The 230,686-nt window shown below is 67.6% G+C and carries 194 protein-coding genes and 3 pseudogenes (2 of these 197 running past the window's edge); 95 read left to right on the top strand and 102 right to left on the bottom strand.

All coding sequences use genetic code 11. The features are described from left to right. The 3 genes from MPARV_RS0114550 to MPARV_RS0114540 form a co-directional block, all read left to right on the top strand. On the top strand, nt 1-16 hold the 3' end of the coding sequence (locus MPARV_RS0114550; protein ID WP_157789654.1) for a hypothetical protein. 584 nt of this gene lie to the left of the window's left edge; only the last 16 of its 600 coding nucleotides appear in the window; its start codon lies beyond the left edge, outside the window; its stop codon occupies nt 14-16. A gap of 107 nt (nt 17-123) precedes the next feature. Further along, nucleotides 124-1,524, top strand: coding sequence for a glycosyltransferase family 39 protein (locus MPARV_RS0114545; protein WP_012226210.1), 1,401 nt, complete (start codon nt 124-126; stop codon nt 1,522-1,524). Nucleotides 1,525-1,662: 138 nt separating this feature from the next. Then, entirely contained in the window at nt 1,663-2,490 is an 828-nt protein-coding gene (locus tag MPARV_RS0114540; protein WP_012226212.1) for an SDR family NAD(P)-dependent oxidoreductase, read from the top strand. 7 nt (nt 2,491-2,497) lie between these two features. Here MPARV_RS0114540 and MPARV_RS0114535 read toward each other — a convergent pair whose 3' ends face one another. After that, complete coding sequence (locus tag MPARV_RS0114535; protein WP_012226214.1) at nt 2,498-2,728, bottom strand: hexameric tyrosine-coordinated heme protein; 231 nt, start codon at nt 2,726-2,728, stop codon at nt 2,498-2,500. A 220-nt stretch (nt 2,729-2,948) separates the two neighbouring features. Between MPARV_RS0114535 and MPARV_RS25635 the strand changes: the two genes are divergently transcribed. Next, nucleotides 2,949-3,434 carry a transposase gene (locus MPARV_RS25635; RefSeq protein WP_020378806.1) on the top strand — a complete coding sequence of 162 codons (486 nt, stop codon included), beginning with the start codon at nt 2,949-2,951 and terminating at the stop codon, nt 3,432-3,434. Next, the gene (locus MPARV_RS0114525) at nt 3,431-5,143 is read left to right on the top strand and encodes a potassium channel family protein (protein ID WP_020378805.1); all 1,713 of its coding nucleotides are present in this window, start codon (nt 3,431-3,433) and stop codon (nt 5,141-5,143) included. Before MPARV_RS25635 ends, MPARV_RS0114525 begins: the two co-directional genes overlap by 4 nt. Before the next feature lie 27 nt (nt 5,144-5,170). Here the strand turns inward: MPARV_RS0114525 and MPARV_RS21490 are convergent, their stop codons facing one another. Together MPARV_RS21490 and MPARV_RS0114515 are read right to left on the bottom strand one after the other, a co-directional pair. Continuing rightward, nucleotides 5,171-5,710, bottom strand: a complete 540-nt coding sequence (locus tag MPARV_RS21490) for a thioredoxin domain-containing protein (RefSeq protein WP_020378804.1) — start codon at nt 5,708-5,710, stop codon at nt 5,171-5,173. Then, nucleotides 5,707-6,162, bottom strand: coding sequence for a hemerythrin domain-containing protein (locus MPARV_RS0114515; protein ID WP_012226232.1), 456 nt, complete (start codon nt 6,160-6,162; stop codon nt 5,707-5,709). Before MPARV_RS0114515 ends, MPARV_RS21490 begins: the two co-directional genes overlap by 4 nt. 283 nt (nt 6,163-6,445) lie before the next feature. On the opposite strand from MPARV_RS0114515, the gene MPARV_RS0114510 reads away from it, so the two are divergent. The 8 genes from MPARV_RS0114510 (at nt 6,446) to MPARV_RS0114475 (ending at nt 25,380) form a co-directional block, all read left to right on the top strand. Then, nucleotides 6,446-13,609: a type I polyketide synthase gene (locus tag MPARV_RS0114510; RefSeq protein WP_157789653.1), complete on the top strand. Its 7,164-nt coding sequence runs from the start codon at nt 6,446-6,448 to the stop codon at nt 13,607-13,609. Nucleotides 13,610-13,616: 7 nt separating this feature from the next. Next, complete coding sequence (locus MPARV_RS0114505) at nt 13,617-18,290, top strand: type I polyketide synthase (RefSeq protein WP_157789652.1); 4,674 nt, start codon at nt 13,617-13,619, stop codon at nt 18,288-18,290. Then, nucleotides 18,287-18,598, top strand: coding sequence for a phosphopantetheine-binding protein (locus tag MPARV_RS0114500; RefSeq protein ID WP_020378800.1), 312 nt, complete (start codon nt 18,287-18,289; stop codon nt 18,596-18,598). Before MPARV_RS0114505 ends, MPARV_RS0114500 begins: the two co-directional genes overlap by 4 nt. Next, the gene (locus MPARV_RS22920; protein WP_020378799.1) at nt 18,595-19,392 is read left to right on the top strand and encodes an alpha/beta fold hydrolase; all 798 of its coding nucleotides are present in this window, start codon (nt 18,595-18,597) and stop codon (nt 19,390-19,392) included. Before MPARV_RS0114500 ends, MPARV_RS22920 begins: the two co-directional genes overlap by 4 nt. After that, entirely contained in the window at nt 19,385-20,224 is an 840-nt protein-coding gene (locus MPARV_RS0114490) for an alpha/beta fold hydrolase (protein WP_020378798.1), read from the top strand. The genes MPARV_RS22920 and MPARV_RS0114490 overlap by 8 nt, the downstream gene beginning before the upstream one ends. After that, nucleotides 20,224-21,420 carry a glycosyltransferase gene (locus MPARV_RS0114485; protein ID WP_020378797.1) on the top strand — a complete coding sequence of 399 codons (1,197 nt, stop codon included), beginning with the start codon at nt 20,224-20,226 and terminating at the stop codon, nt 21,418-21,420. The genes MPARV_RS0114490 and MPARV_RS0114485 overlap by 1 nt, the downstream gene beginning before the upstream one ends. A 59-nt stretch (nt 21,421-21,479) precedes the next feature. Continuing rightward, nucleotides 21,480-23,348, top strand: a complete 1,869-nt coding sequence (locus MPARV_RS0114480; protein WP_020378796.1) for a class I SAM-dependent methyltransferase — start codon at nt 21,480-21,482, stop codon at nt 23,346-23,348. A gap of 127 nt (nt 23,349-23,475) precedes the next feature. Beyond that, the gene (locus MPARV_RS0114475) at nt 23,476-25,380 is read left to right on the top strand and encodes a patatin-like phospholipase domain-containing protein (protein ID WP_020378795.1); all 1,905 of its coding nucleotides are present in this window, start codon (nt 23,476-23,478) and stop codon (nt 25,378-25,380) included. A gap of 138 nt (nt 25,381-25,518) precedes the next feature. Here MPARV_RS0114475 and MPARV_RS21485 read toward each other — a convergent pair whose 3' ends face one another. Together MPARV_RS21485 and MPARV_RS0114460 are read right to left on the bottom strand one after the other, a co-directional pair. Further along, nucleotides 25,519-25,800 carry a hypothetical protein gene (locus tag MPARV_RS21485; protein ID WP_020378794.1) on the bottom strand — a complete coding sequence of 94 codons (282 nt, stop codon included), beginning with the start codon at nt 25,798-25,800 and terminating at the stop codon, nt 25,519-25,521. Nucleotides 25,801-26,120: 320 nt separating this feature from the next. After that, on the bottom strand, nt 26,121-27,371 hold the full coding sequence (locus MPARV_RS0114460) for an ATP-binding protein (RefSeq protein ID WP_031278709.1): 1,251 nt from the start codon (nt 27,369-27,371) through the stop codon (nt 26,121-26,123). Between the two features lie 718 nt (nt 27,372-28,089). On the opposite strand from MPARV_RS0114460, the gene MPARV_RS0114450 reads away from it, so the two are divergent. Together MPARV_RS0114450 and MPARV_RS0114445 are read left to right on the top strand one after the other, a co-directional pair. Next, nucleotides 28,090-29,808: a SulP family inorganic anion transporter gene (locus MPARV_RS0114450; protein ID WP_020378791.1), complete on the top strand. Its 1,719-nt coding sequence runs from the start codon at nt 28,090-28,092 to the stop codon at nt 29,806-29,808. Nucleotides 29,809-29,942: 134 nt separating this feature from the next. Continuing rightward, on the top strand, nt 29,943-32,510 hold the full coding sequence (locus MPARV_RS0114445; RefSeq protein WP_020378790.1) for an ABC transporter permease: 2,568 nt from the start codon (nt 29,943-29,945) through the stop codon (nt 32,508-32,510). Between the two features lie 19 nt (nt 32,511-32,529). On the opposite strand, the gene MPARV_RS0114440 is transcribed toward MPARV_RS0114445, so the two are convergent. Continuing rightward, complete coding sequence (locus MPARV_RS0114440) at nt 32,530-34,005, bottom strand: metallophosphoesterase family protein (RefSeq protein ID WP_020378789.1); 1,476 nt, start codon at nt 34,003-34,005, stop codon at nt 32,530-32,532. 135 nt (nt 34,006-34,140) lie between these two features. Between MPARV_RS0114440 and MPARV_RS0114435 the strand changes: the two genes are divergently transcribed. The 3 genes from MPARV_RS0114435 (at nt 34,141) to MPARV_RS0114425 (ending at nt 38,434) form a co-directional block, all read left to right on the top strand. After that, nucleotides 34,141-35,685: an alpha/beta hydrolase domain-containing protein gene (locus MPARV_RS0114435; protein WP_020378788.1), complete on the top strand. Its 1,545-nt coding sequence runs from the start codon at nt 34,141-34,143 to the stop codon at nt 35,683-35,685. A 123-nt stretch (nt 35,686-35,808) separates the two neighbouring features. Continuing rightward, nucleotides 35,809-37,596, top strand: coding sequence for a cellulase family glycosylhydrolase (locus tag MPARV_RS0114430; protein WP_020378787.1), 1,788 nt, complete (start codon nt 35,809-35,811; stop codon nt 37,594-37,596). A gap of 46 nt (nt 37,597-37,642) precedes the next feature. Beyond that, nucleotides 37,643-38,434 (top strand): enoyl-CoA hydratase, encoded by a 792-nt coding sequence (locus MPARV_RS0114425; RefSeq protein WP_020378786.1) that lies wholly within the window; start codon nt 37,643-37,645, stop codon nt 38,432-38,434. A gap of 1 nt (nt 38,435) precedes the next feature. Here the strand turns inward: MPARV_RS0114425 and MPARV_RS0114420 are convergent, their stop codons facing one another. The 3 genes from MPARV_RS0114420 to MPARV_RS25165 are packed head-to-tail and all read right to left on the bottom strand — an operon-like array spanning nt 38,436 to nt 42,367. Further along, nucleotides 38,436-39,506 (bottom strand): threonine aldolase family protein, encoded by a 1,071-nt coding sequence (locus MPARV_RS0114420; RefSeq protein ID WP_020378785.1) that lies wholly within the window; start codon nt 39,504-39,506, stop codon nt 38,436-38,438. Nucleotides 39,507-39,527: 21 nt separating this feature from the next. Continuing rightward, the gene (locus MPARV_RS0114415; protein WP_020378784.1) at nt 39,528-40,829 is read right to left on the bottom strand and encodes an alpha/beta hydrolase family protein; all 1,302 of its coding nucleotides are present in this window, start codon (nt 40,827-40,829) and stop codon (nt 39,528-39,530) included. Beyond that, complete coding sequence (locus tag MPARV_RS25165) at nt 40,826-42,367, bottom strand: WS/DGAT/MGAT family O-acyltransferase (RefSeq protein WP_012226277.1); 1,542 nt, start codon at nt 42,365-42,367, stop codon at nt 40,826-40,828. The genes MPARV_RS0114415 and MPARV_RS25165 overlap by 4 nt, the downstream gene beginning before the upstream one ends. A gap of 135 nt (nt 42,368-42,502) precedes the next feature. On the opposite strand from MPARV_RS25165, the gene MPARV_RS0114405 reads away from it, so the two are divergent. Next, entirely contained in the window at nt 42,503-42,967 is a 465-nt protein-coding gene (locus MPARV_RS0114405; RefSeq protein WP_012226279.1) for a hypothetical protein, read from the top strand. Nucleotides 42,968-43,191: 224 nt separating this feature from the next. Here the strand turns inward: MPARV_RS0114405 and MPARV_RS0114400 are convergent, their stop codons facing one another. The 7 genes from MPARV_RS0114400 to MPARV_RS0114370 all read right to left on the bottom strand — a co-directional run bounded on the left by MPARV_RS0114400 (nt 43,192) and on the right by MPARV_RS0114370 (nt 51,447). After that, nucleotides 43,192-43,407, bottom strand: a complete 216-nt coding sequence (locus MPARV_RS0114400; RefSeq protein WP_031278696.1) for a hypothetical protein — start codon at nt 43,405-43,407, stop codon at nt 43,192-43,194. Between the two features lie 44 nt (nt 43,408-43,451). Then, the gene (gene yczE, locus MPARV_RS0114395; RefSeq protein ID WP_020378780.1) at nt 43,452-44,051 is read right to left on the bottom strand and encodes a membrane protein YczE; all 600 of its coding nucleotides are present in this window, start codon (nt 44,049-44,051) and stop codon (nt 43,452-43,454) included. A 6-nt stretch (nt 44,052-44,057) separates the two neighbouring features. Beyond that, the gene (locus MPARV_RS25845; protein ID WP_012226289.1) at nt 44,058-44,180 is read right to left on the bottom strand and encodes a hypothetical protein; all 123 of its coding nucleotides are present in this window, start codon (nt 44,178-44,180) and stop codon (nt 44,058-44,060) included. Between the two features lie 45 nt (nt 44,181-44,225). Continuing rightward, nucleotides 44,226-45,386 (bottom strand): glycoside hydrolase family 43 protein, encoded by a 1,161-nt coding sequence (locus tag MPARV_RS0114385; RefSeq protein ID WP_020378779.1) that lies wholly within the window; start codon nt 45,384-45,386, stop codon nt 44,226-44,228. 101 nt (nt 45,387-45,487) lie between these two features. After that, a complete protein-coding gene (cydD, locus tag MPARV_RS0114380) occupies nt 45,488-48,865 on the bottom strand; it encodes a thiol reductant ABC exporter subunit CydD (RefSeq protein ID WP_020378778.1) in 3,378 nt (1,125 codons plus the stop codon). Continuing rightward, a complete protein-coding gene (cydB, locus tag MPARV_RS0114375) occupies nt 48,865-49,989 on the bottom strand; it encodes a cytochrome d ubiquinol oxidase subunit II (protein ID WP_020378777.1) in 1,125 nt (374 codons plus the stop codon). The genes cydD and cydB overlap by 1 nt, the downstream gene beginning before the upstream one ends. 9 nt (nt 49,990-49,998) lie before the next feature. Then, nucleotides 49,999-51,447: a cytochrome ubiquinol oxidase subunit I gene (locus tag MPARV_RS0114370; protein WP_020378776.1), complete on the bottom strand. Its 1,449-nt coding sequence runs from the start codon at nt 51,445-51,447 to the stop codon at nt 49,999-50,001. 218 nt (nt 51,448-51,665) lie between these two features. Between MPARV_RS0114370 and MPARV_RS0114365 the strand changes: the two genes are divergently transcribed. Further along, complete coding sequence (locus tag MPARV_RS0114365) at nt 51,666-52,583, top strand: hypothetical protein (RefSeq protein ID WP_020378775.1); 918 nt, start codon at nt 51,666-51,668, stop codon at nt 52,581-52,583. A 30-nt stretch (nt 52,584-52,613) separates the two neighbouring features. Here MPARV_RS0114365 and MPARV_RS0114360 read toward each other — a convergent pair whose 3' ends face one another. The 5 genes from MPARV_RS0114360 to MPARV_RS0114340 all read right to left on the bottom strand — a co-directional run bounded on the left by MPARV_RS0114360 (nt 52,614) and on the right by MPARV_RS0114340 (nt 58,603). Then, the gene (locus MPARV_RS0114360; protein ID WP_040055657.1) at nt 52,614-53,702 is read right to left on the bottom strand and encodes a sulfate/molybdate ABC transporter ATP-binding protein; all 1,089 of its coding nucleotides are present in this window, start codon (nt 53,700-53,702) and stop codon (nt 52,614-52,616) included. Further along, the gene (locus tag MPARV_RS0114355; RefSeq protein WP_012226303.1) at nt 53,699-54,505 is read right to left on the bottom strand and encodes an ABC transporter permease; all 807 of its coding nucleotides are present in this window, start codon (nt 54,503-54,505) and stop codon (nt 53,699-53,701) included. Before MPARV_RS0114355 ends, MPARV_RS0114360 begins: the two co-directional genes overlap by 4 nt. Nucleotides 54,506-54,543: 38 nt before the next feature. Further along, nucleotides 54,544-55,344 carry a molybdate ABC transporter substrate-binding protein gene (gene modA / locus MPARV_RS0114350; RefSeq protein WP_020378773.1) on the bottom strand — a complete coding sequence of 267 codons (801 nt, stop codon included), beginning with the start codon at nt 55,342-55,344 and terminating at the stop codon, nt 54,544-54,546. A gap of 125 nt (nt 55,345-55,469) precedes the next feature. Beyond that, complete coding sequence (locus MPARV_RS0114345; protein ID WP_020378772.1) at nt 55,470-57,941, bottom strand: glycoside hydrolase family 38 N-terminal domain-containing protein; 2,472 nt, start codon at nt 57,939-57,941, stop codon at nt 55,470-55,472. After that, nucleotides 57,938-58,603 (bottom strand): hypothetical protein, encoded by a 666-nt coding sequence (locus tag MPARV_RS0114340; protein WP_157789651.1) that lies wholly within the window; start codon nt 58,601-58,603, stop codon nt 57,938-57,940. The genes MPARV_RS0114345 and MPARV_RS0114340 overlap by 4 nt, the downstream gene beginning before the upstream one ends. A 93-nt stretch (nt 58,604-58,696) precedes the next feature. Between MPARV_RS0114340 and MPARV_RS26115 the strand changes: the two are divergent. After that, nucleotides 58,697-60,097 (top strand): annotated as a pseudogene (locus MPARV_RS26115) (lysine--tRNA ligase); the annotation flags it as partial. Here MPARV_RS26115 and MPARV_RS25620 read toward each other — a convergent pair. Beyond that, entirely contained in the window at nt 59,992-60,273 is a 282-nt protein-coding gene (locus MPARV_RS25620; protein ID WP_238538877.1) for a hypothetical protein, read from the bottom strand. The pseudogene MPARV_RS26115 and the gene MPARV_RS25620 sit on opposite strands and share 106 nt — an antisense overlap. 32 nt (nt 60,274-60,305) lie before the next feature. On the opposite strand from MPARV_RS25620, the gene MPARV_RS25615 reads away from it, so the two are divergent. Beyond that, nucleotides 60,306-62,096, top strand: coding sequence for a bifunctional lysylphosphatidylglycerol flippase/synthetase MprF (locus MPARV_RS25615; protein ID WP_020378768.1), 1,791 nt, complete (start codon nt 60,306-60,308; stop codon nt 62,094-62,096). Nucleotides 62,097-62,156: 60 nt separating this feature from the next. Here the strand turns inward: MPARV_RS25615 and MPARV_RS0114320 are convergent, their stop codons facing one another. The 8 genes from MPARV_RS0114320 to MPARV_RS0114285 form a co-directional block, all read right to left on the bottom strand. Further along, nucleotides 62,157-63,728 carry an acetolactate synthase large subunit gene (locus MPARV_RS0114320; protein WP_020378767.1) on the bottom strand — a complete coding sequence of 524 codons (1,572 nt, stop codon included), beginning with the start codon at nt 63,726-63,728 and terminating at the stop codon, nt 62,157-62,159. A 49-nt stretch (nt 63,729-63,777) separates the two neighbouring features. After that, nucleotides 63,778-65,172, bottom strand: a complete 1,395-nt coding sequence (locus tag MPARV_RS0114315) for an FAD-binding oxidoreductase (protein WP_012226318.1) — start codon at nt 65,170-65,172, stop codon at nt 63,778-63,780. Continuing rightward, nucleotides 65,169-66,806, bottom strand: a complete 1,638-nt coding sequence (gene mftF, locus MPARV_RS0114310) for a mycofactocin biosynthesis glycosyltransferase MftF (protein WP_020378766.1) — start codon at nt 66,804-66,806, stop codon at nt 65,169-65,171. The genes MPARV_RS0114315 and mftF overlap by 4 nt, the downstream gene beginning before the upstream one ends. Beyond that, nucleotides 66,803-67,615: a mycofactocin-coupled SDR family oxidoreductase gene (locus MPARV_RS0114305; protein ID WP_012226322.1), complete on the bottom strand. Its 813-nt coding sequence runs from the start codon at nt 67,613-67,615 to the stop codon at nt 66,803-66,805. The genes mftF and MPARV_RS0114305 overlap by 4 nt, the downstream gene beginning before the upstream one ends. A gap of 34 nt (nt 67,616-67,649) precedes the next feature. Next, complete coding sequence (mftE, locus tag MPARV_RS0114300) at nt 67,650-68,348, bottom strand: mycofactocin biosynthesis peptidyl-dipeptidase MftE (protein ID WP_020378765.1); 699 nt, start codon at nt 68,346-68,348, stop codon at nt 67,650-67,652. A gap of 19 nt (nt 68,349-68,367) precedes the next feature. After that, nucleotides 68,368-69,351 carry a mycofactocin-associated electron transfer flavoprotein beta subunit gene (locus MPARV_RS0114295; RefSeq protein WP_081582327.1) on the bottom strand — a complete coding sequence of 328 codons (984 nt, stop codon included), beginning with the start codon at nt 69,349-69,351 and terminating at the stop codon, nt 68,368-68,370. Then, nucleotides 69,348-69,656: a ferredoxin family protein gene (locus MPARV_RS0114290; protein ID WP_012226328.1), complete on the bottom strand. Its 309-nt coding sequence runs from the start codon at nt 69,654-69,656 to the stop codon at nt 69,348-69,350. The genes MPARV_RS0114295 and MPARV_RS0114290 overlap by 4 nt, the downstream gene beginning before the upstream one ends. 61 nt (nt 69,657-69,717) lie before the next feature. After that, entirely contained in the window at nt 69,718-71,082 is a 1,365-nt protein-coding gene (locus tag MPARV_RS0114285) for an FAD-dependent oxidoreductase (protein ID WP_020378763.1), read from the bottom strand. Between the two features lie 113 nt (nt 71,083-71,195). On the opposite strand from MPARV_RS0114285, the gene MPARV_RS0114280 reads away from it, so the two are divergent. Beyond that, nucleotides 71,196-72,458, top strand: coding sequence for an acyl-CoA dehydrogenase family protein (locus MPARV_RS0114280; protein ID WP_012226332.1), 1,263 nt, complete (start codon nt 71,196-71,198; stop codon nt 72,456-72,458). 46 nt (nt 72,459-72,504) lie between these two features. Here MPARV_RS0114280 and MPARV_RS0114275 read toward each other — a convergent pair whose 3' ends face one another. The 3 genes from MPARV_RS0114275 to MPARV_RS24870 form a co-directional block, all read right to left on the bottom strand. Further along, complete coding sequence (locus MPARV_RS0114275; RefSeq protein ID WP_012226334.1) at nt 72,505-73,452, bottom strand: mycofactocin-associated electron transfer flavoprotein alpha subunit; 948 nt, start codon at nt 73,450-73,452, stop codon at nt 72,505-72,507. Beyond that, the gene (locus MPARV_RS0114270) at nt 73,449-75,377 is read right to left on the bottom strand and encodes a peptidoglycan recognition protein family protein (RefSeq protein ID WP_020378762.1); all 1,929 of its coding nucleotides are present in this window, start codon (nt 75,375-75,377) and stop codon (nt 73,449-73,451) included. Before MPARV_RS0114270 ends, MPARV_RS0114275 begins: the two co-directional genes overlap by 4 nt. A gap of 61 nt (nt 75,378-75,438) precedes the next feature. Beyond that, a complete protein-coding gene (locus MPARV_RS24870) occupies nt 75,439-76,077 on the bottom strand; it encodes a maleylpyruvate isomerase family mycothiol-dependent enzyme (RefSeq protein WP_157789648.1) in 639 nt (212 codons plus the stop codon). Nucleotides 76,078-76,182: 105 nt separating this feature from the next. On the opposite strand from MPARV_RS24870, the gene hrpB reads away from it, so the two are divergent. Further along, nucleotides 76,183-78,765 carry an ATP-dependent helicase HrpB gene (hrpB, locus tag MPARV_RS0114260; RefSeq protein ID WP_020378760.1) on the top strand — a complete coding sequence of 861 codons (2,583 nt, stop codon included), beginning with the start codon at nt 76,183-76,185 and terminating at the stop codon, nt 78,763-78,765. Between the two features lie 22 nt (nt 78,766-78,787). Here the strand turns inward: hrpB and MPARV_RS0114255 are convergent, their stop codons facing one another. Both MPARV_RS0114255 and MPARV_RS0114250 read right to left on the bottom strand, forming a co-directional pair. After that, entirely contained in the window at nt 78,788-79,396 is a 609-nt protein-coding gene (locus tag MPARV_RS0114255) for a hypothetical protein (RefSeq protein ID WP_012226342.1), read from the bottom strand. Beyond that, nucleotides 79,393-79,761: a DUF2237 family protein gene (locus MPARV_RS0114250; RefSeq protein WP_020378759.1), complete on the bottom strand. Its 369-nt coding sequence runs from the start codon at nt 79,759-79,761 to the stop codon at nt 79,393-79,395. The genes MPARV_RS0114255 and MPARV_RS0114250 overlap by 4 nt, the downstream gene beginning before the upstream one ends. A gap of 49 nt (nt 79,762-79,810) precedes the next feature. Between MPARV_RS0114250 and MPARV_RS0114245 the strand changes: the two genes are divergently transcribed. Together MPARV_RS0114245 and MPARV_RS0114240 are read left to right on the top strand one after the other, a co-directional pair. Further along, nucleotides 79,811-80,077 carry a DUF2277 domain-containing protein gene (locus MPARV_RS0114245; RefSeq protein WP_012226346.1) on the top strand — a complete coding sequence of 89 codons (267 nt, stop codon included), beginning with the start codon at nt 79,811-79,813 and terminating at the stop codon, nt 80,075-80,077. A 109-nt stretch (nt 80,078-80,186) separates the two neighbouring features. After that, complete coding sequence (locus MPARV_RS0114240) at nt 80,187-81,722, top strand: aldehyde dehydrogenase family protein (protein ID WP_020378757.1); 1,536 nt, start codon at nt 80,187-80,189, stop codon at nt 81,720-81,722. 38 nt (nt 81,723-81,760) lie between these two features. On the opposite strand, the gene MPARV_RS0114235 is transcribed toward MPARV_RS0114240, so the two are convergent. Beyond that, on the bottom strand, nt 81,761-82,171 hold the full coding sequence (locus tag MPARV_RS0114235) for a hypothetical protein (protein ID WP_012226349.1): 411 nt from the start codon (nt 82,169-82,171) through the stop codon (nt 81,761-81,763). A gap of 75 nt (nt 82,172-82,246) precedes the next feature. On the opposite strand from MPARV_RS0114235, the gene MPARV_RS0114230 reads away from it, so the two are divergent. Continuing rightward, nucleotides 82,247-83,047, top strand: a complete 801-nt coding sequence (locus MPARV_RS0114230; protein WP_012226351.1) for an LLM class flavin-dependent oxidoreductase — start codon at nt 82,247-82,249, stop codon at nt 83,045-83,047. Nucleotides 83,048-83,081: 34 nt separating this feature from the next. On the opposite strand, the gene MPARV_RS0114225 is transcribed toward MPARV_RS0114230, so the two are convergent. Beyond that, complete coding sequence (locus MPARV_RS0114225; protein WP_031278665.1) at nt 83,082-83,882, bottom strand: Fpg/Nei family DNA glycosylase; 801 nt, start codon at nt 83,880-83,882, stop codon at nt 83,082-83,084. A 76-nt stretch (nt 83,883-83,958) separates the two neighbouring features. Here MPARV_RS0114225 and pyrE point away from each other — a divergent pair, with 76 nt between their 5' ends. Beyond that, complete coding sequence (gene pyrE / locus MPARV_RS0114220) at nt 83,959-84,504, top strand: orotate phosphoribosyltransferase (RefSeq protein ID WP_012226355.1); 546 nt, start codon at nt 83,959-83,961, stop codon at nt 84,502-84,504. Between the two features lie 37 nt (nt 84,505-84,541). On the opposite strand, the gene MPARV_RS0114215 is transcribed toward pyrE, so the two are convergent. The 5 genes from MPARV_RS0114215 to mftA all read right to left on the bottom strand — a co-directional run bounded on the left by MPARV_RS0114215 (nt 84,542) and on the right by mftA (nt 90,313). Further along, nucleotides 84,542-86,488, bottom strand: coding sequence for a mycofactocin system FadH/OYE family oxidoreductase 2 (locus MPARV_RS0114215; RefSeq protein WP_020378755.1), 1,947 nt, complete (start codon nt 86,486-86,488; stop codon nt 84,542-84,544). Beyond that, complete coding sequence (locus MPARV_RS0114210; protein WP_020378754.1) at nt 86,485-88,533, bottom strand: mycofactocin system FadH/OYE family oxidoreductase 1; 2,049 nt, start codon at nt 88,531-88,533, stop codon at nt 86,485-86,487. Before MPARV_RS0114210 ends, MPARV_RS0114215 begins: the two co-directional genes overlap by 4 nt. Nucleotides 88,534-88,599: 66 nt before the next feature. Then, nucleotides 88,600-89,799 carry a mycofactocin radical SAM maturase gene (mftC, locus tag MPARV_RS0114205; protein ID WP_051012026.1) on the bottom strand — a complete coding sequence of 400 codons (1,200 nt, stop codon included), beginning with the start codon at nt 89,797-89,799 and terminating at the stop codon, nt 88,600-88,602. Between the two features lie 17 nt (nt 89,800-89,816). After that, on the bottom strand, nt 89,817-90,134 hold the full coding sequence (gene mftB, locus MPARV_RS0114200) for a mycofactocin biosynthesis chaperone MftB (RefSeq protein ID WP_202948845.1): 318 nt from the start codon (nt 90,132-90,134) through the stop codon (nt 89,817-89,819). A gap of 26 nt (nt 90,135-90,160) precedes the next feature. Beyond that, nucleotides 90,161-90,313 (bottom strand): mycofactocin precursor MftA, encoded by a 153-nt coding sequence (gene mftA, locus MPARV_RS25395; protein WP_012226365.1) that lies wholly within the window; start codon nt 90,311-90,313, stop codon nt 90,161-90,163. 218 nt (nt 90,314-90,531) lie between these two features. Between mftA and MPARV_RS0114190 the strand changes: the two genes are divergently transcribed. From MPARV_RS0114190 to MPARV_RS0114180, 3 genes are read left to right on the top strand one after another with little or no spacing between them, the layout of a single operon-like run. After that, nucleotides 90,532-91,647: an NDMA-dependent alcohol dehydrogenase gene (locus MPARV_RS0114190; protein ID WP_012226367.1), complete on the top strand. Its 1,116-nt coding sequence runs from the start codon at nt 90,532-90,534 to the stop codon at nt 91,645-91,647. A gap of 45 nt (nt 91,648-91,692) precedes the next feature. Beyond that, nucleotides 91,693-92,754, top strand: coding sequence for an AAA family ATPase (locus MPARV_RS21480; RefSeq protein ID WP_012226369.1), 1,062 nt, complete (start codon nt 91,693-91,695; stop codon nt 92,752-92,754). A 17-nt stretch (nt 92,755-92,771) separates the two neighbouring features. Then, nucleotides 92,772-93,680, top strand: coding sequence for a vWA domain-containing protein (locus MPARV_RS0114180; RefSeq protein ID WP_051012007.1), 909 nt, complete (start codon nt 92,772-92,774; stop codon nt 93,678-93,680). A gap of 52 nt (nt 93,681-93,732) precedes the next feature. Here the strand turns inward: MPARV_RS0114180 and MPARV_RS0114175 are convergent, their stop codons facing one another. Beyond that, nucleotides 93,733-95,001, bottom strand: coding sequence for an alpha/beta hydrolase (locus MPARV_RS0114175; protein WP_020378751.1), 1,269 nt, complete (start codon nt 94,999-95,001; stop codon nt 93,733-93,735). A 195-nt stretch (nt 95,002-95,196) separates the two neighbouring features. Here MPARV_RS0114175 and MPARV_RS0114170 point away from each other — a divergent pair, with 195 nt between their 5' ends. Next, nucleotides 95,197-96,819, top strand: a complete 1,623-nt coding sequence (locus MPARV_RS0114170) for a WS/DGAT/MGAT family O-acyltransferase (RefSeq protein WP_020378750.1) — start codon at nt 95,197-95,199, stop codon at nt 96,817-96,819. On the opposite strand, the gene MPARV_RS0114160 is transcribed toward MPARV_RS0114170, so the two are convergent. Both MPARV_RS0114160 and MPARV_RS0114155 read right to left on the bottom strand, forming a co-directional pair. Beyond that, a complete protein-coding gene (locus tag MPARV_RS0114160; protein WP_020378749.1) occupies nt 96,811-98,556 on the bottom strand; it encodes a carotenoid oxygenase family protein in 1,746 nt (581 codons plus the stop codon). The two genes, MPARV_RS0114170 and MPARV_RS0114160, sit on opposite strands and share 9 nt — an antisense overlap. 56 nt (nt 98,557-98,612) lie before the next feature. After that, nucleotides 98,613-99,845 (bottom strand): Glu/Leu/Phe/Val family dehydrogenase, encoded by a 1,233-nt coding sequence (locus MPARV_RS0114155; RefSeq protein WP_020378748.1) that lies wholly within the window; start codon nt 99,843-99,845, stop codon nt 98,613-98,615. Nucleotides 99,846-100,030: 185 nt separating this feature from the next. On the opposite strand from MPARV_RS0114155, the gene MPARV_RS0114150 reads away from it, so the two are divergent. Then, on the top strand, nt 100,031-102,619 hold the full coding sequence (locus MPARV_RS0114150; protein WP_020378747.1) for a M1 family metallopeptidase: 2,589 nt from the start codon (nt 100,031-100,033) through the stop codon (nt 102,617-102,619). 66 nt (nt 102,620-102,685) lie between these two features. Continuing rightward, a complete protein-coding gene (locus MPARV_RS0114145; RefSeq protein ID WP_157789647.1) occupies nt 102,686-103,954 on the top strand; it encodes a metallophosphoesterase family protein in 1,269 nt (422 codons plus the stop codon). Between the two features lie 34 nt (nt 103,955-103,988). On the opposite strand, the gene MPARV_RS22915 is transcribed toward MPARV_RS0114145, so the two are convergent. From MPARV_RS22915 to MPARV_RS24865, 4 genes are all read right to left on the bottom strand, one after another. Further along, a complete protein-coding gene (locus tag MPARV_RS22915; protein WP_012226386.1) occupies nt 103,989-104,648 on the bottom strand; it encodes a lysoplasmalogenase in 660 nt (219 codons plus the stop codon). Nucleotides 104,649-104,652: 4 nt separating this feature from the next. After that, nucleotides 104,653-105,942 (bottom strand): NAD(P)/FAD-dependent oxidoreductase, encoded by a 1,290-nt coding sequence (locus MPARV_RS0114135; protein WP_157789646.1) that lies wholly within the window; start codon nt 105,940-105,942, stop codon nt 104,653-104,655. A gap of 47 nt (nt 105,943-105,989) precedes the next feature. After that, nucleotides 105,990-106,181: a ferredoxin gene (locus MPARV_RS0114130; RefSeq protein ID WP_012226389.1), complete on the bottom strand. Its 192-nt coding sequence runs from the start codon at nt 106,179-106,181 to the stop codon at nt 105,990-105,992. Nucleotides 106,182-106,325: 144 nt separating this feature from the next. Next, on the bottom strand, nt 106,326-107,732 hold the full coding sequence (locus MPARV_RS24865) for a hypothetical protein (RefSeq protein WP_031278652.1): 1,407 nt from the start codon (nt 107,730-107,732) through the stop codon (nt 106,326-106,328). 168 nt (nt 107,733-107,900) lie between these two features. Between MPARV_RS24865 and MPARV_RS24860 the strand changes: the two genes are divergently transcribed. The 3 genes from MPARV_RS24860 to MPARV_RS0114110 are packed head-to-tail and all read left to right on the top strand — an operon-like array spanning nt 107,901 to nt 109,189. Next, nucleotides 107,901-108,377 (top strand): pyridoxamine 5'-phosphate oxidase family protein, encoded by a 477-nt coding sequence (locus MPARV_RS24860; protein ID WP_020378744.1) that lies wholly within the window; start codon nt 107,901-107,903, stop codon nt 108,375-108,377. Nucleotides 108,378-108,413: 36 nt separating this feature from the next. Then, nucleotides 108,414-108,743, top strand: a complete 330-nt coding sequence (locus MPARV_RS0114115; protein ID WP_012226395.1) for a hypothetical protein — start codon at nt 108,414-108,416, stop codon at nt 108,741-108,743. Further along, nucleotides 108,740-109,189 carry a hypothetical protein gene (locus MPARV_RS0114110; protein ID WP_031278648.1) on the top strand — a complete coding sequence of 150 codons (450 nt, stop codon included), beginning with the start codon at nt 108,740-108,742 and terminating at the stop codon, nt 109,187-109,189. Before MPARV_RS0114115 ends, MPARV_RS0114110 begins: the two co-directional genes overlap by 4 nt. A 47-nt stretch (nt 109,190-109,236) precedes the next feature. Here the strand turns inward: MPARV_RS0114110 and MPARV_RS0114105 are convergent, their stop codons facing one another. From MPARV_RS0114105 to MPARV_RS21475, 5 genes are all read right to left on the bottom strand, one after another. Next, on the bottom strand, nt 109,237-111,594 hold the full coding sequence (locus tag MPARV_RS0114105; RefSeq protein ID WP_020378742.1) for an arylsulfatase: 2,358 nt from the start codon (nt 111,592-111,594) through the stop codon (nt 109,237-109,239). Continuing rightward, complete coding sequence (locus tag MPARV_RS0114100) at nt 111,591-112,481, bottom strand: HAD family hydrolase (RefSeq protein WP_012226400.1); 891 nt, start codon at nt 112,479-112,481, stop codon at nt 111,591-111,593. Before MPARV_RS0114100 ends, MPARV_RS0114105 begins: the two co-directional genes overlap by 4 nt. Nucleotides 112,482-112,685: 204 nt before the next feature. Further along, nucleotides 112,686-113,069, bottom strand: coding sequence for a hypothetical protein (locus tag MPARV_RS0114095; protein WP_172636587.1), 384 nt, complete (start codon nt 113,067-113,069; stop codon nt 112,686-112,688). Nucleotides 113,070-113,143: 74 nt separating this feature from the next. Next, nucleotides 113,144-114,376: an acyl-CoA dehydrogenase family protein gene (locus MPARV_RS0114090; protein ID WP_012226402.1), complete on the bottom strand. Its 1,233-nt coding sequence runs from the start codon at nt 114,374-114,376 to the stop codon at nt 113,144-113,146. A gap of 196 nt (nt 114,377-114,572) precedes the next feature. Next, nucleotides 114,573-116,084 carry an aminopeptidase P N-terminal domain-containing protein gene (locus tag MPARV_RS21475; RefSeq protein WP_020378739.1) on the bottom strand — a complete coding sequence of 504 codons (1,512 nt, stop codon included), beginning with the start codon at nt 116,082-116,084 and terminating at the stop codon, nt 114,573-114,575. A 166-nt stretch (nt 116,085-116,250) separates the two neighbouring features. Here MPARV_RS21475 and valS point away from each other — a divergent pair, with 166 nt between their 5' ends. Further along, complete coding sequence (gene valS / locus MPARV_RS0114080; RefSeq protein WP_020378738.1) at nt 116,251-118,899, top strand: valine--tRNA ligase; 2,649 nt, start codon at nt 116,251-116,253, stop codon at nt 118,897-118,899. Between the two features lie 21 nt (nt 118,900-118,920). On the opposite strand, the gene MPARV_RS0114075 is transcribed toward valS, so the two are convergent. From MPARV_RS0114075 to MPARV_RS23760, 7 genes are all read right to left on the bottom strand, one after another. Next, nucleotides 118,921-119,907: a PH domain-containing protein gene (locus tag MPARV_RS0114075; protein ID WP_157789645.1), complete on the bottom strand. Its 987-nt coding sequence runs from the start codon at nt 119,905-119,907 to the stop codon at nt 118,921-118,923. Between the two features lie 58 nt (nt 119,908-119,965). Then, on the bottom strand, nt 119,966-120,142 hold the full coding sequence (locus tag MPARV_RS24855; RefSeq protein WP_012226413.1) for a hypothetical protein: 177 nt from the start codon (nt 120,140-120,142) through the stop codon (nt 119,966-119,968). A 96-nt stretch (nt 120,143-120,238) separates the two neighbouring features. Further along, complete coding sequence (locus MPARV_RS0114065; RefSeq protein WP_012226414.1) at nt 120,239-121,183, bottom strand: mechanosensitive ion channel family protein; 945 nt, start codon at nt 121,181-121,183, stop codon at nt 120,239-120,241. Nucleotides 121,184-121,326: 143 nt separating this feature from the next. Then, nucleotides 121,327-123,063, bottom strand: coding sequence for an AMP-binding protein (locus MPARV_RS0114060; protein ID WP_020378737.1), 1,737 nt, complete (start codon nt 123,061-123,063; stop codon nt 121,327-121,329). Nucleotides 123,064-123,072: 9 nt separating this feature from the next. Further along, complete coding sequence (locus MPARV_RS0114055) at nt 123,073-124,200, bottom strand: aldose epimerase family protein (RefSeq protein WP_020378736.1); 1,128 nt, start codon at nt 124,198-124,200, stop codon at nt 123,073-123,075. Next, nucleotides 124,197-124,448: a hypothetical protein gene (locus tag MPARV_RS0114050; protein WP_020378735.1), complete on the bottom strand. Its 252-nt coding sequence runs from the start codon at nt 124,446-124,448 to the stop codon at nt 124,197-124,199. The genes MPARV_RS0114055 and MPARV_RS0114050 overlap by 4 nt, the downstream gene beginning before the upstream one ends. Before the next feature lie 162 nt (nt 124,449-124,610). Next, a complete protein-coding gene (locus MPARV_RS23760; RefSeq protein ID WP_020378734.1) occupies nt 124,611-124,844 on the bottom strand; it encodes a hypothetical protein in 234 nt (77 codons plus the stop codon). A 511-nt stretch (nt 124,845-125,355) separates the two neighbouring features. Here MPARV_RS23760 and MPARV_RS24850 point away from each other — a divergent pair. Then, a complete protein-coding gene (locus MPARV_RS24850) occupies nt 125,356-125,589 on the top strand; it encodes a hypothetical protein (RefSeq protein WP_157789644.1) in 234 nt (77 codons plus the stop codon). Between the two features lie 13 nt (nt 125,590-125,602). Here MPARV_RS24850 and MPARV_RS0114030 read toward each other — a convergent pair. Then, a protein-coding gene (locus MPARV_RS0114030; protein ID WP_085951978.1) for an IS3 family transposase occupies nt 125,603-126,768 on the bottom strand; the annotation gives its coding sequence in 2 pieces (ribosomal slippage) (nt 125,603-126,516 and nt 126,516-126,768; 1,167 coding nt in all). A gap of 23 nt (nt 126,769-126,791) precedes the next feature. Between MPARV_RS0114030 and MPARV_RS22910 the strand changes: the two genes are divergently transcribed. Together MPARV_RS22910 and MPARV_RS0114020 are read left to right on the top strand one after the other, a co-directional pair. After that, entirely contained in the window at nt 126,792-127,103 is a 312-nt protein-coding gene (locus tag MPARV_RS22910; RefSeq protein ID WP_051012005.1) for an Eco57I restriction-modification methylase domain-containing protein, read from the top strand. 1 nt (nt 127,104) lies between these two features. Further along, nucleotides 127,105-127,836 carry a TaqI-like C-terminal specificity domain-containing protein gene (locus tag MPARV_RS0114020; protein WP_020378730.1) on the top strand — a complete coding sequence of 244 codons (732 nt, stop codon included), beginning with the start codon at nt 127,105-127,107 and terminating at the stop codon, nt 127,834-127,836. A gap of 167 nt (nt 127,837-128,003) precedes the next feature. Here the strand turns inward: MPARV_RS0114020 and MPARV_RS24845 are convergent, their stop codons facing one another. The 3 genes from MPARV_RS24845 to MPARV_RS25610 all read right to left on the bottom strand — a co-directional run bounded on the left by MPARV_RS24845 (nt 128,004) and on the right by MPARV_RS25610 (nt 130,106). Beyond that, nucleotides 128,004-128,132 (bottom strand): PaeR7I family type II restriction endonuclease, encoded by a 129-nt coding sequence (locus MPARV_RS24845; RefSeq protein ID WP_012226447.1) that lies wholly within the window; start codon nt 128,130-128,132, stop codon nt 128,004-128,006. 256 nt (nt 128,133-128,388) lie between these two features. Further along, complete coding sequence (locus tag MPARV_RS0114005; RefSeq protein WP_012226449.1) at nt 128,389-129,297, bottom strand: SDR family oxidoreductase; 909 nt, start codon at nt 129,295-129,297, stop codon at nt 128,389-128,391. 173 nt (nt 129,298-129,470) lie between these two features. After that, a complete protein-coding gene (locus MPARV_RS25610) occupies nt 129,471-130,106 on the bottom strand; it encodes a hypothetical protein (protein ID WP_238538876.1) in 636 nt (211 codons plus the stop codon). Here MPARV_RS25610 and MPARV_RS26110 point away from each other — a divergent pair. Continuing rightward, nucleotides 129,999-130,355, top strand: a pseudogene (locus tag MPARV_RS26110) (patatin-like phospholipase family protein); the annotation flags it as partial. The gene MPARV_RS25610 and the pseudogene MPARV_RS26110 overlap by 108 nt on opposite strands. A 42-nt stretch (nt 130,356-130,397) precedes the next feature. Further along, nucleotides 130,398-132,839, top strand: coding sequence for a hypothetical protein (locus MPARV_RS0114000; RefSeq protein ID WP_238538875.1), 2,442 nt, complete (start codon nt 130,398-130,400; stop codon nt 132,837-132,839). 91 nt (nt 132,840-132,930) lie between these two features. Here the strand turns inward: MPARV_RS0114000 and MPARV_RS0113995 are convergent, their stop codons facing one another. From MPARV_RS0113995 to MPARV_RS0113955, 9 genes are all read right to left on the bottom strand, one after another. Then, the gene (locus MPARV_RS0113995) at nt 132,931-136,419 is read right to left on the bottom strand and encodes a glycoside hydrolase family 2 TIM barrel-domain containing protein (protein ID WP_020378726.1); all 3,489 of its coding nucleotides are present in this window, start codon (nt 136,417-136,419) and stop codon (nt 132,931-132,933) included. Between the two features lie 49 nt (nt 136,420-136,468). Continuing rightward, nucleotides 136,469-137,683 (bottom strand): cytochrome P450, encoded by a 1,215-nt coding sequence (locus MPARV_RS0113990; RefSeq protein WP_155852474.1) that lies wholly within the window; start codon nt 137,681-137,683, stop codon nt 136,469-136,471. 24 nt (nt 137,684-137,707) lie between these two features. After that, nucleotides 137,708-138,118: a hypothetical protein gene (locus MPARV_RS0113985; RefSeq protein WP_020378725.1), complete on the bottom strand. Its 411-nt coding sequence runs from the start codon at nt 138,116-138,118 to the stop codon at nt 137,708-137,710. Continuing rightward, nucleotides 138,115-138,324 carry a hypothetical protein gene (locus MPARV_RS0113980; protein ID WP_020378724.1) on the bottom strand — a complete coding sequence of 70 codons (210 nt, stop codon included), beginning with the start codon at nt 138,322-138,324 and terminating at the stop codon, nt 138,115-138,117. The genes MPARV_RS0113985 and MPARV_RS0113980 overlap by 4 nt, the downstream gene beginning before the upstream one ends. A gap of 137 nt (nt 138,325-138,461) precedes the next feature. Next, nucleotides 138,462-139,451, bottom strand: coding sequence for an SDR family NAD(P)-dependent oxidoreductase (locus MPARV_RS0113975; protein WP_020378723.1), 990 nt, complete (start codon nt 139,449-139,451; stop codon nt 138,462-138,464). After that, nucleotides 139,448-139,915, bottom strand: a complete 468-nt coding sequence (locus MPARV_RS0113970; RefSeq protein WP_020378722.1) for a peroxiredoxin — start codon at nt 139,913-139,915, stop codon at nt 139,448-139,450. The genes MPARV_RS0113975 and MPARV_RS0113970 overlap by 4 nt, the downstream gene beginning before the upstream one ends. 108 nt (nt 139,916-140,023) lie before the next feature. Continuing rightward, a complete protein-coding gene (locus tag MPARV_RS0113965; protein WP_157789642.1) occupies nt 140,024-141,148 on the bottom strand; it encodes a hypothetical protein in 1,125 nt (374 codons plus the stop codon). A 9-nt stretch (nt 141,149-141,157) separates the two neighbouring features. Further along, a complete protein-coding gene (locus MPARV_RS22905; protein WP_020378720.1) occupies nt 141,158-142,072 on the bottom strand; it encodes a B12-binding domain-containing protein in 915 nt (304 codons plus the stop codon). Further along, nucleotides 142,069-143,076 (bottom strand): sigma-70 family RNA polymerase sigma factor, encoded by a 1,008-nt coding sequence (locus MPARV_RS0113955; RefSeq protein WP_012227208.1) that lies wholly within the window; start codon nt 143,074-143,076, stop codon nt 142,069-142,071. The genes MPARV_RS22905 and MPARV_RS0113955 overlap by 4 nt, the downstream gene beginning before the upstream one ends. Nucleotides 143,077-143,429: 353 nt before the next feature. On the opposite strand from MPARV_RS0113955, the gene MPARV_RS0113950 reads away from it, so the two are divergent. The 4 genes from MPARV_RS0113950 (at nt 143,430) to MPARV_RS0113935 (ending at nt 146,831) form a co-directional block, all read left to right on the top strand. Next, nucleotides 143,430-144,413, top strand: coding sequence for an ABC transporter ATP-binding protein (locus MPARV_RS0113950; protein WP_020378719.1), 984 nt, complete (start codon nt 143,430-143,432; stop codon nt 144,411-144,413). Continuing rightward, nucleotides 144,410-145,177, top strand: a complete 768-nt coding sequence (locus MPARV_RS0113945; protein WP_012227206.1) for an ABC transporter permease — start codon at nt 144,410-144,412, stop codon at nt 145,175-145,177. The genes MPARV_RS0113950 and MPARV_RS0113945 overlap by 4 nt, the downstream gene beginning before the upstream one ends. Further along, nucleotides 145,170-145,829 carry an ABC transporter permease gene (locus MPARV_RS0113940; RefSeq protein WP_020378718.1) on the top strand — a complete coding sequence of 220 codons (660 nt, stop codon included), beginning with the start codon at nt 145,170-145,172 and terminating at the stop codon, nt 145,827-145,829. The genes MPARV_RS0113945 and MPARV_RS0113940 overlap by 8 nt, the downstream gene beginning before the upstream one ends. Before the next feature lie 72 nt (nt 145,830-145,901). Next, nucleotides 145,902-146,831, top strand: a complete 930-nt coding sequence (locus MPARV_RS0113935; protein WP_012227203.1) for an ABC transporter substrate-binding protein — start codon at nt 145,902-145,904, stop codon at nt 146,829-146,831. Nucleotides 146,832-146,984: 153 nt separating this feature from the next. On the opposite strand, the gene MPARV_RS22900 is transcribed toward MPARV_RS0113935, so the two are convergent. After that, complete coding sequence (locus tag MPARV_RS22900; protein ID WP_268744058.1) at nt 146,985-147,695, bottom strand: magnetosome magnetite crystal formation protein family; 711 nt, start codon at nt 147,693-147,695, stop codon at nt 146,985-146,987. After that, the gene (locus MPARV_RS21470; RefSeq protein WP_012227199.1) at nt 147,602-148,180 is read right to left on the bottom strand and encodes a DUF4870 domain-containing protein; all 579 of its coding nucleotides are present in this window, start codon (nt 148,178-148,180) and stop codon (nt 147,602-147,604) included. Before MPARV_RS21470 ends, MPARV_RS22900 begins: the two co-directional genes overlap by 94 nt. A gap of 132 nt (nt 148,181-148,312) precedes the next feature. Here MPARV_RS21470 and MPARV_RS0113920 point away from each other — a divergent pair, with 132 nt between their 5' ends. The 4 genes from MPARV_RS0113920 (at nt 148,313) to MPARV_RS21465 (ending at nt 154,218) form a co-directional block, all read left to right on the top strand. Next, entirely contained in the window at nt 148,313-149,986 is a 1,674-nt protein-coding gene (locus tag MPARV_RS0113920) for a GTPase family protein (RefSeq protein WP_020378714.1), read from the top strand. Further along, a complete protein-coding gene (locus MPARV_RS0113915) occupies nt 149,983-151,680 on the top strand; it encodes a GTPase (RefSeq protein ID WP_012227196.1) in 1,698 nt (565 codons plus the stop codon). The genes MPARV_RS0113920 and MPARV_RS0113915 overlap by 4 nt, the downstream gene beginning before the upstream one ends. Before the next feature lie 79 nt (nt 151,681-151,759). Continuing rightward, entirely contained in the window at nt 151,760-152,725 is a 966-nt protein-coding gene (locus tag MPARV_RS0113910) for an NADPH:quinone oxidoreductase family protein (RefSeq protein ID WP_202948844.1), read from the top strand. A gap of 35 nt (nt 152,726-152,760) precedes the next feature. Beyond that, the gene (locus tag MPARV_RS21465) at nt 152,761-154,218 is read left to right on the top strand and encodes an FAD-binding oxidoreductase (RefSeq protein WP_157789641.1); all 1,458 of its coding nucleotides are present in this window, start codon (nt 152,761-152,763) and stop codon (nt 154,216-154,218) included. Nucleotides 154,219-154,256: 38 nt separating this feature from the next. Here the strand turns inward: MPARV_RS21465 and MPARV_RS0113900 are convergent, their stop codons facing one another. Continuing rightward, nucleotides 154,257-154,757 carry a DoxX family protein gene (locus tag MPARV_RS0113900; RefSeq protein WP_012227191.1) on the bottom strand — a complete coding sequence of 167 codons (501 nt, stop codon included), beginning with the start codon at nt 154,755-154,757 and terminating at the stop codon, nt 154,257-154,259. 115 nt (nt 154,758-154,872) lie between these two features. On the opposite strand from MPARV_RS0113900, the gene MPARV_RS0113895 reads away from it, so the two are divergent. After that, the gene (locus tag MPARV_RS0113895; RefSeq protein WP_020378711.1) at nt 154,873-156,051 is read left to right on the top strand and encodes a DUF4436 family protein; all 1,179 of its coding nucleotides are present in this window, start codon (nt 154,873-154,875) and stop codon (nt 156,049-156,051) included. A gap of 71 nt (nt 156,052-156,122) precedes the next feature. On the opposite strand, the gene MPARV_RS0113890 is transcribed toward MPARV_RS0113895, so the two are convergent. Next, nucleotides 156,123-156,317, bottom strand: coding sequence for an antitoxin (locus tag MPARV_RS0113890; protein ID WP_012227189.1), 195 nt, complete (start codon nt 156,315-156,317; stop codon nt 156,123-156,125). 181 nt (nt 156,318-156,498) lie between these two features. Between MPARV_RS0113890 and MPARV_RS22895 the strand changes: the two genes are divergently transcribed. After that, nucleotides 156,499-158,958 (top strand): helicase HerA domain-containing protein, encoded by a 2,460-nt coding sequence (locus tag MPARV_RS22895; RefSeq protein WP_020378710.1) that lies wholly within the window; start codon nt 156,499-156,501, stop codon nt 158,956-158,958. Between the two features lie 98 nt (nt 158,959-159,056). Next, complete coding sequence (locus tag MPARV_RS0113880; RefSeq protein ID WP_020378709.1) at nt 159,057-160,838, top strand: acyl-CoA dehydrogenase; 1,782 nt, start codon at nt 159,057-159,059, stop codon at nt 160,836-160,838. A 33-nt stretch (nt 160,839-160,871) separates the two neighbouring features. Here MPARV_RS0113880 and aroA read toward each other — a convergent pair whose 3' ends face one another. The 4 genes from aroA to ahpC all read right to left on the bottom strand — a co-directional run bounded on the left by aroA (nt 160,872) and on the right by ahpC (nt 165,570). Next, entirely contained in the window at nt 160,872-162,152 is a 1,281-nt protein-coding gene (gene aroA / locus MPARV_RS0113875; protein ID WP_020378708.1) for a 3-phosphoshikimate 1-carboxyvinyltransferase, read from the bottom strand. Between the two features lie 90 nt (nt 162,153-162,242). Then, the gene (locus tag MPARV_RS21455; protein WP_012227181.1) at nt 162,243-163,145 is read right to left on the bottom strand and encodes a LysR substrate-binding domain-containing protein; all 903 of its coding nucleotides are present in this window, start codon (nt 163,143-163,145) and stop codon (nt 162,243-162,245) included. A gap of 70 nt (nt 163,146-163,215) precedes the next feature. Next, the gene (ahpF, locus tag MPARV_RS0113865) at nt 163,216-164,865 is read right to left on the bottom strand and encodes an alkyl hydroperoxide reductase subunit F (RefSeq protein ID WP_020378707.1); all 1,650 of its coding nucleotides are present in this window, start codon (nt 164,863-164,865) and stop codon (nt 163,216-163,218) included. A gap of 141 nt (nt 164,866-165,006) precedes the next feature. Continuing rightward, nucleotides 165,007-165,570 (bottom strand): alkyl hydroperoxide reductase subunit C, encoded by a 564-nt coding sequence (gene ahpC / locus MPARV_RS0113860; RefSeq protein WP_012227173.1) that lies wholly within the window; start codon nt 165,568-165,570, stop codon nt 165,007-165,009. 262 nt (nt 165,571-165,832) lie between these two features. Here ahpC and MPARV_RS0113855 point away from each other — a divergent pair, with 262 nt between their 5' ends. Both MPARV_RS0113855 and MPARV_RS0113850 read left to right on the top strand, forming a co-directional pair. Continuing rightward, the gene (locus MPARV_RS0113855; protein ID WP_031278626.1) at nt 165,833-167,572 is read left to right on the top strand and encodes an N-acyl-D-amino-acid deacylase family protein; all 1,740 of its coding nucleotides are present in this window, start codon (nt 165,833-165,835) and stop codon (nt 167,570-167,572) included. A gap of 39 nt (nt 167,573-167,611) precedes the next feature. Continuing rightward, the gene (locus MPARV_RS0113850; protein ID WP_020378705.1) at nt 167,612-169,672 is read left to right on the top strand and encodes a hypothetical protein; all 2,061 of its coding nucleotides are present in this window, start codon (nt 167,612-167,614) and stop codon (nt 169,670-169,672) included. Between the two features lie 12 nt (nt 169,673-169,684). On the opposite strand, the gene MPARV_RS0113845 is transcribed toward MPARV_RS0113850, so the two are convergent. Further along, nucleotides 169,685-169,855 (bottom strand): hypothetical protein, encoded by a 171-nt coding sequence (locus MPARV_RS0113845; protein WP_155852467.1) that lies wholly within the window; start codon nt 169,853-169,855, stop codon nt 169,685-169,687. 73 nt (nt 169,856-169,928) lie between these two features. On the opposite strand from MPARV_RS0113845, the gene MPARV_RS0113840 reads away from it, so the two are divergent. From MPARV_RS0113840 to MPARV_RS0113830, 3 genes are read left to right on the top strand one after another with little or no spacing between them, the layout of a single operon-like run. After that, nucleotides 169,929-170,528 carry a GNAT family N-acetyltransferase gene (locus MPARV_RS0113840; RefSeq protein WP_020378703.1) on the top strand — a complete coding sequence of 200 codons (600 nt, stop codon included), beginning with the start codon at nt 169,929-169,931 and terminating at the stop codon, nt 170,526-170,528. Nucleotides 170,529-170,581: 53 nt separating this feature from the next. Further along, a complete protein-coding gene (locus MPARV_RS0113835; protein ID WP_157789640.1) occupies nt 170,582-171,019 on the top strand; it encodes a hypothetical protein in 438 nt (145 codons plus the stop codon). Nucleotides 171,020-171,074: 55 nt separating this feature from the next. Further along, nucleotides 171,075-171,437, top strand: coding sequence for a VOC family protein (locus tag MPARV_RS0113830; RefSeq protein ID WP_020378701.1), 363 nt, complete (start codon nt 171,075-171,077; stop codon nt 171,435-171,437). 56 nt (nt 171,438-171,493) lie between these two features. On the opposite strand, the gene MPARV_RS0113825 is transcribed toward MPARV_RS0113830, so the two are convergent. Further along, nucleotides 171,494-172,729: a bifunctional alpha/beta hydrolase/OsmC family protein gene (locus MPARV_RS0113825; RefSeq protein WP_020378700.1), complete on the bottom strand. Its 1,236-nt coding sequence runs from the start codon at nt 172,727-172,729 to the stop codon at nt 171,494-171,496. 148 nt (nt 172,730-172,877) lie between these two features. Between MPARV_RS0113825 and MPARV_RS0113820 the strand changes: the two genes are divergently transcribed. The 4 genes from MPARV_RS0113820 (at nt 172,878) to MPARV_RS0113805 (ending at nt 176,530) form a co-directional block, all read left to right on the top strand. Beyond that, complete coding sequence (locus MPARV_RS0113820; RefSeq protein ID WP_172636586.1) at nt 172,878-174,626, top strand: alkaline phosphatase D family protein; 1,749 nt, start codon at nt 172,878-172,880, stop codon at nt 174,624-174,626. Between the two features lie 141 nt (nt 174,627-174,767). After that, nucleotides 174,768-175,199 (top strand): nuclear transport factor 2 family protein, encoded by a 432-nt coding sequence (locus MPARV_RS0113815; protein WP_020378698.1) that lies wholly within the window; start codon nt 174,768-174,770, stop codon nt 175,197-175,199. Between the two features lie 72 nt (nt 175,200-175,271). Next, the gene (locus MPARV_RS0113810; RefSeq protein ID WP_020378697.1) at nt 175,272-175,964 is read left to right on the top strand and encodes a GNAT family N-acetyltransferase; all 693 of its coding nucleotides are present in this window, start codon (nt 175,272-175,274) and stop codon (nt 175,962-175,964) included. Between the two features lie 197 nt (nt 175,965-176,161). Then, nucleotides 176,162-176,530, top strand: a complete 369-nt coding sequence (locus MPARV_RS0113805) for an FKBP-type peptidyl-prolyl cis-trans isomerase (protein WP_031278624.1) — start codon at nt 176,162-176,164, stop codon at nt 176,528-176,530. A 41-nt stretch (nt 176,531-176,571) separates the two neighbouring features. Here MPARV_RS0113805 and pgi read toward each other — a convergent pair whose 3' ends face one another. Together pgi and MPARV_RS0113795 are read right to left on the bottom strand one after the other, a co-directional pair. Further along, entirely contained in the window at nt 176,572-178,344 is a 1,773-nt protein-coding gene (gene pgi, locus MPARV_RS0113800; RefSeq protein ID WP_238538874.1) for a glucose-6-phosphate isomerase, read from the bottom strand. Between the two features lie 79 nt (nt 178,345-178,423). Beyond that, a complete protein-coding gene (locus MPARV_RS0113795) occupies nt 178,424-179,461 on the bottom strand; it encodes an LLM class F420-dependent oxidoreductase (RefSeq protein ID WP_012227115.1) in 1,038 nt (345 codons plus the stop codon). Between the two features lie 52 nt (nt 179,462-179,513). Between MPARV_RS0113795 and MPARV_RS0113790 the strand changes: the two genes are divergently transcribed. Further along, nucleotides 179,514-179,960, top strand: a complete 447-nt coding sequence (locus MPARV_RS0113790) for a nuclear transport factor 2 family protein (protein WP_020378694.1) — start codon at nt 179,514-179,516, stop codon at nt 179,958-179,960. 42 nt (nt 179,961-180,002) lie between these two features. On the opposite strand, the gene MPARV_RS0113785 is transcribed toward MPARV_RS0113790, so the two are convergent. Then, a complete protein-coding gene (locus MPARV_RS0113785; RefSeq protein WP_020378693.1) occupies nt 180,003-180,434 on the bottom strand; it encodes a hypothetical protein in 432 nt (143 codons plus the stop codon). A gap of 342 nt (nt 180,435-180,776) precedes the next feature. On the opposite strand from MPARV_RS0113785, the gene MPARV_RS24380 reads away from it, so the two are divergent. Together MPARV_RS24380 and MPARV_RS22890 are read left to right on the top strand one after the other, a co-directional pair. Further along, complete coding sequence (locus tag MPARV_RS24380; RefSeq protein WP_020378692.1) at nt 180,777-180,917, top strand: hypothetical protein; 141 nt, start codon at nt 180,777-180,779, stop codon at nt 180,915-180,917. A 98-nt stretch (nt 180,918-181,015) separates the two neighbouring features. Then, complete coding sequence (locus MPARV_RS22890; protein WP_012227101.1) at nt 181,016-181,444, top strand: DUF6636 domain-containing protein; 429 nt, start codon at nt 181,016-181,018, stop codon at nt 181,442-181,444. 26 nt (nt 181,445-181,470) lie between these two features. Here MPARV_RS22890 and MPARV_RS0113770 read toward each other — a convergent pair whose 3' ends face one another. Continuing rightward, the gene (locus tag MPARV_RS0113770; RefSeq protein ID WP_012227099.1) at nt 181,471-182,247 is read right to left on the bottom strand and encodes a GntR family transcriptional regulator; all 777 of its coding nucleotides are present in this window, start codon (nt 182,245-182,247) and stop codon (nt 181,471-181,473) included. Between the two features lie 242 nt (nt 182,248-182,489). Between MPARV_RS0113770 and MPARV_RS0113765 the strand changes: the two genes are divergently transcribed. The 3 genes from MPARV_RS0113765 to MPARV_RS0113755 all read left to right on the top strand — a co-directional run bounded on the left by MPARV_RS0113765 (nt 182,490) and on the right by MPARV_RS0113755 (nt 185,234). After that, on the top strand, nt 182,490-183,866 hold the full coding sequence (locus MPARV_RS0113765; RefSeq protein WP_031278622.1) for an MBL fold metallo-hydrolase: 1,377 nt from the start codon (nt 182,490-182,492) through the stop codon (nt 183,864-183,866). Nucleotides 183,867-183,937: 71 nt separating this feature from the next. Continuing rightward, entirely contained in the window at nt 183,938-184,300 is a 363-nt protein-coding gene (locus MPARV_RS0113760) for a rhodanese-like domain-containing protein (protein ID WP_020378688.1), read from the top strand. Between the two features lie 4 nt (nt 184,301-184,304). Further along, a complete protein-coding gene (locus MPARV_RS0113755; protein ID WP_020378687.1) occupies nt 184,305-185,234 on the top strand; it encodes a sulfite exporter TauE/SafE family protein in 930 nt (309 codons plus the stop codon). 45 nt (nt 185,235-185,279) lie between these two features. Here MPARV_RS0113755 and MPARV_RS0113750 read toward each other — a convergent pair whose 3' ends face one another. From MPARV_RS0113750 to MPARV_RS0113725, 5 genes are all read right to left on the bottom strand, one after another. Beyond that, nucleotides 185,280-185,633, bottom strand: coding sequence for a hypothetical protein (locus MPARV_RS0113750; protein WP_155852539.1), 354 nt, complete (start codon nt 185,631-185,633; stop codon nt 185,280-185,282). A 560-nt stretch (nt 185,634-186,193) separates the two neighbouring features. Further along, entirely contained in the window at nt 186,194-186,613 is a 420-nt protein-coding gene (locus MPARV_RS0113745; RefSeq protein ID WP_157789639.1) for a hypothetical protein, read from the bottom strand. A 32-nt stretch (nt 186,614-186,645) separates the two neighbouring features. Continuing rightward, nucleotides 186,646-187,026, bottom strand: a complete 381-nt coding sequence (locus tag MPARV_RS0113740; protein WP_020378684.1) for a hypothetical protein — start codon at nt 187,024-187,026, stop codon at nt 186,646-186,648. A 302-nt stretch (nt 187,027-187,328) separates the two neighbouring features. Next, nucleotides 187,329-188,588: a HipA domain-containing protein gene (locus MPARV_RS0113730; RefSeq protein ID WP_020378682.1), complete on the bottom strand. Its 1,260-nt coding sequence runs from the start codon at nt 188,586-188,588 to the stop codon at nt 187,329-187,331. After that, the gene (locus MPARV_RS0113725) at nt 188,585-188,866 is read right to left on the bottom strand and encodes a helix-turn-helix domain-containing protein (protein WP_012229111.1); all 282 of its coding nucleotides are present in this window, start codon (nt 188,864-188,866) and stop codon (nt 188,585-188,587) included. Before MPARV_RS0113725 ends, MPARV_RS0113730 begins: the two co-directional genes overlap by 4 nt. A 330-nt stretch (nt 188,867-189,196) precedes the next feature. On the opposite strand from MPARV_RS0113725, the gene MPARV_RS0113720 reads away from it, so the two are divergent. Further along, complete coding sequence (locus MPARV_RS0113720) at nt 189,197-190,939, top strand: RCC1 domain-containing protein (RefSeq protein ID WP_100221327.1); 1,743 nt, start codon at nt 189,197-189,199, stop codon at nt 190,937-190,939. Between the two features lie 388 nt (nt 190,940-191,327). On the opposite strand, the gene MPARV_RS0113710 is transcribed toward MPARV_RS0113720, so the two are convergent. Continuing rightward, a complete protein-coding gene (locus MPARV_RS0113710; protein WP_020378679.1) occupies nt 191,328-192,107 on the bottom strand; it encodes a FadR/GntR family transcriptional regulator in 780 nt (259 codons plus the stop codon). Nucleotides 192,108-192,181: 74 nt separating this feature from the next. Here MPARV_RS0113710 and MPARV_RS0113705 point away from each other — a divergent pair, with 74 nt between their 5' ends. Both MPARV_RS0113705 and MPARV_RS21440 read left to right on the top strand, forming a co-directional pair. Then, nucleotides 192,182-195,148: an Ig-like domain-containing protein gene (locus MPARV_RS0113705; RefSeq protein ID WP_157789638.1), complete on the top strand. Its 2,967-nt coding sequence runs from the start codon at nt 192,182-192,184 to the stop codon at nt 195,146-195,148. Between the two features lie 75 nt (nt 195,149-195,223). Further along, nucleotides 195,224-196,440 (top strand): annotated as a pseudogene (locus MPARV_RS21440) (MBL fold metallo-hydrolase). A 16-nt stretch (nt 196,441-196,456) separates the two neighbouring features. Here MPARV_RS21440 and MPARV_RS0113695 read toward each other — a convergent pair. Both MPARV_RS0113695 and MPARV_RS24840 read right to left on the bottom strand, forming a co-directional pair. After that, the gene (locus tag MPARV_RS0113695; protein WP_081582317.1) at nt 196,457-196,843 is read right to left on the bottom strand and encodes a type II toxin-antitoxin system PemK/MazF family toxin; all 387 of its coding nucleotides are present in this window, start codon (nt 196,841-196,843) and stop codon (nt 196,457-196,459) included. Beyond that, nucleotides 196,779-197,081 (bottom strand): hypothetical protein, encoded by a 303-nt coding sequence (locus MPARV_RS24840; RefSeq protein ID WP_157789636.1) that lies wholly within the window; start codon nt 197,079-197,081, stop codon nt 196,779-196,781. The genes MPARV_RS0113695 and MPARV_RS24840 overlap by 65 nt, the downstream gene beginning before the upstream one ends. Nucleotides 197,082-197,284: 203 nt before the next feature. On the opposite strand from MPARV_RS24840, the gene MPARV_RS0113685 reads away from it, so the two are divergent. From MPARV_RS0113685 to MPARV_RS0113655, 7 genes are read left to right on the top strand one after another with little or no spacing between them, the layout of a single operon-like run. Beyond that, nucleotides 197,285-198,544 carry an exonuclease SbcCD subunit D gene (locus MPARV_RS0113685; RefSeq protein WP_020378673.1) on the top strand — a complete coding sequence of 420 codons (1,260 nt, stop codon included), beginning with the start codon at nt 197,285-197,287 and terminating at the stop codon, nt 198,542-198,544. Continuing rightward, entirely contained in the window at nt 198,541-202,392 is a 3,852-nt protein-coding gene (locus MPARV_RS0113680; RefSeq protein WP_020378672.1) for an AAA family ATPase, read from the top strand. Before MPARV_RS0113685 ends, MPARV_RS0113680 begins: the two co-directional genes overlap by 4 nt. Before the next feature lie 13 nt (nt 202,393-202,405). Continuing rightward, the gene (locus MPARV_RS0113675) at nt 202,406-206,011 is read left to right on the top strand and encodes an exodeoxyribonuclease V subunit gamma (protein WP_157789635.1); all 3,606 of its coding nucleotides are present in this window, start codon (nt 202,406-202,408) and stop codon (nt 206,009-206,011) included. Continuing rightward, entirely contained in the window at nt 206,008-209,427 is a 3,420-nt protein-coding gene (locus MPARV_RS0113670; RefSeq protein ID WP_020378670.1) for a UvrD-helicase domain-containing protein, read from the top strand. The genes MPARV_RS0113675 and MPARV_RS0113670 overlap by 4 nt, the downstream gene beginning before the upstream one ends. Further along, nucleotides 209,424-211,361: an exodeoxyribonuclease V subunit alpha gene (gene recD / locus MPARV_RS0113665; protein ID WP_051012003.1), complete on the top strand. Its 1,938-nt coding sequence runs from the start codon at nt 209,424-209,426 to the stop codon at nt 211,359-211,361. The genes MPARV_RS0113670 and recD overlap by 4 nt, the downstream gene beginning before the upstream one ends. Nucleotides 211,362-211,382: 21 nt before the next feature. Then, nucleotides 211,383-211,661: a type II toxin-antitoxin system Phd/YefM family antitoxin gene (locus tag MPARV_RS0113660; RefSeq protein ID WP_020378668.1), complete on the top strand. Its 279-nt coding sequence runs from the start codon at nt 211,383-211,385 to the stop codon at nt 211,659-211,661. A gap of 9 nt (nt 211,662-211,670) precedes the next feature. Next, the gene (locus MPARV_RS0113655; RefSeq protein ID WP_020378667.1) at nt 211,671-212,093 is read left to right on the top strand and encodes a type II toxin-antitoxin system VapC family toxin; all 423 of its coding nucleotides are present in this window, start codon (nt 211,671-211,673) and stop codon (nt 212,091-212,093) included. A 37-nt stretch (nt 212,094-212,130) separates the two neighbouring features. Here MPARV_RS0113655 and MPARV_RS0113650 read toward each other — a convergent pair whose 3' ends face one another. Next, nucleotides 212,131-212,805, bottom strand: a complete 675-nt coding sequence (locus tag MPARV_RS0113650) for a biliverdin-producing heme oxygenase (protein ID WP_020378666.1) — start codon at nt 212,803-212,805, stop codon at nt 212,131-212,133. After that, complete coding sequence (locus MPARV_RS22885) at nt 212,802-214,097, bottom strand: hypothetical protein (RefSeq protein WP_020378665.1); 1,296 nt, start codon at nt 214,095-214,097, stop codon at nt 212,802-212,804. Before MPARV_RS22885 ends, MPARV_RS0113650 begins: the two co-directional genes overlap by 4 nt. Here MPARV_RS22885 and MPARV_RS0113640 point away from each other — a divergent pair. After that, on the top strand, nt 214,075-214,332 hold the full coding sequence (locus MPARV_RS0113640; protein WP_157789634.1) for a hypothetical protein: 258 nt from the start codon (nt 214,075-214,077) through the stop codon (nt 214,330-214,332). The genes MPARV_RS22885 and MPARV_RS0113640 overlap by 23 nt on opposite strands. 241 nt (nt 214,333-214,573) lie before the next feature. After that, nucleotides 214,574-215,476 (top strand): TIGR03560 family F420-dependent LLM class oxidoreductase, encoded by a 903-nt coding sequence (locus MPARV_RS0113635; protein WP_031278612.1) that lies wholly within the window; start codon nt 214,574-214,576, stop codon nt 215,474-215,476. A 27-nt stretch (nt 215,477-215,503) separates the two neighbouring features. Here the strand turns inward: MPARV_RS0113635 and MPARV_RS0113630 are convergent, their stop codons facing one another. Both MPARV_RS0113630 and MPARV_RS0113625 read right to left on the bottom strand, forming a co-directional pair. Then, complete coding sequence (locus tag MPARV_RS0113630; RefSeq protein ID WP_012231146.1) at nt 215,504-215,845, bottom strand: type II toxin-antitoxin system PemK/MazF family toxin; 342 nt, start codon at nt 215,843-215,845, stop codon at nt 215,504-215,506. After that, complete coding sequence (locus MPARV_RS0113625; RefSeq protein ID WP_157789633.1) at nt 215,832-216,068, bottom strand: hypothetical protein; 237 nt, start codon at nt 216,066-216,068, stop codon at nt 215,832-215,834. Before MPARV_RS0113625 ends, MPARV_RS0113630 begins: the two co-directional genes overlap by 14 nt. A gap of 152 nt (nt 216,069-216,220) precedes the next feature. On the opposite strand from MPARV_RS0113625, the gene MPARV_RS21430 reads away from it, so the two are divergent. Further along, complete coding sequence (locus MPARV_RS21430) at nt 216,221-216,727, top strand: LOG family protein (protein WP_020378661.1); 507 nt, start codon at nt 216,221-216,223, stop codon at nt 216,725-216,727. A gap of 9 nt (nt 216,728-216,736) precedes the next feature. Here the strand turns inward: MPARV_RS21430 and MPARV_RS21425 are convergent, their stop codons facing one another. Together MPARV_RS21425 and MPARV_RS26265 are read right to left on the bottom strand one after the other, a co-directional pair. After that, complete coding sequence (locus MPARV_RS21425; RefSeq protein ID WP_020378660.1) at nt 216,737-217,177, bottom strand: helix-turn-helix domain-containing protein; 441 nt, start codon at nt 217,175-217,177, stop codon at nt 216,737-216,739. A 493-nt stretch (nt 217,178-217,670) separates the two neighbouring features. Then, entirely contained in the window at nt 217,671-218,159 is a 489-nt protein-coding gene (locus MPARV_RS26265; RefSeq protein ID WP_238538873.1) for a heme oxygenase-like domain-containing protein, read from the bottom strand. A gap of 506 nt (nt 218,160-218,665) precedes the next feature. Between MPARV_RS26265 and MPARV_RS22880 the strand changes: the two genes are divergently transcribed. The 13 genes from MPARV_RS22880 to MPARV_RS22865 form a co-directional block, all read left to right on the top strand. After that, the gene (locus MPARV_RS22880; RefSeq protein ID WP_157789632.1) at nt 218,666-219,544 is read left to right on the top strand and encodes a phosphotransferase; all 879 of its coding nucleotides are present in this window, start codon (nt 218,666-218,668) and stop codon (nt 219,542-219,544) included. Nucleotides 219,545-220,033: 489 nt separating this feature from the next. Continuing rightward, nucleotides 220,034-220,633 (top strand): LOG family protein, encoded by a 600-nt coding sequence (locus tag MPARV_RS0113590; RefSeq protein ID WP_012231160.1) that lies wholly within the window; start codon nt 220,034-220,036, stop codon nt 220,631-220,633. Between the two features lie 157 nt (nt 220,634-220,790). Continuing rightward, nucleotides 220,791-221,159, top strand: coding sequence for a hypothetical protein (locus MPARV_RS0113585; protein WP_012228119.1), 369 nt, complete (start codon nt 220,791-220,793; stop codon nt 221,157-221,159). A 10-nt stretch (nt 221,160-221,169) separates the two neighbouring features. Then, a complete protein-coding gene (locus MPARV_RS0113580) occupies nt 221,170-221,577 on the top strand; it encodes a PaaI family thioesterase (protein ID WP_020378654.1) in 408 nt (135 codons plus the stop codon). Nucleotides 221,578-221,586: 9 nt separating this feature from the next. Continuing rightward, a complete protein-coding gene (locus MPARV_RS0113575) occupies nt 221,587-222,099 on the top strand; it encodes a nuclear transport factor 2 family protein (protein ID WP_020378653.1) in 513 nt (170 codons plus the stop codon). 22 nt (nt 222,100-222,121) lie between these two features. After that, a complete protein-coding gene (locus MPARV_RS22875; protein WP_020378652.1) occupies nt 222,122-222,790 on the top strand; it encodes a DUF6636 domain-containing protein in 669 nt (222 codons plus the stop codon). Between the two features lie 178 nt (nt 222,791-222,968). Continuing rightward, the gene (locus MPARV_RS0113565; RefSeq protein ID WP_012228109.1) at nt 222,969-223,301 is read left to right on the top strand and encodes a TfoX/Sxy family protein; all 333 of its coding nucleotides are present in this window, start codon (nt 222,969-222,971) and stop codon (nt 223,299-223,301) included. 395 nt (nt 223,302-223,696) lie between these two features. Further along, nucleotides 223,697-225,610 carry a DUF6398 domain-containing protein gene (locus tag MPARV_RS22870; RefSeq protein ID WP_020378651.1) on the top strand — a complete coding sequence of 638 codons (1,914 nt, stop codon included), beginning with the start codon at nt 223,697-223,699 and terminating at the stop codon, nt 225,608-225,610. 314 nt (nt 225,611-225,924) lie between these two features. Continuing rightward, a complete protein-coding gene (locus MPARV_RS21400) occupies nt 225,925-226,362 on the top strand; it encodes a DUF971 domain-containing protein (RefSeq protein ID WP_157789631.1) in 438 nt (145 codons plus the stop codon). A 150-nt stretch (nt 226,363-226,512) separates the two neighbouring features. Continuing rightward, nucleotides 226,513-228,753 (top strand): hypothetical protein, encoded by a 2,241-nt coding sequence (locus MPARV_RS0113545; protein WP_020378648.1) that lies wholly within the window; start codon nt 226,513-226,515, stop codon nt 228,751-228,753. Between the two features lie 29 nt (nt 228,754-228,782). Then, nucleotides 228,783-229,664, top strand: coding sequence for an ABC transporter ATP-binding protein (locus MPARV_RS0113540; protein WP_020378647.1), 882 nt, complete (start codon nt 228,783-228,785; stop codon nt 229,662-229,664). Between the two features lie 58 nt (nt 229,665-229,722). Further along, complete coding sequence (locus MPARV_RS0113535) at nt 229,723-230,619, top strand: ABC transporter permease subunit (protein WP_012228091.1); 897 nt, start codon at nt 229,723-229,725, stop codon at nt 230,617-230,619. Beyond that, nucleotides 230,616-230,686 carry the beginning of a hypothetical protein gene (locus MPARV_RS22865; RefSeq protein ID WP_020378646.1) on the top strand. It continues 1,588 nt past the right edge of the window, so 71 of the gene's 1,659 nt are visible here — the first part of the coding sequence; the start codon lies at nt 230,616-230,618; its stop codon lies off the right edge, out of view. The genes MPARV_RS0113535 and MPARV_RS22865 overlap by 4 nt, the downstream gene beginning before the upstream one ends.

Raw genomic sequence — 230,686 nt, 5'->3', positions numbered from 1 at the left:
TGAGGCGCTCGAGTAGCGGTCACACGTGCCGAGCCCGCTCAGGCCCGGACCGCAACGGCGCCCCGCCATCAATGCAGTCCGGGAGCTGGGTGGGGGCCGGCCGCCGAACTAGCGTCACGCGCTGTGAGTGACCAACCAGCAGACGATGCACCCACCAGCACCGAGGTCGATCGTTCTCGGCAACACCGCCGAGTCTCGTCGAGCGTCGCAACCGGCCTTGTCTGCGGTGTCGCAACGCTCCTGCTCGGACTGATCCGCATCGGCCGAGCGTTCGGATACGACGAGGGTTTCACCTACTACTACTTCATCAGGGGTGGGTCGGTCAGGCGAGCGCTGACGACGCAGATCGTCTTCAACAACCACCCGATGTTCTCGGCGATACAGGCGGTCGCGTGGCGCCTGGGGCTGGTGAGCGAACAGGCGCAGCGCCTCGGTCCGGCGTTGTGCGGGGCGATCGCCGTCGGCCTCGTGGCGTGGTTTGTTGCCCGTCACGTCGGTGCCGTAGCGGGCGTGGCAGCAGGTGTTGTACTCGCACTCAACCCCATATTCCTCGACCAATTCCGGCAGCTCCGCGGGTACGCGTTGGCCACTGCGGCGGTCGTCGCCGCGGGAGCGGCACTTTGGCGATCGTGGGACGACCATCGACTCCGCTGGCTGATCATCCAGGGAGCGCTGATGGTCATTGCGGTCACGACCCACGCCTACAGCGCGCTCACGCTTCTGATGTTGGCAGCAGCTTCGATCGCACTACGTCGCGTCCGGCCGGCCCATTTCTCCACATGGCTGGTGGCGGCGGTTGTCGCCATAGGGATCACGTTCCCGCTGATTGACGACATCAGAGCCAACACCGAGGCTCGGGGCAATCGCTACCTCGCCGACTTCCCTCTGGAACTCGCGCGGGAGTTCATCGGTTGGTCCTGGCCGGCTGTGGCAGTGATCGGACTGGCCGTCGTGACCGGCATCGTCACGCTGTCCATGCGGTCGAAGCAGCACCTGATGGCGGTCGCAGTGAGCGGCGCAATCCTCGTTGGAGCGGTGGCGATCATGTGGCAGGTGGTCCAGCCTTACGACCTCTACGTTCGGTTCTTCGTCAGCGCGATGCCACTCGTAGCCGCGCTTGCCGGCTTCGGCGTCGCTCGACTTCCCAGGCCCGCACAGGTGGTAGTGGTCATTGCAATGGTGTGGGCCCTGCTGCCCGGCGCGCTCGAAGTACTCGACAGCCAACCTCGGACCCGCGAGGCGGCGGCGCTGGTGAACATCGTCCGCGCCGAAGGCCTGGAGGTCTGCGGGAGTAACGCCGAACCGCTCTTTGTCTACACCTCACCGTTCCCGCAGGTCTCCGACAATGGCGACCTCGCGTCATGTGACGTCTACGTATCGGTCCTTGGGCTTGGGGCCGAGCAGCGCGCCCGCCTGGCCACCAGATTCGAGGACCACATAACGCTGCGTGGTGGGATCATCATCTGGGCAGACAGCGGGGAGATCGACCGCCTCGAACGCAGTGGAAAGGTCCCCGCGAGCTGAACGCCCGGATCTGGCCGGCCCCAGTCTCCGGATGACGAAACAACCACGGTTCCTGCGGCAGGGTTCGTCGGAGTGCACCCCGCGTTCTGCATGCCCCATCTCGGCGACCTCCAACGAGATGGGCGGTATCGTCGGCCGATGGACGACATCACTCCCGAGGAGGCACCGACCGAGGACGGTCGACCGCTCGACGGCCAGGTGTGTCTCATCGTCGGCGCCGGGGAGGGCATCGGTCGGGCGTGTGCCGAGGCCTTCGTCCGCGAGGGCGCCACGGTGGCGTTGGTCGCACGAGACGCGCAACGGCTCACCGATCTGGCCGCCGACATCGAGGCCTCCACCGGAGGACGGGCGCACCCGGTTGCCGCCGACCTCGGGGAGCCGGACGTCGGCCGTCGGGTCGTCGACGCCGTCATGGCGACGCTCGGCCGCATCGACTCCGTGATCGCGGTGGCCACCATGGCAGGGCGAGGGGCCCTCATCGACGTCGACATGGACCAGCTCAGGCGGGCGTTCGAGGTCAACGTGATTGGCACCCTCGACGTCAGCCGCTGCGCTGCCCGCACGATGGTCGACGCCGGCCTGGGCGGAGCCATCGTGCACGTCTCCACGCTGGGAACCCACTCGCTCCCCGAGCGGCAGGCGCCATATACCGCGACCAAGGCGGCGATGGTCTCGGCGTCGATGACGATGGCCAAGGAACTCGGCCCCGAGGGCATCAGGGTGAACGTGGTGACGCCCGGTTACGTCACCGGAGCCCCCCTCGACCAGCTGTGCGAACACGTCGCCGCCAAGGACGGCCTCGATGCCGCCGACGTGTCCCGGCGGTTGGCCTCAACGGCGGCGCTGCGGCGCCACGTCGACCCGGCCGACCTCGCTCAGGCGGCGCTGTTTCTGGCCGGGTCCTCCGGACGCAACATCACCGGGATCGAACTGCGGGTGGATGGCGGCCAGAAGGTCGGGCCGTAGGCCGGGTTCAGCCGCGCCAGTAGTTGTTAGCGGCAGCCACGGTGGCGAACTCGATGGCGACGACGTGACCGGCGGCGGTCAGCGAGTCGGCGTCGTTGGCGTACGCCGGGCGCAGTTCCCCGCGGACCTCGGCGTCGGGCTGGATCGCACCGATCGTCTTGCGGGCGATCATGATCGCCAACGCTCGGCCCTCCTCCGGGGTGGCGGTGATCAAGGTGTTGTCGGGGATGAGCGCCATCGTTGGCTCCTGTGGTTCGAGTTCGCAGTCAGCACGGGGTGACCCCGCCCGTTCATGACAATACTCACCGGAGATACTGGAGTCGACCGGCGCCGCAGAACCCGGTGCCGAGTTGCCGGGCCGGCGCGGCGGCTGGTGTTTTTCGCGCCGGTTGAGACTCGCGATCCTGGTTCATGTCGGGTAGAATTACACCCATGTTCTTTGATGTTGGGTGCCGGTTGTGACGGTCGGGCTGACACCACGCCAGGGTGACGTGTTCCGGTCCACCAACCGCTTTGTAGGTGAGGCTGTTGGTGAGGACTCGATCTGGTCGATCCTCCACCGTGAGTGCCATGTGTTGTTCCCTGATGACGCGTTCGCGGACCTGTTCCAAACAACGGGCCGCCAGTCGATCCCACCCAGGATCGTGGCGGTGGTGATGGTGTTACAGAAAGCGTTCGGACTGTCGGACCGCGAAGCGACCGCTGCGTTCCAGTTCGACGCCCGCTGGAAATACGCGTGCGGCGGTTTGGATTTCGACTATCCGGGGTTCGAACGGACCGTGTTGGCCGGTATGCGTTCCCGGCTGGCCCGCTCAGCTGATCCGGACCGGATCTTCAACGCGAACGTCGATGTGGCCCGCTCTGCGGGGCTGGTCGGCCGCCGTCGGGTGCGTCGACGCCCCACCCCAACGGGCGCCCGGCCGTGCGAGGATGCGGGGCCATGAAGAGCCTGGCGTTCGTTCTGAGCTATCTCGCCGGACCGCTGCGACGGCGCGACCTGCGCATGGTGGCAATTCTGCTGGCCACGTTCGTTGTGCTGGTGGTGACCTTCGCTGCGATCTTCCACCAGGTCATGGCCGCCGAGGGCCAAAATCACAGCTGGGCGACTGCGTTCTACTGGACGCTCGTCACCATGACGACCCTGGGCTTCGGCGACATCACCTTCACGTCCGATCTCGGCCGGATCTTCTCGGTGATCGTCCTGCTCACCGGCACCGCCTACCTGCTGATCCTGTTGCCGTTCACCTTCATTCAGTTTGTTTTCGTCCCCTGGATGAACAAGCGCGACGCCTCCAGGGCCCCCCGGTCGCTTCCGGCCGACACCGCCGGCCACCTGATCCTCACCCGGCCGGGGCCGATCGAGGACGCACTGATCCGGCGGGCTGAACAGGCCGGGGTGGACTACGTGGTGTTGGTCGCCGACCCGGCCGAGGCACTCCAACTGCACGACGAGGGCTACCGGGTGATGGTGGGCAGCAGCGACGACCCGGCGACCCACCGCGCCGCCCGGGTGGACAAGGCGGCATTGCTCTCCGCGACCTGGCCCGATACGACCAATGCCAACATCATCTTCACCGCCCGCGAGATCTCCGCCGACGTGCCCGTGGTTGCCACCGCCAACAAGGAGGCCTCGGTGGACGTACTCGAGCTTGCCGGAGCCAACGAGGTGCTGCGGTTGGGCCTCCTGCTCGGCTCGGCCATGGCCGATCGGACCCTGCTGCCCGGCGGACGGAGCCACCTGATCGGCCGATTCGCCGGAGTACTCATCGCTGAGGCCCGGGTCGCCGGAACACCGCTGGAGGGACGCTCCATCGCGGACGTCGAGCTACGAAGGCGACTGGGCGTGACCGTGATCGGGGTATGGGACCAGGGGGTCTTCACGATCGCCGTTCCCAACATCGAACTGAATGCCTCCTCGGTGCTCATCCTGGCCGCCACCCAGGACCAGCTCGACGCCTACGACCGTTGTTACGGGACCGGCTCCGAATTGGAAGGTTCGGTCGTGATCATCGGCGCCGGGCGGGTGGGGCGCGCCGCTGCTCAGGCCTTCGCCGAAGCGGACATCGGCTACAAGATCATCGAGCAACAACCCGAACGGATACTCGACGAGCACTATGTGCTTGGCGACGCCGCCGACATCGCCGTGCTGGAGGCCGCCGGGATCAGAACGGCCACCGGGGTGCTGATCACCGCACACGACGACGACATCAACATTTACCTCACCATCTACTGTCGCCGCCTCCAACCCCACCTGCAGATCGTCGCCCGGGCAAACCTGGACCGAAACGTGTCCACGCTGTATCGGGCGGGCGCGGATGACGTGCTGTCGTATGCCTCAACCGGGGCGGCGGCCGTCTGGAACCACTTCCGCGGCAACGACACCCTGGTGGTCGCCGACGGCCTCGACGTGTTCCGGTCGACGGTACCCGTCTCGATGCGCGACAAGACGCTGGCCACAAGCGGGCTGCGGGAGAAGACCGGCTGCAACCTGGTGGCCGTCGAGACCGACGGGACCCTGGTGGGCAACCCCGGCGCCGACGTGGTGCTGACCGCCGACACCGGTCTGATCCTGATCGGCGACGACGCCGGCCAGGAACGGCTGGCCAACCTCAACGACGGCTGGCGGGCCAGGCTGCGACGGCGCATGGCCTGAGACGGTCGGGCATCATCGGGCCAAGCCTCAGGCGAGCAGTCCAGCCAGGCGGGCAAGGGCGCCGAGCCCCCGAGACACGTATCCGTCGGGCAGCACCAGCACGGGCACAATCGGGTCGGTGGCGGCCTGCCAGGCGGCCCGCCACTCCTCGGCCACGACGTTGTTGGCGGGACCGGCGCCGAGGTCGTCGAGCACCGCCGCGTCATCGATGCGCTCCGCGCGTTGCCAGTGCGAGGCGAAGATCTCGTGGCGAAGCTCGGGACGGGATTCGTTCGGAGTGCCCGCATAACGAGTGATGGCAAGCCGGGTGCTGACCTGGCAGATTGGGAGTTGCAACCGATCGGGCTCACCGCGGTCGAGCAGCCCCCTGATCTGAGCGAGCTCGTCGGTCAGCATCTGGGCGACGTCGCCGCTGATCTCCACACCGGCGGCGGGGATCCCGCGGTCGTGTTCGACCGCTCGCCACTCAACCGCCGCGATGCCGCGTCGCTCCAGTTCGTCGACACGCTCGCTTGCGAGTGCGCTGAACGGGCAGTTGAAGTCTCCGTACACCACCAGATCGATCATTGAAGGGTCCTCTCAGCCGTTCTGTCGCCGCTGTCGACGGCGTTGTGAACCGCCGCCATCTCAACCCACTCGGGTTCTTCAAACTCATACCCGGCGGCGGAGAAGAGTTCCATCTCCTCCACCTCGATGTGCGCCGACAGCGCGTAGTACTCGCGTCGGTCAAAGTGGCCCTCCACCAGCGCCGCTCGAATCGTCCGGTGCTCCTCCTCGAGGACTGCACAGGCGACCTCGGTCAACTCGCCAAGCTCCATCAGTTCCGGATAGAGCCCAAACTCCTCCTTGGCGGCATGAGCGTCGAGCAGCGTGACGAGCCGACCCACTTCGTCAACGTCCGCCGGCCGGCCCGCCCGTACCGCTTCGACGATTGCCCAGGCCATCGACAGGATCTGTTCGTGGTCGGCGGTGAGTTCGGCGATGGGAGCGAACTCTCGGCACCCGCAATGGTCACACATGGAGATTAAGTCTATCGCGACCTAGAATAAATTGGCAACGGTCACGTTCGCGCGCACCCCTGGTGGTTCCCACCAAGATGAATGATGATCATATCAACCGAATCTCACTCAGTGCCCGAGCACGGCTGCGGTGGGCAGATCCGACCTACCATCGGCCCACGAACACGACCTTCGGCTCGGACACCTGCCAGGTGGCCGGCCATCGTGGGAGCAAGGGGACCAGGTACTCGTGGGGGCACCACACATCACCACAACGCACGACGTGCTCGCCGATGTTGGCTGCATGTCGCTCCCCGGGACCGACCCGGTACCCGCCCTGCGGGCGGCACAACGCTGCGGGGCCACCCCGATCCTCTGGGCGACAGGTCAACCGATTGCCAACCAGCTGGACCCACTGGTGGTGTGGGCGGACGTGCCGCCGGACGGCCCGCTCCCACCCAACGTCACGGCGCTGATCGCCGCAATCGAACGGGCGGCGGCGATCGACCCGGAGCGCACCGACCTGGTGCGCATCCCGGCGATCAACTCGATCGGCCAACTGGACAAGGCACTCTCGTTGCTGGCCCAATCGTCGGGTCCCGGCCACCTGGTGCTGGTGGGCAACGAGGCCGCTGGCCCTGTGGGCGACACGTCGACGTTCATCCTGTTGCAACAGGTCACCCGGGCGCTGCGGCGGGGCGAACACCAGGCTCCCGCCATCTGGGTTCGGGGCGGCATCGGCCCAAACACCGCCGCCGCCGCAATCGCCGGAGGCGCATCGGGCGTCATCCTCGACACTCAAACCGCCCTGCTCCGGGAAAGCACCGTGCCGCCCACCGTTCGGCGCATCATCGAGGCGGCCGACGGATCCGAGACCCGGGTGCTGTCCGGACACCGTGTGTTTGTGCGACCCGACCTCCCCACCGCCGACCGAGAGTCACTTCCCGACGCACTCAACTTCGGCTTCAACGATCCGCAAACGCAGGTGATACCTGCGGGTCAGGACCTGCCGGTGGCCCGCCGGCTGGCCACCATCGGGGTGACGGTGGCCGGTGCCGTGCAGGCGATCCGGCGAGCGATGTACGCCGACGTGTCTGCCGCCTCCACCACCGCAACGCTTCGCCCGGGCGGGCCGCTGGCCGAGCGCACGGGAGCCACCCACCCGGTGCTCCAAGGCCCGATGACCCGGGTGTCGGACACCCCGGCTTTCACCGAGGCCGTTGCCCGGGGCGGCGGGCTGCCCTTCCTGGCGCTGGCCCTGCTGCGCGGACCCGAGGTGGAACGCCTGCTGACAGAGACCACCGATCGTTTGGGCGAACTGCCGTGGGGTGTTGGCATTCTGGGCTTCGTCCCGCCCGAGTTGCGGGCCGAGCAATTGGAGGTGGTGAAGGCCTACCGCCCACCGATGGCGATCATCGCCGGCGGTCGTCCCAGCCAGGCCAAAGAGTTGGACGACCTTGGCATTCGCACCTACCTGCACGTGCCCTCACCAGGCCTCCTCCAACGATTTTTGGCCGACGGTGCCCGTCGATTCATCTTCGAGGGTCGCGAATGCGGCGGTCACGTGGGCCCACGCAGCAGCTTCGCCCTGTGGCAGGCCCAACTGGACGTTCTGGCCGACCACGCCAACGTGGCCGAACTTGACGTGATCTTCGCCGGTGGCATCCACGACGACACGTCGGCGGCCATGGTGGCGGCCATGGCGCAGCCGCTGGCGGCTCGGGGAGCCGCCATCGGCGTGCTGGCCGGAACCGCCTACCTGTTCACCGAGGAGATCGTGACATCCGGCGCCATCGTGCCCGGGTTTCAGCGGGCAGCACTCGAATGCACGGCCACCTCGCTGGTGGAGACCGCCCCCGGCCACGCCACCCGCTGCGTGGCCGGCCCGTTCGTCGAGGCGTTCGAGGCCCGCCGGGGCGAACTGGTGGCTGCCGACGTACCGGCGTCGGAACGCTGGGCCGAACTGGAGCAGATGAACCTTGGCCGGTTGCGTCTGGCGTCCAAGGGCCTGGAGCGCACGGCTGCCGGCCTCACCGAGGTGGACGAGGCGGGCCAACGCGAAGGCGGCATGTTCATGATCGGCGAGGTGGCCACGATGGGCCACGAGCCGCTGACCGTGGCGGCATTGCACGACCGGCTGACCACCGGATCGGTGGGGCTCCTGGCGCACCGTACCGAGGAACTGACCGAGGCGGGATTCCTGCCCGTCGACGACGAAGGGCGGGCCCCGGCACCGCTCGACATTGCCATCATCGGTATGGAGTGCGTGCTTCCCGGCGCAGCAAACGTCGAGGAGTTCTGGACCAACACGGTGCTTGGGCGCAACGCCGTCACCGAGGTTCCGCACAGCCGCTGGGACGCCGACCGCTTCTTCGACCCTTCCGGTGACGCCGCCAACTCCGGCCTGCTGAGCCCGTCCAAATGGGGGGCGTTCGTTCCACCGGTGCCGTTCGACCCGCTGGCCTTCGGCATCCCACCGGCCTCGCTGGCCGCCATCGAACCGGTGCAGTTGCTCAGCCTGGAGGTGGCGTCCCGGGCGCTCGCCAACGCCGGATACGAGCACCGTCATTTCGACCGCGACCGCACCTCGGTGATCTTTGGCGCCGAGGCGGGCACCGACCTGTCGAGCAGCTACGGGTTCCGTTCGATCTGGCCATCGCTCCTCGGTGAGCTTCCACCCGAACTCGACGACCATCTCCCGCGCCTGACCGAGGACTCGTTCCCCGGCCTGCTCACCAACGTGATCTCAGGCCGCATCGCCAACCGGCTGGATCTGGGCGGTGCCAACTACACGGTGGACGCCGCCTGCGCCTCGTCGCTCACCGCGTTGGATGCCGCCTGCAAGGAACTGACGGCGGGCAGCAGCGACATGGTGTTGTGCGGGGGCGCCGATCTGCACAACGGCATCAACGACTACCTGCTGTTCTCCAGCGTGCACGCCCTGTCCCCCACCGGCCAGTGCCGCACCTTCTCATCCGACGCCGACGGCATCACCCTCGGCGAGGGCATCGCCTGCGTCGTGCTGAAACGCCTCGAGGACGCCCGGCGCGACGGCGACACGATCCACGCCGTGATCAAGGCGGTGGCCGCATCGTCGGACGGGCGCCACCTGGGCCTGACCGCTCCCCGCAAGGACGGTCAGGTGCGCTGTTTGGAACGGGCCTACGCCCAGAGCGGCATCGACCCGGCCGATGTTGGGCTGATGGAGGCACACGGCACCGGCACGGTGGTGGGCGACCGCACCGAGTTGGCCACCCTGACCGAACTGTTCGGGGGCGCCGGGGCCGAGGTGGGGTCCACCGTGCTCGGCTCGGTGAAATCCCAGATCGGTCACACCAAGTGCGCAGCCGGCCTGGCGGGGCTCATCCGAGTGGCACGCGCCGTGTCCACGGGGGTGCGACCACCGACCAACAACATCACCACCCCCAACGACTACTGGGACCCCACCACCAGCCCGTTCCGGCTGGACGGCAGCGCCACCCCGTGGCTGGACGAACACCGCACGGCGGGGGTGTCGGGGTTTGGGTTCGGCGGCACCAACTTCCACGCCGTGATCGAGGCGCCCGACGGCGAGCCGACACCGGCCCATGGGCTCACCGACTGGCCCGCCGAGCTCTTCGTTTTTACCGGGGCCACCCTGACTGCAGCGAAGGTGATGGTCGACCAGTTGGTGGGCCACCTCGACCACTACGGCCCCGCCGCCGAGCCGCTCCGCAACCTGGCCGCCACCGTGTGGGCCAGACGTTCGGGCCCGCCGCAGGTGAGTGTGATCGCCACCGACGCGGCCGACCTGCGGGCCAAGCTGACGACGGTGTTGGCGACCGCAGACACAGCGACCGAGACCACGGAGTCGACAGCACCCACCGGATCGACAGCGCCCACCGGCGGCTCGGATCGCCCTTCCCTGCCCCGCCTCCACTGGGCCAACCCCATGGCCGAAGACGCAAAAGTGGCGTTCGTTTACCCGGGGCAGGGTTCGCAACGGCCGCGCATGCTCAGCGACCTGTACGTGGCGTTCCCGCATCTGCGCGAGGTGTTCCGCGAAGGTGCACGCTGGACCGACCTGCTGTTCCCGCCCACGGCGTTCGACTCCGAAACGCGGGCGGCCCAGCTTGCGGCCGTCACCGACACCCGGGTGGCGCAGCCAACCTTGGGGATCGCGGGTATCACCCTGACCAGGCTGCTGGACACACTGGGCGTTCGTCCCGACCTGGCGGCAGGACACAGCTACGGCGAGTTGGTGGCGCTGTGGGCTGCCGGAGCATTGCCCACCGACGGGTTCCTCGACCTGTCCGAGGCGCGAGGGGAAGCAATCCTGGCCGCCACCATGATGGGCGGGGAACCCCCCGCTGAAGGTGAAACCAACGGGGCCAGCGAAACCAACGAACCCATGGATGACGCGGGGGCGATGGCGGCGCTTGCGCTGGGCGCGGATCGGGCCGAGGAGATCATCGACTCGTTGACGCTGTCACGCGCTGCCGTGGGCGATGCCTGCGTGGTGGTGGCCAACCGCAACGCACCCAACCAGTCGGTGGTCTCCGGGCCCACAGCCGCAGTTCGGGCGGTGGTCGACGAGGCCACTCGGCTGGGCGAACGGGCCACACTGCTGAACGTGGCCTGTGCCTTTCACAGCCCGATGGTGGCCGCTGCGGCCACGACGCTCGGCGCACGCCTCAACGAGATCGACCTGGCCGAACCTCTCTTCGACGTGTACTCCAACGTCACGGCCCGCCCCTATGGCGACGCCGACGACGTGGCCCGTCTGCTGGCCGCTCAAGTGGCCGAGCCGGTGCGCTTCACCGATGAGATCGAGGCCATGTACGCGGCCGGAACCCGGGTGTTCGTCGAGGCCGGGCCAGGCCGGGTGCTCAGCCGGCTCGTTGGTCTGACCCTGGGTGACCGCCCCCACCAGGCGATCAACTGCGACGTGGCGGGCGAGTCCAGCCTGAACAACCTGCTGGACGCGTTGGGGCGCCTGGCCATGACCGGCCTCCCAGTGACGCTCGATGCGCTCTTCGACAAGCGAACCATCACCGTCGACCTTTCCGCCCGGGGTGCCGTGCCCGGTTGGAGTGTCGATGGCCACCTGGTGCGAGGCCGCGATGGCTCGCCCGTATCCGGCGGGCTTCGACCCGCCCACGAGTTTGTGGAGGCCCACCCGATGGGATTGCCAAACGACAACCATCCGAACGGACGCCCTCGGGGTGAAGCCAGCCTCACCGACGGGTTTGGCGCAGACCCGGCACTCATGCAGTACCTCCAAGGCATGCGCGAGATGGTGGCCGCCCAACGCGACGTGATGATGTCGTACCTCGGCGTGGCGGTGGCGCCCGGCTCGCCGGTGATCGACACCACCCTGACCGCGGGTTCAACCAGCCCCTCGTTGGCGACCCGGCATCGCTCCCCCGAGGCAAACCCCTCCAACGACCAGGGTGTCGAGCATGGGCGCCACCAGGGCGAGCCTGCGGGCGACGACGCCGCTCCACCGGTGCTGGGCGCCGCCGAGTTGGAGGCGCTGGTGACGTCGATCGTGGCCGACCGAACCGGCTACCCGGTGGACATGTTGAACCCCGACCTCGACTTGGAGGCCGACCTCAGCATCGACTCGATCAAACGCATCGAGATCCTGGGCGAGCTGGCGGAGCGAGCCGGGCTGCCCGGCGCCGATGAGGGCTCGCTGGACGAGTCGGTCGTCGAGGCGCTGGCGATGATCAAAACCATTCGCGGCATCGCCACCTGGATCGTCGAACATCGCAACGACCCTGCCGAGGGGAACACCGAAGCATCCGGCGTTCCAACCGATCCCACGGACGAGCGCCCCGGCGGGACCGATGTCGCCGGGCTCGGCGTCGACGATCAATCCATCACGGTTCCTGATGAGGCGCTGAGCCTGCTGCCGGTGGTGGTCGCAGCCTCGCCGGACGGCGAACCCGTGACGGTTCGCGACCTGACCGTATGGATCACCGACGGCGTGGCTGCCACCGACCTTGCAGCAGCGGTGGCGACCGGCGGGGGAACGCCGGTGCTGTTCGATGGAGATGCTGCGGTGCCCGACGGCGACCCGGACGTGCTCATCGACACCACGGGTCTCAGCAACACTCCGGGCCTTTGCAACACTCCGGGCCTCAGCAACACCGTGAGGTCGACCGACCTGACTGCGTCGGGGGCAAACCGCAGCTACGCCACGCTGCGCCAGGCGCTGCTGCGCGGCGTTCGCCATGTGGTGCTGGCCACCGGGGACGGCGGCCGCTTCGGCATGGACCACCACCGATCGGCCGAGCCCGGCCAGAGCCTGCCTGGGCCCACCGGCGATGCAAGCCCACCAGAAGGTGCCGGCGCGCTGCGGGTGGGCGGATACCGGGGCCTGGCACGAGCAGCAGCTCGCGAGTACCCGGAGGTGGGGATGCGCTGCGTCGATCTGGATCCCACCGAGACCCCTTCAGCGCTGGCTGCCCACCTGATGGCCGAGATCGGCGGACCCGACCCCGACAACTGCGTGATGGGCCGCACGGCCGACTCCCGGGTGGCGATTCGCTGGCAGCGGGTTCGGCCGGACGCCCCCACCGACGCCGATGCATCGGGTGAAGGCAGGCCTGATCTGGGACCCGGCCGGGCGGCGCTGTTGACCGGCGGTGCCCGGGGCATCACCGCCAAGGTGGCCGTCGGCCTGGCGGGCCGCTTCGGCTGCCCGATCGCGCTGGTTGGCCGCTCGCCGGAACCAATCGGTACGCCCTCGGCCGAACTGGCCGACCATCCCGACGACAGGGAGTTGCGTCGCCGCCTCATCGAGGGCGGCATGACCAACCCACGAGACATCGAATCACGCCTTGCGTCACTGAGCGCCGAGGCCGAGATCCGCGCCACGATGGCCTCCCTCACCGACCTTGGCGTTCCGGTGCGCTACCTGCAGGCCGATGTGGCCGACCCGGAGGCCGTCGAGGCGGCGATGGCCACCGTCGCCGCCGAACTGGCACCGATCGGTTTGGTGGTCCACGGAGCCGGGGTCCTGGCCGACCATCTGATCCGCGACAAGGGCCCCGAAGAGTTCCAGCGGGTGTGGCACACCAAGGTGACCGGTGCGTTGGCACTGCACCGAGCCGCTCCGGAGGATGCCGATCTGGTGTTCTTTGCCAGCATCTCCGGTGCGGTTGGCAACGTTGGCCAGGTCGACTATGGGGCGGCCAACGATGCGCTGGACCTGCTGGCCCACACCCTTGAGGACCGCAATGTTCTCGCCATCGACTGGGGTCCGTGGGCCGGGGGCGGCATGGTGTCGCCCGAACTTGAGCGTGAATACGAGCGCCGTGGGGTGGGCCTGGTGCCGGTCGAAGCGGGAGTGAACCTGGTGTGCAGGCACGTGGCCGCCGGGCTTCCCCAACGGCAGGTGATGTTTGTCCGGGCGGAGCCGGCCGCGATCGGTGCCGTGGAGGCTGAACCCGTCGGGGCCTCCGGCGACGGTGGGGCCTGAACCCCTGATGGGCCCGCCCGACGCCGCAGCCGACCAGGCAACGGCCAACGGCCCAGCGACGGTTCGTCCGGCGGCCGACGGATCGTTTCCTGTGGCCATCGTGGGCATGGCGTGCCTGTTCCCGGGCGCCGCCAACCTGGCTCGCTATCGGACCAATATCGAGGCCGGTGTGGACGCCATCACCGACGTGCCCCCGGGCCGCCTCGACCCCACCTACTTCGCGTCGGAGCACGACCCCACGTCGGGGCCGGCCCCCGACAGCCTGGGGGTGTCACGAGGTGGGTTCGTCGACGACCTCGCCCACTTCGACGCCGCCTCTTTTGGTGTGATGCCGGTGGCGGCCGACGATGCCGAGCCCGACCAGTTGCTGGCACTGCGCCTGGCGACGGAGGCGGTGAGCGATGCCGGTGGAGCCGAGGCACTGGGCGATTCGAGCCGTGTTGGGGTGATCGTCGGGCGAGGCGGCTACCTCAACTCGGGCACGGCCCGCCTGGACCAGAAGACCCGGGTGGCCCGACAATTGTCGTTGGTGCTCCACCAACTGGTGCCGGAGTTGGGCGACCAACGCATCGACGAGATCCGCCACGCCTTTCAGGCCGAGGTGGGCCCCGAACGCCCAGAGGCCACCATCGGCCTGGTGCCCAACCTGGCCGCCTCGCGCATCGCCAACCGCCTCGACCTCCAAGGTCCCGCCTACACCGTCGACGCCGCCTGCGCCTCGTCGCTGGTGGCGCTCGACCATGCCGTGCGGGATCTGGCGTCCGGCCGCTGTGGCTCGGTGATTGTGGGTGGGGTCCACCACTGTCACGACATCACCTTCTGGTCGGTGTTCTCCCAGCTGGGCGCGCTGTCACCCAGCGGCCACATCGCTCCGTTCAGCCGTTTCGCAGATGGCCTGCTGATCGGCGAGGGCTCCGGCATGGTGGTGCTGCAACCGCTGGACGACGCCATCGCCGCCGGCCGACGGGTGTACGGCGTGGTGTGCGGCACCGGGGTTGCCGGCGACGGACGCGACTCGTCGCTACTGCGGCCACGGGTGGACGGCCAGGTTCTGGCGGTGCGACGGGGTTGGGACGCCGCGAGGATGGACCCGGCCGAGGCGGGCCTGATCGAGGCCCACGGCACCGCCACCGCGGCGGGCGACAGCGCCGAACTGGTCACGATCCGCGCCGCGTTCGGCGACATCGGCCCGGCGCTTCACCTGGGTTCGGTCAAGTCGATGATCGGGCATTGCATGCCGGCCGCCGGTATGGCCGGACTGATCAAAGCCACGCTGGCCCTCCACCACCGGGTACTGCCGCCAACGTTGCACGCTGAGGCGCCTCATCCCAACCTTGACGGCAGCCGCCTGAACCTTCCCGCCGAGGCGTCCGACTGGCCAGGTGGCCGACGCCGCGTGGCCGCAGTGAACGCCTTTGGGTTCGGCGGCATCAACGCCCACGTCGTGTTGCGAGAGGCCGACGAACGCGAGGCGGGTACACATCCCGACCGGCATGGCCAAGCATTCACCGCACCCCACGGCCGGGCCTCAACCGGCTCCGACCCAACCGTCGCAGCCGTTGCCGCCGACGGCTCCACCGTGCTGTGCATCACCGGGCCCAACCCCGCCGCCGTGCTTGAAGTGCTCGATTCGGCCACGCCAGACACCTCGACGTTGCACCTGGCGCCGGGCCCAGTGCGCCTGATCATCCTCAACCCCGACGAACGGCGTCTCAAGCTGACCCGGCGGGCGCTGACCTCGGGCACGGCCTGGCGGGGCCGAAGCGATGTCTGGGTGACCCATGACGGCCTGATCGATGGCGGCGGCTCCACCGTGTGGATGTATCCCGGTGTCGAGCCCACGTTTGCGCCCCAGGTGGCCGACGTTGCCCAACACCTCGACCTCACACTCCCCGATCTCCACGTCAGCGGCAGCGACAGCGACACCAACACCAACGGCAGCGACACCGGAGCCAACGACAACGACGAGGGGGCGCTTGGCTTTCAGGGCGCCGCCATCGTGCACCTGGGCCGCTTCCTCACCGACGTGATGGGCCGGCTCGCCGCCCCATGCGACCACATGGCGGGCCACTCGGTTGGCGAATGGACCGCCATGGCCACCTCCGGTCTGATCCCCCCCGACGAGTTGGAACGGCTGCTGGGAGAGATCGACCCGGCCGACCTGGACGTGCCCGGCGTGCAGTTTGTCGCGCTGGGGTGTGGTGCCGACCAGGCCATGGAGTTGGCCGAGCATCTCGGCGCCGTCGCCCTGAGCCACGACAACTGCCCTCACCAGTCCATCCTGTGTGGGCCGGCGCCGAACGTGGCCCAGGTGGTCGAACGGGCGAAGTCCCATCGGGTGATGGCCCAGGTGCTGCCGTTTACCAGCGGGTTCCACTCCCCCGCATTTGAGCCCTACCTTGGCCAGATCAGCCGACACCTCGATCACATGGAGGTGGCCACACCCAACGTGGCCCTGTGGTCGGCCACCTCGGTCGACCGCTATCCCACCGACCCGGCCGCGGTGAAGCGCCTGGCCACCACCCATCTCACCGAGACGGTGCGGTTTCGGGAGCTCATCGACGCGTTGTACGACGCCGGGGCGCGGGTGTTTGTGCAGTTGGGGGTGGGCTCGCTGCCGTCGTTCGTCGATGACACGTTGAAGGGCCGTGACCACGTCGCCGTCAGCGCCGCATCCGAAAAGCGGCCGGGGTTGGAACAACTGGTTCGGTTGACCGCCTCGCTGTGGGCAGAGGGTGCCGGGGTCGACCTGGCGCTGCTGGGGTTCCCCGCCGACGCCTTACCCGCTCCCGTCCCCGCCGATGTGCAGGCCGGCGACGAGCTCGCCGGACCGCTGCTCTCGCTCGGAGCACCGCTGGTACGGCTGCCGCAGGCGCTGGTCAATACGGTCCGTGCCGACCTCGGTGCCGCACGCACCCCGGGTCCCGCCCCCCAAGGCGAGACGGCCGTCGGCAGCGCCAGGAGCGACGACCCCATCATGGCCCACATGCAGGCGCTCACCGACGAGTCCACCCGGGCATCCCAAGAGGTGCTCGATGCATTCAACGCAGCCACACCCACCCGCACGCGCCCCACCGCCGACCGGCAGGTTGACGGAACCATCGAGGTTTCCTTGCAGACCATGCCGTGGCTCCTCGACCACTGCTTCTACCGCCAGCCCGACATCGGCGTTGGCTCGGCCGTCGAGGAGCAGTTCCCGGTCGTGCCGATGACCGAGATGATCGAGTTGATGCGCGACATCGCCCTCGATCGGTTCCCCGGCCACGTCGCCACCGCCGTCAGCGGGGTGCGGGCACTGCGTTGGCTCACCGCGGCGCCCTCCACCGACCTGTCGGTCACCGTCGGTGATCTCGTCGACGGTGAGGTGAAGATCACCCTGGAGGGTTACGCCCGCGGCACGGTACACCTGGCCGTCGACTATCCGGCTCCAAGCCCCACCGGCCCGGCCAACGTGCCCGCGGGCGAGCCCGTGGCCCCCGGCATCTCCGTTGACGACGTCTACCAGCGCCGAATGATGTTCCACGGTCCTGCGTATCAGGGCATCACCGCGCTCACAGGCCTCACCACCTCATCCATCTCCGGTGACATCGCAGTGCTGGAGCGCACCGGCGCCATGTTGGATTCGGCCGGTCAGCTGCTGGGTTTGTGGGTCATGGAACGCCTCGACCATGACGTGATCATCCTGCCCCAATCGATCGAACGGGTGGAGTACTTCCGTGAACGACCCGTCGGGCCGATGCGCTGCACGGTGACGATGACCGACGTCAACCCGCAGTCGGTGTCCGCCGACCTGGAGTTGGTCGATGCCGAAGGGCCGTGGTGTCGAATCACCGCATGGGTCGACCGACGTTTCAACTCCGACGACGTGCTGTGGCCGTTCCTGCGTTTCCCCGACGAGCGCACGGTTGCCGAGCACCGGCCGGGCGGGTGGTGGCTGCTGTTGGAACGCTGGACCGATTCTGCATCCCGCGAGCTGATGGTGCGTCGCTACACCGATGCTGCCGAACGAACCGACTACACCGCACGAAACCCGCTGGCCCAACGCTCGTGGCTGCTTGGTCGGGCCGTGACCAAGGACGCGGTGCGCCAACACCTGTGGGGTCTCGGCGCACCACCGATGTATCCGGTGGAGGTGCAGGTGGGCCACGACGACGCCGGCGCCCCGCACCTCAACGCCCCGGCCCAGGCCACCGGCCTGCACCTGTCGATCGCCCACTCCGCCCACGTAGGCGTGGCTCAGCTGTCCGCCGATGGCCCGGTGGGCATCGATGTCGAACGGGTCAAGCCACGCGGCGAAGGCTTCTCTGCTCTGGCGTTCACCGACAGCGAACGCACGATCCTGGGCAACGCCGGCCGCGACGCCAACACCGACGGCGCTGCCTACGACGTGCGCCTCACCGCCATGTGGGCGGCCAAGGAGGCAGTGGCCAAGGCGGCCGGCACCGGCCTGCAGGGTCGTCCGTCAGACTGGCTGATCTCCGAAATTCAAGGCGACCGGATCCGGGTGAACGACACGTGGGTCAACCTCGAGGTGCTCGACCTTGCCCCGCCGGGGCACGACCGCAGCGAGGCCGACACCTATGTGGTCGCCTGGACCTCGGCCGAGCCGGTCGTGGCGGCCGACCACCCACGCCTCCGCCCTTCCGAACAGCCCAGTAGATCCCACGGGAGCCCGACATGACCCAACCAACATCAACATCGACCACGGCAACCGGAAGCGACCCGGTGATCGACGTGGTGGCACGGCTGGTGGGCGAGGTGATCGGCGAGGAGTACGTGGCCGACATCGACATCGGGGCCGACACCTCGTTCTCCGGCGATCTCGAAATGGAGAGCATCGAGTTCGTGGCGTTGGCCGAGGCCCTGCAGCTGCATTTCGGCGAACGGGTGAACTTTGTGGCCTGGCTGGCCGAACTGGAACTCGACGACCTCATCGCCATGACCGTCGGCCAGGTCGCCACCTTCATCGAGGGTTGTATCGCTTCATGAATCCGCCCGTCGACGCCGTGTTGCAGCATCCACCAAAGCTTCACATTCGTCGCATGGGCCGCGCCGACAACCATGCGCTGCCGGTGGTGATGTTGCATGGCGCCTTCACCGGGTCGTTGGCGTCGTGGTGGATGACGTGCGCTCCGCGAGTGGCCAAGTTCAACCCGGTGGTGCTGTACGACCTGCGCGGCCACGGGCTCTCACAGCGGCCCGCCGAGGGCTACCGCCTGGCCGATCACCTCGACGACCTGGCGCGGGTCACCGCCGGGCTGGGGCCGTGTGCGCTGGTGGGCCACAGCCTGGGCGGGTGGATCGCCATCGAGGCCGCCCGCGCCTGGCCCGACCGGGTAAGCGCCCTGGTGGGCGTCGACGTGCCAATCGGGGCGAAACGGCCGCGCACGAGCCACGAAGCGGCCGGGGCCGACACTGCGTCCAAAGGCACTCCCCGGGCCCGGCGTCGCCACCACCAGCTGTCCCTCGCCGAAACCTCCTTTCGGTCCGACCTGGCCGCCGAGGCACCGCTGGACGTCGCCGACCTGGCCTCGCTGCGCTGCCCGACCTTGATGGCCTTTGGCCGCCAGTCGCCGTTTGTCGACGGCGCCGAACTGGCGCGGGCCGCCCTTGGCACCAATTCGGTGCAGATGTTCGACGGCGGCCACGCACTGCACCTGGACGCCACCGCCGACTTGTCCGACGCCATCACCCAGTTCCTTTCAGGCCCCGCCATCACCACGACAACCACCGCCACGACGTCCCCCAAGGGCACAGCCGAACCGGACCACGCCCATGGCTGAGGTCACCGCCAACGGTGTGCGCTTCCACGTGCAGCGCCTCGGCACCGCCCGGGACGACAACCACACCGTGGTGATGATGCACGGCATGGTGATGGACAACCTGTCCAGCTTCTATTACACGTTGGCCAACCCGGTGGCGCTTGACCATGAGGTGATCCTGTACGACCAGCGCGGGCACGGCCGCAGCGAGCGACCGCCAACCGGGTACACCGTGGCCGACTCGGTGGCCGACCTGCGTGCGCTGTTGGCCGAGCTCGGCGTCGACCGACCCGTGGTACTGGTGGGGAACAGCTACGGCGGCACCATTGGCATGGCCTACGCCATGGCCCACCCAGACGAGGTGCGGGGCGTGCTGCTGATCGAGGCCCACATCGCGGTTGAGGGTTGGGGCGACCACATGGCGGGCAGCCTGGCGCTGGCCGCGTTCGGCCTGGACGACGATCAGGTGCGCGAGTGGCTGTCCGATCAGGGTGGCCGCAAGGTCAACCGGCTTGCCCGCAACGCTGAGGCACTGATCTACAAAACCTCGATGCTGGACGACCTGGCCGCCGTGCCGGTGATGACTGAGGCGCAGCTCGGCGCGTTGGAGGTGCCGGTGTTGGCCCTCTACGGCGAGCAGTCCGACATCCTCGACGTGGCCCGCACCGTCGAGCGTTGCGTGCCCAATTGCCGGTTGCAGGTGATGGCCGACACCACCCACTCGTTGCTGTTGGAGCGCACCGCCGAAGTTCGGGTGGCGCTCGACGGGTTGCTCGCAGCGCTGCCTACCGACGCGTCGCCTGCCGGCAAGCCAACTTCGGACGCTCCCCCCGACAATCCGGGCGGCGCCTGATGCGGGTGCTGTTCGTCGTCCCGCCGCTCACCGGCCACACCAACCCCACGGTGGCGGTGGGCGCCGAACTGATCACCCGCGGCCACGAGGTTGCCTGGTGCGGCGATCCGGGCCACCTCGCCGCCCATCTGCCCGCCGGGTCCACGATCATCCCGGCCGCCGACGACCTGCCCACCGATCTGGTGCAGGCGATCACCGAGCGGGCCCAGGGCCTGCGCGGCGCCGCCGCGTTGAAGTTTTTGTGGGAGGACTTCCTGGAGCCACTGGCCCGCGCCACCCTGCCGGGCGTTTCCGAGGCGGTCGAGGCCTACGACCCCGACGTGCTGGTGGTCGACCAGCAGGCGGTCGCCGGAGCCATCGTCGGCCGTCTCACCGGCCGGTTGTGGGTCACGTCGGCCACCACCTCGGCCGACCTGATCGACCCGTTCGCAGCGTTGCCAAAGCTGCGCCACTGGGTGGACGAACGGCTGGTCGACCTCCAGGTGTCGGTGGGTATCCCGGCCGCCGAGGCCGACCCGGTGCACCTGCGGTTCTCGCCGCACCTGGTGCTGGCATTCACCACCGAGGCGCTGATGGGCACCGTCCCCGACGTGGGTGCGCCGCTGGCCTGCGTGGGCCCGGCCTTCGCCCACCGGCCTGCCCCCGCCGGCGGTTCGCACGAGTTCAACTGGCGGTGGCTGGACGGCCGCCCGCTGGTGCTCGTCTCGCTCGGCACGGTCTCAGCCGGATCGGGCACCCGGTTTCTCACCGCCGCCGCCGAGGCACTGGGCGCCCGCCCACACCTGCAGGGTGTTGTCGTTGGCGAGATCAACCCCGAGGCGTGGTCCACCGGGAACGCCCCGGCCGACAACGTCATGGTCGTGCCCCGGGTACCACAGGTGGAGCTTCTCGAACGCTGTGATGCGGTGGTGTCGCACGGCGGACACAACACGGTGTGCGAGACGCTGGCCAACGGCCTGCCGCTGGTGGTGGCACCCATCCGCGACGACCAGCCCATCGTCGCCGACCAGGTGGAGCAAGCGGGCGCCGGTATCCGGGTGCGCTACGCCCGCACCGGTGCCGCCCAACTGGGCGACGCACTCGACACGATCCTGACCGAGCCCTCCTACCGGGAGGCGGCCCAGCGGTTGCAACGATCATTCACCGAAGCCGGCGGGGCATCGGCCGCCGCACAACGACTGGAAGCACTCTTATGACCGACCTGCCAACGTCTCGTCTCTGCTCTTCGAAACATCGTGGCCGCGCCGGCCAGGCTGTGGCGCTTGCAACGGCCGCGCTCGTGGTCGGCAACGGGCTGCGGCTTCGTCGCCACGCCAAGGCTCTGCCGGCGCTCGCCTATGCGCCGGCCTCCACGGAAGGGCCGGACGGCGCCGCGGCGCCGCAGCGCTCCACCGACGAGTACGTGTTCTGGGTGGCCGAGGGGGTCACGCTCGATGACGCCACTCGCCAGGCGGTCGTCGCCCACCTGGAATCCACCGGTGCCGCCGTGGTGGACGTGGTACCCGGCGATCTTCCGGCCCTTCGGGCCCTCGACCTGGTGCGAATGGTCGATCCCCGCAGCTTCGAAGGCGCTCCCATGGCCCAGGGCCGAGGCGCCTTTGCCCTGTTGTGCGCCCGGGCCGAGGTCGCCGATCGTGCCCGCCTCACGCCCGGAACCAACGTCGGTCTCCAGCAGATGGTGCACACCACGCTCGAACTGAAACGCCATGCGCCCCGCAGCATGCACCACGTGGTCGGCTCGCACCTGCACGCCGCGCCCTCAACCGCACCGCGGAGGGCCGAGGTGGCCCTCGCCGTCTTCGGCGCTGCCACCACTTTTGTGCAGACGGTGGGCATCGCAAGGTTTGTGCTGCTGGCCGCGTTGGTGGTTACGGCACCCCAGGCCGCGATGCTGGCGCTGGCCGCCCTCATCGCCCAACCGGCGCTGGTGTTCGGCGGCAACCAGGCACTGTCCCCCGGCGACCTGGGAGCAAAAAGCCTGATGAGGCCGGTCGGCGAGCCCGCCGAGGCGGTCGGCACCCTGACCCAAATACCGGCCGCCAAAATTGCTTCCACGTCGCCCGCCGATGAGCGCCGTCGTGACCCGGCGGTTCGTGTCGCCTACGCAGCCGAGGCCGCCAACGACACCGACCGCTTCGTCGAGGCACCGCGCACCACGTGCCCCTGGTGCGGGTCGGCGGGGTTGTCTCGGCAACTCGACACCATTGACCTGTTGCAGCACAAGCCCGGCACCTTCCACATCGACCGCTGCGACGCCTGCGATCACAAATTCCAGAACCCCCGCCTCACCATCGAGGGGCTCGACTACTACTACCGCGACTTCTACGACGGCATCGGCGCCGACAGCGCCGACTTCATCTTCGGGGTGAGCGACAAGTCCTATGTCGACCGGGTCGAGATGGTGAAGCGCCACATCGATGCCCCACCCGTCAACTGGCTGGACGTCGGCACCGGCCACGGCCACTTCCCGTTGATCGCCGCCGGAGTGCTCACCGACACCACCTTCGACGGGCTCGACCTGTCCGACGGCGTCGACGACGCTGCCCGGCGGGGCTGGATCTCCACCGGCCACCGTGGACTCTTCCCCGAGCTGAGCGCCGGGCTGGCCGGGCAGTACGAGACGGTCAGCATGCACCACTACCTGGAGCACACCCGCGAACCACACGACGAGTTGGCCGCCGCCGCCGAAGTGCTGTCCCCCGGCGGGCTCCTGCTGGTCGAGGTGCCCAACCCGGAGTGTGTGCTGGGCCGGGTGCTGGGCAAGTACTGGGTGCCCTGGTTCCAGCCCCAGCATCAACACCTGATCCCCCGGGGCAACCTGTGCAAGGCGCTCGTCGACCTGGGCTTCGAGATTCTCGATCAGGAGGTCGCACCGGCCCACCAGCCGGTCGACTTCTCCCTTGGCGCATGGTTTGCGGTCAACCGGGCGGCCCCCGAGTTGAACCTGCCGTGGATGCCGCCCACCACCGCCATCGACCGGGCAAGGCGGACCGTCGGCATGACCGTGGGCGCACCGTTCATGATCGGCGGACTCCTCGCCGATCAGATCGTCGCGCCGGCGCTCAAGCGCTACGACGGCGGAAACACCTACCGGGTGCTCGCCCGCCTCCCAGCCGACGCCTGACCTCCCCGGGTACAGCGCCCAACCGGTCCGCTTCAGCACCGAGAAGCCGCTGCGCCAGTGACCGACGCGTGTCCAGACATGGAAATTCGCCTGCGTTACGCTTCGCACCCTCCGAAGGGGGGTCCCGATGGTGACCGATTTTGACGCTCCGACCTTTCAGTGCGACGTGATCCTGAAAGGTGGGATCACCAGCGGGGTCGTCTATCCACCGGCCATCACCGAACTTGCCCGGACCCATCGGCTTCGCCGTATCGCCGGGTCGTCCGCAGGGGCCATCGGCGCGTCTGCGGCCGCCGCCGCCGAAGTAGGACGCCGTTCCGCTACCGGCGGGTTCCCGTTGCTGGTCGAGCTGGCGAAGGATCTTGCGACAACCGACTCCCAGGGACGCACCAGGCTCTTCGGTTTGTTTCAGCCCCAGGACGAAACACGTGCCATCTTCTCCACCGTGTGGGACGCACGCTCGACCACCGGGTTCGCCCGGTGGCGCGTCGTCCTCATGGGGCTTCTCAAGGCGGGCCCGCGCCGGCGGTTGTGGTTTGTGGGGGCGTTGACCCTCATCCTCATGTCGTTGCCATTCGTGGCGAGCCTCATTGTCGGTGGTCCGCTCTGGCTGCCGCTGATACTCAGCGCGCTCCTCGCATTGCTGTTCATGTCGCTCGGGTTCGTCGCCGCCGTCGTGTGGTCTGGCATGGCCGTGGCCTCCACCGCTCAGTCGGCTTTGACGGGCAACTTCCACGGTTTCGTCAATGGCTCCACACCCACCGGCAGCGACCACCCGGCGCTCACCGACTGGATGTACGACGCGCTCCAGCGCCTGGCCGGGCGTGGCGACGCCTCCCAGGCGGCGCTCAACTCGATACCGGTCACCCATGGGGAGGTGGCAACCGCGGGTGCGCAGTTCATCGCCATCTCCACCAACCTCAGCAGGGGGACGTCCGAACAGATTCCGTTTCGGGACAAAATTTGGGCGTTCGACCCGGACGAGTTCTCCAAGATCTTCCCTACCGACGTGGTCGACCACATGGTGAAATACGCCGCACGCCCGATCCGCGACGATGTGATCGAGGCGCTCGGCGATCGACTTCACCTCCTCCCGCCGCCCGAACAGCTCCCCATCATCGTGACCGCGCGCATGAGCCTGTCGTTCCCCGTGCTGCTGTCTGCTGTACCGCTGCACGGACTCACCCCGCTGCACGTCGACGGCGAGTGGATCGTGAAGTTTGTTCGAAACTGGTTTTCCGACGGTGGCATCACCTCCAACCTGCCGGTCCATCTCTTCGACCGTCCTCTGCCCACCTACCCGACGTATGCCATCAACCTCGCCACCAGCTCCGACATCTCGACCGACCCGTGCGGCAACGTGTCGCGGCCGATCAAGGCAGGGCAGGGCCGCCTCCCGGCCACTTCAGAAATCTCGTCCACCGTCGGTCTGCTCAGCGCGGTGTTCGACACCATGCAGAACTGGTCCGACAACAACCTGATCCACACCGCCGGGTTTAAGGAGCGCATCTGCACGATACGATTGGGAAGCAGCGAGGGAGGCATGAACCTTGACATGCCCCCCGAACGGATCCTTCCCCTGATCGAACGCGGTCGTTGCGCCGGCCTCAACCTGTCCTCGATGCGTACCGGCGACCTGACCAACACGGAGATCGAGCCGTCGAACGCTGCTCTCCACCAGTGGGACCGCCATCGCTGGACACGCTTCCGTATCGCCGGGGCCGGCCTCGGCAGGCTCGTCGGTGACGTTCAGCCGGTTCTCGCGGCCCCGACCACCGACGGCACCACGAACTACGTCGACCTCGGCTTGGAGGTGGCTCAAGCACAGTCGTCTTTCCCCTATGCCTCGGATTGGGACGCGGACCACAACCAAGACGTCATAGCCATGTGGGAATCCGTGCTCGACCTCGCCGGACAGCCACCAGATCGATTCGGTCCAGGCCCACCAGGAATCAGGCTCAGCTTTGGTGCGAACTTCGACACAGTATCCGTGACCCCAACGCCCCCCGTGCAGCCCACACAGACGACCTAAAAACCCTGGCCACCCGCATCTGACTACGGATCAGAAGGTTGGGGGTTCGAGTCCCACCGAGCGCACTAGGCGATCGGTTCGCGCTCCGAATGGGCACCACCCGGATTGCCACCGGCTACCACCGCTGAGGGACGTTGATCAGGAGCCTGGAAGTCGTTCGAAGCGTTGGCGAGCTCCTTGTCGGGTCATGCCAAGCTGCGCTCCGATGACCCCCCAGGATGCTCCTTCGCGCCGTGCGCGCATGGCGGCTGCGTTGATTCGGTCGACAGCATCTTGGCGTGCCGCTGCCGCAGTACGGAGCTCCGCGAGTGCGTCACCGGCAACGACGACGTACCCATCCTCGGGCGCGTCGTCGAACGCTTCGACGATTGCCGCTGCTTCGTCTTCGGTGAGGTTCTTCGGGCGCTTGGATATCTTCATCGAGGGTCACCTCCTGGAGGACCAATCATCTTCAGGTACTTGCGACGGGCTTGCATTGCGTGGATCACGTATTCCTGTTCTCCTGCTTGGAGGTTGCCGACCTCGAGGAGAACGGCCCGGCGATCGGTGCCGACCAGCACGGATGACAATAGACGTTGTCAGCTCACATACGACCGCCCGGAATCATCGGCCGAGCCACCGCTTCGCCCACTCGATATCGGCCCTTATGCCGTGCTCGACAAGCACGTGCCGGGGTCGAGCGGCACGCGATTGCCGCCTGTAGATTTTAGCTCAATCGCATACGTTGTCCTGGGAACTGCTCAGCCCCACATGGTGCAGAGCGGAACTGCGGAGATCCGGTCGCCGAGTTCGTAGATGCCCGGGCCGCTGTGGATCACCGCTCCCGCTGTGAACTGGTCGCCGAGTTCATCGCGCAGCCATGCCAGATGGCGGGCATCCTTGCGTTGAGGAGCGGTGCCCGCCTTGAACTCCAGCGCAACGATTCGGCCAGGCCCAAGCTCGACAACGAGGTCGATCTCGCGTCGGCCCGCTTCAAGCCTCAAGTGATGAAGTGCAGGCCGAGGGTGCGTTTGAGCGACCTCCGGGCGCAACTGTGCCACGGCAAACGCATCGAACCACCGGCCCAGAAGCTTGGCATCGGACATCACCGCCTCGAAGGTCAGCCCGGCCGCTGCAGCGGCGAGGCCGGTATCGACGAGGTACCGTTTGCCTGTCTTGGTGAGCCGCTTGATCTGATTTGTCGACCATGCCGGCACGAGGTCATACACGTAGAGGTTGCGGAGCAGTTGGTCGTACTCGGCAGCTGTCTTGGCGTTGATATCGACGGAGCGATACAGGGTCGAGTCGCTCGGCAGTCCAGCGTTGTGGAGCGACAGCGCGTTGAGGTACAGACGCAGCTTGGCCGGATCCTTAGAGCGGCCGTAGGCGGCGGCATCGCGTGTGATGAGGTCGTTGACGTACCCCTCGAGCCAGATGAACTGCTGGCGCCGGGTGAGGTCTCGGTAGGCCACTTCCGGGAATCCGCCGCGTAGGGCTGCTGCGATGTAGCCGTCGATATCGGGGATGGTGTCGGGAAGCGTCAAGGACTCAGCTCCCTGGTGTGCCAACCGAGCGAGGAACGAGCCGTCTTTGTTGGCGGTGCTCCCAAGAACCTCGCGTTCGGTCAGGGGATACATGTCCATCCGCACGACCCGCCCGGTGCCGGGCCAGGTCTCGTTGTCGAGTTCGGCGCGTACGCTGCCGGTGAGCACGAACTGTCCCGGAGACGAGTCCCGGTCGACCCATCGCTTCACCGCGCCCAGCACCTTCGGAACCTCCTGCCACTCATCGATCAGCAGGGGCAAGGTTGCTCGGCGCAGCGCAGCATCCGGGTCGGCCCGATAGAGGGCAGCCATGCCTGGCTCATCGAGCCGGTCGACCTGGGCAACGGTTTGAGCGGCAGTGGTGGTCTTCCCTGCCGCCCGTGGGCCGGTGATCATCACTGCGGGGAAGGTCGCCATGAGTTCGGCCAGGTACGCGTCGGCCGTCCTTGCCCTGTAGCGGCTACTCACCTGAACCCGGCAGTCGTTTCGTTGCGTTGACCCGCTCCATGGGCCGAGACTACCCAGATTGCGCGTTCCTGACTACCAAGATTACGCGGTCATCGCTACCAACTTTACGCGACGGACGGAGGTCGTGCTGGCATCGCGTCAAAGATTGCAACTCCATCTGCGTCGTCGAAGACCCCGATTTCAAGTGGAACGGCGTTCGTGGATGGTCCGATGAACATCGTGACCTCAGGATCGTCGGTCTTGAATCCTCGCCAGTGGTGTCGAAGTGCTTGGAGCATGTCGCTATCGGGGACACCGTGCTTGCGGGCGCTCGCCTCGATGCACGCTGGGGTCGGTCGTCTCAGGATTCAGTATTGTCACCTTCTCCAACGGTCCATAATCCCCTCCGTTGACCCGCTTTCCCCACTCGGTATCTACCCGAGTCGAACGCTGCATAGTCCCGGCCAGGAGCGACCGTGGACGCCGGCACTCTTGTGGGGGCGCCATCCCCAGCCAGATCAGCGAAGCCCGATCGGAACATGGGGAAACTCACGTCCAGCAGCCATGAGAGTGTGCGGGCGTTGGAGTCCGAGGGACTCATCGAGCGGACCGGTAAATCCACCCGGGGCCCACAGGCCTACTGCACGCCGGAGAGCCCGGAGCCATATGCTCGACAACGGTTGGGGGCATGGAAATGAGCAGTCGGGCGGCATCAGGCGGGCGATAGGTTCACTTGGGCATGACCGAGCCCACGGGACAGCTCCAGCGACAACGCGTCGCCGTCCTCGGCTCGCTCAACGCGACGCTGCGGCGCCGATTCAGCCGCTCGACCATGCGCGGCGATCTGTTGGCGGCCCTCGTGGTGACGGCGCTGATGGTGCCGCAGTCACTGGGCTACGCGGCGCTGGCCGGCGCTCCGGTGCAGACCGGGTTGTACGCCCTGCCGTTGGCGCTGGGTGTGTACGCCTTCGTGGGGTCGTCCCCACAGCTGATTGTGGGCCCGGTTTCGACCGTGTCGGTGCTGACCGGGTCGATCGTTGCGTCGCACGGGGCGAAAAGCCCTCAGGAGGCGCTGGCCCTGGTGACGGCGTTGGCGATCATCTCGGGGCTCATCCTGATGATCGCAGGGTTGCTCCGGCTGGGTTGGGTCGCCGACTTTCTCTCCAAGCCGATCGTGACCGGCTTCGTGTTTGGCCTCTCGATCTTGATCGTCGTCGGTGAGATCCCCACGTTGCTGGGATTGCCACGCGGCTCGGGCAACTTCGTCGGCAGGGTCAGCGGCATCGCCGGGCACCTCGGCGAAATCCAACCCAAGAACGCCGCCGTCGGCGCGGTGGCCCTCGCCGTGCTGTTTCTGGGGCCACGCATCAAATCGGTGGTTCCGTGGGGCCTGGTGGTGGTGATCGGCGGGCTGGTGGTCGCCAAGTTCGTCGACTTTCCGGCTGCGGGGATCGCCGAAATTGGCAAGGTGCCAAGCGGCCTTCCGGGGCTGGCGATACCCGACCTGTCCGTTGGGGACATGGGCGGTCTGCTTGCGAGCGGCGCCGCCCTGGCAATGGTGGGCCTGGCCGAAAGCTTGAGCGCCGCGAGGCTGTTTGCCTCCCAGAACGGCTATCACGTCGACGCGAATCGAGAACTCATCGGCACCGGCGCCGCCAATGTCGCCGCTGGATTCTCCGGCGGCATCGGCGTGGGCGGCAGCCTGTCGAAGACCGCCGCGGCTGACAACAGCGGCGGGCGTAGCCCACTGACCAGCCTGGCAACCATGGGCCTGGTGGTCGTGGTGGTGCTCTTCTTTGCACCATCGCTGGGTGGCCTGCCAAAAGTGGTGCTGTCGGCGGTCGTCGTTCACGCGGTGTGGCCACTGATGGACCTCAATGCACTCGCCCGTTATCGCAGCATCCGTCGAAACGACTTTGTCGGCGCCTTGGCGGCGCTCGTCGGTGTACTGGTGCTGGGCACCCTGTACGGCCTGTTGGCGGCGATCGCCCAGTCGATCCTGGGCCTGATCTATCGAACGAGCCGAATCGAGGTGGACGTACTGGGCAAGGTGCGCTCGGAGAAGGCCGCCTGGGGGTCGGTCGACCGCAACCCCAAGAACCCCACCGTGAACGGAATCATGGTGCTGCGGCTGACCAAGCCGCTGTTTTGGGTGAACGCAGCCGCCGCTGTTGAGTTGATCACCACCGAGATCGAGGCCGAGCCCGACACCGAGGCCGTCATCATCAACATGGAGGCCACGAATCAACTGGACACCACGAGCGCCGACGCGCTTGGAGAGTTGATTGGGCACCTGCACCGGCACGGTATCGATGTGCATCTCGTCCGGGTCATCTACCCGACCCGGCAGGTGCTCGAGGCATCCGGGGTGCACGACATCCTGGGACCGGATCACATGTGGCGCACCATCTCACAAGGCGTCAAGGCGGCGAAGAAGGCCCGCAAGGCGAACGAATAGGCCTCGTCGACGGTTCGTTGCGAACAATGACCGGACCGAAACGGCATCACCTGCCGTGCACTGCCGGGTCCGGCCCCACCGCTTGCACGTATTCTGATCCGGTTTCCCCAAACGCCTGAACCCGAAAGCCCGACGTGACCCGCACCACCCTTCGTGACCTCTGGGCGCACAAGCGCCGCCTGATCTCCACCTGCATTGCCGTGTTGCTGGGCGTGGCCTTCATGTCGGGCACCCTGGTGCTGACCAGCACGATCAACAGTGTGTTCGACGATCTGTTTGCCGCGGGCACCAAAGGTACCGACGCCGTGGTGCGCGGGCCGGTGCTGTTCAAATCGGAGCGTGGTGGCGAACAGCGCGACCGCCTTCCCGAAGACGTCGTCACCAAGGTGCGAGCAGTACCGGGAGTGGCGGCGGCCAGCCCGGCGATTGCGTCGTTCGAGTTCACCCTTCTGAACAAGAAGGGCGACCCGATGGGTGGTGCGGGCCCGCCCACCATCATCGGGTCGTGGGACACCGACCCGACCCTCAATCCCTACCAGGTGGTCAGCGGGCGGGCGCCCGAGGCCAATGGCGAAGCCGTGATCAACCGCGCCGCCGCCAACGACGGACCCTTCGAGGTGGGCGACACGTTGGTGTTGGTCACCCCCGAGGGCCAACAGAAGCTGAAGCTGGTGGGCATCAGCCGGTTTGGCGACGCCGACTCCTCTGGCGGGGTCATCTCGGTGGCAACGACCCTGGCTCAGGCACAAACGCTGGCCGGCGCTTCCAACAAGCTGGACCAGGTGAACGCTCGGGCCAAGGCGGGCATCAGCCCCGACCAACTCGTCACCCAACTCCGGGCCGCCAAGGTGGCACCCGGCGCCAACGTCATCACCGGAGAGGCGTTGGCGAAGGAGCAGGCAACCGACCTGAAGGACGTCTTCGGGTTCTTCTCAAAGATCCTGTTGACCTTCGCCTTCATCGCGCTGTTCGTCGGCATCTTCATCATCTCGAACACGTTCAGCATCCTGCTGGCGCAACGCACCAAACAGTTGGCCCTGATGCGTGCCCTCGGCGCCAGCCGCCGTCAGGTGCTGGGCTCGGTGCTGCTGGAGGCCGGGATCATCGGGGTGATCTCGGCCCTCCTCGGCTTTGTCGCCGGCGTCGGTTTGGCCCAGGCGGCATTCGTACTGCTGCGCAAAGCCGGGTTGGACCTGCCCTCGACCGGCCTCACCATCACCGCCGGCAACGCGGCGGTGTCGATCCTGGTTGGGTTGGCCATCACGGCCGGTTCGGCAATGCTGCCGGCAATCCGGGCCACCCGCGTGCCGCCGATCGCTGCGCTACAGGACGTGGCAACCGACGAATCAGACCGGTCGCGATTCCGTGCTGCGACCGGGGCGGTGGCGGCGGTGATCGGCGTGGTGCTGCTGCTCCCGTCGTTTGGGAGCGACCCGAGCACCGACCGCCTGCCCACCATCGGTCTGGGCATGGCGCTGGTGGTGGTGGCCGTGCTGATCCTTGGCCCGGTCTACGCCCGGCCGCTCTCCAACCTGGTCGGTTCCCCCCTCCCGAAGCTGAAGGGCGTCACCGGACGGCTCTCACGTCAGAACGCCACGCGCAATCCACGCCGCACTGCGTCCACCGCATCGGCCCTCATCATCGGCGTGACCCTGATTGGGTTCATCACCATCTTCGCCAACTCGGCGCAGTCGTCGGTGACGAAGTCGATCAGCGGCGGGTTCAAAGGCGACTACATCGTGCAGCCCGCCAGCCAGCAGACGTTTGCGGGCGCCGGTCCCGAGCTGAGCGAACGGATGGCCAAGGTGCCGGGTGTGGCCGACGTGACCGCCATCGCCGGCGCCGAGGCCCTGCTGGAACTGCCGGACGGAACCAAGTCACCCGCCATTCTCGCCGGCATCGACCCGGCCACCTACACCAAGCTGTTCGACGCCAAGATGGAGCGGGGTGCGCTGACCGACCTGCGCGACGGTCAGATCGTCGTCGATCGACAGGTGGCTGAAAAGAACAAGCTGAGCATCGGCGACTCGGTGAAGTTGACCGGCAGAAACGGCGCCACACTGACGTTCAAGGTGGCGGCGATCAGCGACGAACGGGTGCTGCTCGGCCAGTGGAGCACCACGCGTGCCGACGCCTCACGTCTCACCGAACAGCCCACCGACTTCCTCGTCGCCATCAAGGCCGCGGCCGGCACCCCGCCTGCGTCGCTCCGCCCGGAGCTCAAGAAGATCGCCAAAGACTTCCCCACCATGAAGCTTCAGGACCGGGAGGAGTTCACCGGCAGCATCGTGACCCAGATCAGCGCCCTATTGAACGTGATTTATGGTTTGCTGGCGGTGTCGGTGGTGATCGCCCTGATCGGCATTGCCAACACCCTGTCGCTGTCGATCCACGAACGCACCAGGGAGGTGGGGCTGCTGCGGGCAACCGGCATGACCCGACGGCAGCTTCGGTCGTCGGTGCGCTGGGAGGCGGTGATCGTGGCGCTGATGGGTACCGGAATCGGGCTCTTGCTCGGGCTCGGCCTCAGCTTCACCCTGATTCAGGCCCTCAAGAGCCAGGGCTTCAACACCTTCGCCATCCCCGTCGGCGGTCTGGTGACCGTGGTGGTGTTCGGTGCCGCCGTCGGTGTGATCGCATCGATCCGGCCCGCCTCGAAGGCCGCCAAACTGAACGTGCTGGAGGCGATCTCCAGCGAGTAGGTGTCCTCGGCCGACCCGGTCAGCCATCGCCGGGGTCGGCCGCGGGGCCGATGCCCTCGTCCGCCTCGTCGCCGATGAAGTCGGCGTTGTCGCCCTGACGAATCTCGTCGGTGATGATTCGACGCCGGATCTGCAGGTCGCCGGCGGTGCCCACCACCTCCAGATCGTCGATGGCCACCAACTCGCCATCGCGGAACCGCAGTAGGGCGGCGCCGGCCGGCAGGTCGTTCTCCACCAGCAGCGAGCCCAACCCGGTGGCGCCGGTGGACCCAACCTCCCACACCACCGTGCCGTTGCGGGCGCCCAGCCGTGAACGGTGTCCATGTCCAACGATGGCCAACGGCACCTGGCCCACCAGGTCACGCAGAATCACCGGGTTGTGCACGGCCAGCACGTCGGGTTGCTCGCGTTCCAACAGTTGGGCCACCGCGGGCGCTGCGGCGTACTCGGTGGCCTTGCGCTGCTCCTTGGGTACCGGGTTGGCGGTGGTGATCACCGGATCGTCGAAGCCGGCGATCCTCACCCCCTCCACGTCGACGACCCTGTTGTGGAGCGCCGTGATGCCGGGCGTGGCCTTGATGGCCCGCCGGTTGGGGCGAGAGTCGTGGTTGCCGGCGACGTACAGGTACGGCACCGGAAAGTCGGCGAGCGCGTCGGCGTAGACGCCCTCAAAGCTGGAGCCGAACGAGGTGGTGTCGCCCGTGTCGACCACCGCATCCACATCGAATGAGGTGGCCAGACGACGGGCCAGCTGGGCACCGATGGGGTTGAGGTGCAGGTCGGAGATGTGCAGGATCACCACCTCGCCCTCCGAATCGGCGATCGACTGGGTGAGCGTGGCCGAGTACAGGCCCGCCAGACGATTGGTCAGGGCGCTGACCCGCCGGTCCAACGGCCCCTCGGTGGTGGAGATCGACGCCATCATCTGGCGCCCGGCATCCACTGGGCCCTCATAGGTGAGCTCATCAAAGCGCCGGCTGTCGAACCCGGGCAGCGCCGAAGCGGCAAGCACCACGGCCAGCAGACCCCCGCCAACAGCACCCAGCACCACCGTGCGCTTGCGTCGCCACGGCAATACCGCCGCAGCGACCGCTCCGACCAAGGCGGCGACCAGGCCGAAACGCACGACGGCGGCGGTCAGCGCACCCCGGGTATCGGCCTCGATCGAGGAGCGCAGCGCCGACGCGTCGACGCGCCCGTCGCTGCCGATCAGCTGGGGCACGTCAAGGGAACGCAGCTCCATGCGCACCTCCACCGGACCCCGGTGGGTGGGGGCGCTCGCCTGTCCCAACGGCGGAAGGCCCAGAGTGGTGTGGCCGCGCGCGGTGGGCCAGAACCCAATCGACACCGAGCCGGGGCCCACCGGGTGATCGGAGCTGCCGAGCATCGGGGCCAGCAGCAGCACCGCAAGCGCCACCACGCACACGGTGACCGCCGCCCGAACCCACCGCAGACGCGACGGCGCAGCGGGAGCCTGCGGGGCTGGATCGGCCATGCCCGATCGTACCGTCGGTGCCACGGCCGCCCGCGGGGTGACGGTTGCGGCGAAGATCAATCTGACACCAGCCACCCACGGCCTGGCAGAATCGTGTCTCGGCACATCTGCCAGAAGGGGGAGCCAATGAGGCGCATGGGGATCGGGATCGGGGTGCTTGCAGTGGTCATGATGAGCGCAGGTTGCGGAGGTGGCGACTCGGGTGGCGACGACGCCACTCCAAAAGACGCCACCAGCACAACGGCCGCATCGACCGGTGGCGATGAGGCGGGCTCCACAGAAGCCCCGAAGCGACCCGACGGCCCGGCAGGCACCTTCGGCGACGAGTTGACCGGCGGCAACGGCCTTTCGCTGCTTGCTGCAGGCGAGCTTCCCGATTTGGCCGAGGCCGGGTACACCGAGGGCGAGTACCCGGTGTCGGGCACGGCCACGGGCTACAAGTCCGACGGCGAACTCCCCGCCGACGGCACCTTCAAATTGATCGAACAGGGCTCGGGCGAATACAACACCCGGGTGGTGGTTCGTCGCCCCAAGGATCCAGCGAACTTCAACGGCACGGTGGTGGTCGAGTGGAACAACGTGAGTTCCGGTGCCGATGTGGCTCCCGACTACACCTACATGGCCGACGAGATCGTGCGCAACGGCTACGCGTGGGTGGGTGTGTCGGCGCAACACATCGGCATCGAAGGTGGCACGGTGGCCGTCGAGGCCCCAGGCGCAGAGTTCACCGGCGCGGGCAAGGGTCTGAAGGCATTCGACCCGGCGCGATACGGCGACCTGAAACATCCAGGCGACGCCTTCAGCTACGACATCTACACCCAGGTTGGACGGGCACTCCGCCAGGAGGGCGGCTCCAACCCCCTGGGCGACCTCGACGTGCAGCGTCTGCTTGCTGTTGGTGAATCGCAGTCGGCGTTTGCCCTCACCACCTACGTCAACGGGGTGCAGCCGCTGACCGAGGAGTTTGACGGGTTCATCATCCACAGCCGTGGCGGCGCGGCGGCGCCGCTGGGCAAGCCGGGCGAGGGCATCGACATCGCCGGCACCATCGCCGGGCAGCCCACCACGATTCGCACCGATCTTGAGGTGCCGGTCATCACGGTGCAAACCGAAAGCGACGTGCTGGGCATCCTGGATTCCTACCCCTCCCGACAGGACGACAACGACAAGTTCCGTCTGTGGGAGATCGCCGGAACGGCCCACGCCGACTACTACCAGTTGGGTGCCACCGAGGAACTGCTGAAGTGCCCCAAACCGATCAACCGCGGCCAACAAAGCTTCGTGTTGAAGGCGGCGCTGCGCCAACTGGAGGACTGGGCCAAGAACGGTGAGGCCCCACCCAAGGCCGCCCGTCTGGACGTCGACAGCTCGGGCGCCCAGCCCGTCTACAAGCACGACGACGTGGGCAACGTCACCGGAGGCGTCCGCACCCCAGCAGTGGAGGCACCCGTCGATGTGCTGTCCGGGCTGCCGGCTGAAGGGGCCAACGTCATCTGCATGCTGATGGGCTCGACCACGCCAATTCCGCCCGCCGACCTGGCCAGGATGTACGACTCCCCGAAGGCCTACGACGACGACTACGCCACGGCCGCCGATGCCGCCATCGACGCCAAGTTTGTGCTGAAAGACGACCGGGAGGCCCTCATCGCCGAGGCCCAACCCGACCGCATCGCAGGCTGACCTCAAGCCGGGGCCGGCTGCGGGGACGCTGTGGTGACGGATGGCTGCCGGCCACACACAGCAGAACTGTTCAACGCCGACAGGGCATGGGACACTGACGCACTTCCGAGGAGGGGCACACCCATGAAGACACACACCAGGCATCGTTGGTTTGCCGCGCTGATCGCAGCCGTCGCCATCGCCGGGCTCTCGCTGAGCAGCGGCACTTCGGTCGGCGCTCAGAGCACACCTTCAACCGTTCCGGCCGCCACACCCGAGACCGCCACACCCGAGGTGCAGCCCGCATCGTTGGGGCCGATTGGCCACCAAGGGCGTTGGCTGACCACCGCCGATGGGCGCGTGCTCATGTTGAACGGCACCAACTTCGTCGACAAGAACCTGTTTACCCCGGCGGGGTATGGCTTCGAAGAAGACGACGCCCAGTGGTTGGCCGCCAACGGGTTTGACGCGGTTCGGCTGGGCTTCAACGCCGGTGCGGTCATGCCAACCCCAGGCGTCATCGACACCGCCTACGTGGACTCGTTCGTCGAAACCGTTGAGCTGCTGGAGGCCAACGGCCTGCTGGTGCTGATCGACCTGCATCAGGACGGCTGGGGCCCCTCGTTGGGCAGCAACGGGTTTCCCGAATGGATGACGCTCACCCATGGCGCCGAGAACACCGGTACCCCCTTTCCGTTGTACTACCTGACCAACCCGGCAATTCAGGTGGCATTCGACAGCTTCTGGGCCAACGAGAAGGGGCCGGGTGACGTGCCTCTACAGGACCGGGTGGCCACCGTGTTCGACGTGATGGCACAGCGACTGGCCAGCAGCGACGCCATTTTGGGTTGGGACCTGCTCAACGAGCCGTGGCCTGGAACCAACTTCGGACCGTGTATTGAGAGCGGCCCCGGCTGCCCCGCACAGGACAAGGCCTCACTCGACCCGTACTACTCGCGTATCACCGGTGCCATTCGCAACGCCGGCGCCGAACAGCTGGTGTTCGGTGAGCCCTGGGTGCTGTTCAACTTCGGTGAGCCAGACACCAACATCGCCTTGCCGGGTGGCGACGCCAACAGCGGTCTCAGCTTCCACGTGTACCCCCTGTCTGACGACAAGGTCCCGGTGGTGATGGACAAGGCGGAAGCCTGGTCGGCCACAACCGGCGGTGCGCTGCTGAACACCGAGTTTGGCGCCAACCCCGACCCGAAGTTCACCGACATGAACATCAAGGAGTTCGACCGGGCGTTGATCCCCTGGATGCACTGGGCCTACAACGAGAACACCATCGAGGACCTGAAGGCGCCGCCCTCCGACCACGAGGCCGACAACGTCGATGCGCTGGTGCGGCCCCACCCGCTGGCTATTGGCGGTACCCCAACCCGGCTGGACTACGACCTGCCGACGCGGGTGATGCGCTTCACGTGGGACACCACCGGACCAGACGGCACACAGTTTCCCGCCGACACCGAAACCGTGTTTCAGGTGGCCCCGCGCACCTACCCCAAGGGCTACAAGGTGCTGACCGTCGGGGCGACGGTGACCTCGGAGCCAAATGCGGCTTCGCTGACCGTTGTGGCCGACGGCTCGACCGCCGAGCCCAAGGTGGTCGTCTATCCGGCCGACTCGCCGACACCCAGCCTGGACTTCCCCGAGGTTGAACTGCCCGCAACACCCACCACCCCCGGGCCGTCCACCGACGAGCCTCCTGCCGCCGAACCCTCCTCGAACGGCAATGCACCATCAAACGGCAATGCACCATCGGACGGCAATGCACCATCAAACGGCAATGCACCTTCAAACGGCAAGGCACCATCGGCCGGCAACCAGCCGACGGACGGCAACCAGCCGACGGCCGGGAACGAGGCCGGTGCCCCGGTCATATCGACCGGGCCCATCACCGCTCCGCTGACGCCCCGCTTTACCGGTTGACCCCCGGCGGCCGCGCCGGGATCGGGCCGCACGGTACGGTCGAACCATGGGTGACAGCCTCGACCAACCACTGGTACTTCGCTCCGACCTCGACCACGTCGCCACGCTGACGCTGAACCGGCCGGCAGCACGCAACGCCCTGTCCGAGCCCATGCTGGATGCGCTCGCCGCCCGGCTCGACGAGGTGGACGCCGACCCCACGGTGCACGTGGTGGTGCTGACCGGGGCCGGACCTGCGTTCTGTGCCGGACACGACCTGCGCGAGGTTCGTTCCAACGAAGAACCCGAGTTTCGCGAACGCCTCTTTGCCCGCTGCTCCAACGTGATGATGCAACTCACCCGCCTGCGCCGGCCGGTGATCGCACAGGTGGCGGGCGTGGCCACCGCAGCCGGGTGCCAGCTGGTTGCCAGCTGCGACCTGGCGGTCGCAGGCGAGTCGTCCCGCTTCGCCACCCCAGGTGTGAACATCGGCCTGTTCTGCTCGACACCGATGGTTGCCCTTACCCGCACGGTTGCTCCCAAGCACGCCCTTGAAATGTTGCTGACCGGCGACATGATCGATGCCACCGAGGCCCACCGCATCGGGCTGATCAACCGGGTCGTTCCCGACCCGCGGCTGGCAGATGCCACCGAGGAGCTGGCGCGGACCATCGCCTCCAAATCACCCATGACCGTGGCCCTCGGCAAGGCCGCATACTGGAAACAGCGCGACCTACCCTTGGCCGACGCTTACGCGCACACCTCACGCGTGATGGTGGACAACCTGGCAACCAACGACGCCGCAGAAGGCATCGGAGCGTTCCTCGACAAGCGATCTCCCACCTGGATCGGGTCCTGAGTCACCGCCCGGCAAGCTCCGCCACCCCGGCGACGAATGCCTCGACATCCTCGATGGTGGTGTCCCATGCGGTCATCCATCGCACCTGGTGTTTGGTCACATCCCAGTCCCAGAAGAAGCTCCAGGCCTGAAGCGGCTTGATGATGGAGGGCGGCAGAGCGGGATAGATGCTGTTGACAGCGGGCGATGGCCCGGCCTCGACGCCAGGGAGGACGGCCACCCGATCGTGCAACAGCTGCGCCATGGTGTTGGAGTGCTCGCCCAGACACAGCCAGAGATCGTCTGCCAGCACCGCGTTGAACTGTGCTGCGAGGAACCGCATCTTCGACGGCAGCTGGGTCACCTGCTTGCGCACGTACTCCGACCCCACGGCCGCCTCGCGGTTGAGGAACACGACAGCGTCGGCGCCCAACAGACCGTTTTTGGTTCCGCCAAACGAGACGGCGTCCACCCCGGCGTCGAGGGTGAAGGACCGCAGCGCCTCGCGGGTTCCACCCAACGACGCGGTGGCGTTGGCGATGCGGGCACCGTCAAGATGCACCAGCATGCCCAGCTCGTGGGCGGTGTCGCACAACGCTGCGATCTCCGCCGCCGTGTACAGGGTGCCCAGCTCGGTCGGCTGAGTCATGCTGAGCACCCCCGGTTGCGCATGGTGCACAGCCCCCAGATCGGCGCCGACCACCCGCAGCTGGGCGGGAGTGACCTTGGCATCTTCGGCGGGCAGGTCGATGAGTTTGGTGCCCAGGATGCGCTCGGGCGCAGCGGTTTCATCGATGTTGATGTGGGCCCAACTGCTGCACACCACGGCGTGGTGCGGCCCGCGCAGCGAGGCCATCAGGGTGGCCAGCGCCGCCACGTTGGCGCCGGTGCCGTTGAACGTCAGGCGCGTGACGACGTCGGCATCGAAGAGCTCGCTGAACGCCGCCTCGCAACGCGCGGTGTGTGCGTCCTCGCCGTAGGCCAGGGCATGGCCCGCGTTGGCGGCGACCACCGCCTCGATCACGGCGGGGTGGGCTCCGGCGGCGTTGTCGCTGGCAAATGAACGGCTTGGCGCCGCAGCGGTCAGGGGCATGCCCGACCGTACCGCCAAAGGTCAGTCGTCCAGCGGCGACGGGGTGACATCCTCGAGGATGCCGTCGACGAAACCCGCCACCTTCTTCGACCACAGGTAACCGACGTGGTTACCCGGGAACCAACTGATGGTGGGTTCCTCCCAGTGATGCCACAACGCCTGGGTTTGGCTGGGCACCGCCATGCGGTCGCCCAACCCGGCGAAGATGAACCGCTTCTCAAACGGCACGAGCGTGGGCATGGCCAGCGGCGACACCGCGCGGTAGACCCGCTCGGCGTTACCTTCGAGAATGCCATGTTCGACCGACCGCTCCCGCACGTGCTGGGGCGCCTGGTGGGAGAACAATCCGGGGAAGTCGCTCACGGGGATGCCGGCGATCGCGGCGTCGAGATCACCGTCGAGGCAGGTGGTCAGCGAGGCCACGTACCCTCCCAGCGACACGCCGTGCAACACCACCGACGTGGGGTCCTGGGCACGCACCCAACTGAGCAGGCGGCGCATGTCCCACGCCGACTGAGCCAATGCGTGTACGCCGTTCATCATGTCGAACCCGAGGAACTGTTCACCGCCCAGGCGGGACGGGCGACGGCTGCCGTGCACCGGCAGGACGATGGCCGCCACGTTCCAGCCCAGGTCGTGATGCAGATGCTGGGCCCGAAAGGTGATCATGTCAGCGACGGCTGCACCCGTGCCGAACCCGTGCACACACACCACCCAGGGGCGCGGTCCATCGTCGTGTTCAAGCACCCAGGCGGAAGCCGTGTGGTTTTGTTGGAACGCCTCCCACCGCTCTGCCCCCGGCTCCTCCGGACGTGCGTGAAAGTCGCTGTCCCAGCTGATACGCCGGTAGCGCTGCCCGAGCGCCCAACCCCAGGTGGAGACCACGTCGGCCAACGGTCGAGGATCATCGTGATAGCTGCGGGGGTCGTCCAGCCAGCCGCGTTGCTCGAACAGTGCTGCGGCCTCCTCCAACTCGGCTGAGACACGGTGATAGTCGGCACGTCGGGGAAATCGGCTGGGGCCCTGCATCAGCGCCACGACGGCCTCGTCCATCGCCACCTGGCCGGCGAGGGCGGCCGTCATGCGGATCTTGGGAGCGCCCGGGATGTGACCGGCCTCGGTCAGTACCGCCTGAATGGCCCAGCGAGCGGTACGTGGGCCCACGGTGGTCAGCCGCGCCAGGGGCATGCGCGCCAGGCCCTTCTCCACCCGATTCACCAACGTGATCGACCCGGCCTCCTCCTCTTCGGAAACAGCGGTCACGTCCTCGAGCTGGGCGTCGGGGTCGGGTGAAGTGCGATTGGGGCGCAGCGCCATGGTCATGTCGCCTTCTTGGCCGGAGCCTTCTTGGCCGGAGCCTTCTTGGCAGGGCTCTTCTTGGCCGGAGCCTTCTTGGCCGGAGCCTTCCTCGCCGGACTCTTCTTCACGGCCGGCGTCTTGGGCTCGGTCGCCTCGGCTTCCACCGCCGCCACCGCGGCCTGCCGCAGCACTTCGATGGCATCGACGATACCGTCGGTCACCTCGTCGACGTCGGGGGCGATGTCGGGGCAGGCGATCACCCCGATGTCCATGTTGCCCATGTTGGACAACACCGTGATGTTCAACCCCGACCCCTCGATCAACGGCCCAAACGGATACATGCCCACCAGTTGGGCCCCGGCGATGTAGAGAGGAAACGGGGGGCCGGGAACGTTGGAGATGACCAGGTTGTGGATCGGTGCGAGTCGATCGGCCAGACCGGCCGAGCTGTAGAGGCGGCTGGCCAGGTTGAAGATGGCCGGAGGGGTCACCTCGGTGACGTCGCCGATCATGTCGGCCCCGATCGCACCGTGTACCGCCTTGGCATCCCGGGTGTCCACCCGAACCGCCCGCAACTGGTCGACCGGGTCGGTCAGGTGCACCGGCAGGCGCACAAACATGTTGGACACCTGATTGGCCGACGACCCGTCGGTCACCTTGCCCCGCACCGACACCGGCACGCTGACCACCAGCGGACGCTCGAAGGTTTCGCCCCGGTTGGCCAGGTAGGAGCGCAACGACTGGGTGCACGCCGCCAGCACCACGTCGTTGACCGTGGCACCAAAGGTGGACTTCACGAACTTCAGATCGTCCAACGCACACATGGAGAACGCCACCGAACGACGGGCGGTGATCGAACGGTTGAACAACGTACGGGGCGCATCGAATGGGCGGGCCATCGTGGGGCCGTCCGAGCTGCCGGTGACGTTGAGCATCACCCGCCCAACCGAGCCAAGGCCTCGGCCAAGGGCCCGGACGCCGCGCAGCGGATCGACCACTCGCGATGCCACGGCACCTGCCATCAACCGCACAAAGTTCGGCACCGAATCCTCGGGCTCAAACGGGGGCGGATCCTCCATTTCGAACTCCGGCTTGAGGTCGACCAGTTGCACCATCAGGTCGGTGCCACTCGTGCCGTCGACCAGAATGTGATGGATCTTTGAGACCATCGCCACCTTGCCGTCTTCGAGCCCCTCCAGCAGCACCATGTCCCACAGCGGACGATCGCGGTCCAGCGGCTCGGACGCATACCGCCCCACCCACTCGGCCAAACCCGCCCGGCTGCCGTCGACGAGCGAGTCGGAATGAAGGTGGTTATCGAGGTCGAAGTCGGGGTCGTCCACCAGGACCGGATGATCGATTCCCAGCGGAACGATCCTCAACCGGCGTCGAAACGGCGGAATTCGATGCAACCGCGACGTGACGAACCTGCGGAAGAGATCGAAGGAGAAGCCGTCGGGGGCGGTGGATGGGTCGATCAGCATGACCCCGGTGACATGCATGTGGACCACCGGGTTTTCCATATAGAGAAATGAGGCGTCGGCGGCAGTCGTTCGTTCCATGGACGCTCAGTCTGTCAGCGCCGGCAGCGGCCGTCACGCTGGCCCGGTCGAAACCGCCATGCCTCGCTTGGATGCTCCGCCTTGACAGGCAACTTACAGTGAATCATTCGGGCGGCATCCAAAAGGAGTCTGGTCGTGGCAACTCCGCTGGCAAGCCTTTTGGACGCATTCGCAGACGACAAGAGCGTCGATGTGATCCAGGCCGGAACGCTCCGAACCACTCGTGGAACCGCACTCGTCCTCGCTTCAATTCTGCCGATCTTCTACGCGCTCGACGCGGTCACCGACATCAAATGGCTGACCGATGAGCGAAAGTTTCTGGCGGCAATCGCCGCCGGATTCATCTGGGCGATTGTCAGCGCCGCCGATTCGCTCGCGCGGGGGCTGGCCACCAAGGCAACAGATCCGGCACAGGCTGCGGCGCAGGCCTTCTCTGCCTTGCCTACACCGCTGAAGTGTGTGCAGACCGCTGGAGAGGACAACCCGGGTTGGAAGGCCGTCGCCATCCGCAACGCCCAACAGGGCTCGGGGCCAGAATTCCTGGTCGTCAAGGGCACCACGACCGCCTGGGTCAAGGCCACAGACCTCAAATTCGGCTGAGCGCGCCCCCACACTTCGCCGGGACCGCAGTCGCTTGAAAATCGCCGCCGATCATCGGTGGCTCCTGATGGCTGACCGCCACGACGGCCAGGTGGTGGTCGGCCAATGAGTTGCTCGACCTCGGTCGGTGGGCCCACGGTGAGATGGTGCCCATACGTGACGCACCGGTCCAGTTGGGGCCGGCCCGCCTTTCCGAGGCCGAAGTCGAGGCCGAAGTCGAGGCCTTAGGTGCGGTACTGCACCCGTAGACCGTCAGCAGGCGACCAGGTGGTGAACTCCAGTTGTTTGTCGATGACTTTCACGACGCTGGCCTTTGTCACATCAAGGATGAAAGCCGCTCCCTCCTCGCCCCCGGTAGCGGCATCCGCTACAAGCACTCCTGCCAATTTTGCGTCCCCCGAGCTGAGGTCATCCTCGATCGGCGCAGAGTGCAGTTCCACCCGTGGGTCTCGACCAACATCGGCGAGCTTGTGTGAGTCCGGCATCATGCCAAGCCCGACCGCTCCGGCATGGTGAGTGGCGGGAGGAACACCTGGACCAACGGACCGATCCCCAAGGCAAAGACCGCTGTGCCCACGCCGATCGCTCCCCCGAGCGCCACGCCGATCGCCAAAGCGGCGACCTCGACGGACGTCCGTGCAACCCGAATTGAGATCGGTCGTCCTGCAAGCCTGAGACCAGAGAGCCCCGTCATCAACCCATCACGTGGCCCAGGTCCCAGACCGGCTCCGATGTAAAAGCCGGACCCGATGGCGATCGTGACCACTCCCCCGAGCATCATCAGCACCCGCGGCAGTAGCAGATCGAGGTCGGGCACGATCGGCATCATCATGTCGACGAAGGCACCAATGAGCACTGCGTTCAGGACCGTTCCAAGACCAGGCCTGACCCGCAGGGGGATCCACAACAACAGCAGCACTACGCCGGTGATCACGATGACCGTTCCAACGCCGATGCCGGTGAGTTCGCTAACGCCCGTGTGGAAGACATCCCAGGGGGCGGCTCCAAGCTTGGCCCGAATCAGCAGCGTGATTCCCACGGCGAACAAGAACAGTCCAAACACGCAGCGAACAAGCCGTTCCATTGGGACCTACGCCGCCGCTCCGCCACCCCAGGGAACGGTGATCAGTTCCATGGAGACCAGGATTGCGGGGTGGGAGCCCTCACGGTTGTCACGCGTGACGCTCACCAGGTGATCCAGCTCGATAGCCACCGGGGGAGATTAGAGCGATTCACCAAGGAGGTGGTCGAGCGTGGCCTACCCCCGGCCTGGCGACCGGCCGCGTCGCTTCCGCCACCGCCAGAGAACCGTGCCGCCAACCAGGACCGTGGCGCCGATGACCGCCCCAACAAGAGTGCCGGAGTTGCGGGCACCAACGCGGCGGGGTTCACCGTCGGCGACCTCAACGACCTCGAGGTATAAACGGCGCTGCGCCCCAGGCACTTCGAGGTCTCCCGGCTCCCAGCCGTGGTACACCATCCACACGTCGCCAAGCGCCCCGAAGAACTCCTGGCCTCCCGGCCCGCGGGCGAACTTTGTGGAGTCCATCCACGGGTCCGCCGTCGATCGCCGGCACGGGCCGGAGACGGACTCACACGTCGCCCAGCCAATCGCGTAACGCTCGCTGTCCCAGGCGTTGGCCGAATAGAACAGCAGGTAGTCGTCCGGAGTCACCACCATTGATGGTCCTTCGATCAGTTCACCCTCCCAGCCCGCCCGAGCATCGAGCAGTCGCGCAGGATCGCCAAGCAGCGACCGGCCGCCGGGGGCCAGTTCCTGGGACCAGAGCGACGTGGGGAGTCCGCAACAGTTGCCATCGTTCTTGAACAGCAGCCAGTTCGCCCCATCCCGATCGGTGACGATGCTCGGGTCGATCGACCCGCCCAAGTCCCGTTGGCACACCATGGGCCCCTCCGAGTCGTCCACAAACGGACCGGAGGGAGCCGCCGAAACAGCGCTGGAGATGCACTGCGTTTCGGTATCGGCAAGACGCGTCACGTAGTAGAGGACATAGCGCTCAACGTCGGCCAGAACCGCCGGCGCCCAAACGAACCCAGGGTCGGACCATTCCGGAAGCTTGGGGAGCGCATCGCCGAGATACCGCGCTGCGAGGGGGTCCTCCACCACCAGAATCGGGACGTTCGCGTCGTCGGTGTTGGTGCTGTACGCAAAGAAGGAATCGCCCACCCGCAACACGTACGGGTCAGCGAAGTCACCGTTGAATACCGGAACGCCGCGGAGCAGGCCGCGGGCCGGTCTCAAGGCGGCCCGCTCGCCCCCCGCCCGCCCGGCAACCGCCGCTGGGCCGTCCGTCTGACGGCGTTGCCCGGGCCGCGCCACGACCTCGTCGGCGTCGGAGCCACATCCGGCCACACCCCACATGGCGAGCAGGATGGCAACCACCCCTGTGATCGTCATTGATCGAGTCGGGATGCTCATCCACGTCGAGTGTCTCACATCAACCTGACCGGAATCTTCCGTCAGGCGGTGCGTAGCGAACCCGCTGCCCGGCGGTACACCTACGGTGCGCCCACCGCCTCGACCGGTGGCGGGGCGATCTCGGCGTCGATCATGGGCAGCTGCTGGTGACTGACCGCCACCACCGCCAGGTCGCCATCGGCCAGAAGCCCAACGAGCGCTCGCTGGGCGGTTGCCTCGTCCAAGTGGGCGATGGGTTCGTCCAGCAGCACCAGCCGGCGCCGCGACAGGATCGCCCGGGCCAATGCCAGGCGGGTTCGCTCGCCCCCGCTGAGCCCGGCCAGCGGCGTGTCGAGCCCGTCGGGCTGACGGGCGAGCCAGGCCGACAGGTCAGCCGAGTCCACCGCGGCGAACAGGTCATGGTCGGTCGCCGTCGGGCGGGCGAGCGCCAGGTTGGCTCGGATGGTACCGGCGAAGGCGTGGGGTTCATCATCCACAACGGCGATGTCCGCCCGGGCAACATCGAGGCGCACATCGGCGGCGGATATGCCGTCCAGCAGGTGGGTGCCGGTGACCGGTTCGAGTTGCCGGGCGAGCACCGCCAGCATCGTCGACTTGCCGATGCCGTTTGACCCCGAGATCTGGGCACGCACACCCGGCCCAAGGATGGGCAGCGTGAAGGGTCCCAACGGTTGCTGCTCGGCGGTCCACGCAGCACTGATGGCTTCGGCGGTCACCGGAAGCACCCCGTCGGGCAACCCCAAGGCGCCGTCGTCGCTCACCGCCGGCTTCTGGTTGAGCACGCCATCAAGCCGAACCTCCGCCTGCCGGGCCCGCGCCCGAGCGCCACCGATCTCCGCCAAGCCCACCCACGCATCGGCGAGTGCGATGGGAGCCAACGCCACCAGTGCTGCAATCGGGGCAGACACCGCTCCCCCGTTGAGGCCACCGGATGCGAGCATCATGATGCCGACCACCGTCGCCGCCAGAACCGCCCACAACATCGCCAAGGTGAGCGCGCGCGATCGAATCAGCCGAGCCTCGGCCTCACCCTGCCGGACGTGGGCATCCTCAACCCGGCCGATCGGCGCGGCAGCGGCACGCGGGTACGGACCCGCGACCGCACGCACCTGATCGAGCCGATCGACCAGATCCGTGGTGATCCGCAGCGCCTCGCCGCGTGCCCGGACCGCATCGTTTTGTGCCGACTGCTCGGCCCGCGAACCCAGCGCTGCAACACCAAAAGCGAGCGCGCCACCCACAGCAAGCACCAGGGCCGCCACCGGCACGGCCACCGCAACGATGGCAACGGCGCAGCCCCCGGCGATCACGGTGGACCACCACGGCACCAGCACACGCACCTGAGCGTCGATCGCGTCGTCGAGATCGGTCACCACCGCGGTCAACAGATCGCCCCGGTGGCGGCGACCCAGGCGGGCGGGCGTGAGTGGTACGAGACGTCGGTACACATCGACCCGGCGTTTGGCCAGCGTCTCCAACGCCGCATCATGGGACACAACCCGCTCGCCGTAGTGCAGCACCGGGCGGGCGATACCGAAGGTGCGCACGCCCACGATCGCCACCAGCAGCGTCAGCACCACCGGCTGGGTCGATGCCTGCACGATCAGCCATCCCGAAGTGGCCGTCAGGGCGACGCCCGCTGTGACCGACAGGCCACCGAGCAGGCAGGACAGCCGAAGACGAGCGGCTGTCGATCGACGTTGCCACCAGGCCAGGGCGGTGCCCGCCAAGCCGGACACATCAGTCGGTTTGTCCGATTCCTGGTCCGGGTGTGTGACCAGGCCCGGAGCGGATGCGGTGGTTGACGCCGTCTTGCCGACCACCTTGCTCTCCACATTGCGCTCCACCTTGAGCGACGCATAGCGCGGCAACGGGACGCCGGCGGGTTGGTCGGTCAGGTTCCAGCGATCATCGGCGAGCTCGATCAGCGCTGCATCGTGGGTGGCCACGATCACCCGCCGTTCCTGGGCCAACCCCATCACCACCGCCCGCAAGGCACCGACGTCGTCGACGTCGACGTGCGCGGTGGGCTCGTCGAGGAGCAGCAGCGGGGCGTCGCTCAGCTGCGCTCGTGCCAACGCCAGCCTGGTGCGTTGTCCGGCCGACAGCCCGAACCCGTCATCGCCCAACGGCGTGTCCAACCCCTGGCGTTCGGCCAACGCCGACCAAAGCCCCACCGTTCGCAACGCGTCCTGGCAGGCTGAATCGCTTGCATCGGGCGCCCCCAACCGCACGACGTCGGCCACGGGGCCCGGCAGCACGAGGGGTCGCTGGGTGGCCAGGTGCGCTCGCCTCGCACGGATCGAACCCGACGTGGGCGTTCGAATCCCGGCGATCAGATCCAACAGGGTGCTCTTGCCGCTGCCTGACGGCCCGGTGAGCACGGTCAAACCCACGTCGGCCGAGGTGTCGAGGCTGAGCCGATTGAGGATGTGGGGATGATCGGGATAGCCAAAGGTCACGTCGGCGACAGCCACCCGGCGTTCCGCTTCGTCGGCCTCGGCCGCCGGAATCTGCTGGTCAGCGGTTTCTAGGTACGGCCGCGCGGCATCGAGCGCAGCGGAGCCGTCCGCCGCATTGTGAAACTCCTGACCCACCCGTCGCACCGGCCAGTAGGCCTCGGGGGCCAACAGGATGGCGGTCAGCCCCACCTTCAGGTCCATCGACCCGTTGGCCAGCCGCAGGCCAACCGCCACCGCCACCATCGCCACCGAGATCGTCGCCAACAACTCGAGGGCGGCCGACGAGAGGAACGCAGTGCGCAACGTACGGACGGTGGCCCGTCGGTGAGCATCGCCAACCGTCGAGATGTGCTCCACCTGGTGATCGGCCCGACCGTAGGCAACCAGGGTGGGCAGGCCCCGCACAACATCGAGGAAGTGCCCGGCCAGCGCGTGCAAGGCGCCCCAGCGACGAGCGGTCTCCGCCTCGGTGTGCATGCCGATCAAGGCCGCAAAGAACGGCAGCAACGGCAAGGTGCACACCAAAATCGCAGCGCTCCAGATATCCACCCAGGCGAGCACCAGCACGGCCAACACCGGGACGGTGACTGCCGTGACCAACGCCGGAAGGTACGCGGCGACGTAGGGCTCGACGCTCTGGGCGCCCGGGCCGGCCAACGCCACCGCCTCGGCGGGGTTCGGTCGCCGCTCAGGCGGACTGGCCAGCCAACGCTGAAGCAGACCAACCCGAATCTGACCGCTCACCTGGTGGCCGGCCTCGCGGCTGACCACCTCGTCCCCCGCCGACACCAGGCCACGAAGCACCAGGACGGCGCCCAACACCGCAAGGGGCATGGCCAGCGAGGAGCCACGCACGATTGCGGTCACCGAGGCGGCCACCGCAATGGCCTGCCCCAGGGCGAGGACGCCCGAGATGACGCCCATCCCGGCGAGTCGGGCCACCCGGCTGCGGGCGCCGGGCAGCGCTCGCAGCAGCGACGGATCGATCGGGCCCATCAGGCGTCGGTGCTGCCTCCGGCCGAGGTGCCGGCAGTGGCGGCGGGCTTTGGCCTGCGGCCCGCCTCGGGACGGGCGGCCAGGGCCACCTCGGTGGGGATGTGGTGGCCCGACACCCGCTTGCGGAACGTCCAGTAGCTCCAGCCCTGGTAACCGATCACGATCGGGGTGAACACGACGGCCACCCACGTCATGATCTTCAGGGTGTAATCGGTGGACGACGCATTGGTCGTCGTCAGCGAGAACGCCGGGTCGGTGGTGCTCGGCATCACGTCGGGGAACAATGCGACGAACAGCGAGCCGACGCTCATCCCGATCGCCGCGAACGCCAGGGCAAACGCCCAACCCTCTCGGCCCGATGGCAGCATCGCCAGCGCCCCGAGCAGCAAGACCGCACCGGCGCCGGCCATGATCCACGACTCCACCGAGCCGGTGGTGGCGTGGATGACCGCCAGCCAGGCCACCGCCAACACGGCGGCCGCCAGGCCGACGCGCAGGGCGATGTCCCGTGCCTTGGCGCGGATGGCACCGTCGGTCTTCAGCGCCAGGAACATCGCCCCGTAGGCGGTGAACAGCGCCACGGTCGTCACCCCGCCGAGCAGCGCTGCGGGGTTGAGCAGCGTGAACAGGTTGCCCGTGTACTCCATCTCGGCGTCGATCGGCACGCCGCGCACGATGTTGGTGAACGCAACGCCCCACAGCAACGCGGGGGCCAGGGAACCACCGAAGATGGCCCAGTCCCAACGCCGGCGCCACACCGGGTCGTCCACCTTGCCGCGGTAGTCAAAGGCGAGCGCCCGCATGATCAGGGCGACGAGGATGAGCAGCAGGGGCAGGTAGAAGCCCGAGAACAGGGTGGCGTACCAGTGCGGGAACGCAGCAAAGGTGGCGCCGCCGGCGGTGAGCAGCCACACCTCGTTGCCGTCCCACACCGGCCCGACCGTCGACAGCATCACGCGCCGCCGGATCTCGCCGGTCTCGGCCAGGTCATTGGAACCGAGGTCCGGGTCGTCTCGGCCCAGTACGGGGAAGAGGATGCCGACGCCGAAGTCGAAGCCTTCGAGGACGAAGTAGCCGATCCACAGGACGGCGATCAGGATGAACCAAACGGTGGTGAGTTCCATATCAGCGCCTTAGTAGGAGAACACGAATGGTTCGTCGTCGTCGCGTTCGCTCGGGTCGAGCGACTCGGGTGGCGGGGCCGGCTCGGCTCCGGTGCGTCCGTAGCGGAGGATCAGCCCCACCTCGACGACCGCCAGTGCGCCGTAGAGCAGGGTGAAGGTGCCCAGCGACGCCGCCACCTCCCAGGCCGATACCCCCGGGCTGACGCCCATCTTGGTGGTGATCACGCCGAAGACCAGCCACGGTTGGCGGCCCATCTCGGTGAAGATCCAGCCGAAGGAGTTGGCCAACAGCGGCAGCAGGATCACCGCCAGGCTGGTCCACAGCCAGCGCTTGGACGTCAGGCGGCGGACATCTCCCCGCAGGGCCCAGAGGGCAAAGGCCCCAATGGCCATCGCAGCCATGCCGGTGCCGATCATCCAGCGGAAGGTCCAGTAGGTGACCGGGATGATCGGGCGGTAGTTCGCCGCCTCGGTCAGCGCATTGCCACTGAAGGCCAACTCGTACTCGGCCTGCAGGTCGTTGATGCCCTCGACCCGGCCGTCGAGCGTGCCGGTGGACAGGAACGACAGCAGCTTCGGAACCCGGATCGCCCAGGTCTCATGCTGACCGTCCGGCGTGCCGACCGAGATGATCGAGAAGGACGCACCCTTGCCCTCGGGCGAGGTGTCGTACAGCGCCTCGGCCGCCGCCATCTTCATCGGCTGCACCTGGGTCATCACCCGGCTCTGGAGGTCGCCGGTGATCGTCACGGCGACACCACCCAGCAGCAGGATGATCGCACCCAGCCTTGCGGAGCGGCGATACATGCCCAGGTCGCCCTCGGGGGTCTGCGAGCGCCACATCAGCCACAACGCGATGCCCAACACGAACGCACCACCGCTCATCCAGGCGGCCGCGATCACGTGCGGAAACGCGACCAACTGCACCTTGTTGGTGAGGACCGCAACAAAGTCGGTGAGCTCGGCACGGCCGGTGACCGGATTGTTGGTGTAGCCAACCGGGTTTTGCATGAACGAGTTGGCGGCCAGGATGAAGAAGGCGGACAGCACGGTGCCGATGTGCACCAGCCAGATCGCCCCGAGGTGAACCTTCTCGTTGATGCGACCCCACCCGAAGATCCACAGACCGAGGAACGTGCTTTCGAGGAAGAAGGCCAGAAGCGCCTCGATGGCCAGCGGCGCGCCGAAGATGTCGCCGACGAAGCGGGAGTAGTCCGACCAGTTCATGCCGAACTGGAACTCTTGAACGATGCCGGTGGCCAACCCGAGGATGAAGTTGATCGTGAACAACTTGCCGAAGAACTTGGTGAGGCGCAGCCACTCGGGATTGCGGGAGCGCATCCAAAAGGTCTGCATCAGGGCCACGACGAGTGACAGCCCAATCGTGATCGGCACGAAGAAGTAGTGGTACACCGTGGTGATACCGAACTGCCACCTGGCCAGGTTGAGAGACTCCATCACGCGTCCTTGCGTAGGTCCGAAAACTTCTGGTCACGGTGACTCTAGGGAGCGAGGGCATTCCTTCCGCCATCCTCAGCCTGTGCATTGCGCCACCCTCTCGGTACACGATATTGCGTTGATTCGGTGACAAGCAGTGACTTGATGAGATAGCCGGTTCAGTGACATCGACGGGATCTACTCGCCCGACACACCGAATCGCGCGACGATGCAGCGTCATGACCGCATCGATCGACGACGACTCCAACACTCCCGACGAACCCAACGCAGCCGCAGCGGCACCGCCCGAGGAGAGCCAACCGGCACCCGACCAACCCGGAAGATGGGCGGCACTGCCGCGCAGGCTTCGGATGGCGATCGTGGCATTGGGCGCGGCGGCCATCGTGCTGGCGCTGGTCAAGATCGTCGTCGAGGTGCGCGACCGGTCCGATCCGGTGGACACCGCAGCCATCGTCAAGCAGTTCGACGAAGCCGAGGGCGGCAGCGACGGCAACGCCGAGACAGAACTCGCATCGGGTGCCTTCGTGTACAACGCCAAAGGAACCGAATACGTCGACCTGCTGGGCGGGCCGCTGCACGAGTTTCCACCCGAGGTGGTCACCACAACGACCGGCAACGACTGCGGCGGTTCCACCGTCAGGCTGAAGCTGTTCGAACAACGCGACGACGAACTGGTGTTGTGCGCAACGGAGGAAGGCGACCTGTCGCTGCAAAGCTTCACCACCCGCCACGAGTTCGTCGGGGTCAAGGATGAAACGATCACCACCTGCCCCGAGGCCACCGTTTGGCCCGCCGGTCTCTTCCAGCTGGACACCCGCCCCAAGGCGACGGTGAAGTGCACCGCCAGCGGGGACATGGTGGGGACGGTCCCCGCCGTCTTGACCAGCGAGGTGTTGGGCCACGAGTCGGTCACCGTCGACGGCACCAAGGTCGACACCCAACGCCTTCGCATCAGCACCGTGGTCGGCACCAAGGGCACGACCACCTACGGCACCTACGACAACGACTTCTGGGTCACCGAGGAGGGCGTCGTCGTGCGGCGAACCCTCGACGCCAACGTCAGCGCCAAGACCCCCGCCGGTCAGGTGGGTTTCAAGGAGAGCTACGACCTGTTCCTGCAGGAACTCCCGGCCTGAACGCGTCACCGGTCATTCCAGGCCAACCCGCTACGCCGGGTTGAGGTTGACCTCGGTGGCCTTCACCGATGCCCACACCGTTGCGCCGGGTTTCAGCTGCAACAACTCGGTGGACGCCGGGGTGATGTCAACGTTCAGCGGCAATGGCTCACCGAGGATGATGCGGGTGATGTCCCCCAGCGGCTCGACGGCGACAACCGTGCTCCCCCAGACATTGCGGGGGCTTCCGTGAGGCTGCTCGGCATGCAACGCCACGGCGGTTGGGTGGATGGTCACCAGCACCGAGCCGGTGGTGGCCCTGTCGGCGCTCTGCAAGGTTTGGGACGGGTGGTCGTTCAGCTTCACCATGCCGTTGTTGTTGATTCCGCTCAGCAAATTGAGCCCGGCCAGCGCAGCGACATAGGGGGTGGCCGGCCGGCGACGGATGTCCTCCACGCTGCCGGCCTGCGTCACCGATCCCCCCTCCAGGATGTAGATGCAATCGGCGAGAAGGAACGCGTCGACGGGGTCGTGCGTGATCAACAACCGAGGACCCTCGTAGTAGTCAAGGTGGGCGGCAAGGGTTCGGCGAAGCCTGGTGCGGGTGGCGATGTCGAGTGCGGCGAGCGGCTCGTCGAGCATCAGCAGGTCCGGGTCGGTGGCCAGGGCCCGGGCCAACGCCACCCGTTGGGCCTGCCCGCCGGACAATCGGTTGGGGTGCCGATCGGCCAGGTCAGCCAGGTCGAGCGTGTCGATCCACCGGCGGGCGATCGCATCGGCCTGCTTGGATGGCCGTCCGGCCGAGCGGGGCCCAAAGGCAATGTTGGCGGCGACGTCCAGGTGGTCGAACAACAGCCCCTGCTGAAACACCACGCCCAGCCCCCGCTGCTCGGTCGGCACAAACACCCCGGCATCGGGATCGTCGAGCACCCGACCGTCCAGTTGAATGCGCCCCTCGTCGAGCGGCACGATGCCGGCCAGTGCGTCCACCGTGGTGGACTTGCCCGAGCCGTTTGGGCCGAGCAGCGCGGCGGTGGTGCCGGGTTCGATCGCCACCTCGAGGTCGAGCGTGAACGTGTCGCTGCGACTCACGACGATGCGGGCCGACAGGCCGGCGGTCGTCTGCGCCACGCTGGTCACGGCCGGGTCCACCAGCGGTCACGCAACGACAACAGCACCACCAGCGACACCGCCACCAGCACCAGGCTCATCGCCACCGCAGCGTCCCGATTGGATTCGAGGGCGACGAACACCGCCAGGGGCAGGGTCTGCGTGCGTCCCTGGAGGTTGCCGGCGAAGGTGATGGTGGCGCCGAACTCTCCCAATGCCCGGGCCCAGGCCAGCACCAGGCCCGCACGCAGCGACGGGGCGATCATCGGCAGCGTCACTCGCCTGAACACGGTGAGCCGCGAGGCCCCCAGGCTTGCCGCTGCATGCTCATAGCGCGTGTCCAGGCCGGCAAGCGCGCCCTCCACCGTGACGACCAGAAACGGCATCGCCACGAACACGTTGGCCGCCACCACACCCCAGACCGAGAACGGCATGAGGAACCCGGTCGCCGCGTTGAGGGGCTCCCCCACCAGACCGCGACGGCCAAACGCAAACAGCAACGCTGCACCGCCGACGACGGGCGGCAACACCATCGGCAGCGTGACGACCGCCCGGACGATGCTGCGGCCCGGAAACTCCACCCGAGCCAAGAGCCAGGCCAGCGGCACCCCCAACATCAACGAGATGATCCCCGCCAGCAACGAGGTGAACAGCGACAGCCGCAATGCGTCGACCACGACATCGGAGGACACCAACTCGGGGAGTTTGCGCCACGGCGTGCGACTGGCCAGCCCCAACAACGGAATGATGAACACCGCCGCGCCGATGCCACCAAGAGTTACCAGCACGAGCGGGGGCCGTTGGCCAACCCGCTGCCGGCGCGCCGCGCTCATGGAACCGTGATCACAAAATCGCGCTCAACAAAGCGCGTTCACGGTGCGCCAAAGCCAAAGTCGACCAGGATGGCCTGGCCCTGCTCCGACAACACGAACTTGGTGAAGGCCGCAGCCCCATCAGGGTTGGGAGCCTCCGCAAGTGCGGCGATGGGGTAGGTCGCAACCACGTTGTCCGCCTTGGGAATATCGATGCCCAGCACGTCGTCGCCCGCCGCCTTCACGTCGGTGACGTACACAATGCCGGCGTCCAATTCATCGGCACCAACCTTGGTGAGCAAAGCCCGAACGTCGGGCTCGTTGGTGTCGACCGATGCCTTCACGTCGGCGTTGGCCAACGCCTCCCGACCAAAGTCGCCACACGGAACCGCTTCGGCGCACAGCCCGATCAGCAGCTCCTCGTTGGCGAAGTCGGCCAGACCCTTGACCTTGCCGGGGTTCTTCGGCGGCACAGCGATCTGCAGGCTGTTGGTGACGAACGCGTCCGGTTTCCCGGAGACCTGGTCCGCTTCGACCACGGCGTCCATGTTCGAACCGTTGGCCGAGGCAAAGACGTCGGCCGGGGCGCCCTCGAGAATCTGCTCACGGAGCGCCGAGCTGCCGGCGAAGTTCAGCTGCACCTCAGCCCCGGGATTGTCGGCCTCAAAGGAGGTCTTCATCTCACCGAACGCATCGGTGAGCGAGGCCGCCGCAAACACCAGTACCGGACCGTCAACCGTGTCGTCCGCCGCCTGGGCGGTGGTACCCGTGCTCGCCGAGCCCTCTTCGTCACCTCCGCAGCCGACCGAAGCGAGAGCCATCGCTCCCACCAACAAAACCGTCCACAACCGCTTGGTCATTGCACTCCTCAAGAGGGCCAAGTGTGAACCCTACCCAGCCCGTATCCACCGGAGACCTTTGGACATGGGGCTCCAGGCTGGTAGGCATCCGAACAACGTCGGATCTCACGACCAACGGCGCACCCTCAGCGTGGGCGGGTTGCGAGACGGACGGTGGTGAGGTGCCCATCGATGGGCACCCCAAGGCCTCGTGGAGCAACGTCAAGCGTGCAGAGGTCACGCTCCCGGCTGTCGGTCAGCCAGGCCGCAACCAGGTCGACGTCGAGGTGCTCGTTCAGCAGAACGCTCACCGTTCTCGGGACCGACGGGGATGCCCAACTGCGAAGTCGAACGATGGTACCCGCACCCCGGTCGGCGGGCTTGACCGCGGCGATCTCGACGTCCAGGTCGCTCACGTGAACCGGGCGGTTGGGGGCGCCGTGGCCGACGGAGCGGTCCACGACCGAGGCCAGATGACGCCCGACGCCAACGGCGCTGCGGGAGCGATCGGCATCGGCATCGGCATCGGTATCGGCATCGTGCCAACCCCATGCAACGACTGCGTCCTGGCTCTCCCAGCTGAGTCCCCAAGCGGGGGCCATCACCGGCACCACGCGAAAGGCGACCTCCTTCACCGCGGTGCGGGCGACCACGACCTCGGTGATGCCCCCGGCGTCGACGTGGAGCCCGGTCGGGGAGGCGGTGGCAACCGCCAGCGCTGATCGATCAGAGCTGACGGGTCTGGTGACGGCGAACGAGTGGAGCGGCCAGTAGGTCGGCTCGTAGTAGCGGCTGAGCGGACGTTCGACGACCCCGCCCGGCTGGTGCATGGTGACCCTGGCCGGTGCGGCCCGCTGGTGAACCGCGAGGGTGACGGTGCGCCGGTTGGGGACGTCGACGGAGCTGCGGGTGACGATGGCCGGGTCACCGGACCGAATCGTGTGCTGCAGCAAACTGGAGCGCCCGGCCAGCCTCGTGCGCACATGGACCTGCGCGACCCCGCCGTCGTGATCGACCTGGATGGTTGCCGGGTGATCGGTGCTGCAATCGCTCAGCGACCAGCGTCCCCCGTGCAACTCGTTGCCGAGACGCCACAGGCCTCCGCTGTCGGTGTAGGAGCGCAGCTCGAGGCTGGGCCCCTCCAGCAGTTCCGCTCCGCCGGGGCCGGTGAGGCTGACGAGTGCGCCGCCCCTCCGGGGGTCGAACACGGCGGTGCCCCACGGTGCCGCCACAACCACGAGGTGGCCGTCGCTGCGAACGGACAGCGGACCTGGGCGGGCGTCGGCCCCCGGCCGGAGATCGGCACCCTGCCCACGGTCCTCTTTCGGGTTGGGCCCATCGCCCGGGTTGGGCCATGGCGTCTCGTCGATGGCCGAGGCGAGCCAGCCCGCCTGCTCAGTGCGCGCCACACGGTCGGGGGCGGTGCCGGTGACAAAGTCGTGATGGTTGGAGGTGGCGGCGATCCACCGCGCATGCCGCTGGGCCGACGGGCGCTCAACCGGGCCGCCTTCGACAAGCGCCACGGTCGCATCGTGCGCATCTGCGGCAAGGAGCCGCCGCCCCAAATCCCGGGCTTGAGCCTTGAGCTCGGGACGGGTGGCGTAGAAGCCCATCCAATAGGGGTTGGGATCAAGGTCGATGGTGGGCAGCAGGTGTCGGTGGTGCGCAACGAGGTCGAGATAATCGTCGATCGCCGCGTTCACCAGCCAGGTTCCGGTGCGGTGGTAGTGGCGTTCGTTCCAATCGTCGAGCAGTGCAACCAGGCGAGGGACCGGCCGAACGAAGTCGTAGCCGATGCCCAGCAGCCGGTACGGGGTCTTCGCCACGAGGCGCAGGTCGGCGAGGTAGCCGTCGATTCGGGCATCGACGTGGACGGGGCGGCGATCGGGCCACGCTGCGGGCAGGCCCAGGACCCGGCTCAGGCCACCGCTGGCGATCATGTCGCCATGGCCGTAGCCGTGGGCCATCCAGTGGGTGAGCACCTCGCTCCCGTCGGCGGAGCGCCAGACAAAGTCGGCGGTGCCCTCGGCCAACAGATGCGCCGCGCTGGTGCCCGGCCGGGGGAAGTTGGCGGCCGGCTCCAGGTCGGCACCCGGAAACCGCATGCCGTCGATGCGGCACACCGCTGCGTAGTCGAACCCGCCCGCCCGCAGCAACGCCGGCAGGCCGGGCGAATGCCCGAAGCTGTCGGGCAGGTAGAGCAGCCGAGGCTCCTGGGTCATGCCCCGCGTTCGCAACCACTCCTGGCCCACCAGCAGATCCCGCAGCAACAACTCGTCCTCGGGCAAAAGTGTGTCCGGCGTGGTGACCCCGCTGCCGGTGAACCGCAGCCGTCCCTCGTTCACCAGGCGAACCAGCTCGGGGCGCCGTTCGGGTCGGTCACGCCAATACAGGTCGACGAAAAAGAGGCACTCCAGGCTGAAGACGCGCCTGGGATCGGACGCCAACTCGTCGAGGGTGCGATCGAGGGCCGGGCGCACACACCAGCGGTAGTAACGATCAGCGGTCAGCAGCCAATTGGGGTCCCAATGGGACGTCTCGGCCACGACGACCACCTCGGTGGCGGCCGACGGGATGCCGAGGAGTGAGCGCACGACCGCCTCGGTTGAGTTGGTCATCGCTTCAGCGCGTTGGCGAGGGATGCAGGGGCCGACAAACCGGCGGCGCACGCGGCGAGGTGCCCGGGGGCGTGACCTCGGCGAACGTCGACCACAGCGCCGGAGGCACGCAGCGCAGCAGCGAGTTCACTGGCGTTGGCAGCACCGATCAGCCGATCGTAGGCGGAGTAGGAGAACCTCACGCGCCGGTTGGGCCCATCGGGGAGGTTGTGTTCGGGCGACAGCTCGCGCCAGGCGATCTCCAACCTCGGCAACGTCCAGCCCCTCTCGATCAGCCGACGACGAAGGGGCCGATCCTGCCAGGCACACCGGGCAAAACTGGCACCGGTGGCGATGGCCACCAGGTTGCGCACGTCGCTGCGACGGTTGGCCACCATGAACGCCAGGTCGGCACCCAGGCTGAGCCCCATCACCGCCGGACCCTCCAAGTCGCCGGCCAACTCGTCCGCTGCCGACAACAGCCTCGCGCAGGTGTGGTCCACGTCGTCGGAATACGCGTCGACGGCAAAAGAGTACGGGCACACCCGAAGACCGCGGCGACCGAGTAACCGGAGCCAGAGCTCGTAGCTGCGCCCGGTGGTACCGGCCCCGCAGTAGAAGGCCACCGGAATCCCGTCGGACGGCCCGTAGGCGCGTTCGCGCCGCACGATCGACCTGCTCAACAAAACCGTACCCTGCAATACGCGGTCATTCGCTCCAGTGTGCACGCGTTCGACGCCGAGTGCCGGAGCCTCGACCTCGGTACCATTCTTGGAATGCCCATCGACGGTCCGCCCGACACGTCGTCCGATCCCGACGATGAGTCGCCGGGAGGGGCGCCGGGGCTCATCCGGGAACGGCGTCTACGCCTGGCCAAGGCGGCCCGGCTGCGGCAACTGGGCTACGACCCGTATCCGGCGACGAGCCACCGCTCGCACACCAGCGCCGAGGTGCTGGCCAACTTCGATGCCCTGGCCGACGAAGCGGCAACGGTCACGGTCACCGGACGAATCCGACACGTGCGCAACTTCGGCCGTTTGATCTTCATGGAACTTGCCGACCAGAGCGGTCGAATCCAGTTGATGGTCGACCAGTCGTGCCTCACCCCGGCCGACCCGGCGACCGCTGCATTGGGGTTCGCCGAAGTGAGCGACCTGGTGGACCGCGGCGACCTGGTGGGCGCGACCGGGCCGGTCACCACGACCAGGAAGGGCGAACGCTCGGTGTTGGTGACGTCACTTCGAATGTTGACCAAGGCGCTACGCCCGCATCCCCACCGCATGAACGACCCCGGCGACCGCCAGCGTCGGCGCTACGTCGACATCAACGTCAACCCTCAGCTCCGGGGCCGCTACGAGCGACGCGCCCGTTTCTGGGAGGCCCACCGGCGGTTCTTTGCCGAACGTGGCTTCCTGGAAATGAACATCCCGGTGCTGGAGCACACCACGGGTGGCGCCGACGCCAAGGCGTTCATGACCCACATGGACACGATCGACACCGACTTCTACCTGCGCATCAGCCAGGAGCTCTACCTGAAGCGTCTGATCGGTGCCGGGTACGAGCGGGTGTACGAGATCGGCCCGCGCTTTCGCAACGAGGGCATCGGGCCCGAGCACCTGCCCGAGCATGTGGCCATGGAGCTGTACTGGGCCTACGCCGACTACCGCGACGCCATGGACCTGGTGCGGGAACTCTTCGGTTATGTCGCGCAGGAGGTGTGGGGTCGCCAACGGTTCACCATCCGGGGTTTCGACGTCAACCTCGACGACGACTGGACACTGATCGATTACGGGCAGGCGGTGGCCGAGCGCTTCAACCTCGACGTGTTTGACACCTCGATCGACGAGGTCACCGCCGCCCTCCAACACCACGACATCGGGTTCGCCCCCGAGACCGTCAACGTCAACCGCGGCATCGACCTGCTTTGGAAGTCCATCCGCGCCACGATCGGCGGCCCGGCGTTCATGGTTCACGAACCAACCTTCCTCTCGCCGCTGGCCAAAGTGGCTGCGAACCCGCTGGTGACGCAACGCTTCCACCCGGTGATCGGTGGCTCCGAGCTGGGCAACGGCTACTCGGAACTGAACGACCCGGTGGAGCAACTCGATCGCTTCCGCGAGCAGCAGGCGCTGCGAGACTCGGGCGACAGCGAGGCGCAGATGCTCGACATCGACTTCATCGAAATGTTGGAATACGGCATGGCGCCCACCGCCGGGTACGGCCACAGCGAACGCAACTTCTGGTTCTTTGAAGGGGTCACCGCCCGCGAGGGCGTGCCGTTTCCGGCCACCAGGCATTTCGTCAACCCGTTGAACCGCGCCATCTTCCCCGCAATCGAGCTGGAGTCAAACATCTACCGCGCACACACCGGTTGCCGCGCTTCTGATGCCGACCGCCACCCGGCTGCGGGCACTCCTCCCGCGGATGGTGATGGCGATCGTCACCAACCTGGTGCCCACGCTGTTTGCCGTGGTCGGCGGGCTGTACCTCCTACTGGGTATCGCAGAGTTGGTGGGAGCCACCGAATGGTTCTTCAACGAGCCCGCCGGCACGTCAATCACGTTCGCCGACCTGCTGTTGCCGCTGCTCGGGGTGGCACTGGTGGGAATCGCCGTCGGCCTCAAGCAACGGCGCCGCGACATCTGGCTGCTGTCGGTGGGGATGATCGCAGGGTTCACCTTCGTCAGTTGGGCCCCACTCTCGGCGGTGAGCCGGGGCGGCGGCGGCGGCATGGACGTGGTGGCCTTGATCACCAACCTGGCGCTCGTCGGATCGTTGTTGTCAACACGCAACCGGTACACGGTGCGCGGCTCGAACCTGATGCGAGCGTCGGTCTACCTCGGCTGGTTGGCGTCGCTGGCAGTGATCTCGGGCGTCTACTGGGGGGTGTCCATGCTGGTGCTGGACGTCACCTGGGACCAGGCGCGGACCTACTCGCTGGGGGACCCGACCTCGACGATCGACAACCTGCAACGCCTGCAACTGCTGGCGACGATCGCATTCTTTGTGGCCTGTCTGGCCTTCCTCATCCGCCTGCTGAAATCGTTGCGGCCCGACGATGTCCGCCTGAGTGTGGCGGCCACCCGGGATCTGCTGCGCCGCTGCGGCGCCGACAGCCTCGACTACTTCGTCACCAACGAAAAAAAGCGTCACTACATCTGGCGCGACGGCCGGGGTCTGATCGGCTACGACCTTGCCAACGGTCTCGTGCTGGCGTCAGGCAACCCCATCTGCGCCCCGCAACACCGCGCCACGCTGTTAAACGACTTTCTACATGACATGGAACGAGACGGCTACGTCGTGGCCTTCTGGGCCATCGATCAGACCCTGGCCGACGATCTGGGCAAGCGCGGGTTTCGCACCGTGAAACTGGGAGAGGAGGCCAGCCTCGAGGTCGACCGCTTCAGCCTGGAAAACCTGGGCGCTCGCGGGTCGGCGCTCAAGCGTGCCGTGCGAAGCGTTGAGGCCCACGGCATCGAGTTTGCCTTCTACCGTCTCGAGGAGGTGCCCGGTCACGTGTATTCCCAAATGGATGACCTCGACCGCAGCTGGCTTCAAGAATTCGGTGGTACCGACGAAAAGGGCTTCTCGATGACGCTCAGCCGGCTGCCGGACTTCGAGGACCAGGATGCGGCGTTCGCCGTAGCGCTGGATCCCTCCGTCCCCGGGCTGCCGCGGGTGGTGGCGTACCTCAGCTTCGTACCGGTCTACAACCGAAACAGTTACTCGCTCGATATGATGCGGCGCACCCGGCAGGCCCTAAATGGCATCAACGACTTTCTGCTGGTTCACACCCTTCAGGTCATCGGCTATCACGGCCGCGACACGGTCAGCTTGAACTTTGCTCCCCTGGCGGAGACCGCCGGGGGGCCGTCACTTCTGGGTCGCGCCGCCAACGCGCTGCCTCCCAGCCTCAAGAAGACGTTCTACATCGACTCGCTGTATGCCTACAACGACAGGTTCGGCCCCGACTGGGTGCCGCGCTACGGGGCGTTCAAGGCCAGACGTGATCTGATCGCCATCGTCAGGATGGTCGCCAAACTCGAGGGCGCGATCGCCCTCGACTGGCGACGTCGGCTGAGCCGCCTCATCGCAGGTTCCAACTACACGATCACCCGCTCACCACCGGTCGCCACTCGGTACGCTCCCGAAGTGACCGACGATCAAGATTCCTGAGCCGACAACGGTCCGCTCGCTCCGACACCAACCCGGGTGACCCCGCCGAACCGAAGGTGGCTACAGGCCGAGCGGCGGCACGATCGCCTCGATCAGGTTGGGACCATCGTTGGCAAGCGCCCGTTCGAGCGCCTCGGTGAACTCCTCGGCGGTCTGCGCCCGCTCCGCCGCCACCCCCATGCCCTGGGCCAACTGAACAAAGTCGAGGTCCGGCCTGGCCAGATCGAGCATTCCCAACGCCTGAGGACCCGGCTCGTCCGCGCCGACCCGTGCCAACTCCATACGCAGAATGGCATACGACGAGTTGTTGTAAATCACCGTGGTGACGTTGGTGCCCTCGCGGGCCTGGCTCCACCACCCCTGCAGGGTGTACATCGCCGAACCATCCGCCTGAAGATTGAGCACCGGCCGATCCGGCGCAGCGATCGAGGCACCGAGCGCCAGGGGCACGCCAATACCGATGGCGCCACCGGTGAGCGTCAGCCAATCGTGAGGAGGCGCTCCTGCGGTGGCCCCCTGATTGAAGATCCCGGAGGTTTGTGCCTCGTCGATCACGATGGCGTTCTCGGGCAACAACGCGCCGATCGCAGATGCCACCGACTCGATCGTGAGCTCGCCGGTGGGGCGCTCGGGCCGACCTGCCTCGGCGACCGGTACGTCGTCCGGGGCGCCAAGCGCGTCGGCCAGGGCCTCGAGCGCAGCGACCGCATCGTCGGTACCGGTGGCCAGCGTGGACACGGCACACCCTTCGGGCACCAGCGAACTGGGTTTGCCCGGATAGGCGAAGAACGAGGCGGGCTCAGGCACGTCGACCAGCACCATCGAGGTGGCATCGCCCAACTGCATCTGAGCGAACTCGGCGAGATAGGTGAGCCGTTCGACCACCGGCACGCCGGCACCACGACGTTGCACGCGCGGGAACACCTCACCAAACACCTTGGCGCCGGTGGCCGCTGCGATGCGCAGCGCTGCGCGCTGGCCCCGCTCGTCCAGCGTGCGGCCACCCAGAAACAGCACCGACGAGCCATCGCTGCGCAGCGCACGGGCGGCGGCGTCGACCACCTCCTGGGGCACGATCGCGGGCGGTTGTGGCATCACCGGGGCGGCCGGTGGTGTGGACTCCAGCCAGCAGACGTCGGCCGGCAGGATCAGCGTGGCCACCCCTCCGGGGGAGCGCATGGCCTCGGCCACCGCCCGGGCGCCGTCCGTAGGCGCCGACTCCGGGGTCATCGACCGGTGCACCCAGGTGGATACCGCGCCGGCGACAGCGTCGATGTCGCTCTCGAGCGGCGCATCAAAACGCTTGTGATATGTGGCGTGGTCACCAACGATGTTGACGATCGGGGTGTGAGCCCGCCGGGCGTTGTGCAGGTTGGCGAAGCCGTTGCCAAGGCCGGGGCCCAGGTGCAACAGGGTGCAGGCGGGCTTACCGGCGATGCGGGCGTAACCATCGGCGGCGCCGGTGACGACACCCTCGAAAAGCCCGAGCACCGCCCGCATGCCCGGCACCTCGTCGAGTGCGGCCACGAAGTGCATCTCGGACGTGCCGGGGTTGGCGAAGCACACCTCGACGCCGGAGTCGACCAGCGTGCGGATCAGGGATTGTGCGCCATTGGGGGTTGGATCGCTCATCTAGAAAACCTCTCTGTTCACAGGACTCAGGACTCCGGGAATCTGCCGGTTACAGCACCTTGCCGGGATTCAGAATGTCGTTGGGATCGAACGCAACTTTGATCCGGCGCATCAGCTCGATCTTGGCCGGGTCCTCCAGTTCGAGGAAGTAGCCCCGCTTGGCGGTACCCAGGCCATGCTCGCCCGAAATGGCCCCGCCGAGCTCCATGCCGATGGCGTACAGGCGTTTCATCACGTCCGCGAGCACCTCGGGATCGCCCTGAAACACCGACATGTGAACGTTGCCGTCGCCGGCGTGCCCGCAACCCGCGATCCAGGAGGCGGTTTCGGAGGCCAACTCGCTGATGCGGTTCATGAACTCGGGCATGGCCGATCGGGGCACGACAACATCGATGATCTCGTTGGCGTTGTTGGCCTTGGCCACCCAGAACGCCTTCTCACGGGCGTCGATCAGCTCGGTGGCCGCCTTGGGCGGCAACACGTACACGTCGATCGCGCCCAGTTCGGCCAGCTGTTCGGCCACCCCCTGGGTGTCGGCTTCCAACCGGTCCTCGTGGGCCGACTCCAGCACGACCACCAGGTACGCAAGCGCCGTGTCCTTGACCTCCTGGGGGATGCCCAGGTCGAGGCCGAGCGTGGTGCCCATGGCAGCCAGCGTGATCATGTCGATGTACTCGAGGATCATCGGGTCGGCGCCCGAAGCCACCACCTTGGGCACCGCCTCGGTCACCTCCTCCATGCCGGCGAACGGGGCCAGCACCGTGGCCGCGTGCGGCAACCTTGGGCTGAGCTTCAACGTGGCCTGGGTGACCACCGCCAGGGTGCCCTCCGAACCCAGAATCAGTTGGGTCAGGTCGTAGCCGGTGGTGGCCTTCACAAACTTGCCGCCGGTGGTGATGACCTCGCCCGAGGCCAGCACCGCCTCGACACCGAGCACGTGATGTCGGGTGACCCCGTACTTCACCGCCCGCATACCGCCGGCATTGGTGGCCACGTTGCCGCCGAGGCTGGAGGAGTACTCGCCGGGAAACACCGGATAGACGAGCCCAAGCGGAGCGAGCGCTTCGTCGAGCTGGTCGAGCCGCACGCCGGGGCCCACGACGGCCATGGAGTTGTCGGTATCGATCTCGATGATGTCGGCCATGGCGTCGGTGCTCAGCAAAATGCCCTCGGCCTCCGGGACCGCCCCGCCGGACAGCCCGGTACCGGCGCCTCGAACCGTGACCGGGGTTCCGGTGCCATTGGCCCAGGCGAGCACGGCCGCCACCTCGGCGGATGACTGCGGCGCCACCATGGCGAGCGGGCGCACCCCAAAGATGCCGATGGCCTCGTCGTGGAGCAGATCCTCTCCGATATCGGCGGCCGCTGTGACGCGCTCCGATGGCACGACGGCACAGAGCGCCTCGACCACGTCGCCGGCACCGTCCTGTTTGGTTTCGTTCACCGCGTCTCCCCTCGTTTGCGTGCCGACCGTAGTCGTTCGAGCGCTCCGTCACCGGTGCCGCCGACCCGCGGTAACAACGCCCCAACGGCGAGATGCGCGGTGCGAGGACGATGGCGCAGCTCCAGTGCAACGCCCCACCAGACACCGGCCGAGTAGGCGACGTCGTCAGCAACCGCCAGAGACGCGACGAAACCGACGGAACGTGCTCGCCGCACCCTCTGGGGTCGCTGTGGCCGATCGGAGCGGGCCACATCGCCATTGCCAGCGACCGGGGAGCGGTGCCGACCCTGCATCAATGCACGTCCGACCGTGGCCGCGACTGCGCCGAAGGCCAACCTTCGCCACCGTGGGCTTCGCAATGCCAGCGCAAGGGTGATTGGCCACCACGGACGGATCAAGCCGCGTGCCAGCTGCGGGCCGGCCAACAGGTTGCCCCGGCCGGCCAGCCTGAGCGCCTCGCTCCCCGGGTTGGCCACCTTCAGGCGTCGGGCCAGCGCGGCGGTGGACCCGGCGCCCAACGCAACGCCGACGCCGGGGTGACCAAGGCCCACCGCCAACCACGCGATCAGCGACCACGGCGACACGGCAACCGGCGCGAGCGAACCGGGGTGGCGCACCGCCAACGGTGCGGCCGAGGTGCCATAGCGAACGCGCTGCTCGGCCCACGCCCGCGCCGTCGGTCTGGTCCGGTGGTACACCACGCTGCGGGGCTCGTACCTGGCGGTGAGGCCCGCTTCCACCAGCCTCCAGATCAGATCGACGTCCTCGCCGTAGCGAAGGTCGGGGTCGAACCCTCCGACGACGCGGATCGCCCCCGCCCGGGCCACCCAGGCCGCCGACGGCGCATATGCCAGCCGGGCACCCGGCGCGATGGCACCACCGATGGTCCCGAGGTCCAGGGGTGAGTGGTGCCGCTCGTAGACCTCGATCACGCCATTCGACACAGTCCCGGGCGCCCCCCCTGGCCAAACCGACACCCGGGGGGCGACGATGGCCGGGACGGCGGCGCCCGACCGCTCGGAAAAGTGGCCCGCAACGCCGGCCAACCAGCCCGGCGTCACCGACACGTCGGCATCGAGAAAAGCCACCAGCGGCGTACCCACCACCTCAAGGCCGGTCGTGCGGGCCGCCCCCGGCCCGCCGCTGCGTCGACGGCGGATCACCTCCGCCCCAAAGCGCCGCGCCACCACGGAGACGTCGCCGGGTGCGTCGGAGCCATCGTCGACCAGGACGCAGCGCGTCGACAGTCTCCCTTGAGGGCCGACCATCCCCAGCTCGCGTTCGGCTTCCAGAAACGACGCCAGCAGCACGTTCAGCCCAGTGGCATCGTTGTGCACCGGCACGACGACGGTGAGCTGATCGAGGAGACCACGGACGGCAGCGGCGGACGGCGGCGGAGGCGTGGCGATCAACAAGCCGCTGCGCTCCAGTCGAGCGAGCAGCTTCACGGTCGCAGGCTCTTCAGCCGAGGACACTTCCCCGCCACCGAGTGCGGCGTCGAGCACCTGGGAGCCCGTCGCACTCAACCGCGTCAGCGTGGTGGGCGAACCGCCGATAAGCACACGGCCGTCCTCGACGCGACGAACCCCGGGAGCCAAGACCCAGGCGGCGTGGCAAGCGCGGGGCGCGGTCACGCCGCCGTCATGCCGCCGTCCACCGGTAGGAGCGCCCCTGTGACCCCTGAGGAGCCGGGCGAGCACAGCCAGGCGACCGCGTCGGCCACCTCCTCGGGCTCCAGCAGCCGGCCGATCGGTTGTTGACGACCGAAGTCTTCAACTCGTCGCAGGCCGTACACGCCCGCGGACGCCTCCAACATGGCGGTCCGGGTGGAGCCCGGGCCCACGGCGTTGGCCGTGATGTTGTCGGGTCCCAGCTCGGCGGCCAACGAGCGCACCAGACCGGCGACACCGGCCTTTGATGCGCTGTAGGCGGCGAGTTGCGGCATACCCCGGACGCTTGCCGCCGATGCCAGCGCCACAAACCGTCCGCTGCGGGGCTGTGGTCGCTGTAGGAGGGCCGGAATCGCGGCGTGTGCGAGCTTCCAGATGCCACCCAGGTTGACGTCGATCATCGTTCTCCAGGCCGCATCCGGCGTGCGCCACAGCGGCTCGCCACCCCAGATCACGCCCGCCGCCCCAATGGCGGCATCGAGGCCCCCAAACCGGCCGACGGCCAGCGCGGTCGCAGCGTCCATCTGACCCTGTTCACGCACGTCGGCCACGTAGACCATCGTGTCCGGACCGCAATCGGCCGCCACGGCCTCGAGGTCGGCCAGGGTGGGCAGGGCGTAGGTCAGCACCTTCTCATGGCCGACGAGATCGGTGAGCACCAACGACCAACCGTCGGAGGCCAGGCGGCGAGCCACTGCTGCGCCGATCCCGCGGGCGGCCCCGGTGATCAGGGCAACGCGGGGGTTGTCATCGGGTGATTTGGGATTCTCCATCGACCTCAGATTGCCACGATGGATTGCCTCACCCTCAACTCCTCCATGCAGCCTTGACCAGGGCGGCGAGCGCGCCATGTGCTGAGAGGACCAGGTGGGCGAACAGGGCGGCGCCTTCTTGAGCATTGGCTCTGGTGGGGTCGCCGAGCACCCCGTTGGGGGCAACGGCGGCCACGCCGCCGGTGCGCAGCTGAGCCATCAACTCGGCGACGGGCCGCAACGCTCCCGGCTCTGAGGCCTCGGTTCGGACGAGATCGCCGAACAGGTGCAGGCCCAACGAAGTCTCGGTGAAACCGGCATGAGCGTCACCGCCTTCAACGTGGGGCGCCCAGGCCGACACGTGGCGACCCTCGCCCTCCAGGGTGCGCAGCGCAGACACCACCGGGCCGGCATTGCCGCCATGACCGTTGATGATCAGCACGGCCCTGAACGGGCCCCCTCCCGGCGAGGTGGCCGAGCGAACCAGCTCGAGGAGCACCAGCTCGAGGGCGGCCGAGCCGATGGACAACGTGCCGGGAAACCCGGCGTGTTCGCCCGACGAGCCGACCGGCAACGCAGGCGCCACCAGCGCCTGTCCGCGTCGCAAGGGTTTGGGCGGATCGAGGGCCACCGCGTGCGCGATTGCGGCGGCGATGCGGGTGTCGGTGTCGAGCGGCAGGTGCGGCCCGTGTTGCTCGGTGGATCCAACGGGAACCAGCAACACCGCATCGTCCGGGACGTCGGTCGAGATCATCCCGCCGAGGGCGGTCCCGCTAACGACCTTCGGGCCCATCGCTCGCGGTGTTCTCGGACGTCGCCCCGCCCACCACGCCGTCGGCAACCACACCGTCGCCGACTACGCCCTCGGGCACGGTTCCCCCGCTGGCCGCCCACGCCTCCAGCAGGTGCCGGGCCGCCTCCTCCGGCGACACGACCAACGCCTGGGCGGGCGCGGCCACCGACTGGGTGTCGGTGAGTTGTTCCAAGCGGGCCAGCGCCGCGTCGCCCACCGGTGAGGGCATCACCTTGGTCCTGGGAACTGCCGGGCCGACCTCGCCCATGCCACGTGGGGGCACCGCTGCAAACACGTCGGCGGGCACGGTCAGCGTTTCAACGGCAGCCGCGCCACCCGCCAACGTTCCGCTGAGGGGGGCCCGACGCAACCGCGCCACCGCTCCCTCCACCGACAAGACCGCCGGAGGGCGCACCAGCAACTCCTCACGCCGGGCGCCGTCCAACCGGCGTTGCACGCTGATGGCCGGGTCACCGCCCCCGTTGACGGCAACGTCCACCTGCACCAGGCCCAACGCCTGAGGCAGCCCGGCCAACGCCGCCAGGGCGGCGGGTACCGACCCGCTGCCCCGGTCGGCCGAGTAGTCGCCGCACACCACCACCGGATCGAGCAAGGAGGCGGCATCAAGCGCCCATGCCAGGGCTCGGGCCACGCCGAGCGAGTGCGCCTCGGCGCCATTGGCAGGCGTTGCCAGCACCGCCCGGTCGGCGCCAACAGCGAGGGCCCCACGAAGGCCTGCGGCTGCGTCGGGGCCGCCGACGGTGATCGCCACCACCCGACGGCCCAGCGCCTCACCCAGGGTCAGCGCCAACTCGAGCGCGGCCTCGTCTGCGGCCGAGAGGCCACGAGCCCTTCGGTCGGCACTCGCCTCGCCCGTCAGCGGGTCGACGTCCACAAACAGGTCGGCCCATTTCAGGGCGGCCACCACGACGCCCGGGGCGGCCGATGTTGTCGTTGCACTCATGCTCGGTGGAACACCACGCCGTGGCCCCCCTCGGGATAGGTCCAGGTGATGGCCCCCTCCTCGTTGCACACCATGTAGCAGGTGCCGCACTCAAAGCACTGCTCGTAGTTGAACAAGATGCCGCCCTCCGAGGTGAGCACAAACAGTTGTGCCGGGCAGGCGATCAGACAGCCCCGAACCGAGCAGTCGCGACAGATGTCGGAGTCCACGGTGATGTGGGCCCGATCTGGATCAACACGAAACTCGGTGTGGCCCATGAGGGTTTCGAAGTTGATCTCGCGGCTGACGATCGCTGCGCTGGTCATCGCTGCTCCACTCATCCAGACCCCCGGCATCCCAGGTCACCGGTCATCCAACAGTCGCCCATCATCCAAAGGTTCGCAGGGCAGCCAGGCCGTCGCGTGCCAGGTCGAAGGCGCGCAGGCCGCTACGGCGCACCTCGTCCAGAACGATCTCGTGCATCGGCAGCTTCGGCGTTGGGTTGTCCACCCGGAACAGACGCTCAACCGTGTTACACACCAACTGCGGGTAGGACTGCTGCATACGGTCGCTCATCACCAGATGCGGCGCCTGGCGCAGGCGTCGGTGGTCGGTCATCACAAAGCTCCGCTCCAGGCGGTCGACGTAGCTCCCCAAACCATCGGCGCTCGTGTCGCCGGCATCCAACGCCACCGCTGCGGCCCGGCCCGCGGCGGCTCCGGCCCCGATCGCAAAGTTGACGCCCTCCAGCCAGATGCCGGCCGCCAGGCACATGGCCGCGGCGTCACCGCAGACCACCATGCCGTCGGTGACCAGGTCGGGCATCATGTCGTAGCCCGCTTCGGGGATGACGTGAGCGGAGAACTCCTTGACGTCCCCGCCGTCGATCAGCGGGGCGATGGCAGGATGGGCCTTCAACTGCGCCAGCAGTTCCTCCGGGCGTTTGCCACCCGCCGCCAGGGCGGGCAGCGACAACACGAGCCCGATCGCCACCGAGTCGAGGTTGGTGTAGACGAACCCGCCGCCTGGCACGTCACCGGTGGCGCCGATGATCTCGATGTCGACGCCCTCCCGCCCCCGCACCCCGAAACGATCCTCGATCACCGTTCGCGGCAGCGCCACCACCTCTTTGATGCCAACCGTGAAGTTGGCCGGGTCGGTGTGCGGGTACATCCCGGCCTCTTTGGCCAGGAACGAGTTGACCCCGTCGGCTGCGATGACCACATCCGCGTACAGGTCGCCGTCGGGACGGTCCGTCCGGACGCCAACCACCCGCCTGGACGGACCGGATTCGTCGAAGATCAACCCGGTGGCGGTGGTGGAGCACACCAGCCGGGCCCCCGCGTCCACCGCATGGCCGGCGAGCCAGGCGTCGAAGTCACCCCGAAACGCCGTGGCCCCGTTGTAGGGGGGCCTGCCCCACGCCTCGGTCCGGAAGTCCACCGTCATCGCCTGGGAGTCGGTGAGCATCATGGTCTGGCGGCGGGTCACCCATCGCTGGATCGGCATCTCCTCGGTCCAGTTGGGCACCAGGTCATCGAGAATGCGGCCGTAGATCACCCCGCCGTACATGTTCTTCGAACCGGGAAACAGGCCCCGCTCCAGGAGCACCACCGACCGGCCGGCCCGCGCCAACTGCAGCGCCGCTGCAGAGCCCGCCGGGCCCGCGCCGACCACCACGGCATCGATCCGATTCGCCGCGCCGGGCGCGGCCGCAGCCTCTGGGGAGGGGTTGGGATCGATCGTCGGCACGGCCTGCAGAGTACCGCTGCAACGCCACGGATCGGATTCCGCAGCGCTGCGCTAGCTTTGCCGCTGACACTTGACCGCCTGGTCAAGTGATTAGGTCAGCGTGAGGGGACGAGATGCACCAGAGCAACCCGGAGGCACCGACGGTCGAAGAGTTCACCGCCGAGGTCACCGACTTCCTCGAGGCCAACTCCTCACCAAGGCCCACGGCCACCGAGTTCGTGTGGGGTGACGGCGACGATGACGTCGCGCTGTTTGAGGAACTCGACCCCGAGACCGAGGCCCGGCAGTTGGCCGAGGGCAAGGCCTGGCTGGCCACCCGCAACGATGCCAACCTGTCGTGGATCACCGGGCCGCCCGAGCTGGGCGGCCGTGGCCTGTCCCGCTCCCACGAGGCCGTCTACCGGACTCTGGAAAGCAAATACCGGATCCCCAACATGTCGTTCTTCGGCATCGGCTTCGGCATGGTTGCACCGACGATCCTGGCTCACGCCACCGAGCCGGTGAAGGCAAGGGTGCTTCCCGGCATGTACCGGGGCGACCTGGTGGGCTGCCAGCTGTTCAGCGAGCCCGCCGCCGGATCCGACCTTGCCGGGCTTCAGATGCGGGCCGAGCGGGATGGCGACGAATGGCTGCTCAACGGGCAGAAGGTCTGGACGTCGGGCGCCCACTACGCCGACGTGGGCGAGGTGATCTGCCGCACCGATCCCAATCTGCCCAAGCACCGGGGCCTCACCGGATTTGTGGTCGACATGCACGCACCGGGCGTCGAGGTGCGGCCGCTGCGCCAGATGACCGGCGGCACCGCGTTCAACGAGGTGTTCTTCGAGAACGTGAGGGTGCCCGACGACCATCGCCTGGGCGATGTCAACCAGGGTTGGACCGTGGCGCTCACCACGCTGATGAACGAGCGAGCCTCCATCGGCGGGGGCGGGGGCGGCGGCACGGGCTCATCCACCCGGCTGATCGAGATGATGCGACACTTCGACCTGGCGGATGACCGGGTGCTGCGAAACGAGTTGGCCAAGGTGTACACGGGCTTCCAGGTGGCCAGGATGACGTCCCAGCGGGCGATGGCCAAGGTGCGGGCAGGGGGCGTGCCCGGGCCGGAGATGTCGATCGGCAAGCTGGCCCTGACCGCCAACCTCACCGCCACCGCCGAGCTGGTGGCCTCGTTGCTCGGGCCCCGCCTCATCGCCGACTCGGGCGAGTGGGGCACCTACGCCTGGTCAACGTTCGTGTGCGGCACCCCCGGCATGCGCATCGCGGGCGGCAGCGATGAGACCTTGCGCAACATCGTCGCCGAGCGGGTTCTGGGCCTGCCCAAAGAGCTGGGCATCGACACCACGAGCGCCTTTAAGGACCTGCTCAAGAACTGATGGCTCCGCCTTCGCCGGAAGCAACCCCCGGGGGCTGAAACCAGCTCTACCCGGGAACGTCGATACCGAGCAGCCGGGCCAGGGCGCGCAGCGTGGCCGGCGCATCGGCGGTGAGCGCCAGGTCGGCCATGGCCATCATGGGCGCGTGCGCATCGGTGTTGACCGACACGATCAGGTCGGGGCCACCCAACCCGGCGGTGTGCTGCACGGCACCGGAAATGCCCAGCGCCAGATATCGATCGGGGTTGACCACCACGCCGGTGGTCCCAATCTGACGTTCGTGACCCAACGTGCCCTGGTCGGTGACCACCCGGGTGGCACCCACCGATGCTCCGAGCAACCCGGCCACCTTGGCGAGCAGCCCAAACTCGGTGGCGCCGCCCAGCCCGGCGCCGCCACCCAGGATGCTCTTCGCCTCGGACAGATCCATGGTGGACGCGTCGGGCGGGTGAATCGCCACCAACTCGGGCGGCTCCGGACCCTCAGCGGGCGACCCGACGACGGGTCCGGGCAGGTCGTGGCGGATGGTGTCGGCACCCGTGGTTGCGGGGATGGCCCGCACGCCAGGGGTCATCGTGGCCACAAACGGTCCAGGTGGCGAGGAGGTCAGCTGCGACCGGCCGCCGTGCCCGTGCTGCACCACCCGGTGCGACCCAACCGAGATCGCACCGGCGTAAAGCGCACGGCCAAGCACCAACGCCAGGTGCGGGGCCAGGTCACGGCCGTCGGGGGTGGCGGGGGTCAGCACGACCTCGGTGGAGCTCAGCAGGTCGGCCACAGCCGCTGCGATCGCATGCGGCGACCATCGCCCCGGCCACTCCAACGCCCACACCTCTGCCGCCAAGGCGCCCAACGCCGCAATCGCCTCGTCCAGGCCATCGCCCACCACGACGGCGGCCCCGTTCGCCTCGGCGACGCACTCGAGCGCTCCCGTCGGCAACTCGCCACCACGTACCGCGAGGACCGCAACCGTGCCAGCGGCAGCGTCGGTCACAGCACCACCAGGCCCAGATCGTCCACGCCTGCGCGCAACAGCGCCTGCCGAACCTTGACGGTGTCGTCAACCAGCGCGTCCCCGCTGGGGGCCTCGCCCATTGTGCCGTCGTGAGCCCTGGTCAATGCATCGATCACCACATCATCGTCGGCCGATCCCAACCACGCCACCGCCACGGGCATGCGCTCGGGGTGGTGCCACTGGCGAGCAAGCGTGGTGACCTCCGCCGGGGCGCCTGCGCCCGTCCCGGCAGGCAGCGGCAGTCGGGCCCGAACCGGCACCCACTCGGGTTGCTCGCCTTCCCCGGGCAGCACAAACCCTCCGCTGCCCAGCCGGACCACCGACGTTGCCCTGCGGCTGTGCAGGAACACCACCGCCCCGGGGCCCTCCCCAGCGGCGTGGGCCGCCGAGCCGGCCGTGCCCGACACCAGGGCCGACAGCGATGCGGTGACCGCATCGCCGAAGGCCCGCCCCTCCGGGGTTGACGGATCGATCTCCAGGTCCTTGACCAACCCACGCAACTCCCGAAGCGCGTTGTCGTGCGCATCATCGCTCCACCCCGCAGAGATCACCCACCCCACCGATGCGGCCGACCCCGCAGGCATCCACCCGGCCGAGCCGCCATCGATGCCATCAGGCCGCACGACGAGCGCTCGGGCGTCGTCCACGGTTCGGGCGTCCGCCGCACGGCGAGCGCTCTCTCCGACGCCAAGGGCATCACCGGCCGTGGTGCGGTCCGGCAGTTGAGCCGGCCGGTTGGTCCGGTGTCGATGCGCCGCGTAGACCGCCCCGGCGCCCACCGCCGCAGCTGCCAGGCCGCCGGTGATCGCCGCCGGCGCCCACTCATTGCCCTCGACCTGGTCGTTGACCTGCGCCTCGGGCAGGGGCGAGGCCTCGAAGCCCACCGTGCGCCGGGTCACCGGTGTGGTCTCGAAGACCGATGTGGTGGTGGCGTCGTCCTCCGCCGCCGGCAAGGACGTGTCACCCGTCGGGGTGGCCGGTGTTGTTCCGCCACCATCACCGTCGGGGTCGATCCGCAACCGCTCACCGCTGACCAGCCCCTGCAGCTGTGGCACCACCTCGGTCTGCGTGGCATCCCCGGGGCAGCCCACGTCCGCTATGGCCCGGTGGCCCGCGATGGTGGGCACGGTCACCTTCTGCCCGGCGGGGAACTTGTCGTTGCCCTCCGAGATGAAACTGGTGGTGTCTCCCACACCGGTCGGGACGCGATCGCGGTTGGCCAACCATGCCAGCAACGACACCATGGCCTCGATGGCCAACGGGGTCGGCGCCGACACGTTGAAATCGCCCAGAAAGGCGCAGTGCTGGCTGTGGCCGACGTCGCCGCCCTCGATCTCACACGCGATGGCGGTATCGATGCTGCCCTGCCGGCCCTCCCAGATGGTGCCGAACTCATCGACGATGAAGTTGAACCCAATGTCGGGCCAACCCAACTCGTCGGACGTGTGAAACGCGTAGATGCCTTCGATCAGCCCGGGCACCGCAGACGGCTCGTAGGCCTTGCCGGGGGCCTCGGTGTGGTGGACCACCAACAGTTGGTTGTCGATGGCGCGCAGCGTGCCGCTGGGCGGCGCAGCCGAGCCCCAGTCTTTGCGAGGGCGGATGGCGGGCCGACCGGCCCGCGAAGCGCTTGCGTCGGATGCGGCAGCGGTCGTGCCCGGCCCAGCAGCACCGTCGGGTGCCGCTGTGGCGTCGGCGGGTTTGGGCGCCGTCGTGTCGTCCTGGCGCGGGGCACTGCCGGGACGAGCGGCGGCGATCACCGCCGGCGACAGCATCGCTGCCGCAAGCAGGCTCCGTCGGCTGGTGGTTGCTGGGAGTGCCGGGGCGCGCCGCGCCGCCCGCTGATCGCCATGGGGCACATCGTCTCCGCCATGGCTCGGGGTGACTCCTGGGGGACCGGCCATTGGGGGCAACCCTACCGAGCCCGTCGCGTGCCGAAGCACCGGCACCACCCACCATGGGGAACTACCTCAGCACCTCGACCGCACCGTGCAGTTCAGGCAGCGCCCGCTGCCGACCGGCCAGGGCCAAAAGCAGCGCCCAGCCGGGCCCTCGCACCTCCGGCCCGTCAGCCGGACCCACCTCAAAGCCAGCATCATCTGCAATCAGGTGGGCCGAGCGCACCCGACGGGGCATCCTGTAGAACCACCAGTGCTCCAGGCAGGTCTCGATCGCCAGCCGCGTGCGCTCATCGCTGCTGCGGACCAGCCCCTCGGTCGCCCGGACGATGTCCGCGCGGTGGATGAGCACCTCGGCCAACGCGGCCTGCGGCCCGACGCCGGGAAGATGAAACCTGCCGGCGGCCGCGGCATCCAGTCGGTCGAGCAGCCGATCGACATCGCCATCACCCAGGCGCCTGCCGATGTGCCTGATCGCCAGATTCGGGGGGCGACACGCCAGTGTCAGGTCACGGAGCGCCCTCGGCGTGGTCGATTCGGCGAGCCACACCAGGTGGCCCAGCACGTCCCGACAGCGCCACCCGTCGCACAGGCTGGGCAGATTCCATGCCTCCTCTGCGATGATCCGCATGTCACTCGAAGCGCGCCGCCGTTCTTCGGCTGTCCACGCCCAAATCGTGTCGATGTCCACGACGTCACCTTCCACGACGGCCGAACGTACCAGCAGCCACCAGCCGGGTCGGCCCACCACCACGATGGCACCCCCGACCCCAAACTTCCCCGGGGCGACAGCAGGCACCACACTGGGCCGATGCCCACCGCCTCGCCACCACCCCGAGCGGACCCCACCGGGCTGCCGATCGAGGGGGTGATCGGCGAGGTTCGTCGGGCGCTGGTCGACCCGGGCGTCGCCGTGCTGGAGGCCGAGCCCGGCGCCGGCAAGACCACGGTGGTGCCGCTGCGGCTGTTGGACGAGCCGTGGCTGGGCGACGGACGCATCGTCATGTTGGAGCCTCGCCGGTTGGCCGCACGGGCGGCCGCGGCGCGCATGGCGAGCCTGTTGGGCGACCGGGTGGGCAACATCGTCGGGTACCGCACGCGCGACGACGCCAAGGTGAGCCGGGCCACCCGCATCGAGGTGGTCACCGAGGGCATCCTGACCAGACGGGTGCAGGCCGATCCCGGTCTGGAAGGCACCGCGCTGGTGATCTTCGACGAGTTTCACGAGCGTTCCCTGCCGGCTGACCTGGGCCTGGCGCTCACCCTGGAGGCACGCTCGCTGCTGCGCCCCGACCTTCGCGTCATGGTGATGTCGGCCACCCTCAACGTGGGCGACGTGGCGTCGCTGCTGGGCGCAAGCGCTCCAGGCGCCGGCGATCCAGGCGCTGACGCCGTGACCGCTGCTGCGCCCGTGATCTCGGCGCCGGGACGGACCCATCCGGTGACGGTGCGCTGGCGACCTCGCCAGAAACGAGACCGGTTGGAGGCGGTCACCACGGCGGCCATCGAGACCGCGCTGGGCGAGTCGTCGGGCGATGTGTTGGTGTTTCTGCCCGGCATGGGCGAAATCAAGCGCACCGCCCAGGCACTCGGCCGCAGCGGTGCGCTCGGCGCAGCCGCCATCGACGTCCACCTGCTGCACGGCTCGCTGCCCGCAGACGAGCAGGACTCGGCGGTTGCGCCCGCGCCGGTGGGCCGCCGAAAGGTGGTGCTGTCCACCGACCTGGCCGAGACGTCGCTGACCGTGGAGGGGGTCACCGCCGTGGTCGACTCGGGCCTGGCGCGGGTGCCCCGCTTCGACGCAGGGGTGGGCATGACCCGGCTGACCACCGTGTCGGCATCGCGCGCCTCGGCCGAGCAGCGGGCGGGGCGGGCCGGACGGGTTCAGCCGGGCCTGGCCTACCGGCTGTGGTCCAAGTCGGAACACAACACTCGTCCCCGTCACATCCAGCCGGAGATCACCCAGGTGGAGCTGGCGGGTCTGGCCCTCGAGCTGGCCGCATGGGGTGCCTCCGATCCCTCCTCGCTTGCACTGCTGGACCAGCCCCCGCAGCGCACCTGGGAGGAGGCCCGCACCCTGCTCGGCCTGCTCGGCGCCATCGACCACGCGGGACGCATCACCGACACCGGCAAGGCGATGGTGCGGCTGCCGCTTCACCCACGGCTGGCCCGCATGGTGGTGGCCGCCGCCGCCGGGCCCAACGCTGCGCTCGCCTGCGTGGTCGCGTCGTTGCTGGAGGAGCGCGATGTGTTTGGCGGCCGTCCCAACGAACGGCCCACCTCGCTGGCCGACCGGGTCGCCCTGGTGACCGACCGCGGCCGACACCACCCCCTGGCCGACGGGCGGGCGATCGGCACCGTGCGCCGTCGGGCCGACGAGTTGATGCGACGGGCAGGGTTGCGCGGCGCCACCACCGGCGACGTGCCCGACGACATCACCGATGCGTTGGGGCCACTGTTGTTGGTCGGCTATCCGGATCGGTTGGGTCGGTCCCGGAGCCTTGCCGGTGGCCGATGGCGGCTTCGGTCGGGCTCCGGGGTGTCCACCGCAGCCACGGACCCGCTTGCCTCGTCGCAGTTCGTGGTGGTCGCCGACACCGACGGCAAACGCAAGGATGCGCTGGTGAGGGTGGCCACCCCCATCGACGTCGATCAGGTGGTCGATGCGCTGGGCGACCAGGTGATCCGTCGCACCTACCTGCGCTGGGATCGCACGCGCGACGACCTGACCGAACGGGTCGAGCGGGCGATCGACAGCCTGGAACTCGACTTCACCGAACGGCGCCCATCTGCCGGCCCCGCCACGGTGCAGGCGCTGATCGAACGGGTTCGGGAGGTGGGCCCAAGCACCATCCTGGACCGTTGGGACCAGGCCGACGGGCTCCGGGCGCGGGTGGCGTTCCTGCGTCATCATCGAGGCGAGGCATGGCCCGACTGGTCGGAGACCTCGCTGAAGGACTCGCTGGAGTCGTGGCTGGCGCCGCTGCTGGGCAACGCCACCGGCCGGCGCGACCTCCAAAAGGTCGACGTCGCCGGCGCCCTGGCGCTCACCCTGGGTTGGGACACCCAAATGGACTTGGCCCGCCTGGCACCAAAGACGGTTGCGGTTCCGTCCGGGCGGGACCTGGCGGTGAACTACCTGACCGACCCGCCCGCGCTGGCGGTTCGCCTCGGGGAGATGTTCGGCTCCAACGTCACCCCGTCGCTGCTCGATGGAGCACTTCCGTTACGCCTGGAACTGCTCAACCCTGCCGGACGGCCGGTGCAGATCACATCGGACCTCGCCGGGTTCTGGGCGGGCACCTGGGGCGAGGTGCGTCGAGAGCTGCGGGGCCGCTACCCCAAACACGACTGGCCGGAGCATCCGGCGACGGCCAAACCACGGCGACGCTGAACCCTGTGTTCAGCCGGCGCCCTCAACAGTGCCGATCGAAAGCCTGCTGGTAGGAATCGGCCACCGCCTGGCGGGCGGCCCCGGGCTTCGGATGCACCAGGTCGGCCTCCAAGAGCGCTGCCCCATTGTCCAGGTTGTCGTTGACAAACCGGGCCCAGCCATCATCGGTCGAGGTGTTGGGGAGATCGTCGACGATCGCCCGCACCTCGGCGTTGTACCCGGCAGCATCCCGGTTCCACAGCTTCGGCAACGTCAGCACCACCACGCACGGAACGTCGGAGAACTCCTCCAACACCGTGCGGGTGGCCTCGAGGTCCTGCCGGTCGGTCAGCACGTCGTTGTACCCCAGGAGGACACCCACCCGCTCGGGCACGCCGCGCTCCGACTTCATCACGGCCAACGAGCCTCGAACCTTGGGCGCCATCTCGGCCCACGTGTAGCCGTTCTGCGCATCGACCCTGGCGCCGGTGGTGGCCTCGATCTCCACGCGCGACAGGTTGGTCACCGAATCCCCCACCACCAGCGTCAGCGGCGTTGCCCATGGCCCCATCCCGGCGATTGCGAGACCTGCGCCGACGACCACGACCACCAGAATCACCAGGACCACCCCCACGATGTTGCGTCGCTTCACAGCGTTTCGTCGACGGCGTGACGTTTCAGATCGGCCAGGTCGGCCCACTCAAGGGTCCGGGCGTGGGTGGCGGCCAACACCACCGACGGCGCGCAGTCGGCCTCGAGTGCGTCGGTCCACCGGCTTGCGCAGAGGCACCACCGGTCGCCCGGGTTCAGCCCGACGAAACCAAACTCCGGTCGAGACGTCGACAGGTCGTTGCCGGCCGCCGCCGAAAACTCCAGAAACTCGGCGGTCATCACCGCGCACACCGTGTGCACGCCCTGATCCTGACCTCCCGTATCGCAGCAGCCGTTGCGGTAGAACCCCGTCATCGGATCGGTGGAACAGGTCTGCAGGTCGGTGCCGAGCACGTTGGTGGCCATCACCCCATCGCAGCACATCGGCGGCCCTCGTGCCCGTAGCGTGGCCCCCATGTGCCGAAACATCCGACGCCTCCACAACTTCGAGCCCCCGGCCACCCACGACGAGATCGAGTCCGCTGCGCTGCAGTTCGTCCGAAAGGTCGGCGGGTCGTCCAAGCCGTCCATGGCCAACGAGGCCGCCTACGCCATCGCCGTCTCAGAGATCACGGCCACCACCGAGCGTCTGCTGGGCGCCCTGACCACGTCGGCCGCACCCCTGGATCGCGAGGAGTTTGCTGCCGCGGCCCGCGCCCGGGCGGCCAAGCGCTACGCCTGAGCCCATCTCCCGCGTGGCAGCGCCGATGCCGACGTGTTGGACTGCACCACACGATGCCCGACCGACGGGCCATGCCAGTCTGGGCACAACAGCTTCCAAAGGGGCACCCATGAGCATCACCGAAACCTCAACGACCGGCCAGGCTTCCGCCGTGTCATCGGCAACGCAGTCGGCATCACCGGGCGAGACGTTTGACGTGCTCAACCCGGGTTCCGGCGAGGTGGTCAACACCTACCCGGCCGCCGGACCCGACGAGGTACGCGCCGTGGTCGAGCGAGCCCGGCTTGCCGCAGCCTGGTGGCGAGCTCAGGGCACCGCCGGCCGCACGAGAGTGCTGAAGCGGTGGCGTTCGCACCTGGTGAACCATGCCGACCACCTCATCGACGTGGTGCACAACGAGACCGGCAAGCCCCGTGGTGACGCCCAACTGGAGGTGGTGTTGGCGGTCGAGCACCTGGCCTGGGCAACCAAGTACGCACCCAAGGTCATGAAGCGCCGCAGCGTGTTCCCCGGCCTGCTGATGTCCAACATGGCCGCCACACTCGAATACCAGCCGCTTGGCGTGATCGGCGTGATCGGCCCCTGGAACTATCCGGTGTTCACGCCGATGGGCTCGATCGCGTACGCCTTGGCGGCCGGCAACGCCGTGGTGTTCAAGCCGTCCGAGTACACCCCGGGTGTGGGCCACTGGCTGTCCAACAGCTTTGCCGCCGCCTGCGCCCAGCCGGTGCTGCAGTGCGTCACCGGCATGGGCGCCACCGGTGCGGCGCTGGTGGACGCCAAGGTCGACAAGATCGCATTCACCGGATCGACGGCCACCGGCAAGCGCATCATGGCGGCCGCGGCCGAGCACCTCACGCCGGTGCTGATGGAGTGCGGCGGCAAGGACGCCATGTTGGTGGACGCCGACGCCGACCTTGAGGCCGCCGCCGACGCCGCAACGTGGGGCGCCATGTCCAATGCCGGGCAGACCTGCGTTGGCGTCGAGCGCGTGTACGTGCACGGCGACGTGTACGACGAGTTCGTCGACCGGGTGGTCGACAAGGCCTCCGCCCTGACTGTGGGCAGCGGCGACGACGCCCAGATCGGCCCGATCACCATGCCCAAACAGATCGGTATCATCGCCGGTCACATCTCCGATGCGCTCGACAAGGGCGGCCGGGCGCTGCTGGGCGGGCCGGGCGCCGTGGGCGAACGGGTGGTCGGGCCGACCGTGCTGGTGGACGTACCCGACGATTCGCTGGCGATGACCGAGGAAACCTTTGGCCCCACCATCGTGATCACCCGGGTGGCGTCGATGGACGAGGCGATCGAGCGCACCAACAACTCGGCGTTTGGGCTGGGCTCCACCGTCTTCTCGAAGGCTCGGGGCGCCGAACTTGCTGCCCGCATCCGGTCGGGCATGACCGCGGTGAACTCGGTGATCTCCTTTGCCGCGATCGCAGCGCTGCCCTTCGGCGGCATTGGCGATTCAGGCTTCGGCCGTATCCACGGAGCGGACGGCATCCGCGAGTTCACGCGGGCCAAGTCGGTGGCCCGTCAGCGTTTCGCCGCCCCGTTGGCGCTCACCAGCTTTGATCGCACCAAGAAGACCGACGAGTTGGTCGGCAAGGCGATCAAGCTGCTTCACGGCCGTGCCGGCTAGCTCAATTGTCGCTGTGCCGGGGCGTCAACCTTGGGGCGTCAACCCTGGGGCGGCGCACCCGGGGCGGGCGGCAGGAATTGGCTGTCGATCTGGGCCAACTGGTCGTTGGCGGCCAGCGCACCGTGCACGGCCTGGGCGATCGAGGCCATCTCCTTCTTCGCCTTGGAGATGCCCAGCGCTCCGCCACCGATGCCAGACATGGCCGGGGCGATCTGCACCTCCGACGTCTCGGGTTGCACCCCCTGGCCCACCTGATAGTTCACGATCATGCGTCGCACAAAGCCACCCGCCAGGGCGCGTCCAACCTTCGAGCCCACCTCGGCACGACCCGACCAGCCATCGGCATTCGCCGTCACGGTGTAGCCCAACGACTGCAACGCCGTGCCGACCGTGGTCAGCACCGCGCCGGCGTCAGCGGTGGTCGTCCATCTCAACGGTTCAATCGCCATGGGGCTACTCCTCGCTCGTGGAGTTGCCAGCGTAGGGCGCTCCAGGACCAACCCGCGCCGCTAAGGTCGCGGCTCATGCAACACGCCCTGTCCGTCGCCCCGTTTGGCGAACTGGTCGACCCGAAGGCCATGGTCGACCTGGCCGTCGCCGCCGAGGCCGCCGGTTGGGACGGCCTCTACCTGTGGGATCACGTGCACCGAGATCCGGCCGAGGTGGCGGAGATCTCCGACGTGTGGGTCACGTTGGCGGCGGTCGCCACCGCAACCGAATCGATCCGGATCGGTCCCATGGTGACGCCGCTGTCCAGGCGGCGCATGTCCACCCTCATCCGTCAGACGGTCACCCTCGACCACCTCAGCAACGGCCGGCTCACCCTGGGTATCGGGCTCGGCGTCGACACCGACGGTGAGCTGACCCGGTTCGGCGAGGTGACCGACCCTCGCACCCGGGCCGACATCCTGGACGAGTCGGCCGACCTGCTGGTCGAGGCCTGGGCCGGAGAGGTCGTCACCCACCGGGGCGAACACCGACTGATCGACGGGGTGGCTTTTCGTCCCACGCCGCTCCAGCGGCCACGAATCCCCATCTGGTGCGCCGCCCGGGGTGATGCCCTGCGGCCGGTTCGTCGCGCCGCCCGCTTCGAAGGCCTGTTCCTCATCGAGGTGGACGCCGACCAACTCGGCCGGGCACTCGACCAGGTCGTGGCGGTCCGGGGTTCGTTGGAGGGCTTTGATGTGGCGGTGGTGGCGGCGAAGGACGACATGACGCTGCTGGAGGTCCCCGGGGTCACCTGGGCGATGCACATGCATCCGGCCGACGCGACGTTCGATTCGGTGTGGGCCGCCGCCGTCGCCGGCCCGCCGCCAAAGACGTAGCCGGCCACAGCGCCGTGCGAGCCGGGTCAGCGCCCTACCGGGTTTGGCAGGTGGGACAGAAGTAGCAGTTGCGGCCGGCAACCTCGGCGATGGCGATGTCGGTGCCGCAGCGGCGACATCGCTGCTGCTTGTACACGTAGAGCCGATCGTCGGGTTTCATCCGGCCCGGGGTTCGCCCGATCTCGTCGGGTTCGGTGGTCACGATGTTGCCCAGGCGCGCGCCGATGCGCATCAGCCTCACCGTGTCGTTCCACAGCGAGTCGAAGTCGGCCTCGCTCAGCGCTGCGGCCGGAACCTCAGGGTGGATCCCGGCCCGAAACAGCAGTTCGGCCCGGTACACGTTGCCGATACCGGCGATGATGCGCTGGTCCAACAGCGCTGCGGCGACCGGCCTTTTGGTCGACAGGAACCGGGTGCGGGCCCCAGCAACGTCTCCGTTGGGCCGCAACGGGTCGGCGCCCAGGGCCGAGGTGATCGCCCGTTGCTCCTGCGGGGTGATCAGCTCGCAGCGCATCGGCCCCGTGAGGTCCCACACGTCGGCCTCGGCACCGCCTCCCTCAAGACGCAGCCGAATCGTGTCCCTCGGATCCGGACCGGGCGCCCGGGCAACCCGAAACTTGCCGATCAGGCCCAAGTGCACGTGCAGGATCTCATCGGCCTCCCAGAAGACGAACAGGTCCTTGCCCCATGCCGCGGTTCGGCTGACCCGCTGCCCGTTCAGCAGCGCCGCCGAACCGGCAAACCGGCCTTGGGGGGAGGAGACCACCACCGGCTCGTCGCCCATGCTTCGCCGGATGTGTCGAGCCAAACGGTGGATGATGTGGCCTTCGGGCATGGTGCAGAGTCTGGCCCAGCGAGTGCCGGGTGGGAGAGTCCGGGACTGGTGCCGCCGCCCCGTAGAGTGCTCAACCATGCCGATCACCGACGACGCCATCCGAGCCGACCTGGCCCACCGCATCTACGCCACCTCGCACCTCACCGGGGAGTTCACGCTTCGCTCCGGGCGGGTGTCGAACGAGTACTTCGACAAGTACCGCTTCGAGTCCGACCCGGTGTTGCTCGCCGAGGTGGCCGAGGCGATGGCCACACTGGTGCCCGAGGGCATTGAAGTGCTCGCCGGTCTGGAAATGGGCGGCATCCCGGTGGTCACCGCGTTGGCCAGGGTGACGGGCCTGCCCGCCTGCTTCGTGCGCAAATCGGCCAAGAAGTACGGCACCGCCAAGTTTGCCGAGGGTGCCGATGTGGACGGCAAGCGTGTGCTGATCGTCGAGGACGTGATCACCTCCGGCGGACAGGTGGTGCTGTCAACCGCCGACCTACGGGGTATCGGCGCACAGATCACCGACGTGGTGTGCGTCATCGATCGGTCGGAGGGCGGCACCGAGGCGCTCAGCGCCGAGGGGCTCACCCTGGCATCGGTCGTCAACCGCGACGATCTCAACGCCGCCGCGGGCTGAGCCCACACCCTGGCCCCCGGTAACCGACGGGTTGGGGCTACAGGGCGGCGCCGACGCGTTCGCCGTCGACCACCGCGGCGTGCGCGCGGCGGGGAGCCACCACATCGCCCGCACGGTGCACGTCCACGCCGGCATCGAGCAGTTCCAGGTAGAGCTCCTCGGCGGGGGTGGCGGGCACGGCCAGCACCACCCAGTCGGGGGTGCGCTCGTGCATCGTCCCGGTGGGGTGATGCTGCAGCGTCAGCGAGCCCTGATCCCAGCCCATCGGCACCAGCTCGGTGGTCTGAACGATGCCTTTGGACTCGGCCCGCATCCACCAGGTCTCCAGGTCCAGCGTGATGCCCAGGTCCTGGCCCACGACCATGCCAGGCGTGATCACCTCCACGTCACAGCCCCGATCGGCCAGCAGCTCGGCGACCGACGTGGCCTGATGGAAGCCCAGCTCGTCGAGCACCACCACCCGTCCTGACGGCGCCGCGGCGCCGTCGAGCACCTCGATCACGTCCACGATTCGGTGCTCGTCCCCGGGCGCCCAGTAGGGCCGAGCCGGACGGGCGCCGGTGGCCACCACGACGCTGTGAGGTCGGCGGCGCAGCACCTCGGCGGCGTCAAGGGTCACCCCGGTCTCGATCTCCACGCCCAGCCGGGTGGCCTCGTGAAACTGGTTGCGCACCAGGTCGCCGAACTCGGCCCGGTTGGGCACCGAGGCCGCCAGGCGAACGGCCCCACCGGTGAGTTCGTGGCGCTCGCAGAGCGTCACCCGGTGGCCGTTGCGCGCCGCCGCAATGGCGGCCTGAAGCCCGGCCGGTCCGCCGCCGACCACCAGCACCGACCTGGACAGCGCCACCGGTCGGGGCGCGCCCACGCCCTCGGCCTCCCGGCCGGTCCGCGGGTTTTCGATACATCCAAGCCACCGGTTGAGGCCCATCCGGCCGACGCACTCCTGGTTGCACGACAGGCACAGACGCACCGACTCGACTTTGCCCGCACGCGACTTGGCGGCGAAGGCGGCATCGGCGATCTGGCCGCGCACCACCCCCACCAAATCGCAGTGGCCCTCGGTGAGCGCCCGCTCTGCCTGCAACGGGTCCTTGAAACGGCCGACGCCCACCACCGGCAGGTCGACCACCTCGCGCAGGGCCGAGGGGATGAACGAGGCGTAGCCGGGCGGGATGTGCATCGACGCCTCGATCATGAACAGCGACGAGGTGGCCACACCGATGGAGGTGTTGAGGTAGTCGACTGCGCCGGTGGCCTCCACCATCTTCGCCACCTCCACCGCGTCCTCGATGGTGGTGCCCCCTTCGATCAGTTCGTCGCCGCACAGGCGCACGCCCAATGCCAGGTCGGGGCCGATGGCGGCCCTCACCGCGGCCACAAGTTCGAGGAGCAGTCGGGCCCGGTTGGCCAGCGTTCCGCCGTAGGCGTCGGTGCGCCGGTTGGTGGCGGGCGACAGGAACCCGCGGACGATCGAGCTGTGGCTGCACTGCAACTCGATGCCGTCGAAGCCGCCCTCGGCGCAGTTGGCGGCGACGAGCGCGTACCCGGCGATGATCTCGGCGATCTCGTCGTGGTCGATGGCCTTGGGCACCTCGCGAAACAACGGATCGGCCACCGCCGAGGGCGCCCACACCGGTAGCCGGGTGTACATCGACGAGGCCTGCCCACCGTTGTGGTTGATCTGGGCGAAGATCGGCGTGCGATGTGCGTGCACCGCTTCGGTGATCGCCCGGTAACCGGGGATCACGTCCCGGTTGAAACCGTGGATCAGCTTTTCGTAGGGCCAGTCGGTGGGATGGGTGGAGTGCTCCTCGGTGATGATCAGCCCGGCACCCCCCGCAGCGCGTTCGGCGTAGTAGGCGGCGTGCTGAGGTGACGGTTTGCCATCGACCGCGTAGTTGGTGAGGTGGGCAGAGAACACGATTCGGTTTCGCAGCGTGACCGGCCCCAACCGCAGCGGCGACCACAGCAGTCGCTCGGTCATGACGATTCCCCCGGTGGTTCGGTCCCGATTGATGCTTCCGCTGGGATTGCCTCGAAGGGGTGCGGGATGCCCATCACAACGCCCTGCGCCCAGCGTCGGCCTTCGAGCACGGCCTGAGCGATCGTGCGAGGTGCCACGCAATCACCGGCACGTGCCACCGAACGGTCCACCGGGTTGAAGGTGTCGTCGGGCAACCGGTGTCCTGCGTCGATCAGGGCGCCGACGACGATCGTCTCGGTTGCTCCCGTAAATCGGTTCTCCACCTCGATATCCCGCTTGCGCACCTTTCGCAGGATACGGCGGCGGTGCATGGTGACCCCCACCTGGGCCAGGCGGGCGTTGGCCGGTGCCAGGTCGCCGGTGCGGGACAGCTCGTTGCCCACGATCTGGTCGCCGGTGATCAGGTGAACCGATCGCCCCAGCCCGGCGAGGGTCTCGGCGATCGACACGGCAATCGGCCCGCCGATTGGATCCCAGATCGCCACAGCACCGGTGGGGAGACCCAGGGTGTCGTCGTCCGGTTGGGCCCGGCGGTGTTCCAGCAGGGCCGCGGCGTCGACGACCACCCCGCCGGATGTTGTCCCATAGGACCGCTCCCCCGGGCGCGCCCCCGTTGCCAGCAAGGTCGGGCCGCCTGCCCCGAGTTCCCCGACGCCGGCCGGATCGACCGTCCGGCCAAGTTCGAACTCCACACCCAACCGACGGCACTCCGACTCCAACCAGTCGACCAACCGAACCATCGGTTCCCGGCCCGAGGCCGTGGTCCAGGCGCGCACCGTGGCGCCGCAGGCGTCCGCGGCGTCGATCACGGTGACGCCGAAACCTCGAAGCGCCGCCACCCGTGCGGCCTCCATGCCGGCGGGCCCGGCACCGATCACGGTGACGGGCCGTCGTGGCCCGTCGTCGGCGCCGCGCTCGGCGCAGAGTCGAGGGGGCTCCGAATCGGAGAGCTCGTGACCGGAGCGAGGCTCACCGATGCAGGAGACGATGGGATTGCGGTTGTCGCGCACCATGCACTGTTGGTTGCAGCGGACACATGGCCGGATCCGCTCGACGTGACCGGCCACCGCCTTGGACACCAGGTCTGGGTCGGCGATCTGGGCGCGGGTCATTTCCACCACGTCGGCGGTGCCGTCGCCAAGCGCCGTCTCGGCCATGGTCACGTCGACGATCGAGCCCTGCGCCACCACCGGCACGCGGTCGCCGTGGGCCGCTCGAACAGCGGTGCGCACCGCTGAGCAGAGCCCAAGGTTGAACCCGGCGGGCACGTGAGCGTCGGGCCGCGTGGCGCCAACGGTGAAGATCGACCCCGACACCACCACCAGGTAGTCGATCAGCCCGGCCAGCTCAGCGGCCAGCGTCGCCGCGGCTTCGGGGGTGATACCCGCCCAGGGGGCGTACTCGTCGCAGCTGAGGCGCATCCCCAGCACGCCGTCGGCCCCCAGCCCGGCGCGGGCGGCGGCCAGCACGTCGGTGGCGAACCGGTTGCGGTCGGCCCACTCATCGCCCCGCTGGTTGGTCAGTCCCGACAGGAACTGCCGCACCAACGAGTGCTGCCCGGCGTTGACCTCGACGCCGTCCAGGCCCGCCGAACGGGCGCCTTCGGCTGCTGCCCCGAACCCGGCCACCACTGCACCGATGTCGGCCGCCTCCATCTGCTTCGGGACCTCGCGGGTGTCCACCTCCGGCACCCGCGAGGGCGCCCACAATTCACGCTGGCTCCAGTGCGAGGTGCCCTGGCCTCCCGCGTGGCCCAGCGCCGCCAGCACCAGCGAGCCGTGAGGATGGCAGGCGTCGGCGACCGCCGCCCAGCCGGCGACGCACTCCGAGGCCAGCGGCGCCCGCTCGTAGGGCCAGTCCGACGGGTGAACCGACGCCTCCTCGGTGACGATGATTCCGGCACCGCCCTCGGCTCGGCGCCCGTAGTAGGCGACGTGGCGGTCAGAGATCGAGCGACCACGACCAAGGTTGGAAACGTGTGGCCCGAACATCACCCGGTTCGGAGCGCACCGGGTACCGAGATCAATTGGGTCCAGCAGGGTCACCGCTCCATGATCGTCGGTGGCGGGCCCGGGTGCGAACAGAGGCCGATTCGGGGGCCGCCTGACCGGTCAGGACAGCCGGGCACCGATGCTGACCGGCACCGCTGCGCCCGGGCGGCTGTGATCCTGTGAAGGCCTGGGCGGCGATCCCACACCGACCAGCTCGCCCGCTGCCCGCTTGTCGGCCAGCGCCGTCTCACCATGGCCCAGCACGCACTCCGGGTCGGGGTCGTCCATCTCCAGGCCAACAAAGAACTTCGAGGCCATGCAGCCACCCTGGCATGCGTCATAGGCCCCGCAACTGGCGCAGGCACCGGCCGAGGTGGGCTCCCGCAATGACGTGAACAGGTCCGAGCCCTTCCACACGCCGGTGAATCCGCCCTGATCGCGCACGTTGCCGGCCAGGAACTCGTCGTGGATCACGAACGGGCAGGCGTACACGTCACCGATGGGGTCGATGAGGCACACCACGCGCCCGGCGCCGCACAGGTTCAGCCCCGGCAACTGCTCGGAGCCCAAGGCGTTCAGGTGGAAGAACGAGTCGCCGGTGAGCACGTCGGGGCGGTCGAGCAGCCAGTGGTAGAGGTCACGCTGTTGCTGCTGGGTCGGGTGCAACTCGTCCCAGGTGTCGGCACCCCGTCCGGAGGGCCGCAGGCGGGTGATGCGCAGCTGGGCGCCGTACTCGTCGGCAACCGCACGGAAGTCGTCGAGCTGGTCGACGTTCTGACGCGTGACGACCACCGAGATCTTGAACGCGCCGAAGTCGGCGGCGGCCAAATTGTCCATGGCGGTCCTGGCGGTGGCGAAGCTGCCCTGCCCACGCACGTGATCGTTCACCGCGGCGGTGGCGCCGTCGATCGACACCTGGATGTCGAGGTAGTCCATCGAGGCGAGACGGCGGGCTGCCGCCGGGTCGATATAGGTGCCGTTGGTGGAGAACTTCACGCCGACGTCGTGGGCGGTCGAGTACTCCACGATGTCGAAGAAGTCACGGCGCAGCATGGGCTCGCCACCGCCCAGGTTGACGTAGAACACACCAAGTCGCTGCAGTTCGTCGACCACACCGAAGCACTCGGCGGTGCTCAGCTCGGCGGGGTCACGACGCCCGGATGACGACAGGCAGTGACGGCAGGCCAGGTTGCAGGCGTACGTCAGCTCCCAGGTCAGGCAGATGGGGGCTTCAAGGCCCAGCTTGAAGTCGTCGGTCAGGCTGCGCGTGGCCGACGGGGGTTGATCAGCAACGGCGGGAACACTGCGGCCAAGGGTCAGGGGGGTGATCTGATCGCTCACCGGGAACTCCTCTCGGGTTGGAGGTTGATCGCTTGCTCGGGATGTTCCACGGCGTCGCGTCGTATCACCATGTCCGAGGCGGCCAAGGTGGCCAGCGCCCGTTGAAAGGACGGCCAGCGGGCCTCGGCCACCCCGGCGGCCCGCAGCGCGTCCGCCACCGAGTCGGCGTCGGCCAAACCCTCGGCCACGCTCACCAGGTCTGGATGGCGAAGGAACGACAGGCGGCGATTGCCAAAGTGGTAGGCGAGTGCGCCAAAACGTTCGGGACGAAGCGACACCCTCGGGTTCAGCGACCAGGCCTCATCGAGTGCCACCGATTGATCCATGAGATCGCTTGGGATCAGTAGACCCCGCACATCCCGTCGATCGACACCTCTTCTACCAACAACTCTTCTTCGATGAGTTCGGCGGTCACCTGCTCGTCTGCGGCCGGGTCGAGCTTCGATCCGTCGGTGGTCGCAGCGGTTGCTGGTGCCATGGTTTCTGTTGCCACGGTGGCCTCCTGATGGTGTCATCGGCGATGGTCATCGCCGCGGCCCGCACGGGCCCGCCTCACCCTACCCGGGAGGGCACTTGTGGGGCGGCGAGCGAGGTTGGTCCGACGGGGTGGAACTTGTCACGCGTGACACTTCCCAGCCCAACCTGGACTAGAAACGGAGCAAGGCGGTCGCCACGGGGGCGGCCATCAAGGAACTCTCAAGGGGAAAACTTATGAAGACCCGTGCTGCAGTGCTGTGGGGCGTAGGCGAAGAGTGGAAGATCGAGGAGGTCACGCTCGACGACCCACGGGGTCGCGAGGTGTTGGTGAAGACCAAGGCCGCCGGCATGTGCCACTCCGACGAGCACGTGGTCACCGGCGACATGCCGGCGCCGCACTTCCCGCTCATCGGCGGGCATGAGGGATCGGGCATCGTCGAGGCGGTTGGCCCCGAGGTCACCCGGGTGGCCGTCGGCGACCACGTGTCGATGTCGTTCATCCCCTCCTGCGGCCGCTGCCCTTCGTGCATTCAGGGTCAGAGCTTCCTGTGCGACGAGGGCGCCAAGCTGTTCAACCTGGGCATGCCGGGCGACGACCGTGTGGCCCATCACATCGGCGACCAGCCGGCGGCGCGCATGACCCAGTTGGGCTCGTTCGCCGAACACATGCTGTTGTCGGAGGACGGGGTGGTCAAGGTGGCCGATGATCTCCCATTTCCCCAAGTGGCCCTGGTGAGCTGTGGTGTGGCCACCGGGTACGGATCCGTCGTGGAACGCGCCGGCACGAAGGCGGGCGACACCGTGGTGGTCATCGGCGCCGGCGGCGTCGGAATGAACGCAGTGCAGGGTGCGGCGATCGCCGGTGCCCAGCGCGTCGTCGTGATCGACCCGGAGGAGTTCAAGCGCGAGCAGGCCATGGAGTTCGGTGCCACCCACACCTACGCATCGGTGGACGAGGCGATGGGCGCCCTCGGCGAGATGACCTGGGGCCAGATGGCCAACCAAACCATCATCACGGTGGGCGTCATGAAGGGCGAGTTGTTGGAGCCCGCAATGAACCTCACCGGCAAGGGCGGCACCGTGGTGGTGACCGCAGTGGCCCCCATGGTGGACGAGGACGCCAAGCTCAACATGTTCATGCTCTCCATGATGAACAAGGAGATCAAGGGCACCGTCTTCGGTTCGGCCAACCCGCGCAACCAGATCCCCAACCTGCTGGCCATGTATCAGGCGGGCAAGCTGAAGCTGGACGAGCTGATCACCAACACCTACACCCTGGACGAGATCAACCAGGGCTACGAGGACATGCGCAACGGCAAGAACATCCGCGGCGTCATCGTCTTTGACTGAGTCGCTCCCGAGCTCGGGCATCCACGCACCAACGAGGAGCCGACCATGACCGAGTTTCCACCCCTGCGACCGGTTGCGGACACCCCGCGGCCAAGGTCGGCCCGCTTTGACGTGGCCCTGCTCGACCGCCTGGACACCCTGGTGGTTGGGCGGCGGCGCGAGTTGGAGGTGGTGGTCGCCTGCCTGGCGGGCGCCCGCCACCTGCTGCTGGAAGGCCCCCCGGGCACCGGCAAGTCCACGCTGCTGCGGGCGGTGGCCGACGAGGCCGGGCTTGGGTTCGAGTTTTCCGAGGGCAACGCCGAGCTCACCCCGGCTCGGCTGATCGGCATGTTCGACCCTGCCCGCGTGCTCGATGCCGGCTACACCCCCGACGTGTTTCTGGACGGCCCGCTGGCCCGGGCGTTGCGGGACGGATCGTTGCTGTACATCGAGGAGATCAACCGGTTGCCGGAGGAGACCCTCAACGTGCTGATCACCGTGATGAGCGAAGGCGAGCTCCACGTGCCTCGGCTGGGCATGATCCCCGCCTCCGACGGGTTCAGGCTGGTGGCGGCCATGAACCCGCACGACAGCGTGGGCACGGCCCGCATTTCATCGGCGGTGTACGACCGCTGCGCCCGGGTGGCCATCGGCTACCAGGACGCCGAGGCCGAGGCAACCATCGTGGCCCGTGAGGCCGCCGGGGTCTCGTCCGAGCTGGGTGCGTTGGCCGACGCGGCCGCACCCCTGCTGCACGGGGCGGTGGCCCTGGCGCGCGACACCCGCGACCATCCGGACCTGCGCAGCGGCTCGTCGGTGCGTGGCGCAATCGACCTGTTGATCGTGGCGGGCGAGCTTGCCGCCCTGCGACGGCGATCCGTGTTCAGTTCCGACGTCACCCTGGACGCAACCCTGTCTGCGCTTTCGGGCCGAATCAGGTTGCACGAGGGGTCGGCCACCACGGCCGAGTCGCTGCTCACCGGTCTGTGGCAGCGGCACCTCGCCCAGCTCGACCCGGCCGCCGAGGCGCCCGACGACGATCCCGACGCCGACCGTTCGACCCCCACCAGCGACCATCCCGACGACACCCCAAAACCCCCGGCCCCGGTGGGGGCGCCGACGACCTGATCAAGGAGGGTGCCGAGGTGGCCGAGGCGGTGGCCAACGCCGCCCGCCGCACCACCAGCCGATCCGAATTGGCGCAACACCAGGGATTCGCCGAAGTCAGCCCCGAGCTGGGCGTGCTCGATGACGAGGCCTTCGACCGACTTCTGGCCGAGGACCCCAACCATGCGATGGCCCTGTTGGCCGACCTGGTGGGTGCCACCGATCCTACGCTCCGGCGCCTGGCCGCCAGGCTGGCCGGCCGAGTCACCACCGACCTGGCACGCAGCGGGCCCGCCCCCCGCACCGGGCGTGGCGTGGGGCGCCTGGCGCGCCGCCGCGCCTCGGTGGCCGAAGGCGACCTCGACCTGGACGCCTCCATGGACGCGATCCTCACCTCCCGCGTCACCGGCGCCGCCGCGCCGCCGGAAGAGCTCACGGTGGCGGCCTGGGAACGGCCCGGCACCGCGCTGTGCCTCGTGGTGGACCGCTCGGGTTCCATGCTGGGCTCCCGCCTGGCCACCGCGGCCGTGATTGCATCGACCGTGGTGCTGAGTCGCCCAACCGACGCCTCGGTGCTGGCCATCGCCCGGGAGGCCTTGGTGGTGCGCCCGCAGGGTTCGTCGCGCTCCGCCGAGCAGGTGGTCGACGACCTGTTGGTGCTGCGCGGCCATGGGGTGACCGACCTGTCCCTGGCCCTCGACGCCGCAGCACACCAGCTCGCCCGCTCCGATGCCCGTCGCAAGGTCTGCCTGGTGTTGTCGGACTGCCGATCGACCGCCGGTCCCGAGCCAACTGCGACCGCCAGGCTGTTCGAGGAGTTGGTACTGCTGCCGCCGAAGGATGACGTCGCCGATGCCACGGCGCTCGCCGAAGCCACCGGTGCGCTCCTCATTCCCGTCGCCGGTCCCACGGATGCCCCGGCGGTCATCCGGGCCGCCCTCGCCTGATCGGCTCGGGCTTCACGCCCGCCGTCGAGGGGCGCTGCGACACACGGCCGAGCTATCCGGCGGCGGCCAGCACCTCGTCTGGGTCTTCGCCCTCTCCAACCGGTGCCACCGTGTCGCCGGTGCGATCCCGGAACCTCAGCACAGCGGCGTCAAGGAACCGATGGGTCCAGTCCAGGGTTCGGCGGGTGCGGGGCGACACGAACACGTCAAACGCGTGTTGTGCACCCTCGAGCTCGACGTAGAGCACCGGCTGGGATGACACGGCCCGGAGCTTTCGCGCGAAGGTGCGGGCGCCCTCCGCCGGCACGAGCACGTCCAGCGAGCCCTGGATGATGAGGAATGGCGGAGCATCCTCGTTCACCCGCTCCACCGGTGAGTAAGCCCGGTGCAGCTCGGGGTCCTCCGCAACCGGGCTGGGGAACATCAGCGGGTCGAGCAGGTCCAACATGTCCTGGGCCCGCTCGGTGAGGTCGTACACGCCATAGAACGGCACCGCCGCCTGAAGCGAGCAGTCCGCCTCCTCGAAGCCGGGCTGGAAGGAGGTGTCTGCGTCGGTCAGGGCCGCCAGCGCAGCCAGGTGGCCGCCCGCAGATCCGCCGGCGATGGCGATGAAGTCGGGGTCGGCGCCATAGTCCTCGGCGTGCTCACGCACCCAGGCGATGGCCCGCTTGACGTCGATCAGGTGGTGGGGCGCCTTCACCTTTGGGCTCAGTCGGTAGTTCACGTTGAAGCCGACGTAGCCGTTGGCGGCCAGGTGGTTCAGCAGAGGAACCCCCTGCTCGCGCTTGTCGCCGATCACCCAACCACCTCCATGCACATAGATCACGCATGGCCGGGTCACCCCCTCGGGCGCAGGTTCGAGCGGCTCGTACACATCGAGGCGCAGTTCCACCCCGCCCACCTCGGCGAAGGCGACATCCTTGCTGCGACGGCGCTTCTTCGAACCCATGAAGATGGGCAGCAGATCACCCTTGGGGTCGGCGGGTGTCGCATCGGGCAACCCGTCAAGGTCTGCGAAGTCACCAAAGCCCTGGGCAAACGACGCCCCGGTCGAGACCGACTGACGCCATTGGTTCAGGCTGACACCGGCAGCCGACGCCCGAATGACCACGGCCGCACGGCCGGCATTGCTTCGGAGGCCGCCCTGACGAACAAAGTTCACGGTGTCGATCACGTCGAGCGCAATCAACGAAGCGCTCAGCTCGGTGGTGAACCAGCTACCAAAAAAGGAGGGAACAGTGAATAGGCGGGAGTTGGATCGGGGGGCCAGCGAATTGGCGGCCAAAGCGCCTCGGGCGACGGAACGAGTGAGAAAGCTCATTGTCCCGAAGTCTACGCACTCGGGAAACGTTGCTTCCAGGGTTCCCCCACCGGTGCGCACCGCAACACCCCCGGGTCAGACCCACGCGCTCGCCAACGGCACAGGCCTCCTCCCTTCCCTTAGGTGAGTTCAACATGGGATACTGCCCGGACGAGCGCCTCACCGCGAGGCCTCGCTTCACAAGGGGCCCACTACATGGAACGCCTGTCGGGGATCGACGCCGCATTCACCTACCTCGAGACCCCCAATGCCCACATGCACGTGGCCATGACGGCGATCTTCGACACCGACACCATGCCCGGCGGGTACTCCTTCGACGCCATCCGCCGGCTCATCGCAGAGCGCATGCACCTGGTTGCCCCCTTCCGGCGTCGCCTGGTGACCGTGCCGTTCAACCTCAACCACCCCATTTGGATCGAGGACCCCGACTTCGACCTCGACTTCCACATCCACCGCGTCAACGCACCGGAACCAGGAGGACGACGAGAGCTGGCAGATGTGGCCGCCCGCATCGCATCGGTGCCCCTGGACCGCAGCAAACCGCTCTGGGAGATCTGGGTGATCGAGGGACTCAAGCAGAACCGCGTCGGTGTCGTCACCAAGGTGCACCACTCGGCGATCGACGGTGCCAGCGGCGCCGAGATCATGACCACGCTGTACGACCTCAGCCCTGAGGGCGCCGAGATCGAACCGCCGCAGCCGCACGAGCCGGAGCACATCCCCAACGAGTGGGAGCTCATCGGCTACGCCATGTCCTCTCGTTTCAAGCGCATCATCAACATGCCTGCGCTGATCGGGCGCACCGTGGGCAACCTCAGCAACGTGGTGAGCACCCGCATGTCGGACGAGACCGAGACTCACGGCGCGCTTCCCCTGACCGCTCCGCCCACGCCGTTCAACTCGGCGATCACGCCCCACCGACGGGTGGGCTTCGCACGCGTTCCGCTGTCGGGTGCCAAGGAGATCAAAGAGGCGTTCGGGGTTAAGGTGAACGATGTGGTGTTGGCCATCATGTCGGGCACGCTGCGCAAGTACCTGAGCGATCGTGGCGACCTGCCCGACGAGTCACTGGTGGCGTGTATCCCGGTGTCGGTGCGCACCGAGGAGGAGCAGGGGTCGGCCAACAACCGGGTCTCGGCCATGTTCGCCCACCTGGCAACCCAAGAGAGCGACCCGGCCGAGCGGCTGCGCCTCATCGCCGACAGCACCAAGGGCGCCAAGGAGGAACACAACGCCCTCGGCGCCCGGCTGATGACCGACTGGGGCGAGTATGCGGCGCCCCGCACGTTCCAATTGGCCGCCCGTCTCTACAGCCAGATGAACATGGCCAACATGCACCGACCCATCCACAACCTGGTGATCTCCAACGTGCCCGGCCCGCCGTTTCCTCTGTACTTCGCCGGTGCCAAGCTGATCGCCGCCTACCCGATGGGCCCCATCATGGAGGGTGCCGGCATGAACGTCACGGTGTTGTCCTACGAGGACAACATCGACGTCGGCTTCATGGTGGACCGGGAACTCACCCCCGACGTGTGGGATCTGGCCGGCGCTGTCGAGGACGCCTACGACGAACTTCTCGCCGCCGCCCGTTCCATCGCCCCAAACGCCCAGGCCCCGACCGAGCCGAAGCCCAAGGCAGCCACCAAGAAGACACCAGCCAAACGCAAGGCACCCGCCAAGAAGACATCGGCCAAACGCAAGGCACCCGCCAAGAAGGCCGCCGCCAAGAAGGCACCCGCCGGAACCCGCGTCACCGAGCGAGGTGCCACCGTGCGCACGGCACGTAAGAAGCCTGCATCCGGCACCCCATCAACGTGAGGCGTCCTCCCGGCGCAACTCTGCCATGCGTTTGCCCATCGCCACGATCCGCTTCATGTTCCCGGGCACACCCTTCAAGGCGCCGACCACGTCCCGCTTGACCGGCACCGAGTAGTTGCTTGGGCGGGGGCCGATACGGGGTGGCGACCAGCAGGAGTGCAACATCAGGTTGGGGTTGAACGTCGCCGATGACGCCCGCGCCACCGGCCCGGCAGCGATGTTCCCGGCCTCAAACACGTGCAGTTCCTTGGGCCCGTCCTGATGCACCACGCACACGATGTAGCCGTCGTCGGCCTCGGTGGCGCCGCTTCGAGGGACGAACGTGGGCGGCGACGGGAAGGAGCCCGCCGGGTACTCCCACGACTCGGCGATCTGCATCAGGTCCAGATCGAAGCGAGCGAGCGCACCCGGGATCGGCTCCGTCGGAAGCTCGCTGGGCGCAACCAGGCCGTCGGTCGCCGTCGAGTACAACCGCCACCATTCCTCGGGTACCAGCTCGGGATCGAATCCCACGTTGGCGTACCAGAGTTGGCTGAGGTGCGCTCGGGAGGTCGAATGGGTGACGTCGGTCGTGGCCAGAATCCCGCCCCACAGATGCTCGGGGTCGCTCAGCGATTCCGACTCCTTCACCACGCCGGTGACCGGATCGATCACCAGGCAGGTGATCACGGACGGTTGCACGGCCTGGGCGATCCACCCCTCGAAGTCGGCATCGAAGACGGCGCCATCGGTGTGGTTGCGTGCCTCGGACGTCACGGTGATCGTCAGGTCGGCGAGCGGGATCTGCTGGAGGACCACCCGCAGGCACCCATCCACCTCCTCGGCGTCGAGCCACAGGTGCCCGCTCGGCATCGGTACGCGCACCTCGGTGGCCGTCACCGTGCCACCCTCCGGCGTGGACGCCAGGTCGGCCTTGGCAACGATCCAAAGTTTGGTGTGGTCCTGGCTGCGTTCCCGGCGTTGCTCGCCGCGGAACGTCTCGGGCTCGATCACAAACGGCAGATCCGAGATCACCAGGTAGTGATCCGACACCTTGATGTCGTGGATCGAGTCGAATGGGGACATACCGTCGATTCGTCGCCGTTGGATCTGTCCGTGCAGATCCCAGCTGGCCAGATGGGTCTCGGCCACCTCGCCCGGGATCGAGACCTGCGAGTAGTTCACGAAGTGAAGCAGCGTTTCGTCGATGTCCACCGCAGGGTGCGCGGCCACTGCGATCAGTGGCTCCAGCAGCCCGGGCACACCTTGAAGCCATTCGTCGTTGGCGCCGACGGGTGAGATGAACTCGAGGGTCTCGGCATCGATCTCCACCGGCCGACCGGCGTCGTAGCCCAATATCAAGCGGTCCTGCACGCTGACCACGTTGGTATTGGCCAGGTTGCTGATGCCGAACGGCGACGCCTCAACGAACGCCACGCTGCGAAACAGCCATGGCAGGCGCTTGCGCAACCTGTTGACCGGTGAGTTCACCAGCTTGTGTTCCACGGTGATGGCGCCGTCGTGGCTCGGCTTGAGGTGAATACGCTCCACCAGCCCGTGTGCGCCGAACCAGTGACCACCGGGTGCCCGCTTGTTTGGGCCAACCACCACGACCGAACCGTCCATGTCGGACGGCCACGTGCCCGCCACCACCCGAAGCCGATGGCTGCGCTCCCCCTGACCGTGAAAAAGGTTTGTGGTCAGCGTTGCCAAGGTCCCCCCAAAGCTCTCGTTTCCCCACCTCTCGCGGAGCGCCACGCTAGAACCCGGTCACGCCTCGACCAAGGTGATGTCCCACCCATACGGGTGCGTGTTCAGACGTAGCCGCGCAACCGGGTGGCCTCTGCCACCCGTTCGACACCAATCGCAAACGCCGCCTCCCGCATGGTGACCGCCGCATCCTCGGCCCTCCTCAGCGTCGTTCGAGTGGCCGTATTGAGCCTGGCGCACAACTCCTTGCCAAATCTGTCCTCGCTCCAGGTGAACTGCTGAATGTTCTGGGTCCACTCGAAGTAGCTTCCGGCGACCCCACCGGCGTTGGCGAGTATGTCGGGGATCACCGGGATGCCCCGGTCGTTCAGCACCGCGTCCGCCTCGGGCGTCACTGGGAAGTTGGCGGCCTCAACCACCAGTTCGGCGGAGATGCGTCCCACGTTCTTCTCGGTGATGGCCTCGCCAAGCGCAGCCGGAATCACCACGTCGCAGGTCAGGCCAAGCAGTTCGTTGTTGGTGATCAGCTCGCCCTGACTCACTTCGCCAACGCTTGCACCCTCCTTGACGTCCCGCGAGAGCGCTTCGATGTTGAGGCCATCAGCGCAGTGGATGCCGCCGTACACATCGGACACGGCCACGACCGTGGCGCCGATGCGCCCAAGTTTCTCGGCCGCCCAGGAGCCCACGTTTCCAAAGCCCTGGATGGCCACGCGCTTACCCGCCACGTCGTCGCCATGGTGTTCGAAGTACGCGGCCAGCACGTCAACCACGCCCCACCCGGTCGCCTGTTCCCTGCCCGGGGCACCGCCCAGGCTCACGGGCTTCCCGGTGACGACGGCCGGGGTGTACCCGTTGATGTCGGAGTACGCATCCATGAACCACGCCATGGTCTGCGCGTTGGTGTTGACATCCGGTGCTGGAATGTCACGATACGGACCGAGTACGTGATGAATGTGCTGCGCGAACTTTCGGGTGATCTGCTGAAGGTCCCACTCGGTCAACACGTCCGGGTCCACCGCCACTCCGCCCTTGGCCCCACCAAAGGGCACGTCCACCAACGCGCTCTTCCACGTCATCAGCGATGCCATCGCCCGCATTTCGGGGAGGTTGACCGACGGGTGGTAACGGATGCCTCCCTTGTACGGGCCACGCGCACCGTTGTGCTGCACCCGGTAACCCCGACACAACAGCAGCTCGCCCGACTCACACCGGATCGGTAGCTGCACGTCGAGCTCGCGATACGAGCTGGTCAGCACCTCGAGGAGCCCACCGTGGACCCCGGCCACCTCCGCCCCGCGCCTGACGTACTCGTTGACGGCTGCGTCGACCTTCATGGGCCCCCTTGGCTGACGCCACTGTACTGGAATCCCGATCTGGATTCTCCATGATGCCGATCGACCAGGTTGGCGCCTCAGACGCCACGGGTCCCGCCCCGAGACCGTCAGCGAATCTGCGGCGGTAGGTTGGGCGGCCGCCATCGTTCGAACGTTCCGCGCAGCACACGCGCCAAGGAGTCCACGTGTCCGAGTCCGCCTACCGGCTACCCCGCACCGTCGTCCCCAGCCACTACGCGCTGGAGATCACCCCCAACCTGGTGGCCGCCACCTTCGCCGGCACGGTGGACATCGAGGTTGCCCTCGCCGAGGCGACCGACACGGTGACGCTGCACGCGTTGGACCTGACCATCACCCTGGCCAAGGTGAGCCAGGGCGATGGTCAGGCTGCTGGTCAGGGTGCTGTTACCACCCAAACGGCGGAGGTGACCGACGACGACGAGACCGAGACGGTCACGCTGCGCCTCGCAAACCAGCTGAGCCCAGGCACGGCCACGTTGCACCTCGCCTGGACCGGCGAGATCTCCGACGGCCTGGTGGGGTTCTACCGGTCCACCTACGAGGCGGCGGACGGCACCACCGCAACCCTCGCCGCCACCCAGTTCGAGGCCCCCCATGCCCGGAGGGCGTTTCCGTGCTTCGACGAACCGGACATGAAGGCGTCCTTTGGTGTCTCGCTGGTGACCGACGACGACCACCTCGCCATCTCCAACAGCGCCGAAATCGGGCGGGTTCCGGTGGACGGCGGGCTCGTGCGGGTGAGCTTTGCCGACACGATGGTGATGAGCACCTACCTGGTGGCCTGGGTGGTCGGTCCGCTCGAGGCCACCGAGCCACACCTGGTGGGCACCACCCCCGTGCGCGTGGTTCATCAACCCGGCCAGGCCCACCTCACCGCCTTTGCGTTGGAGGCCGCCGAGCACGCGCTGGAGTACTTCGAGGACTATTACGGCATCGCCTACCCGGGCGACAAGCTCGACCTGGTCGCCCTGCCTGACTTCGCCTTCGGTGCCATGGAAAACCTGGGCTGCGTGACCTTCCGCGAGGTGCTGTTGTTGATCGACCCATCGCGGGCCACCCGGGCCGAGCAGCGACGCCTGGCGGCGGTCGTCAACCACGAACTGGCGCACATGTGGTTCGGCGACCTGGTGACCATGGCCTGGTGGGAGGGCCTGTGGCTCAACGAGGCCTTCGCCACGTTCATGGAGATGCGCTGCACCGACCATTTCCGACCCGAGTGGGAGGTGTGGGCGGAGTTCGGGCTGGAGCGGTCGGCGGCGTTCACGGTGGATGCCCTCAGCACCACCCGACCCATCGAGTTTGAGGTTCACACCCCGGCCGACGCCGAGGGCATGTTCGACGTGCTCACCTACGAAAAGGGCGCCTCGGTGCTGCGCATGCTGGAGCAGTTTCTGGGCGAGGAGACCTTCAGGGACGGCATTCGGCGGTACCTGGCCGACCACGCCTACGCCAACACGGTGACACACGATCTCTGGAGCGCCCTGGAGTCGGCCTCCGATGCTCCGGTCGGGCACATCATGGACGCCTGGATCCTTCGCGGCGGCCACCCGGCACTGAACGTGGCTCGCAGCGGCGACACTCTGGCGCTCACGCAGCGGCGTGCGGTACCCCTCGGCGCCGACGAGGCCGAGGCCCGAACTTGGCCCATCCCCGCGCGGCTCTCGGTGGGCACGCCCGACGGCCGACTGGTGCTGGACCAACTGGTGGAGGCCGACTCGACCATGACGGTGCCGTCCGATGCCCGGTGGGTGATGGGCAATGCGTCGGGAAATGGCTTCTGGCGCACCCACCACGACGGTGAGTTGATGGACAACCTGCTTGCACACCTTGGCGAGTTGGAGCCGATCGAGCGGTACCTGGTGGTGGATGACACGTGGGCAGATCTCCTGGCGGGCCGAGTCGAGGTCTCGCGTGTGGTCGAGGTGTGTGAGGCGATGACAGACGACCGCCATCCGGCGGTGTGGCGGCGTCTCGGCGGCGTGTTCGGCGGCCTTCGTCGGCTCATCGCCAACGACCACCTCGACCAGTTCCAGGCCTGGGTGCGCTCGGTCTCCTTCGTTGCGCTCGAGGATGCGGCCCGGTTGGCACACGACGGCGACGCCGCCGCCCAGGACCTGTACGCCGTGCTGTTTGGGATCGCCGGGGTGACCGGTGCCGATCCGGCCACGCAGCAGGCCGCCCGCGAACTTCTCGCCGCCGACCCCGCCAAGGTGGACGCCAACCTGCTGGCGTCGGCCACCGGGGTGGTGGCGGCCGACGCGTCGGCCGCCGAGCACCGCGACCTCATGGCCCGCTGGCGTGCTGCGGACAACCCGCAGGAGGAGGTGCGCTTTCTCTATGCGCTGGTCGATACACCGTCCCGGGAGGACTTCGAGGCCACGCTCGACCTGGTCACCAACGAGGTGCGAACCCAAAACGCCCCCTACGTCCTGATGCGCGCGTTGAGCCATCCCACGCTGGGTGCGATCGCCTGGCGCTACCTCATCGACCGCTGGGGCGACATCACCGAACGGTTCCCGACCAACGCGCTGCCCCGCATGATCGAGGGCATTCGCTGGCTGACCGACGATGCCGTCGCCGACCCCGACGCCGAGCGAGGGGCTCCGCAGTTCCTCGCTCGGCATCCCCTCGGGTCGGGCGACCAGCTGGTGCAACAGAGCCTGGAGTTGCAGGCGGTGCATCGGGCGCTGGTCGAGCGCTCGCGCCCATCGCTTGGAGGGCTGATCGCACAACGCGTCCCCGGCGGTGCCTGAGTGGGGCCCCGCTTGCCGATCCCAGCGGTTGCAGACACGCTGTCGTGTCTGAACGCGGGATCGGCGGTGAGGCCGAAGGCCCTCATCGAGGTACCCGGAGCGCGGCCGGCGCTGGGCCCGACCGGGCTGAGGCGTGGGCCGCTGGTCTTCGCCGTCGAGGACACGACCGCCCAGCTGACCTGGTTGGGCACGCTGCTCCAGTCCGATCGGGGCCCCGCCGGTGTGCAGCGCTGTGAAACCGATCCCGACGCCACGATCACCGCTCGGGACCTGGGCAGCGGCGATATCCTCGGAGCGCGGCCCTACCTGGACGGCAGCGGATCGATCGAGCTGGCCGGGCTGCCACCGGCGAGCAGCAGCCGGGTCGCCCTCGATGTCGATGGCCGACCGGCCGGGTGCGTGCGGCTGACCACGATGGCGCCCCTCGGCGCCGAGCTCGGCCGGTTCGCCACCCTCTCCGACCTTCACCTGGGCCTCGACGTGTTCGGCCTCCGAGGGAGGATGTTCGAGCCACAACCGACCTCACCGCTCGGCTGCGACCCGCCGCGAGCGGACGCCGGGCCCATTCACCTCCGGGCCGCCTCGGCGGCGCTCGACCAACTGAACGCCTGGGGCGCCGGGCACCTGTTCATCAAGGGTGACCTGGTCGACCGCTCCACCCCGGCCGCGTGGGCATTGGCCGGCCATCTGCTCGACCTCCCGCGGCCGCCGGCGACCGTCATGAGCGGCAACCACGAACAGAACGGCGCCGGCATGATGTCGCCGGTCGACGGAGCGGCAGCGGTCGGCATCGACGCGGTCCACCCGGCCCGTCGGGTGGACCTGCCCGGCCTCAGCGTGCTGTGCGTCGACACGATCCGACCCGGCGCTCACGGTGGCCGGGTGACCGACGAGGTCGGCGCCGCCGCCATCGAGCTGGCCCGCGCCGCCCCCAACCCGGTGATGGTGCTGACCCACCACCCCATCGAGCGCTTCGACCACGCCTGGAGCTACCCGCCCGGTGTGCCCCGTCACCAAGGCGAAGCGCTGCTCCGCCGGTTGGCGGACGTCTGCGAGTTGCTGCTGGTCAGCTCCGGCCACACCCATTCCCATCGCCTCCGCACCGTGGCCGGCGTCGCCACCACCGAGGTCGGCTCGCCCAAGGACTTTCCCGGCGTCTGGGCCGGCTACACGATCGCCGAGGGCGGTGTCCGCCAGGTGTTGCGCCGCGTCGACTCGCCCCAGGTAAACCGTTGGCTCGACCACACCCGGCACGCGGTCGGCGGTGTCTGGGGCCGGTGGTCGGTCGGCCGCCTGGCAGATCGAAGCCTGCAGGTCCGCAGGGTTGGGAGCTGATCGACCGCCGCCGGGGTCCCCAGGGCGCCGGCACTCAGCCGGCGGTGGCCAACGCCAGCACGAGGCCGACCTGCCCCAGGTGGTAGGTCACCATCACCAACACCCGGCTGTGGGGGAAGTCCCGCAGAAAGCGGGTCCAGCCGATCACCGAATCGGACAGGCCAAACAACAACGCGCCGACAATTCCAACCACGATGCCCGTGCCAAACGACGTGGCGATCATCACAGCGATCACCGCCACGTAGGCCATCACCGGCGCGAACAGGCGCCGGTCGGTCGCCTTCGCGCCGATGACAACCCGTCGGCCGACGGTGGCGATCACCACCAGGGCGACCGCCGCACCGACGGCGAGCGCCCCACCGGAGACACCGAGGATGATCATGCCGACCACGTACAGCAGGTGGGCCACCAGAAACGAGCCCAGCCCGGCGACGAACGCCGGCTCCGGGTCCATGGCGGTCTCGGGCAGCATGAGGAACACGTCGCCGGCCAGGGAGGCGACGATCGCCGCCAGATACCACCATCGAAGCTGGCCGTCGGGCAGGTCGAGGGCCAGAACGACGGCCCCCAGCGCCACCATCGTGGCCGGCTTCAGCGCGTACTCGGCGGGTCGTCGGTCGGCGGCGACCGCAACCCAATCTGCCAGCGCGATCAGCAGGGTCAGGCACAACAGGCCCCAGGCGGCTCCGGTCATCGTGTCATTGCGTCGACTCGGCGGCGAGGAGGTCGACGAGCGCCAACCCATCGGGTCCGTCCATGCGCATCCGGATGCGCATCACCTTCGGGTTGCGGTTGTAGCCCATCACCGACTTCACGGTTGTGCCGTCGTGGGTCACGCCGACCCAGGCCCGGTCCTCGGGGGTGCCATCGATCCACGTGAGCGCATCGTCGGGGCTGACGCGGCCGGCCAGCTGGAACTTGGCGCCGAACTGGTTGGACCACATCCACGGCACCGGCGTGTACGGCTCGGCGTCGTCGCCGGCCATCAGCCGGGCGCCGACGTAGCGCCCCATCTCGATGGCGTTGTCCCAATGTTCCACGCGCACGAACCCGCCTGCGCCACGATGCCACCACCGGGCGAGATCCCCAACCACGGCAACCCCCGGCGCCGCCATGGCGGTGGCGTCGGCGAGCACGCCGTCGTCAAGATCGATGCCCGGGGTGTCGCTCAGCCAACCGCTGGCGGGAGCGGCGCCGACGGCGACGAGCACCAGGTCGGCGGCCAGCGTCGTGCCATCGCTCAGGAGGGCGCCGGCCACCGGCGCATCGCCGTCGCCTCCGGCTGCGCCCTCGACGCCCGGGCCGAGCAGCGCCTCGACCGAGGTGTCGGTGCGCAGGTCGACGCCTGCGTCGACCGCAGCGGCGGCCAGCGCCATGCCGATCGCGGGCGGCAGCACCCGGCTGGCCGGGGTGGCGAAGGCCTCGACCACCGTCACCGGAAGGCCGAGCTCCCGTGCCGAACCGGCCACCTCCAAGCCGATGAAACCGGCACCGACGATCAGGACCCGCTGCGGGGTGGCGGCCAGGCCGGCCCGCAGCGCCGCTGCGTCGGCGCCGGTCCGCAGCAGGTGGACGCCCGGGCGGTCGATGCCCGGGATCGGTGGCCGACGGGCGGCCGAACCGGTGGCCAGCACCACCGCATCGGCGGAGACGGTTTCGTGATCATCGAGCGTCAGGGTGCGGGTGGCCACATCCAGGCGGACTGCGCGCCGCCCGAAGCGCAGGTCGACACCAAGCTCGTCCAGCGTGGCGCTCCCGGGTTGGCGGGCGCGTTCCAGCGGCCATTCGCCGGTGAGCACCTGCTTCGAGAGCGGCGGTCGATCCGGGGGCAGCTCGGCCTCCGCTTCGACCATGACGATCTCGCCGTCGAAGCCGTGACCTCTCAGCCCGGACGCGGTCGACATGCCCCCGATGGACGCACCGACGATCGCCACCCGGGCAAGGTCCCCTCCGGAGACGGCCGGGGTGACCGGCCGGGGCTCATCCAACAACGCTCTCCAGGCTGTGAGCGATGTCGACAACAACCCCGCGGCGTTCAGCCCTCAAGGCTGATGGCCTGCTTGGGGCAGCGCCTGACCGCCTCTTCCATCTTGGAGCGCAGCTCCTCGGGCGGGTTCTCGTCGAGCACGTAGAGGAAGTCGTCGTCGCGCACTTCGAACACCTGGGGAGCGATGGCCATGCACACCGCGTTCGACTCGCACAGGTCGTAATCAACAACCACCTTCATGGGCGCTCCTCCCGGACGGATAGCGATCGCCGGACGATTCCGACGCTCCGTGTGCCCCATGATACCCACTGCGCCGGTCAGGCCGGGCCTCGCAGCGGCGAGGCGGCGCAGGCCGCGGTCGGCGGCCCTCGACGTTGAGCGCGGTCAGCGCACACGTCGCCAGGGTCCGCCCGGGCTGCGTCGGGAAGCGGTTTGGGTGCGGGTCACCCCGTGGTCCGAGATCACACGGATCGGCCCGTAACTGCGGCCCAGGTCGGAGACCTCGCTCCGCTCCACCGTGATCGTCAACTCGCCCTCACGCACCATCCGACCGAGCGTCGCCACCGCCCGGTGCGGCGCCGGGTGCCCCTGGTTGAACTCGTTGAGCGCCGCCCGGGTTTGGGCGTCGTCGGCAGCCAACGTGGCCTCGAAGCGCACGACCTCATCGCCCCCCGGATCGACCGCCGGGGCCCCGGTGCCGATGCCCAACCCGCCGAACAGCGCTGCGGCGCCGGCGCCGGTCGTCTCGACCGACCAGGTGCCCTCGGTGATGCCCTCGGCCCCGATCGTGGTCGAGATCGTGCTTTCACCGGACAGGTCGATCCCCAGGTCGCCGATGGCCTGCGCGGTTGCGCCGGCGCTCACGGTGGTCGACGTCACCCAGGTGTCGGTGGTCGGGTGGTAGGCCGCTCCACGGGCGATCTCGGCGTCGATGCCAAACCGGTCGACCGCGCCGGTTGCCCACGTGTCCAAGGAACCTCCGGCGGAGCCATCGATCGCGGTCGGCTGATGGGCGATCAGCACTCCGGCGGCATCGCTGGACACGTCGTCGACGATCGCCTTGCCGCCACCGACGAGCACGGCCGGGAGCGACAAACCCGCTGCGACCGCCCACCGGGGTGGCGCCCCCATGTCGGCCAGTGCGTCACCGTCGGGCATGAGGGCGTCGGACATCTGGGTCACGAAGCTCCGGGCGGTGGCCTCGTCGGCGAAGGACACCATCACCTCGTTCGATCCGGTCAGCCCAACACCGGCACCGGCGCCGGCCTCGCCGAGCAGGGCACCGATGCGCTGGTCGGTGTGCACGCGCACCTTGGCCGAACCGTCGTCCAACACGGTGAGCGTCAACGTGGCCTCAGCGCGCGCGTCGACCGGCGACGCTCCGGCCTCGACGCCGAGCGTGTGGGTCTCGGTCAGCACGTTCAACGGCGTGGTCTCGCCACCGGCCGCCCCGGCGTGTCCGCCGACCGACGGATCGGTTCGCACCTCGCCGACGCGCTCCCCCGGGCCGGCCTGGGCGTCGCCCGATGCCTGACGCTGCTCGAGTGCCTGGGATTCCAGCCGATCGGCCAGGGATCGGAGCTCGCCACCGGCGCGGTCCAACTCCCGCCGCACGCCGGCGTCAAAAGCCGTTTGAAGGTATCGGGCGTCGGGCCCGCTCCACGCGACCGACGCCAGACGACGACGCAAGCGCACGTCGGCACCGTCCAGCGACGCACCGCCGGCGCGCATGGCAACGGCCAGCCGTTCCAAAGCCTCGGGGTCGGCACCCAGCGCATCGCTCGTCGGCACCCCCTCACTGTGAACCGGTATCCGCCCCACGACACCGGGTCTCGCACCCCGGTCCGTCCGTCGGGTGCGCTGCGCCCGGACACCACCAAACTCCGAAGAGCCACAGCGGCGGTTTGTCGACCGGACCATCGGGGTAATCGCCATGTACAACCATCGAGGAGCGAGCGGATGACCGAGCGGATCGAATCGATCGAGGATCTTCAGGACAAACTGAGCGGCAGGCAGGTGGCCATGGTGACCACGCGAGACGAACATGGCCACCTGTCGTCGCGTCCGGTCACCTTGCAACGCATCGACGACGACGGGGCGCTGTGGTTTCTGGTCAACCGTCATGCGTCGTGGGTGACGCCGTCGGACGGGTCGCCGGTGAACGCCTCGTTTACCGGCGAGCGGGGGCTGTGGGTGTCGTGCTCGGGCCGCCTTTCCTTGGATGGCTCCAAGGAGCGACTCGACGGGATGCTCGATGCGATGAGCGAGACCTTTTTCGAGGAGGACGGCGAGCCGATTGCGATGCGGATCGAAGCGCGCCAGATCGAATGGTGGTCCGCCCCCAACGCTGCGGTGCAGGTGCTCGACCTCGTCCGGGCCAAGGTGAGCGACAGCGCGCCCAAGGCCGGAGAATCGGGCACGCTGAACGTCGGTTGACCGTCGCTCGGATGGCCGCTGCGCGAGGGTGGCTTGATGCTGCGGGAAGCAAAACTGGCGCAGGCCTTCATCGAGGTGTCCGACACGCTCGTCGACGATTTTGGGGTCACCGACCTGCTCACGCTGGTTGCGGATCCGACGGTCAGCGAGCGCTCGTCGCTCGTCACGGCGATTCCCCGTCACAACGACGATGCGGTCTCGCACGGCCAGTTAGGCAATTTCTCACGCCCTCTGTCACACTTGTCGCACGTCACGTTTGTCCGGGGGGACACTGAGAGAGACCCGGTTCGATTTCGAACCGGGTCTTTCCGCGTCGCTCTAAGGTTTGGCCATCCGCCTCCCCGAGCGAAGGGCAGCCCCCGATGAGCGAACCCAGCGACCGTCCATGGCTCGAACGAGATCGACGCCCCCCAGGGGTCAGCGACCAGACTGTGGAGGCGGTCGGCAAGTTCGACGAGGCCCTCGAGTGGATCGAGCGGGCCAGGGGCCACCTCTACGACTTTCATCAGATGATGGGCCACGCCGACGCGCTGATCGGCGAAGCCGCCGACCAGCTTCGCGACGCCGGCCACCCGGACCAGGCCCAGCGCATCGAGACCGAACTCGTCGGCCGCAACGCCCTCGAAGGCCGCTGGTCGTTTCAGATCGTCGAGGAGTACGACGCGATCTACTGGTCGGTCGTCCGCGCCGCCTCCGACGAGCTGCGTAAACAGCTCGTCGGAGGACGACACCACGTCTTCGAGTCCGAGATGAAAGAGGATCGCCGAACCCACGGTGCCCGCTTCCACGAGCAGCGCCCCGACGACGTCTGACGGGGCTACCGGAGGTTGCCCACCGGAGGTTGCCCACCGGTGGTTGCCTACTGGTGGCTGAAGCGGGCCTCGGCCTCTCGCTCGAGGTCGAGGTAGGGCTCGCCGCTGACGTCGACCGCAACGCGGTGGATCGTGCCGCCGGTGAACTTCCACGGTGAGCTGCCGGAGTAGTCGTCGGTGACCGGGTGGCCGCTGTCCCGACCGACGCACAGCCCTTCGCCGGCGATCATGTAGTTGCCGGGCTGAAGCTTGATGTCGCCCTCGCCGACCTTCTCGTCGCCGTGGAACAGCGAGAGCGTCCCGGAAGCTACGCCGGGCGGGTCCTCGCCGGTCTTTTCGAATGCGGCGGACAGGATGAGGTTGGTCCCGGTCGGGAGGTCGACGGTCGAAGCAATCTTCTGCTCGAACATGCCGACGAAGCTGTTGACGTAGTGCAGCCGGTTGTCCTTGACGTAGAGGCTGTGCCCACCGAACCGGGAACCCTGCGCGCACAGGACACCCTCGGCGCCGGGACCTGGGATATCGACCAGGGCGGCCATGGCGAACGAGCGGTTGCGGATGCTGACCGCCTGGCTTTCGGGTACCTCGGCGCAGTCCGGGAAGTACACGTAGCGATCGCGTGGCGGGGTGAGTTGCGGGCGCGGTGTGGTGAGAATCTCGAGAGCGCTTCGGTCATCGAGCGGAAACGCCTGGTTGGCGCCCGCCTCGGCGAACCAGATCCCGATCAGCTCGCGGAGCTTGTCGGGGTGCTCGTCGGCGAGGTTGTTGACCTCCGAGCGGTCCACATCGGTGTGGTACAGCTCCCACTCGTCGTCGTTGAAGTTGCCCCATCCGCTGATGGTCGGGTGGGTGGTGACGGCCTTCCAACCGTCGTGCCAGATGCCGCGGGACCCGAGCATGGAATAAAACTGCGTCGTACGCTCCCCGGCGGCTGATTCGTCGTCGAAGCTGTAGCGCATGCTCACGCCGTCGAAGTGGCTCTGCGTGGTGCCCTTGATCGACGACGGCGCGGTCACCCCGAGGGCGTCAAGCACGGTGGGAACCAAGTCGATGGCGTGGTGGTACTGGGTTCGCAGCTCACCGCGGGCCTCCATGCCGGCGGGCCAGGAGACGATGCACGGGTCGGCCGTGCCGCCCTCGAACTCGTAGCGCTTCCACATCTTGAACGGCGTGTTGAAGGCCATGGCCCAACCGTTGGGGTAGTGGTTGTAGGTCTTGGGTCCGCCGAGCTCGTCGATCATGGCCAGGTTGGCGTCGATGTCGTCGGGGATGCCGTTCATGAACATCATCTCGTTGACCGAGCCGTCGGGGCCGCCCTCGCCGCTGGCGCCGTTGTCGGAGACCAGCATGATCAGGGTGTTGTCCCGCTCGCCGATGAACTCGAGGAAGTCGAGCAACCGGCCGATCTGATGGTCGGCGTGGGCGAGGAACCCGGCGTAGACCTCGGCCATGCGGGCGAACAGTTGTTGCTCCTCCGGCGACAACGAGTCCCACGGGCGGGTGACGTCGACCGGAGAGAAGGGCTGCCCGTCGGGACCCTGCCGCGTCTCGGAGGTGCCGATCGGGTTGATCGGCGGCAGCACGGTGTCCTCAGGGACGATGCCCATCTCCTTCTGGCGGGCCAGGGTCTGCTCGCGCATCTCCTCGTAGCCCATGTCGAACTGGCCCTTGAACTTGTCGATCCACTCCTTGGGGGCGTGGTGCGGGGCGTGGCAGGCGCCGGGTGAGTAGTAGAGGAAGAACGGCTTCTCCGGGGCGACGGCCTTGGCGTCGCGGACGAACTCGATCGCCTTGTCGGTGATGTCGACGCTGAAGTGGTAGCCGTCCTCGGGCAGCGACGGCTGGTCCACCGCGTGGTTGTCGTAGACCAGCTCGGGATACCACTGGCTGGTCTCGGCCCCGAGGAACCCGTACCAGCGCTCGAAGCCCCGACCGCTCGGCCAGTTGCGCCGCGTCGATGCCAGGTTCATCTCGTCGGTGGGGCACAGGTGCCACTTGCCCACCATGTAGGTGTTCCAACCCAGCTCGCCGAGGATCTCCGACAGCATCCCGTTCTCGGGCGGGATCGTGCCGCTGGCGGTGGGGAACCCCACCGCAGCCTCGGTGATGCACGCCATCGAGTTGCGGGTGTGGTTGCGCCCGGTCAGCAGGCACGAGCGCGTCGGCGAGCACAGCGCCGTGGTATGGAACTGCGTGTAGCGCACGCCATCGTCGGCGATGCGATCGATGTTGGGCGTCGCGATGGGCCCGCCGTATCCGCTTAACGCCGAAAAGCCCACGTCGTCCAGCGTGATGTAGATGACGTTGGGCGAACCCTCCGGGGCCTTGGGCGGCTCGAACGGCGTCCAGTCCGGTTCGGAATCCCGGATGTCCATTTCGATTTTCCCGGCAAATGGTTCGGTCATGGTTGCTCCTGGTTGTAGATCGTGTCCCAGTCGGTGGCCATGTCGACGACCGACCAGTCGTGCTCCGCTGCTCCGGCCAACACGGCTTCGGTGCCGGACCCGAGCAGCGGGTCGACGTCGTAGGCGTACTCGCGCTCGCCGTCGGTGTGGTGAACGACGAGGCCGAACGAGCGATGCGGGCTGCCGTCGGTCCACTGCAGCATGGGCAGGTCCCCGTCGGTGTTGCCGGCGGCGAAGATCGGGCGTCGGCCAACGTGCTGGTGAATCGAGATCGGTTTCTGCGGCCCGTCGTCGAGTACGGCGAGGTCGGCGCCCTTCATCAGACGCGGTTTGCCGTCGTCGGCCAACTCAAAGGTCACCGTCCCGGTGCTGCCGATGATCTGGTGCTGATCGATGCCGAACACCTCCGGCGCCCAACCCCGCATGAAGTCGACGCCACCGCCCGAGAAGATCCAGCATGAGAAGCCATTGGCTTTGAGGTAGGCGAGGAGCTCGAGCATCGGCTGGTAGACGAGCGAGGTGTAGAGGCGTTCGAACCGGGCATGGGTCGAGCTGGCCGCCCACTCCTGGACCACCGCTTCGAAGTCGTCGGTGCTGATGGAACCGTGGGTCAGCTTGACCAGCTCGAGCACAGCGGGGAGCCCCCCGGCCTTCAGCTCCTCCATCGTGGCGGCCTTACCCAGTGCCGCCGCCCGGTCGAAAGCGAACGCCAGTTGGGTGTACAGCGGCATCTCGGTCGAGAGCGTGCCGTCGTTGTCGAACACCGCAACACGGTCGACCTCCGCCACGTAGTCCGGCGACCCGTCGTCGGTCACCGCAGTGACGAACTCGACAACAGCCTCCTTGGTGGGACCGGGGCGCCAGCTGGGGAGAGAATCTGTACTCATCCTCGCAAACCTACTGACGGTCGGCCCCACGGTCGGCCACTTCCCGGCTGCCTTCTCGAAATCACCCGCAGCGGGTGATGATGGATATCGCTCTGCCGGGTGAGGGTGACCTCCACCGCATCCCGGCGAACAACGTCACCCGGGCACCTCAACGAAGAGGCCGACCGTGGCCACAGCTGTCAACAAGCGAGTCCTGTTCGTCTCCTACACGTACACCCAGCAGGCGCGTCGAGTGACCGAGGCCATGACCGACACGTTGGAGGCCGGCGGCTGCGACGTCACGACCGCGAAGATCGAGCTGACCGACAAGCGCTGGGCGAAGAACTTCTCGAAGTTCCCGATGAACAACGGGTTCACCGATGTGCTGAGGATGCTTCCTGCACAGATGCGCAAGGCGACCCGCGAGATCAAGGTCCCAAACGTCGTGACGACCGGCCATTTCGGCCTCGTCATCATCGGTTCGCCGACGTGGTGGCTGACGACCAGCATCCCGATCCGGTCGTTTCTCAGATCGCCGGCTGCGGACACGGCGCTCACCGACGCGGCATTCTCGTCGTTCGTCGCATGTCGCCGCTCTTGGGGATTCAACCACCGGACGGTGCAGCGCTTGGGCCGCGAGCGAGGCTGGGCCTCTTCGATGCTGGTCCTCTTCGATGCTGGTCCTATTCGATGCGGAGACCGGAGATGGCCCGGGCGATCACCAGCTGTTGGATCTGCTCGGTGCCTTCGAAGATGTCAAAGATCTTCGCATCGCGGTGCATGCGCTCCACGGGGTACTCCCGGGTGTAGCCGTAGCCGCCCAGAATCTGGATGGCCCGCTCGGTGACCCACACGGCGGTGCGACCGGCCTTGAGCTTGGACTGGCTGCCCTCGGCGTTGACGTACTCGCCGTTGCGTGACAGCCAGGCCGCACGCCACACCAACAGGCGGGACGCATCGATCTCGGTGATCATGTCAGACAACATGAACGCAATCGCCTGGTTCTCGATGATCGCCTTGCCGAACGCCTTGCGCTCCTGGGCGTACTCAAGGGCGTACTCGTAGGCGGCACGAGCCACGCCAACCGCCTGGGCGGCGACGGCGGGACGGGTGGCCTCGAAGGTGGCCATCGCCGGTTGCTTACCGGATGGCTTGGGCTGTGGGTTGGTCTTGGCCTCACGGGCCCGAGCCAACTTCTCGTCCAGCTTCTCTTTGCCGCCCAGCAGGCACGAGCCCGGGATACGCACGTCGTCCAGCACCACCTCGGCGGTGTGGCTGGCCCTGATGCCGTGCTTCTTGTACTTCTGGCCCTGGCTGAGCCCGGGGGTGTCGGGCGGGACGATGAAGCTGGCCTGGCCCCGGCTGCGCAACTCGGGGTCGACGGTGGCGACCACCACGTGGATGGCGGCGATGCCACCGTTGGTAATCCAGGCCTTGGTGCCGTTGAGCACCCACTCGTCGGTGGCCTCGTCGTACTTGGCGCTCGTCCGCAGCGACGAGACGTCGGAGCCTGCGTCGGGCTCGGACACGCAGAAGGCGCCCAGCGCAATCTTCTCGGGGGTGCCATAGCACTGGGGCACCCACTCCATCACCTGCTCAGGGGTACCGATACCGGCGATACCGGCTGCCGCCAGGCCTGAGCCGAAGATCGACAGGCCGATGCCTGCGTCGCCCCAGAACAGCTCTTCGAGCGCAATCGGCATGGTGAGCCCGGAGGGGTCGCCCATCATCGCCTGAGCCATGAAGTCGAAGGAGTACAGCCCGATCTTGGCCGCCTCCTCAACGATCGGCCACGGGAACTCCTCCCGTTCGTCCCACTCTTCGGCGGCGGGACGAACGACGTCCTTCGCGAAGGTGTGGATCCAGTCGCGCAGCTGCACCTGGTCGTCGTTGAGGGCGAGGGAGAACTCGGCCATGGGTGGTACCTCCGGGTGGACGCGTCGGCGATCCGACACGGGATGGCGTTGGTCGGCTTCCTAAGTTACCCGCCGGTAACCAGCGCTCCAAACCCCCCTACCGTCAGCGTCGACAACCTGGTGCGGGCGAGCGGCCCGGCCAATGCCCGCCGCAGCGCCGCTCAGTGCCGCACGGCCCGCAGCGAGGCGACACGGCTCACCCGGGAAGCGTGACCCAGCGGGGCCCTTCGGCACACAGCGTCTCGATGTCATCGGGGTCGGTCGGAACGGCGCCGGTCAGCACCTCGCAGCCTTCGGTGGTCACCGCCACGTCGTCCTCGATGCGTATCCCGATGCCCAGAAACTCCTCGGGGATCGTGTGCACCAGGTCGGGCGCAGCGGCCAACTCGGCGTCCTCCGCCACCTTGGCCGCCTCGGCCCCCAATTCCACCCGACGGCGGGCCCACGCATCCCGGTCGTGGGGATGCAGCTTGAAGGTGACCTCACCCTTGGTGGGCGCCACATAAATGCCGGGCTCGACGGTGAGCACCATCGTTTCGGCAAGATATCGGTGGGCCTCGCCATCGCGGTACGACCCGGCATCGTGCACGTCGAGCCCCAGCCAGTGGCTGGTGCCGTGCATGAAGAACTCGGCGTCCAGGCCCATGCTCAGCACGTCGTTCACGCTCACTTGCGCCGGGATCAGCCTCAGGTCCACCAGCCCTTCAGCAATGACCGTCCGGGCGGCGTCGTGAGGTGCGCGGATGGTTGCGCCAGGTCGTACCGCCGCGAGGGCGGCGTGCTGCGCGGCCAGCGCCACTTCGTACACCGCCCGCTGCGGGCCGGTGAATCGACCGTTGACGGGGAAGGTGCGGGTGATGTCGGCGGAGGCCATGTCCATCTCACAGCCTGCGTCAATCAGCACCAGGTCGCCGTCGGCGAGCACGTCGGCGTTCTCGGTGTAATGCAACACGCAGGCATTGGCGCCACCCGCCACAATCGACGGGTACCCGTTGCGGGGCGATCCGTGGGCTCGCCAGACCCACTCCATCGCGCCTTGCAATTGGCGTTCGGTCACCCCGGGGCGAGCGAGGCGCATGGCCTCGCGGTGTCCCTCGGCGGCCAACAACCCGGAGCGCCGCAGCGAGGCGAGGTCGGAGGCGTCCTTGTGCAACCGCAGGTCGTCCAGCATGGGCGTGGGATCCTCCACCACCGTTGGGGTGACGTCGCCCAGACGGTCACGCAGGTTGCGACCGCCGACGATCAGGCCGCCGACCACCGAGTCCAGCCGTTCGCCCATGCGGTACAGCAGCCGGGACCGGCCGACCGCAAGTTGGGGGAGGCGTTCGGCCAGGTCGCCGACCGGATGGGCGGAGTCGGCGCCAAAGCGAGCCATGGCACCCTCGACCCCGGCCCGATACCCGTCCCAGGTTTCGCGCTCGGGGTCTCGGGGCCGAACGAACAACTGGTAGTCGCCCTCCGGGTGCCCGGGCACCAGCACGAGCACCGCGTCGGGCTCCGCGAAGCCGGTCAACCACCAGAATTGGCTCGCCTGGCGAAACTCGTGATCGACGTCGTGGTTGCGTGGCGTCTCAACCCCGGCGGGCACCACCAGCACGGCGTCGCCACCCACGACCTGGGCCACCTGGTGTCGCCGCGCCGCAAACACCTCCGGGCCGGGAGCGTCTCCCGGCAGTGACACGGCGGCGCTGACGGCTGAGCTGTTCATGGCGCCCAGTTTGCCCCGGCGCCACCGAGAGGTGTGGAGGTGTGCCGGTGAAACTCACCGGCACACCTCCACACCCGGCCTGCCCGCCCCCGGACCCAGTCCGGCGGGCAGCACCAGCCGGGCGCACTGAAGCGAGCAAGGCAGGCGCTGGTACCTTGGCGGGCCTATGACCGACGCCCCCCGACGCCGATCGGCCCCCGTTGTCCCTCCCAAAGCGGCCCTCGAGGGCCTGGAGCAGAAGTGGGGTGAGCGCTGGGAGACCGACGGCACCTACCGCTTCGATGCTGATGCGCCCGCCGACGACGTGTTCTCGATCGACACCCCTCCGCCAACCGTGTCCGGGTCGCTGCACGTCGGCCACGTGTTCAGCTACACCCACACCGACTGCGTCGCCCGGTACCAGCGGATGACCGGCCGCGAGGTGTTCTACCCGATGGGTTGGGACGACAACGGCGTGCCCACCGAGCGCAGGGTGGAGAACTACTACGGGGTGCGCTGCGACCCGACGGTGGCCTACGACCCGGGCTTCACGCCGCCCGAGAAGACGCCCAAGAACCGTCGCGACTTTGTGCCCATCGGCCGCCGCAACTTCATCGAACTGTGCGTGCAGCTCACCGGCGAGGACGAACTGGTCTTCGAAGAGTTGTGGCGCCGCCTCGGCCTCTCGGTGGACTGGAACCAGACCTACACCACCATCGACGAGCGCAGCCGCCGGGTCAGCCAGCGGGCCTTCCTCGACAACCTGGCCCGGGGCGAGGCCTACCAGGCGGATGCTCCGTCGATGTGGGACATCACGTTCCGCATGGCGGTGTCCCAGGCCGAGTTGGAGGACCGCCCCCGACCTGGCGCCTACCACGACCTGGCGTTCCACCTGCCTGACGGCGCGGGAGACATTGTGGTCAGCACCACCCGCCCCGAGTTGGTCGTCAGCTGCGTGGCGTTGGTTGCTCACCCCGACGACGAGCGCTACCAGCCCCTGTTCGGCTCCGTGGTGACCAGCCCGCTCTTCGGCGTCGAGGTGCCGGTGCTGGCCCACCGCCTGGCCGACCCTGAGAAGGGCACCGGCGCTGCGATGATCTGCACGTTCGGCGACCTGAACGACGTCATCTGGTGGCGCGAACTCGACCTGCCCGCCAGGGCGGTCATCGGCCGCGACGGCCGCTTTGCCTCCGACACCCCCGACTGGCTTTCCAGCGACGCCGCCCGCGGGGTCTACGACGGCCTGGCCGGGCTCGGCGTCAAGGCCGCCCAACGCGCCACCGTTGAACTGCTGGAGGCATCCGGCGAGCTGTTGGGTGAGCCGAAGCTCATCGAGCACCCGGTGAAGTTCTACGAAAAGGGTGAGGCACCGCTGGAGATCGTGCAGAGTCGCCAGTGGTACATCCGCAATGGTGGCCGTGACGCCGCAATCCGCGACCAGCTGATCGCACGCGGCGACGAAGTCACCTGGCATCCCGCCTACATGCAGGCCAGATACACCAACTGGATCGAGGGGCTCACCGGCGACTGGCTGGTCTCCCGCCAGCGCTACTTCGGAGTCCCCATCCCCGTGTGGTACCCGGTGGGCGAGGACGGCGAGATCGACTACAGCTCGCCCCTCACCCCCAATACCGAGTCACTGCCGATCGACCCGCAGAGCGAGGCGCCGGTCGGCTTCGACGAGGCGCAGCGAGGCCAACCCGGCGGATTCGTGGGCGACCCCGACATCATGGACACGTGGGCCACCTCGTCGCTCACCCCCCAGATCGCCGGGGGTTGGGATCACGACCCGGAGCTGTGGGCCAAGGTGTTCCCAATGGATCTGCGCCCGCAGGCCCACGACATCATCCGCACCTGGTTGTTCTCCACCATGGTGCGCAGTCATCTGGCCGAGGACACGGCGCCGTGGCGCCACGCCGCCCTCTCCGGCTGGATCCTGGACCCGGACCGCAAGAAGATGTCGAAGTCCAAGGGCAACGTGGTGGTGCCCACCGCCATGTTGGAGGCCCACGGCTCCGACGCGGTTCGCTACTGGGCGGCCAACGGGCGACCGGGCACCGACACCGCGTTCGACGAGACACAGATGAAGGTGGGCCGACGGCTGGCCCTCAAGGTGCTGAACGCCAGTCGTTTCGTGCTGGGCTTCGGCCAACAACGCGATTCAGAGGGTTCGGCCGACGGTCAGTCCAGCGCCGACGCAGCCGTGCTCCATCTGGGGCCAGAGGCCGTGACCCATGCGATCGACCGGGCGATGCTGGCCGAGGTGGCCGCGCTCGTCGAGGCGGCCACCGAGGCGTTCGACCAGTTTGATTACGCCCGGGCGCTGGAACGAACCGAGGCGTTCTTCTGGCGCTTCACCGACGTGCATCTCGAGCTGGTGAAGAGCCGTGCCTACCGGGACGATGCTGGTGCCGGGTCCGCCCGGGCCTCGCTGCAGCTGGCCTTGTCGGCCCTCCTGCGGCTGTTTGCGCCACACCTCCCCTTCGCCACCGAGGAGGTGTGGAGCTGGTGGATGGAGGGATCGATCCACCGGGCCCCGTGGCCCAACGTGGCGGAGTTCGGTGACGCGATCGGGGGCGCCGACCCCGAGTTGGCGGGCTTGGCGGCACAGGTGCTGCAGGAGGTGCGCCGCACCAAGACCGAAGCTCGTACAGGCATGCGCACCCCGGTGCGACTTCTGCAGATCACCGCTTCGGCCGACGACGCCGAGCGTCTCGAACTGGTTCGCGACGACCTGACCGATGCGGGGGTCATCGAAGACCTGACGATCGCGGTCGAGGCCGACCAGCCTCAGCTCGTCGCCCACGCGGAACTTGTGGTTGACAAACCGCATTGACCGAGGATGCAGGTTCAGGTGTCAGTCCCAGAGGGCGGATTCACCATCACCAGAACCGCGGCCCGAATTGCGGCGACCTCCCTTGACGGAACTCGCGTTTCGCGGGGGTTCCGGTCGGCGATTGGGGCCGCTACCCGACAGGTCTCGCACCGGGTTGGCCCGGCTGGGACGGGCTTCGGCATCACCTGTCGGACCCGGAACCGTGGCGCTGCCCGCCGGCAAGGAGCCACCTCCAGCCCGGTTTCCGGGCTCGTACGGCGCCGCCAGCACTGCTGTGGGGTCGCCATCGTCCGGGTCGAACCCGCGGGGGTCGCCGTCGTCCGGGTCGAACCCGCGGGGGTCGTCGCCATCATGACCCCCGTCTCCGCCGCCGTCATGACCCCCGCCACCGTCACCGTCACCACTGCCGTCACCGTCATCACGTGGAGGTGGCAGCCGGTACACGCCATCCAAACCGGCGATGCCCAGTTCGGCATGCAGGTCCTCCGGTGTTTTCACCTTGCCCTGCCGCTCGCTCACCATGTACACCAACACGCGCATCATCGTCCCGGGATGCGAGAGGTCCTTCATCTCCTTAAACGGTGATGCCTCGTTCGCGGACTCGATGCGCACCCGCCCGATGTTCTGGATGCGCTCTGTCCAGCCCTGGATATAGGACATGTCGGTGACCTTGGCCCATGGAATCCACTGGTGGGAGCGATTGATCACCCCGGACAGGTAGATCATGCGGGTACCGGTGACCACATAGCGGGTGTAATGAAACTGCACCGCTGCCTTCAACAGCACACCAGAGGCGAGGATGGCCACCACAAACATCGTCAGCTTTAACCCGGTGCCGGGTAAACCGATCGCGAGAAGGAGAGAAAGAGCCAACACAACGACCCAAGGAAACTTGCGCACGACCAACGCAATAGTGGCCGGGCCGTCCACCATGAAGATCTTCTCGTTGGGCAGCAGCCGGTCGTAGATGATCTCGTCGATCGTGGACGCGCCGACCAGCCGTTGCACCCACTGTACAAGTCGTCCGATCACAGCGTGGCGACCCCCGTCCCTGCGCGGTGGAAAGTCAGTCTGTCAACCCACCCAAGAAGGTGGCGATCGTGTTGGCCAACCGCTCGAGGAAGCGGCCGATTGCACCCATGACGTCGCCAAGAAACTCGGCGGAACCCGACGGGGACTTCCAGATCAAAATCAACACGATGCCGACGATGATCCCAAGTGGGAGAGCCTGCTGTGCCTTCATGTGAATACCTCATTCAGCCACTGGACCGCGCGCCACGGCCCAAGACTCCGCCCGCAGACATCGTACGACAGCGGCGTGACCAAGACGGGGACCCCACTATTGGACGGGTCGGATGGGTGCGCCGGTGGAGTGCGGCAGCACAATCCCAGCCTCCAACAGCCGACCTCGGAGTCGGCTCCGCAGCTCGCGTTCCACCGCCCACTGGGACGCCGGCTCGGTGTCGACAACCAGCCGCACGGTGGTGCCAAGACCATCGAGCGCCTGCACGCCCAACAGGGTTGGTGCCCCCAACAACCTGCTGCCCCAGATCTCATCCTCGACCAGCTCGCTCCCCACCGACCCAACCACCTCCTCCACCTTGGTGAGGTCTGCATCGTTGGCGACGGTCACATCGATCAGCGCACGGCTGAAGCGTTGCGATTTGTTGCCGGCCCGAACAATCTCACCATTGGGCACGTGCCACACGGTGCCCGCCACGTCGCGTAGGCGGGTGGAGCGAAGCGTGACGCGCTCCACCGTGCCGACGGCCGGGCCAACATCCACCACGTCGCCCACGCCGTACTGATCCTCGATCAGCACAAACAGGCCCGCCAGCAGGTCCCGCACCAACGACTGGGCACCAAACCCCAGCGCCACTCCGGCCACCCCGGCGCCCGCCAACAGCGGACCCAGGTTGATGTTGAGTTCACCGAGGATCATCAAGGTGGCGATGATCACCACCACCGCCGAGGTCAGCGAGCCCAACACATCGGTCACCGTTCGGGCTCGGGCGTCGGCCCGGTTGGCCGCAACCACGGCCCCGTCACGCTCCGACCGTTCGTCGTCACGCGTGCCCTCCAGCGCGGCCAACCGTGCCCGCTCGGCGGCTCGGGTCACCAAGCGACGTGCGGTCCGGTTGGCCAGCCATGCCAACACGACGATCAGCAGGATTCTCAGCGGGGTGCGCGTGACCCAATCCACCACTTCCGCCGCCGTGGCCGAATTGGTCAGATCCAGCGCTCGTTCACACCACCAGCTTGGGGAGGTGCCGCAGGTCTGCATGGCCTCTCCCCTCCTCCGCTCGCCCGGAGCCGATGATCAACGACGACTCAGCGATCTCCGCCCCGCCGATGGGTCGGTCGCCGAAGCGATGGTACCCAAGCCTCGATGGTACCCACCGGCTTGGGGAGATCAGGTTGCGACCATCACGGACGACCGGAGCGCACAGGCTCGGCCGAGGGTGCGGACGTGCCATGGCCCAGCGCAACCTCGGCGATCTCGGTGGCCCAGCGGTAGTCAGCCTTGCCGTTAGGACCACGCTTCACGGCGTCCACCACCACCACGTGTCGGGGCGCCTTGTAAGCAGCCAGCTGATCTTTGACGTGTTCGCGAACCTGTCCGAGGAGGTCCGACGCAGCGAGCGTTCCCGACCCGGCGGGCGGCGAAGCCACCCCGGCGGGCCTGTTCGACCCCAGGGAGACGACGGCTGTCACTGCGCTGCCCCACTTTTTGTCGGGCACGCCGACCACGGTGGCATCGATCACCCAGTCGAGCGACTTGGTCGCCTCCTCCACCTCTTCGGGAAACACCTTCTCTCCAGCGGTGTTGATGCACACCGAACCCCGCCCCAGCAGCGTGATGGTGTTGTCGCTCTCGACGGTGGCGTAGTCGCCGGGCACGGCCCAACGCCGTCCCTCGTAGACCGGATAGGTCGCAGCGGTCTTCACCGGGTCTTTGTAGTAGCCAAGCGGGAGGTGTCCGCCGGTGGCCAGCATGCCGCGCTCCCCCGAACCGGGCTCCACCCTTCGGCCGTCTTCGGTAAACACCGCCGCATGATCACCCAGCTGAAACCGGGCGGTCCCGGCGCTGCGCCCCCGTCGGGCCACCGACGCACCAAATCCGTTGCCCTCCGACGAGCCCAGCAGGTCGATCAGCAGCGCCGGCGCCCGTTCCAGCAGCGCCTCCTTTTGGGCCGACGACCACATGGCGCCCGACGACGTCACCACCTTCAGCGATGCCAGGTTGTAGGGCGTCCCCGCAGCCTCGGCGGCTTCCAGTTCGGCGATCATCGGTCGACAGAACGCGTCGCCGACGATGCAGAGGTGACTGGCGGATCGGTCCTCCACCGTCGCCCACAGCCGAGCTGCATCAAAGCTGCGCGACGGCAGGGTGATGACGTGGGCGCCCGCGCTCAGCCCGCCCAGCGTCAGCTGCGACGAGGTGCCGTGCATCATCGGCGCCGCAGGTATCAGTCGCTGCTCGGCCGACTGATCACGAAGTCGTCGAGCGGTCGCTGCCGCCTCCACCGGGGTGGTTGGCAGCGGCTGCTTCAAGCCCTTCCATGTGGGGGCAAACACCCCCAGCAGCGAGCGATGAGGCCACATCACCCCCTTGGGCATACCGGTGGTGCCACCGGTGTAGAGGAACCACAGGTCGTCACCGGAGCGCTCGATGCGGCGCGCTGGTTCAGCGTCGGCCAACAGACGCTCGTAGTGGACCCAGCCGTCGGGTGGTTCGGGTGAAGGTGACGCATCGGTCTCGCCGCCCACCACCACCAGAAGCCGGATCGACGGCACCTGATCGCGAACGGCCTCGATGCGCTCCACCAACTCGGGGTGGGCCACCACCACCTCGCAATCGGCGTTGTCCAGCAGGTAGGCCAGCTCGGCTTCGCGATACCGGTAGTTCACGTTGAACGGCACCGCCCGGGCCTTGAACGCGCCGTAGGTGACCTCGGTGTAGGCCGGGCCGTTGTACAACGCCAACCCCACCTTGGCTTCTGCGCCGACGCCGAACGCGGCGAGCGCTCCGGCAAACCGAGCGGCGCGAGTATCCAGCTCGGCCCAACTCCGCGTCAGCGGGCCGTGCGACAGCGCCGGTGCGTCGACCAGTTCATCCGCAATCGCCTCCCACACGGTCGCAAAATTCTCGTTGAACCCCATGGGCCGACGCTACCCGGGCGGGACTTGTGCCGGGGAGGCTTCAAAGCCGAGCCTCCAACTGGTGACCCAGCGGCGGGTCTCCCCCGGGCGGATGGTGACGTCTACGGGGATCGGGCCGTCCGGGCCATCGATCGCTGTCAGGTTGGGCCCGTTGGGCACCTGCCCGGCCTCCAGGCAGACGCCACCGTGCTGAGGAATGGGCCCCGGCGGTCCAGGCTGCCCACCCAGATGGTTGCCGGTGTACAGGTGAACCGCAGGTTGGTTGGTGCGCATCTCCAGGCTTCGGCCACTGGCCGGATCAACCAGCATCGCCACCACCGACAGGTCGCTTCCGCACGCACCGCCCACCAGATAGGTGTGGTCGTACCCGCCGGTGTCTGCCAGGGCGTCCAAGCCCAGGCGGTCGCGCAGCCGAACATCATCGCGAAGGTCCCATGCACTACCGGCGACCGGCAGAGCGGCACCGGTGGGGATCTGACCGGCTCCCAGCTCCAGCACGGTGTCGGCCCGCAGTGTCAGGCGCTGACCGGCCACGGTGCCGGCTGCGCCCAGGTTCCAGTAGGTATGGCTGGTGGGCGCCACCACCGTCGGCCGGTCGCATGTGTACTCCAGGTTCAGCGTGAGCGTGCCGTCCTCATGCAGGACATAGGTGGCCGTCACCTCGACCCGGCCGGGGAACCCGCCACTGCCGTCCGCGTCGATCAGGGTCAACGACAACTGAGCTGAGGTTGCATCAGCCGACATCGACGCGATGTCCCAGCGACGACGATCCCAGGTGGCCGACCCGCTGTGCAGCATGTTGGGACCCTCGTTGGCCTCCAACCGCACGTGAACGCCGTCGAGGTCGAACGCCGCGCCGGCGATACGGTTGGCGTAGGGCCCCACAATTCCGCCCAGGTGCGGGTTCAGCGCTGGGTCGGCGAGATCGCCGGGATCAGCCAGCGTGACCACGCAGTTGGCCAGGTGTCCGGCCCGATCCGGCGCCTCAAAGCTCACCAGCGCAGCGCCATAGGACAGCACCGACGCCACCAATCCTCCAGCGTGCAGGCTGACGAGCGACGCCGCCGCGGACCCGTCGGCCATCACCACATCGGATATCTCAAAGCTCGGTGTCGGCGTCGGCAATTGGGGGTTCATGACGGTCCTCCGACACCACTCAACTCCGAGTCGTTGAGTCCGACTTCGGAGAATCCCACGTTGGGCGTTGGTGCTCCGTGCGGGGTCTCAGGCAGCCGGTCCGGGTGGACCGTGACGTCTTGGAGCAGCTCGTCGAGCGGCGTCCTGCGCTCGTTCTCGTCGGCGTGTTCCCAGAGGTCTGAGACGTCGAGGCTCGTGAGGACCCGCTCGACTTGAACCTTGTTGTCATCACCCTGCGGGTCGTCCAACCCTGGGCAAGCTGCCCGATCGCGCTCCCCGTCGCGATGGCCCTCAACCGCAGAACGGGCCCGACACCACCACGGGGCTCGCCGAAACAGCCTGAGCCACCGGCGCATATCCCAACACCCCCGTCCCCAAGAATTGCGGCAGTTCATGTATTCTCAACTGGACTAAAGCCCGAGCACCGGTATCGGGGTCCACTGATCGTAGTGGTGATCCCTGGTGGCCGTGACCCCGGTGAGCCCGATCACCACGGTGGGGGTCGAACGGTTGGTGGTGGTGCCGTCACCCAACTGCCCGTAGCAGTTGTCTCCCCAGCAGACGACCGTATGGTCGGCTTTGAGCGCACACGTATGTGAGTCACCTGCGACGATGGCGATCGGTGGCGCCGGCGGGCACGTCATGGAGGCCGTGCGGTGCAGGCGATGTGCACGACGCCCCCGCCACAACCCCGGAACATTTATCCACACGATGCACAGTGGAGTCTTGCATCCTAAATGGGGTCATGAAGGTCTGATCGTTGTTCGACGGTGGGGTGTTGCAGCGACGTTGAACGGCACCTTGCGCAGCTACCTGCACGATCAGGTGTGCCACAGTGCGTCGGTAGGTTCGTCATCATGGGATTGCGCCTGTGTAGTTTGGGACTGACGAAGGCTGGCTGATGAGTTCCACCCGCCACCTGGCGCTCCTAGATGTGCCGAGGCCAATGCGAGAGTGGACCCCGGATCCAAGCGGTGAAATCGGCGAGGTCTTCACCCGCCGATGGGTCGTCGACCTGATGCTGGACTTGGTTGGCTACTCCCCCGACACGGACCTGGCGACCAAGGTGGCGTCGAACCATCTTGTGGTTGCGGGGCATTTGTGCTGCCGATGGTTGAGCGGCTTATCGATTCGTGTCGACAGCACGGTGGGGCGTTGGCTGACGCCGAGCAGGCGATTCGCGGCTTCGACCTGTTGGAACACAACGCCGAGTTCACCCGCAAAGCGGTAGCGGCCAAGCTCCTTGAGAGCGGTGAGACGGTAGAGGTTGCCGAGTTCCTATCCGGTAAATGGATCACCACTGGTGATTTCCTGCTCACACCGCACCACGGCCAATCGGCCGACTTCGTGATTGGCAACCTGGTGAGCCCCGCGTTTCTCGGACAGTGATCTGTGGCAGCCCTTACGCTGCCCGTGTCTCGTCGCGATAGCTGTCATGCACTTCAACCGGTGTCCGGTAACCGATCCCCGAATGAAGCCTGGAACGATTATACCAAATCTCGATCCAATGCGCAATACCCGAAACAGCCTTTCTTCGTGTCGGGAACACTGTCCGATAAACGAACTCGTTCTTCAACGAAGCAAAAAACGATTCCGCCATAGCATTATCCCAACACACCCCGGTCTTACCCATCGACCCAACCATGTCATTTGACGCAAGGAACGCTTTGAACTCCTCAGAGGTGTACTGCGCCCCATGATCCGAATGAAAGATGGCATTCGACTGAATGCCACCAGCGTCGATCGCGGCCTGCAACGCGTCGATCACCAGACCGGTGCGCATATGGTCGGCCATCGCGAACCCGACCACCATCTTCGAGAAACAATCGATCACCGTCGCCAAGTACACCCACCCTTCCCACGTGCGGATATAGGTGATATCACCGACCAGCTTCACGCCCGGCTCCGCGGCGGTGAAGTCCCGGTCGACCAAGTCCGCCGTGCTCGGCGTGCCGTCAGGGTCGGTCGTTCGCCTGTATGGCCTGGGCTGACAGGCAACCATGTCACCCTCGACCATCACCCGACGGACCAGTTCAAGGCCGGCAGCGATCTTCTTGCGGCCCAGCTCGGCATGGACCCGACGGTGCCCGTAGGTGCCATCGGATGCATCGAAGACCTTGCGGACATCGACCGCCAGTTCCTCGCGTCGTTCCGCGGTTGCTGACAGCGGACGTTTCCGCCAGTCGTAGTAGCCGGACTTCGACACGCCCGCCCACAAACACATCTTGGTGACCGGGTAGTTCGCCTTCTCGCCGTCGATGAACTCGTACTTCGAGATCACCGATACTCCTGGGCGAAGAAGGACGCCGCTTTTCCCAAGAACTCGTTTTTCATTCGGAGTTCCCGGTTTTCGGCTTGGAGTTCGCGGAACTGGATACGTTCGGCTGGGGTCAAAGGGTCCTCCTCGATCGGGTGGGCATCACGGTACTTGTTGACCCACACACCGAGTGTGCCCGGGTTGATGTCCAACTCGTTGGCGACCGTGGCGATCGGCCGGGAACCGTCGATCACCATTTTCACGGCCTCGGCCTTGAAAGTGTCAGAGTATTTTGTTCGTTTGCGTACCATATTGGATTCCTTTGTGTCAGTGGATGTTATTAATCACCCACTGTCCGAAATCCTCGGGGCACCCCAACCCGCCCTACATCCGCCTCGAAGACGTTCCCAACGACATCAGCGATGCCTACCGCGCCGAATACGCGTCCATGCCAGGACGCGCCGACATCCACGTCGGCTTCTACGAGAAGGGCCTCGATCTGCTGCGGCCCGAAGGAAAGTGGCCTTCATTTGCGCCGACCGTTGCATGCGCAATCAGTACGCCGGTTGACGCCGAAGCATTCGAGGCGATCGACCTGGTTCTCAGGTCCCGGCCTCTGGCCGTCCGGATCACCCCACCAACTTGAGTTGATTGCCGACCTGGAGCAGCGGTTCCCGGCCCTCGAAGACCCACGGACTGGAACCCGCATTGGAATTGGCGTGGCGTCTGGATGTGACGACGTGTACATCAGCTCCGACTCGCCCGACGCCGGGAGTGATCGGTTGCTGCCACTGGTGATGGCCTCCGACATCCAAGCCGGAACCATCGAGTGGTCAGGCCGGCACCTGGTCAATCCGTGGAAGGACGGCAGGCTCGTCGAACTCGGCAATTTTCCATGGCTCGGCGCCTACTACGAAGTCAACGGTGACCGCCTATGGGGGCGTCACGTTGCCAAGAAGCAACCGCGTTCCTGGTACCTGACGATCGACCGGATAGATCCCGGGTTGCTTGCGAAACCGAAGTTGCTGCTCCCTGACATGAAGGCAGCGGCACACCCCGTTCTTGACCCCGGCGACCACTATCCCCACCACAACCTCTACTTCGTGGTCTCGGATGCGTGGGATCTTGAGGTGCTCGGCGGCATTCTCTTGTCGGACATCACCAACCTCTTCGTCGGCGGCTACTGCGTCAAGATGCGGGGCGGCACCTATCGTTTCCAGGCTCAGTACCTGCACAGAATTCGAGTCCCGGACCCCTCAACCAGCCAGGCCCGAGTTCGCATCCTTCGAGATGCATTTCGTCTACGCGACACCGCCAAGGCAACAACAGCTGTTGCGGCCGCCTACGGGATCGATGCGTCATTCTTCACCGGCGGCTGAAAAATCGACCGCTCTCCATGGCGCCCATGATGAGGCAAGCTGCGTCGAGCAGCCGTTCCCGTACCATCCGCTCGAAGACGATGAGGTAGCGGTCGGCGTCAGTGGCTCCTTCAAAGACGGCCCCTCACGGTGGTGTTGAACGCGTCGTCGTCTTCCAGGAGCATGAACTAGCCAAGCCACGGGCGCAAGGGGCCGTCGACAATCTCGCGCTCGGCGGCCTTCCAGGCATCGAGCGCCTGGCCGAGCGCCGAGTCCGGCCGGTTGTTGTAGTTCTGCCCCGGGCTGTTGCCTGCCATTGACACCGTCGGAAGTACCCGGCGATCGGCCGCTTTTCACGTCGATGAGATGTGCAGGAATGCCTGCGTCAACGAACACGCTGACCACCAGCTCCTGAAGCGCGTCCAGGTGGCGGCCACCTGTCACCTCCGCCCTGTCCCGGTGTTCAAAACGCCCGACGCCCGCGAGCGCTTGGCCTGGGACTGCCGCACACTCCAATAGTTGCTGACCGCAGCGTCAACCTGGTTTTGGTAGCTGGGTAGATCCGTGCCCGGGTCAGACCTGCTCGTCGCGACCGGACATATCGGCATTTGGTCGGGCAGCAGCCACGATCTCCTCGACCAGCGGGCCGACCCGAGTCGGATCGTCGGTGGGGTCGACCGTTGGGCCCCGGTGCCAGCCTTCCGACACCGACATGGCTCGACCGGTGATGTCGAACACCCGGCCGGTCACACCCCGGCTCTCCTCGCTGGCCAACCACGTGACCAGCGGGGCGATCCAATGGGGCGACATCTGCGCCTTGTCCTCCTCGGACGCCTGCCCCATGCCCAGGTCCTCGGTCATGCGGGTGAGCGCAGCCGGGGCGATGGCGTTGGCGGTGACCCCGTAGCGAGCCAACTCCTTGGCAGCGATGACCGTGAACGCCGCAATGCCCGCTTTGGCGGCGCCGTAGTTGGTCTGGCCGACGTTGCCGTAGATGCCCGACGGCGAGGTGGTGTTGATGATGCGTGCGTCCACCTCTTCACCGGCCTTGGACCGCTCCCTCCAATACTGGGCCGCATGGTGCGCCGGCCCAAAGGTGCCTTTCAGGTGCACGGCGATCACCGCGTCCCACTCGGCTTCGGTCATGTTGACCAGCATGCGGTCACGGAGGATGCCTGCGTTGTTGATCACGACGTCCAGACGCCCGTAGCTCTCGATCGCCAGGTCAACCATCGACTTGGCCTCGGCAAAGTCTGCGACGTTGCCACCATCGGCCACCGCCTCGCCGCCCGCCTCGACGATCTCGGCCACCACCTGGTGCGCAGGACCATCGTCCTCACCGCCGTCTCCGCGACGGTCGCCGCCAAGGTCGTTCACCACCACTTTGGCGCCGTGCTCGGCCAGCATCAGCGCATGCTCGCGGCCGATGCCCCGCCCGGCACCGGTCACCAGACACACCCGTCCCTCACACAATTTTGCCATGCGCTCCCCTCCCGTGTGCGTGTCGCACTACGTCGGCGAGGCTAACCCTTCGTCGGAGGCGAGTTGCCCGGGGCAGAGGCCCACCTTCACGATGATGGCCGGATGAACGCTCCGCGGTCGTGGGAATCCTCCGCGAAATTGACACTTCCCAATCGAACTCCCGTGAGTTATATTCAATTGAATACCGTAGGGGAGGATTCATGGTCTGCGAATCCGACAGCCAGCCGCCGAGTCGCCGTCTCGTCGGTGGCGCCCTCCCCATCACTCTCCTTGTGATCGCATTCAGCTTGCTGACCTGCATCATCTGCAGGACTGAGGATCACCGCGTTTGGACGTGGTCCCTTCACTCCGATGTCATGCCGGTACTCCTCCCCAACGACGATCGATGGCTTCTGACGCTTGATTGTCTGTTCTCTCTCGTCTACGTGATCGCCGGGTTCGCTTGGCTGGGGTTTCTTCGGGACCGCGCCGCGCAAATAAGTGGGAGCGACCCGAACCGCTTCGGTCCGGCGAGCCGCCGGATTCACCAATGGGCAGGATTCGGTGCCGTTCTCGTGGCCGCAGCCGGGTTGGCGGACGTCATCGAGAACGCACTGATGTTCTTCAGCCTCAACCACTCGATACCCGATGCAGCCGTGGATGGCATGAGAGCACTTGCTTGGCTCAAGTGGATCAACCTCACGCTCGGGGTCTGCTTCTTCGTGGCTGCGAGCATCAGTGCACTCTGGCGGTTGCGAGTCGAACGCGTGCTCGACGCCGGCAAGGTCGGCAACTCCGGGGACGAGAAAGTCTGTAAGGACAAGACTCACCAACTACCAGAGTGGTCAGCTGGCAGAAATCAGCGACCCGAGGAGTTCAAGCCCGAGCCCGACCAGCCACGTTTGGGCATCTGTCTGTCGGGCGGTGGTATCCGGTCTGCCTCATTCTCTCTCGGGGCATTGCAAGCCATCCAAACTTCCAAGTTGCCGATACCGAAGTACATCACTTCAGTGTCGGGCGGTGCCTATATGGCAGGTGCCTGGCAGTCGATGCGGTCACCAGAGTCGAGCGTTCAACCGGGGGAACATGTCTTCGCGCCGCGAAGCGCTGAAGAGCGATGGGTGCGTCACCACACGGACTACCTGGTCTCGTCATTCTCGGTGATTGCCGGTGCGGTCGGTGCCCTGCTGGGTGGACTTGTTGTCAATCTGCTGATCCTGCTGGCTGTGGCATCCATCATCGTCCTGCCCTTGGGGTGGGCCATCGGGCTTTCTCACCCCGAACTGGATGCACGCACCCCGATACTTGACATCACCGACCAGCCTGAGGTGAGCGTTGCGAAGGTCACCTATTCGGCAGCGGTACCGCTACCCCCAGCGAAGGGCGGAAATGATGGCCTCGCGACGGACGGGCCGGGCTATCTCGTTTCGTTGAAGCCGACGTGGGGAACGGTTCGCACGGCACCGCAGGCGGCGGACGTACCCACGGAACGTTCGTTGGCTCCTTGCCCACCTGGCACGCTGTGTTGGAGCATTTTGAGCTTTCTGAGGATCCGCAGCCCCCAGGCTGGCCTCTACGTCACGGACGCCGTGGTGGCCGAGTCGAACGATGGCGGTCTTGAGGTGGTCCGCCAGCCCTCACTCATTCTCGGCGATGGCATCATCGGCGAGCATCACACGGGCGACCAGGAAGTCCCGTCGGTCGTCGTTGCGGCAGAGCCGTCAGTTTCGATTGGAGCGTTGGAAGGATCAAGCGCAGGCCCGCCATCGGTGCGAACTGAGGACTCAGTGAAGCGGGCTGTGTCGATAGACCAACAACCACTCCTGGAGCAGCACTCCGGAACATCAGGCCGCGAACCGCTTTCCATCGAGACGTGGATGGTCGTTGCTGGAGTGGCCGAACTGTTGTTGGGGGGCATTGCCTGGATTGTTACAGCGTGGCCGCGCCTCGCTCGTCGCCTGCAGCGCTCGAAACTCGTTGCCGACGGGCATGATATTCCGAGCGCCTTGGCGCTCGGGGCTGTCTGGACCTTCCTGGTGCTCGTGGGTTTCCCATGGTTCATCCAGGCCGTACCCAACGCCGTGGGCAACCTGCCCAGCGGTCCGGCCGGTGGTTCTGGGTCGGCAGTTTGGCTGCCGGCATTGCTGGCAACCGCGGCGGCGCTTGGTCGCTACTTCCAGCCCGCAACAAAGGCGCTCGGTGGTTTGAGCGGCATCCGAGGTGGTTCACGCATACTGGATGCCTTGGTCGGCGCAGTTGCGTTCGCTGTGGCACTGGTGCTCTTGGCCACCATCGGCAATGTGGCGGTGGCCAATGGGCCGAGCGGCCGACTCGCCGGAGCGACGGGCGAGCTCTTCAACGTCTATCTCCCGAGCTGGACAAGGTGGCTGATCGCACTTGGCGTCCTCCTCCTGGGGTGGGTATGCGGACCGTCAGCTCATGCATGGTCGCTCTTTTCGGTGTACGGCGGCAGGCTGAACCGTGCGTATTTGATGCAGGCAAATCCGGGCTCCCCGTCGGATCGTTCCGTGACTCCTCGATTGAAGAAGAGCTGGAAGTGGACCGAAGTTGGGATGCCCAGTTCCTCGTCGAGCGACCCGGCTACGGAGTGGGTGGTTTGCACGACAGCGAACATTCGTGGCAGCGGTGAGGCCGCTCCTGGTCGGGCGGGAGGTTCGTTTACCTTCTCTCGGTCCTGGATCGGAGGTCCGGAAGTCGGCTGGATGCGCACGAGAGAGTATCTGGATATCGCCGGGGATCTGGCTGACGTCGATGTCGGCAGCACCATCGCAATGTCAGGTGCAGCATTCTCGCCGGCGATGGGCAAGAACTCCGTACAAAACCAGGGCCGCCTGATGGCCGTGCTGAACCTTCGCCTTGGGGTTTGGGTGCCGAACCCCATGCTCCTCCAGGGCCGGCCAGCAGCAATGGGCCTCCGCCGGAAACTCTGGACGGCGAAATGGCCCTGGTACCTCCGTGAGTTCACCGGGTTCTACGACCGGACTGCCCGGTTCATTTACCTGACCGACGGTGGGCATTGGGAGAATCTTGGATTGGTGGAGCTGTTGCGTCGGGGCTGCTGCGAGATTTGGATGATCAGCGCTGCTGGGGATGGAACGAGCTCATTTGAGACCCTGGCCCAGGCCATAGCGCTGGCCCGTGAAGAGCTAGGCGTGGAGTTCGACCTTGAGCTTGAACCGTTGCGGAGCCCAAAGAAGCCCTGCCGTCGGGAACGTCGCTTGCTGCGGGATGGGGAGTCGGTAGCGACGGCCCCGAGGTCGTTCGTGACCGGAACGTTCTCCTACCCATCGCAAACACCAGATGGTGATCGCATCCCCGGGAAGATCACGGTCATCGAGGCGGCGTTGATCGGGGATGCGCCGTGGGACGTGCATTCTTACGCGGAACAGAACGCTGACTTCCCCGATATTTCCACCGGGTACCAGCTGATGGACCACCGAGACTTCGAGGCATACCGCATGCTGGGATTCGTCCAGACCCAACGCGCGCTGGACGCGGCCGGTTCGAGCGACGGCGCCCCCTCAACGCCCCCCGTCATCTAGCCACCGTCAGACAAAGTCGGCGACGATTTGAACGGGGCTTGATTCGAGCATGTTCCAGCACCGACTGCCCCGTTTGAGGGTCTCCGGACGATCACATGTCGTGTCCGGGATTTTCGGTGAACGGCGCTAACCAGGAGAGCGTCAAACCCAGACGGTGGGTGCCGGCCGCGATGCGGTGACGGGCGGCCGTGTCCGGACCGCAAGAGGCGGTGCCGACGCCACGATGGGCTGCATCGAGATGTACGAACACCGAGTTCTCCTGCTCGAGCGCATCGGCGTGGAGGGCCCGGGTGAGTTGGCCCTCGGAATAGCGGTGGGCGGTGTGTACGAACGGTTGCTCGCCGGTGATGATCCACGTCCCCCGGTCGGGTGCAGCAGCTGACAACCAGCGGGTGCCAGCGCGTTGACCGAAGCACTGAGGAACGACATAGGGGCAGCGTTCCTCGGACGCCCTCCGCCTGTACCGCCCGAGCACGGCGCCCTCGATCCGGTCGGGCGGACACTCATGGGGGCCCAGCCCAGAGCTCTCCAACTGGTCGAACGACGGGTCGAGCGCCAGCACGAGGCCGATTCTGGGCGGATCGGCCAGTTCCTCCGGCAGCCGCCAGGTGACATCAATCGAGATGGTTCCGTCACCTCGCAGCCACCAACGTTCGGTGATCGGGCACTCGGGTGGCTCGGGCCCATCACCACCGTCTTGGCGCCGGGGGACCAACACCCCTGTCAGCACCGCAGCAACCCCGTCCTCGCGTCGTCGCACCGTCACCCGGTCGAGGCGTCGAGTCTGGGGGCCATCCACCGAGTCCAACCCAACCTGGCGCCATCTGTCCTGATGGCCGAACCCGCTCATCCAGGCGGTTTTCATGCCATCGTTGTCGATCGGTGCCCGCCACAGGCTGTGCCCCGGTCGATTGACAAACAACGGATGTCCCGAGCGTGAGAGCCCGACCACCCCGAGGTGCCGGTCGACGTCCAGGCCCCACGATCCGTCTCCGAGCGACCAACGATCATCCATCCGCTCGCAGAGCACCTCGGCTGAGCCCGTCGTGACGGCACCGTGGCGCCGCGGCGCCGTTTCGGCCGGTAACTCAAACTGGTGTCTGGCCACCACGTGGCCCTCGGGCCCCCACGACGTCGACGTGGCCAAGGCGAGTTCTGCAGTGAGAGCCAGCTCCTGACCGGACCACCGGGTCAGGTCGGGGGGCACCGGGACCGTCACCTTGGCCTCACTCCCCGGTTCAACCTGCGGTACATCCCAGGTTCCGCCGGCCACACCAACACCGTCGGCCACCAGCTGCCAGGTGCCAACCACGTCAGAGGTGTCGGTGAAGCTGCGCTCGTTGTGCAACCGCAGGTGCCCGAGCCGCACGTCCACGCCCTCAAGGTGCAGCGACCGTTGCAGATGGGCCAGCTCGATACAGGCCGGATGGGGCACGAGGTCGGGGCCCAGCAGACCGTCGAAGACGAAGTTGCCGTCGTGGCGCTGCTCACCGAAGTCACCGCCGTAGCCCCAGCGGGTCTCGCCGTCGCCCGCCGGATGCTCGGCGGAAGCCGACAAATGATTGGAGTGCCGGCGAATTCCACCGTCGCCCGCCGGATGCTCGGCGGAAGCCGACGAGTGATTGCCTCGGACCAGACCGTGGTCACGCCACTCCCAAACGAACCCACCCTGCAACCCGTGATGGGTGCGGAAGGCCCGCCAGTAGTCGTCGAGCCCACCGTTGGAGTTACCCATCGCATGGGAGTACTCGCACAGGATCAGCGGTCGGCGGCGATCTTTGCGACTCTTCGCCCACGCGGTGATCTCCTCAACCGAGCGGTACATGGGCGCCACCAGGTCGCTCACCGGGTTGTCGGCGTCGAGGTCGAACATGATCGGCCCCTCGTAGCTGAGCGGCCGGCTGGGATCGAGGTAACGAAGCGCTCCGGCGAGGCCGTGGTGGGCGGGGCCCTCCCCCGCCTCGTTACCCAGCGACCACACGATCACGCACGGATGGTTGCGATCGCGGCCCGCCATGCGAAGCCCACGCTCGATCACGGCTCCGGTGAAGCCGGGCTGGGTGGTCAGTGACACCTGGCGGCCGTGGCTCTCGACGTTGGTCTCGTCGACGACGTACAGACCGAGCTCGTCGCAGAAGTCGTAGAACCAGGGGGCGGCCGGGGCATGGGCGGTGCGGACGGCGTTGACGTTGAGCCGCTTGGCCAGGCACAGCTCGAACCAGGTGGTCTCCGGGTCGACGTAGCGACCCCGGGTCGGGCTGTGCTCGTGCCGGTTGACCCCCCGGATCAGCGGGGCAGCGCCGTTGATCCGCAGCTCGCGGCCACCAACCTCGACCGAGCGGAACCCGGTGAGCACCGCCGCCACCTCGATCGGTTCGACAGCGCTGTCGGGCGGGCCCGCATCGGACGCGGTTTGCCACAGCTGCACCAGCACCCGGTAGCGCGTCGGGCGCTCGTCACTCCAGGCCTCGATGCCGGGCACCTCCAACGAGGTGCGCACCATCTGGCCTGGCCAGGTGTCCGAGGCGAGCAGTCGGGCCAGGGCGTTGGCCTCGTCGAAGGCCGTCACCTCCACCGGCTCGGACTCGAGGAGCGCCGTGCCGGCGAGCTGCTCGACCGAAACACCCACCCACCACCGGGAGGCCGGCAGGATCCGGGTGACCTGCGGATCACCCGGGCCGGCACCTCCGGCCTCGGCGGGACCGTTGGCGCCATCGGTTGAACCGTCGGCCAGACCGCCGCCGAGGTCGCCGCCGAGGTCGCCGCCGAGGTCGCCGCCGAGGTCGCCGCCGATGGTGATATCGACGTTGAGGGTGCCGGTGGTGCCGTCAACTGCCAGGCCGGGCACCATGCCGACGTCGTCAAGGTGCACCGCCGGACGGGACCACAGCGTGACCGACCCTTGGATGCCACCGTGCCACCACTGATCCTGGTCCTCGATCCAGGTGGCCGCCGACCAGCGGATGACCACAACGGCCAGTAGATGCGAACGGCCCACCTCCACGAACGGCGTGAGATCGAACTCCGAGCCCAGCCGGCTGTCGGTGCCCAAGCCGACGAACACCCCGTCGAGGTAGACGACGGCCAGGCTTTCGGCGCCCCCAAGGCTGAGAATGACGTCACGCCCCGCCCAGTCGACGTCCACCTCCAGCGTGCGCCGATACACCCCGGTTGGGTTGTCGGCAGGCACCAGGGGCGCCTTGCCCGGGAACGGCATCTGCACGTTGGTGTAGATCGGTGAGTCCCAGCCCTGCAGCGTCCATGCGCCGGGCACCTCAATGGGCGCCTCGGTGGCACCCGCGACCACCGGGTTCGCAACAGCGCTTGCAGGGACGGCCTCGGGACGATCGAAGTGGGCAAAGCCCCACTCGCCGTCGAGTGACCTGGCGAAACGACCGCCCGGCTCGTCGGCGTTCAGCCGGACTGCCTGCCACAGGCTCGGAGCAGCACGGGCCGCCTCGATCCGGCCGTGGGATGCCAGGGGCGGCCGGGACCGAAGACGGTTGCGCTCGGTCAGCGACGGGTCCTCCCAGAACCGGTCGGTTGGATCGAACAACGGCTCGGCGGGGGAACTGCTCACGTCGGTGGCTCCGGTCGGGTCAGGGAGAGAATAAGGAGGTTCAGCGGACTCAGAACACCAGCTGGTAGTGCTCGACGCCGCGCACGAACGCTCCCGGCACGTAGCGGGGCGGCGCCTCGTCGCTGAGCGACCAGTCGGGCAGCCGCTTGAGTACCTGCCCGATCATCGAGCGGATCTCGGTACGGGCCAGGCTGGCGCCCAGGCAGAAGTGGGTACCCAGCCCGAATGCAATGTGGTTGTTGTGCTGCCGGGTCACATCGAACCGCTGGGGCTCGTCGAACACCCGCTCGTCGCGGTTGGCCGAGGAGTACATCAACAGCACCATCTCCCCTGCGCTCAGCTTTTGCCCGCCCAGCTCGTGATCCTCGGTGACCACCCGGGACATGTTGAGGATCGGGGTGGTCCAGCGGATGAACTCCTCAACCGCCGGGCCATCGATCAAGTCGGGTTGCTCACGCAACAGGTCGCGCTGGTCGGTGTGAACCGCCAACGCCCACAGCGTGTTGGCCAGCACGGTGCGGGTGGTCTCGGCGCCGCCATCGATCACCAAGAGGCACTCGGCGACGATTTCACCGTCGTTCATCGGGCGACCGGCCACTTCGGCCTGGGTCCACACCGACACCAGGTCGTCGGTGGGATTGGCTCGGCGGGCCTCGATGAGCTCGGAGGTGGCGATCGCCACCTCGAACGCGCAGTTGGCGCCCTCCTCGGTCATGTAGCGGTCGCCGCCACCAAGCGGCACGGTCACCTCGGACCAGCGCTTGATGTCGCGCCAGCGCTCGGCGCCAAAACCCAGGTCCTCGGCAATCATCATGGCGGGCAGGGGTGCCGCCAGGTGCTCGACGGCATCCACCTCCTCGCTCGCGGCGATGCGGCGTTCGACCTCGCTGATCAATTGATCGATCACCTCATCGATGCGTTCCTGGCGGCGGGCGACCGCCCTCGGCGTGAAGCGTCGGTGGATCAACCGCCGGTGATCCTGATGGCGCGGATCGTCGAAGTTGATCATCGACGGGTTCAACTCGGGATCTCGAACGCTCAGCGGCCGGAACGCACCCAGGCTGGAGTACCGCTCGGAGTCCCGGTCGACCAACGCAACGTCCGCGTAGCGACTGATGCCCCACAAGTTGTTGATGTCGTCCCAGTAGATCGGGGCCTCATCCCGAAGCCACCGATAGGTGGGCTCCGGATTTGCGGCATACAGGTTGCCGTTCAGCAAATCGATCTGCGGCAGGGGTGTTTCGTTTGAGAGGTTGTTTCCCACCCTCACATCATGGCGCAGGCAGCCTCAGCCGGCTTGACCGGCTGCGAATCGGGCCTCGCAGGATCCACCGTCGGCGAAGGACGGGCCCAGACCGTCGGTGGAGATGATCGTCGTGGGACCTGCGAAGGGGCCGTCGCTCGACCCGGGAACGTTGACGTCGACCGACGACCGGGAGTGGTCGTTGAGTGCCGGCCACGTGATACCCGCGGAGGAAACCAACAGCCCCACCGCCGCGGCGAAGAGCAGCCCACCCAAACCACCCAGCAGTCCAACCAACGACGGCATGGGCGGGGCCGGGGTGACCAACATTCCGTCCCGGGCCTTGGCGATTCCAATCAGGCCAACCACGGTGGCGGCCGCCCCAAAAACGAGTCCCGACCCAAAGGTCGCCTGACCGGCGAGGGGCGAGGCTGCTGCCAGCACCTTGGTGGTCACGCCGTGACCAACACGCCGACCTGAATCAGGCTCACACCGCCGACGAAACCCAGGCCCGTGGTGAACCCCAGGTACCCGGCCCCGGCACCGAGGAGGGCCAGAACGGCAAGGGTCCACGCAATACCCGGCGCAATGGCGCCGGTGGGCCGCAGCTCAAACACACCATCGCTCAGGTTTGGAACGTACGCCCCTTGGCCGGCACCCATCTCGTCACCGGACGGTTCCGGTTCGGTCTGTTCCGGTGGGTCCCACGACCATCTGGGGATCGGCTTTGGGGTTCTCCGGCTACGTCATCGGGAGATGGTATTCAAACTACCGTCAACGATCGAAGTCGGCCGATGAATCAGGCCGCACCGCCGGAATGGGCCTGCTGAGCCACCTTGGCCCACAGCCGGGCCCGGTCGAGATCGGAGGTGTGGGTGCCGGGCACCCGGACATCGCTTCGGATTTGGCGGTCCAACCACAACTCGCCGGAGTGGTCCAGCGCCTCGGGGGCGGCTGCCAGCCACAATGCCGTGTCAGCCCCGTGGGCGGGGGTGCGCAAGATCGGGCCCATCACCTTGGAGAACGCCGCCAGCTGTTCGGTCACGCCGGGCGTGTCCACCCAGCCCGGATGTGTGGCGTGGCTGACCACCTCGTCGGCCGGCCACTGCCTGGCAAACTCCGCGACCAGATCCACCTGCGCCCGCTTGGCCTCGGCGTAGGCAAACGTGCCGTTGTAGGGACGGTCGAGCCACTGCTCGTCGTCGGAGTGGCTGCGCAGGTACATGCCCCCTGATGTCATCCAGATCACCCTGCCGGGGGCGGCACGGCCGAGCCTGGGGCGGAGCAACTCGGTGAGCAGAAACGGACCCACCACCATCGAAGCCCAGGTTGCCTCAATGCCCTGAGCCGACTCGGTGCGTTCGGCGACGATCGCCCCCGCCACGTGGGCCAACACGTCGATCTGGGGATGATCGGCCATCAGGTCGGCGGCGAGCGCACCCACGTCGTCAAGGTCGCCGATGTCGCAACGACGAAACCGTGGGGCCGGTTGACCGGCGGCGAGACCGGCCGTCATCGCGGCGACGATGCCATAGCCACGCTCGGCGTTGCGGCCGATCAACTCCACGGTGGCGCCGCGCTCGAACGCCCCTTCGGCCATCGCCCGGCCGATTCCTGAGGTGCCGCCGGTGATCACCACCACGCGGCCATCGAGACGGTCCGGGGGATTCCAACCAAAAAGGCGGGACCGCACCATCGGGCCGATCTCGGTGAAGCTGCCAATCACGGTGGCCTCGAGGATTCCGTCGGCCACCCGGCGGACAACTTCTTTGGGGGAGCCGGCGGTCATGTCCCTGGAGTTCCCGACGAGCGTTTCCGCAACACCTCGAGCGCCTCGTCGGCGTGCGTGTTCATGTTGGTTTCGGAGCTGATCTCGGCCAGCAGGGTGCGGTCGGTGTCGATGACAAACGTGGACCGCTTGTTCCACAGTGGCCCCGGGCGCTTGGCACCCAGTTCCTTGGCGATGGCCCGGTCGGCATCCGAGAGCAGCGGATAGCCCAGCGTGTTCTTCTGATCGAACTTGGCCTGCTTCTCCGGGGAGTCAGCCGAGATGCCCACCCGCTGCGCACCAACGGCCTCAAACTCCGACCCCAGGTCCCGGAAGTGACAGCTTTCCGCTGTACAGCCGCTGGTCATCGCCTTTGGGTAGAAGAACAACACCACCGGCCCATTGGCAAGGAGCGACGACAACGACCGTTGTTCGCCGGCCTGATCGGGTGCGGTGAAGTCCGAAACCTTGGTTCCAACGTTCATAGGTGTTGTTCCCTCTTCTGTTGCGATGTGGCGATGTGGCTGAGCGGCGATTGCGCGACAGGCTCCGTGTCTTCTTCGGAACGGGACGCCCGATCGGATGACGAGAGCTCAGACGGCCTGCTCGACAAGCACGACGTTCTGCTCGACGAGCTCGACCTGTGCATCAATCCGGTCCTTGCCCACCGCCAGGGATGCAATCCGGACGACCAACTCGTCCACGTTGGGCACGGGATAGGACAAGGGCAGCCTGGCCACGATGGGCACCAACGACGCCCCCAAGGTGGACGCAGCCCGGCCGATGCCGTTGAACACCCCCAGCGGGCCGGGCAATTCCAGCCAGGCCCCGGCCAGGCGCAGTTCCACATGATCGTCCCGTCGACTGAGGTGCACGTCGGTGCGCAACCCGGTGCGCAGGTCGGGCATGGGCGGACCGAGCACCCGGGAGTTGCGCACGCCCACGGAGATCGAACCGGGCGTGGCGATCAGGTTGAGGTCGAACGGGGTGGGAACCCCGCCCAAGGCCCGGTTGCCGAGAAACGAGAGGATCGGGCCGAGAAGGTCGGCGTCGATGGACACGCCGATGCGGTCATCCCTCGATGGTGGTGCCCGGTGGGCGCTGGCCACCTTTCCGGTGACCCCACCGACCGCAACGGTCAGGGCACCGTCGGTGCTGCGGATCTCGGCTCGGCCGGGGGTGAGCCCCAGCTCGGCAACCGGGATACCGGTGAGGTCGATGCCCACCGGCCCCATATCCTGACCGAGCGCGTTGAACAGTGTGTCGCCGGTTTCGGCAAGCGCCATCCGGGCCATTTGCGCCATCGGGTCGATGGGAGAAGCCCCCTCCACACCCACCACGGTCGCGCCCAGAAACTCGACCCCGGGCAGGTCGACCACCACACGAATCTGGTCGACGCCGAGGTCCATCTGCACCTCAACCAGCGCCGACACCTCGATGTCCAGCGGTGGCAGCGACAGGGGCAGCGGTTCGCCGTTGGGCTGAGCCACGGTGACGCGGCCCCGCACCCGGATCGGTACCCGTGAGTCGTTGCGTGCCACCAGGTCGAACGTGGCGCCGACCACCTCGACGGTCAGACCAACCTTCAGATCGTCGATCATGGGCAGCGCGATCGTGCGCACCACCGTGCCCAGCGAGACGCCGTCGCCAACGGCCGTCGCCACGGCCAGCTCCAGCATGGGCCCGGGCACGGTCACCATTACAGCGGGTTCAACCATGGCAGTGTTCTAGCTCAGCGCCGCCTGGCGGCGCCTCTGCACGGGTTGATCACCGCGCTGCGACGGGCGGGTGGTGCACCGTTCCAGCAACTCGGGGGCGCCCCGGGCGTCAGCGCACCAGCCGTCGGCACCCACCTCGGTTGCCCAGTCCTGGTCCGGCACGCCGGCGCCCCCCACCAGCACGACGGCGTCGCTGACCGCCCTCACCCTGGCGATGGCCTGTTGCACGCCGGCGAGGTCTGTTGCGTCGGCCACGCTGAGGCACAGACCCGTGAGTGGCCGGGTGGTCGAGGCGATCTCGACGAACTCGTCGAACGGCACATCGGCGCCCAGGTCGCACACGTCAAAGCCCACGGCCCGAAACGCGTCGGCCAGCACTGCCGGGCCGAGGCCGTGTCGGTTGCCCTCGACGGCGCCGACCACCACGTGGCCCCGACTTCGGCCGGGCCGGGTGACGGTGGAGCCCAGGCGTGCCACCAACCGCGTGGCGACGCCGGTGGCACGGTGCTCGGCGCCGATGCTGGTCTCGCCACGCCGCCAACGGCGGCCGATCTCGACCATGGCCGGCTCGAGCACCTCGCACAGCACGTCCACCGGATCGACTCCCGCCCGACGAGACTCCTCCACCAACAGCCAGGCGCCGCCCTGGTCGCCACGTAGGAGCGCCTCGGTCATCGGCCCGATGCGGGTGCTGGTGCAACCGCCGGGCCGTTGAGTCCCGGATGACGCACCGACCTCGGGGGTGCCCTTCGCGTCCGTCAACTCCATCAGGTCACCGAGGCGCACCATCCACACGCCGCCCGACTTTTGGGCCTTCAGCCGGGACGTGCGCACCCACCGATAGGCGGTCATGTAGTGGACGCCCGCCAGTTCGGCGGCGGCGGGCAGGGTGAGAAGCGTCTCGGGGTGATCCCCGCCACTCATGCGATGCTCGAGAGCTTCCGCATCGCACGCCACGATGGATGGGTGAGCTTGGCCAGGGCTCGATGCTCCAGCTGACGGATCCGTTCACGGGACAAATCCAGCTCGTCCGCAACCTCCACGACGCTGCGTGGCTCGTCGCCGTCCATGCCGTAGCGCAGTTCGATGATGCGACGTTCGCGCTGGTCCAGCACCGTCAACAGGGCCTCCAACTCGTGGGGCAACAGGCGCGCCCCCACGTTGTCGACCTCGGCCTGGGCGTCGGGATCGGCCAGGAAGTCACCCAGTTCCGCCCCGCCATCCTCGCCGACGTTGGCCGACAGCGAGATGGGATCGGCCCCGACCCGCATCAGGTCGAGCACCCGGTCCTCCGGAAGGTCGAGCGCTTCGGCCAGTTCGGGCACACCGGGAGGACGCCCCAGGGACTGCTCCATCTGGTTTTGGGCCTCACGCATGCGCAGCAGGTCGTCGTTGGTGCGCGACGGCAGCCGCACCGTGGTTCGGGTGGCGGCGATGCCACGGGCGATGAACTGGCGGATCCACCACACCCCATAGGTGGAGAACCGGAAGCCCTTGTGGTGATCGAACTTCTCCACCGCACGGATCAGGCCCAGGTTGCCTTCCTGCACCAGGTCCAGCAGCGGCAACCCGGACGCCTGATAGCGCTTGGCGACCGACACCACCAGACGCAGGTTGGCGTTGATGAAGTCTTGGCGGGCCCGTTCACCGGACCGCACCTTGGCCCGCAGACGGGCCCGCTCCCCCCGGCTGAGTTCCGCATCGGAATCGAGCGATGCCGCCGCCAGACGTCCATCCTCGATGGCGGAGGCCAACTCTCGCTCCCCCGCCGGGGTCAGAAGGTCGTAGCGACCGATTTCGTCGAGGTAGGCCGCCACCGGATCTGAGGCGCTGTTCGGACGGCTGCGCTCGGTCCGTCGGTTCGTCTGCCGGTCGTGACGGCGGGTCAGCGCCTCGCCGCCTGCGTTCGTGGTGTGAGTGGTTCGCACGTCGCCTCCTTGAAAGCGGTAACCGGAATGGTGTCGGTTGGAGTGGGGCTGGTTCCGGAGTCGCCGGGGACCACGGTAGCTGTTTTAGTGCTAAATATCAACCAGCGACCGTGTAAACCCGGATGGTGTCCGACTTGTTCCAGCCTCGGCATGAAATCTCCCCGGGAACCTTGTGCCTTCATACCCCCTCCGCAGCGGTGTAAACCGCATACTCGTCGATCAGCCCACGACACCGGACCGAGCCATCGCAAGGCGAGCCGCGGTTAGTCTGGGAAGGCGGCGCTCCTCCGGGGCAACGCCTCAGCGCACGTCCCGACTGCGCCGAGAACCGTCACAGATGAGGACCGGCCCACATGAGCCCTACCCCGTCCGCCGCCATCACGCTTGAGGGCGTTACCAAGACCTTCCCCGGAGCGGCAGCCCCCGCCGTCGATTCGTTGGACCTGTCCATCGACGCCGGCGAACTGCTGGTGTTGCTCGGTCCTTCAGGATGCGGCAAGACCACCACGCTGCGGATGATCAACCGGCTGGAGGAACCGACGGCCGGTCGGATCGAGGTTGGCGGGGTCGACATCGGCGCCAAGCCGGTCGCCGAACTCCGACGGGGTATCGGCTACGTGATCCAAGACGTCGGGCTGTTTCCCCACCGGTCGATCGCCGACAACATTGCGACGGTGCCACGCCTGCTGGGGTGGGACGTCACAACCATCGCCAACCGGGTGAGCGAACTGGGCGAACTGTTGGAGCTCGACCCGGTGTTGTTGGACCGATACCCGGCCGAGTTGTCCGGCGGTCAGCAGCAGCGGGTGGGTGTGGCACGAGCGCTGGCCGCCGATCCGCCCATCTTGTTGATGGACGAGCCCTACTCGGCGGTCGACCCCATTGTGCGCGGCCGGCTTCAGGACGAGCTGCTGGAGATCCACGACAGGCTGGGCACCACGATTGTGATCGTCACCCACGACGTGGACGAGGCACTCAAGCTGGGCGACACCATCGTGTTGATGTCCGCCGGCGGGCGCGTCGCCCAGGCCGGACCACCATCGGAACTGCTGAAGAATCCCGCCAGCGAATACGTCACCAGCTTTCTTGGCGGCGAGCGGGCACTGCGCGGCTTGGGCCTGGTGCCGGTGCACGAGCTGATGCTGGCTCCCTTGAACGGATCGAAGGGACCCCAACTGGAAGGGTCGGCCTCGGCACGCGAGGCACTGGACCTGCTGTTGGAATCGGGCGCTGCCACCGTGGTGGTCACCACCGACGGACAACCCCGAGGCGAGCTGGGTTTCGACCAACTGGTCACCGCCGCAGGCGGCAACAGCCCAGCTACAGGCGAGCGGTGAGCATCACGATGCCGACGCAGCAGCCGGATGCCGGGGAGCCACTCTTCCGCTGGGACTGGGTGGGCAACCACCTCGACGATGTGCTGCGGCGCACCTTGGAACACCTCGAGCTCACCGTGATTGCGGTCAGCGTTGGCCTGGTGATCTCGTTGGCGCTCGGCCTGCTGGCCGTGCGCTACCGCTGGACGGCCACCCCCATTGGGTGGGTCTCGGGTGCGCTCTACGCGATTCCCAGCCTGGCCTTCTTCGGTCTGCTCATCCCGTTCACCGGGTTTTCAATCGCCACCGCCGAGATTGCGCTGATTGCGTACACACTGTCCACCCTGGTGCGAAACGTCATCGCCGGGCTGGATGGGGTACCGCCCGCAGCCCGGGCCGCCGCCGACGCGCTGGGCTACACCCCGACGCAACGATTTCTGCGGGTGGACCTCCCTTTGGCGGTGCCCACGATCGTGGCGGGGCTCCGCATCGCCACCGTGACCACCATCGGCCTGGTCACCGTTGCCTCGGCCGTCGGTTTTGGGGGCTACGGCGCGTTCATCACCGACGGACTCAACCGGGACTTCCCCACGCCGTTGGTGCTGGGCTCGGTGCTTTCGCTCATGCTGGCGGTGGCCGCCGACGCCATGTTCAGTGTCCTCCAGCGCTATCTGGCCCCTTGGAACAGGGTGGACCGCGGGCGATCGGCCTCGCCTGGGCTCACCGGCGAGTTGGCCGACGGCGCGGTTGCTGCAAACTCGGGAACGGACCAAAGTCGTGCATGACCTGATCGATTTTTTCAGCGCGTCGGGCTCGTGGTCGGGTACGGCCGGTATCCCCCAGCGGGCCGTCGCCCACCTGTACGTCTCCGTCTTGTCGATGGGGGTGGCCGCCATCATCGCCATCCCGGCGGGGCTTTGGTTGGGGCACCGAAACCGCGGGGCGGCGCTCGCCTCGGCGGTGGCCAACGCCGGCAGGGCCATCCCCACCCTGGCGCTCCTCGGTCTGGCCACCGTGGCCGTGGGCATCGGGTTCTGGCCCACGCTGATCGCCATGGTGGCCCTGGCCATCCCCCCGATGTTCACCAACACCTTCACCGGCATTCGCGGCGTCGACCCCGGGGTTCGCAGCGCCGCCGTCGGCTTGGGGTTTGAGGACTTTGAGTTGTTACGCCAGGTGGAGATCCCGTTGGCGATGCCGCTGATTCTGACCGGCGTGCGCATCGCCGCCCTCCAGGTGGTCGCCACCGCCACCCTCGGGGCACTCGTAGGTTTCGTGGCACTGGGCTCGTTCATCGAGGAGGGTCGCCTCCAGCCGGACCGCGGCAAGTTGCTGGGTGGGTCGGTGCTGGTGATCGCCCTGGCCCTCCTGGCGGACGGCGTCGTTGGAGCCGCCGCCCATCGCGCCTCGCGCTGGCAACGCCCACGATCACAATGAACCGGCCAGGGCTCTCGTCAGCAGCGAGCACCTGACTATCTTGTTTCGATACCCAACCGAAAGGGCGATGATATGAGTACACACCGTTTGAAATGGCGCATTGGAGCGGGCCTGGCCTCGCTGGCGTTGATGGCGGTCACCGCTGGTTGCGGCAACGACGACTCGGCGTCGGCTCCCGACGCAGAGAAGCCCGAGGTCAAGATCGGGATCCAGGACTTTGGTGAGTCCAAGGTGGTGTCGGAAATCTATGGTCAGCACCTGGAGGCCAACGGCTACAAGGTGAAGTATCAGGAATTGGGCGGCTTCCGCGACCTGGTCCTCACCGGCTTCGAATCGGGCGACATCAACTTCACCCCCGAATACGCCGCCTCACTCCTGGAGTTCCTCAACGACAACGCCGGTGAAGCCACCAGCGATGTGGGCGAGACGGTCGATGCGCTCACCCCACAGTTGAAGAAGGTCAACCTCACCGCCTTCGAGCCCACCGAAGCGGTCAACACCAACACCTTCGTGGTCACCAAAGCGACGGCAGAGGCCAAGAACCTGAGTTCCATCGGCGACCTGACCGCCGACCTCAAGCTGGGTGGCCCTCAGGACTGCCCCACCAACCCCAACTGTCTCGCCGGGTTGAAGGACGTCTACGGCGTTGACCTGTCGAAGAACTTCACCCCGCTCGATGGCGGGGGTCCCAACACCAAGCGGGCGCTGAAGGACGGCAACATCGATGTTGCCGTGCTGTTCAGCAGCGATGGTGCCATCGCTGCCAACGACTGGGTGGTCCTCAAGGACGACAAGGGGCTCTTGAAGGCCGACAACATCATTCCGGTGGCGTCAACCAAGCTGGCCGACGCCGGCGGCAAAGATCTGGCCTCCACCGTGGACGAGGTGTCGGGGACGCTCACCACCGACAAGCTGGTGGACCTCAACAAGCGCTTCGACATCGACAAGGACGACGCCGAGGACATCGCCAAGGACTACCTCGCCGAGGAAGGTCTTAACTGAGCCGTTCCCGACGGCCTGGCCCGCACGGGGCCGAACTCAACCGAGTTGAGACACCGCAAGCCGGTGGGATCGCCACATCGGGCGGCCCCACCGGCTTGGTTTTTGGGCGGATGAGCAGACGTCTGACGGAGCTGGCGACCCCGATCATCGGTCTCAGCCTGAATGGGGCTCGATCGGGCCGGAGACGAAGCGGAAGATCGCCGGGTACCGGTACCACTCACCCCTGCCTGCCGCCATCATGGCCATGATCGGGAGGATCAGGGCCGCCAGCGACACCACACCGACCACAGGGAAGATCAAGAAGAACCCGAAGAAGCTCCCCACCGCGGCACGCTCTCCGAGTACCAGCATTGCGCCTCCGATCAGCATGAACAGCCCCAGGGGCACGACGAACGTAACGATCATGAGGGTGATGGTGAAGTTGAGCGCCTCGGTGGCGTGGTGGCGCACGAACTGCGAGCGTTCCTTGGTGAGCGCATAGAAGATGCCGACGCCCAGGATGCCGGCCAGCATGGCCAGCAGGTGCGCGATCAGGGCCGAGTTGCAGTCGCCCGCCGGATCATTGCTCCACGCCTGGTTCGACCAGTCGACCCGCTGCACGGGGTTTGGCGCCCAGACGCCGGCCTGTGCGCCCGGGCCGGACACGTGACCGGTCCAGTTGGTCCCATCCCACCACCGCACCGCACCGGCCGGGTCGGTGTACCAACCAGGTACCGGGGACGACCCCGTCGTGCTGTGGGTTGCGTCGAAACCCCCGGGCGCCTGATAACTCAGAAGCTCTGGCCCCCGCCAGGGCCCTGCGCAGCGCCGGGCTGGTCCATCGGACCCTTCACCAGGCGGAGCGTGAACGGGTACCGGTACCACTCGCCCTTGTTGGCCGCCATGGCCGCCATGATCGGCAGCACCACCTGTGCAACGAGCAGCACTGGCCACAGGATGATCCCAATCAAGGTGATGCCGGTCACCAGGTAGGCGCCAAACAGGGTGATGGAGAAGTTCAGCGCCTCACTGGCGTGGTGGCGCACAAACGGCGACTTGTCGGTGGTGACCGCATAGAAGATGCCGGTACCCAGGATTCCAGCGATCAGCGCCAGCACCTGGGCGATGACCGCAGAGCCGGTGTCCTCAGCGACGCCGGAACCAGCCATGTTCTGCATCGGGGCGACCACGGGAGGCTGCGGCGGAGCCGGCTGGCCGTAGGCGGGCGGCGTCTCAAACCCCGGGCTGGGCGGCGGTGCGCCGAACCCGGATTCACCGGCGGGAGCGGGCGGTGGCCCAGGCGGTGGAGGTGGCGTCCCGGCGCCGGGGGCTGGTGGCGGTGGATCGAACTGCTGGCCGTCGTCACTCATGGTGTTCCTCACTGCTTGGTGAATCTCCCTACGACGGTAGCACCGGACTTCTTCGGAGTGGTTCAAGGTCAGAATGGGTAAGGATGAAGCAGCACCGAGCAACGGAGGTCCCTCATCGACGCCGACGCCCTGTTGGCCACCGCAACCGAGCTGCGCTGCGAGTTCTCGGAGGTGGCCCCGGTTTTCGCCGGAGCACCATCCGAGCCAACCCGACAGGCGGTGACCGCCGCCGTCCAGCAGTTGGACGACTACGTCATTCCTCGGTTGTCCTCGCTGGACGCGCCGGCACTGGCCGTGATCGGCGGGTCGACCGGGGCCGGTAAGTCCACCCTGGTCAACAGCATCATCGGTTCGGAGGTCACCCGGCCCGGCGTGCTGCGGCCCACCACCACGTCACCCGTGCTCGTCCACCATCCCGATTCGGCCGGCCACTTCGACGACGCACGCATCCTGGGCGGCCTCGCTCGGGTCAGCGGTGCCGCCGCCGGGGCGGGCGAGCTTCAGGTGGTCGCGTCGAGAACCCTGTCGCCCGGGCTGGCCGTGCTGGATGCACCCGACATCGACTCGGTGGTCGACGAGAACCGGGTGTTGGCGGCCCAGCTACTGGAGGCCGCCGACCTGTGGGTGTTCGTGACCACCGCCGCCCGCTATGCCGACGCCGTGCCGTGGCTGTTTCTCCGAGACGCTGCGGCCCGTGGCGTGGTGCTTGCACTGGTCATCAACCGCATCCCACCGGGCGCGACCGCCGAGGTGTCCGATCACCTCCGCTCCATGCTGGCGGCCCAGGGCCTCGGAGAAGCTCCGTTGTTCACCATCGAGGAGCAGACGCTGGTCGACGGACGCATCCCGGAGGCTGCGGTGGCCCCGCTGCGCTCCTGGCTGGAGCGGGTGGCCTCGGATCAGGCGGTCCGGGCCGAGGTGGTCCGACGAACCCTGGCCGGTGCAGTGGGATCACTGGCCGACCACGCCACCGAAACGGCACGTGAGCTGCGGGCGCAGGTCGCCATCACCGAGGCCCTGACCGCGTCGGCCATCGCCCCGTTCGATCGGGCGCGTGCACAGCTGAACGACGACGTCCGCGACGGCACGGTGTTGCGCGGCGAGGTGATGGCCCGATGGGCCGACCTGGTGGGCACCGGCGAACTCCTCCGACAGCTGCAAAGCACGCTGGGACGCTGGCGCGACCGGCTGACCGCCGCCGTCACCGGGCGACCCACCTCGTCGGATCGCTTCGAGGGCGCCATCGAGGCCGGGGTCGAGACCCTGGTTCGGGCCCGGGTGGCCGAAGCAACCGCCGCCGCCGCCGAAGCCTGGCGACTTCACCCTGCAGGAGTGGCGCTGCTGGCCGAGTCGTCCGACGACCTCACCCGCCCATCGAGCGACCTGCCCGAACGCGCCGAGGCCATGATCCGGGCCTGGCAGGCCGGATTGTTGGACCTGTTGCGCACCGAAGGCGCCGACAAGCGCAGCACGGCACGGGCCTTGAGCTACGGCGTCAACGGAATGGCCATGGTGTTGATGGTCGCAACTTTTGCCCACACCGGCGGGCTGACCGGCGCCGAAATCGCCATTGCGGGTGGGTCCTCCGCCGTGGGGCACAAGCTGACCGAGGCTCTGCTGGGCGATCAGGCGGTACGTCGCCTGGCGCTGGAGGCGCGCACCGACCTGGACCGTCGATTCGGCGTGCTGATCGACCGTGAAGCGGCCCGGTTTCGCTCCGAGGTGGCCTCGCTGGGGGTCGATCCGGCAGCGGCGGAGCGACTCGACGCCATGGCCGGCAGGCTTCGAACGGAGGTGGCCCGATGAGTGACGAAGATGCCACGAACCTGCCATCACGCCGGAAGCGTCGCTCGTCGGCGCGGGCCGCCGACGAGTTGGCCCAACGGCTGGAGTTGCTTTCACGCGTGGTGGATCTGGCCCCGCAACGCCTGGACGACGACGCAGCCGCACATGCCCGACAGGCACTCGAGTCGGCCCGTGGGCGCCTCGGTCATGGCACCACCCACACCGTGGTGGCGCTTGCGGGCGCCACCGGCAGCGGCAAGTCGTCGACGTTCAATGCCATCCTCGGTGAAGACCTGGCACCGGTCGGGGTACGTCGTCCCACCACGTCGGAGCCCCGGGCCGCCATCGTGGGCGGTGGGGCCGAAGGGCTTCTCGACTGGCTGAAGATTCCGCGCAGACACGTTGTGGGCGATGCCACCCACGAGCTGGCAGGCCTGGTGCTGGTCGACCTACCCGACCACGATTCCACCGCCGCGGCGCATCGGGCCGAGGTCGATCGACTGGTCGAGGTGGTCGACGCGTTCATCTGGGTCGTCGACCCACAAAAATATGCCGATGCCGCCCTCCACGAGGGCTACCTGCGGCGCTTCGCCGGACATTCCGGGGTGACCCTGGTGGCGCTCAACCAGATCGATCTGCTGCCCGAGGCCGACCGGGCTGCCACGCAGGAACACCTGACCCGGCTGCTGGCCGAGGACGGGCTGGTGGGAGTGCGGGTGCTGCCCACCTCCACCACCACCGGAGCCGGCGTGGACGCCCTCCGCCGCGAACTGGCGGCCAGGGTTGCCGAGCGCCGGGCGCTGGTGACCCGGCTGGACGCCGACCTCGACTGGGTGGCCAGCCAAGTGGCCGTGGCCGTCGGCGATACGGTCCCGGCGCAGGTGCCCGCCGATTCGGCGGCCCGGTTGGCCCGGAGTCTTGCGGTCGCCGCCGGCGTGGACGTGGTGGCCGACGCCGCCGGCGCCGCCCACCGCCACCGCTCGTCCCAGGTGGCGGGCTGGCCGCCCGTCCGGTGGGCGGGACGGCTTCGTCCCGACCCGCTTCGCAGGTTGGGGCTGGACAAGGCCCGATCAACCACCCGCCGCAACCAGCGCGACGCCGCCCGAACCGGTGACTCGGGCACCGGGCTCGACACGGTCACCGTCGGACGCACCTCACGTGCCACACCAGGCGCCGTCGCAGAAGCGGGTATGGACGAGGCACTGCGGGCGCTGGTGGACCGGACGGCAACCGGCCTGCCCGACCGGTGGCGGCGGCGGTTGGGGGAGATGGCGGGCGCACGACGCGCAGAACTACCCGACGCGCTCGATCGGGCGATCGGCTCGGTGGACCTTCCCACGCAGCGCCCAGGCTGGTGGTCGGCGGCATCGGCGGCGCAGTGGCTGTTCACCGCTTTGATGGTGATCGGTGTGGTGTGGCTGGTGATCATCGGAGGCGTGTCGTGGCTGGGCCTGCCCGACCTGCCCACCCCCAAGGTGGGGGTCGTACCGGTGCCCACGCTGCTGGCGGTGGGCGGAGCCGTCGCCGGTTTGATACTTGCGTTGGTGGTGGGCTGGGTTGCGCGCGTGGGCGGCCAAAGGCGCAGCTCTCAGGCCCGAAAACTGCTGGTGGACGCCACCGGCACCGTCGCCGATCACCTGGTGATCGTGCCGATCGATGCCGAACTGGCCGCCATGGCCGAGTTGGGCACCCTGGCCCGTCAACTCGACCGGTAGGCATTCCCACACCCATCCGGACCGGCTGGTCCGGCACGTCGGTCTCGCCATGGGGTAAACGTGGGAGATGCGTGCAGCGGTGTGTACCGAACCCGGCCCGGCCCGGAACCTGACCCTCGGCCAGTTGCCCGACCCCGTGCCCCGCAGCGGACAGGTGCTGGTCGAGGTTCGCGCCGCCGGGGTCAACTACGTGGACGCGCTGTTCGTGGAGGGGCGCTACCAGATCAAGCCACCGGTGCCGTTCGTGCCCGGCAGCGAAATCGCCGGCACGGTGACCGCCGTAGGTCCCGACACCGTCGGGGCACCTGCGTTGGGCACTCGGGTGATGGCCTCGGTGGGCCTGGGCGGCTTCGCCGAGCAGGTGACGGTGCCGGTCACCTCGGTGGTTCCGCTGCCAGACGGATTGGCCGACACGGTGGCCGCCACGGTGGCGCAGAGCTATGCCACCATGCGTTTTGCGCTCACCAACCGCACCACGGTGCGACCGGACGAGACCGTGGTGGTGCTGGGCGCCTCGGGTGGGATCGGCATGGCGGCCATCGACGTTGCGCACCACGCAGGCGCCCAGGTCGTCGCCGTGGCATCGTCCGACGAGCGTCTGGAACGTTGTTCCGACCAGGGCGCAAACGTCCTCATCAACTCAACGACCACCGACGATCTCAAGTCGGCCATACGCGACGCCACCAACGGCGGCGCCGACGTGATCGTCGACCCGGTCGGCGGGTCGGCAACCGATGCTTCCCTGCGAGCGCTGGGCACGTTCGGGCGGCTGGTGGTCATCGGTTTCGCCTCGGGCGACATTCCGGCGCTGCCCGCCAACCAGGTGCTGTTGCGTAACCGCACCGTGGTCGGGGTCGATTGGGGCGCCTGGGCCATGTCCAACCCGACCGACAACCATGCCCTGGTCACCGGGATCATCGCCGATGCCGCTTCGGGCATGCTCTCGCCCCAGCAACCCACCGAGTATCCGCTGGCCGAAGTTGGCACTGCGCTCGCCCACCTGCAACAGCGGGTACTGGCGGGCAAGGCGGTGCTGGTGCCGTGATCGCGGGTCGCACCGGGGGTGGTTTCGCGTCTGCCATGCCCAGGCGCGGTGAGGTTGACCCGCCACCCGAACTCGACGCGTTCATCGCCGCACTCCTCGATCGGCTTGATGCCGCGCCGGTGTTGACCGACCCGATTGCCCTGGAGGCCTACGCAACCCCGTGGCGAGGGACCGTGGGTCGCACCCCTGTGGTTGCTCGTCCGGCTGACACGGCGGCGGTGGCCGAGGTCGTTCGTCTGGCTGCCCGACACCGGGTGCGGTTGATCCCCCAAGGTGCCAACACCGGGCTGGTGGAGGGTTCAGTACCCGATCGCTTTGGCACCATGGCGGTGTTGTCGCTGGAGCGTCTGAACGATCGCTTGGAGATCGACGTCGCCGACCGCACCGCCGTGGTGGGTGCCGGGGTGCTGCTGTCCAGCCTGAACGAGGCCGTGGCGCCCGACCGGCTGACCCTTCCCATCGATCTGGGATCCGATCCCTCGGTCGGCGGCATGGTGTCCACCAACACCGGCGGCGCCCGCATGGTGCATCACGGTGACATGCGCCGACGCGTGCTGGGGTTGGAGGTGGTGCTTGCCGATCCACCCGGAGCGGTCCTCGACGACCTCCGGCGCCTCCGCAAGGACAATGCCGGGCCCGGCGTGAGCGACTGGTTTATCGGAGCGGCCGGGCGCTTCGGGGTGGTCACCGCCGTCGCGCTGGAGCTGAGCCCCGTCGACCGGGATCGGGCGACGGCGTACCTCGTGCCCGCCGACGACCGCGCTGCGGTCGACATCACGACGGCATTGGAACGATCGCTGGGTCATCGGTTGCGTGCGGTCGAAGCCATCGGCGCCGAGGCACTTCGGGTGGCGGCAGACCACGAGGGTGTGCGCAGCCCGTTCCGCGGCGACAACCCGCCGCCGCTGACCCTGCTGGTGGAGGTGGCCTCCAGCGACGCAAACCCCGCTGCTCGGGGCGACCGCTCCTCCGAGGAGGCGCTCACCGACGCGCTGTCCAACCTCGACTCCGGGTTGCTGGCCGACGCAGTGGTGGTGCCGCCCGCCGAAGCATGGACCTTCCGTCACCAGATCAGCGAGGCCCTCGCCCGGTGCGGCATGGTGCTGGGCTTCGACCTGTCGGTTCGTCGCAGTCGGCTCCCCGAGCTTCGGGTGGCGCTGGACGAGCACGTTCGCCCAGCGCTACCCGACGGGGCGCAACTGGTGGAGTTCGGGCACTGGGCGGACGGGGGCCTCCACGCCAACATCGTCCTCCCACAGAAGACCTTCGGCGGCCGCCCCCTGCATGCCCAGACGTTTGAAGGCCTTCGGCGTCGGATGTGGCAGGTGGTGGCCGACCTTGATGGCTCGTGGGCTGCCGAGCACGGCTGGGGCCCCGCCAACGACGAGGCGCTGGCCACCCACGGTGATCCGGTGCGGCGCGAGCTGCTGAACCGCATGGAGACCATGTTGGATCCTCACGGCATCCTCGGCCGTCCCAGATACGCCCGATAGAGAATCCAACCGACGTACCCCGCCTTGGACCTGCCGGGCTAGGAGTTCGGGCGGGCTCGACGGGCGATGGCAATGGCCCACGCGATCAACGGCAGTTGCAGCGGCAGGCGGGCCCAGGCCACGGCCGCCGAGTTGAACGGCGGCTCCAGCCCATCCATGCCGCCGTCCAGCGCCGACTGCACGTTGGCGGGAAACACCCCGATGAAGGTGAGTGCGGCGAACCAGCCACCGAATCGTCGCGTTCGTGGCACGGCCACCAGCGCGGCGGCGGTCAACTCCACGACACCGGACGCATAGGTGGTGGTGCGCGGGTTGCCCGGCATCCAATCGGGCACGATGGGGTCAAAGAACTGCGGGCGAACGAAATGGGCGACCCCTGCAAAACCGAGCAACGCCGAGAGACCCAAAGCCAGCAGGTGGCCACCGGACGTTGCAGGCGCCACCCCCTGCAGGGAAGCCGGTCCGGCGTTGGCAGATGCCGAGGTTCCATTGGTGCTCGGCGAGTCGGAGGCGGGTGCCGTGATGCGGTCGGTGTCCATGGAGCGAGGCTAACCACACCCGTCACCACGGCGATCAGCACCAGGTCGCAAGGCCCGGCCGACCGCTTGCACCCGGCCACCGCCGGATCGCTTTGGCCCGCTATGGTCCAAAGCAGTGGCCAACACACCAACCACGGGCGACGGCACCGACCCCCCCGGCGACGCGACCAGGCCCGTGCGACGAGGTGTGTCCTCAGCGCGTTGGACCCGCCGAGGTCGCGACGGGGCGTTGGCGGGCCGAAACCGGATCCGACGCCAGGTGGAACCCATCACCAACCTGGGGCTGCGCCGCTGGCCCGACAAGCAGACACGACCGATCCGCAACCTGCTGATCCTGGTCGTCCTCCTTGGCCCCCTGTTGGGGCTGGCCATAGCGGTGACCTCCATCCCGGCGGGACCCACCGACCAGGTCTTGAGTTCAGGCCCAACGGAGGACGGAGGTGTCAAGATCGGGAGGAACGAGGTTGGCGCCAGCGTCACACTGTTGAACCCCGATCTGGCGCGAGGAGAGCTGACCGCCCGCGTGGTGATCCAGCCGGGTTCGGACCTGATCGCGGGCGACCTGACCCTGACCCGTACCATCCGGGTGAACGTGCTCAGCGACGTCGCAGGTCGGATCCAAACGGTCTTCGATGCCGGATCAAGGGTGGAACCGGTCACTGCAACGCTTCAGCTGAGCGGCAGTCGGCTCACCAGGTATCCCGTCGACAACTACCTGGTCAACTTCAAGCTGTTGGTGCAGCGCGAGATCGATCCCGGCGAGGGCCAGGCGATCCCAGACCAGCCCGAGTTTGAGAACGTGCCCATCGTGGCGACCGTGCAGTCGAGCCTGAGCGACCTGCGTGCCTCCGGCACCACCCACCCCGGCAACGAAAGCAACGTGCTCAACGCCGACTTCGATCTGGAACGGCCGCGATCGGTGGTGGTCTTCGCGGTCGCCCTGATGGGGCTGGCCTGGCTGCTGGCATTGGGATGCGTGGCCCTCGCCTGGGGCGTGTTGGTGCAGGCCCGGGAAATACCAGTGTGGTCATGGGGATTCTACGCGGGCGTGCTGTTTGCGCTCCCCCAGTTGCGCAACGGGCTGCCCGGCTCACCACCGTTTGGCTCGATTATCGACTGGGCCGCCTACTACTGGGCGCTGGGGTTGGTTGGCGTCAGCCTGCTGGCCCTGATCCTTGCCGGCAACGTGGCGATCCGATCGGTGCGGACGGATTCGGATGCGGAGTTGGAACCGGATTCGGACCCGGACCCGGACCCGGACAGGGGCGATTCCGGCCCCCAGTCTCCGGCCTGACGCGTCGAGGGCGACCCCGGGGGTCGCCCTCACTCAACAATGGTACGGCGCCGTCACAGGCGCCGCTCTCGTCACTGGTCGTTGTTGCGGAGGCTGTCGATGGCATCCCCGGCCTTCTCCTGCACCATGTCAACCTTGTCGGCGTGCTTGCCGCCCGTCTTCTCGTCGATGAAGTCCCCGGCTTTCTCGACACCGTCAGCGATCTTGTCACCGTGCTCGTCGACCACGTCGTCCAACTTCTTCTTGGCATCGTCCAGAAAGCTCATGTGATTCCTCCATCGGGGGGTTTGGGCCGCCGTCGTTCGACGCCCGGCAACGCAGCATGCCTGAGGACGGCGCCCCAGACAAAGACCATGGCGCGGGCACCCAAACGCCACCTCCCACCAGGTGGTTCGTCCGTGGCAACCTTGAACGACCGTTCGCTGACAAACACCCCGGAGACTCAACATGTCCGATGCAGCCTTTGCCCTTGGCGCCTACCTCGACGACACCGGCGAACGCACCGATGAGGCCACGGCCTACAAGGCCGACGACCTGACCACCCACGGGGTGATCGTGGGAATGACCGGCAGCGGCAAGACCGGCTTGGGCGTGGTCATGATGGAGGAGGCACTGCGCAACAACATTCCCACCCTGGTGATCGATCCGAAGGGCGACATGGGCAACCTGTTGTTGACGTTCCCCAACCTGTCGGCCGACGACTTCGCCCCGTGGGTGCCCCGTGAGACCGATCCCGCCGAGACTGCGGAGACCTGGCGCAGCGGTCTGGAGGGCTGGGGCCTGGCCACCGAGCACATTGCCGCCCTGCGGGACGGACACCGGTTCTGTGTGCTGACCCCCGGGTCGACCGCCGGCATGCCGGTGAACCTGATCGGCAACCTGGCCCCTCCCGACACCACCGACTCGGAGGCGATCACCGACGAGATCTCTGCGCTGGTGTCGGGGATCCTTGGGCTGGTCGGCATCGACGCCGACCCCTTGGCCGATCGAGAGCACATTCTCCTGGCCAACATCATCGCGGCCGCATGGACCGCCGGCGAGACGCTGGATCTGGCAACCCTGCTCACCCGAGTCCAGGATCCACCGATGCGCAAGCTGGGGGTGATCGAACTCGACCAGTTCTTCCCCAAGGCCGACCGCACCAAGCTGATGATGAAGCTGAACGGGCTGCTGGCGTCGCCGGGATTTGCACCATGGACACAGGGTGCGCCGCTGAACGTGGAGTCGTTGCTGTGGGATGCCGACGGCCGGGCGGCGTGCACGGTGCTGTACCTGGCCCATCTGTCTGAGAGCGAACGCCAGATGGTGGTCAGCCTGGTGCTGTCCAAGGTGATTTCGTGGATGCGGGGCCAGTCGGGCTCCACCGATCTGCGTGCGCTGATCTACATGGACGAGGTGTATGGGTACGTGCCGCCGACGGCGGAGCCACCCTCAAAAAAGCCGATCCTGACGTTGTTCAAGCAGGCCCGGGCCTTCGGCGTCGGCGTGGTGCTGTCCACCCAGAACCCGGTCGACCTCGATTACAAGGCCATCTCGAACGCCGGCACCTGGATGATCGGGCGACTTCAGACCGAACGCGACAAGTCACGCCTGTTGGACGGCATGTCGTCGGCCGCCGGGTCGGTCGACCTGAGCGCCCTGTCCGAGACGATCTCGGGCCTGGGCAAACGCCAGTTTCTGATGCAGCGCACCGGCGGGTCTGCGCCCAAGCGCTTCGGAGTGCGCTGGGCGATGAGCTACCTGGCCGGGCCGCTCTCGAAGGATCAGGTGGGGTTGTTGCCGGGTCAAGCCGACGGCGCCGCCGCGCTGGCAGCCCAGAGCGTGGCAGCGTCACCCGGCGCGACGAGCCCTGCCGCCGCTCCCTCGCCGAGCCCTGACGAACTGCCTTCGCCCCCACCCGAGGTGGCAGCTCCCGTGGCTGCCCAGCCGGTCGCTTCGGCAGCTCCCACACCGGGCACGTCGAGCCTGGCCGACGACGAAACCCCAACGATGCCGGAGGTGGCCGAGGGAACCCCGGTGCGCTTCCTCGATCCGGCGGCTCCCTGGGCGGCCGACATTGGGTCGACGGCCGGTGGGCCCCGCCTGGAGCCGGCGGTCGTCGCCCGGGTTCAGCTGCTGTACGACGAGGGCGACTTTCGGTCCGAGGAGACCTACGAGGCCGTGTTCTTTCCCCTGTCGACCGACCCTGCCCCCGAATCGGCCAGGGTCGTGGACTACGACGACCGAGACCTGACCGAAGTCGCCCCGGCCGGTGCCGCGTTTGCGTTGCCCGATGCCAAGGTCGCCACCAAGGCCTACTTCACCACCCTGCAACGGGCGCTCACCGACCATCTCTACCGCAGCCGCAGCACCGAGCTGTTCACCAACCCCACGCTGAAACTGGCCGCCCGCCCAAACGAGACCCGCGAGGAGTTCGAGGCCCGTGCCAAGGGCGTCGCCGAAGCGGACGCCGACCTCGAGGCCAACGAACTGCGCAAGAAGCTGGCCGTCAAGGCCGACCGGATCAGGGCGACGATGGCCAAGGACCAGGAGCGGCTCTCGTCGGCCGAGACCACCGCATCGACGTCGAAGACCGACGAGCTGATCTCCGGCGCAGGGTCGGTGTTCGGCGCCCTGATGGGCGGGCGCCGGTCCTCGAGCTCCATCGCAACCGCCGTGCGTTCGGTCGCCTCCAAACGGGGTCGCAGCACCAAGGCAAAGGAGAAGGTGGAGCAGTACGCGGCGCGTCTCGAAGACCACCAGGAGGGTCTCGGCGAGCTCGAGGCCAACCTGGCCGATGCCATCGTCGAGATCGACGAGCGGTGGGCTGAGGTCGCCACCCGGACCGAGGTGCAGCAGGTGCCGTTGGAGAAGAACGACATCAACGTCACGCAGCTGGCGTTGGTCTGGGTGCCGACCGCTCGCTGAGCAACCGCGGGGCGACGCGAGGGCGTCCGTGGCATCCGCCGTCGGCACCCGGACGCCCCGGTTACCGGCGGGTAACTTCGTCGCTCTAGATTGCTCACATGCAGGACTACACCCCTCCGCTCGACGACATCAGCTTCCTCCTCGACCGCGTGCTTGATCTTCCGGCCCTGCTGGAAACCGAGCGCTTCGCCGAGTTGGACCCCGAGGTCGTTCATGAAGCGATCGAGGCGGCCGGCACCTTCATCGCCGAGGTGATCGCCCCCACCAACGCAATCGGTGACGAGATGGGCACCCAACTTCAGCCCGACGGCACCATGGTGACACCGGACGGTTTCAAGGAGGCCTACGCCAAGCTCGTCGAGGCCGGATGGGGTGCGCTCACCTTCGACCCCGCCTACGGGGGCGGCGGCTTCCCCGAGACCGTCGGCATCGTGCTCCAAGAGTTCATGGTGAGCTCCAACATGGCGTTCTCGATGGCACCGCTGCTGACCCAGGGCTCGATCCACGCCATCAACTCGGTGGCCGACGAACTGGTCACCGAGACCTACCTGGCCAAGCTCGTCTCCGGCGAGTGGACCGGCACCATGAACCTGACCGAGCCGGAGGCCGGCTCGGACGTGGGCGCGCTGCGCACCAAGGCCGTGCCCAACGACGACGGCAGCTGGGCGATCACCGGCTCCAAGATCTACATCTCGTGGGGCGATCACGACATGGCCGAAAACGTCATCCACCTGGTACTCGCCCGGACACCCGACGCTCCCCCCGGGACCAAGGGCATCTCCTGCTTCGTCGTACCCAAGATCATGGTGAACGACGACGGTACGCTGGGCGAACCCAACGACCTGAAGGTCGTGTCGGTCGAGCACAAGATGGGCATCAACGCCTCGCCCACCTGCACGATGAGCTTCGGCGACGAGGGCGGGGCCACCGGCTGGCTGCTCGGCAACGAGTTCGATGGCATGCGAGTGATGTTCGTCATGATGAACATGGCCCGTCTCTCGGTTGGCGTTCAGGGTCTCGGCCTGGCCGAGCGCACCCTCCAAGGGGCGTTGAGCTACGCCAACGAGCGGGTGCAGGGCAAGGTGGTCGGCACACCGAAGGAGGACCGCACCAGCCCCATCGTCGGTCACCCCGACGTGCGACGAATGCTGCTCGACATGCGCTCTCTCACCGAGGCCATGCGGGGCATCTGCCTGATGAACGCAGTCGCCATGGACCGGGCCGGATCACTGGCCGATGAAGACGCGCGGCAGGCCGCTGAAGACCTGAACGAGCTGCTCATCCCCATCACCAAGGCGTGGTGCACCGACATGGGCGTCGAGGTCACTTCGTTGGCCATCCAGGTCTACGGCGGCATGGGCTTTGTCGAGGAGACCGGAGTCAGCCAGTTCTTCCGGGATGCCCGCATCGCCCCGATTTACGAAGGCACCAACGGCATCCAGGCCATGGACCTCGTCGGACGCAAGCTGCCGATGCGCTCAGGCGGCGTCGTGACCGACACCATCGCCGACATCCGCGCCACGGCCGCCGCGCTCTCGGCCGACGACGAGCTGGCGGGCATCGGCGCCCGACTGGCCGAGGCCACCGATGCGCTCGACGAGGCCACGCAATGGATCTTCGGGCACGCGGGCGAGATTCGCGACGTACTGGCCGGGGCGACGCCCTACCTGCGCATGTGGGGTCTGGTCGTGGGCGGCTGGGTGCTGGGCAAGAGCGCCTTGGCGGCCGCCGAATGGGCCGCAGATGATGGCCCTGCCGACTTTTGTGCCGAGAAGGTTCGCACGGCCCGATGGTTTGCCGACCAACACCTCAGCACCGTCGTTGGGCTGACCGCCCGGGCCACCTCAGGGGCTTCGCTCATGGATGAGGCATCACTCTGAACCGCTGAGTGGCGGCCCGGGTGGCGGCCCGGGCTACTCCGCTCCGGCCCTCACGCTCTCGAGCACACCCCAGAAGCCGGGAAACGTCTTGGCCACACACCCCGGGTCGGCGATGGCGACGCCATCGGACACCACACCGAGCAACGAGAACGCCATGGCCATGCGGTGGTCGGCGTAGGTGCGCACCACCTCGGGCCGCACCCTGCCCGGATAAATGGTGAAGCCGTCGTCGTGTTCGGTGGCATCCACCCCCAGCCGCCCAAGTTCGGTGATGACACCCCCGATGCGATCGGACTCCTTGCCACGCACAAACCCGATGCCGCGCACCCGCGTGGGCGAATCGGCGACCGCAGCGACCGCAGCCAGCGTCGGGGCCGTATCGGAGAAGTCGGCCAGATCCACATCGACTCCGCGCAGGTCGCGACCCACCACCTCGGTCCAGTCGTCCCCCTGACGGACCACCGCGCCCATGGCCTCAAGCACCCCGAGGAACGCCATGTCGCCCTGGATCGAGCCCTGGCCCAACCCCTCGACCCGGATGCGACCGCGGGTCATGGCGGCCAGACCAAAGAAGTAGCTGGCCGCCGAGGCATCGGGCTCGATCGCATGATGTTGCGAGGCGTAGACCCCGTGGGGACAACCGAACCGGCGTTGATCGTCGTGCTCCACGGGCACGCCGAAGGCCTCCATCACCGCGATCGTCATGTCGAGGTAGGGGCGGCTGACCAGCGAGCCCATCACCTCCAGGTCCACGCCCTCATCGAACAGCGGGCCGCACAGCAACAGCCCACTGACGAACTGGCTGGACGTGGCCCCATTGACCTGCACACCACCGCCACGGACGCCGCCGCCGTCCGATCGCAGCGGAAGGTGTCCCTCGTCGGAAACCAGATGGGCGCCCAGCGAGCGGAGGGCCTCAACCTGATCGGACATCGGTCGGTCTCGAAGCTGCTGATGGCCATCGAGCACTCCCCCGTTTGGCGCCACCGCAATCAACGGGGCGAGAAACCGACCCGTGGTGCCACTCTGGCGGGCATCGATGTTCAGCGATTCGGCGGGCAACACGCCGCCAAGCCCCTCGATGCTCACGGTGCATGCGTCGCGATCCACCTGCAGCGCCGCGCCCATCTGCTCGAGTGCCGCCAGCATCGCCTCGGTGTCGTCGGAGAAAAGCACGCCGGTCAGTTCGGATCGGCCCGCCGCCAGGCCCGCACAGAGCAGTGCCCGGTTGGTCAGGCTCTTCGACCCCGGCAGCGCAACGGTGGCGTCGGGCGGCTCGGTCAGGCGGCGTAACGGCAGAGGGTCAACGATCACCGAATCACCCTACGAGAGCCTCCACCACAGACGCACCCAACGCTCCGCTCGCTCCCCGGGGTACCCGATGTGGGCCGCGTCGCGACGCAATCAGGTTTGAACCAGTTCGGCCGGGAGATCGGCGATCACGGCCGCCAGCTGGGCGAGCAGTTCGGCGTGGACGCTTGTTCGTCGCCAGAACATGGCAATCTCCCGGCTGGGGGCGGGCGTTTCAAAGGCGACCGTGCGAACGTCGGCCGACTGGGCCACCGGCGGGCTGACCGACAGCTTGGGCAACAGCGTGACCCCGACGCCGGCCGCCACCATCTGACGCAGCGTCTCCAGGCTGGTGGCCCGAAACCCGTGTCGTTCCGCGGCGCCGACCAGGGAACACACCTCCAGCGCCTGATCACGCAGGCAGTGCCCCTCGGTCAGCAACAACACATCGGCACCGACCAACACGTCGGTGCCCACCGATTGCGCATCGGCCAACTCGTGATCGGCAGGCACCGCCAGCACGAAGTCCTCGGTGAAGAGGGGTTCATGGTGAAGCTGCGCCTCGACCACCGGCAGGGCCAGCAGACCAGCGTCCAGGCGACCGTTCAGCAGGCCCTCGACCACCTCGTCGGTCTTCTCCTCCACCCACAGCAGCTCCACGTCGGGGAATCGTCGGTGCAACGGCGTCACCACGTGGGGCAACAGGTAGGGCGCCAAGGTGGGGAACACCCCCACTCGCAGGGTGGCCGTGCCCGGCTCACGGGCGGCCTTGGCCAACGCCTCGATCTGGTCCACCTCCACCAGCACCCCTCGGGCGTGGTGGATGATCAATCGACCGACCGTCGTGGGCATCACCTTGCGGGGTGCCCGCTCGAACAGCTCGACCCCGAGCGAATCCTCCAGCTTGCGCAGCTGTGAAGACAGCGTGGGCTGGCTCACAAAACAGGCCTCGGCGGCCCGCCCGAAGTGGCGGTGGTCGTCCACCGCCACCACGTAGCGCAGGTCCTGAATGTTCATGGGTTCGAACCTACATCCAGGACGAATCGCCCGGACCGGTTCCGGCTCGGCCGACGCACGCCTGGTTGGCTCAAGCCATCACCGGCTCGACTACCCGTTCGGCCACCTCGGCGCCCGCTGAGCGGGTGTCGTCGCCAACCGACCCTGACTCGACCACAAGCGGGGTACGGATCAGGTGGTCGAAGGCGGACAGCGCCGCCGTCGATCCGGCCCCCAGGGCGATCACGATCTGCTTGTAGGGCACCGTGGTGCAATCACCGGCGGCAAACACCCCCGGTACCGAGGTGGCGTTGCGGTCGTCGATGACGACCTCGCCGCGTGGGGACAACTCGACGGTGCCCTTCAGCCAACCCGTGTTGGGTACCAAACCGATCTGCACGAAGATGCCCTCGAGCTCCACCCGGTGCAGCTCGCCGGTGGCGCGGTCCTCGTAGTTGAGGCCGGTGACCGACGTGTCGTCGCCGAGCACCTCGGTGGTGCGGGCGCCGGTGATCACCGCGACGTTCGCGAGGCTGGCCAGCTTGGCCTGCAGCACCTCGTCGGCCCGCAGCACGTCGTCGAACTCGATCAGCGTGACCTCGGAGACCATGCCTGCCAGGTCGATGGCCGCCTCGGCGCCGGAGTTGCCGCCGCCGATCACAGCGACACGCTTGCCCTTGTAGAGCGGGCCATCACAGTGGGGACAGAAGGCGACGCCGCGGTTGCGGTACTCCTGCTCGCCCGGCACGCCCATCAGGCGCCAACTGGCACCGGTGGACAGCACCACCGTGCGGGCCTGCAACGTTGCACCGCTCGCCAACTCCACCGTGGCAAGCCCGCCCGACTCCGTGGCCGGAGTCAGCCTGGTTGCCCGCTGGTTGTGCATGACGTCAACTTCGTATTCGGCCACGTGGGCCTCCAACGCGGCGGCCAACTTCGGGCCCTCGGTAGAGGGAACCGAAATCAGGTTCTCAATGCTCATCGTGTCGAGCACCTGGCCACCGAAACGCTCGGCGACCACACCGGTTGCGATCCCCTTACGGGCCGCGTAGATCGAGGCCGAGGCGCCGGCCGGTCCGCCGCCCACCACCAGCACATCCAGGGGCTCCAGGGCATCGATGCGGTCTGCCTCCCTGGTGACGGCGCCGGTGTCGAGCTTGGCAACGATCTCATCGACGGTCATACGACCCTGGCCGAACGTCTCGCCGTTCAGCAACACGGTCGGAACGGCCATGACCTTCTGGCGCTCCACCTCGTCTGGGAACACCGCACCATCGACGGCCACGTGGGAGATGTTGGAGTTGAGCACCGACATGGCGTTCAGCGCCTGCACCACATCCGGGCAGTTCTGGCACGACAGCGACATGTACGTCACGAAGTGGTACTCACCTTCGAGCTGTTCGATCGCCTCCGCCGTCACCTCGGAGACCGCCGGTGGGTGGCCACCCACCTGCAGCAGCGCCAGCACCAGCGAGGTGAACTCGTGGCCCATTGGGATACCGGCGAAGCCCACCGACACGTCGGTGCCAACCCGATTGATCGAGAAGGACGGGCGACGCTGTGCCCCCGCGTCCTTGTCGCGCACGGCAGCCACGTTGTCGGACAATGCGGCGATCTCGGTGAGCAGGTCCCACAGCTCGAGGGATTTGGGCGAGTCGTCAAGCGAGGCGACCAGCTCGATGGGCCGGGTCACCTTGGTGAGGTGTCCTTTGAGTTGTTCGGTGAGGTTGGCGTCCAACATGGCGTGGCTCCGGCGTGGTGAGGTTGAGAAGTGTGGTGCGCGTTGAGAAGTGTGGTGACGGCAGGGTCGGTGCGAAGGAGCTTCGGGGGACGGGCGGGCCCGGCTATGCCGGGCCCGCCCCAACGCTCCGTGGTCGGTCGGTCAGATTTTGCCGACGAGGTCGAGGGACGGGGCCAGCGTCTCGGCGCCCTCTTCCCACTTGGCCGGGCAGACCTCGCCCGGGTGCTGACGCACGTAGATGGCGGCCTTGGCCTTGCGCACGAGCTCGGCGGCGTTACGGCCAACACCCTCTGCGGTGACCTCCATCACCTGGATGACGCCGTCCGGGTCGATCAAGAAGGTGCCACGGTTGGCCAGGCCCTCGTCCTCTCGGAGGATGTCGAAGTTGCGGCTGACGGTGGCGGTCGGATCACCGATCATCGTGTAGCGAATCTTGCCGATCGTGTCGGACGACGCATGCCAGGCCTTGTGGGTGAAGTGCGTGTCGGTGGACACCGAGTAGATGTTGACGCCCATCGCCTGCAGCTCGTCGTGGTGGTCGGCCAGGTCGCCCAGCTCGGTCGGACACACGAAGGTGAAGTCCGCCGGGTAGAAGAACATGATCGACCAGGAACCCATGAGGTCCTCGTCGGTCACGTCGACGAACTCGCCGTTCTTGAATGCGGTGGCCGAGAACGGCTGGATCTTTGTGTTGATGAGTGACATGGGGGGTCCCTTCGATTGGTCAGGCTCTCTTGAGTACAAGAATCATCATACCTATCGACACGGTCCGTTTGATAGTCAGAACCGATCGTTTATACCCATCGGATCGATAGGCGGCACCTATCGCCCGAACCTCTCCCATCTATTGACCCGTTCCACCGACACGGACAGCGAGCTTCCACCAACCGGCCGAGCGGCAACATCCGATGCGCGACAGACTGGACGAGCCGACGCAATCGGAACGTCGGCGGCCAAGGGGGGCACCATGTACGACCTGAAGATCACCGGTGGCACACTCGTCGACGGCACCGGGGCGGAGCCCCGACGCGCTGACGTCGCCGTCAAGGACGGAGTGATCGTGGCGGTGGGCCCTGATCTGGCCGGCGAGGCGGCCGAGACGATCGACGCCACCGACCGCCTGGTCACACCCGGGTTCGTCGACATTCACACCCACTACGACGGGCAGGCCACCTGGGACTCCCAACTGGAGCCGTCAGCCTCACACGGCGTCACCACCGTGGTCACCGGTAACTGCGGCGTGGGCTTCGCACCGGTGCGTCCCGGCAAGGAGGAGTGGCTCATCCAGCTGATGGAGGGCGTCGAGGACATTCCCGGCGCCGCCCTGGCCGAGGGCATCACCTGGGGTTGGGAGCGCTTCACCGAGTTTCTCGACGTGTTGGACACCCGAAGCTGGGCGATGGACGTCGGCACCCAGATTCCCCACGGCGCCGTCCGCGGCTACGTGATGGGCGAGGCCGGAGCCCGCAACGAGCCTGCTACAGCGGACGACTCGGCGGCGATGGCCGAGCATGTGCGGGAGGCGATCGAGGCGGGGGCGCTGGGCTTCTCCACCTCCCGAACGTTGGCGCACCTGGCCAAGGACGGCGAGCCGGTGCCGGGCACGTTCGCCGAACGGGAGGAGCTCTTTGCGCTCGGCCGGGCGATCGCCGACGGCGGAGGCGGCGTGTTTGAGGTGGCCCAAGGCGGGCTCACCATGCTCGACCGGGGCACCACCACCGAGGAGATGGGCTGGATGGCCGACCTGGCCGAGGAGACCGGCCAGCCACTGGCGTTCATGGTGCTGCAGACCGATACCGACCCGAACCTGTGGCAGGACGTGTTCGAGCGCTTCGACAAGCTGCTCGTGCGTGGCATCCCGATGCGGGCCCAGGTGGCGGCACGGCCCTTCGGCATGCTCGTCGGGCTCCAGACCAACCACCCGTTCGCCAAACGACCCACCTACCAGGCGCTGGCCCACCTTCCCTTGGCCGAGCAACTGGAGCAGCTCACCCGCCCCAGTGTCCGCGACGCCATCCTGACCGAGGCCGACGGCCCGCTGAACCCCGACAACCCCTTCGACGGCATCGGGCCGTTTCTCTCGATGATGACCGACAAGATGTTCCCGCTGGGCACCCCGCCCAACTACGAACCGCTCGCCGACGCCTCCCTCGGCGCGCTGGCAGCAGCAGCGGGCAACGATGCGCTGACCGCCACCTACGAGGCCATGCTGGCCGACGAGGGTAAAGCGATGTTCATGCTGCCCCTGTTCAACTACGCAGACGGCAACCACGACGCCATTCGCGAGATGTTGTTGCACCCCGGCTCGGTGTCGTCGCTGGGCGACGCCGGGGCGCACTGCGGCATGATCTGCGACGCGTCCATTCCCACCTACCTGCTGACCCACTGGGCCCGCGACCGCAGCCGCGGCGCCGGCATCGACCTGGCCCAGGCGGTTCATCTGCAAACCCAGCGAACCGCCGAGCTGTACGGGTTGGGCGATCGGGGCGTGGTCGAGCAGGGCCGGAAGGCCGACCTGAACGTAATCGACTTCGGGGTGCTGGCCCTCAGCCAACCCGAGCTGATCCACGACCTGCCCGCCGGCGGACGGCGCCTGGTGCAGTACGCCTCCGGTTACGACGCCACCATCGTGTCCGGCGTGGTCACCCGCCGAAACGATGTCGACACCGGCGCCCGGCCGGGCAGGTTGCTGCGCGGCCGCCGCTGAACAACTACCCGCCGGCCTGAACTCCCCTAACCTCAGCCTGTGAACGGCGCCCGGGCCTCCCTCAAGCGACTGGCCCGGCCGGCGCCGATCATCGCCCTGACGGTGGCACTGCCGGCGTTGGTCGCAGCCGTCCGGGCCGGCGTCCAACGTTGGTACCCAACCCTGGACAACGGCATCTACTCGGCCCGGGCTTGGGACGTGGGCACCACCCACAACCCGATGCTGGCCACGTGGTCGTCACGGTCCAAGGTCACCGGCGTGCTGATGAACCACCCGGGGCCGATGCCATTTCAGTTGCTTGCCCCATTTCGGCGGCTGCTCGGCCCGGTGGGGGTCCACATCGGATCGGCGCTTGTCAATGCCGGTGCGTTGGGGGCGGCCGGCTGGATGGGCTGGCGTGTGGGCCGACGACGCGGCGCCGTCGTCTTCGGTGGTGGCGCACTTGTGCTGGCCGCGTCGATGGGCAGCGCGGTGCTGTCCGATACGTGGACACACAACCTGCCACTGCTGGCGCTCTTCACGGCGGCCGTCGCCATGTGGGCCTCGTTCGCCGGTGATGCCTGGGCACCCGTCGTGACGGTGATCTTCGCCGGCCTGTGCGCTCAGATCAGCCTGGCCTACATCGTGCTGTCGGCAGTACTGATCGCTGCATCACTCGCCGCGGGGGTTGCGTGGTGGTGGGCTGAGCGGCGCGGACGCGCCGGCAGCCACAACTCCAGCAGGACCGCCGCAACCGCTCGGCTTCGACCGCTTGCGGTGGCGATCATTGCCTTGGCGGCGCTGTGGGCGCTGCCGGCGTGGGAGCAGTTCGTCGCTCCGGACGGGCCGCCCGGCAACGTCACCGCCATGATTGAGAATGCCGATCGCCTGGGCGCTGGGCGAGGCCCCGGGTTTGCCGTGGAATCGTTTGCCGACATCGTGCTGATCCCGCCGGCCTGGGCATTTGCCGATCCGTTGACGTGGGAGAACAGCGCCGGCGCACGTTTTGGCGCCGGTGAGTCGTGGGCGGCGTTCGGCGTCTTCACGTTGCTGCTGATCGCCGCACTCTGGTGGGCGCGTCGACGCCGTTCGAGGGTGTTGGGCGCTGCGGTGGGTGCGACCGCGCTGCTGACGGCTACCTCCCTCTTCACGCTGGCGAGCATCTCGGAGACCACGCTGGCCACTGCGGCCTACCTGCGATGGCTGTTTCCTGTGGGCGCGTTCGTCACCTCGGCCATGGCTCTGGTCGCCCTCGACGCCGTCCTGGCCCTGGTCACCGGAACCGAACGGCTCCCCCAACTGGCCCGATCGGCGGCCGGGATTGCGACGGGCTTGGCGGTCGTGGTTGGGCTGACCGTCTACTCGGTGGATACTCACGGGCTGGAGAGCGGCAGCCCACGATGGGCCAACGAACCGGCCGGGCAACTTCACGGGCTGCTTCGCAACGCTCCGGCGCAGCTCGCCGACCGCAGTCCTCTCCTTGCGGTCGAAACCCCGTACACCACGTCGTTGGTGCTGTACCCGGCGGTCCTCGACGAACTGCTGGCGGCCGGGGTCGACCTCCGGTTCGAGTCCGGCTCACCGCTGCTGACCCAGTTTGGGGTCGGCCGCACCGCCAGCGGGCATGAGCAGTGGGAGCTGTCCACCCGCAGCGGCGTGGCGGCCACTGCGGTCGGTGCAGAACCAAATGTGGAGGTGCTGGCCACCACCGGCATCGTCGACCCGGCGCAGTTCACCGATCTTGTACCCCGGGCCGAGGCCATCGCCAAGCGCATCGATGCCTCCTCCTTTGCGCTGCGTCCCGGTGGTTCCCATACCCCACAGGGACAATTCTTCGATGGCGCCACGCTGGCACGGGTCATGTACAACCCCGTCGGGTCGCTGTTCAACGGCACCACCTTCAGCCTGGTGAAACGAAACGTGGTGGTGCTCCCCGACGACCTGCGTGCCGACATTGCGGCGTTCACCGCAGATGTCGACCGCCGCGACCACGCGTTTGCCGTGGTCGTTCAGCCCGCCGGTACCAAACCGCCTGACGACCAAGGGCCCGTCCTGGCGCTCCCCGGCGGCAAGACCGAGAGCGAACCCACACAGACCGACCAACCCGAGAAGGCACCATGATGTCGCCGGGGATCACCGGAAGAAGGAGCGGGCGTGCTCCATCTCCTCCTCGGTGAGCGGTCCGCTTTCAGCCACGGTCTCGTCCACGAACGCCCGCATGTTGGCTGTCAGTCGCTCACGCTTCGCAACCTCGGCAAGCGCATGTTTCATCGCATCGGTCTGGGTTCCGTCGATGGACGTCACGCTACCCAGCGTTGTGGCTGAACCGCTGAATCCGCCCACGCAACGGTCCCCCACATCGGCGTAGGTTTGCTCGGTGCTCGACGTTCGAGATGCCACCCCCGACGACCTCCCCGCCATCGGGCGGGTGCTGGCCGCCGCATTTGCCGACGATCCGGTGTGGACGTGGATCACCTCACCGCGAACCGACTGGAGCCGGCGCGCAGCCGCCTGGTTCTCGGCAGTGGCCCGACTACAGCTGAAAGGCCACGGCACGGTGCTGGTTGACGAGGGTCTGCGTGGCGCCGCCATCTGGACGCCACCCGGCCGCTGGAAGGGAACGCTCGGCGACGCCGCCACCATGTCGATTCCCTCGGCCCGGCTCTTTGGCACCCGCCTGCCCCGCGCCCTGCACGCCCTGGCCACCAACGAGCGGATACATCCGACCGACCCACCCCACTGGTACCTCGAACTCCTCGGCACCGACCCCGCTCACCAAGGCACCGGGGTGGGAAGCGCGCTGATCGCCGAAATCACCGACCGTTGCGATCGTGAAGGGCTCGACGGCTACCTGGAGTCTTCCAAGGAACAAAACCTGGCTTTCTATGCCCGTCACGGTTTCGAGGTGCGCGAGGAGGTACACGTGACGCGGACCAGCCCCACCACGTGGACCATGTGGCGAGCCCCACTGGGTTGAGCAGGCCGGAGTAGGCCCTTCCTATCCGGGTGAACCACCGGCACAATGGCGACATGTTCGATGCGAAGAAGGAAGCGAGCGACGACCTCATTCATGCCGCCATCCAACCCGAGGTGCTTCCGGCCGAGCAGTTCCGAGGTGCCATGAGGGCCACAGCCAAGCCGGCGTTCTCCAGCCAGGTGTACGCCATCGGGGTTACCGACGCCCGACTGATCCTGGTGCCCATCGATCGCAAGCTTGCGCCCAAGGGCGCGGCCGTCAGCATTCGGCCGCCCGACATTCTGAAGACGTCGGTGGACGGCTTCGGTGGTGGACTCTCGCACTTCCTGACCGCCGATTGGGGCGACATCCGCTTGGACACCAGCGACAAGAACTACAAGTTCATGGCCCTTGGCGGCGGCATGGACCAGGCGTTCGTGGGTCAACGCCAGATGGAGGGCAAGCAGGCGTTCCTCGAGTTCCCGCATGCGGCCCGCAACCTGGCCCCCTGAGCAGCGGCCGGCAGTGAGCGCCCCCAAGCGGAGCACGCCGCGATAACTTCCGCGAATGTCCGGCATCAGCACCCACCACTCGATCAACTACATCGAGCTGCCGTCCATCGACCTCGAAACCACCAAGGCCTTCTACGGTTCGGTTTTCGGATGGGGGTTTATCGATTACGGCCCGACCTACGTCGCCATCACCGGGGCAGGCATCGACGGAGGCTTCGAGCTCAACCCCGAGGGGCGGACGCCGTCCACCGACGGAGCGTTGGTGATCCTGGCCTCCGACGATCTCGAGGCCAGTCAGGCGGCGGTGGAGGCCGCCGGAGGTGCCATCAGCGTTTCCGCGTTCGACTTTCCGGGTGGACGACGATTCCACTTCAGTGATCCGAGTGGAAACGAACTCGCCGTCTGGACCCCTGCGTGAGCGCTGGCCTCTCGTCCCGATGCTCGGCGTGAAAGCCGATTTTCAAGACGGGTCTTTCAGGCGGTCGTCTTGCCGTCGGACACCTCGGTGACGACCCGCGACGATCGCTCCAGGGTCAGATGCACAGGGCAGCGGTCGGCGATCCGAACAAGGCCGGCGCGCTGTTCGTCGGTGAGGTCGCCGGTGAGGTGCAACACCCGGGTCCACTCGTCCATCTTGGGGGTCGATCCGGATGCCGACGTCTCGCAGTCCTCACAGTGGGTCGTGGCGTGGCGCACCTCCACCTCGGCCCGCTCCAGTGGAATCTTCTTGTGCTCGGCGTACATGCGCATGGTCATCGACGTACACCCGCCCAGCGCTGCGGCCAGCAGTTCGTACGGGTTGGGCCCGGCGTCGTAACCGCCCACCGAGACGGGCTCGTCCATCAACAACCGGTGCCTGCCCGCAACCACCTGATTCAAGAACTTTCCCTGCCCGGTTTCCGACACCACCACACCCTCGCCGGACGTTGAGCTCGGTTGCTGCGCCTCGTCCAGGTAGCGCTCCACCCAGGCTCGAATCATCGACGCTGCAAAGTCGGAGTCACGACGCTTGGACAACAGGTGGTCGGCACCGTCCAGGGCAATGAAGCTCTTTGGGTGTCGGGCGACCTGATAGATCTGAGCGGCATTCTCAACACCGACGATGTTGTCGACGGGTGAGTGCATTACCAAGAGCGCCGCACCCAGGTTGGCCACGCACTGGTCGATGGTGCGTCGACGCAGATCGTCCAGCAGTTGGGCCTTCAGCTGAAAGGGCCGCCCGCCAATGTCGACCGTCGCCTCGCCGTCGGCCTGCAGCGCCTCGATGCCGCCGGAGAGCAGGTTCTCGACATGGCTCGGCTCGGCCGGGGCGCCGATGGTGACGACGGCCTTCACCGAGTCAACCTCGGGTGCGGCCGCCAACACCGCTGCTCCACCCAACGAGTGGCCGATCAGCAGACCCGGCGCCTCGTATCGGTCGCACATGAACGCCGAGGCTGCCACCAGGTCGGCGACATTGGTGGAGAAGTTGGTGTCGGCAAAATCGCCATCCGATGCCCCCAACCCGGTGAAGTCAAAACGCATCACGGCGATGCCGGCCTCGGCCAGCGCCACCGAGATGCGCGCTGCGGCGGCCACATCGGACGAGCAGGTGAAGCAGTGAGCGAACACGGCGGCGCCCCGGATCGGCCCGGCGGGCAGTTCCACCTTGCCCGCCAACTCGGTACCGCCGAACCCTTGAAACTTGATGCGCTCGCGTCGTGCCGTCACTGGCTGCCTCCAGGGTTCACGGGCTGGACATCGCCCTCCGCACCATCTCACAGCCTCGGCACGGCGTTTGCCACACCATCGACGTGACGGTTTGCGCTGCGTCAGGATGTTGGCAGCAACGGCATCACACCAGGGGGAGCAGGGGTCCATGGATCATCACGTCAGTCGCCGGCGGGTTTTGGCCGCCACCGGGGCCACCGGGGCCTTCGCCGCGCTGCGGCCAATGTTGGTACCCACCGAGCCCGCCGGGGCGCAGGGCACCGCCGCCTACCCCGACTCGGTGGCCTCGGGCGACCCGCGGCCCGACGGCTCGGTGATCTGGACTCGCGTGGCCCCCACATCAGCGGATGGCGAGGTGCCCCTCACCTGGCAGGTACGCCCGGCCTCCGGCGGCGCGGCGGTGGCAACCGGTGCGGTCACCGCCTTCGCAGCCAGCAACTGGTGCGTGTCGGTTCGGGTGGACGGCCTCGACCCAGACCGCTGGTACTCCTTCACCTTCGATGGGCCGTCGGGGCTCAGCCCGGAGGGACGGCTGCGCACCGCCCCGGCACCCGGCTCATCCCCGACGCACCTGCGTTTCGCCTTCGGTTCCTGCCAGCAGCGGTCGTCGCCGTATGTGGCCATGGCGGCCATCGAGGCCGAGAACGTCGACTTCTTCCTGCACCTCGGCGACTACATCTACGTGTCCGACGACGGGACGATCACCCTGGACGACTACCGCGACGTCTGGCAGCGCTTTCACTCCGATCCGGCCCTGACCCGGCTGCGAAGCCGGGTGCCGTTGGTGGCCATGTGGGACGACGGCGAGTTCTACAACGGCATCGACCGCACCGGCGACCCGGCCCGGCTGGCCGCGGCCAAGCGGGCGTTCTTCGAGTTCCAGCCGGTGTTACCAACCGACGGGGTCGATCAGGCCTACCGGGCGTTTTCGTGGGGCGACCTCGCCCACCTGCCGATCATCGACGTTCGTTCCTACCGCGACCCGGCTGTGGAGGCCACCGACAACGAGACCCCCGAGGGTGGCGTGGTCATGGAACCCGACCGCACCACACTTGGCGCACCACAGAAGGCCTGGTTGAAGGAACAGCTCTCGGGCAGCAGCGCCGCCTGGAGGTTGGTGGGCACCGGTTACAACGTGCTGGCGGTTCGACTGACCGACCGCGACACACCCGAGCGGCGGGCGACCGAACCCGACCTGGTGCTCAACGCAGGCGATTACTACCCCAACGAGGCGTTCGACGACTATCAGGCAGAGCGACGCGAGCTGCTGCAGTTCCTCGTGGACGAGTGCGTCGAGGACGTAGTGTTTGTGGCGGGGCACACCCACGTGTTTCTCGGCGGGCGGCTGTATCCCGACTATGACGATGCGGCCTCGCCGCTGGCGGCCCACGAGTTTGTGGCCGGTTCGCTCACCGCCGATCCTCCCCCTGAGGGAGTGGTCAAAAGCCTGCTCGGCTCCGACGTCAGCCGAGCCGAGGCCACCGACATCCTCCGCACCGTGGAAGCCGCTGGCCTCGATATCAACAAGCACCTCGACTACATCAACATCGTCGAGCAGGGCTACGGCCTGGTGGACGTCACCCCCGACGAGGTGCACGTGCAGTTTCGGGTGATCGACACCTTCGCAGAGGGGTCCGTGGCCACCACGGCCTGGGAGTACCGCATCGCCCGGGGCACCACGCCCTCAGCGTGCCCTGCCGCCGGTTCGGGACCCGACACGGCCGACCCAGAGGGGATGCCGGACTCCCCATCCTCAATGCCTCAGTCCAACGGCAACGGCAACGGCAACGTTGCCGGCGGCGGTCTACCGTCCTCCCCAACCCGGGGCGCCACCCGCACGCCCAAGCCCGGGTCGGACGGCGCCGCGGCGCCGTTGCCTGCCCGCTTTACCGGCTGAGGCCCGCTCGGCCAAGCAGCCGCTTCCGCGCCCTACCCCACCATCAGCGCGAGCGCGGGGGTGCCGTGTTGGGCGGGGGAGGGTTGCGGGGGCGAACGCTGTCAGAATTGCCGCCGACCTGGGAGGGCAACGATGGCGGATATGAGCGATGCGGAACGCGTGGGGTTGGTGGAGCAGTTCTGGGACGCACTGAACCAGCGGGACTTCGCCGCTGTCGGCGCCATGATGAGCGAACACGGCCACTACATCGACGTGCCGCTCGTCGGTGTTGAGCCCGGTGCCCACGGTCCGGCCCAGACCGAGGCACGCCTGCGTCTGGGTCTGGGACCGCTCAGCGACTACCGGCTCCACCCCGGCACCATCGTCGTCACCGGCGACATGGTGATCACCGAGCACCTGGAGGAGTGGTGGTGGCGCGACGGCGAGCAGGCCGAGGTGCGGTTCTGCTCGGTGATGGAGGTGCGCGATGGCAAAGTGGACCGCTGGTGGGACTACGTCGACCTCAACTCCATCTTCAGCGTCGCCCCCCAATGGTGGACCGACCACATCGCAGCCGGATACCAGAGCGCGTAGCCGCCGATTCACAGGTTGCACGACTCCGAATATCGCCCTGCTTCGACGGCCGACCATCCGTAGGCTCGGGAAATGCCGACGAACGAGTTCCACCAGCCCATCGGCCCGTCACTGGTTGGCTGGAGCCCGCCTCCGGTGCCACCGGCAACCGAGTTGGCAGGTCGCACCGTGCGCCTGGCACCGATGCACCCGCCCACAGATGCGCCAAGGCTGTTCAACGCGTTCACCGATGCCCCTGATTCGTTGTGGACCTACCTGGCCTTCGGCCCGTGCGTCGATGAGCATGCGCTCGAGCAGGCCCTCGCTGCGCTGTGCGATTCACCCGAGCGACGACCTTTCACCGTCATGGTCGACGACCTACCGGTTGGGTTTCTGGCCTACATCCGCATCGCCGCCGAACACGGGGTGTTGGAGATCGGATCGCTCGCCTTCTCCCCCGCTCTGCAACGCACCACCGCAGCCACCGAAACGGTCTCGCTGCTCATCGCCAACGCATTCGACCAGGGCTACCGACGGGTGGAGTGGAAGTGCGACGACCTCAATGCGCCGTCACGGGCAGCCGCCCTTCGATTTGGGTTCCGCTACGAGGGCACCTTCCGCAACGCCATCACCTACAAGGGCCGGAGTCGCGACACAGCCTGGTTTTCGATCACCGACGACGAGTGGCCGGCCCTCCGTGCCGCCCACGACGCCTGGCTGGCACCCGACAACTTCGACGCAGACGGACGCCAGCTCACTCGGCTCAATGCGCCATGCCGTGATTGACGGCTCCCATGTCACCGTGGAGGACGCACCGGCCGGAGCCAGGAAGCTGATCCTCAGTGGCGAGGTCCCGCTGTTTCTGGGCTGGTCAACGGCACCTCGACCAGTGGTCCGCCGGCAACCTCGGCATGAAGGGCACCCGACCCGGTGTCCAACCAGAGGCATCCGGCATGCGTCGGGTTGGCCGCTACGGTGGGCGGATGGACAAGCCGATTGTTGCCGTGCCCGATGGTGATCCGCCCAGCGAACTCCAGGTCTTCGACGACCAGGTGGGAGACGGGCCCGAGGCCACCGCCGGATCTCGGGTGTCCGTCCACTACGTCGGCGTGGCGTGGTCAAACGGCGAGCAGTTTGATGCCTCGTGGGACCGCGGCGCGCCGCTCGATTTTGGCCTCGGCGCCGGTCAGGTGATCGAGGGCTGGGACCAAGGCGTGCAGGGCATGAAGGTGGGCGGACGCCGCACCCTGGTGATCCCGCCACACCAGGCCTACGGAAGCAGGGGCGCACCCGGGGCGATCGCCCCCAACGAGACCCTGATCTTCACCGTCGACCTCATGGACGTTCGCTGAGCTGAACCGGCCGGTCGCCGGGATGGGTCCCGGCGACGTGGTCAGTCGTGAGGATGGTCGAGCACCCAACGGGCGGCACCCTCGGGCGCGTCCTGGGCCTCGTCCGATTCGAGCTCCTCCAGCACGTCGGCGGCCAACTCCTTGCCCAACTCCACCCCCCACTGGTCGAAGCTGTTGATGCCCCAGATCGCGCCCTGGGTGAACACGCTGTGCTCGTACAGCGCGATGAGCTGACCGAGCACACCCGGGGTGAGTTCGCCCGCCAAGATGGTGGTGCTGGGTCGGTTGCCCGGGAACGTCCGGTGGGCCACCTGCGCCTCCGGAACTCCGGCCTCAATCGCCTCGTCCGCGGATCGGCCCTCGGCCAGCGCCCGCCCCTGGGCAAGGGCGTTGGCCAAAAGCTTGCGCTGGTGATCGCCCGAGTCGTCGGCCGACTCGCTGAATGCGATCAGGTCGACCGGCACGATCGAGGTGCCCTGATGGAGCAGTTGATAGAAGGCGTGTTGTCCGTTGGTGCCGGGCTGGCCCCACACGATCGCCCCGGTGCGCAACGTGGCCGGTGACCCATCCAGCCGTACCCGCTTGCCGTTGGACTCCATGTCGAGCTGCTGGAGGTAGGCGGGAAACCGGCCCAAATCCGCGGCGTAGGGCAACACCGCATGGGTGGGAAACCCGTAGAGGTCGCGGTAGAGCACCCGCAACAGGCCGGTGAGCACCGGAGCGTTCTGACGCAGCGGCTGGGTGCGGAAGTGCTCGTCCACCTCGTGGCCGCCGGCCAGCATCTGACGGAAGTGATCTTCGCCGACGGCCAGCATCAGGCTGAGGCCCACAGCCGACCACACCGAGTAGCGGCCGCCCACCCAATCCCAGAAGCGAAACATGTTGTCGACGTCGATGCCGAAGGCCGCCACCGCCTCCGCATTGGTGGACACCGCCACGAAGTGCTGCGCCACCCAGGCCTCATCATCGGGCCCGTCGTTGTCATCATCGACGGCTTCATCCTCGCCGATGGGATCGTCACCGTTGGTGCCATCGTCGCCACCGGCAGGTGGGGCCACACCGGCACGGATCCATTCCTTCAAGGTGTGAGCGTTGGTGAGGGTTTCGTCGGTGGTGAAGGTCTTCGACACGACGACCACCAGGGTGGTGGCCGGATCGGCCCCGTCGATGGCGGCGGCGATACCGGCAGGATCGACGTTGGACACAAACCGGCACTCGATGCCGTCGCGCCGGTAGCGCCGAAGCGCCCGGTAGGCCATCTCGGGGCCCAGGTCCGAGCCACCTATGCCAACGTTGATGATGGTGCGGATCGGTTCGCCGGTGGCGCCAACCCAATCGCCCGAGTGCACCCGTTCGGTGAGGTCGGCCATGGCGGCGAGCACCCGATGCACCTCGGGCACCACATCGTCGTCGTCGATCGAAAAACGGGCACTCTCGGGGCAGCGCAGCGCCACGTGCCCAACAGCCCGGTCCTCGGTTGAGTTGATGTGTTCGCCGGAGAACATTTCGTCGCGCCGCTCCGCCACGCCTGCCCGCTCGGCCACAGCCACCAACGCATCGAGCAACACCGGGGTGGCTCGGTGACGAGTGAAGTCGAGGTACAGATCGCCCACCTCACAGGTCATGGCCTCACGCCGACCGTCGAGGGCCATCAGCGCCCGCAGGTGCAGCCCGCGCACGTCCTCGAAGGCCTCGGTCAGCGCGTCCCATTCGCGTGTGGTGGTGACGTCAACCTGCAGGTCGGGTTCGGGGAGATCGTCCCATGAGAAGTAGTCGTCGGGTTCGTTTGAGCCGAAGAATCTGCGAGATGCCACACCGATCACGCTAGCGGCGAGGACTACCGATCCGGTCGACCCCACCACGCATGTCCCGTGTGGGTCCCACCGTTCGCGCTCAGCTGATCCAGCCTTTGACCTTCTCGATCAGTTGGAGCTGATTGTCGCCCATCGGTTGCACCTGGAGGCGGGTGACCCCGGCGGCCCGGTAGGCCTCGATGCGCTCTCGCACCCGGCCCTCATCACCCACCATGGCCGTGGCATCGAGAAACTCCTGAGGAACCGCCGCCATGGCCTCATCCTTCCTACCGGCAAGGTAGAGGTCCTGGATCTGTTCCGCCTCTGCCTCGTAGCCGTAGGCGCAAAAGATGTTGTTGTAGAAGTTCTTGTCTTTGGCGCCCATTCCGCCCACGTAGAGCGCCGTCATGAACCTGCCGAGATCGCGGATCCGGGCGGCGGTCGCCTCGTCGCAGATGGAGAGGGCCCCACCGGCCACAACCTCCATCGGGGGCAGCGACGCGTCCCGCTTGGCCAGACCGGCGGCGATCGGATCCCCCCACACCGAGTCGGCCTTGTCAGGGTGGAAGAACACCGGAATCCAGCCGTTGGCGATCTCCGCGGTGACCTCCACGTTCTTAGGTCCCAGCGAGGCGATGTACACCGGGATGTCGGCACGCTTGGGGTGGTTGATCAGCTTCAGCGGTTTGCCCAGGCCGGTGCCCTGGTCCGCAGGCAGCGGCAGGTGATAGCTGGGACCGTCGTGGGTGACCACCTCGCGGCGCCACACCTTGCGACAGATGTCGATCAGCTCGCGCTGGCGCCCGATGGGCCGGTCGTAGGGCACGCCGTGCCAGCCCTCGATCACCTGGGGGCCAGATGCCCCGATGCCCAGGATGAACCTGCCCTCCGACACGGCGTCCAGCCCGGCCGCAGTCATGGCGGTCAACGTTGGAGTGCGGCTGTAGATGGGCAGGATGGACGAGCCCAGCTCCATCGTCTCGGTCTTCGCCGCCAGGTAGCCCAGAATGGACACGGCGTCGAAGCTGTACAGCTCGGCGACCCAGCCCACGTCGATACCGGCTCGTTCCAGATCGGCGGCCTCTGCCGCAGCCGCCCGGGGATCGCCGGAGTAGTTGAGCGTCATCGAAAGCTTCATCGACCTATCTTGGCAGTCTCCCCGGCTCCACGTGAGGCCTAGCGTGAGACGAATGGGAGCCTCCACGATTCACCAGACCATCGACCGCTGGCACGCCTACCTGCGGGGCGATGACCCCGACGGCCTCGACGCCCTACTGGCCGACGATGTCGTTTTCTACTCACCCATCGTCTACACACCTCAGGAGGGCAAGGCGGTGACCGCCCTCTACCTGGCTGCGGCCAAGCAGACGTTGCCGGGCACCGGGGCCACCGGCGACGGAACGACCGGCCCGGGGACGGCGTTCCGCTATATCAAGCAGGTGCTGGCCGACGACACGGCGGTGCTCGAGTTCGAGACCTCGGTGGAGGGCACCTACGTCAACGGCGTCGACATCATCCGCATCGACGACGAGGGCCGCATCGTCGAGTTCCGGGTGATGCTGCGGCCCCTCAAGGCCATCAACCTGGTTCACCGCCAGATGGGCGAGGCGCTTGAGGCGCTCACCGCAGGCGAGTAGCCGGCTTCGCCCTCGGGCCACACCGGAGGACGGGGCCAAGGGTCAACAGTCAGGATCGGGTGGGGAGTACTCAACCGGTTCGGATCCAACGTGGATGAGATAGCGCTGACCGTCGTATTGAGGCGTGGCAGCGTCCTCACCATCCGCGCAGGAGGCGTACTCCACCATGGGGCCTTCCCCTCCGTTGATACAGGCTTCAAAGTCATCGTTCGTCACGACTGCGCCGTCTTCGATGACGTTCGTGCACCTGACCGTGTTTCCCGGCACGTCCGACACCACCACCCGGGGGTCGCCTGGGTCTGGTGAGGTCCCGCCGGGATTCGGGTCATCCCCTCCCCGCTCCACCACCCCGGAATCGCCGCGGTCCTGCGATGTCTCGCCAGGATTCGAGTCGTTTCCTCCCCGAACCACCACCAAGAGAACCCCGGCGATGACCACGACAACGACCAGCGTGGCGACAATCCCTCCGAGCAACCAAAGCCCACGATTCTGGCCGGACCCCTTCGGCGGGGGTCCCGAGCCTTGAGGAAGAGCGCCTGGATAAGGCTGGGCCTCGGGTTGTGGGTAGACGGGCGGCGAAGCGTGAGATCCTGGGTACGGAACCTGCTGCTCCGGATGCGGCGAGACGAGCGGGCTCTGCGGCGGGGGCGGCTGGGGCGACGGAGCGGCGGGACTCGATGGGGGGCCTGACGAACCGGTTTCCCCTGTTGGGGTGGCCTGGCGGTACCACGGAGCGTTGTCTGAATCAGTCAAGAAGTCGATGCTAGCGAGCAGCGAGCTTCACAGTGTGGGGGGGGTGTCGCGACGCCGTCAGGGTTGCCCGGGGGCGTCGATCACCTCGGCCTCGATGGCTCCCGAATCGTCGAGTTCCGGGTGATGCTGAGGCCCCTCAAGGCCATCAACCTGGTTCACCGCCAGATGGGCGAGGCGCTGGACGCACTCGCCCGCGTGGAGTAGCCAACCACTACGGTCAGCGGCGGTTGCTGCCTCGAATACCGTCACCCTGAGTGCAAAGAATCGTTGCCATCGCCGAAGCGCGCCGCCACAATGCAACCATGACTACACCGCGTTCACACGTGCTCAACGTGGTGATGGCCGCTGCCGTCCTGCTGCTTCTCACCGCCGGGTCCGCCTGCAGCACCTCGCCACCGCCGCAGGGACCCGTGGCGTTTCAATCGCCAAGTGGCAGGATCACATGCCAGATGTATGACGGCGCAGACTGCATGGTGAACCCCAACTCCTGGAAGCTCCCGCCGCGACCGAAATGGTGCGACTACGACTGGGGCGCATCGGTTGAGGTCACCACGAAGGCTCACCTGACGTGCAGGGGGGACGCCAACAACCCGGGTTCGGTCCTCGCCTACGGGCGCAGCACACAACGCGGGAATTTTGTCTGCCTCAGTGAGAGGAGCGGCATGACCTGCGTCAACAAGAAGAACGGCCACGGGTTCAAGGTCAACCGAGCCTCGTACCAACTGTTCTGAGCTCTGCGAATCGGTGCCACACGGGGCTACGCCAAAACCTCCGCCTCCATGGCACCCGACGCCCCGGAGGCGTCCCGTGAGTCCCAGCGTGCCACGAAGGCAAACATGTCCCCCCGCACGATGCTGTGGCGCCACTCGATCGGGTGCTGCCGGTCGGGGCCGTAGGTGACCCGCTCGATGGCGAACACCGGCTGTTTGGCCCGGATACCCAGCGCGCTGCGCTGCTCCGTTGTTGGCAGCTCCGGATGGATGCGCTCCCAGCCCGAACACGGCTGCACGCCGGTGCGTTCGGCCAGCTCCCCGTAGAGAGCGGTGCGGCTGAAGTCGCAGTTGAGGAGCGGACGGGCGAGCGACGCCGGTAGCCACGAGCAGTCGAGTGCCAGGGCGCGATCACCCGCCCGCCGCAACCGTTCGAGGTACACCATCGGCTCGTCGTCGGCGAGGCCAAGCACCCCGGTCGCCTCGGCGTCGGTTCGCTCGTCGAGCACACGAACAACACTGTGCTGCTCATAGCCCTGCGCCTCGATCGAGCGGTACAGCGAGTACAGCGTGCCCAGCGGCTGTTCGATGCCCGGCGAGATCACCCGGGTGCCGCGCCCCCGCTCCCGAACAACCAGGCCATCATCGCTGAGGCGCCGCACCGCTTCACGGACGGTGTGCCGGCTGACCTTGTAGCCCTCCATCAACTCGCCGTCACCGGGGAAGTGGCCCGAGAACTCGTTGGCGTTCAGCCGACGACGCAGGTCATCGCACACCTGGCTCCACAACGGCATCGGGCTGGATCGATCGACGGGGGTGAGCACCCTGCCGAATGTACGGAGTACCGACCAACTTGGCAAACATGTTCGTTTGCCCGGACATGACACCAGTCGGTTGCCCTCCACCCGCCGGGGGTTCATGGTGGGAAGCGACAACCACGAGCCGCCACCTGTCCAGCACCAACTCGACGGGAATGTGGGTGGCGATCTCATGGTTGGATGCTATTGTACGGACATTCGTTCAACCGGTTCGGGTGCACGACGCTCGCCCCTTCAAAGGAGACACCATGTTGTTCACCCAGTACTACCTCGACTGCCTCTCACAGGCGAGCTACCTGGTCGGCGACCCCCTGGCCGGGGTTGCTGCCGTGGTCGACCCCCGGCGGGACATCGACGAATACCTGGCCGACGCGGCAGAGGCCGGGGTTGAGATCAAGTACGTCATCGAGACCCACGTTCACGCCGACTTCCTGTCGGGCCACCTGGAGATGGCGGATGCGACCGGCGCCGAGATCATCTACGGCGAGGCCGCCGACACCGAGTTCCCTATCCGCCGAGTGACCGACGGCGAGCGCATCTCCCTCGGCGACGTCACGCTGGAGTTTCGGGCCACGCCGGGCCACACGCCCGAATCAATCTCGGTGGTCGTCTACGAGCATGCGGACGATGCGACGCCCTATGGCGTCCTGACGGGCGACACGCTGTTCATCGGCGACGTCGGACGCCCCGACCTGCTCAGCTCGGTCGGCGTGACGGCCGAGGAACTGGGTGGTCAGCTCTACGACTCGCTGCGCAACAAGATCATGCCGCTACCCGACGAGACCCGCGTGTTTCCGGCACACGGCGCCGGTTCGGCCTGTGGCAAGAACCTGTCCACCGAGACCAGCTCCACACTGGGCGAGCAGCGCCAGAGCAACTACGCCCTCGCACCGATGACCAAGGAGCGCTTCGTCGAGTTGGTCACCGAGGGCCAGCCCGCAGCGCCCGCCTATTTCTTCTTCGACGCCGTGGCCAACCGATCCGAGCGCGAGCTGCTCGACACCGACCCTCCCGCGGCGTTCGACCTCGACGAGGTACTCGATGCCCAGCGCAACGGCGCGGTGGTCATCGACGTCCGCGACTCCCTGGACTTCGCCCAGGGCCACCTGGCCGGCTCGCTCAACGTCGGCCTGGACGGTCGCTACGCGGAGTACGCAGGAACGGCTGTCGCCCCGGACGCCGACATCGTGTTGATCACCGACGCAGGCCAGGCGGCCGAAGCGAACCTGCGCCTGGGACGCATCGGCTTCGACAACGTGATCGGCGTGCTCGAGGGCCCGGAGGTGACGTTTGTCGCTCGGCCCGAGGTGACCCAGCGATCCTCGCGGCTGACCGCAACGGCGTTTGACCAGGCACGCGCGGCCAATGAGAGCGTGCAGGTCATCGACGTGCGCAACCCGGGCGAAACCGCCATCGGCTCGATCCCGGGAGCGATGGCCATTCCCCTGGCCCAACTCCAAGACCGTCTGGACGAGATCGACCTGCACCAGCCGATCGTCGTGCACTGCGCCGGCGGCTACCGCTCCTCGCTGGGTGCCAGCTGGTTGCGGTCGCACGGCGCAACCGACGTCTCCGATCTGCTCGGTGGATTCGACGCCTGGTCAGCCGTTCAGGCCAACGCCTGAGTTCAGCGACAAACCCCCACCCACCCACCCACCCACCCCTCCCTCGCTTGTACGCAAAGGAACCCCCGCCCATGACCTCCCCCACACTCACCAACCCTGCCCCGAGTACGACGGAGTCGGCGGCCCACTTCACCGGCGAGTTTGAGACGGCCCACATCCCCGGCAGCTACAACGTGCCGCTCAACCTGCTCGGCGAGCACGCCGACGAGATCCGCTCGCACCTCGACGTGCCGGTGGTGATCATCTGCCGGTCGGGAAACCGCGCGGCACAGGCCAACCGCACGCTCGCCGGTGCCGGAATGTCCAGCACCCACATCCTTGAGGGCGGGCTCATGGGATGGGACAACGGCTCACGGCCGTTGCAACGCGGTGAGGCCCGCTGGGACATCGAGCGCCAGGTGCGCATGGTGGCCGAGCTCACCGGGCGGGACTGAGCCGATGCGCGGCCTGCTCGCCAGCCCCCTCGGCCTGCTGATCGGGCTCAGCCTGGGCGCTCTCGGAGGCGGCGGCTCGATCCTGGCCGTCCCCGCCCTGGTGTACGGGGCCGGCGAGACCGCTCAGGTGGCCACCAGCACCAGCCTGCTCGTGGTTGGTGCCGCATCGTTCATGGGCGTCGGGTCTCACTGGCGGGCCGGACGGGTGAAGTGGGGTCATGGACTGCTGTTCGGGATCACCGGCCTGGGCGGCAGCTACCTGGGTACCGCCGCCAACCAGGCGGTCGACCCCGACGTGCTGCTGCTCGCGTTCAGCGGCGTCATGGTGGCAGCGGCAGTCGCCATGTGGCGCCGCAGGTCGAGCGACGACCCCACGACGACCGACCAGGCCGTCGAAACCCCCGCGGTTCTGGCGACGTCGACGACGTCCAGCGCGTCCGCGACCGCCACGCTTCCGACTGCCACCCCCGCATCGGCCGCTGCGGTGCCTTTGTCAAGCGCCGACCGCGAGGTTCACAAGGTCGAGCATCCAGATGCCGACGCCCCCGAGAGCCTCAGCTGGGCAGCACTTCCCAAGGTGTTGCTCGCCGGCACGGCCGTCGGCCTCATGACCGGCTTCTTCGGCGTTGGTGGCGGCTTCGTCATCGTCCCCGCACTCGTGCTCACGATGGGGTTCTCGATGCCCGACGCAGTGGGCACTTCGCTGGTGGTGATCGCCATCAACTCTGCGATGGCGCTGGGCCTGCGGGCCGGCACCCTCGACATTCACTGGGGTGACGCCCTGCCGTTCCTCGTGCTGGCCATCATCGGCACCGTGCTGGGCAAGCGCATCGCCGACCGGGTGCCCGCCTCCAAGCTGACCACCGGGTTTGTGGCGCTCCTGATCGCCCTCGCCGCTTACACGGCGATCAGTTCGATCTCACAGCTGGTGTAACACCAGCTGCGAAACCCTCCGCTGAGAGACACTCGGCGGGCCCCGTCAGCAACACCCCGGTTGCGGGCCCTCCCCGGCCGACAAGCGCACCACCTGAGCATCGGGCGGTGCGTAGTTGGGTTGCTCCTGGGCCGAAGTGCCCGAAAGTCGCCACTCTGACACCCCGTCAAAGAATCCGTCCCAAGGCCGATTGTCCACGGCCAAGGCACCGCCTTCGGCGCGTCCGGCGACAACGCCGGGGTAGGCAGCCTGCAACTCTTCCCAGGTTGACCCGAGCTGTATGCCGGTTCCGGCCAGTTCAGCGTTCGACACGGTCGCCGTCGGGGGTAGGTAGTCCTCGGTATTCCATTCCCAACCCCGCAGTTGGGCAGTCTCTTGAGACTCGCCCCCAAGGCGCACGCACAGCGTCTCCCAGCACACTTTCCGGTGAACCGCGTATCCCCATGCCGGACCCAAATTGTCATCGCTTTGGTAGTACTGCCCCGCAACCGCGGCGTACTCCGTGCCTTCAACTTCACTTTCCGGAAGGAACTCCTCCCATCCTGTGTCCTCGCTGGGGCTGCCCAGCTTCTCGGACAGCGACGCGAGGGAACGCCCTGCATCTTCTCCGAACCTGGCGACGCCAACGCTGTCGCCAGAGAGCTGCAGAGGTTCATCCCTGGGCGCTGTCGTGGGCGGAGGCGGTGTCGTCGCAGGGGCCGGCGCCGTCGTCGGTGGGGAACTGGTCGTGGGCGGTTCCGTCGGGGGAGGTGCCGTGGCCGGAGCCGAGGTGCTCGGAGCCGAGGTGGTCGAGAGGCGAGCGGTGGTGGCCGAAATGGAAGTCGTCGTGGAAGCAACACCTTCTCCGGCTGACTCAGCCTGCCCGCACGCCGGCACCGCCACTACCGCCACAACCGCTATCCGAAGAAACCGACGTGCCGGCAGTACAGGTCGCGCGGTGCGAAGAGGCAGTTTCACGGTCAGTTGCCGTAGCCGCCGCACTTCGCCTGCCTGTGGTTGGCCAACGTGCACCATTGTTTGGAAACCGGTCCTGTCATGCTGAGCCCCCAACTCGTTGGCTTGAACGTATAGGTGGAACCCACCCGAACCCGACGATTGTCCGACTTCACCACCTTGGCCTGGAGCATATTGCGACTGGCGCTGGTAGCCGTCATATCCAAGGTCAGGTAGTCGAACGGCATGACGGAAGTGTCCTTCATCTCCACCAAAACTCGCCCACCGGACGTGATCGTCATGCCACTGGTGTTGGCATACCAACTGCCGACGAACGGCCTCATGGCCGAAGCGGCGGGTGGCGGCGCTGCACACTGACACCCGGCCACCATCGTCGCCACCGCCACCAGAACAGCGAGTAGTCGACCAGGTCGGTTCGTCATCATGGGGCGGATGTTAATGCGTTGGATACCGCCATTCACCAAGAGGCGCTGGACGGCCTGAGCGTTGCCATCGGGTCTACGTATCGGCGCTTGATGCTGGTGATCACAACCTTGCCTCCGGCGACCTTGACGGTCACCGTGGTGCTGCCGCCGGGATAACAGCTTGCGTCGTTCAGCCGCTCGGCACTGACGTTCACGGACAGGCCCGTCTTTGTCTTGGTCATCGACTCAACGTCATTGCGGGCTGGGCCGGTGAGTCCGTGCGTCTTCCAATTGGCATCGTAGAGGTCACTTGAAGCTACAAACTTCGGGCCAGGCCCGATGAACAGAACCTGATGCGGCCACGGCGAGACTCCCTGGTTGCAGTCGGCCACCACGGCGGTGAACGGACCTGAACCGCCGGGCACGTTGGTCACCTATCCGCTGTTGCCGCTGTACAACTTCTTGACCAGCCTGAAGTGCCCACCGCCCCTCGGGATGCCGGTGTGCTCCCCCTTCACCAACTTGGTCGGCTTCTGGCCACACAGTGATGGGCTCCTGCAGACTGCAGTTGTTGCCAGGTTGGGCTGGTCGGTGGCGTTGCGGCCAGACACCCGCATCCGGCCATACAGAGCGCCATCACGATTGCCACGACTGTGAACATATGACTTCGACTCGTACTTGAATGGTATGCATACTGCTGACTTTCAGCACAAGCGCGCAGCGGGCCCTCACGGCTTCAGCGCCGGCCGAGCGACGTCGTCCAGTTGGTTCGCGCTCGACGCAGCCGACCACCGATGTGGTCGAGCAGCTGTTCCGAGAACGAGCCGTCCGGAGGCATCGCAGTAGCGGCGGCTGCCTCCAGCGCGTCGGGCATGCGGTCGAGCAGCCCACCGATGACCGCATCGACCGAGACGGGCCGGAGGCCCCAGGACACCCCTTCGGCGGCAACATCGCCCATGGTCACCTCGTTGATGTCGGTGGCGTCACCAACGAAGAGCCCGAGGCCGGTCGACACGTCCTCCGACAGCGCCGTGGTGCTCATCACGTCATAGCACGGCGCCAACGACACCACGCCCTCCCGATGCAGCAGCGAGAGGTTCTTTCCGTGCAGGTCGGCGTTACCCACCACCATGTTGACGACCACCTGCTCCAGCAGGCGCACGCGTTGGGGACCATCTCCCCAGCGGTCGAGCACCTCGGCGACACCGCGGAGGGACGGCGGGCCCGCACCCTGTTGATACTTCCGGCGAGGGTCTACCGTCAGCACCATCAGGGCCTGACATGCGTCCTCCTGATGGAGACGCCGTGACACTCCAGAAGCATCGAATTCCCGATCGAAGCGGGTCGACACCAACGCCGGCTCACCGGCGAAGGCCATCATTTCGGTGGTTGCGGCCGAAACATCCGCAGCTGCGGCGAACCGCTGACAGAGCAACTCGTTGGGGATCGACCCTGCCAAGAAGCGGTGAGCGGGTTTGAGGAGATGAGTCGACGGCCGACCCTCAGCCGGCAAGTACCACCCCCCTGCTGACGTACGTCCGAGCAACAGTTTGGGCTGGACCCCGGGCAGGGATACCCGCACCAGACCGTCGGCGCCGAGTGGGTGATCAGGAAGGTCCCGAAGCCGTTGCGCGATCTGCTCGGAGCTCAGACCGTGCGCGATACCGTCGAGAGCAGACGGGTGAGGCTTGCCTTGGGCGATGACAAGCGCCCCGGCGCAGTCACGGCCGAGGGCACGAAGCAGGTCCATGTCGGTGCCACCGCCGATGCCCAGTCCGAGATCGAACGCAATGATGCGACGGGCGTCCCCCTCGGGGAGGAGGCCGTGAAAGAACGGGCGGGTAAAGCGGTCGGGATACGGCGCCGAACGGGTCGGCATCGCCACCGAGAACATCGGCATCGAAGGGTCGGTGTACGTGCAGCTCATCCGCCCTCGCCGTTCGGCGAGCGTTGCGACGAGGGTCTGACCCCACCACACGTTGAGCTTCCCGCTCATAGCGTCTTCGGGCGTACGACAACCTCGAGGCCAAGCTCACGACAGGCACGCATGATCGCTCGCATGGCTGCGTTGGACCTGCCGTTCTCCAAGGCTGAGAGGTAGCTGCGATGAAGGTCCAAGCGCTCGGCAAGGTCAGCCTGGCTGGTTGCTGAACGATGACGAAATTCTTGGATCGCGGGGCCGAACATGGCCTCGTTGAGGACGACGAACTCCGCCGATTGACCGCTGACGTTTTCGCCTCGGCCAGCCACCACTTCGTCTGCGTTCGATGACATCGAGACATGCTAACGCGATGTCTTAAGATTCGGACATCAGGGGCTGTTGGGCCGGCTGACTCAATGTGGTCATGTCGCAGGAGCGGAAGACCGCTCCCTTCGGTAGGTCGCATCGAACGGCCGATCCACGCCCCGGTCTAGCGGCTCCGGCCGCCGCTCAACCTTGATTGTCACACCCCATCCGTAGGGTCGATTCCCATGAGTTTCATCCACCCCAGCGACTGACATATGGGGCGACCCCTGGTCTATTTGACGACGCCCGAACGTGTCTCACAACAAATTTAGGGTGATCCTGTTTCCTTGAGCTGCGCCGAGGCATACGTTTGTTTCATGAACCGTCTTGTGAGGGTCCGGCTGGTAGCGGGGTGGTTGTTGGTGATGGGGGTCGTGGCGGCCCTGGGGGTGCCCGCTGGTGCTCAGAACAGTCCGCCTCCCGATACTCCTCACGCCGGTGATGTTGCTTCGGCGTCGTGTGTGGCGCCTGCCCCGCACGGTTTTACCGATGTGCCCGCCAATTCGTATTACAACGTCGCGGTCGGCTGGCTGGTCGAGGCTGGGATCACCTCTGGCACCGTACCGGGCAAGTACTCACCGAACAGCCCGGTCACGCGTGCACAGATGGCGTTGTTCTTGTGGCATTCAGCCGATTCACCCGCCCCGGCCGGTAATCACGGGTTCACCGATATCCCTGCCAACAGTTACTATGGCGATGCGGTGTCGTGGCTGGTCGAGGCCGGGATCACCGCCGGCACCTCAGCGGGCAAGTACTCACCGAACAGAGCGGTCACGCGTGCACAGATGGCGGTGTTTTTGTGGAGCGCTGCCGGGTCACCCGCACCGATCGGAACCCACGGGTTCTCCGATGTTGTTGCAAGCAGTTATTATGAGACTGCGGTGACGTGGCTAGTCGAACAGCAGATCACCTCGGGGACATCACCCGGCAAATTTTCCCCTTCGAATCCGGTCACCCGAGCACAAATGGCGGTGTTCTTGTGGCATTCAGCCTGCCCAATCCCAGCGCCAACCCCACCCATTGCCGCCGGGGACCTCCATTCGTGCGCGCTCAAACACGACGCCGGTACCGTGTCCTGCTGGGGATCCAACACCGACGGGCAACTCGGCGACGGGACCAACGCCAACCGGTCGACGCCAACAACAGTGCCCGGGCTCACCGGCGTCACCGCCATCACAGCCGGGCCATACTATTCTTGTGCGCTCAAACAGGGCGGCACGGTTTCCTGCTGGGGAAGCAACTCCAGCGGGCAGTTGGGCGATGGCAGCACCACCGACCGGTTGACACCAACACCAGTGCCCGGGCTCACCGACGTCACCGCCATCACCGCCGGTAAATGGCACGCTTGCGCGCTCAAACAGGGCGGCACGGTTTCCTGCTGGGGATACAACTACTACGGCCAGCTGGGCGACGGGAGCAACTGGGACCGGTTGACACCGACACCAGTGGCCGGGCTCGCCGACGTCACCGCCATCACCGCCGGGTACGTCTCTTCGTGTGCTCTCAAACGAAACGGCACCACCGCCTGCTGGGGAGCCAACGAACACGGGCAGTTGGGCGACGGAACCATTACCAACAGGTTGACACCAACAACAGTGCCCGGGCTCACCGACGTCACCGCCATCACCGCCGGTAAATGGCACGCTTGCGCGCTCAAACAGGGCGGCACGGTTTCCTGCTGGGGATACAACTACGACGGCCAGCTGGGCGATGGCAGCACCACAGACCGGTTGACACCGACACCAGTGACCGGGCTCACCGACGTCACCGCAATCACCGCCGGGTACGTCCACTCGTGTGCGCTCAACGACAACGGCACCGCAGCCTGCTGGGGAGACAACAGCTGGGGGGAATTGGGCGATAGCACCACCACAGACCGGTTGACACCGACACCAGTGACCGGGCTCACCGACGTCACCGCGATCACCGCCGGGTACGTCCATTCGTGTGCGCTCAACGACGACGGCACCGCAGCCTGCTGGGGAGACAACAGCTGGGGGGAATTGGGCGATGGCACCACCACCAGCCGGTTGAGCCCGACACAGGTGTTGGGCTTCTAGCCCGGGTTAGCCCTTGGGCTAGCCCCGCCGGAGCCAAATCATCAGCCGTCGCAGCCCGACCACGCATCGGCGGTTCCCTCCGCCCGGATGCCGGCGCCGTTCGGTGAACGTGTCTCATGGCCAGGTTTTGGGTGATCCCATTTCATTGAGCTGCGCCGAGGCATACGTTTTCCCACGTCGAGCACCTGCTCGTCCACTGCGCGTCGGGGGTTTCGCGCTTCGATCGCAGCCAGCCTGCGCGCCAGGGCCGGGAGGAACGTCAAGCTGATCGACGACGGCTATGACCGGGTGGCCGAGTTGGGGTTGCCCACCGAACACTGAGACTCCGAACCGTCTGGCGGCCGGCGGGATCACCGAAGTCGTCGAACGCGACAGCCAGGCCCCTGCGTCAGCGACCGGGACCGTCGGGCAACGAACGACGTGCAGCAGGAGCCGCCGGCGTGACTGGGTCGAGCGCAGGTCGCGTCGATGCCGTGGCCAGGCCCTCGGTGGCCCGGAACACCGCCTCCACCCCTCGGCCGAGAACATCGTGAGCAGCGGCTTCGGCGCGGTCGGCATCGCCGGCGGCCACGGCAGCGGCCACCGTCCGGAAGCCGTCGACCTGTTCCCACTCCGAGCGGAGCACGGGCGCCAACACCGGGGCAGCCGCCATGACCACCTCGCGCAGAGTGTTGAACGCGAGGCGGTAGGCGACGTTGCCCGAACCGACCACCACCTCCTCCCAAAACCGCAGCCTGACGTCGTTCCACTCTTCGGCGCCGAGTTCCTCCATCTCCCGCACCAACTCCAGCAGGCGCAGCCCATGCACAGGGGAACGCGCCGCGCACGACCTGGCTGCGTCGGCCCCGATGGCGGCTCGTAGCTCCACGGTGGAGCGAGCCACCTCGGCGTCCGGACCCGTTGATCGCCAGAGGATCAGCGGCAACAGGCCGATGCCACCGGTGTCACGCCAGGGCAGAACGCGGACCCCCCCGCCGTGCACGATCTCGACCAACCCGAGCTGACGGAGCCGTTGCAAAGCCTCACGCACCGCCTGACGGTTGACGCCGGTGTCCGCGGCAAGCTCCCGCTCGGCCGGCAGCTGAGAGCCGGGTGGGCGAACCCCGTCGACGATCTCGTAGAGCAGCGACTCGAACAGCGCATCGGCCACACGTGGGCGGTTGGACACAAAGCCAGTGTACCCCTCCGAAAAGTGGTCAGACCATCGTTGACAAGTGGTCAGACCACTTGTAGCTTTCCGTGATGCGTAGACCACGTAGTGCCATCGGTGCCGTCACCCTCGCCCTTCTCGGCGCCGTGCTCTCCTTCGCCGCCGGTCCCGTTGAGCCCGCCTCGGCGAAGGAAGACACCCCCGAGGGCTACGCGAGCTTCGTGTTCAAGCAGTACGCGGCGGGCGGAGGCGGCAACCTGCCCGAGTGCGGCCCGATCAACATCAACGGTCGCGGCAAGAGCGGCTTTGCTCGGTGGTCGGTGGGCTCGTCGGTGGCCGACGGAGACGAGATTGAGGTTGGCGACGTCATCACCTTGACCGCCACGGTCTACAGCTTCTTCGGCGGGTCATTCCCCAACGACGGTCCAGATCCACTGGTCCTCGACCTCCAGGTCGACGGTCCCGCTGCCCAGGCCGCCATCCCCAAGGGAAGCCTGAACACGACCCCGTACAACGGCGACGGCTCCGTCGGGCCGATCGGGCCGGTGGGAGCCTTCGGTTACCAGTTCGACTCGAATTCCAGCCCCAAGGGGGCCTTCCAACCCGGCGACGGGACCGAGGTCAAGCTGGTGGCGAAGATTCGCGCAAACGCCCCCGGAAAGATCACGGTTCCGGAGTTGAAGGTGTCGGGCTACGACGCAACACCTAAGGCCTCAAGCTTCGATTGCTCGCTCCCCCTCGGCCTCGACTTCACCGTCGACGACGTCGATCCGCCCACCAGCGGCGCCGATGTGGTGAGCACCGACGCCACCTACTCGGCCAACACCGTCGATGACGCCAACGGCGGCAGCCACGCCATCGACATCAACGTGCTGGCCAACGACGACGACCCCGAGGTGGCCGGCGGCCCCGGCGACCCCGCCCAGGTCCGGATCAAGGACTGGCAGCCCAACTCGGTGAAGGGTGGCACGGTCAAGTGCGGCACCCCGGCCCAGAAGGGCACCGCCGCCTTCGCCTCGATGTCGGCGGGCCCCTGCGTCTATTCGCCTCCCGCCAACGCGGTCGGCACCGATCAGTTCACCTACATCCTCAGCTCGGTCAGCGGGCTGCAGCGAGCGGTCAAAGTCGACATCACGCTGAAGCCGAACCTGCTGTTGGTGGCGGTTCCCGCCCAATTTGCGGCCAACGACGCAGCGGTGAACCAGCAATTCGACCTCGGCCCGACGATCGCCGATGCAGCCGGTGATAACGCGACCTGCTTCCCCGAGCTGCCAACAGTCAGCAACAACGCCGGCACCGTGCTGATCGCCAGCGACTGCACATTCTCCTTCACCGCCAACAACACCCCGGCCCAGCGCACCGGCACGTTCACCTACCGCACCTGCGACGTGCACCCACTGCTCACCCCCGGCAGCCACGGAGCGCTGGCCACACCCAGGCCCGGGTACGACCAGGGCTCCCCCGACGACCTCAGCGCCACCACCTCCAGCCGCTGCATCAATGCCCAGGCATCGGTGCTGGTCACCCCGGTCAACGACACCTTCGTCGCCCCGGTGGTGGGCGTACCCGACGTCGACGTGGTCGATGCCGGGTACTCCGGTGATGGGATCGGCGCCTATCACCTGGAGATCCCGGTGTTCGCCAACGATCTCGACCCGAACGGACCCGACCCGGCCGACCCCGCATCCGGCGTGCGCATCCCGGCCATCAACGGCATCCAGGGCGTCGATGCATCCGCCGGCACCGCCACCCGACTCGACGAGCGCACGGTGGTGTTCACCCCGACCGACGGGTTCGAGGGGCTGACCTCCTTCAACTACGTGGCCTGCGAGGACCCCGCCCAGCAGACGCCCACCTATCAGGGGCTTCCGGTGTGTGGCCTGGGCACGGTGGCCGTCCTGGTGTTGGGGAATGATGCTCCCGTCGCCACCGATGACGAGGTACTCACCTCATCGCTCACGCCGATCTCCGATCTCGACGTCTCGGCCAATGATCAGGACCCGGACGGCGAGCCGCTCAGCTGCACCGCAGGTCCGCTGAGTGCAGATCCCGACGGTTTGGTCGCCTCGGCGTCGATCGATGCCGACTGCCTCGTCACCCTCACACCCGTCGCCGACGCCGATGGGGTGGCCACCCTCGCCTATGAGGTGTGCGACTCCCACGCCTTGGCCAACCCGCAGTTTGCCGCCGATCCCTACGGAGACGACGGCCGGTCACCGAACGACCTGGTCAGTCGGTGCACGCAGGGCGAGCTTCGGGCCACCATCGTGGCTCCCGCTCCGAACGATCCGAGCGACTTCGACCTCGATCCGGCGCCGGTCTGCATCGCCGACGCGGCGTCGGTCGACAACGGCGGTTCGATCCAGCTTGAAGTGTTGGCCAACGACACCGACCTCGACCCCGAGGGCCAACCCGGCCTGCTCACGGTGACGGGCGTCGGTGTCGACGGCGAGGAGGGCGTCACCGAAGCTGGGGGCACCGTTGAGGTGACCAACGTCGGTGAGTCGATCCGCTACAACGCGCCGGCGAAGTTCGAAGGCACCGACCGCTTTCTCTACTCCGCCCAGGATGCACAGGGGAAGGGCTGTAGCGCCGAGGTCACCGTGACGGTTGCAGGTGTCGTCGTCTCGCCCGAGCCAGACAACCCCGGGCCTCCTGAAAACCCCGAGAATCCGGGCAATCCGGGCAATTCGAGTGGTCCTGATCAGCCCGGCAGCCCAAGTGGCCCGAGTAGCCCCGAACAGCCCGAGAGCGGTCCTGAGTCGATCGTGGATCCCCCCACCTCCACGCCGCCCGGAGCGGGGAACCGCAACACGCCCGGTGGCGCACCCGGCCCGGCCGCGGCGGCCGTCGCCACCCCAACGCCCGGATCTGCGGCCGTCGTCGTCCCAGCCGCTGCCGTCCTACGGAGCACGGGCAGCAGCGTCTCGTCCCCATCCGGCACGTTGCCACGCACCGGTTCGGGCGTTGGCGGATTGACCGCCATGGCCATGGCAGCGGTGGTCGCTGGCCTGGCCCTCGTGATGGTCAGCCGACGCAGAAACCGTCGCACCCGCTAGTCAAGACTGTGGTTGGGTACCTTGCGACCTTCGAACCGTCGGACGGCCGGCGGCCACCGAGCGGAAGGATCCACCATGAACGTCGAGACCATCGAGACACCATCGCTCGGGGACCGCAGCTACCTGGTGCACGACGGCGAGGTGGCGCTGGTCGTCGATCCCCAACGGGACCTCGACCGCGTGCTGTCGGCCGCCGACGACGCCGGGGTCGCCATCACCCACGTCGCCGAGACCCACCTGCATAACGACTACGTCTCCGGCGGGCTCGCCCTGTCCCAGCGCACCGGCGCCACCTACCTGCACGCCGCAGCAGAGGTCCTGCCCTTCGATCACCGTGGCGTGGGCGACGGCGACGTCATCGAAGTGGGCTCGCTCACGGTTCGAGTGGTGGCGACTCCCGGCCACACGCAGCACCATCTCAGCTACCACGTGACCGAGAACGGCGGCGGCAAAGGTGCCGGTGCCGGTGCGCTGTTCACCGGCGGATCGCTGCTGTACGGCTCGGTGGGCCGCACCGACCTGGTCGCAGCCGATCTGACCGACACCCTGACCCGCCTGCAGTACCGATCGGTCCGGGGGATGATCGACTCGCTTCCGGGCGACACCCGCTTCTACCCCACCCACGGCTTCGGTAGCTTCTGCTCGTCCTCCCAGGGAGGCGACGACTCCGACGGCACTTTGGCCGGCGAACGCTCAGTCAATCTGGCGCTGACGATCGAGGACGAGGACACCTTTGTCGAACGACTGGTGAGTGGTCTGTCGGATCATCCCGCCTACTACGCGCAGATGAGCCCGATGAACCGTGCGGGCGGCATTCCGATCGACCTGTCCCCGGCCGCTCCGGTCGACCCGACCGAGCTGTTGCGCCGGATCCACCGGGGAGAGTGGGTGGTCGATCTGCGCAACCGCCGCGCCTACGCCACCGACCACCTCGTCGGCACGATCGGCATCGAGCTGGACGATCCCTTCGCCACCTACCTGGGCTGGCTGATCCCCTGGGGGACGGCGGTCACCCTGGTGGCCGACACCGCCGAGGAACTGGCCGAGGCCCAGCGGCAACTGGCGCGCATCGGCATAGATCGACCCGCCGGTGGGGCGGACGGGGGGCCTGACGTCTGGGGGGAGGGCCACGACCGAGCGTCCTATCCGGTGATCACCTGATCGTGCACTGCGCCTCGGGATTCCGGGCGTCGATTGCCGCCAGCCTGCTCTCACGGGCTGGCAAGGACGTGACGCTGATCGACGATGAGTACGACCGGGTTGCTGAGCTGGATCTGGCCACCGAGCCGTAAGTGGCCGACCGGCCACTTACGGGATGTCGAGCAGGTCTGCCACCAACGAACGCAGCTGTGCAAGCGACGCCTGGGCCACGGTTCCGCCATCGGTTCTGACCAGCCGATCGGTGCTCACAACCGTGCAGAGGTGAGCCTGAGCTACGGAAGGTTCCAGCAGCCCCCGTGCTGTCACGACAACCTCGGTTGGAATCCGTCGATGGAGATTACTCGTGACCGGAACGACATGAATCGTCCGGGGTCCGGGCACCAGGATTGCGTCTGCAGTCATCACCACCGCCGGGCGCAGGAACGCTGGCTCGCCGCCTACAGGATCACCGAAGTCGATCCAGACCACATCACCAGCCCGCAGGCTCGGCCACCGATCGGGCGGCTCCACCCAACCACTCGAGCTCGTCGTCATTCACGGGCGAGGCCGCCAAAGCCAACCCGATACGCCGCTGCCGTTCCGCTCGGGCGAGCCGTGCGATGACCTGATCCATCGACAACCCATCCGCATCGGCCAACTCTTTGACGGCGTCTCGAGTGTCCTTGGTGACCCTGACCGATGTAGGAGCGCGCATACGTTTCAGGATGTCGAGAACGAATGCTGCTCGCAAGGGACGCCTTTCCTCGGGGCGGGCCAGGATACGAATTGCCACGGATTTTGGGACCTGAAAGCCGGACTGCCCGAGCAGGGCGGCGCGCCGGACCAGACCCCCAGGGCGTAGAGTGAATGACACGCGTGTGGTTTGGCGTCGTGGTTGGTGAGCTCGGCAGTGGGCTCCGCCGAAAGATCCGGTCCGCATGCGTGCAACGGGCCGTCGGGCTTCGTTGTCACACCCCATCCGTAGGGTCGATTCGCATGAAGTTCATCCACACCAGCGACTGGCATCTCGGGCGACGCCTGGGAGAACACGCGCTGATCGACGACCAGCGGGTGTTTTGCGATTGGTTGGTCGACCTCGCCGTCACCGAGGGCGCCGAGCTGGTCGTCATCGCCGGCGACGTCTACGACCGCGACGTTCCCCCCACCGAAGCGGTGGCGCTCTTCAGGTCCACGGTCCGCCGGCTGGTCTCCTCCGGCATCAAGGTGGCCGCCATCGCCGGCAACCACGACTCGGCCGAGCGCCTCTCGGCCTACGACGGGCTGACCGAACGCTCGGGCGTGCTGATTCGGGGCGGTTTCGCCGGCGCCGGCCAACTGCACCGCTGGGAGTTCTCCGATGGCCCCCTCGCAATCGCGGCGTTGGGCTTCCTGTCCCCCGCCGCCTTGCCGGGTGAGCGCGCCGCCGAAGTGGAGGCCGCTCATGTGGAAGCCGGCCGTCGCGGTCCCTGGCGCACGCACGACCGCGTCCTCGCCCACCACCTCGACCTGGCCCGGACGGCGGCCGGGGGGGCGCCCCGGTCACTGGTGATCTCCCACGCGTTCGTCTCGGGCGGGCTCGCTGGTGGGTCCGAACGTCAGTTGGCCGTCGGCGACGCCGGCCAGGTGGCGGCCCGGCGCTTCGACGGCTTCTCCTACGGTGCGCTCGGCCACCTCCACGTCAGCCAGAAGGTGGATGGCCGCGATCAACTGCGCTACAGCGGCAGCCCGCTGGCGTACTCGTTCTCCACGGACGACCGCACCAAGAAGGAGGTGTTGGTCGTCGACATGGACCGCAGCGGCGCCGTCAGCATCGAGGCGATCCCGGTGGAGGCCGGGCGGCCGGTCATACTTCGAAGAGGACGCCTGAACGACCTCGTGGCCAAAGCGCCGGAGTTGGACGAGCGCTCTGCGTACGTGCGGGTCGAGTTGACCGACCCCGTGCTTCCAGCCGACGCCCGAAGGGTGTTGGGCGGACACTTCCCTCACCTGGTCGAGATCGGGCACCTCCCCGACCGCACCGGTCGTTCACCGTCGCAGGCCACCAGCTCCGAGGTGCGCTCCCTCGACCCGATCGAGGCAGCCAAGTCGTTCTGGGACGAGCTCAGCACCGAGCCGCTCACCTCGGCCGACGAGAAGTTGCTGGGCGAGGTTCTGGCCGAGGCGTTCTCCGCCGACGTTGATGACGCATCCCTCGGTGATCACGCCGCTGGTGGCGCGACGACCCCGTCGATGGCTGGGATTGGGGCTCAGCCATGAAGCCCAACCAACTCGTCATCGAGGCGTTCGGGCCCTACGCCACTCGGGCCGAGGTCGACTTCGATGCGTTGGCCGACACCCGCCTGTTCGTCGTGTCCGGGCCAACCGGCGCCGGCAAGACGTCGATCTTCGACGCAATGTGTTGGGCGCTGTACGGCGAGTTGCCCGGCAACCGGCTGCGGGAGGGCAAGGTGCGTTCCGACGCCGCCGACCCCGGCCACCTCACCTCGGTATCGCTCACCTTTACCGTCGACGACACCGTCTATCGGGTGGTGCGTCAGCCGGAACAGGAACGACCAAAGCTGCGGGGCACCGGCAGCACCACCGAGAAGCAGTCGGTCGAGTTGCACCGGCGGGCGGCCGGCGCTTGGGAGCCAATGGCGCACCGGTGGGCCGAGACCAATCGCATCTGCGCCGACCTGGTCGGCCTGACCCCCGCCCAGTTCCAGCAGGTGGTGCTGCTCCCCCAGGGTCGCTTCCAGGAGGTGCTGCACGCCTCCTCGGACGAACGAACCAAGTTGCTGCGCACGCTGTTCGACACCGCAGGCTTCGAGCGCGCCCAAGAGCTGCTGGACCGACGGGCCAAGACCGCCGAGACGCGACGCAACTCGATGATCGATGACGTGTCCCGCTCGGAGGACACCGCCAATGCCGAGCTGGATGCGCTGCAGACACTGGTCGAGGCGCAAGGTATCGAGCTGCCGCCGTTGACGGCCTCCCCTCAGACGGAGACCACGACCACGTCAATGGTCGAGGCCGCCATGCAGCCGAAGCCCGCTGCCGCCCAGACCACCGAACGGGATGCCGGACCCAAGCGAAAGCGGCGAGGGACTGCCGGGCCCGGCCAGCTCAGCCTGGTTTCCGACGATGGTTTCGACGACGGGCCTCACGACGACAGGGTCGAGACGAAAGCAGAGGCCACCTCCGGCCCCGACGCGTCGACGACCGGCGGCCCAACCGGCGGGCCGACTTCGTCCGCTCATCAGCCCACGGCCCAGGCAGAGGTGCCGGCGACCCTCTCGCTCGGCGACCGGGCGGAACGGCTGGAACTCCATGGCGTGGCACTACTCGACCAGCGTCGCGACCAGCGCCGGGCGGCACGCAACGATGCCGATGCCAGGCTCAGCGCAGCACATCAGCTCGCCGAACGCCAGGCCCGCTTCCGCACCGAGCGTGCGCAGCTCGAGACGCGGGTCGAGCGACTGAGCGAGGTGGAGGCGAACAGGCTGCGGCTCGATGCAGCGCTGCGCGCCGCCGGGGTCGCCGACGCCCACCAGGTCGCTCAACGGGCTTCGCTCCAGTTGGCCGATGCCCAGACCTCCGCCGAGACCGCCGTGCGGCAGACGGCCGCTGAGCTCACCGAACTGGTCGAACTCTGGCCGAACGGGGGTGGCGCGCCGCCCGCCGCCTCGGTGCAGGCCGAGGCTTCCGCAACGTCGCCGGCGACGGCCCTGCCCGGTTGGCTCGCCGATGCCGGCCACCTCGACCTGACCCGTGTCCCCACATCCGGTCGCCCCCGGCTCGCCGATGCGCTCGAAGCCCTGGCCCGACGCGCCGACCGGGGCGCCGGCGAGCTGCGGGGTCGCGCCGGCGAGATCGCCCAGGCCCGCGACCTGGCCCGGCAGGCCTCTGCCCGCCGACAGGAGGCCGACGCTGCGGCGAAGCACGTGGCGAACTTGACCGCGAAGCTCGACGAGCTGACGCTCCAACAGCGTTCGCTGAACTCCGAGCGAGAAGTACTCGCCTCGTTGGCGGGCGGCGCCGATCGCACCCATGCCGACCTCACCCACGCGACCGGGCTGCGCGACGCCCGGATTGCCCTCGACTGCGAGCGCCTCGCTCTGGCCGACATCGACGTCGAGCTCGCTGCCGTCGCACAGCAGGCGCAGGCGCTCACGGTCGAAGCCGACCGGCTCGCCGACCAGCGGGACGCTGCACGTCAGGTGGCCGAGTGCGTCGCAGACCATCGCGGCGGGGCCGAACGAGCGGCGGCAGCACTTCGGCTGGCGAAGCGCCGGGACCAGAACCAGTCCGAGCTGGCCGACGCCGTCGCATCGGTTCAGCGTCATGCCGCCACCTACTCCGACCTCATGGGTGCCTTCACCGCCGATGCGGCGCCTCGTTTGGCGAGCACGCTGGTCGAGGGCGACGACTGCCCGGTGTGCGGCTCGGCCGAGCACCCGCGTCCGGCGATTGCGCCGGCGGGAGTCGCTCCGGTTTCGTCGACCGACCTCGAACGTGCCCACGCAACCAACATGGCCGCCATCAGCAAGCACTCGGCACTCCAGGACCGACTCGACGAGTGTGTGGCCGAGTTGGGCGACGACGCCGCCGAATCGGTCACCGACCTGACGGAACGTCACCGTGCAGCTCAGCACCTGGTCGAGCGGGCCGTCGCTGCGGCCGCGGCGGTGACCGACCTCGAGCAGCGGTTGACCGAGTTGGCACAGCAGCGCCAGGGCCTGGAACAGCGCGACCGAACGGCTCACGGCCACCAGGCCGCAAGAAGCGAGCGTCTCGCCGCTCTGATGGACCGCCTGGGCGACGCGGCAGATACCGCCACAGTCGACCTGGAAACACGGGTTGCGACCGCGGCCGACGACAACCGGCGCTGCCTCGCCGCCGTCGAGGCAGTCGCCGAGTTGGACCGGCATCGAACCGAGCTGGCCCTCCAGATTGAGAAGCTCACGCCTCAGCGCTCGCAGGCCGGCGAACAACAACACGCCGCAACCGCCCAGGCCGACCAACTTCACGAACAGGCGGCCGCTCAGCTGTCGTTGCCGGATGCCCACTGGCCCCACGCCCAGCTGGCGCAGCACTGCGAAACGCTGGCGACCGTTGGGCGACGGGCGGCGGCCTCGCTCTGTGGCCTCGACGCTGCTGAGCACAGCCATACCGAGGCCCGAGCCGCCCTTCGGACCACGTTGACCCGCCAGGGGTTCGACGACGTCGACGACGTCCGGGCCGCAGCTCTTGATGAGGCCGAGCGGCGCGGGTTGGAAGCCTCGATCAGCTTGTGGGAGGGCGAGGGTTTCGCCCTCACCCAACGCTTGGTCGACATCGTCGAGGGCGGGCTCGATATGACTGACCCCGACCTGGACGGGCTTGCAGCGCGGCTGGCAGAGGCCACCGACGCTGCCGAACGGCTGATCGAGCACGCCACCACTGCCCGTCATCACCTCGGTCGTGCACGCCGGACCATCATCGAGCTGGACGGCCGGGGTGACGAGCGGGCCGCGGCGCAGGCCGACTACGAGGCCACCTACCGCCTGGCGCGCATGTGCCGAGGCCACAATGCACAACGGGTCACGCTGGAGGCGTGGGTGTTGGCCCACCATCTGCGCGAGGTGGTCACTTCGGCCAACCGCCGCCTGGGCGCAATGAGTCGAGGCCGGTTTCAGATCCACGTCGACGACGAGGCCGCCGACCAGCGGTCCAAGCATGGGCTCGATTTGTCGATCGCGGACGCCGAAACCGGCACCCGCCGACCCGTGCGCACCCTGTCTGGCGGCCAGACGTTTCAGGCGTCACTCGCCCTCGCCCTCGGCCTGGCCGACACGATCGCCACCCAGCGGGTTGGCCGCGACATCGGTGCGACCTTCATCGATGAGGGCTTTGGAGGCCTGGACACCGACAGCCTGGACACCGCCATCGAGGTCCTGAACAACCTGGGCGCAGAGGGTCAGATGATCGGCGTGATCACCCACGTCGAGGAGCTGAAGGCAGTGCTCCCCGTGGCGATCGAGGTGACGCCGATGGGTGGAGGTCGAAGCAAGCTGACGCAGCTGATCGGCAACCCGCCGGCAGGGGCATCATCGGCTGCGGGGTCGTCGGCCGAGGTGGCGTGAGATGGTGGGAAGCGTGGGCCAGCCAGCGTTGATCGTCGGAGAGTCGCTTCGTGACCTCATCGATCCGTTGGCCGACCGGCTCAGCCAGCCGCTCGACGACCCGTTCGCTCCCGAGCTGGTGGCGGTCGCCAACCTGGGGGTGAGGCAATGGACCACCCGCCAGCTCTCCCGACGGTTGGGAGCGAGCCAGGGCGGGGTAACGCAGGCTGACGGCATCGTGGCCAACATCGAGTTCCCGTTCCCGGACGGGCTGCTCACCCGACTGCTCGGGGCGCCCGAACGCGACCCGTGGGCGCTGTCCAACCTGGTGTGGGTGGTGCTCGACGAACTTCAGCAGGGTGCCGGCGACGCCGCCCTGGGCCCGGCCGGGCGGGTCGCACCCGGCACGAAGCGAGTAGGGCCGGTGCCGCAACCGTCGAGCGGCACCTGGTACGGCCGCGCTCGGCACCTCGCCGACCTTTTCGACCGCTACTCGCGCCACCGACCCGAGCTGATCCGCCAGTGGGCTACAGGCAACGACGTCGACGGCAAGGGTCACCCGATTGCCCGAAACCCACGCTCGGGGGCTTCCCCGCAGTGGCAGTGCGAGCTGTGGCGTCGGGTGCGGGCCCGCATCTCCGAACCGAGCCCCGCCGAGCGGTTGGCCGGGCAGATCGACGGCCTCGACCTCAACCTTCCCCGCGTCGACCTGCCACCGCGCCTGACCCTGTTCGGACTCTCGGCGCTGCCGCCGGTGTGGTTTTCGCTGCTGCCTGCGCTCGGCGAGCACTGCGACGTGGCGGTGTTGTGGCTCACCCCGTCGCTGCCACAGTGGCGAGCCATGCACGAGCGGGGCGCCACGAAACAACTTGGGGCTTGGCTTCCCGACCGTCCCCGCGCCCGCCCACGCGACGGCGGCAACGCATTGCTGTCCAGGTGGTCTCGACCGGCCCAGGAGGGGGCGCTCCTGTGGGGGGCTTCGGGCCACGCAAGCGCTCCGGCACACGACGAACACCCGGAACCCGGCGAGACGACGACGCTCGGACGACTTCAACTGGCCATCCGCACCAACCGCCCGATCGGGGAGTTGGCCGCCACGCTGCCTTCCCCCGGTCGGCAGGATCGCAGCCTGATCGTCCACCGGGCCCACGGCCCCTCACGGCAAGTGGAGATCTTGCGCAGCGCGGTCGCCCACGCGCTGATGGAGGACCCGTCGCTCACGCTCGGCGACGTGTTGGTGCTGTGCCCGGACGTCGAGGCGTACGGTCCGCTGGTTGCTGCTGCGTTCGCTCCCGGCCCCGGCGACCCGACGGCTCACGCCTCTGTGGGCCAACCGGCCTCCCCTGGTTTCGACAGTGGCGACGGTCTCGCGTTTCCGGTGTGGTCGGCGGTCCGTTCACCCGGCTCCGATCACCCGATCGCTCAGGCGTTTCTTGGGATCCTTGGGCTGGTTGATGGTCGGGCCACCGTCGGTGAAGTGCTCGACCTCTTGGCGTTGCCTCCGGTTGCCGCCCGTTTTGGCCTCAGCGACGACGATGTCGACCAGCTCGGGGACTGGGCCCGGCGTGCGGGCATTCGCTGGGGGCTCGACGGTGAGCACCGACGCGCTCACGGGTTGCCCGCGTCATTCACGGCGACCACGTGGGCGGACGGTGTCGAACGGGTCCTGCTCGGCATCACCACCGCATCCCGCACCTTGGTTCCTGGTCTGGGCAACGTCATCCCGGTCGACATCGAAGGCAGCGACGTTCGGGTCATCGTCCGTCTAGCCGGTCCCGTCGCCCAGCTACGGCAGTGCATCGACGAGGTTCGAGCGCTGGACGTCGGCCCGCGGGCGCGCCCGACCGAACGGCCCGGCACGCCGCTTCTCACTCTCTCGACCTGGATCGGTTGGGTCCTCGAGTCGCTCGACGCGCTCACAGATCAGCAGTCGGACAGCGACTGGCAACGGCGCCACCTCTTGGAGGTTCTTGGCGACCTGCGGCCGGAGAGCGGCGCGCCGGAAGAAACGGTGGCCGATCCGCTGCTCAGCGTTGGAGAGTTTCGAGCTGCCGCCACCGAAAGCCTTTCGGCCGTGCGGCGGCGAGGTGGGCCTGCCGAAGGAGCACTCACCCTGGGACCGCTGCAGGCGCTGCGTTCGGTGCCGGCCAGGGTCATCTGCCTGCTCGGCATTGATGCCGATGTCCTGGGCAGCGGCACCGCCGACGCCGACGACCTGCTCGCCGCCTCGCCCGCACTTGGCGACCGTGACCCGCGAGCCGACGGCCGCCAACTTCTGCTCGAGGAGGTGCTCGCCGCCGGTGACCGCCTGATCATCACCACCACGGGTCGGGACCCGGCCACCAACGCCGAAGTTCCGCTGCCGGTTGTGCTCTCGGAACTGCTTGAGGAGTTGGAACCGGCCGAGCCGGGCGACGCCGGCCTCCCCGGCGGCAGCGCGCTCATCACCCACCCGCGCCACGATTTCGACGCGATCAACTTTCGGGCGGGAGCGCTGGCCGCCGACGGACCATGGAGTTTCAGCCCGGTCGGGCTGGCAGAGGCCAGGACCCGCGGCGGCCCCGGTGATGAGCGCAGGTCGGTGCCCTTTCTCGACGGGCCGCTCCCACCGCGCGCTACCGACGATCGCAGTGGTGCCATCATCGAGCTCGCCGACCTCCACCGCTTCCTCGATGGCCCCCCGGCGGCGTTCCTGGCTCAGCGTTTGGGCGTGGGTCTGCCCCGACACGAGGAACTCGGCGACGAACTCCACCCCGTCGAGGTCGATCCCCTGCACAAGTACCAGCTCCACACCGAGCTGCTCCAGGCCACGTGGAGCGTTGGCGACCTCGATACCGCTCATGCCCATTGGGCGGCGGTCGCCCGCGCCTCGGGGGAGCTTCCGCCGGGCGAGCTGGGAGAGGCGGCCGTGGCCGACGTCGTGGCGTTCACCAAGGTGATCCTCGGGGAATGCGAACGGGTCGGGGTGACCCGCCCCGGCACCATATCCGTTCCGATCGAAGTGGAGCTTCGCGGCGGGCGGTCACTGCGGGGCGTGGTCACCGAGGTGGACCCGGCCCGGCCCGGCCCGGTGAGGATCGGGGCCCGACGGTTGAAGCCGAAGCACGAGTTGGGGTTGTGGCTCGACGTTCTGGCACTGGCTGCGCAGGACCCCTCAGTGCCGTGGCAGGCCATCGCCATCGGTCGGGCGAACGACCGAACCCAGAAGGGGATCAAGGTCCCAGCGGCGACGACGCTGCAACCAAGGATCGTCGGCCACGACGACGCCCAGCGGTCAGCCACCGCCGGTGCGGCGCTCGACACCTTGGTCGAGCTGTACCTCCGCAACCTGTCGGAGCCCCTCCCCCTGTGGCCCGAGACCGCAGCCAAGCTGTGCGGCCGCAAGAAGCTCCCCACCGGCAGCTGGGAGACGTCCCTTCCTGGCGGAGCTCAAATCGGTGACGGCAACGAGGCCGCCACCCGCGAGATCTGGGGCGACCTGTCCGAACACGACTACGAGTCGTTGCCTGCACGAAGCGACGATCCGGGCAACCCGGACGAGCCGAGCCGAGCCAGGCGCCTGGCACACGTGATCTGGGCGGCATTCGACGCCTCGGTCGCCGGCTCGCTCAACTCCCAGGCTCCACAGGCGGCGACATGAGCGATCAGCTGTTTCCGCCGGACTCGCTCGCTCAACCCAACGTCGGCGTGTTCTCGCTCGATGAGGCGCTGCCGCGCTCCAGCACCCTGATCGAGGCCTCGGCCGGCACCGGCAAGACCTTCACGCTCACCCACCTCGCAGCCAACTTCATCGAGCGCGACGCGCTGCCGATCAGCCAGCTGCTGCTGGTGACCTACACCAGGGCGGCGGCCGGCGAGCTGCGCGACCGGCTGCGGCGAGTGCTGCGCGAGCGGGCGGAAACGTCCACCGACAACGATGCCGGCATGCGGCTGCGGATTGCCGTCGAAGAGTTCGACACCGCCACGATCACCACCATCCACGGGTTTTGCCAGCAGGTGCTGACCACGCTCGGGGTGAACGTGCCGCTCGACCCGGCGATGAAGCTGCTCGCCGACGAGGAAACACTCATCACCCAGATCGCAGCCGACCTGCTGGCCGGCCAGGCGCTCGCCGAGAGCACTGCCGACGGGCAACTCCCAAAGCTCGCCAAGCTCACCGAGGCGATCCGCATGGGCTCTACCCACCCGGGCATCGTGGTCGCCGGGCATCCCGACGAACCCGAACACAACCGGCTCGCTCAGCTGACCGCCGACGGGCTCGACGAGCTCGATCGCCGCCTGGCCGCACGTTCGCTGATGACCTATCAGCAACTGCTCAACCGGGTTGCGGCAGCGGTCAACGGTCCGAAGAACTCCGGGGTCGTCGACATCCTCAGGCGTCGCTTCAGGGTGGCCCTCATCGACGAGTTTCAAGACACCGACCCCGTCCAGTGGGAGGTGTTCCGGCTGCTGTTCGCGGGCAGCGACGGGCCCGACAGTCCCACGCTGGTGCTGGTCGGCGACCCGAAGCAGGCCATCTACTCATTCCGCGGCGCCGACATCGCCACCTACCTCAACGCCAAACAGGCGGTCACACGCCAGAACCGTCTGGACCGCAACTGGCGCAGCACCCCTCAGCTGATCGCAGCGCTCAACTCGCTGTTCGCGGGCAGCCGGTTCGGGTCGTCGCCCGACGGCACTCACACGATCGACTACGACCCCGTGATCGCTGCTCGCAAGCACGACGCCGCAGTTCCCGGCCACCAAGCCCTGAAGATCCGCTCCTTCGACATGGCCGCCTACCACGAGGTCCATCCGCCGGAGTACCGCAAGAACGGCAACGCGGTCCCGACGCCCGTGGGCCTCATACGACATCTCGTCGGGCTTGATCTCGTCTCCCAAGTGCGTTCCACGCTCGCAGATGGCGTACGCGCCGAGGAGATCACGGTCCTGGTGACCTCCAACAAGGACGCCGCTCGGATCCAACGCCTCCTGTCCGATGCCGGACTGCCTGCGGTGCTGGGACGGGCAGGCAGCGTGATCGACTCCCCCGCCGCCGACCAGATCCGGCGTCTCCTCTGGGCGATGGAACGGCCGGCATCGTCGAGCCGGGTGCGCGCGGCGGCACTGGGCTGGTTTTACGGCCTGAGCGCTCGAGACGTCGATGCCATCAACGACGAGCAGCTGGCGCAGATCCAGGTCGGGCTGCGGGACGATTCGCTGATTCTGCGCCGTCGCGGCGTGGCCGAACTTGCCCATCACCTGCGAACGCGCGTCGCTGCGGCGGACGGCTTCGATGCGGGCGATCGTCCGGTCGCCGAGCGCAGCGCTGGATCCACCCTCGGCACCCGGCTTCTTGCGACCCCGGGGGGTGAGCGGCACCTCACCGACCTCAACCACCTGTGGGAGCTCCTCAGCGACCGCACCGGGGCCACCGGAACCTCGGCCTCCAGCGCCCTCGAGGCCCTCACCGCCTCGGCCGACCCGGAGGAGCAGGCAACCGAGGTGCTCCAGCGCCGCACCGAGGCCGACGGTGGCGCCGTCATGGTGATGACGGTGCACGTGTCCAAGGGCCTCGAAAACCGAGTGGTGATGGTCCCCTTCCTGTGGACCGCGCCCATGAGCGTCAAGGCGCCGGTCGTCACCCACGATCCGGTCTCCGGTGAGGCCATGCTGCGCGTCGCCCTCGAGGCAAAGGGCGAGGCCCGCGAGGCGGCCAAGGCCGCAGTCGCCGAGGAGGGCGACCGGCTCGTCTACGTGGCGCTCACACGAGCGAAGGAACGGCTCATCGTCTGGGCCGCCCCCGGGGCCAAGGAATCACACAAGTCGCGCCTGATGTGCCGGCTCGCGCAGGTGGCGGGACTCGACGAGCTGGCGACGATGTCGGACCTGCGCGACGCGGTCGACGTAGTGCAGGCCCACGCTCCCGAAGGCGCCGTGGCGCTGGAAACGTTCATCTCTGCACCCTCATCAGGCCACACACCTTCGGCGAATTCGTCAACGTCGGGCGACGATTTACAGATCGACATCTGGGACCGCCACATGGGGCCGCCGTCGCGACGCTGGTCGTTCTCGGCGCTGACCGCCGACCATGACGACAGCTCACGCATTCGAACCGCGCAGCGACCGGAAGATGCGACAGGCCGTGGTGACACCGCCGCTGACGACGAGGGCGACGAGCCGGCGGTCGCCGACCTCGCCGCAGCAACGCAGACCATCGATGGGACCACCGCTGCCGATCCTTCCGATGCGCTGCCCGACCCGTGGCTCGACCTTGGGGCCGGCACGGCGTTCGGCACGCTGGTGCACGAGGTCTTGGAGGAGGCCGACCTGCAGGCCCCGGACCTCGAAGACGAACTCGCCCGGGCGATCGCAGCCGGCTCACCGCCCGACGAGCTCGACCAACCGCGCCTCGCCTCGGCGGTCGCAGCCTCGGTGCTGACGCCGATGGGCGGCTCGCTCGGGTCGCTCACCCTGGCCGGGCTCCCCCGGGCCCATCAGCTTCGCGAGCTCGACTTCGACCTGCCCCTCGAGGGCGCGGCACGCCCGACCGGTGCCGACCTGGCCCGCTGCGTCGATGCATGGCTGCCCGCCGACGACCCCCTGGCCGGAAGGACCTTCGCCCTGGGCGCCGCAGCGTTCCTGCCGCTGGAGGGCATGCTGACCGGCTCGATCGACCTCACCATCCGAGTGCGCGCCTCGGACGGCGGACCGGACCGCTACGTGGTGGCGGACTACAAGACCAACCTGCTGGCGCCGTGGGGCACCGTCGACCCGGAGGCCGCCCACCCCGACCGGCTCGTCGACGCCATGGTCGCCCACGACTACCCGCTGCAGGCACTGCTCTACGAGGTGGCCCTGCACCGCTACCTGCGCTGGCGGCTTCCCGCCTACGACCCCGAGGCTCACCTCGGCGGCGCCGCCTACCTGTTTCTTCGGGGCATGGCAGGCCCCGACACCCCGGTTACCCCCAACGGGCGAACCTACGGCGTCTTCACGTGGCAGCCGCCGACCGGGTTGATCCTGGCGCTGTCCAACCTGCTGGCCGGCGCCGAACTCGACGAGGTGACGCCATGAGGTCGATCGACGCTCGACCCGCTTCGTGGGTGACCCACACCGGATCGCCGATCGACCGGCACCTCGAGGCGGTCACCTCAGTGCTCGCGCCCTACGCCGCCGTCGGCGTGTTCGGCCTGGAGGAACACCACGTCACCGCAGCGCTGCTGCGCATCGGCGGGATCGCGCTCGACGGCCCTGGCACCGGCGACCTGGTGCTGGCCATCGCGCTGGCGGTGCGGTCGCCGAGCCGGGGCCACGTATGCGTCGACCTGCGCACCGCTCCGGAGCGGTTGGTGGTCGACGGTGCGGACGGCGACGTACTCGACGCGCTGGCATGGCCCGACGACCAGGCCTGGATCGAGCTGGTCGCCGCATCAACGCTGGTGGCGCGCACCCCGCTGCCCGACTGGGCCGAACTCGACGGCGATCAGCGCCGCATTCCGCCGTTGATCCTCGACGACAGCCGCCTCTACCTCGAGCGTTACTGGCGATACGAGTCCCAGGTGATCGCCGCCGTCGCCGAGCGGGCGGGTCTTGCGGTCAGGCCACCCGATGACGGGGTCGGCGCCCACCCGATCGACCAGCAACTCCTCGCCGATCTGCTGCCGCTCGATGACGGCGGCGAACCGACCCGACAACGACTTGCGGTGACCGAAGCGCTCAGCCGGCCTGCCACCGTGATCGCAGGCGGTCCGGGTACCGGGAAGACCTACACGATCGCCCGCCTCCTCGCGTTGCTGGTGGCCGGTGGGTCCGGTGACGGGGCTTCAGCCGGCAGCCGTCCCCCGCAGATCGCGCTCGCCGCGCCGACGGGCAAGGCCGCAGCCCGGATGACCGAGGCGCTTCGACAGGCCGTCGAGGGCGCCGGCCTCGACGGTGTGGTGGCCGGCCATCTCAACGACCTCACCGCCACCACCATCCACCGGTTGCTCGGCCACGACTTCGACAACCCCACCCGGTTCAGGCACCACGCCGGACAGCCGCTCCCCCATGATGTGGTCGTCATCGACGAGTCATCGATGGTGTCGCTGCCGCTGATGGCCAAGCTGCTCGACGCCCTGTCGCCCCGGACCCGCCTGGTACTGGTCGGCGACCCGGACCAGCTCACCAGCGTGGAGGCCGGAACCGTCCTTGGTGATCTGACCCACCGCGCCAGCCCCCTCTTCGACGCCGTGGTGCGGCTCGACCGCAGCCACCGCTTCGGTGAGCACTCGCCCATCGGCGAGCTGGCCAACGGGCTTCGCCTGGGTGATCCCGACGCCGTTCGGGCCACGATGGAGGCCTCGGACGAAGCCATCACCTGGCTGCCCGTCACCGCGTCGGCGTGGGACAACATCCCAGCCGAGATCGAGCGCCTTGCCCTCGACGCAGCCGAAGGCGTGTACGACGCCGGGCGCGAGGGCGATGCCCAGGCTGCGGTCCACGCCCTGGGCGCCATCAGGCTGCTGTGCGCCCACCGCCGGGGCGGGTCGGGGGTCGAGGCCTGGAACGAGCGTGTCGCCGAACTGTTGGCGCGGACCCGCCCAGGCTCGGCCGACCAACGCGGCTTCGCCATCGGCACGCCGTGGCTGGTGACCGCCAACGACCAGGCCAACCGCCTGGCCAACGGCGACGCCGTGGTGATCATCGACATCGACGGGCATCCCAGCGGCATCCTCGCCGGCCCCGAGCTGCGCACGGTGCCACTCTCACACCTCGATGCGGTCGAGCCCTTCCAGGCGCTCACCATCCACAAGAGCCAGGGATCGGAGTTCGACCACGCCGTCGTCATCCTGCCCCCGCCCGGCTCTCCGATCCTCACCCGGGAGCTGCTCTACACGGCGGTGACCCGGGCGAAGTCCAGGCTGACCATCGTCGGCGAGGCGGAGGCCATCGAGCAGGCGGTGCGCCGCAAGACCGACCGGGCGTCGGGCCTGATCGAACGTTGGGAAGCCGACCAGCCCGGCCGGTGACCATGTAGCTACAATCTAGGCATGGATGTAGCCACACGGCGGGTCGAGGTCGGCGTCCGAGACCTGAAGAACAACCTCAGCCGGCACCTGGCCAGCGTGAAGGACGGCGCCGAGATCACGGTCACCGAGCATGGTCGGCCCGTGGCACGTCTCATCGCTATCGACGCGTCAACCGACCGCTTGGCTCAGCTGATCGAGGCCGGTGTGGTTCGGCCGCCCCGCACGACCGTCCGATCTGTACCGGAGCCGATCAACCCAGCGGGCACGATCAGCGACCTCGTGGCAGACCAGCGACGCTGAGCCACAGCAGTGACCACCTACGTCGACACGTCGACCCTCATCAAGCTCATGGCCACCGAAGCTGGCTCCGCCGTTGCGACGACCATCTGGACGTCCGCACCCTCACTGGCGGCCGTGAGCCTGATCGAGGTTGAGGCCGTCGCAGCGCTCGCTGCGGCGCACCGCCAGGCTCGGCTCACTGACGACGAGCTGGCCGACGCCCACCTACTCCTCGACCAATTGCTCGGTCAGGTTGGCATCGTTGAGGTAGACGCCAACCTCATCGGGTCGGCCCGTGAATTGGCGACGCGTCACGCCTTGAGAGGCTACGACGCCGTGCACTTGGCCGCCGCTACGTTGGTCGGCGCAGACGTGTTCACCAGTGCGGACAGCGTCCTCTGCGCGGCTGCAGCCAATGAAGGCATGCTCGTCGCCAACCCCCTCGACCGGTGACGGCACATGGGGTTGGCGACGCAGCGTCACCGGCTTGCTAGAGCTCAGCCAGCTCGTCGAACACCTTCGAGTGATGAAGGTACGCAGCCTTGGCCTCGTCGACGAAGGCCTGCCGCTCCTCGGCCGACCAGTCCAGCGCATCCAGGTTGTCCCGGTAGCGCTGCTTCCAAGCGCCCGGGCCGACGATGTCTGGGAAGTCGAAGACCGACGCTCCCCCGTCCGGGGTGAGGCCATAGATCTCGCGGATGCGCTTGCCGACGAAGAAGCCGCCCGACAGGTCGCCCAAATAGCGGATGTAGTGATGGGCCAGCAACCGTGGCGCCGAGTAGTTCGGGTCGTTCGCCGCCGCCTCGATGTCGCCCAGGTACGTCCGGGTGGCGGGCAGGACGGTGGACGGTGCCTGCGCACCTGACGCGTCCAGCTCGAGTTCGAGCCAGTCCAAGTCGGTCTCGATCGCCTGAAGACGCTCAAGCCCAGGGTCGTGGAACGCCCCCATCACGTCGCCGTGGCGGTCATCGTTGACGATTCCTTCGAGTAGCTCGTAGACGGCCCGCAGCTGTTGGAGATAGCCGACGTAACCGGCGAGGGGCACGTCACCACCCATGAGCGCCACGATGAAGGCGGAGTTCTCCGCTTCGGTGTGCTCGGTGGCTGTCGCCTCCCGCACATGGGAGGAGAGGCTTTCGGGGATGGTTGCTGTTGATTCGGTCATGAGTTCCTCACTCGTCGTGACAGGACTCGGCCGGAGATTCCGGCCAGGATCAGGGCCGCTGCGGCGAACACCAGCAACCGGGCTGAGGCGCCGGTCGACGCCAGCGTCGTCGGGCTGGAGCCGCTGGACACCGCGCCGAGTTGCGTAGCGCCGGCCACCTTCGGGGCAACGGCGGTCGCAGCGTTTGGCGTGGCAAAAGCCGCGGCGTTCGGCGTGACCGTCAGGGTGGTCACCGGCGTGCCGCCGGCACCCGCACCGGGGATGCTGATCGTCGACACGGGCTGTTCCGACTCGGCCGGATCCTGCCCGGCCCAGCTGACCGGAACCCGGGCGTCGGCCGAACGGTCGGCGCTCGCCGTGTGGTCGGCCTTGGTGACGACCGCACAGCGAACCTCCAGGCAGTCGACGAACTCGTCGGCCGCAACCACGTTCAGGTCCACCTCAAAGGTGCCGTCGGGACCGAAGGGCTCGGCCAGATCGACGCCGTAGGCGGGCGGGTTGGAGGAGATCCATACCGAGCCGCCTCCGTCGGCGTCCGTCCCGGGGCCTCCGCCTCCCAGGCACGGCGCCGGGGTCACGCCGGGCCCGTTGTCGACGCACAACGCAACGTAGATGCCCAACTTGGGGTCGTAGCCGGAACCGGTCACCTTCACCGTGTCACCATCGGGGTCCAGCCCGGTGGCCGGATCGACGGTGAGCGACTGACCGGATGCACCCTTGGTGGTGCGGGGTTCACGCACGAGCGGCGCACTCGTCGCCGGAGGGTTCCCGGGCTTGGGGGCGGCGCTGGTGGGCATCGTTGAGCCGCCGCCCGGCTCGGTGGTGGGTGCTGTCGTCGGGACCGGCTGCTCGGTCTTGGTTGGATCCTGCCCGGCCCAGCTGACCGGCACCCGAGCGTCAGCCGAGCGGTTGGCGCTCGCCGTGTGGTCGGCCTTGGTCACCACTGCGCAGCGAACCTCCAAGCAGTCGACGTAGTCGTCGGCCGCCGCCAACTCGAGATCAACCTCAAAGGTCCCGTTCGGTCCGAACGGCTCGGCAAGGCCAGCTGCGTACGAGGGCGGATTGGACGAGATCCACACCGATGAGGCTGCGTCAGGTCCACCGCCGCCGACGCACGGTTCCGGGGTGACACCGGGCCCGTTGTCGACGCACAACGCAACGTAGATGCCCAACTTGGGTTCGTAGCCGGAACCGGTCACCTTCGTCGTGTCGCCCTCGGGGCTGAGCCCAGTGGCGGGGTCGGCCGACAGCGACTGACCGGATGCGCCGGTGGCGCTGCGCGCTTCGCGCACCAGCGGGTCGATCGTGGTCGGCGGGGCCGTGCTCGTCGTGCTCGACGGCGGTGTTGTCGTCGACGTGGTGGTGGAGGAGGAGGAGGTGGTCGTCGACGGCAGGGTTGTCGACGGCGGGGTTGTCGACGGCGGGTTTGTCGTCGACGTTGTGGTGGTCGTCGTCGTGGTGGGATTGGAGAACGTGATCGGGGTGAAGGTCTCCTGGTCGGCATTGACCGCACCAGACCCGGCGTAGGTCACGATGCCGTACTCACCAACACTCCCCGAAACCGGAGCAACCTCAAGATCAACGGTGAACGACCCATCCGCAGCAATCGTCACGAAATCCGGACTGGTTCCAGCCGGATCCAAGATCGCCCGCTGAGCCGCCGGCAACGCCCATACCTGCTTGATCACCCGACGAGCCGAACCCGGCGCACCAGCCGAGGGCGCCCACGGCTGATCGAACGGGGCATCTCGACCGTAGGGTGGCCCTCATGCGCTTTGGCTTCTGGATCGGCAACGGACACCGATGGGACGAGATCCTTCGCAGCGGCGTGAGGGCAGAAGAGACCGGCTGGGACGGACTGTGGTTCGCTGATCACTTCATGCCGGGCATGGGCGCCGACGACGGACCCATCCACGAGGTGTGGACCGCCATCTCGGCACTCGCCCAGGCCACCGACCGGGTGCGCCTCGGTCCGCTGGTGTGTGGCAACACCTACCGAAATCCGGCGGTGCTGCTGAAGCAGGCGGTCACCGCCGACCACATCTCAAATGGCCGCATGGTGTTGGGGCTTGGCGCCGGGTGGCAGGAGAACGAGCATCGGGCCTACGGCATCGAGTATGGCTCGTTCACCGACCGGTTCGACAAGCTGGAGGAGTCGCTTCGGGTCATCGCCGCCCTCCGCAGCGGCGAGCGGGCGACGTTCGACGGCGACCACTACCGGCTGGAGGACGCACCGCTTGCGCCGCAGCCGGTCGGACAGCTGCCGATCCTGCTCGGCGGAGGTGGCGAGAAAAAGACCCTGCGCATGGTGGCCGAGTACGCCGACGAGTGGAACGTGTGGTCCACGCCGGAGGTGATGGTGCACAAGTCCGCTGTGCTCGGCGAGCACTGCGAACGCCTCAGGCGGGACCCGGCCGAGATCGAGCGATCGTCGGTGGCGCTGTTGTTCCTCGTCGACACCGATGCCGAGGCCGACAAGCTGCGGGTCCACGACTTTGGCCGTCCGTCGCTGATCGGCACGCCAGGCCAGCTCCAGGAACAGCTGGCCGCCTACGCCGAGGCAGGCGTCGACGAGTTGATCATCCCGGACTTCACCCTGGGCGGCGGCGCTGAGCAGGACGAGACGCTCGACCGATTCCTCGCCGAGGTGGCGGCGCCGTTCCGATTGTAGAACGAGGCGGGGAAAACCGGCGGTCTCTCATGGCTGATCGAGCAGCGTGCCGATATTGAAGGACACCTGGTCCATCACTTCCCAGCCGACCGCCCCCAACCGGTGCACGAGCCGCTGCCCGTTGACGGATCGAAGCATCTCGCACTGGATGTAGCTGGTGTCCTCGAGACCGGTCATCTCGGATGCTTCCACCTCCACATGCGATGCCACCAAGCGACGCGTCGTCGTCAACGGCATGACGAAGACGACCGGAAACGAACGCCCGAACGTGTCCGGCGGACCAACCACCAGGGCCGGTCGAACCGATGACGGCTCCGCCGGGTAGGGCTCGCCGAAGTCCACCAGCCAGAGTTCGCTAATCGATGCCATCTGAAACCGAGGTGGTCTCGAACTCTCCGAGGTAGTCACGCCACGCGACGGGATCTCGCCGGAGCACCTCGAAGTCCCGGGTGACCTGGGCGGCGAAGCGCTTGCGGCGCAGTGCCTCAGCCGCTTCGTCGACGGTGTCGGTCAGCGAGTCGCCGGCGGCTTTGCTCATCTCGATCAACCGGGCGTGAGTTTCGGCTTTAACTCGAATTGTGGTCGTCCCCATGGGCTGAGTCTACATTTTGCATGCACGGATGACCACGACATTCACCCACCTGTTGCGGGCTGATGCGGGTGACAGAATCTGCCCATGGCAGTCGACGCAGCGAAACATTTGCGTGTTCTGCGGGTCGAGATCCGGCGTTCCGGACGGCAGCGGTGGCCCTCGGTTCTGCGATCGTGGACGCCGGTCACCGGCTGGTGTTTGGGGGAGGCCACGTGGGCCTGATGGGCGTCGTGGCCGACGAGGTGTTGGCGCGTGACGGCGAGATCATCGGCGTGATGACCGAGCAACTCGTTGGCCTGGAAGTGGCCCACCAGGGGCTGACCGAGTTGGACGTCCAGCCCACGACGCATCGGCGCAAGGCCCGCATGGCCGAACTGGCGGACGGCGTGGTCGTCCTGACCGGTGGATTCGGCACGCTCGACGAGGCGTTCGAGTTGCTGACATGGAACCAGCTGGGACTCATCTCGGTGCCGATCGTGTTCCTCGACGTCGACGGGTTCTTCGCGCCGTTGTTCGACTTCATTGCGGGGTCGGCTGCGGCCGGGTTCATGAAGGACCACCACGGGACGCTGGCCCAGCACACCGACAATGCCGAGGCTGCCGTGCGTCTCGCCTCCCGCAACGCCCCCGCCTTCACACCCAAGTGGGTCGATCGCTAGCCGCCCCGCTCACGAGTCCTGTCGGGTGGTGCGAGCCAGGTAGGCGGACGGCGACGTCCCCAGGTGCCGACGGAAATCCCGCGTCAGGTGGGCCTGGTCTGAATAGCCAAGCTCGGCTGCGATCGCCGCCCAGCCTCGCCAGCCATTTCCGTCGTCGCTGGCCCGACGGGCCGCCTCGGCGGCTTCGATGATGCGCCAGCGGCGAATGACGAACGACGGGCCGGCCCCGACGTGAAAGTCGAAGAGGCGCTGAAGGGTGCGGACGCTGGCGCCGGCAGCGGAGGCCAACTGCTCAACCCGGCAGACGCTGCGGTCATGCTCGGCCAGCGCGGCGACCGCCACCACCTCCTGCGCCTCGGCGATCATCGCCGGATCCCGGCAGGCGATGAGGGATCCCAGCCCCTCCCGCAGCGCGTCGGTTCGTGGTTCGGTGTCATCGATCTTCGCCACCCGGGCAACCCGTCAACAAAGTTCAGCTCGGCATCGGCCGCCGTCTTCGCCGAAGCGTCGAGGAGCACGCCCAACCCGCCCACGGTCGTGCGTCGGCTGGGCCCACACCCTCTGCCGCTGGTTCCAACTCGACCTCCTCAAAGACACCGAGTTCGAACAAGCCCACCCAAAAAAGCTGAGGCGCTGCCGCTTCGGGACCCCAGCAATCCTCCGCGTCCGCAACCGGCAAACCTGGACTCTCTGGCCCAAACACTGGCCATGGAACCCGCACCTCCGCACCGCCGGACGACGCCTCCGCACCATGAACACCCCCACACCACTCCAGATCTGACCACCAGCCGCCCCGAGCAACCAGCCACCCGCCCGAACACCCGGCCGGGCTATCTCACCGACCCCACACACCAATCCGAACAACCGTCACCACACCGGACAGACGGCCGGCAACACCCGAGACCTGCCCCGAGCACCCCACCGCCCCCGGAGGCACTCCCTGTCACACCAAAACAGCCTTCAGACCGCCACCACCAGTGAAACGTGCCGGATCGAACTTAGAGCTCAGCCAGCTCGTCGAACACCTTCGAGTGATGGAGGTACGCAGTCTTGGCCTCGTCGACGAAGGCCTGCTGCTCCTCGGCCGACCACTCCAACGCATCCAGGTTGTCCCGATATCGCTGCTCCAAGCGCCCGGGCCGACGATCTCCGGGAAATCGAAGACCGACGCTCCCCCCTCCGGGGTGAGACCATAGATCTCTCGGATGCGCTTGCCGACGAAGAACCCGCCCGACAGGTCGCCCAGGTACGTCCGGGTGGCGGGCAGGACGGTGGCCGATGCCTGCGCATCTGACGCGTCCAGCTCAAGTTCGAGCCAGTCCAAGTCGGTCTTGAGTCCCAGGCCGAGCACAAAGAGGATCTCGGTGACGCCGCCGTCCAGGCTGACGTCGAGTCCTTGCTTTGCCCGAGGGTCACGCCCGCTTCGCCGCACCCCGCCACCAACATAGCGGCACCCAGCAGGATTCCGACGAGCGTCGGCCTTCTCAGACCGGACCGGTTGGCTCGGCGGCTCATGGTGCCGGCGCCCGCCCCTCCGAGCAGCGCGACACCCCTGGCGGCGACGACTCCCCAACCCCAGCCACCCGAACCGCCGTCATCGGATGACACGGTGATCTTCGGTTCCTCGGAGCGTTCGGGTGCTGTCGTTGTCGTCGGCTTCACGCTGGTCGTCGTCGCCTTCGGCTTGGCCATGGTTGTGGACCCCGTCGGACACTCGGGCCCCACCCTGGCAGCGCTGAGAAGATGGTCGGCTTACATCGCCTGTTTACTCAATCAAACCCTTATGTCAGGTGCTCCTACCCCTTCAATTGCTGGGTCAGAGTCCGGACAAGCAGGGCCCACCCATTGAGGCGGGTGTTGACGTCCGATGGAGCTGTTCCGGTCTGCCGTCGATGGCCCACTGAGGGATTGCCGGCCGCCACCGGTAGCGTGGGGCGCGTGTCAGGAGAGACCAACGATCCGGGCGAGGACGCCAACAGTCAACCTGGTTCACCCCGCGACGAGTCACGCTTCGCCCACCCCTCGATGGGCCATGCGCTCGACGAGGAGATCCTGTCCGGCGGCCGGGTCAACGCCGGCGACGTCCGGCGAGTGGGCGGCACGATCACCCGACCGGTCGGCCCCCACACCCCCGGCGTCCATGCCTTCCTCCGCCACCTGGAAGCCGAGGGATTTGAAGGGTCACCCCGGGCGCTCGGTGTCGACGACTTCGATCGGGAAGTACTGACCTATCTGCCCGGAGAGGTCAGCCAGGATTTCACTCCATCCTGGCTGGCCGACGATGACGTGCTCGAACGGGTGTGTCGTCTCCACCGGGACCTTCAACACGCCGCCGTTGGATTCACCTGGCCTGACGGCATTCCATCGGCCGTGCCGTACCTCGTCAAGGGTTGCGAAGGAACACTCGTGTGCCACAACGATCTGTCGGTGGAGAACATAGTCATGTCGGGCACCACCCCGGTGGGCATCATCGACTTTGACTATGCAGCACCGGTCGACCGGCTCTTCGACTTGGCCTACGCCGCTCGCCACTGGGTGCCATTCCGCGCCACCGGCGGTCTCGATCCTGCCATTCAAGGCATCGATCAGATCGAGCGCTTTGCCCGCCTCGTCGACGTGCACCGTCTGACCCGCGCCGAACGGGCGCGTCTGGTCGCGATTGCCGGGTTACTCCTGGACCGGCTGCTCACCGTCATCAAGGAACGCGCCGATGCCGGCATCGGCGGGTTCGGCGCCATGTGGTCTGCCGGATATGCCGAGAGCAACCGGGCCGACCACCGGTGGCTCACCGAACATGCCCATCGCCTGATCGGCTGAGCAAGCGACCGCCGAAACGTCCGGCCGAAGGTCCACGCCGCTGTGGCCCTGTAGCCGCAATGGACGGCGCCTGTTCCCTTCCCGACCCCGAGCCTGGCCGCCAGCTACGAGGCCCGCACCTCTGGGTCCATGGCGCCATGAACATCAGGCAAGCAACGAAGCTGTGTCCCAGCCTCATCGAAGAGATCCAACGGCGCGGCCTCCGCTGCTGGGGTCCACAGACGCCAACCTGTCACCCGCCGACACGGTTCAACAGAGCCTGCCGTTCATTGGTCGCTCCCAGGTGGAACTCGACCTCACCGTGGATGCCGTATGCGATCGCTACGGCTCAGGCTCGATCGGCCGGGCCACCCTGCTCGGTCGATCGAGCGGCTTGAGGCGCCGATCCTCCCCGATCCGGGAGGAGCAGAACCCACCCGGCAGCACCGGCCGTGATGCCCGTGCCGGCCCGACGGCGACGCCCCAAGGGGGCCATGCCAAACTCGGGTCGTGCAGTCGACGGCGAAGAACATCTGCGTGTTCTGCGGATCGAGCACCGGCAACGATCCGTCCTACCTCCGCGCCGCAGCGGCCCTGGGTGAGGCGATCGCGCAGTGCGGCCATCGGCTGATCTTCGGCGGAGGTCACGTCGGGTTGATGGGGGTGGTGGCCGATGCAGTGATGCGTGGCGGCAGCGAAGCCATCGGCGTCATGACCGAGCAACTCGTCGAACGCGAGGTGGCTCACCAGGGCCTCACCGAACTGGATGTCCAGCCGACCATGCATCGACGCAAGGCCCGCATGGCCGAGCTGGCCGACGGCGTCGTCGTGCTCCCTGGCGGCTTCGGCACCCTCGATGAGGCGTTCGAACTGTTGACGTGGAACCAGTTGGGGTTGGTGTCGGCTCCGGTGGTGTTCCTCGACGTCAACGAGTTCTTCAGGCCACTGTTCGAGTTCATCGCCCACTCGGCCGCCACCGGTTTTGTGAAGGCTCACCAAGAAGCGTTTGCCCAGCGCACCAACAACCCGGAGACCGCCGTCAGGCTGGCCACTGGCCATGCCCCCGGGCAACATCTCCAAGCGGATGGAAACCGGGTACCCCAGAGCTGACGGTAAGGACGGCGGGCAGAGCACATCAGCTACGCCTCCACCTCACACGGTGCGGGACATCTTCAAGCGGTGACCGCACGGGTACTCACCCTGGAACCTGGAGCGAACGCAGCCTGGCTGTGGCCGGGGCGCACAGGCCGTGGATCACCGTTTCTTGATGGCACCCGACGTCATGGTGATCACCGAGACCCGCACCACGTTCGCGGAACGAGGCGGCCACACGTTGTGGAGCGAGCCGCCCAGGACCACCCGCCACGACGCCGACGAGCGGACCGTACTGTTGTCGAGGCGTCCGTTCACGGAGGTCGACCGGGTGGGCGCACCGGGCCTGGAGGCTGCATTCACGCCCCTGAGCATCGTGACCGGCGGGACTCCGGAGGGAGCCGCCCGGCCGGGCATCGACCACATTGCGCTCAGCCGACACCTTCGCCCCGAACGGGTGTGGGGCAGGCCCAACGACGTCGCTGGACACCGCTTGTCAGACCACGACGGCTCCGGGGCGGACATCATCGCAGTCACGACATAGGGTCCGCCGAATGAACGCCGATGAGGTCAACACCATGCTCGCGGAGCACTTCCCGGGTGCGGGCGCCAACTGCGCCGAGCTTGGCGCCACCTACGCAGTCGCCTCAACCGAGCTTGGTGAGCTGTCGATCCGACCCGGCGGCTACGTATCGGGCCCCACCCAGTTCGCCATTGCTGATGCCGCCCTCTGGTACGTCACGTTCGTGGCCATTGGCCGGATCGAGCCGATGGCGCTCACCTCCGAGTTGTCGATCCGCTTCCTCCGCCCGGCCCAGGGCAAGCGCATCTGGGCACGGGCCGACCTGGCGACCGCCACCCGCCGATCGGTGGTCGGTTCGGTGTCGGTGTGGATGGACGACCACTCCGACCGTCCAACCGCCGTGGCCCAGGGAACCTACGTTTTGCCTCGCCCCGAGTAGACCATCGGCATGGACATCCCACCACTCGACCGTCTGCTGGCATGCGACGAGATCCGCAACCTGGTGGCCCGGTACGCCATCGCCACCGACGCCCGGGATCTCGACACGCTGGTCAGCCTGTTCGTGGACGACGTCAACGTCGGCCGTCTCGGCACCGGCCGTGATGCGCTGCGAGCCAGCTTCGATCAGGCCCTGCGGGGCATTGGTCGATCGTTCCTCTTCGTCGGCACGCAGACCATCGACCTGAGCGACGCCGACCACGCCACCGGGCAGGTGTACTGCAAGGCCGAGATCCAGGACGGCGACCGCTGGATCCACCAAGCCATCCTGTATGGAGACGCCTACGAACGGCGGAACGGTCGCTGGTACTTCGTGCGCCGGATCCACGAGTTGTTCTACGGCGCCGAGGTGGGGGTGAACCCGCTGATGCTTCCTCCCGCCAACTGGCCAAAGAGTCACGACGGCCTGGGCACCCGACCGGAGGCCTGGAACACCTGGCGCGAGTTCTGGTCGGACGGCTGATCGCACTCTATGGTTCAGATATATGGGACGATCAACGATCAGCGTCAAACTCCTCCTGATTCTGACCGTGGGGGGTGTCTGCCTGACCGGCTACGGTCAGGCCACCTCGACGAGCACTGCCAAGGCTGCTGATTCGACCACCAACAACAGCACGACCACAGCACCAACCACGACTGCGATCCCAGCGCCCGCGACCGAGCCCCCTCCGCCGACCACACCCCCGACGGCCACCGCCCCGAAGCCGACCGCAGCGGCCGCGACCGAGCCCCCTCCGCCCACCACACCCCCGCCGGCAGCGCCAGAGCCTCCCAAGGCTCCCCAGGCAGGGCCGGAGTACTTCTTCGACTCCTACGGCTCGCGCTATGCCGCATTCAAATCGCCGAGCGGCGGAATCACCTGCGACATCCACAACGACGCCGCCGACTGCATCGTTGTTGAGAACTCCTGGAACGACATACCGCCAGACGAAGGCTGCGACGCAACCTGGGGATTGTCGGTCGCAGTGTCTGACGGCGAGGGGATTTTCACCTGCCGTGGAGACGCAACCGCACAAGGCCCGGTGCTCCCCTATGGGTACGAGATTGAATTCGGACCCTTCCTCTGCCACAGCAAGGAGACCGGGGTCACGTGCGATAACCAAGAGACCGGCCACGGTTTCAAGGTCAACCGGGCATCGTTCGACCTGTACTGACAGCGATGCCCAGATCCTTGGACGGCCATAAGGGGAGCGAAACCCAGCACCAGATGACCTCAGTCGAGGTCTGAGGGCCGGATCATCTCCGGGGACCACCCCTCCAGTACCGCCCCAGTCTCACCCCTCACAGAAATGCCAGGAGAACCGCGAGAACTGCCGTCGTTAGTGTGACTCAATGGCCTACGACGAGCAGCTCGCCGACCGAATCCGAGAGCTGGTTGAGGATGAGCCCGAGCTGACCGAGCGCAAGATGTTCGGGGGCCTGGCCTTTCTGGTCGGCGGCAATATGGCCGTGGCAGCCGGAGGAAAGGGCGCCATGATGGTTCGGGCGGGAGCCGAGCGCGCCGACGACCTACTCGACCAGCCAGGCGCAAGCATCGTCGTGATGCAGGACCGACCGATGACCGGCTGGATCGAGATCAAAACAGAGCACCTCGCCACCATCGATCGGCTCAGATTCTGGGTGGAGGTGGGCGTCGGCTTCGCCCGCACCCTCCCCGCCAAATAGCCCGCCCCGTGGGGGTTTGACCCTCAGCTGGTTGGGCGTAGTTGGTACTCCCGAATGACCTTCGGACCGAGACCGGTCACCAGGTTGCCCCATCGGCTCCAATGCATCCGCCATTCCAACACGAGCCGATGTGCCGTGCGTGGTGGTTCACCAGAATGAACGATCCGTCAAGGATTCGGACACGAGCTTCTGTTCCCCATAGACGGCGTGGAAGTGCGGCGAAGCACGGTCCTTTCAGCACATGTAGATGATGATCCCGTAGATCTCGCTCAAGCGCCGCTCAACGCCAACATATGCATGCGCTGGACAACGAGCCTTGAGGCTCCGCCGTCTCCGTTTTGGCTGAGCGGGAAGGCGAAGCCCAGCCGGCCGGTGGTGGCCGGCAAACTGGCGCCATGTCACGACGGCGGAAAGGTCAACGTAAGCAGGGCGGGCGCACCACTCCCAAAGGCGGGCGCCCCGGGTTCCGCCCCACCGGCGGCGGCCCGGCGGGACTCCCCTCGATTGGCGGCCCAGGCCCCTTCGACTCCGGCGCGCCGCCGTCGATCACCGGCCTGTTCGACCCGATCGCCTCCCTCTTCAGCCCAGACCGCGACGATCACCCGTCGGAGATCGAACGGATGGCGTGTGAGTTGGTCGGGCTGACACAGTCGATCGCCGCCGACCAACCGTTGCCCGGTGGGCCCGCTTCGTCGCGCCCCAGCAGGATCACCGGCATGGCGCCCCCGGGTGACGCCGAGGACATGTTGACCTCGGCGGCTCTGGCCCTTGCCGAGAGCCAGCAGTTCCGGCCCGAGGCGCGTTACGTCGACTGCCTCCGGCCGATTCTCCCCTTCTGCGCCTCGTCGGCCCACGCGGAGTTGACACGGCGGATCGACCGGCTGGAATCGAAGATCGGCGCGCCATTGTGGGCCGATGCCGTGTGGAACGCCACAGCCATCGGTGGCTGGCACGGCTGGGATGACCTCGGCGACCTCTCCACCATCGGTGTCGAGCTGCGCTGGCCGGGCGGCTGGTCCGACCAGGTGCTGTTCGCCAGCATCATCGTTCAGGAGGGGCCATTCGTTCAGGAGTTCCTGGTAACCACGATCGATGCGTACCGCCGCGTGTTTACGCCCGGCACCCCCTGGCAACCTGGCCCGAACGATCCGCCCTGCCGTGCGGACGTGATCCGCCACCTCGAATCGATCGACGTCGCCGAGGCGGCGGGGCTCATCTGCCACGCCATGGACATCACCGACCTCATGGTCGACGCTCCCGTCGCCGACGACTCCTACCTGTACACGCCGCTGGCCCGCCAGATCCTCGGCGGCGTGCCCTCGGTCGAACCTCCGGAGCCCGAGCCGGCCACGCACAACGAGCGGGAAGAGCTGATCAAGGACTTTCTCAACGCCGACGGCGTCGCGGAACAGTTGGGATACACCGACGACCCCGAACTGGCGCAGGAGGTCGGGGAGTTTTGCGAGCTCTTCATCGACTACGCCGAGCGGTACGCCGGAGGCGACATCCACCGCTGGTCCCCCATGGTGGTGGAGGGGTTTCTTCACTTCTACGGACAGAAGGTGATCGCCGACGACGCCACCGACGAAATACTCAAGCCGGTGCTCTCCACGTGGATCGGATATTGCCACCGGCTGAAGGGGTGGGCGCAGTCGGTTACCGACGCGGCTCTCGCAGCCCTCGACGAGCATTACGGGTCTGCAGTCGGCCACAACGGCGACGACCTCGATAACCCCATGCTCCAGATGATCCGGATGGCAGCGGAGCGGGGCCTCGACCTGGACGACCCGGAGGCGATCCAACAGTTGGTCGGCGACTGGGACGACCGGCAGGCCTGGACCACAGACCTCGTGTGGCCCGCAAAGGGCGCCGCCCCCATGATGTGGGATCACGTGCCCGATGAGGCGGTGGAACAGTGCCAGGCGGTGTTGGCGATCGCCGAACCGGTGCTGACCCGGCTGTTCACCCCCGACCATCTCACCTCGGCCAGGCGCATGACGATGGACCTGGCCGGTACACACACCCAGCAGTTCCTTCGGGGGCGACCCGACGTCTGGGCGGCCGCGATCACCTACGCGGTGGCGCAGGTGCACAGCGCCTTCGACTCGATGTCCCGACTGTTCGGCTTTGGCAAAAAGCTCACCCCACAACAGCTGATTGACGCGTTCCCTACCGTGTCCAAGGCGGCGATGACCAGCAAGGCCACCATGGTGCGTGACTGGTTGGACGCCGACGGCAGGGGCCGACGTCGCTACAACCGGGTGGCGGCATCCGCCGGCCCGTACCCGTTTCCCGAACACCGAGGATGACCCGGCACATCGACATCGTGATCGAGCCCGACATTGCTGCCGTGGAGATCCTGGTCGAAGAGTTCGATCCAACCCGGTTCCACGTCGGCGACACCCTCCGACGGCCAGTTGGCGGGAATGGTGGCGATTCTTGAGGCTCCGCGAGCGACGCTCGACGACGAGCACCTGGCCTGGTGGCCCCAGAAGTTGGGCGTGGACGAACTCCTTCAGCGGGGCTCGAAATCTCGCAGAGTAACCAACACCTCGACGCCCGGCGCCATGGCGGCGTGGCGTGGGGCTCGTCGTTCTGGTCGGTTCTGCGACAGCATGGGGTGATGATCGACCCTGGCTTCACGCCCGCCCCCGAGATGAATCCGGCGGGCACCACCGGTCCCCCCAACCAGACCGAACGAGACCGGGTGGCTGTCGAGAACATCGAGGTGGAGAAGGCAGAGTCGGTCACCGTCACGTTCGCCGATGGCGAGGTGGCGGTGTTTGGTTTGGAGGACCTGCGCCGAGCCTGCCCGTGTGCAGGATGCCGCAGCCGACGCGATCAGGGGCTGGAGGCATGGCCGGAGCCCCGCAGCCCCAGACCACTACTCATCACCGATGCCGCGCTGCACGGAGCCTGGGCGCTGACGTTCACCTGGAACGACGGCCACTCGGCCGGGATCTATCCGTTCACCTCGCTGCGGCGCTGGTATGACGGCGAGCCGACCTATCTCCCCGACTCCGGTCTCGGTGGGTCCCCCAAGGGCCAACCGGACGAGTAGGCAGCCTTCAATAGCGCCGATCGTGCGAATGCGCGCGAACCTCGCGGTGCACACTGCCACTCGAAGCTAGGATTCGCACAACGATGAACGGCGGTTCAAGGTGGCTTTAACGAGCGGAAATGGCGACGACATGCCCTCCGGAACCATCCTGTGACCCGAACGCGCCGGTTGGGCGCAACGCTTGCGACCACGCTGTTGGCCTTGGTCGCCCTGTCGCTGGGCAACCCCCCGGCCGGCGCCCAGCCGGACGGGGTCGAGGTCACGGTGCAACCCGGGCCGGCCGGCGTGGTGCCCACAGCCCCGCGTCTACCCGTGCGGGTCACCCTCCGGTCGGAGTCATCCCGCACTGTCAACCTTGAAGTGACCACTTCGACCGGCAGCCAGTTCTACCGGGTGGAGCTGAACTCCGGTGCACCGACACAGACCAACGCAGTCATGCCTCGCCCGTCGGGACGCATCGAGGCCACCGTCCGGACGCTCGACGGGGATCGCCTCGGGTCGGGCGAGTTTCTGTTGGACCCGAAGAACGAACGGGCCAACGTCGTTGGCATCGGCACCTCGATCTCCGGCGGGAACAAGCCGCGGAACGTACCGTCGATTGCCAAGATCGACGAGGCCACCCTCATCCCGCTGGACTCAGAACTGCTCGACGTCCCAGGCGCGTTGGACGCGTTGGGCGCCCTGGTGCTCGGTCCCGGCGACGTCGAACGCCTGAGCGACGACCAGCAACGGCGGGTCTCGGCCTGGGTGGCGAGGGGCGGCAACCTGGCGCTGGACCAGGCCCGCACCGACCCGCTGCCAGTGCTTGGCACAGCGGCCGAGGCGGGAGACCGCACGGCCGTGGGCACGGGGTGGGTGCGTTTTACCAATGGGCTGGGGGCGAAGGGTGACTGGTCGCAGGTGGTGGAACCGGCCGTCGCCGCCGATGGGCAGCCGGGCCAGGAGCAGTTCATCGACGACCTGGGCTTCGGACCCGACGGGATGTGGAACGACATGCTGGGAGGCGTCGGTTTCCTCCAGGTCAGCTACCTCCCGGCGTGGGTCATCGGCCTGGCGGTACTGGTCACCGCGTTGTTGGTGGGACCGGTCCTGTGGTGGGCGCTGCGGTCTCGAAAGCGGCGGCGCCTGATGTGGCTGGCCGCACCGACCATGTCGCTCGTCGTCGCCGGAGCGCTGCTGTTGGCAGGTCGCGGGGCCCTGGCCGATGCGTCCACCACGGCCATCGGCTCGGCCGTGTCAACCGAATGGGGCACCAGCGGCATGCTGGCTCTGGGCACCACCCCCGACGACTCGGAGTTGGTGCTCGGCGACCAGGGAGAGGTGTGGGCGTCCAAACCACGGGCGGTTATGACCGGCAGTGGCACCGACCGGCGCGCCGAGCAACCATTGGGCACGAACGACTTCGGCTACGCGGGCATCGGCACGGTGTCGGTTGATGACGGCGCCGCGGTGTCGCTGAATGCCGTGGACCGCCCGGACGGGAAGGTCGACGTGTCGGTGACCAACCACACTGCGGGCCCGCTCGTCGACGTGAACATCGGCGGCTTTTCTCGGCAACGGGGGTTCGGCGATGTAGCGGCGGGTGCCACCGAGAAGATGGAGTTCGAGGCCACCGAGGATCTCAATCCGTTGACGGAGGTCTTCCCGTCGAGCAACGTCGACGGCGGGTGCGTGGACATGTTTTGCACCGGCCTCCCCCCAGGCGATCAGTTCGGTCAGGGCGGCGTGAAGCCCGTGGCAGCGCGTGGTCGCATCACCGTCTCCGGCACGCTGAACGCCCCGTTGAACGTGGGCGGCAACTCTCACAAAACGTCGCTGTACGTCACCGTCAGCGCGCCGGTGGTTCCACCCAAGAACGACCCAACAGCGGGCGCGGGGACCAGCATCAAGGTGGAGACCGTCGGCGAGCCGCTCATCGACCCGAATGCGATCATCGACGCGACCGGCCTCGAAGACGACAGCGGCCTCCCCGTCGACGATTTCGACGAAGGCGGTGGGGCCCCTCCGGTTGGTCTTGACGGGCTTCCGAGCGCCGAACCTCCGGCCGACATGCCAACACCAAGCCCTGCCACGGTGGTGGGAGCGGCTCAATCCGATCCGACCTCAGAACCACTGCCGACCTTCGTTCGGATCTCGTCGCCACTCGATCTGCCGGCGGCCGTGTGCGCCGCGCACACCGTGATCGACGACGCCCAGCTGTGGACCGGCGCCACGTGGGAGCCACTCCCCATGAAGGACGGACGGTTCAACGACAAGCGCTTCGCCGAGCCCAACGAGGCCCAGCGCTACAGGCTTCCCGCCATCAAGGCCGGAGACGCTGTGTTCCTGCGCTTCACGTCCAACCTGGCCGCCAACCCGGCGGCCGCGCTCAACTGCTCGGAGGCGCCTTGACCGCTGCCGAGAGCTCTCCCACCCCCACGATGATTCCCGGACCATCTGGGCCGGAGACCGACGACGCTGCGGTGGTGACGTCACGTCTCACCAAGGCCTACGGCAAGAACACCGCCCTCAGCGAGGTTTCCGTGGTGGTACCCACCGGCTCGGTATGTGCCCTGATCGGCCCCAACGGCGCCGGCAAGTCCACGCTGATGTCCATCGTGGCCACCCTGCTGAAACCCACCTACGGCACGGCGACGGTGTTCGGCCGGTCGACCACCAAACCAGCTGAGATTCGGCCGCTGATCGGTTATGTGCCCGACGTGCTGGGCACCTACGCCGGTTTGACGGTCACCGAATACCTGCGGTTTTTTGCCGACGCCTACCGCATCCCCCGGGATGACCAGCAGGCGATCGTCGATGGTCTGCTGGAGTTGGTGGACCTGGAAACCAAGCGGGACAGCGACGTCAACACGCTGTCCCGAGGCATGAAACAGCGCATCGCCCTGGCCAGGGCACTGGTTCATCAACCCAAGCTGCTGATCCTGGACGAGCCCGCATCCGGGCTTGACCCGCGGGCCCGAGTTGAGCTGAAAGACATCCTGTTGCACCTGCAGACGATGGGCACCACGGTGCTGATCAGCTCGCACATCCTCGGCGAGCTCGAGGCGATGTGCTCCCACGCCATCATCCTGGAGCGCGGACATCTGGTCGGTTTTGAAGACCTGGGTGCACCGGCCGAGCGTGCCGTGGTGGTGACCTTCACCGGCGGTGGGACCGAGACGTTCACCGTCGCCGACGAGGACGCGCAGGTGGAACTGGTACGAAAGCTGGTCGCCGACGGCCGCCCGGTGGTGTCGGTGACTGAAGGCGTCACCGGCCTTGAGGAGCGATTCCTCGCCCTCACCCGAGGAGACCTGAACTGATGCAGCCACCACGTGTTGGGCCAACCCGAACCCCGGCTCCTGGCGGGAGTGTGAACACGTGAACGCGCCCTCGCTCTTCTCGAACCCACTGGTACGACTGGAGTTCATGCGGCGCTTTCGGGGCGGCCTGGCGGCGTGGGGCATTCCCCTCATGGTGTTCCTGCCCGGCGTCGCCGTGGTCATCGCCTATCTGGCGGGCACCTCCAACCAGCAGAACGACCTGATGGATCAGGGCTTCGGTGGAGCCGGAGCCATGATGGCCGACGGCATCAGCGTCAACCAGGTGGACAACTTCGGTGAGCCGATGTTTTTCGCGTTGATGGTGACGGCGCTACTGGCGTTGATGGTGCTCGTGCCCGCGGTACTGGGCGGATCGATCGCCAGCGAGCGAGACGCCCAGACGCTGCAACCCTTGCAGTTGACGTCGCTGCGCCCCTCGGACATCGTGGCCGGAAAGCTGGTGTCCTCGCTGGCCTACCTGCTGTTGTTGCTGACATGCCTGGCACCGGCGATGACCATCCCGTTTCTGGTGGGTGGCGTGACGCTGTCCGGAGTGCTCAAGTCGTTTGGCCTGCTGTTTTTGGTGTGCGTGGAGCTGGCGGCGATGGCGTTGGCGATCAGTGCCGCGCTGCGACGGTCCGTCAGCGCCATCATCACCTCGTTGCTCGCCACCGGATTTCTCATGGTGGGCCCGTTCGTCATGATGGGTGTCGCGTTCATGGTTGGATCCCGCAACCTTGGCTTCCAGGGTGACCGCAGCGTGTTGCGCCTCCTGGGGTCGTTCTCACCGGTGTCGCTCTTTTCGTGGGTGGGCACCGTGGGATCGGTGGACACCGGCGGGTTCGCCGGCACCTCGGGACGCGTGTGGTCGCTGGTGTGGTGGGCCGTGATCACGTTCGGGTCGTTGTTGATCGCCCGTCGTTCGGTGACCGCCCCGACCGTCAGGGACCGATGACGCCCGAGCAGTTGCTGGGTGCCGCCCGCCGGCGGCTGCGTGGGATCATCGCCGGGCGGGCCGTCGT

The organism is Candidatus Microthrix parvicella Bio17-1 (genome assembly GCF_000299415.1).
Lineage (GTDB): Bacteria > Actinomycetota > Acidimicrobiia > Acidimicrobiales > Microtrichaceae > Microthrix > Microthrix parvicella.
Note: the sequence above shows the minus strand (reverse complement) of the source record. Positions and strands in the feature narration are given on the sequence as shown.

What these genes read in the sequence shown, in the direction of transcription:
- MPARV_RS0114355 (WP_012226303.1), bottom strand. Translation starts at nt 54,505, where the DNA reads ATGAGCGCGGCGCGCCGGCAGCGGGTTGGCCAACGGCCCCCGCTCGTG.
- MPARV_RS24845 (WP_012226447.1), bottom strand. Translation starts at nt 128,132, where the DNA reads ATGGCAGGCAACAGCCCGGGGCAGAACTACAACAACCGGCCGGACTCG.
- ahpC (WP_012227173.1), bottom strand. Translation starts at nt 165,570, where the DNA reads ATGTCACTCATCAACACAAAGATCCAGCCGTTCTCGGCCACCGCATTC.
- MPARV_RS0113950 (WP_020378719.1), top strand. Translation starts at nt 143,430, where the DNA reads ATGAGCCCTACCCCGTCCGCCGCCATCACGCTTGAGGGCGTTACCAAG.
- MPARV_RS25620 (WP_238538877.1), bottom strand. Translation starts at nt 60,273, where the DNA reads ATGTTTGACTCCAGCTCGATTGCGGGGAAGATGGCGCGGTTCAACGGG.
- MPARV_RS0113695 (WP_081582317.1), bottom strand. Translation starts at nt 196,843, where the DNA reads ATGACGACGAGCTCGAGTGGTTGGGTGGAGCCGCCCGATCGGTGGCCG.
- ahpF (WP_020378707.1), bottom strand. Translation starts at nt 164,865, where the DNA reads ATGTTGGACGCCAACCTCACCGAACAACTCAAAGGACACCTCACCAAG.
- MPARV_RS22875 (WP_020378652.1), top strand. Translation starts at nt 222,122, where the DNA reads ATGGGACGATCAACGATCAGCGTCAAACTCCTCCTGATTCTGACCGTG.
- MPARV_RS0114250 (WP_020378759.1), bottom strand. Translation starts at nt 79,761, where the DNA reads ATGGCCACCAACGTGCTCGGCACCGACCTGCAGACCTGTTCCACCGAT.
- cydB (WP_020378777.1), bottom strand. Translation starts at nt 49,989, where the DNA reads ATGGAACTCACCACCGTTTGGTTCATCCTGATCGCCGTCCTGTGGATC.
- MPARV_RS0113890 (WP_012227189.1), bottom strand. Translation starts at nt 156,317, where the DNA reads ATGAGCTTTCTGGACGATGCCAAGAAGAAGTTGGACGACGTGGTCGAC.
- MPARV_RS0114175 (WP_020378751.1), bottom strand. Translation starts at nt 95,001, where the DNA reads ATGAGCTTTCTCACTCGTTCCGTCGCCCGAGGCGCTTTGGCCGCCAAT.
- MPARV_RS0114450 (WP_020378791.1), top strand. Translation starts at nt 28,090, where the DNA reads ATGACCGAGCCCACGGGACAGCTCCAGCGACAACGCGTCGCCGTCCTC.
- MPARV_RS0113585 (WP_012228119.1), top strand. Translation starts at nt 220,791, where the DNA reads ATGGCACCCGACGTCATGGTGATCACCGAGACCCGCACCACGTTCGCG.
- MPARV_RS0113660 (WP_020378668.1), top strand. Translation starts at nt 211,383, where the DNA reads ATGGATGTAGCCACACGGCGGGTCGAGGTCGGCGTCCGAGACCTGAAG.
- hrpB (WP_020378760.1), top strand. Translation starts at nt 76,183, where the DNA reads ATGCCCACCGCCTCGCCACCACCCCGAGCGGACCCCACCGGGCTGCCG.
- MPARV_RS0114475 (WP_020378795.1), top strand. Translation starts at nt 23,476, where the DNA reads ATGGTGACCGATTTTGACGCTCCGACCTTTCAGTGCGACGTGATCCTG.
- MPARV_RS0113575 (WP_020378653.1), top strand. Translation starts at nt 221,587, where the DNA reads ATGGACATCCCACCACTCGACCGTCTGCTGGCATGCGACGAGATCCGC.
- MPARV_RS22870 (WP_020378651.1), top strand. Translation starts at nt 223,697, where the DNA reads ATGTCACGACGGCGGAAAGGTCAACGTAAGCAGGGCGGGCGCACCACT.
- MPARV_RS24860 (WP_020378744.1), top strand. Translation starts at nt 107,901, where the DNA reads ATGACCGAGCGGATCGAATCGATCGAGGATCTTCAGGACAAACTGAGC.
- MPARV_RS0114105 (WP_020378742.1), bottom strand. Translation starts at nt 111,594, where the DNA reads ATGACCGAACCATTTGCCGGGAAAATCGAAATGGACATCCGGGATTCC.
- cydD (WP_020378778.1), bottom strand. Translation starts at nt 48,865, where the DNA reads ATGGGCCCGATCGATCCGTCGCTGCTGCGAGCGCTGCCCGGCGCCCGC.
- MPARV_RS0113635 (WP_031278612.1), top strand. Translation starts at nt 214,574, where the DNA reads ATGCGCTTTGGCTTCTGGATCGGCAACGGACACCGATGGGACGAGATC.
- MPARV_RS21470 (WP_012227199.1), bottom strand. Translation starts at nt 148,180, where the DNA reads ATGAGTGACGACGGCCAGCAGTTCGATCCACCGCCACCAGCCCCCGGC.
- mftE (WP_020378765.1), bottom strand. Translation starts at nt 68,348, where the DNA reads ATGATCTCGACCGACGTCCCGGACGATGCGGTGTTGCTGGTTCCCGTT.
- MPARV_RS0113685 (WP_020378673.1), top strand. Translation starts at nt 197,285, where the DNA reads ATGAAGTTCATCCACACCAGCGACTGGCATCTCGGGCGACGCCTGGGA.
- yczE (WP_020378780.1), bottom strand. Translation starts at nt 44,051, where the DNA reads ATGGAACGGCTTGTTCGCTGCGTGTTTGGACTGTTCTTGTTCGCCGTG.
- MPARV_RS21455 (WP_012227181.1), bottom strand. Translation starts at nt 163,145, where the DNA reads ATGAACATTCAGGACCTGCGCTACGTGGTGGCGGTGGACGACCACCGC.
- MPARV_RS0114240 (WP_020378757.1), top strand. Translation starts at nt 80,187, where the DNA reads ATGAGCATCACCGAAACCTCAACGACCGGCCAGGCTTCCGCCGTGTCA.
- MPARV_RS0114515 (WP_012226232.1), bottom strand. Translation starts at nt 6,162, where the DNA reads ATGTGTGACCATTGCGGGTGCCGAGAGTTCGCTCCCATCGCCGAACTC.
- MPARV_RS22895 (WP_020378710.1), top strand. Translation starts at nt 156,499, where the DNA reads ATGTCCGATGCAGCCTTTGCCCTTGGCGCCTACCTCGACGACACCGGC.
- MPARV_RS0114440 (WP_020378789.1), bottom strand. Translation starts at nt 34,005, where the DNA reads ATGGCCGATCCAGCCCCGCAGGCTCCCGCTGCGCCGTCGCGTCTGCGG.
- MPARV_RS0114090 (WP_012226402.1), bottom strand. Translation starts at nt 114,376, where the DNA reads ATGGCCGAGTTCTCCCTCGCCCTCAACGACGACCAGGTGCAGCTGCGC.
- MPARV_RS22905 (WP_020378720.1), bottom strand. Translation starts at nt 142,072, where the DNA reads ATGAGTGGCGGGGATCACCCCGAGACGCTTCTCACCCTGCCCGCCGCC.
- MPARV_RS0114290 (WP_012226328.1), bottom strand. Translation starts at nt 69,656, where the DNA reads ATGACCAGCGCAGCGATCGTCAGCCGCGAGATCAACTTCGAAACCCTC.
- MPARV_RS0113790 (WP_020378694.1), top strand. Translation starts at nt 179,514, where the DNA reads ATGGGAGCCTCCACGATTCACCAGACCATCGACCGCTGGCACGCCTAC.
- MPARV_RS0114525 (WP_020378805.1), top strand. Translation starts at nt 3,431, where the DNA reads ATGAAGAGCCTGGCGTTCGTTCTGAGCTATCTCGCCGGACCGCTGCGA.
- MPARV_RS0114235 (WP_012226349.1), bottom strand. Translation starts at nt 82,171, where the DNA reads ATGGCGATTGAACCGTTGAGATGGACGACCACCGCTGACGCCGGCGCG.
- MPARV_RS0114110 (WP_031278648.1), top strand. Translation starts at nt 108,740, where the DNA reads ATGAGCGAACCCAGCGACCGTCCATGGCTCGAACGAGATCGACGCCCC.
- MPARV_RS0114510 (WP_157789653.1), top strand. Translation starts at nt 6,446, where the DNA reads ATGTCGCTCCCCGGGACCGACCCGGTACCCGCCCTGCGGGCGGCACAA.
- MPARV_RS0114425 (WP_020378786.1), top strand. Translation starts at nt 37,643, where the DNA reads ATGGGTGACAGCCTCGACCAACCACTGGTACTTCGCTCCGACCTCGAC.
- MPARV_RS0114490 (WP_020378798.1), top strand. Translation starts at nt 19,385, where the DNA reads ATGGCTGAGGTCACCGCCAACGGTGTGCGCTTCCACGTGCAGCGCCTC.
- MPARV_RS0113755 (WP_020378687.1), top strand. Translation starts at nt 184,305, where the DNA reads ATGCGCGGCCTGCTCGCCAGCCCCCTCGGCCTGCTGATCGGGCTCAGC.
- valS (WP_020378738.1), top strand. Translation starts at nt 116,251, where the DNA reads ATGACCGACGCCCCCCGACGCCGATCGGCCCCCGTTGTCCCTCCCAAA.
- MPARV_RS0114485 (WP_020378797.1), top strand. Translation starts at nt 20,224, where the DNA reads ATGCGGGTGCTGTTCGTCGTCCCGCCGCTCACCGGCCACACCAACCCC.
- MPARV_RS25615 (WP_020378768.1), top strand. Translation starts at nt 60,306, where the DNA reads ATGCCGACCGCCACCCGGCTGCGGGCACTCCTCCCGCGGATGGTGATG.
- MPARV_RS0114100 (WP_012226400.1), bottom strand. Translation starts at nt 112,481, where the DNA reads ATGAGTACAGATTCTCTCCCCAGCTGGCGCCCCGGTCCCACCAAGGAG.
- MPARV_RS0114190 (WP_012226367.1), top strand. Translation starts at nt 90,532, where the DNA reads ATGAAGACCCGTGCTGCAGTGCTGTGGGGCGTAGGCGAAGAGTGGAAG.
- MPARV_RS0113650 (WP_020378666.1), bottom strand. Translation starts at nt 212,805, where the DNA reads ATGACCGAATCAACAGCAACCATCCCCGAAAGCCTCTCCTCCCATGTG.
- MPARV_RS0114540 (WP_012226212.1), top strand. Translation starts at nt 1,663, where the DNA reads ATGGACGACATCACTCCCGAGGAGGCACCGACCGAGGACGGTCGACCG.
- MPARV_RS0113745 (WP_157789639.1), bottom strand. Translation starts at nt 186,613, where the DNA reads ATGATGACGAACCGACCTGGTCGACTACTCGCTGTTCTGGTGGCGGTG.
- MPARV_RS21485 (WP_020378794.1), bottom strand. Translation starts at nt 25,800, where the DNA reads ATGAAGATATCCAAGCGCCCGAAGAACCTCACCGAAGACGAAGCAGCG.
- MPARV_RS0113900 (WP_012227191.1), bottom strand. Translation starts at nt 154,757, where the DNA reads ATGGACACCGACCGCATCACGGCACCCGCCTCCGACTCGCCGAGCACC.
- MPARV_RS0113970 (WP_020378722.1), bottom strand. Translation starts at nt 139,915, where the DNA reads ATGAACGTTGGAACCAAGGTTTCGGACTTCACCGCACCCGATCAGGCC.
- MPARV_RS0114370 (WP_020378776.1), bottom strand. Translation starts at nt 51,447, where the DNA reads ATGGAGTCTCTCAACCTGGCCAGGTGGCAGTTCGGTATCACCACGGTG.
- MPARV_RS0113680 (WP_020378672.1), top strand. Translation starts at nt 198,541, where the DNA reads ATGAAGCCCAACCAACTCGTCATCGAGGCGTTCGGGCCCTACGCCACT.
- MPARV_RS0113810 (WP_020378697.1), top strand. Translation starts at nt 175,272, where the DNA reads ATGCCGACGAACGAGTTCCACCAGCCCATCGGCCCGTCACTGGTTGGC.
- MPARV_RS0113670 (WP_020378670.1), top strand. Translation starts at nt 206,008, where the DNA reads ATGAGCGATCAGCTGTTTCCGCCGGACTCGCTCGCTCAACCCAACGTC.
- MPARV_RS0114280 (WP_012226332.1), top strand. Translation starts at nt 71,196, where the DNA reads ATGCACCAGAGCAACCCGGAGGCACCGACGGTCGAAGAGTTCACCGCC.
- MPARV_RS0114505 (WP_157789652.1), top strand. Translation starts at nt 13,617, where the DNA reads ATGGGCCCGCCCGACGCCGCAGCCGACCAGGCAACGGCCAACGGCCCA.
- MPARV_RS0113880 (WP_020378709.1), top strand. Translation starts at nt 159,057, where the DNA reads ATGCAGGACTACACCCCTCCGCTCGACGACATCAGCTTCCTCCTCGAC.
- MPARV_RS0113760 (WP_020378688.1), top strand. Translation starts at nt 183,938, where the DNA reads ATGACCTCCCCCACACTCACCAACCCTGCCCCGAGTACGACGGAGTCG.
- MPARV_RS0114055 (WP_020378736.1), bottom strand. Translation starts at nt 124,200, where the DNA reads ATGAACCCCCAATTGCCGACGCCGACACCGAGCTTTGAGATATCCGAT.
- MPARV_RS0114500 (WP_020378800.1), top strand. Translation starts at nt 18,287, where the DNA reads ATGACCCAACCAACATCAACATCGACCACGGCAACCGGAAGCGACCCG.
- MPARV_RS0114065 (WP_012226414.1), bottom strand. Translation starts at nt 121,183, where the DNA reads ATGCAGACCTGCGGCACCTCCCCAAGCTGGTGGTGTGAACGAGCGCTG.
- MPARV_RS0114535 (WP_012226214.1), bottom strand. Translation starts at nt 2,728, where the DNA reads ATGGCGCTCATCCCCGACAACACCTTGATCACCGCCACCCCGGAGGAG.
- MPARV_RS0113765 (WP_031278622.1), top strand. Translation starts at nt 182,490, where the DNA reads ATGTTGTTCACCCAGTACTACCTCGACTGCCTCTCACAGGCGAGCTAC.
- MPARV_RS0114415 (WP_020378784.1), bottom strand. Translation starts at nt 40,829, where the DNA reads ATGACCATGGCGCTGCGCCCCAATCGCACTTCACCCGACCCCGACGCC.
- MPARV_RS21480 (WP_012226369.1), top strand. Translation starts at nt 91,693, where the DNA reads ATGACCGAGTTTCCACCCCTGCGACCGGTTGCGGACACCCCGCGGCCA.
- MPARV_RS0114385 (WP_020378779.1), bottom strand. Translation starts at nt 45,386, where the DNA reads ATGACGATCACAGGGGTGGTTGCCATCCTGCTCGCCATGTGGGGTGTG.
- MPARV_RS0113855 (WP_031278626.1), top strand. Translation starts at nt 165,833, where the DNA reads ATGTACGACCTGAAGATCACCGGTGGCACACTCGTCGACGGCACCGGG.
- MPARV_RS25165 (WP_012226277.1), bottom strand. Translation starts at nt 42,367, where the DNA reads ATGGAACGAACGACTGCCGCCGACGCCTCATTTCTCTATATGGAAAAC.
- MPARV_RS0114245 (WP_012226346.1), top strand. Translation starts at nt 79,811, where the DNA reads ATGTGCCGAAACATCCGACGCCTCCACAACTTCGAGCCCCCGGCCACC.
- modA (WP_020378773.1), bottom strand. Translation starts at nt 55,344, where the DNA reads ATGACCAAGCGGTTGTGGACGGTTTTGTTGGTGGGAGCGATGGCTCTC.
- MPARV_RS23760 (WP_020378734.1), bottom strand. Translation starts at nt 124,844, where the DNA reads ATGACGTGCCCGCCGGCGCCACCGATCGCCATCGTCGCAGGTGACTCA.
- MPARV_RS0113730 (WP_020378682.1), bottom strand. Translation starts at nt 188,588, where the DNA reads ATGAGCGGGAAGCTCAACGTGTGGTGGGGTCAGACCCTCGTCGCAACG.
- MPARV_RS0113980 (WP_020378724.1), bottom strand. Translation starts at nt 138,324, where the DNA reads ATGGGTGCCGGCCAAGGGGCGTACGTTCCAAACCTGAGCGATGGTGTG.
- MPARV_RS0113630 (WP_012231146.1), bottom strand. Translation starts at nt 215,845, where the DNA reads ATGGCATCGATTAGCGAACTCTGGCTGGTGGACTTCGGCGAGCCCTAC.
- MPARV_RS0114225 (WP_031278665.1), bottom strand. Translation starts at nt 83,882, where the DNA reads ATGCCCGAAGGCCACATCATCCACCGTTTGGCTCGACACATCCGGCGA.
- MPARV_RS0114230 (WP_012226351.1), top strand. Translation starts at nt 82,247, where the DNA reads ATGCAACACGCCCTGTCCGTCGCCCCGTTTGGCGAACTGGTCGACCCG.
- MPARV_RS0113820 (WP_172636586.1), top strand. Translation starts at nt 172,878, where the DNA reads ATGGATCATCACGTCAGTCGCCGGCGGGTTTTGGCCGCCACCGGGGCC.
- MPARV_RS0114060 (WP_020378737.1), bottom strand. Translation starts at nt 123,063, where the DNA reads ATGGGGTTCAACGAGAATTTTGCGACCGTGTGGGAGGCGATTGCGGAT.
- MPARV_RS0114170 (WP_020378750.1), top strand. Translation starts at nt 95,197, where the DNA reads ATGGAACGCCTGTCGGGGATCGACGCCGCATTCACCTACCTCGAGACC.
- MPARV_RS0114270 (WP_020378762.1), bottom strand. Translation starts at nt 75,377, where the DNA reads ATGGCCGGTCCCCCAGGAGTCACCCCGAGCCATGGCGGAGACGATGTG.
- MPARV_RS0114365 (WP_020378775.1), top strand. Translation starts at nt 51,666, where the DNA reads ATGACCGCATCGATCGACGACGACTCCAACACTCCCGACGAACCCAAC.
- MPARV_RS0114115 (WP_012226395.1), top strand. Translation starts at nt 108,414, where the DNA reads ATGCTGCGGGAAGCAAAACTGGCGCAGGCCTTCATCGAGGTGTCCGAC.
- MPARV_RS0114155 (WP_020378748.1), bottom strand. Translation starts at nt 99,845, where the DNA reads ATGAAGGTCGACGCAGCCGTCAACGAGTACGTCAGGCGCGGGGCGGAG.
- MPARV_RS0113565 (WP_012228109.1), top strand. Translation starts at nt 222,969, where the DNA reads ATGGCCTACGACGAGCAGCTCGCCGACCGAATCCGAGAGCTGGTTGAG.
- MPARV_RS0113965 (WP_157789642.1), bottom strand. Translation starts at nt 141,148, where the DNA reads ATGGTTGAACCCGCTGTAATGGTGACCGTGCCCGGGCCCATGCTGGAG.
- MPARV_RS0113815 (WP_020378698.1), top strand. Translation starts at nt 174,768, where the DNA reads ATGAGCGATGCGGAACGCGTGGGGTTGGTGGAGCAGTTCTGGGACGCA.
- MPARV_RS0114430 (WP_020378787.1), top strand. Translation starts at nt 35,809, where the DNA reads ATGAAGACACACACCAGGCATCGTTGGTTTGCCGCGCTGATCGCAGCC.
- MPARV_RS24855 (WP_012226413.1), bottom strand. Translation starts at nt 120,142, where the DNA reads ATGAAGGCACAGCAGGCTCTCCCACTTGGGATCATCGTCGGCATCGTG.
- MPARV_RS21475 (WP_020378739.1), bottom strand. Translation starts at nt 116,084, where the DNA reads ATGAACAGCTCAGCCGTCAGCGCCGCCGTGTCACTGCCGGGAGACGCT.
- MPARV_RS22920 (WP_020378799.1), top strand. Translation starts at nt 18,595, where the DNA reads ATGAATCCGCCCGTCGACGCCGTGTTGCAGCATCCACCAAAGCTTCAC.
- pyrE (WP_012226355.1), top strand. Translation starts at nt 83,959, where the DNA reads ATGCCGATCACCGACGACGCCATCCGAGCCGACCTGGCCCACCGCATC.
- MPARV_RS22915 (WP_012226386.1), bottom strand. Translation starts at nt 104,648, where the DNA reads ATGACCGGAGCCGCCTGGGGCCTGTTGTGCCTGACCCTGCTGATCGCG.
- MPARV_RS0114215 (WP_020378755.1), bottom strand. Translation starts at nt 86,488, where the DNA reads ATGACCGAGCGACTGCTGTGGTCGCCGCTGCGGTTGGGGCCGGTCACG.
- MPARV_RS0113935 (WP_012227203.1), top strand. Translation starts at nt 145,902, where the DNA reads ATGAGTACACACCGTTTGAAATGGCGCATTGGAGCGGGCCTGGCCTCG.
- MPARV_RS0113915 (WP_012227196.1), top strand. Translation starts at nt 149,983, where the DNA reads ATGAGTGACGAAGATGCCACGAACCTGCCATCACGCCGGAAGCGTCGC.
- MPARV_RS21400 (WP_157789631.1), top strand. Translation starts at nt 225,925, where the DNA reads ATGATCGACCCTGGCTTCACGCCCGCCCCCGAGATGAATCCGGCGGGC.
- MPARV_RS0114295 (WP_081582327.1), bottom strand. Translation starts at nt 69,351, where the DNA reads ATGAGTGCAACGACAACATCGGCCGCCCCGGGCGTCGTGGTGGCCGCC.
- MPARV_RS0113705 (WP_157789638.1), top strand. Translation starts at nt 192,182, where the DNA reads ATGCGTAGACCACGTAGTGCCATCGGTGCCGTCACCCTCGCCCTTCTC.
- MPARV_RS0114320 (WP_020378767.1), bottom strand. Translation starts at nt 63,728, where the DNA reads ATGAGCGATCCAACCCCCAATGGCGCACAATCCCTGATCCGCACGCTG.
- MPARV_RS0113835 (WP_157789640.1), top strand. Translation starts at nt 170,582, where the DNA reads ATGTTCGATGCGAAGAAGGAAGCGAGCGACGACCTCATTCATGCCGCC.
- MPARV_RS0114005 (WP_012226449.1), bottom strand. Translation starts at nt 129,297, where the DNA reads ATGGCAAAATTGTGTGAGGGACGGGTGTGTCTGGTGACCGGTGCCGGG.
- MPARV_RS0113975 (WP_020378723.1), bottom strand. Translation starts at nt 139,451, where the DNA reads ATGACCGCCGGCTCCCCCAAAGAAGTTGTCCGCCGGGTGGCCGACGGA.
- MPARV_RS0113725 (WP_012229111.1), bottom strand. Translation starts at nt 188,866, where the DNA reads ATGTCATCGAACGCAGACGAAGTGGTGGCTGGCCGAGGCGAAAACGTC.
- MPARV_RS0114420 (WP_020378785.1), bottom strand. Translation starts at nt 39,506, where the DNA reads ATGCCCCTGACCGCTGCGGCGCCAAGCCGTTCATTTGCCAGCGACAAC.
- recD (WP_051012003.1), top strand. Translation starts at nt 209,424, where the DNA reads ATGAGGTCGATCGACGCTCGACCCGCTTCGTGGGTGACCCACACCGGA.
- MPARV_RS0114435 (WP_020378788.1), top strand. Translation starts at nt 34,141, where the DNA reads ATGGGGATCGGGATCGGGGTGCTTGCAGTGGTCATGATGAGCGCAGGT.
- MPARV_RS0113580 (WP_020378654.1), top strand. Translation starts at nt 221,170, where the DNA reads ATGAACGCCGATGAGGTCAACACCATGCTCGCGGAGCACTTCCCGGGT.
- MPARV_RS0113625 (WP_157789633.1), bottom strand. Translation starts at nt 216,068, where the DNA reads ATGGGGACGACCACAATTCGAGTTAAAGCCGAAACTCACGCCCGGTTG.
- MPARV_RS0113805 (WP_031278624.1), top strand. Translation starts at nt 176,162, where the DNA reads ATGGACAAGCCGATTGTTGCCGTGCCCGATGGTGATCCGCCCAGCGAA.
- MPARV_RS0113830 (WP_020378701.1), top strand. Translation starts at nt 171,075, where the DNA reads ATGTCCGGCATCAGCACCCACCACTCGATCAACTACATCGAGCTGCCG.
- MPARV_RS21490 (WP_020378804.1), bottom strand. Translation starts at nt 5,710, where the DNA reads ATGATCGATCTGGTGGTGTACGGAGACTTCAACTGCCCGTTCAGCGCA.
- MPARV_RS0114130 (WP_012226389.1), bottom strand. Translation starts at nt 106,181, where the DNA reads ATGAAGGTGGTTGTTGATTACGACCTGTGCGAGTCGAACGCGGTGTGC.
- MPARV_RS0113795 (WP_012227115.1), bottom strand. Translation starts at nt 179,461, where the DNA reads ATGAAGCTTTCGATGACGCTCAACTACTCCGGCGATCCCCGGGCGGCT.
- MPARV_RS22910 (WP_051012005.1), top strand. Translation starts at nt 126,792, where the DNA reads ATGTTATTAATCACCCACTGTCCGAAATCCTCGGGGCACCCCAACCCG.
- MPARV_RS0113540 (WP_020378647.1), top strand. Translation starts at nt 228,783, where the DNA reads ATGATTCCCGGACCATCTGGGCCGGAGACCGACGACGCTGCGGTGGTG.
- MPARV_RS21465 (WP_157789641.1), top strand. Translation starts at nt 152,761, where the DNA reads ATGCCCAGGCGCGGTGAGGTTGACCCGCCACCCGAACTCGACGCGTTC.
- MPARV_RS0114345 (WP_020378772.1), bottom strand. Translation starts at nt 57,941, where the DNA reads ATGACCAACTCAACCGAGGCGGTCGTGCGCTCACTCCTCGGCATCCCG.
- MPARV_RS0113720 (WP_100221327.1), top strand. Translation starts at nt 189,197, where the DNA reads ATGAACCGTCTTGTGAGGGTCCGGCTGGTAGCGGGGTGGTTGTTGGTG.
- MPARV_RS0114305 (WP_012226322.1), bottom strand. Translation starts at nt 67,615, where the DNA reads ATGGAGAATCCCAAATCACCCGATGACAACCCCCGCGTTGCCCTGATC.
- MPARV_RS22890 (WP_012227101.1), top strand. Translation starts at nt 181,016, where the DNA reads ATGACTACACCGCGTTCACACGTGCTCAACGTGGTGATGGCCGCTGCC.